General features: G+C 70.3%; 190 protein-coding genes, 1 tRNA gene, 1 pseudogene and 1 riboswitch. Of the genes and pseudogenes, 78 read left to right on the top strand and 114 right to left on the bottom strand.

The genetic code is table 11. The annotated features are described in order from the left end of the window. From G555_RS23410 to G555_RS0111520, 3 genes are all read right to left on the bottom strand, one after another. The coding region (locus tag G555_RS23410) for an ATP-binding cassette domain-containing protein (protein WP_211223240.1) at positions 1 to 1734 on the bottom strand (1734 nt) is incomplete at its 3' end. A gap of 412 nt (positions 1735 to 2146) precedes the next feature. Further along, positions 2147 to 3310, bottom strand: coding sequence for a cystathionine gamma-synthase (locus G555_RS0111525; RefSeq protein ID WP_028708985.1), 1164 nt, complete (start codon positions 3308 to 3310; stop codon positions 2147 to 2149). 32 nt (positions 3311 to 3342) lie between these two features. Next, positions 3343 to 4707: a cystathionine beta-synthase gene (locus tag G555_RS0111520; protein ID WP_028708984.1), complete on the bottom strand. Its 1365-nt coding sequence runs from the start codon at positions 4705 to 4707 to the stop codon at positions 3343 to 3345. A gap of 887 nt (positions 4708 to 5594) precedes the next feature. Between G555_RS0111520 and G555_RS22315 the strand changes: the two genes are divergently transcribed. Together G555_RS22315 and G555_RS0111510 are read left to right on the top strand one after the other, a co-directional pair. Then, positions 5595 to 5756 (top strand): hypothetical protein, encoded by a 162-nt coding sequence (locus G555_RS22315; RefSeq protein WP_156887531.1) that lies wholly within the window; start codon positions 5595 to 5597, stop codon positions 5754 to 5756. Continuing rightward, on the top strand, positions 5753 to 7378 hold the full coding sequence (locus G555_RS0111510; protein ID WP_028708983.1) for a class I adenylate-forming enzyme family protein: 1626 nt from the start codon (positions 5753 to 5755) through the stop codon (positions 7376 to 7378). Before G555_RS22315 ends, G555_RS0111510 begins: the two co-directional genes overlap by 4 nt. A 135-nt stretch (positions 7379 to 7513) precedes the next feature. Here G555_RS0111510 and G555_RS21315 read toward each other — a convergent pair whose 3' ends face one another. From G555_RS21315 to G555_RS19570, 3 genes are read right to left on the bottom strand one after another with little or no spacing between them, the layout of a single operon-like run. After that, positions 7514 to 8023, bottom strand: a complete 510-nt coding sequence (locus tag G555_RS21315; RefSeq protein ID WP_245581276.1) for a barstar family protein — start codon at positions 8021 to 8023, stop codon at positions 7514 to 7516. Positions 8024 to 8040: 17 nt separating this feature from the next. After that, on the bottom strand, positions 8041 to 8280 hold the full coding sequence (locus G555_RS0111500) for a ribonuclease domain-containing protein (protein ID WP_245581263.1): 240 nt from the start codon (positions 8278 to 8280) through the stop codon (positions 8041 to 8043). Then, on the bottom strand, positions 8277 to 8684 hold the full coding sequence (locus G555_RS19570; protein ID WP_051208907.1) for a DUF7878 domain-containing protein: 408 nt from the start codon (positions 8682 to 8684) through the stop codon (positions 8277 to 8279). Before G555_RS19570 ends, G555_RS0111500 begins: the two co-directional genes overlap by 4 nt. Before the next feature lie 39 nt (positions 8685 to 8723). Between G555_RS19570 and G555_RS0111490 the strand changes: the two genes are divergently transcribed. After that, positions 8724 to 8936 carry a hypothetical protein gene (locus tag G555_RS0111490; protein WP_028708980.1) on the top strand — a complete coding sequence of 71 codons (213 nt, stop codon included), beginning with the start codon at positions 8724 to 8726 and terminating at the stop codon, positions 8934 to 8936. A 3-nt stretch (positions 8937 to 8939) separates the two neighbouring features. On the opposite strand, the gene G555_RS0111485 is transcribed toward G555_RS0111490, so the two are convergent. From G555_RS0111485 to G555_RS0111470, 4 genes are all read right to left on the bottom strand, one after another. Beyond that, positions 8940 to 9170: a hypothetical protein gene (locus G555_RS0111485; RefSeq protein WP_028708979.1), complete on the bottom strand. Its 231-nt coding sequence runs from the start codon at positions 9168 to 9170 to the stop codon at positions 8940 to 8942. Further along, complete coding sequence (locus tag G555_RS0111480) at positions 9163 to 9432, bottom strand: colicin D domain-containing protein (RefSeq protein WP_211223238.1); 270 nt, start codon at positions 9430 to 9432, stop codon at positions 9163 to 9165. Before G555_RS0111480 ends, G555_RS0111485 begins: the two co-directional genes overlap by 8 nt. Before the next feature lie 526 nt (positions 9433 to 9958). After that, positions 9959 to 10825 carry a hypothetical protein gene (locus G555_RS19565; RefSeq protein WP_156887530.1) on the bottom strand — a complete coding sequence of 289 codons (867 nt, stop codon included), beginning with the start codon at positions 10823 to 10825 and terminating at the stop codon, positions 9959 to 9961. Between the two features lie 43 nt (positions 10826 to 10868). After that, positions 10869 to 11252, bottom strand: a complete 384-nt coding sequence (locus G555_RS0111470; RefSeq protein WP_028708977.1) for an SHOCT domain-containing protein — start codon at positions 11250 to 11252, stop codon at positions 10869 to 10871. Between the two features lie 267 nt (positions 11253 to 11519). On the opposite strand from G555_RS0111470, the gene G555_RS19560 reads away from it, so the two are divergent. Then, positions 11520 to 12437, top strand: coding sequence for a LysR family transcriptional regulator (locus G555_RS19560; protein WP_051208903.1), 918 nt, complete (start codon positions 11520 to 11522; stop codon positions 12435 to 12437). 81 nt (positions 12438 to 12518) lie between these two features. Here G555_RS19560 and G555_RS0111460 read toward each other — a convergent pair whose 3' ends face one another. After that, on the bottom strand, positions 12519 to 12761 hold the full coding sequence (locus G555_RS0111460; RefSeq protein WP_156887529.1) for a hypothetical protein: 243 nt from the start codon (positions 12759 to 12761) through the stop codon (positions 12519 to 12521). 454 nt (positions 12762 to 13215) lie between these two features. Here G555_RS0111460 and G555_RS19555 point away from each other — a divergent pair, with 454 nt between their 5' ends. From G555_RS19555 to G555_RS0111435, 5 genes are all read left to right on the top strand, one after another. Then, entirely contained in the window at positions 13216 to 14775 is a 1560-nt protein-coding gene (locus G555_RS19555; protein ID WP_036922482.1) for an ABC transporter substrate-binding protein, read from the top strand. Between the two features lie 96 nt (positions 14776 to 14871). Then, a complete protein-coding gene (locus tag G555_RS0111450; RefSeq protein ID WP_028708975.1) occupies positions 14872 to 15813 on the top strand; it encodes an ABC transporter permease in 942 nt (313 codons plus the stop codon). Beyond that, positions 15810 to 18422, top strand: coding sequence for an ABC transporter ATP-binding protein/permease (locus G555_RS0111445; RefSeq protein ID WP_028708974.1), 2613 nt, complete (start codon positions 15810 to 15812; stop codon positions 18420 to 18422). The genes G555_RS0111450 and G555_RS0111445 overlap by 4 nt, the downstream gene beginning before the upstream one ends. Further along, positions 18419 to 19411 carry a LacI family DNA-binding transcriptional regulator gene (locus G555_RS19550; RefSeq protein ID WP_051208901.1) on the top strand — a complete coding sequence of 331 codons (993 nt, stop codon included), beginning with the start codon at positions 18419 to 18421 and terminating at the stop codon, positions 19409 to 19411. The genes G555_RS0111445 and G555_RS19550 overlap by 4 nt, the downstream gene beginning before the upstream one ends. Continuing rightward, positions 19408 to 20529 carry an alpha/beta hydrolase fold domain-containing protein gene (locus tag G555_RS0111435; RefSeq protein ID WP_028708973.1) on the top strand — a complete coding sequence of 374 codons (1122 nt, stop codon included), beginning with the start codon at positions 19408 to 19410 and terminating at the stop codon, positions 20527 to 20529. Before G555_RS19550 ends, G555_RS0111435 begins: the two co-directional genes overlap by 4 nt. A gap of 93 nt (positions 20530 to 20622) precedes the next feature. Here the strand turns inward: G555_RS0111435 and hemN are convergent, their stop codons facing one another. Both hemN and G555_RS0111425 read right to left on the bottom strand, forming a co-directional pair. Next, positions 20623 to 21993 (bottom strand): oxygen-independent coproporphyrinogen III oxidase, encoded by a 1371-nt coding sequence (gene hemN, locus G555_RS0111430; protein WP_028708972.1) that lies wholly within the window; start codon positions 21991 to 21993, stop codon positions 20623 to 20625. A gap of 76 nt (positions 21994 to 22069) precedes the next feature. Next, entirely contained in the window at positions 22070 to 22687 is a 618-nt protein-coding gene (locus tag G555_RS0111425; RefSeq protein WP_036922480.1) for a TetR/AcrR family transcriptional regulator, read from the bottom strand. A 61-nt stretch (positions 22688 to 22748) separates the two neighbouring features. Here G555_RS0111425 and G555_RS0111420 point away from each other — a divergent pair, with 61 nt between their 5' ends. Further along, positions 22749 to 23981, top strand: coding sequence for an alpha-amylase family protein (locus G555_RS0111420; RefSeq protein WP_028708970.1), 1233 nt, complete (start codon positions 22749 to 22751; stop codon positions 23979 to 23981). A 77-nt stretch (positions 23982 to 24058) separates the two neighbouring features. On the opposite strand, the gene trxA is transcribed toward G555_RS0111420, so the two are convergent. Together trxA and G555_RS0111410 are read right to left on the bottom strand one after the other, a co-directional pair. Continuing rightward, entirely contained in the window at positions 24059 to 24409 is a 351-nt protein-coding gene (trxA, locus tag G555_RS0111415) for a thioredoxin (RefSeq protein ID WP_028708969.1), read from the bottom strand. Between the two features lie 105 nt (positions 24410 to 24514). Beyond that, on the bottom strand, positions 24515 to 25285 hold the full coding sequence (locus tag G555_RS0111410; RefSeq protein WP_028708968.1) for a class I SAM-dependent methyltransferase: 771 nt from the start codon (positions 25283 to 25285) through the stop codon (positions 24515 to 24517). A 164-nt stretch (positions 25286 to 25449) separates the two neighbouring features. Between G555_RS0111410 and G555_RS19545 the strand changes: the two genes are divergently transcribed. Further along, complete coding sequence (locus G555_RS19545; protein WP_051208898.1) at positions 25450 to 26250, top strand: tyrosine-protein phosphatase; 801 nt, start codon at positions 25450 to 25452, stop codon at positions 26248 to 26250. Positions 26251 to 26281: 31 nt separating this feature from the next. Here the strand turns inward: G555_RS19545 and G555_RS19540 are convergent, their stop codons facing one another. After that, positions 26282 to 27319, bottom strand: coding sequence for a hypothetical protein (locus G555_RS19540; protein ID WP_156887528.1), 1038 nt, complete (start codon positions 27317 to 27319; stop codon positions 26282 to 26284). 10 nt (positions 27320 to 27329) lie between these two features. After that, a complete protein-coding gene (locus tag G555_RS0111395; RefSeq protein WP_036922478.1) occupies positions 27330 to 28022 on the bottom strand; it encodes a metal-dependent transcriptional regulator in 693 nt (230 codons plus the stop codon). 195 nt (positions 28023 to 28217) lie between these two features. On the opposite strand from G555_RS0111395, the gene G555_RS0111390 reads away from it, so the two are divergent. After that, positions 28218 to 28847, top strand: coding sequence for an acVLRF1 family peptidyl-tRNA hydrolase (locus G555_RS0111390; protein WP_036922477.1), 630 nt, complete (start codon positions 28218 to 28220; stop codon positions 28845 to 28847). Between the two features lie 77 nt (positions 28848 to 28924). Here the strand turns inward: G555_RS0111390 and G555_RS0111385 are convergent, their stop codons facing one another. The 3 genes from G555_RS0111385 to G555_RS19535 form a co-directional block, all read right to left on the bottom strand. Continuing rightward, the gene (locus G555_RS0111385; RefSeq protein WP_169337925.1) at positions 28925 to 31951 is read right to left on the bottom strand and encodes a glycine--tRNA ligase; all 3027 of its coding nucleotides are present in this window, start codon (positions 31949 to 31951) and stop codon (positions 28925 to 28927) included. A 75-nt stretch (positions 31952 to 32026) separates the two neighbouring features. Continuing rightward, on the bottom strand, positions 32027 to 32683 hold the full coding sequence (pdxH, locus tag G555_RS0111380) for a pyridoxamine 5'-phosphate oxidase (RefSeq protein WP_028708964.1): 657 nt from the start codon (positions 32681 to 32683) through the stop codon (positions 32027 to 32029). Between the two features lie 152 nt (positions 32684 to 32835). Further along, positions 32836 to 33834: a hypothetical protein gene (locus G555_RS19535; RefSeq protein ID WP_051208892.1), complete on the bottom strand. Its 999-nt coding sequence runs from the start codon at positions 33832 to 33834 to the stop codon at positions 32836 to 32838. 187 nt (positions 33835 to 34021) lie between these two features. Here G555_RS19535 and G555_RS19530 point away from each other — a divergent pair, with 187 nt between their 5' ends. After that, positions 34022 to 34660 carry a hypothetical protein gene (locus G555_RS19530; RefSeq protein WP_051208889.1) on the top strand — a complete coding sequence of 213 codons (639 nt, stop codon included), beginning with the start codon at positions 34022 to 34024 and terminating at the stop codon, positions 34658 to 34660. On the opposite strand, the gene G555_RS0111360 is transcribed toward G555_RS19530, so the two are convergent. Together G555_RS0111360 and G555_RS19525 are read right to left on the bottom strand one after the other, a co-directional pair. Next, positions 34650 to 35306: an aminodeoxychorismate/anthranilate synthase component II gene (locus tag G555_RS0111360; RefSeq protein WP_028708963.1), complete on the bottom strand. Its 657-nt coding sequence runs from the start codon at positions 35304 to 35306 to the stop codon at positions 34650 to 34652. The two genes, G555_RS19530 and G555_RS0111360, sit on opposite strands and share 11 nt — an antisense overlap. Positions 35307 to 35333: 27 nt before the next feature. Then, positions 35334 to 36101 (bottom strand): DUF881 domain-containing protein, encoded by a 768-nt coding sequence (locus G555_RS19525; RefSeq protein ID WP_245581262.1) that lies wholly within the window; start codon positions 36099 to 36101, stop codon positions 35334 to 35336. Positions 36102 to 36168: 67 nt separating this feature from the next. Between G555_RS19525 and G555_RS0111350 the strand changes: the two genes are divergently transcribed. Further along, entirely contained in the window at positions 36169 to 36459 is a 291-nt protein-coding gene (locus G555_RS0111350) for a cell division protein CrgA (RefSeq protein ID WP_028708962.1), read from the top strand. A 172-nt stretch (positions 36460 to 36631) separates the two neighbouring features. On the opposite strand, the gene lysS is transcribed toward G555_RS0111350, so the two are convergent. Then, positions 36632 to 38134, bottom strand: a complete 1503-nt coding sequence (gene lysS, locus G555_RS0111345; RefSeq protein WP_028708961.1) for a lysine--tRNA ligase — start codon at positions 38132 to 38134, stop codon at positions 36632 to 36634. A 161-nt stretch (positions 38135 to 38295) separates the two neighbouring features. Here lysS and G555_RS22845 point away from each other — a divergent pair, with 161 nt between their 5' ends. The 5 genes from G555_RS22845 to G555_RS0111320 all read left to right on the top strand — a co-directional run bounded on the left by G555_RS22845 (position 38296) and on the right by G555_RS0111320 (position 45069). Beyond that, entirely contained in the window at positions 38296 to 38904 is a 609-nt protein-coding gene (locus tag G555_RS22845) for a heavy metal-binding domain-containing protein (RefSeq protein ID WP_051208887.1), read from the top strand. Between the two features lie 111 nt (positions 38905 to 39015). After that, positions 39016 to 39606, top strand: coding sequence for a TetR/AcrR family transcriptional regulator (locus G555_RS19515; protein WP_169337910.1), 591 nt, complete (start codon positions 39016 to 39018; stop codon positions 39604 to 39606). After that, the gene (locus tag G555_RS0111330) at positions 39603 to 41339 is read left to right on the top strand and encodes an ABC transporter ATP-binding protein (protein WP_028708960.1); all 1737 of its coding nucleotides are present in this window, start codon (positions 39603 to 39605) and stop codon (positions 41337 to 41339) included. Before G555_RS19515 ends, G555_RS0111330 begins: the two co-directional genes overlap by 4 nt. Further along, positions 41336 to 43330: an ABC transporter ATP-binding protein gene (locus tag G555_RS0111325; RefSeq protein WP_028708959.1), complete on the top strand. Its 1995-nt coding sequence runs from the start codon at positions 41336 to 41338 to the stop codon at positions 43328 to 43330. The genes G555_RS0111330 and G555_RS0111325 overlap by 4 nt, the downstream gene beginning before the upstream one ends. Positions 43331 to 43554: 224 nt before the next feature. Beyond that, positions 43555 to 45069: an amino acid permease gene (locus G555_RS0111320; RefSeq protein WP_028708958.1), complete on the top strand. Its 1515-nt coding sequence runs from the start codon at positions 43555 to 43557 to the stop codon at positions 45067 to 45069. 36 nt (positions 45070 to 45105) lie between these two features. Here G555_RS0111320 and G555_RS0111315 read toward each other — a convergent pair whose 3' ends face one another. The 5 genes from G555_RS0111315 to G555_RS0111295 form a co-directional block, all read right to left on the bottom strand. Continuing rightward, entirely contained in the window at positions 45106 to 45804 is a 699-nt protein-coding gene (locus tag G555_RS0111315) for an ion channel (RefSeq protein ID WP_051208882.1), read from the bottom strand. A 28-nt stretch (positions 45805 to 45832) separates the two neighbouring features. Beyond that, the gene (locus G555_RS0111310; protein WP_028708956.1) at positions 45833 to 46735 is read right to left on the bottom strand and encodes an Fpg/Nei family DNA glycosylase; all 903 of its coding nucleotides are present in this window, start codon (positions 46733 to 46735) and stop codon (positions 45833 to 45835) included. A 3-nt stretch (positions 46736 to 46738) separates the two neighbouring features. Beyond that, positions 46739 to 51388, bottom strand: a complete 4650-nt coding sequence (locus G555_RS0111305) for an ATP-dependent helicase (RefSeq protein WP_028708955.1) — start codon at positions 51386 to 51388, stop codon at positions 46739 to 46741. A gap of 96 nt (positions 51389 to 51484) precedes the next feature. Beyond that, complete coding sequence (locus tag G555_RS19510) at positions 51485 to 54316, bottom strand: FAD-binding and (Fe-S)-binding domain-containing protein (protein WP_036922472.1); 2832 nt, start codon at positions 54314 to 54316, stop codon at positions 51485 to 51487. Further along, on the bottom strand, positions 54313 to 56016 hold the full coding sequence (locus G555_RS0111295; protein ID WP_028708954.1) for an L-lactate permease: 1704 nt from the start codon (positions 56014 to 56016) through the stop codon (positions 54313 to 54315). The genes G555_RS19510 and G555_RS0111295 overlap by 4 nt, the downstream gene beginning before the upstream one ends. Positions 56017 to 56280: 264 nt before the next feature. On the opposite strand from G555_RS0111295, the gene G555_RS0111290 reads away from it, so the two are divergent. After that, positions 56281 to 56976 carry a GntR family transcriptional regulator gene (locus tag G555_RS0111290; RefSeq protein ID WP_245581261.1) on the top strand — a complete coding sequence of 232 codons (696 nt, stop codon included), beginning with the start codon at positions 56281 to 56283 and terminating at the stop codon, positions 56974 to 56976. Between the two features lie 209 nt (positions 56977 to 57185). Here G555_RS0111290 and G555_RS0111285 read toward each other — a convergent pair whose 3' ends face one another. Next, complete coding sequence (locus G555_RS0111285; protein WP_028708952.1) at positions 57186 to 58139, bottom strand: electron transfer flavoprotein subunit alpha/FixB family protein; 954 nt, start codon at positions 58137 to 58139, stop codon at positions 57186 to 57188. A gap of 12 nt (positions 58140 to 58151) precedes the next feature. Next, entirely contained in the window at positions 58152 to 58928 is a 777-nt protein-coding gene (locus G555_RS0111280) for an electron transfer flavoprotein subunit beta/FixA family protein (protein WP_028708951.1), read from the bottom strand. A gap of 281 nt (positions 58929 to 59209) precedes the next feature. On the opposite strand from G555_RS0111280, the gene G555_RS0111275 reads away from it, so the two are divergent. Beyond that, entirely contained in the window at positions 59210 to 61420 is a 2211-nt protein-coding gene (locus G555_RS0111275; protein WP_028708950.1) for a (Fe-S)-binding protein, read from the top strand. Between the two features lie 245 nt (positions 61421 to 61665). On the opposite strand, the gene G555_RS0111270 is transcribed toward G555_RS0111275, so the two are convergent. The 6 genes from G555_RS0111270 to dnaB all read right to left on the bottom strand — a co-directional run bounded on the left by G555_RS0111270 (position 61666) and on the right by dnaB (position 69717). Next, complete coding sequence (locus G555_RS0111270; protein ID WP_028708949.1) at positions 61666 to 62844, bottom strand: NAD(P)/FAD-dependent oxidoreductase; 1179 nt, start codon at positions 62842 to 62844, stop codon at positions 61666 to 61668. 89 nt (positions 62845 to 62933) lie between these two features. Continuing rightward, positions 62934 to 64067 (bottom strand): tyramine oxidase subunit B, encoded by a 1134-nt coding sequence (locus tag G555_RS0111265; protein WP_028708948.1) that lies wholly within the window; start codon positions 64065 to 64067, stop codon positions 62934 to 62936. 102 nt (positions 64068 to 64169) lie between these two features. Beyond that, positions 64170 to 65621, bottom strand: coding sequence for an APC family permease (locus G555_RS0111260; RefSeq protein WP_028708947.1), 1452 nt, complete (start codon positions 65619 to 65621; stop codon positions 64170 to 64172). A gap of 335 nt (positions 65622 to 65956) precedes the next feature. Continuing rightward, positions 65957 to 67537 carry an MBL fold metallo-hydrolase RNA specificity domain-containing protein gene (locus G555_RS19505; RefSeq protein WP_084635203.1) on the bottom strand — a complete coding sequence of 527 codons (1581 nt, stop codon included), beginning with the start codon at positions 67535 to 67537 and terminating at the stop codon, positions 65957 to 65959. Between the two features lie 79 nt (positions 67538 to 67616). Further along, positions 67617 to 68234 carry a DUF1707 SHOCT-like domain-containing protein gene (locus G555_RS0111250; RefSeq protein ID WP_028708946.1) on the bottom strand — a complete coding sequence of 206 codons (618 nt, stop codon included), beginning with the start codon at positions 68232 to 68234 and terminating at the stop codon, positions 67617 to 67619. A 118-nt stretch (positions 68235 to 68352) separates the two neighbouring features. Next, positions 68353 to 69717 (bottom strand): replicative DNA helicase, encoded by a 1365-nt coding sequence (gene dnaB / locus G555_RS19500; protein ID WP_051208880.1) that lies wholly within the window; start codon positions 69715 to 69717, stop codon positions 68353 to 68355. A 491-nt stretch (positions 69718 to 70208) separates the two neighbouring features. Between dnaB and G555_RS0111240 the strand changes: the two genes are divergently transcribed. Then, on the top strand, positions 70209 to 70418 hold the full coding sequence (locus tag G555_RS0111240; RefSeq protein ID WP_028708945.1) for a heavy-metal-associated domain-containing protein: 210 nt from the start codon (positions 70209 to 70211) through the stop codon (positions 70416 to 70418). A 48-nt stretch (positions 70419 to 70466) separates the two neighbouring features. After that, positions 70467 to 72692, top strand: coding sequence for a heavy metal translocating P-type ATPase (locus G555_RS0111235; protein WP_036922468.1), 2226 nt, complete (start codon positions 70467 to 70469; stop codon positions 72690 to 72692). Between the two features lie 66 nt (positions 72693 to 72758). Here the strand turns inward: G555_RS0111235 and G555_RS23235 are convergent, their stop codons facing one another. From G555_RS23235 to G555_RS19490, 7 genes are all read right to left on the bottom strand, one after another. Then, on the bottom strand, positions 72759 to 72893 hold the full coding sequence (locus G555_RS23235) for a hypothetical protein (RefSeq protein WP_281168189.1): 135 nt from the start codon (positions 72891 to 72893) through the stop codon (positions 72759 to 72761). A gap of 145 nt (positions 72894 to 73038) precedes the next feature. Further along, a complete protein-coding gene (locus tag G555_RS0111225; protein WP_028708943.1) occupies positions 73039 to 74226 on the bottom strand; it encodes a septal ring lytic transglycosylase RlpA family protein in 1188 nt (395 codons plus the stop codon). Between the two features lie 135 nt (positions 74227 to 74361). Further along, positions 74362 to 75711: a glycosyltransferase gene (locus tag G555_RS0111220; protein ID WP_028708942.1), complete on the bottom strand. Its 1350-nt coding sequence runs from the start codon at positions 75709 to 75711 to the stop codon at positions 74362 to 74364. Positions 75712 to 75733: 22 nt separating this feature from the next. After that, on the bottom strand, positions 75734 to 76756 hold the full coding sequence (locus tag G555_RS0111215) for a dihydroorotate dehydrogenase-like protein (RefSeq protein WP_028708941.1): 1023 nt from the start codon (positions 76754 to 76756) through the stop codon (positions 75734 to 75736). After that, positions 76756 to 80322, bottom strand: a complete 3567-nt coding sequence (gene nifJ / locus G555_RS0111210; protein ID WP_028708940.1) for a pyruvate:ferredoxin (flavodoxin) oxidoreductase — start codon at positions 80320 to 80322, stop codon at positions 76756 to 76758. The genes G555_RS0111215 and nifJ overlap by 1 nt, the downstream gene beginning before the upstream one ends. A 2-nt stretch (positions 80323 to 80324) precedes the next feature. Then, the gene (locus G555_RS19495) at positions 80325 to 81956 is read right to left on the bottom strand and encodes an NAD(P)-binding protein (RefSeq protein WP_036922465.1); all 1632 of its coding nucleotides are present in this window, start codon (positions 81954 to 81956) and stop codon (positions 80325 to 80327) included. Positions 81957 to 82347: 391 nt separating this feature from the next. After that, a complete protein-coding gene (locus tag G555_RS19490) occupies positions 82348 to 83049 on the bottom strand; it encodes a GNAT family N-acetyltransferase (RefSeq protein WP_051209169.1) in 702 nt (233 codons plus the stop codon). A 138-nt stretch (positions 83050 to 83187) separates the two neighbouring features. Between G555_RS19490 and G555_RS0111195 the strand changes: the two genes are divergently transcribed. Then, complete coding sequence (locus tag G555_RS0111195; protein WP_028708939.1) at positions 83188 to 83544, top strand: iron chaperone; 357 nt, start codon at positions 83188 to 83190, stop codon at positions 83542 to 83544. 22 nt (positions 83545 to 83566) lie between these two features. Here G555_RS0111195 and cydC read toward each other — a convergent pair whose 3' ends face one another. From cydC to G555_RS0111175, 4 genes are read right to left on the bottom strand one after another with little or no spacing between them, the layout of a single operon-like run. Beyond that, on the bottom strand, positions 83567 to 85171 hold the full coding sequence (cydC, locus tag G555_RS0111190) for a thiol reductant ABC exporter subunit CydC (protein ID WP_051208878.1): 1605 nt from the start codon (positions 85169 to 85171) through the stop codon (positions 83567 to 83569). Beyond that, a complete protein-coding gene (cydD, locus tag G555_RS0111185) occupies positions 85168 to 86805 on the bottom strand; it encodes a thiol reductant ABC exporter subunit CydD (RefSeq protein WP_084635202.1) in 1638 nt (545 codons plus the stop codon). The genes cydC and cydD overlap by 4 nt, the downstream gene beginning before the upstream one ends. Then, complete coding sequence (gene cydB / locus G555_RS0111180) at positions 86805 to 87875, bottom strand: cytochrome d ubiquinol oxidase subunit II (RefSeq protein ID WP_028708936.1); 1071 nt, start codon at positions 87873 to 87875, stop codon at positions 86805 to 86807. Before cydB ends, cydD begins: the two co-directional genes overlap by 1 nt. Positions 87876 to 87891: 16 nt before the next feature. Further along, complete coding sequence (locus G555_RS0111175) at positions 87892 to 89415, bottom strand: cytochrome ubiquinol oxidase subunit I (RefSeq protein WP_028708935.1); 1524 nt, start codon at positions 89413 to 89415, stop codon at positions 87892 to 87894. Between the two features lie 57 nt (positions 89416 to 89472). On the opposite strand from G555_RS0111175, the gene G555_RS0111170 reads away from it, so the two are divergent. Together G555_RS0111170 and G555_RS0111165 are read left to right on the top strand one after the other, a co-directional pair. Beyond that, complete coding sequence (locus tag G555_RS0111170) at positions 89473 to 89877, top strand: BlaI/MecI/CopY family transcriptional regulator (protein ID WP_028708934.1); 405 nt, start codon at positions 89473 to 89475, stop codon at positions 89875 to 89877. After that, positions 89878 to 90636, top strand: coding sequence for an SDR family oxidoreductase (locus G555_RS0111165; RefSeq protein WP_028708933.1), 759 nt, complete (start codon positions 89878 to 89880; stop codon positions 90634 to 90636). A gap of 120 nt (positions 90637 to 90756) precedes the next feature. On the opposite strand, the gene G555_RS0111160 is transcribed toward G555_RS0111165, so the two are convergent. The 5 genes from G555_RS0111160 to G555_RS21305 all read right to left on the bottom strand — a co-directional run bounded on the left by G555_RS0111160 (position 90757) and on the right by G555_RS21305 (position 96225). Further along, a complete protein-coding gene (locus G555_RS0111160; RefSeq protein ID WP_084635200.1) occupies positions 90757 to 92010 on the bottom strand; it encodes an FtsX-like permease family protein in 1254 nt (417 codons plus the stop codon). Then, a complete protein-coding gene (locus tag G555_RS19485) occupies positions 92007 to 92615 on the bottom strand; it encodes an ABC transporter ATP-binding protein (protein WP_051208873.1) in 609 nt (202 codons plus the stop codon). Before G555_RS19485 ends, G555_RS0111160 begins: the two co-directional genes overlap by 4 nt. Positions 92616 to 92942: 327 nt before the next feature. After that, a complete protein-coding gene (locus G555_RS0111145; protein ID WP_211223236.1) occupies positions 92943 to 94268 on the bottom strand; it encodes a TFIIB-type zinc ribbon-containing protein in 1326 nt (441 codons plus the stop codon). Positions 94269 to 94277: 9 nt separating this feature from the next. After that, positions 94278 to 95432: an SPFH domain-containing protein gene (locus G555_RS0111140; protein ID WP_245581275.1), complete on the bottom strand. Its 1155-nt coding sequence runs from the start codon at positions 95430 to 95432 to the stop codon at positions 94278 to 94280. A gap of 214 nt (positions 95433 to 95646) precedes the next feature. Then, positions 95647 to 96225, bottom strand: a complete 579-nt coding sequence (locus G555_RS21305; protein ID WP_028708929.1) for a hypothetical protein — start codon at positions 96223 to 96225, stop codon at positions 95647 to 95649. Between the two features lie 92 nt (positions 96226 to 96317). Between G555_RS21305 and G555_RS0111130 the strand changes: the two genes are divergently transcribed. After that, positions 96318 to 96866, top strand: a complete 549-nt coding sequence (locus G555_RS0111130) for an NUDIX hydrolase (protein WP_084635199.1) — start codon at positions 96318 to 96320, stop codon at positions 96864 to 96866. Positions 96867 to 96896: 30 nt separating this feature from the next. Here G555_RS0111130 and G555_RS0111125 read toward each other — a convergent pair whose 3' ends face one another. Both G555_RS0111125 and G555_RS19475 read right to left on the bottom strand, forming a co-directional pair. Further along, positions 96897 to 98153, bottom strand: coding sequence for a M18 family aminopeptidase (locus G555_RS0111125; RefSeq protein WP_028708927.1), 1257 nt, complete (start codon positions 98151 to 98153; stop codon positions 96897 to 96899). A 213-nt stretch (positions 98154 to 98366) separates the two neighbouring features. Then, positions 98367 to 98981 carry a YdcF family protein gene (locus G555_RS19475; protein WP_051208870.1) on the bottom strand — a complete coding sequence of 205 codons (615 nt, stop codon included), beginning with the start codon at positions 98979 to 98981 and terminating at the stop codon, positions 98367 to 98369. 287 nt (positions 98982 to 99268) lie between these two features. On the opposite strand from G555_RS19475, the gene G555_RS19470 reads away from it, so the two are divergent. Continuing rightward, entirely contained in the window at positions 99269 to 100042 is a 774-nt protein-coding gene (locus G555_RS19470; protein ID WP_211223235.1) for a GNAT family N-acetyltransferase, read from the top strand. A 23-nt stretch (positions 100043 to 100065) separates the two neighbouring features. On the opposite strand, the gene G555_RS0111110 is transcribed toward G555_RS19470, so the two are convergent. Further along, a complete protein-coding gene (locus tag G555_RS0111110) occupies positions 100066 to 101667 on the bottom strand; it encodes a sigma-70 family RNA polymerase sigma factor (RefSeq protein ID WP_028708926.1) in 1602 nt (533 codons plus the stop codon). Between the two features lie 309 nt (positions 101668 to 101976). On the opposite strand from G555_RS0111110, the gene G555_RS19465 reads away from it, so the two are divergent. The 3 genes from G555_RS19465 to G555_RS0111095 all read left to right on the top strand — a co-directional run bounded on the left by G555_RS19465 (position 101977) and on the right by G555_RS0111095 (position 104858). Further along, positions 101977 to 103152, top strand: a complete 1176-nt coding sequence (locus tag G555_RS19465; protein WP_051208868.1) for a glutamate--cysteine ligase — start codon at positions 101977 to 101979, stop codon at positions 103150 to 103152. A gap of 415 nt (positions 103153 to 103567) precedes the next feature. Beyond that, the gene (locus tag G555_RS0111100; protein ID WP_028708925.1) at positions 103568 to 104023 is read left to right on the top strand and encodes a hypothetical protein; all 456 of its coding nucleotides are present in this window, start codon (positions 103568 to 103570) and stop codon (positions 104021 to 104023) included. A gap of 106 nt (positions 104024 to 104129) precedes the next feature. Further along, positions 104130 to 104858: a glutamine amidotransferase gene (locus G555_RS0111095; RefSeq protein WP_028708924.1), complete on the top strand. Its 729-nt coding sequence runs from the start codon at positions 104130 to 104132 to the stop codon at positions 104856 to 104858. Positions 104859 to 104877: 19 nt separating this feature from the next. On the opposite strand, the gene mshB is transcribed toward G555_RS0111095, so the two are convergent. Continuing rightward, on the bottom strand, positions 104878 to 105777 hold the full coding sequence (gene mshB, locus G555_RS0111090; RefSeq protein WP_028708923.1) for an N-acetyl-1-D-myo-inositol-2-amino-2-deoxy-alpha-D-glucopyranoside deacetylase: 900 nt from the start codon (positions 105775 to 105777) through the stop codon (positions 104878 to 104880). Between the two features lie 41 nt (positions 105778 to 105818). On the opposite strand from mshB, the gene G555_RS0111085 reads away from it, so the two are divergent. Further along, the gene (locus G555_RS0111085) at positions 105819 to 106805 is read left to right on the top strand and encodes a DMT family transporter (RefSeq protein ID WP_028708922.1); all 987 of its coding nucleotides are present in this window, start codon (positions 105819 to 105821) and stop codon (positions 106803 to 106805) included. 71 nt (positions 106806 to 106876) lie between these two features. Further along, positions 106877 to 109123 (top strand): DEAD/DEAH box helicase, encoded by a 2247-nt coding sequence (locus tag G555_RS0111080; RefSeq protein WP_028708921.1) that lies wholly within the window; start codon positions 106877 to 106879, stop codon positions 109121 to 109123. A 34-nt stretch (positions 109124 to 109157) separates the two neighbouring features. Here the strand turns inward: G555_RS0111080 and G555_RS19460 are convergent, their stop codons facing one another. The 9 genes and pseudogenes from G555_RS19460 to ssd form a co-directional block, all read right to left on the bottom strand. Further along, a complete protein-coding gene (locus G555_RS19460; protein ID WP_051208864.1) occupies positions 109158 to 110165 on the bottom strand; it encodes an ATP-dependent DNA ligase in 1008 nt (335 codons plus the stop codon). A gap of 41 nt (positions 110166 to 110206) precedes the next feature. Beyond that, a complete protein-coding gene (locus G555_RS22645) occupies positions 110207 to 110590 on the bottom strand; it encodes an Rv3654c family TadE-like protein (protein WP_051208862.1) in 384 nt (127 codons plus the stop codon). Continuing rightward, the gene (locus G555_RS22640; RefSeq protein WP_169337908.1) at positions 110587 to 110946 is read right to left on the bottom strand and encodes a TadE family type IV pilus minor pilin; all 360 of its coding nucleotides are present in this window, start codon (positions 110944 to 110946) and stop codon (positions 110587 to 110589) included. The genes G555_RS22645 and G555_RS22640 overlap by 4 nt, the downstream gene beginning before the upstream one ends. Positions 110947 to 111026: 80 nt before the next feature. After that, on the bottom strand, positions 111027 to 111245 hold the full coding sequence (locus G555_RS19445; RefSeq protein WP_036922454.1) for a DUF4244 domain-containing protein: 219 nt from the start codon (positions 111243 to 111245) through the stop codon (positions 111027 to 111029). A 315-nt stretch (positions 111246 to 111560) separates the two neighbouring features. Continuing rightward, a pseudogene (locus G555_RS23405) lies at positions 111561 to 111707 on the bottom strand (general stress protein); the annotation flags it as partial. Between the two features lie 187 nt (positions 111708 to 111894). Further along, positions 111895 to 112638 carry a type II secretion system F family protein gene (locus G555_RS19440; RefSeq protein WP_156887526.1) on the bottom strand — a complete coding sequence of 248 codons (744 nt, stop codon included), beginning with the start codon at positions 112636 to 112638 and terminating at the stop codon, positions 111895 to 111897. Continuing rightward, positions 112635 to 113453 carry a type II secretion system F family protein gene (locus G555_RS19435; RefSeq protein WP_051208856.1) on the bottom strand — a complete coding sequence of 273 codons (819 nt, stop codon included), beginning with the start codon at positions 113451 to 113453 and terminating at the stop codon, positions 112635 to 112637. The genes G555_RS19440 and G555_RS19435 overlap by 4 nt, the downstream gene beginning before the upstream one ends. Then, positions 113450 to 114691: a TadA family conjugal transfer-associated ATPase gene (locus G555_RS0111040; RefSeq protein ID WP_084635197.1), complete on the bottom strand. Its 1242-nt coding sequence runs from the start codon at positions 114689 to 114691 to the stop codon at positions 113450 to 113452. Before G555_RS0111040 ends, G555_RS19435 begins: the two co-directional genes overlap by 4 nt. Beyond that, positions 114688 to 115725, bottom strand: coding sequence for a septum site-determining protein Ssd (gene ssd, locus G555_RS19430; protein WP_169337907.1), 1038 nt, complete (start codon positions 115723 to 115725; stop codon positions 114688 to 114690). The genes G555_RS0111040 and ssd overlap by 4 nt, the downstream gene beginning before the upstream one ends. A gap of 140 nt (positions 115726 to 115865) precedes the next feature. Between ssd and G555_RS19425 the strand changes: the two genes are divergently transcribed. The 3 genes from G555_RS19425 to G555_RS0111020 all read left to right on the top strand — a co-directional run bounded on the left by G555_RS19425 (position 115866) and on the right by G555_RS0111020 (position 118052). After that, positions 115866 to 116624 (top strand): class I SAM-dependent methyltransferase, encoded by a 759-nt coding sequence (locus G555_RS19425; RefSeq protein ID WP_036922720.1) that lies wholly within the window; start codon positions 115866 to 115868, stop codon positions 116622 to 116624. 32 nt (positions 116625 to 116656) lie between these two features. Next, positions 116657 to 117115: a phage holin family protein gene (locus tag G555_RS19420; protein ID WP_051208849.1), complete on the top strand. Its 459-nt coding sequence runs from the start codon at positions 116657 to 116659 to the stop codon at positions 117113 to 117115. Between the two features lie 184 nt (positions 117116 to 117299). Next, on the top strand, positions 117300 to 118052 hold the full coding sequence (locus G555_RS0111020) for an IclR family transcriptional regulator (RefSeq protein ID WP_028708919.1): 753 nt from the start codon (positions 117300 to 117302) through the stop codon (positions 118050 to 118052). Here G555_RS0111020 and G555_RS0111015 read toward each other — a convergent pair. The 5 genes from G555_RS0111015 to G555_RS0110995 all read right to left on the bottom strand — a co-directional run bounded on the left by G555_RS0111015 (position 118021) and on the right by G555_RS0110995 (position 122790). Further along, positions 118021 to 119265 (bottom strand): MFS transporter, encoded by a 1245-nt coding sequence (locus tag G555_RS0111015; RefSeq protein WP_028708918.1) that lies wholly within the window; start codon positions 119263 to 119265, stop codon positions 118021 to 118023. The genes G555_RS0111020 and G555_RS0111015 overlap by 32 nt on opposite strands. 68 nt (positions 119266 to 119333) lie before the next feature. Continuing rightward, the gene (locus G555_RS0111010; RefSeq protein ID WP_028708917.1) at positions 119334 to 120281 is read right to left on the bottom strand and encodes a glycine betaine ABC transporter substrate-binding protein; all 948 of its coding nucleotides are present in this window, start codon (positions 120279 to 120281) and stop codon (positions 119334 to 119336) included. Next, a complete protein-coding gene (locus G555_RS19415) occupies positions 120278 to 121129 on the bottom strand; it encodes an ABC transporter permease (protein ID WP_051208846.1) in 852 nt (283 codons plus the stop codon). Before G555_RS19415 ends, G555_RS0111010 begins: the two co-directional genes overlap by 4 nt. After that, positions 121126 to 122127: an ABC transporter ATP-binding protein gene (locus G555_RS0111000; protein ID WP_028708916.1), complete on the bottom strand. Its 1002-nt coding sequence runs from the start codon at positions 122125 to 122127 to the stop codon at positions 121126 to 121128. The genes G555_RS19415 and G555_RS0111000 overlap by 4 nt, the downstream gene beginning before the upstream one ends. Positions 122128 to 122148: 21 nt before the next feature. Beyond that, the gene (locus G555_RS0110995) at positions 122149 to 122790 is read right to left on the bottom strand and encodes an ABC transporter permease (protein WP_028708915.1); all 642 of its coding nucleotides are present in this window, start codon (positions 122788 to 122790) and stop codon (positions 122149 to 122151) included. A 195-nt stretch (positions 122791 to 122985) separates the two neighbouring features. Here G555_RS0110995 and G555_RS0110990 point away from each other — a divergent pair, with 195 nt between their 5' ends. Together G555_RS0110990 and G555_RS0110985 are read left to right on the top strand one after the other, a co-directional pair. Continuing rightward, the gene (locus G555_RS0110990) at positions 122986 to 123822 is read left to right on the top strand and encodes a nitrilase-related carbon-nitrogen hydrolase (protein ID WP_036922452.1); all 837 of its coding nucleotides are present in this window, start codon (positions 122986 to 122988) and stop codon (positions 123820 to 123822) included. 26 nt (positions 123823 to 123848) lie between these two features. Then, positions 123849 to 125483, top strand: a complete 1635-nt coding sequence (locus G555_RS0110985) for a CocE/NonD family hydrolase (RefSeq protein WP_028708913.1) — start codon at positions 123849 to 123851, stop codon at positions 125481 to 125483. Between the two features lie 191 nt (positions 125484 to 125674). On the opposite strand, the gene G555_RS0110980 is transcribed toward G555_RS0110985, so the two are convergent. From G555_RS0110980 to sp36, 11 genes are all read right to left on the bottom strand, one after another. Next, positions 125675 to 126862 carry an ABC transporter permease gene (locus G555_RS0110980; protein WP_028708912.1) on the bottom strand — a complete coding sequence of 396 codons (1188 nt, stop codon included), beginning with the start codon at positions 126860 to 126862 and terminating at the stop codon, positions 125675 to 125677. Then, on the bottom strand, positions 126859 to 127581 hold the full coding sequence (locus G555_RS19410) for an ABC transporter ATP-binding protein (protein ID WP_169337906.1): 723 nt from the start codon (positions 127579 to 127581) through the stop codon (positions 126859 to 126861). The genes G555_RS0110980 and G555_RS19410 overlap by 4 nt, the downstream gene beginning before the upstream one ends. A gap of 67 nt (positions 127582 to 127648) precedes the next feature. Continuing rightward, positions 127649 to 128515: an efflux RND transporter periplasmic adaptor subunit gene (locus G555_RS0110970; RefSeq protein ID WP_156887524.1), complete on the bottom strand. Its 867-nt coding sequence runs from the start codon at positions 128513 to 128515 to the stop codon at positions 127649 to 127651. 41 nt (positions 128516 to 128556) lie between these two features. Continuing rightward, positions 128557 to 129087: a hypothetical protein gene (locus tag G555_RS0110965; RefSeq protein WP_156887523.1), complete on the bottom strand. Its 531-nt coding sequence runs from the start codon at positions 129085 to 129087 to the stop codon at positions 128557 to 128559. A gap of 622 nt (positions 129088 to 129709) precedes the next feature. Next, positions 129710 to 130348, bottom strand: a complete 639-nt coding sequence (locus G555_RS0110960; RefSeq protein WP_028708909.1) for an NUDIX hydrolase — start codon at positions 130346 to 130348, stop codon at positions 129710 to 129712. A gap of 19 nt (positions 130349 to 130367) precedes the next feature. Next, positions 130368 to 130991: a TlpA family protein disulfide reductase gene (locus G555_RS21295; protein ID WP_051208838.1), complete on the bottom strand. Its 624-nt coding sequence runs from the start codon at positions 130989 to 130991 to the stop codon at positions 130368 to 130370. After that, positions 130988 to 131641: an endonuclease III gene (nth, locus tag G555_RS0110950; protein ID WP_084635263.1), complete on the bottom strand. Its 654-nt coding sequence runs from the start codon at positions 131639 to 131641 to the stop codon at positions 130988 to 130990. The genes G555_RS21295 and nth overlap by 4 nt, the downstream gene beginning before the upstream one ends. 44 nt (positions 131642 to 131685) lie before the next feature. After that, positions 131686 to 132600, bottom strand: a complete 915-nt coding sequence (locus tag G555_RS0110945) for a sugar-binding transcriptional regulator (protein WP_169337905.1) — start codon at positions 132598 to 132600, stop codon at positions 131686 to 131688. Between the two features lie 42 nt (positions 132601 to 132642). After that, positions 132643 to 133683 carry a galactitol-1-phosphate 5-dehydrogenase gene (locus tag G555_RS0110940; protein WP_084635194.1) on the bottom strand — a complete coding sequence of 347 codons (1041 nt, stop codon included), beginning with the start codon at positions 133681 to 133683 and terminating at the stop codon, positions 132643 to 132645. 107 nt (positions 133684 to 133790) lie between these two features. Continuing rightward, the gene (locus tag G555_RS0110935; protein ID WP_028708904.1) at positions 133791 to 134255 is read right to left on the bottom strand and encodes a RidA family protein; all 465 of its coding nucleotides are present in this window, start codon (positions 134253 to 134255) and stop codon (positions 133791 to 133793) included. Continuing rightward, positions 134252 to 134413, bottom strand: a complete 162-nt coding sequence (sp36, locus tag G555_RS22635) for a Sp36 family protein (protein ID WP_169337904.1) — start codon at positions 134411 to 134413, stop codon at positions 134252 to 134254. The genes G555_RS0110935 and sp36 overlap by 4 nt, the downstream gene beginning before the upstream one ends. Positions 134414 to 134431: 18 nt before the next feature. Between sp36 and G555_RS22305 the strand changes: the two genes are divergently transcribed. Beyond that, the gene (locus G555_RS22305; RefSeq protein WP_036922449.1) at positions 134432 to 135328 is read left to right on the top strand and encodes an ArsA-related P-loop ATPase; all 897 of its coding nucleotides are present in this window, start codon (positions 134432 to 134434) and stop codon (positions 135326 to 135328) included. Continuing rightward, positions 135325 to 136458 (top strand): ArsA family ATPase, encoded by a 1134-nt coding sequence (locus G555_RS22300; RefSeq protein WP_028708902.1) that lies wholly within the window; start codon positions 135325 to 135327, stop codon positions 136456 to 136458. Before G555_RS22305 ends, G555_RS22300 begins: the two co-directional genes overlap by 4 nt. On the opposite strand, the gene G555_RS21895 is transcribed toward G555_RS22300, so the two are convergent. Further along, the gene (locus G555_RS21895) at positions 136399 to 136680 is read right to left on the bottom strand and encodes a WhiB family transcriptional regulator (protein ID WP_028708901.1); all 282 of its coding nucleotides are present in this window, start codon (positions 136678 to 136680) and stop codon (positions 136399 to 136401) included. The genes G555_RS22300 and G555_RS21895 overlap by 60 nt on opposite strands. Before the next feature lie 180 nt (positions 136681 to 136860). Here G555_RS21895 and G555_RS0110910 point away from each other — a divergent pair, with 180 nt between their 5' ends. From G555_RS0110910 to G555_RS0110895, 4 genes are all read left to right on the top strand, one after another. Then, complete coding sequence (locus G555_RS0110910) at positions 136861 to 139272, top strand: transglycosylase domain-containing protein (RefSeq protein WP_028708900.1); 2412 nt, start codon at positions 136861 to 136863, stop codon at positions 139270 to 139272. Beyond that, a complete protein-coding gene (locus tag G555_RS19400) occupies positions 139269 to 140225 on the top strand; it encodes a metallophosphoesterase (RefSeq protein ID WP_425413848.1) in 957 nt (318 codons plus the stop codon). Before G555_RS0110910 ends, G555_RS19400 begins: the two co-directional genes overlap by 4 nt. Before the next feature lie 24 nt (positions 140226 to 140249). Then, positions 140250 to 140323 (top strand) — tRNA-Pro (locus G555_RS0110900). Between the two features lie 862 nt (positions 140324 to 141185). Then, positions 141186 to 141545: a hypothetical protein gene (locus tag G555_RS0110895; RefSeq protein ID WP_156887522.1), complete on the top strand. Its 360-nt coding sequence runs from the start codon at positions 141186 to 141188 to the stop codon at positions 141543 to 141545. Between the two features lie 3 nt (positions 141546 to 141548). Here G555_RS0110895 and G555_RS19395 read toward each other — a convergent pair whose 3' ends face one another. Together G555_RS19395 and G555_RS21290 are read right to left on the bottom strand one after the other, a co-directional pair. Further along, on the bottom strand, positions 141549 to 143012 hold the full coding sequence (locus tag G555_RS19395) for a carboxylesterase/lipase family protein (RefSeq protein WP_036922446.1): 1464 nt from the start codon (positions 143010 to 143012) through the stop codon (positions 141549 to 141551). Between the two features lie 164 nt (positions 143013 to 143176). Beyond that, positions 143177 to 143794, bottom strand: a complete 618-nt coding sequence (locus G555_RS21290) for a TetR/AcrR family transcriptional regulator (protein ID WP_028708898.1) — start codon at positions 143792 to 143794, stop codon at positions 143177 to 143179. A gap of 62 nt (positions 143795 to 143856) precedes the next feature. Here G555_RS21290 and G555_RS19385 point away from each other — a divergent pair, with 62 nt between their 5' ends. Further along, positions 143857 to 145335, top strand: a complete 1479-nt coding sequence (locus G555_RS19385; RefSeq protein ID WP_245581260.1) for an MFS transporter — start codon at positions 143857 to 143859, stop codon at positions 145333 to 145335. A gap of 234 nt (positions 145336 to 145569) precedes the next feature. After that, positions 145570 to 146130: a hypothetical protein gene (locus tag G555_RS22295; RefSeq protein WP_156887521.1), complete on the top strand. Its 561-nt coding sequence runs from the start codon at positions 145570 to 145572 to the stop codon at positions 146128 to 146130. A 64-nt stretch (positions 146131 to 146194) separates the two neighbouring features. Here the strand turns inward: G555_RS22295 and G555_RS0110875 are convergent, their stop codons facing one another. Genes G555_RS0110875 through G555_RS19375 form a run of 8 tightly spaced genes read right to left on the bottom strand, consistent with a single transcriptional unit; the run spans position 146195 to position 154390 of the window. Next, positions 146195 to 147163: an FAD:protein FMN transferase gene (locus G555_RS0110875; RefSeq protein ID WP_028708897.1), complete on the bottom strand. Its 969-nt coding sequence runs from the start codon at positions 147161 to 147163 to the stop codon at positions 146195 to 146197. After that, a complete protein-coding gene (locus tag G555_RS0110870) occupies positions 147160 to 147603 on the bottom strand; it encodes an FMN-binding protein (RefSeq protein ID WP_028708896.1) in 444 nt (147 codons plus the stop codon). Before G555_RS0110870 ends, G555_RS0110875 begins: the two co-directional genes overlap by 4 nt. Then, complete coding sequence (locus G555_RS19380) at positions 147600 to 148358, bottom strand: ABC transporter ATP-binding protein (RefSeq protein ID WP_051208834.1); 759 nt, start codon at positions 148356 to 148358, stop codon at positions 147600 to 147602. The genes G555_RS0110870 and G555_RS19380 overlap by 4 nt, the downstream gene beginning before the upstream one ends. Before the next feature lies 1 nt (position 148359). Then, on the bottom strand, positions 148360 to 149502 hold the full coding sequence (locus G555_RS0110860; RefSeq protein WP_169337903.1) for an ABC transporter permease: 1143 nt from the start codon (positions 149500 to 149502) through the stop codon (positions 148360 to 148362). A gap of 4 nt (positions 149503 to 149506) precedes the next feature. Beyond that, on the bottom strand, positions 149507 to 150790 hold the full coding sequence (locus tag G555_RS0110855) for an ABC transporter permease (RefSeq protein ID WP_028708894.1): 1284 nt from the start codon (positions 150788 to 150790) through the stop codon (positions 149507 to 149509). A gap of 1 nt (position 150791) precedes the next feature. Continuing rightward, positions 150792 to 152063: a DUF2318 domain-containing protein gene (locus G555_RS0110850; protein ID WP_028708893.1), complete on the bottom strand. Its 1272-nt coding sequence runs from the start codon at positions 152061 to 152063 to the stop codon at positions 150792 to 150794. A gap of 15 nt (positions 152064 to 152078) precedes the next feature. Then, positions 152079 to 152714, bottom strand: a complete 636-nt coding sequence (locus G555_RS0110845) for an iron transporter (RefSeq protein ID WP_028708892.1) — start codon at positions 152712 to 152714, stop codon at positions 152079 to 152081. A 5-nt stretch (positions 152715 to 152719) separates the two neighbouring features. Further along, a complete protein-coding gene (locus tag G555_RS19375) occupies positions 152720 to 154390 on the bottom strand; it encodes an FTR1 family iron permease (protein ID WP_051208832.1) in 1671 nt (556 codons plus the stop codon). 173 nt (positions 154391 to 154563) lie between these two features. On the opposite strand from G555_RS19375, the gene G555_RS19370 reads away from it, so the two are divergent. The 13 genes from G555_RS19370 to G555_RS0110775 all read left to right on the top strand — a co-directional run bounded on the left by G555_RS19370 (position 154564) and on the right by G555_RS0110775 (position 164792). Further along, positions 154564 to 155268, top strand: coding sequence for a Pr6Pr family membrane protein (locus tag G555_RS19370; RefSeq protein ID WP_156887520.1), 705 nt, complete (start codon positions 154564 to 154566; stop codon positions 155266 to 155268). Between the two features lie 32 nt (positions 155269 to 155300). Next, positions 155301 to 155735, top strand: a complete 435-nt coding sequence (locus G555_RS0110830) for a DUF1801 domain-containing protein (protein ID WP_028708891.1) — start codon at positions 155301 to 155303, stop codon at positions 155733 to 155735. Between the two features lie 588 nt (positions 155736 to 156323). Then, a complete protein-coding gene (locus G555_RS0110825) occupies positions 156324 to 156506 on the top strand; it encodes a hypothetical protein (RefSeq protein ID WP_028708890.1) in 183 nt (60 codons plus the stop codon). Further along, positions 156503 to 156685 carry a hypothetical protein gene (locus G555_RS0110820; protein ID WP_028708889.1) on the top strand — a complete coding sequence of 61 codons (183 nt, stop codon included), beginning with the start codon at positions 156503 to 156505 and terminating at the stop codon, positions 156683 to 156685. The genes G555_RS0110825 and G555_RS0110820 overlap by 4 nt, the downstream gene beginning before the upstream one ends. Before the next feature lie 669 nt (positions 156686 to 157354). Further along, a complete protein-coding gene (locus G555_RS0110815; RefSeq protein ID WP_028708888.1) occupies positions 157355 to 157693 on the top strand; it encodes a hypothetical protein in 339 nt (112 codons plus the stop codon). Continuing rightward, entirely contained in the window at positions 157690 to 157872 is a 183-nt protein-coding gene (locus tag G555_RS0110810) for a hypothetical protein (RefSeq protein ID WP_028708887.1), read from the top strand. Before G555_RS0110815 ends, G555_RS0110810 begins: the two co-directional genes overlap by 4 nt. A 571-nt stretch (positions 157873 to 158443) precedes the next feature. Continuing rightward, positions 158444 to 158911, top strand: coding sequence for a hypothetical protein (locus G555_RS0110805; RefSeq protein WP_028708886.1), 468 nt, complete (start codon positions 158444 to 158446; stop codon positions 158909 to 158911). A 9-nt stretch (positions 158912 to 158920) separates the two neighbouring features. Continuing rightward, the gene (locus G555_RS22630) at positions 158921 to 160450 is read left to right on the top strand and encodes a hypothetical protein (protein ID WP_028708885.1); all 1530 of its coding nucleotides are present in this window, start codon (positions 158921 to 158923) and stop codon (positions 160448 to 160450) included. Further along, positions 160447 to 161094, top strand: a complete 648-nt coding sequence (locus tag G555_RS22625; protein WP_169337902.1) for an ABC transporter ATP-binding protein — start codon at positions 160447 to 160449, stop codon at positions 161092 to 161094. The genes G555_RS22630 and G555_RS22625 overlap by 4 nt, the downstream gene beginning before the upstream one ends. Continuing rightward, positions 161091 to 162311, top strand: a complete 1221-nt coding sequence (locus tag G555_RS0110790; protein WP_028708884.1) for an ABC transporter permease — start codon at positions 161091 to 161093, stop codon at positions 162309 to 162311. Before G555_RS22625 ends, G555_RS0110790 begins: the two co-directional genes overlap by 4 nt. 56 nt (positions 162312 to 162367) lie before the next feature. Then, positions 162368 to 163555 (top strand): FtsX-like permease family protein, encoded by a 1188-nt coding sequence (locus G555_RS0110785; protein WP_156887519.1) that lies wholly within the window; start codon positions 162368 to 162370, stop codon positions 163553 to 163555. Continuing rightward, positions 163545 to 163667, top strand: a complete 123-nt coding sequence (locus G555_RS23230) for a hypothetical protein (RefSeq protein WP_281168188.1) — start codon at positions 163545 to 163547, stop codon at positions 163665 to 163667. The genes G555_RS0110785 and G555_RS23230 overlap by 11 nt, the downstream gene beginning before the upstream one ends. Before the next feature lie 222 nt (positions 163668 to 163889). Continuing rightward, the gene (locus G555_RS0110775) at positions 163890 to 164792 is read left to right on the top strand and encodes a helix-turn-helix domain-containing protein (protein ID WP_028708882.1); all 903 of its coding nucleotides are present in this window, start codon (positions 163890 to 163892) and stop codon (positions 164790 to 164792) included. A gap of 84 nt (positions 164793 to 164876) precedes the next feature. Here the strand turns inward: G555_RS0110775 and G555_RS19360 are convergent, their stop codons facing one another. Then, a complete protein-coding gene (locus G555_RS19360; protein ID WP_211223234.1) occupies positions 164877 to 166289 on the bottom strand; it encodes an MGDG synthase family glycosyltransferase in 1413 nt (470 codons plus the stop codon). Between the two features lie 47 nt (positions 166290 to 166336). Beyond that, entirely contained in the window at positions 166337 to 167146 is an 810-nt protein-coding gene (locus tag G555_RS0110765) for an alpha/beta fold hydrolase (protein ID WP_028708881.1), read from the bottom strand. 510 nt (positions 167147 to 167656) lie between these two features. Beyond that, a riboswitch (guanidine-III (ykkC-III) riboswitch) is annotated at positions 167657 to 167720 on the top strand. 10 nt (positions 167721 to 167730) lie between these two features. Between G555_RS0110765 and G555_RS0110760 the strand changes: the two genes are divergently transcribed. Both G555_RS0110760 and G555_RS0110755 read left to right on the top strand, forming a co-directional pair. After that, positions 167731 to 168045 carry a DMT family transporter gene (locus tag G555_RS0110760; protein WP_028708880.1) on the top strand — a complete coding sequence of 105 codons (315 nt, stop codon included), beginning with the start codon at positions 167731 to 167733 and terminating at the stop codon, positions 168043 to 168045. A 1-nt stretch (position 168046) separates the two neighbouring features. Beyond that, positions 168047 to 168418, top strand: a complete 372-nt coding sequence (locus tag G555_RS0110755) for a DMT family transporter (protein WP_028708879.1) — start codon at positions 168047 to 168049, stop codon at positions 168416 to 168418. 11 nt (positions 168419 to 168429) lie between these two features. Here the strand turns inward: G555_RS0110755 and G555_RS19355 are convergent, their stop codons facing one another. The 3 genes from G555_RS19355 to G555_RS0110740 all read right to left on the bottom strand — a co-directional run bounded on the left by G555_RS19355 (position 168430) and on the right by G555_RS0110740 (position 171007). Continuing rightward, on the bottom strand, positions 168430 to 169290 hold the full coding sequence (locus G555_RS19355) for an amino acid ABC transporter ATP-binding protein (RefSeq protein ID WP_051208827.1): 861 nt from the start codon (positions 169288 to 169290) through the stop codon (positions 168430 to 168432). Positions 169291 to 169295: 5 nt separating this feature from the next. After that, positions 169296 to 170123, bottom strand: a complete 828-nt coding sequence (locus G555_RS0110745) for an amino acid ABC transporter permease (protein WP_028708878.1) — start codon at positions 170121 to 170123, stop codon at positions 169296 to 169298. A 65-nt stretch (positions 170124 to 170188) separates the two neighbouring features. Further along, positions 170189 to 171007 carry a transporter substrate-binding domain-containing protein gene (locus G555_RS0110740; RefSeq protein ID WP_051208825.1) on the bottom strand — a complete coding sequence of 273 codons (819 nt, stop codon included), beginning with the start codon at positions 171005 to 171007 and terminating at the stop codon, positions 170189 to 170191. 924 nt (positions 171008 to 171931) lie between these two features. Here G555_RS0110740 and G555_RS19350 point away from each other — a divergent pair. Both G555_RS19350 and G555_RS0110730 read left to right on the top strand, forming a co-directional pair. Next, on the top strand, positions 171932 to 173440 hold the full coding sequence (locus G555_RS19350; RefSeq protein WP_281168200.1) for an ABC transporter permease: 1509 nt from the start codon (positions 171932 to 171934) through the stop codon (positions 173438 to 173440). A gap of 61 nt (positions 173441 to 173501) precedes the next feature. Next, entirely contained in the window at positions 173502 to 174824 is a 1323-nt protein-coding gene (locus tag G555_RS0110730; RefSeq protein ID WP_028708876.1) for an ABC transporter ATP-binding protein, read from the top strand. A gap of 16 nt (positions 174825 to 174840) precedes the next feature. On the opposite strand, the gene G555_RS19345 is transcribed toward G555_RS0110730, so the two are convergent. Together G555_RS19345 and G555_RS0110720 are read right to left on the bottom strand one after the other, a co-directional pair. Continuing rightward, positions 174841 to 175845, bottom strand: a complete 1005-nt coding sequence (locus G555_RS19345; RefSeq protein WP_036922439.1) for an ABC transporter ATP-binding protein — start codon at positions 175843 to 175845, stop codon at positions 174841 to 174843. Positions 175846 to 175856: 11 nt separating this feature from the next. Continuing rightward, positions 175857 to 177122, bottom strand: a complete 1266-nt coding sequence (locus tag G555_RS0110720) for an aspartate kinase (RefSeq protein ID WP_028708875.1) — start codon at positions 177120 to 177122, stop codon at positions 175857 to 175859. A gap of 139 nt (positions 177123 to 177261) precedes the next feature. Here G555_RS0110720 and serB point away from each other — a divergent pair, with 139 nt between their 5' ends. From serB to G555_RS0110700, 4 genes are all read left to right on the top strand, one after another. Continuing rightward, positions 177262 to 178431, top strand: coding sequence for a phosphoserine phosphatase SerB (gene serB / locus G555_RS23225; protein ID WP_028708874.1), 1170 nt, complete (start codon positions 177262 to 177264; stop codon positions 178429 to 178431). Between the two features lie 52 nt (positions 178432 to 178483). Beyond that, positions 178484 to 178963 carry a hypothetical protein gene (locus G555_RS0110710; RefSeq protein WP_028708873.1) on the top strand — a complete coding sequence of 160 codons (480 nt, stop codon included), beginning with the start codon at positions 178484 to 178486 and terminating at the stop codon, positions 178961 to 178963. Positions 178964 to 179125: 162 nt separating this feature from the next. Then, positions 179126 to 179290, top strand: a complete 165-nt coding sequence (locus G555_RS21885; RefSeq protein ID WP_084635189.1) for a YHS domain-containing protein — start codon at positions 179126 to 179128, stop codon at positions 179288 to 179290. A gap of 218 nt (positions 179291 to 179508) precedes the next feature. Then, complete coding sequence (locus G555_RS0110700) at positions 179509 to 180777, top strand: GNAT family N-acetyltransferase (RefSeq protein ID WP_036922435.1); 1269 nt, start codon at positions 179509 to 179511, stop codon at positions 180775 to 180777. A gap of 67 nt (positions 180778 to 180844) precedes the next feature. Here G555_RS0110700 and ileS read toward each other — a convergent pair whose 3' ends face one another. The 5 genes from ileS to G555_RS19335 form a co-directional block, all read right to left on the bottom strand. Continuing rightward, a complete protein-coding gene (gene ileS, locus G555_RS0110695; protein ID WP_028708871.1) occupies positions 180845 to 183985 on the bottom strand; it encodes an isoleucine--tRNA ligase in 3141 nt (1046 codons plus the stop codon). A 271-nt stretch (positions 183986 to 184256) separates the two neighbouring features. Then, positions 184257 to 185708 carry an LPXTG cell wall anchor domain-containing protein gene (locus tag G555_RS0110690; RefSeq protein ID WP_028708870.1) on the bottom strand — a complete coding sequence of 484 codons (1452 nt, stop codon included), beginning with the start codon at positions 185706 to 185708 and terminating at the stop codon, positions 184257 to 184259. Between the two features lie 247 nt (positions 185709 to 185955). Then, entirely contained in the window at positions 185956 to 186948 is a 993-nt protein-coding gene (locus G555_RS19340; protein ID WP_051208823.1) for an LCP family protein, read from the bottom strand. Positions 186949 to 187070: 122 nt separating this feature from the next. Next, complete coding sequence (locus G555_RS0110680) at positions 187071 to 188975, bottom strand: hypothetical protein (RefSeq protein ID WP_028708869.1); 1905 nt, start codon at positions 188973 to 188975, stop codon at positions 187071 to 187073. A 112-nt stretch (positions 188976 to 189087) separates the two neighbouring features. Further along, positions 189088 to 190044, bottom strand: a complete 957-nt coding sequence (locus G555_RS19335) for an LCP family protein (RefSeq protein WP_211223232.1) — start codon at positions 190042 to 190044, stop codon at positions 189088 to 189090. 1035 nt (positions 190045 to 191079) lie between these two features. Between G555_RS19335 and G555_RS0110670 the strand changes: the two genes are divergently transcribed. Further along, the gene (locus G555_RS0110670; protein ID WP_028708868.1) at positions 191080 to 194691 is read left to right on the top strand and encodes an NACHT and WD repeat domain-containing protein; all 3612 of its coding nucleotides are present in this window, start codon (positions 191080 to 191082) and stop codon (positions 194689 to 194691) included. A 134-nt stretch (positions 194692 to 194825) separates the two neighbouring features. On the opposite strand, the gene G555_RS0110665 is transcribed toward G555_RS0110670, so the two are convergent. After that, positions 194826 to 195035, bottom strand: coding sequence for an LPXTG cell wall anchor domain-containing protein (locus G555_RS0110665; RefSeq protein ID WP_028708867.1), 210 nt, complete (start codon positions 195033 to 195035; stop codon positions 194826 to 194828). A gap of 517 nt (positions 195036 to 195552) precedes the next feature. On the opposite strand from G555_RS0110665, the gene G555_RS19330 reads away from it, so the two are divergent. The 3 genes from G555_RS19330 to gph all read left to right on the top strand — a co-directional run bounded on the left by G555_RS19330 (position 195553) and on the right by gph (position 197326). Then, a complete protein-coding gene (locus tag G555_RS19330; RefSeq protein ID WP_036922431.1) occupies positions 195553 to 195825 on the top strand; it encodes a YgaP family membrane protein in 273 nt (90 codons plus the stop codon). A 39-nt stretch (positions 195826 to 195864) separates the two neighbouring features. Then, positions 195865 to 196530: an HAD family hydrolase gene (locus tag G555_RS19325; protein ID WP_051208819.1), complete on the top strand. Its 666-nt coding sequence runs from the start codon at positions 195865 to 195867 to the stop codon at positions 196528 to 196530. A 121-nt stretch (positions 196531 to 196651) separates the two neighbouring features. After that, the gene (gene gph, locus G555_RS0110650; RefSeq protein ID WP_169337900.1) at positions 196652 to 197326 is read left to right on the top strand and encodes a phosphoglycolate phosphatase; all 675 of its coding nucleotides are present in this window, start codon (positions 196652 to 196654) and stop codon (positions 197324 to 197326) included. A gap of 33 nt (positions 197327 to 197359) precedes the next feature. Here gph and G555_RS19320 read toward each other — a convergent pair whose 3' ends face one another. Then, positions 197360 to 197869: an Rv3235 family protein gene (locus G555_RS19320; protein ID WP_051208817.1), complete on the bottom strand. Its 510-nt coding sequence runs from the start codon at positions 197867 to 197869 to the stop codon at positions 197360 to 197362. 225 nt (positions 197870 to 198094) lie between these two features. Between G555_RS19320 and G555_RS0110640 the strand changes: the two genes are divergently transcribed. Continuing rightward, a complete protein-coding gene (locus G555_RS0110640; protein ID WP_028708865.1) occupies positions 198095 to 199276 on the top strand; it encodes a MalY/PatB family protein in 1182 nt (393 codons plus the stop codon). A 214-nt stretch (positions 199277 to 199490) separates the two neighbouring features. Here the strand turns inward: G555_RS0110640 and G555_RS19315 are convergent, their stop codons facing one another. Continuing rightward, the gene (locus G555_RS19315) at positions 199491 to 200462 is read right to left on the bottom strand and encodes a DMT family transporter (protein WP_084635187.1); all 972 of its coding nucleotides are present in this window, start codon (positions 200460 to 200462) and stop codon (positions 199491 to 199493) included. A gap of 212 nt (positions 200463 to 200674) precedes the next feature. On the opposite strand from G555_RS19315, the gene G555_RS0110630 reads away from it, so the two are divergent. The 3 genes from G555_RS0110630 to G555_RS19310 are packed head-to-tail and all read left to right on the top strand — an operon-like array spanning position 200675 to position 203507. Beyond that, positions 200675 to 202102: a ferredoxin reductase family protein gene (locus G555_RS0110630; protein WP_036922675.1), complete on the top strand. Its 1428-nt coding sequence runs from the start codon at positions 200675 to 200677 to the stop codon at positions 202100 to 202102. Positions 202103 to 202140: 38 nt separating this feature from the next. Beyond that, a complete protein-coding gene (locus G555_RS0110625; RefSeq protein ID WP_028708863.1) occupies positions 202141 to 202647 on the top strand; it encodes an FMN-binding protein in 507 nt (168 codons plus the stop codon). Beyond that, positions 202644 to 203507: an FAD:protein FMN transferase gene (locus G555_RS19310; RefSeq protein WP_156887515.1), complete on the top strand. Its 864-nt coding sequence runs from the start codon at positions 202644 to 202646 to the stop codon at positions 203505 to 203507. The genes G555_RS0110625 and G555_RS19310 overlap by 4 nt, the downstream gene beginning before the upstream one ends. Positions 203508 to 203524: 17 nt before the next feature. Here G555_RS19310 and G555_RS0110615 read toward each other — a convergent pair whose 3' ends face one another. Continuing rightward, entirely contained in the window at positions 203525 to 204724 is a 1200-nt protein-coding gene (locus tag G555_RS0110615) for a cysteine desulfurase-like protein (protein ID WP_028708862.1), read from the bottom strand. Between the two features lie 173 nt (positions 204725 to 204897). Here G555_RS0110615 and G555_RS0110610 point away from each other — a divergent pair, with 173 nt between their 5' ends. Next, the gene (locus tag G555_RS0110610; protein WP_028708861.1) at positions 204898 to 205635 is read left to right on the top strand and encodes a PIG-L deacetylase family protein; all 738 of its coding nucleotides are present in this window, start codon (positions 204898 to 204900) and stop codon (positions 205633 to 205635) included. Positions 205636 to 205651: 16 nt separating this feature from the next. Here the strand turns inward: G555_RS0110610 and G555_RS23220 are convergent, their stop codons facing one another. From G555_RS23220 to fucO, 6 genes are all read right to left on the bottom strand, one after another. Then, complete coding sequence (locus G555_RS23220; RefSeq protein WP_028708860.1) at positions 205652 to 206275, bottom strand: DUF937 domain-containing protein; 624 nt, start codon at positions 206273 to 206275, stop codon at positions 205652 to 205654. Between the two features lie 173 nt (positions 206276 to 206448). Beyond that, positions 206449 to 207582, bottom strand: coding sequence for a GTPase family protein (locus G555_RS0110600; RefSeq protein ID WP_028708859.1), 1134 nt, complete (start codon positions 207580 to 207582; stop codon positions 206449 to 206451). A gap of 136 nt (positions 207583 to 207718) precedes the next feature. After that, positions 207719 to 209746 carry a glycosyl hydrolase gene (locus G555_RS19305; protein ID WP_051208810.1) on the bottom strand — a complete coding sequence of 676 codons (2028 nt, stop codon included), beginning with the start codon at positions 209744 to 209746 and terminating at the stop codon, positions 207719 to 207721. A gap of 1 nt (position 209747) precedes the next feature. Next, positions 209748 to 210485 carry an efflux RND transporter periplasmic adaptor subunit gene (locus G555_RS0110590; protein WP_028708858.1) on the bottom strand — a complete coding sequence of 246 codons (738 nt, stop codon included), beginning with the start codon at positions 210483 to 210485 and terminating at the stop codon, positions 209748 to 209750. After that, the gene (locus G555_RS19300) at positions 210482 to 212362 is read right to left on the bottom strand and encodes a glycosyltransferase family 2 protein (protein WP_084635185.1); all 1881 of its coding nucleotides are present in this window, start codon (positions 212360 to 212362) and stop codon (positions 210482 to 210484) included. The genes G555_RS0110590 and G555_RS19300 overlap by 4 nt, the downstream gene beginning before the upstream one ends. A gap of 385 nt (positions 212363 to 212747) precedes the next feature. Continuing rightward, positions 212748 to 213899, bottom strand: a complete 1152-nt coding sequence (fucO, locus tag G555_RS0110580) for a lactaldehyde reductase (protein ID WP_028708857.1) — start codon at positions 213897 to 213899, stop codon at positions 212748 to 212750. Between the two features lie 257 nt (positions 213900 to 214156). Between fucO and typA the strand changes: the two genes are divergently transcribed. Beyond that, a complete protein-coding gene (gene typA, locus G555_RS0110575) occupies positions 214157 to 216013 on the top strand; it encodes a translational GTPase TypA (protein ID WP_028708856.1) in 1857 nt (618 codons plus the stop codon). Between the two features lie 200 nt (positions 216014 to 216213). Then, positions 216214 to 217815: L,D-transpeptidase (locus G555_RS21285; RefSeq protein ID WP_051208807.1), on the top strand; the 1602-nt coding region annotated here is incomplete at its 3' end.

Genomic DNA, 217815 nt, shown 5'->3' with positions numbered 1-217815 from the left:
GAGCCCGTCCACCGGGTCCCCGAGCCCGTCCACCGGGTCCTTGAGCCCGTCGAAAGGACGTCGAGTGGCTTCGACAAGCTCAACCACCGGATCCTTGAGCCTGTCGAAAGGACGCCGAGTGGCTTCGACAAGCTCAACCACCGGATCCTTGAGCCTGTCGAAAGGACGCCGAGTGGCTTCGACAAGCTCAACCACCGGATCCTCGAGCCCGTCCACCGGGTCCTTGAGCCTGCCGAAAGGACGTCGAGTGGCTTCGACAAGCTCAACCACCGGATCCCCGAGCCCGTCCACCGGGTCCCCGAGCCCGTCCACCGGGTCCTTGAGCCTGTCGAAAGGACGTCGAGCGGTTTCGACAAGCTCAACCACCGGATCCTTGAGCCCGTCCACCGGGTCCTTGAGCCCGTCCGCCGGGTCCTTGAGCCTGTCGAAAGGACGTCGAGTGGCTTCGACAAGCTCAACCACCGGATCCTTGAGCCCGTCCACCGGGCCCTCAAGCCCGTCCACCGGGTCCTTGAGCCCGTCGAAAGGACGTCGAGTGGTTTCGACAAGCTCAACCACCGGATCCCCGAGCCCGTCCGCCGGGCCCGTGAGCCCGTCCACCGGGTCCTTGAGCCTGTCGAAAGGACGTCGAGTGGTTTCGACAAGCTCAACCGCCGGGTCCTTGAGCCTGTCGAAAGGACGCTCCGCGACGGGCGCGTCGGCGGTGTGCAGGGCCGACGCCGCCAGCAGCCGGCGGGTGTAGGGGTGGCCGGGCGTGCCGTACACGTCCTGTCGCGGGCCGTTCTCCACGATCAGCCCGTGCTGCATCACGATGACCGCGTCGGCGATCTGGTGGACCACCGCGAGGTCGTGGTTGACGAAGACGATCGCCGTGTCGTCCTCGCGCTGCAGGTCGCCGAGCAGTTCCACGATGGACGCCTGCACGGTCGCGTCCAGGGCGGTGGTCGGCTCGTCGGCGATGATGAGCCGCGGCCGGTTGGCGATGGCCATCGCGATCATCGCGCGCTGCTTCATGCCGCCGGAGTACTCGAACGGGTAGGCGGAGTAGGCGTGCTGCGGCTCGGCGATCCCGACCCGCTCCAGCAGCCCGGTGACCCGCGCGCGGCGGGCTCGGCGGGCCAGGCCGGAATGCAGCAGCAGGATCTCGTCGAGCTGTGCCCCGATCGTCTTCTGCGGATGCAGGCTGCTGCTCGGGTCCTGGAACACGAACCCGATGTCTTTGCCGCGCACGGCACGCAGCTCGGATTCGCTGAGCCCCAGCAGATCCCTGCCTGCGAACCGGACGTCGCCGGCGACCCGCGCGTTCCCGGGCAGGAGCCCGACGAGACCGAGGAGGGACGCGCTCTTGCCCGAGCCGGACTCCCCGACGACGGCCAGCGTCTGCCCGTCGTGGACCTCGAAGTCGATCCCCTTGACGGCCTCCACGGGGGCATCGATCCGCCCGTGGCGGCGGGGTTCGAAGGTCACGGTGAGCCCGGTGACGGACAGCAGCGCCTCTCGGGCGAGATGGTGCGGGCCGGCCGGCGGCGCGGGGGCCACCGACGTGGTGATGTTCATGACGGCGATTTCCTCGGTTGTGGACGATCCGGGTACACCGGACACCCGAACGGTGTCAGCGGTTTGGGAGCCTTCAGAGTCGCGGCGGTCGAGCCCGTCGAGGCCTCTGCCACTGGTTTCGACAAGCTCAACCACCGGGTCCTTGAGCAGAACCACCGGGCCCTTGAGCAGAACCACCGGGTCTTTGAGCCTGCCGAAAGGACGTTGGTGGCTTCGACAAGCTCAACCACCGGGCCCTTGAGCAGAACCACCGGGTCTTTGAGCCTGCCGAAAGGACGTTGGTGGCTTCGACAAGCTCAACCACCGGGCCTTTGAGCAGAACCACCGGGTCCTTGAGCCTGCCGAAAGGACGTTGGTGGCTTCGACAAGCTCAACCACCGGGTCTTTGAGCAGAACCACCGGGTTTTTCTCAGGCGGCGGAAAGCAGGGTTCGGCAGCGCCTAGCGCTGTGCTCCGCAACATCGCGGGCATGCACGACCGACGTGGCGGCGCATGTGCGGGCGCTCGAAGAGGAGGTCGCGTGCGGAGCCGGAGGACGGCCACGATCGGAGAGCGGGGGACGGCCGTCGGGGCCGGATCCGCCGGGCCGTCATGATCGCACCACGGTCAGTGCCTGATCGATGTCGGCGATCAGGTCCGTCACCGATTCGAGCCCCACCGAGACTCGTACGAGGTTCTTCGGCACCTCCAGCGCGGTTCCGCGCACGGAGGCGTGGGTCATGTCCCATGGGTAGTTCACCAGGGATTCGACGCCGCCCAGGGATTCGGCGAGGGTGAAGAGCCGCAGCGACTCGCTGAACCGGCGCGCGGCGGGCTCGCCGCCTTCGAAGGACACCGAGAGCATGCCGCCGAAGCCGCTCATCTGCCGCGCCGCGAGGGCATGGCCGGGGTGGTCGGGCAGGCCCGGGTAGTACACGCGCGACACGGCGTCGGCGGCCTGGAGGTGTTCGGCGACCTGCTGGGCGTTCTCGCTGTGCCTGCGCATTCGGACGTCCAGGGTCTTGATCCCGCGCGTCGCGAGCCAGGCGTCGAGCGGGCCGGAGACACCGCCGGCGGCGAACTGGATGAAGCGGACCCGCTCGTCGAGCTCGGGGTCGGCGAACACCAGCGCCCCGCCGAGGACGTCGGAGTGCCCGCCCAGGTACTTCGTGACGGAGTGCACGACGACGTCGGCGCCGAGGCCGAGGGGGCGTTGCAGGGCGGGCGAGGCGAAGGTGTTGTCGACGACCAGCAGCGCGCCCGCGTCGTGGGCGATGTCCGCGAGGGCGGCGATGTCGACGACGGACAGGAGGGGATTGGAGGGCGTCTCGACCCAGATCAGGCTCGTCTCGTCGCGGATCGCGGCACGCACGGCGTCCGGGTCGGTGGCGTCGGCCACGGTGTGGTCGAGACCCCACGGTCCCCACAGCCGCGAGATGAGCCGGTAGGTGCCGCCGTACAGGTCGTGTCCGACGACGGCGTGGCCGCCGGGACGTCCGACCACCCGCAGCAGCGCGTCCTCCGCGGCCAGCCCCGAGGCGAAGGACAGAGCGCTCGTGCCGCCCTCCAGCGCGGCGAGCTGGATCTCGAGCGCGGTTCGCGTCGGATTGCCGCTGCGCCCGTACTCCCACCCGTTGCGAAGGTTCGCGATGCCGTCCTGCTGATAGGTCGTGGAGAAGTGGACCGGGGGGATCACGGCGCCGGTGGTCGGGTCGTGGTCCTGCCCTGCATGGATGGCGGTGGTGGCGAATCCCTGGGTGGAAGCCGTGGTCATCGAGTCGTCCCTTTCGTCGGTGGGTGGGGTGGTCAGTGGCCGAGGTAGGAGAGCAGGTCGTGCCTGGTCACCACCGCCAGGGGTTTGCCGCCCTGGCTCACCAGCAGGGCGTCGGCCGTCGACAGGGCGCTGCGCAGCGTGCCGATCGTGTCGCCCGAGCCGATGATCGGAAGGTGATCGTCGGTCGCGGCCGAGACGGGATCGCTGAGCCGCACGCGCCCGGCGAACACGCTGTCCAGCAGCGAGCGCTCCGAGACGGAGCCGACGACCTCGCCCATCACGACGGGCGGCTCGGCCGAGAGCACCGGGAGCTGGGAGACGCCGAATTCGGCCATCATGTCGATCGCGTCCGAGATCGTGTCGGTCGGGTGGGCGTGGACGAGGGCGGGCAGCGCGCCGCGCTTGGCGAGGACGACGTCGCGGACCGTCGCGTCGCTGGGCTCGGAGAGGAACCCGTAGGAGCGCATCCACGCGTCGTTGAAGATCTTGCCGAGGTAGCCGCGTCCGCCGTCGGGGAGGATCACGACGACCACCGCCTCGGGCGGCAGGTCACGGGCCGCGGCCAGGGCCGCGGCGACCGCCATCCCGCTGGAGCCGCCGACGAGCAGGCCTTCCTCGCGGGCCAGGCGGCGGGTGAGGTCGAACGACTCGGCGTCGCTGACGGGGATGACCTCGTCGACGACGCTCGGGTCGTACGCGCTGGGCCAGAAGTCCTCGCCCACACCCTCGACAAGGTACGGGCGGCCGGTGCCGCCGGAGTAGACGCTGCCCTCGGGGTCGGCCGCGACGATCCTCACCCGGCCGTCGGAGGCCTCCTTGAGGTAGCGCCCGACGCCCGAGATCGTCCCGCCGGTGCCCGCCCCGGCGACGACGTGGGTGACGGTGCCGTCGGTGTCCCGCCAGATCTCGGGGCCGGTCGTCTCGTAGTGGCTGAGCGGCCCGTTGGGGTTGGAGTACTGGTCGGGTTTGAAGGCGCCGGGGGTCTCCCGCACGAGGCGGTCGGACACCGAGTAGTAGGAGTCGGGATGGTTGGGCGGGACGGCGGTCGGCGTCACGATCACCTCGGCGCCGTAGGCGGTGAGCACGGCCCGCTTGTCGGCACCGACCTTGTCGGGAAGGACGAAGATGCAGCGGTAGCCGCGGCGCTGCGCGACCAACGCCAGCCCGACGCCGGTGTTGCCGGATGTCGGCTCGACGATCGTGCCGCCCGGGCGCAGCAGCCCGTCGCGTTCGGCGGCGTCGATGATCCGCGTCGCGATGCGGTCCTTCACCGAGCCGCCGGGGTTGAGGTACTCGAGTTTGGCCAGGATCGTGGCCTGCAGGCCCTCGGTCACCCGGCTCAGGCGTACGAGCGGGGTGTCGCCGACGAGATCGACCACGTGATCGGCATACGTCATGGGGAGTTCCTTCGAAGGCTTGTGGACAGGTGGGCTCGGCGCAGGCGGGGCCGGAGGGCCGGTGTCGGTGCGCGTGGCCGCGTGGGCCGACGGGGGCGGTGTGGGCCGCCGGCCCGCCGGGCCGTGTGCGCTCAGAGGAGGAAGGCTGCCTGCCGTGGACGCGGCGACAGGGTCACGCCGCTACGGGCGGAGGCTGTCGTGAGGTGAGGCGTCCGAGAGGTCGGGCCGGAAGGAGCCAGGCGTCGAGTCAGCGCACACAGACGCGGTCAAGCGTCAGCGCACACGGACAACACGCCAGGCGGAAGGTCATGGAAGCATGCTAGGAACCCCGCCGGAATCCTGTCAAGCGACGTCCATTTCGGCCATTGCGGCGGATCCCCTGTGCTAGCGTGACGCAGCAAGACGATTCGAAAGGAAGGCCCATGCGCGTCGCTGCATCGCACGCCCTGACCTCCTCCTGCCCGCGCGCTCGAATGTGCGGCGTCGTCTGTTGCTCCTGTTGATGCCCTGACGCCACCCGGTTCTTATCGGCTGTTTCGCGACCCTCGGACGAGGGTGCCGGCGGCGAGTCGTGCGGGTCGACACCTTGTGATCCTCCTTCGCTGAAAGACGTCCGGAGTTCGGCTGTCGTGGCCTGCAGGAGACGACGGGCCGGGACGATCCCCTCCGGGGCCGTCCAGAAGGCCGGTCGATCCTCGATCGCGAAACACGGATTCACACGCACCGAATTTCCCATGCTGCGCATTCCGAAGAACGTTGCCAGCGCCACATTCCGCGCTATTCGTTGCCTGCTTGAACGGGTTTCCTCGCGTCGTCGGACGTCGCCGTCGAACGCTTCGGACGCGGCCGCGTCCACCCTTTGTCCTCCACTCGAAAGGTTCTCTCCGATGTCCTCCACGGCCACGCGCGACCGTTCCCGGTCGCGCCTCGCCCCGCTCCCGCCGTCCCCGGCGGAATCCGCCCCGCGGGCTCTGCTCGCGGGGATCATCGACCTGTCCGACGCGCGGATCGCGCTCGGTGCCGGCGGCAGCGTGGGGGTGCGGTCGTGACGCGCACGGCGATGGCGACGCGCCCGCTGCCCCCCGAGGTGCCGACGCTGCCCCGGATCAGTGACTATCCGGCGTACTGGGCGGCACGGACGCCCGACGCCCCGGCCTTCTCGGGCCACGGGCGGACCTGGGCGTACGCCGAGGCCGCCGCCGAGGTCGATCGGGTGGCCGCCGCGCTGTGGCGGGCCGGAGTGCGTCCGGGGGCCCGGGTGGCCGTGCTGTCCGTCCCCCGCGTGGAGGCGTTCGTGTCCTTCCTCGCCACGGCCCGCCTCGGAGCGATCTGGGTGGGGATCAATCCGCGCTATACCGTGCGTGAGATCGGCGTCCTGCTGGCGGACGCCCGTCCGTCGCTCATCGCCTCGATCAGCGACTTCGAGGGACGCGCGTTCCCGCCGGATATCGACGCGGCGCTCGACGCGACGGGGCTGTGGGCGGACCGGCCGGTGCGCGTCGTCCTCGGGCCGGGCGAGGCGAGCGGCTACCTGCCGTGGGAGGAGTTCCTCGCCGCCGGAGCCGAGGCCGACGCCGGTGAGGTCGGCCGGGCCGTCGCGGCCGTCACCGCCGATCAGCCGGCCCTCATCGTGTACACGTCGGGAACCACCGGCACGCCGAAGGGCGCGCTGCTGCGGCATTCGGGCCTGGTGCGGCTCGGCATCGTGGAGGCCAGGGAGTTCCGGGTGCCGCCCGCGCCGCGCTATCTGGGCGCCGCCCCGCTCAACCATGTCGGCGGCGTCGGCGACATCGCCGGCGTCGCGCTCGTCAACGGCGGGTACACCGCCTTCCGGGACCGTTCCGATCCCGACACCTTCCTCGACGACCTGCGCGCCGAGCGCATCTCGGTCGTCTTCACCGGCCCCGTGATCCTGATCCGCCTTGCCGGGCTGATCGATCGCACGGTGCTGCCCGACCTCGAGGTCATCGGGTGGGGCGGGGCGCCGCTGCCGCTCGCCACGGTCAGGACGCTCGCCGAGGCCGGCTTCGCGCTGTCCACGACCTACGGCAGCAGCGAGGCGACCGTCTCGGTCACCTATTCCGACGCGGACGCCGATCTGGAGACGCTCGCGACGACGGTCGGCCGTCCCGATCCCGAGCTCGACGTCCGCCTCCGGGCGCCCGATGGCACCTGGGTCACCGACCCGGGCGTCGAGGGCGAGGTGACGCTGCGGCATCCGACCGTGGCCGCGGGCTATTGGAACCGTGAGGACGCGACCGCGGCCCTCTTCACCGAGGACGGCGCCCTGCGGACCGGCGACATCGGGGTGTTCACCGAGGACGGGAACCTGCGACTCGTCGGCCGGATCTCGGAGATGTTCAAGTCGGGCGGGTACAACGTGTACCCTCGCGAGGTCGAACTCGTCATCGAGAGCCACCCGCACGTCCGCTCCGCCGTCGTCGTCTCCCGCCCCGACCCGCGCTGGCAGGAGGTCGGCGTCTGCTTCGTCGAGCCCGTCGCGGGTGCCAGCGTCGACCCGGACCACCTGCGCGACCACGCCCGGACCGGCCTTGCCAACTACAAGGTGCCCAAGGACATCATCGTCCTCGACACCCTCCCCCTCCTCCCCAACGAGAAGGTCGACCGGCAGGAACTGAAGCGCAGGGCACGCGCCCTACTGGACCGGTAGATCAGGTGCCAGCCAGGCGCCGGACCCGATCCGGAGCCTGGTTGGCCGGTCCGGTCGTCGGGTAACCGCGAAAGCGCCGAGCCGGGAGAACGGCCACGAGGCGGATTCCCTCGGGCAGGCCAACGCAGATGTCACCTACTCCTGCAGCAGTCCCTGTCCGAAGGGCTGCGGCTCAGACCCCACTCCCGACCATCGACGGGCAGCTAACTCGATCGCGCCGTGCTCTCCCGCGAGCACGACATGGAAAGGAACCGCTGGACGGTCCCACCATTCGCCAAGCTCGACGGGCTGACTCCATTCCTCGGCCGCAGATTCCAGCGACCGAGCAAGCCAACCGAGCGCCTCGGATCCTGCATCCGCGAGGACCTGGTCCGGATCGGTGATGGTCACGACGTAACCCTCACCAGCGGGCAGGGTCTCCAGTTCGGCGATGCACTCATTGAACGCATCCTGGTTCTCCCCGAAGTAGAGCGGGAACTGGAGCGCGGCCGCGAACTCATCGAAGAGCCCGCTGAGCGTGCGCATCTTGCAGCCGCGGACAACACGGGCCGCCAGGCCGGACTCGACCCAGCCGGACACTGCGGAACCAACCGCTTGGGCGTCACCCTCAAACAGCAGCGGCCGAAACTCGGCCTCGACCTTCATCAGCGCCAAGGAGTCCGTCATCCGGTCGGCCCCCGGAACATCAGGAACGTGTCGTAATGATCGCCCGTCCAGTAGGCCGAGCCGTCGCTGCCGGTGACGATTCGTTCCGTCCCTCGGTTGACGCCCTTGGTGTAGGGATTCACGTCCCACTCGCGGTACGCGACGCCGGGGGTCTCAGGCAGTCGGCCTTGCGAGTTCTTGAAGACACCGAGCCAGGCCGCGAGGGTCGCCATAAGGACAACGAGGAGGCGCTTCACCGCTTGAGCACCTCGTCGGGATCGAGGCCTAACGCCGTGAGATCAGCTTCGACCCGGGAGACCAGGCGACGGCAACATTGCTCGACGTCGGCCCAATCGACAGGAGCCGTCGAAGCGCCTGTTTGGAAGACGGAAGCGAACGTCCATCCCGCAGTGGTCTGGCGAAACGCGGCCGATCCAACCTCCTCAAACGACATCGAATCGAACTCGAAGTCACCTCGGCCCGGGTTCCCAAGCCAGATTCTCAAGCTCCGAGCGAGCTCGACAACAGGAAAGCCTGGTTCGGCGTAGACGGTCTCGTCGCCAATGACGACGCGCAGCGCCGCGTCGAAGGCAATCAGGTAGTCGGCTTGCGTGGCGCCTCGGAGCTCAGCCGTGTTCAGGTAGTCGTAAGTCATCTCCATCCCGATCACCTCACGTTGACCCCCAGCGTCGAAGCCATAGTGAAGTTCGCCGAACTCTTCGACGTCTCCGTCGACTATCTCCTCGTCGACAACGCCGTGCGCCGCCCGTTCCGTCAGGGCAACGATGCGCTCGGTCAGCGTCTTGGCGACCTCGACCAACTCAGCGACGCCGACCGCGCCGCACTGCTCCACATCCTCGACGGGCTACTCGCCAACACCCGCATCCGCCAAGCACTCTACACGGCCGGGTAACACTCACTCCGCGTCGCGAAGTCGCTCCCTCGCAGCGGCCACAAGCTCGCCGTAGTCCTCCCGCAACGGTTCGGTGAGCACCGATTCCAGCGCGGACTCCAGGTCCCAGAGAACCCGCTGCTCAGCCTGGTCAGCGAATGCAGCAGGCTGGTCGGCGGAGCCCGTCCGGGCCAGCCACTCGAACAACACCAGTGCCTGCTCGCGAGACAAGGCGATCGAGATCTCGTCAGCCACCGCCGAGGCTCCCGTTCCGGAGCACGTTGGCAAGCTGATCGGGACTCAGCCCCCAGCCGCTGACGAACTCACCGTTGCGCGAGATGACGTTCAAACCCGTTGCCTCATCGAGGTAGTGCGTGACCGACTGCCCCCGATAGGTCCCCTGAATGGCACGGGTGCCGGCGAAGCCCAGGAGAAGGCCGAGGACGCCGGACCGGAGCCGGTCGCGGTGCACTGCGTGTCGAACCCGGACGGGGACGTCGCCTCGTCCAAGGACCACCGCACAGGTGTGATGCCACCGGAGGTCTGCAGGAAGAGCTCGTTCGGGCTGGACTGGTTTCCGATCCCGCCATAACCCCACACCCGCAACACGTTCGGGCCTGACGACAACAACGTGATCTGTTTGGTCACCGTCGACCCCGTCAAGGTCTCGCTCCCCAGAGTGTCCCCGTTCACCGACCACTTGTACTTCACTGTGTCCGACGACCCCGGCGCTCCTCCGGCAACACCGGCACCGCGGCGGACCGAACCACGCCAACACCCAACGACGACGCCACCAGCACCCCACACAACAGGCCACACGCGCGAGAAGTCGAAAGACCAGACCGGCCAAACCCTTGCTTCATTGCGACTCCAGAGGGTGAAGGGGCGAGACACTCCGAACTGTCCTCCCCCTGTCAGGACACCGAAAAGACCTCAAGAGAATCGTCACGACACCGTAACATCGATACCCGGCCAGCCCCGACCCCCTTCCACGGAGAGTTGATGTTGGACTACCAACAACAACCCTCCACACAAGCCCCGACCTAGGCCGTGAGCGCCGGCCTGACGGACCACACGCCCACGCCTGCGACGAACGCGAGCGCGAGGACGCCGAAGGCCGCGTCCCCCAGCCCGGCGGTGAGCGTGTCGATCACCAGCAGGACGACATCCGGCGACAACAGGTCGACGGGTACGGACGCGGGCGCCACCATACGAACGACGGCGAGCATGACGAACACAACCGTCGCCCCGAACCCAAGGCCCACGGCCGTCCAGCCCATGGCTCGCGTCCGGCGGACGCTCGCCAGGACTCCCGCGGTCAGCAGCGCGAGGCAGACGAGCCCCAGCCAGTCCCCGGCGAAGCGGACGACCCGATAGACCGTCTGAACGCTCACCAGCGAGTCGCCGCGGATCAGCACGACCGTCTTGTCGACGGTCGGGATCAGCGTCGCGAACCGGTACCCGCGGTCGACGAGTCCGGCCTTCACCCGTTCGACGAGCGGCCCGAGTTGCAGGCCCAGCCCGTCGCGGCTGATGGCGAGAGTCGCGGCGGGGTCGCCGTCCAGCGCCGAGACGAGCTGGCCGTGCGAAACCCGCAGGCTCTCGCGCCAGGCCGTCGCGAAGGCGTCCGACGCGACCACGTCGGCAGTCGCGGCCCGCAGCGCCCTGCCGGCGAGGGGACCGACCGTGACGCGCGCCTCGATCGCCTCGGCCACGGCATCGGTCACGAGATTCTGGACACGCACGTCGTCGATGAGCGGTGCCGCCCGCGCGACGAACGCATCGGTGTCGAGCAGGGAACTGCGGGCCCAGCCCGCGACGACGGCCACGGGCACCAGCAGCGAGCCGAGCACGATCAGGACGACGGCAAGGACGCCCCGGGAACGACGGCGGACGGGCTCAGAGCCCACCGCCGGACGCACCTCGGGGCCGGCGTTCACGAACCGCGCCGGTTCACTTCGCGGCGAGGACCTTCGCCTTGAGCTGCTCGAACTCGGCCGGAGTGATCGCACCGGCGTCCAGCAGCGACTTCGCGTTCGAGATCTGGGCCGCCGGATCGGTCGCACCCGCCACCGAACGGATGTACTGCTCCGTCGCGGCCTGCGACTGGTTCGCAGCGGCGGCCTGGCGCTCGTTCATGCCACGCCCACGCGCGATGACGTACACCAGCGCACCGAGCATCGGGAAGATGAACAGCACGATCAGCCAGATCGCCTTGGCCAACCCGCTCATCTTGGAATCGCGGAAGATGTCGACGACCACCTGGAAGAGAACGATCAGATAGCACACGAACAGGAACGCCCAGATCAGAAGCCACAAGTTATCCCAGAAACTCATCGTGCTTTCTCCGTTCGAACGTCGGTCCCGATGGATCCCACCGGCCGCGCCCCCCGGCGCGACTGCCATTATCCCCCGCACGGCACCGCTGCCGAGCGCCGCCCATGTCGTCTGTTTGTGCCCCTGACTGGGGGTGATCCGGCCATGGGCACCCCGGCTGATACCGGTCCGGCCACGATTTCCCCCGCACCGGACACACGGGCGCGCGGCGGGAGGTATCTTCTAGCCGACGGAGGCAATGGCGTTCCCGTCGGGAGGAGGACCCTCATGGACATGCGCCAGATCGAGTTCTTCGTGGCCGTCGCCGAACAACAGAACTTCACCCGTGCAGCCGAACTGTCGCACGTGAGCCAGCCCGGCCTATCGGCGTCCATTCGCTCGCTGGAGCGCGAACTGCACGCCCAGCTCTTCCACCGCACTCCCCGCGGCGTGACGCTCACCCCCGCCGGGCTCGTCTTCCTGCCGCACGCACGCCGGATGCTCGAGGATGTCGCCGCCGTGCGCCGGGAGGTGCAGGAGACCGTGGGCAACCCCGGCGGACGGCTCCGGATCGGCGCCGAACGCTGCCTGGGCGATCTCGTGGACCTGGCGGATCTGCTCGCGACCTTCCACGATCTGCTGCCCACGGTGACGCTCGAAACCCTGCAGGCCGGGGCGGAGGTCCTCGCGGGGGCACTCTCCCGCGGCGACCTCGATGTCGTCGTCCTGGGGGAGACCCCGCGGGTGAGCCTCACCGGACTGGAGCGGATCCCGCTGTCGGTCGACGGGTTCGAGGCCGTCATGGCCCCCGACCACCCCCTCGCCGCGAGCGACACGGTCACACTTCGGCAGGTGGCCGCCTATCCGCTGGCCAACCTCGGCCCCGGCTGGAGCGCCCGCCAGATCGTCGACCAGGCTTTCGCCGACGCCCTGCTCACGCCCCGCACGGCGCTGTCGCTGAACGACCTGCCGACCCTGTTCGACGTGATCCGCAAGGGGCTCGCGGTCGCCGTCGTCCCCGTCGCGGTCGGAGGGAAACTCCAGGCGACGGACCTGGCGCACCGGCCGCTGGACGACGTCGACCTCGCCTGGAACGTGGACGTGCTGCTCTCGCTGGAGTCCCCCGCGACCGCGCGCACCTTCGCCGGCATGTTCGTGCCCGGCATGACCCTCAACGACATGCGGTCCGACCTGGCCGCCCCCTGACGCACCGAGGCCCCGTTGCGTCTTTGATGCAACGGGGCCCCGTGGGAGAGATGCCGGCGGCTCGCGCCGGCCGATGTCGGCTCACGCCGCGACGGCTTCCCAGGCGGCCGGCGCGACAGCGGCGAACTCGGGCAGTTCCGCGGTGCGGTCGGCAGTGAAGACCGGGCGGACGCGGAGCGCACCACCGTAGTTGGCGTTCACGACCGGGCCGGTCGCGGTGGCGGGGGCCAGCGCACCGCCGTAGTTGGGGTTCACGTACAGATCGGTGTCGTTCAGCGGACCGAACTCGCCACCCAGGTTCGGGTTCACAGTCAGGATGCTCATGTCTTGCTCCTTCGGCTTCGCCGTGATGGAGGTCATCACGTCGTCCTGACACCCACCTTGCTCGGGTTCGGACACCGAGTCCAAGAAAAACTTGTTATGCACACTAGAAACGGTGCGCATACCTCCTACCCACAGCGCGAAACGGCTAGTCGCAGCGGAGAAAACTCTTCCGGGCATCCGCGCGCGCGTCTCGTCCCACGGTCGTTCGCACGCTTCGGAGGCACTCAGATCGCGCGCGAGAAGTGGTGCCCGCGCGACGCCGCAGGTACGCGTCGAAGCGCATCGCGATGCACCGCACGACGCGACCCCGTGCCGTTGCTGCGCGCTCGGCGCCGTGAGCCGCGGCTGTAAAACGGTTTACATAGAATGCTTTACACGATGATGGCCCCGGTGTCTAATGACAGGCACGACAGGCGCCGGCCGGAGAAGCCCGCCCGTTAGACAAGGAGGTCTTATGTACAGCAGAAGCCTGAGCGCTCGACTCTTGTCCATCACCGCTGCGCTGGCCATCGCGCTCGGCGCCACGAGCTGCGCGTCATCGAACACGTCGGACGGCCCGACCGCCGGCGGACGGGGCGGCACCCTGAACGTCGCGCTCGACAAGGCGCCGGCGAGCCTCGATCCCGCCGACATGGAGCAGTCCACGAGCCCGTTCGCCCAGCCCGCCTACGACGCCCTGATCGGCGTCGACGCCAACGGATCCCTCGTCCCGGCGCTCGCGACCGAGTGGGGATTCACCGATGACGAGAACAAGGTGTTCGAGATCACGGTGCGCGACGACGTGACGTTCTCCGATGGTGCCGAACTCGATGCCGACGCGCTCGTCACGAACCTGAAGCACCTCGACGGCGGAAAGAGCAACGTCGCGAGCCTGGTGAACGGCGGTACCTACGAGAAGGTCGACGACGACACGGTGCGCATCACCTGGACCACGCCGCACCCCCTCGCCCCGCAGGCGCTCACGCAGAGGTGGGTGGCGGGAATGGTGGTCTCGCCGAAGGCTATCGAGGACGACCCCAAGGCCCTGGCGACGAAGACGGTCGGCGCCGGCCCGTACGAACTCGACGCCGACCGCACGGTCGCCGGCTCCACCTACGTCTACAAGGCGCGCGACGACTACTGGAACCCCGATGCCCAGCATTGGGACGAGATCGTCATCACGGTCATCGCGAATCCCGAGCAGCGCCTCAACGCGCTGAAGACCGGCGAGGTCGACTACGTCGCCGGCGATCTCAGCACGGCCGACGCCGCGGGTTCCGCCGGCATGCAGGTGCTCTATGCGCCGACCATCGTCTACGGGCTGAGCCTTCTCGATCGTGACGGCACGCTCGGCAGCCCGCTGAAGGACGTCCGCGTGCGACAAGCGATCAACTACGCCCTCGACCGCGAGAGCATCGCGACGGCGCTGCTCGGCGACTACGGCTTCGCGACCGAGCAGACCGTCGTGCCGAGTGAGGCCGGATACGTGAAGGCGCTGAAGGGGACGTACGCCTACGATCCGGACAAGGCGAAATCGCTGCTCGCCGAGGCCGGGTATTCCAACGGGTTCTCGCTGAAGGTCGTCGCAAGCACCTCGGCGACAGCCGCCACTCTGTCGCAGGTGCTCGTCGAGCAACTGGCGAAGGTGGGAATCACGATCGAACTCGACTCCCGACCGAGCGCCGACTATTTCGAAGGCATGACGGGCGGAACCTTCCCCGCCGCCGTGATCGGCTACGGGTCGCAGCCGCTTCCCATGGAGTACGACGGGCTGTTCGGGCCGAAGGCCATCTTCAATCCGCTGGGCTCGACCAGCGAGGTGATCGAGAAGACGATGGGCGAGGCGCTCGTCGCACCCGCGGACGAAGCCACCCGCCTCTATGAGGGTGTCGTGACCGAACTCGTCGAGCAAGCGTGGTTCGCCCCTGCCGTCTTCGCGCCGGTGTTCTACTTCGCCAGCACGGACCTGGCGCCAGTCTCCGTCACCGAGGCCCGCCCGCAATCGCCCATCACCGAACTCGCTCCCGCCGCGTGACCCTACGGCTGCCGGGGTGCTCTGCCCCGGCAGCCACCGCCCCCGGGCACGATCACCCATCACCCTTCGAACCCGAATGCCGAAAGGAGGAGCACGGTGTCGCTTCGACGGCTCCTCAACTGGTTCGTCATGAGCCTCCTTCTGTTCTTCGTCCTCTCCGCTCTCCTGTTCGTCCTGGTGTCGCTGACACCGGGGGACGCTGCGCGCACCATCGTCGGCCCGAACGCGTCGGTCGAACAGTACGAGCAGGTTCGCCGCGAACTCGGGCTTGACCTGCCGGTGTGGCAGCAGTACGGCAACTGGCTGATGGGACTCCTCCGCGGCGATCTCGGTGACTCCATCGTCAGCGGCGCGCCGGTCGGCCAGGTCCTCGCCGACCGGCTCGAACCGACCCTCTCGCTCATTCTCTGCACGTTCGTCTGTGCGTCGGTGCTCGGCATCGCGCTGGGCGTCATCGGCGCCTCGCGGCCCGGCATCGTCGGCAAGGCCGCGGACGCGCTCAGCGTCGTCGGATCGGCCGTGCCGAATTTCTGGATCGGCCTCGTGCTCGCCACGATCTTCGCCGTACACCTGCGCTGGCTGCCGACGAGCGGCTACGCCCCCATCGTGGACGGTGTCGGCCCCTGGCTCGCCCGCATGGTCCTCCCGGTGGCCACACTCACCATCGGCAGTACGGCGCTGCTCGCGAAGCAGACACGCGACGCTGTCGCCGAACAACTCGCCCAGCCCTACATCGTGCTGCTGCGCGCGCACGGTGTGAGCGAACACCGAATCCTCTGGCGCCACGCATTGCGCGGGGCCGCCGTTCCGATCGTCACGATCCTCGGCATGAAGATGGTGGGCCTGACCACCGGGACGGTGCTTGTCGAGAGCGTCTTCGTCATCCCTGGATTCGCCGGCTACGCCGTCGACGCCACGCTTCTGCACGACATCCCCGTCGTGCAGGCCATCACCCTCATCTTCTCGATCGTGATCATCGTGACGAACCTCATCGTCGAACTGCTCTACGCCCGGCTGAACGTGAAGGAGATCTCATGACCGACGAGACCGATCACGTGCCACCGCCCGAGGCATCCGAGAACCGAGCCGCGCCACGGGACGCCCCGCAGATCCGCTCGCTACCCCGTCTCTTCCTGAGCCGCCCGCAGTTCGTGATCTGCGCGGCGATCGTGCTGCTGATCGTCGCCACAGTGGCTCTTGCGCCCGTCCTGGCGCCCCACTCTCCCCTGGCGCAGGATCTCGCCAACACCTTGTCCGGGCCGACGGCGAACCATCCGTTCGGCACCGACGATCTCGGACGCGACGTGCTCTCACGCATGATGTACGGAGGCCGCGGGACTCTGCTCGGCGTCGCGCAGGCGCTCGTCGTCTTCCTCGTCCTCGGCACGTCGCTGGGGCTCGCGGCCGGCATGGCCCACGGCGTGGTCGACACAATCGTCACACGTGCGGCCGAACTGTTGCTGAGCGTGCCGTCATTCATCATCCTGCTCGTCATGCTGTCGATCGTCCCGGGCAATATGACGGTCGCCATGGTCACTCTCGGCATCCTCACCAGCCCGCTGCTCATCCGGGTCGTGCGCGGGACGACGCGAACGGTGCGCAACGAGTTGTTCGTTCGCGGAGCACGCACCATGGGGCTGACCGAGACACAGATCACCGTCCGGCACATTCTCCCGCGCCTCGCCGGGCCGATCATCGTGCAGGCGACGATCTTCGCCGGAGCCGTCATCATCGCCGAGACCGGCCTCGGCTACCTCGGCTTCGGCGTCAGCCTGCCCGCCCCCAGTTGGGGAAACATGGTCGAGACGGCGAGTGAGAACATCACGCGTGCACCCTGGCTCCTCATCCCCACAGGCGGCGTCATCATCGTCACGATCATGTCGCTCATGCTGCTCGGTGACAGTATCCGCGATGCGGTCGCCGAGCGTTGGAGCGGCAGCGGGCGACGTCACCGGGCGCGGCACTCGACCGCGGCCGCCGCCCATCGCCCGGTCACGCGCTCCGACAGCGGGGCACTCCTGGAGGTCGACAACCTCACGATCGTCGTCGACGGGCCGCACGGCCCGACGCCGCTCGTCGAGAACGTGTCGTTCACACTCCGTCGCGGCGAGACACTCTGCCTCGTCGGCGAGTCCGGCTCGGGCAAGTCGGTGACCTCTCTCGCCCTGCTGGGCCTCAGCCGCGGGACGCGGGTCGCCTCAGGGCACATCACGATCGACGGGGTCGACATGGTCGGCGGCTCCGCCGAGCGGATGCGGAGACTGCGCACGGCGGCCTTCGGCTACATCACGCAGGACCCGCAGCCGTCGCTGGATCCCTCGATGCGGGTCGGAGATCTGCTCGCTCAGTTGGTCCGACTCCATCAAGGGATCGAGCGAAGGGCCGCTCGGGAGAAGGCGATCGAACTGCTGGAGCGTGTGCAGATCCCCGACCCGGCGGCCGTCGCACGCCGCTTCCCACACCAGTTGTCGGGCGGAATGGCGCAGAGAGTCGTCATCGCCGCGGCACTCAGCGCCCACCCGAAGATCCTGGTCGCCGACGAGCCGACGACCGCGCTCGATGTCACGGTCCAGGCCGAGATCCTCGCCCTGCTGCACCGGTTGTGCGACGACGACGATTCCATGTCGCTGCTGCTCGTGACACACGACTGGGGCGTCGTCGCCGACATCGCCGACCGTGTCATCGTGATGCGGGACGGCACGCTCGTCGAACAGGCACCCGCGGATCAGATCTTCGCCGCCCCGGCTCACCAGCACACCCGCGCCATGCTCGCGGCCGACCCGGCCCGGCTCGACATCCATCCCGTCCGCCCGGGGACCGAACCGCTGCTGGCGATCCGCGCCCTGACCGTCGAGTATGCGGGACGCAACGCCGGAGGGCGTCCCGTGCGCACCACGGCGGTGAATGCCGTCGATCTCGACATCCACCGTGCCCGCACCCTGGGGCTCATCGGTGAGTCGGGCTCGGGCAAGTCGAGCGTCGGAAACGTGATCGTCGGTCTTGTCGACGCGGCCTCCGGCAGCATCACCCTCGACGGCGAGGAGCTGACGACCGCCTCGCGTTCACGGCGCCGCGAACTCAGCCGTCGGGTGCAGATCATCTTCCAGGACCCCTACGGCTCGCTCAATCCCGTGCGAACCGTCGGCTCCACCCTCAGCGAGCCGCTGGTGCTGGCGCACGGCACGAGCGCGAAGGAGGCGCACCGGCGGGTGGCGGAAGCGCTCGAGCGGGTCGGGCTTCCGGCGAGTGCCGCGACACGCTACCCGGCACAGTTCTCCGGCGGGCAGCGTCAGCGCATCGCCATCGCTCGGGCGATCGTGCTCGATCCCGAGCTGATCGTCTGCGATGAGCCGGTGAGCGCGCTCGACCTCACCATCCAGGCGCAGGTCCTGGAACTCCTTGCCACGCTGCAGAACGACCTCGGAATCGCATATCTGTTCATCTCCCACGATCTCTCCGTGGTGCGCAGCTTCTGCGACGATATTGCCGTGATGTACCACGGCGCCATCGTCGAGCGCGGGACGGCACAGGAGGTGATCCTGCGCCCCGAGCACCCGTACACCCGATCTCTTCTCGAGGCCGCCCCGATCCCCGACCCCACTGTGCAGCGGGGTCGCTCGCTCCTGGCGGAACGGTACGTGGCATGACGCGGCCCGTGACGATCCGCGATGTCGCGCGAGAGGCTTCCGTCTCGGTCGCGACGGTGTCGAACGCCATGAACCATCCGAAACGCGTCTCCGCGCCGACGCGGGAGCGGGTGCTGGAGGTCGCCGATCGCCTCGGGTATGTTCCGCACACGATCGCGAACCAGCGCAAGCGCATCGGCGTGATCGCTCCGTTCGTCACCTACACCTCGTACGCAGAACGACTGAAGGGCGTGCTGAGCGTGGTCGGCGCCGACAGGATGGAGGCGATCGTGTTCGATCACCCGTCCGCGAGCCGCTCACCGTCGCCACGCCTGGCATCCCTCCCGTTCTCCGGTGATCTCGACGGGCTCATCATCATGGGCGTGCCCGTCGACACCGATCTGAGCGCCCGCATCCTCAATCGGGAGCTGCCGACCGTTCTCGTGGATTCCGGGCATCCGCAGATCACCTCGATCGTGCTCGACGAGACACACGGCGCGAAGCTGGCCGCGGAGCATCTCGTGAGTCGCGGTTTCGAACGGTTCGTCTACGTGACGGAGGGGCAGATCTCCAAGGACTACGTCTCGCAGGGAAAGAAGCGCCTGTCGGGCTTCCTACGCGCGCTGGCCGAGCGCGGCGTCGGAGAGGAGAGCGTCCAGCTCATCACAGCCCGCTCGGGCGATGTGCGTGCAGGACATGCCGCGGCCGAGGTCGTCGCGTCGATGTCGCGAACGATGCGGGTCGGCGTGCTCGCCGGTCACGACATCCTCGCTGCGGGCGTGCTCGCGGGGCTGCGGTCCACCGGCATCGCCGTGCCGGATCGCGTCGGCGTCGTGGGGTGGGACGGCGGGGATCTGGTGGAGGCGCTCGGGCTCACGAGCGTGCGGCAACCCCTCCTGGAGTCGGGGCGCATCGGAGCCGAGCGCCTCATCGCGCTGATCCACGACGAGAACGCGCCTGTCGAACGCGTGGTCCTGCGACCCACCCTCCGCGAAGGGATCACGACGTGAGCGCTCCCGACGAGCCGAACCTCGTCGCCCTGCTCGCGGCCGTTCGGGCCGAGCAGGGCGCCGTTCCGCTTCCGCCGCGGTTCGTCCGTGCTCCCCACGAGCCGTTGGCGGCGTGGCGCGCCGAGATCGCCCAGGCACGCACCATTGCCGACGCCCGGGCCGTCCAGCACCGCGACATCGTCGACCGCATGTCGGCCCGGCTGTTCGGCGCCACGCTCGCCGACGTCCTGCCCGAGCCCGAAGTGGAGTTGCTGCGCACCGCGTTCTCCGTGCCCGTGCCGTCGGGCGCACAGCTCGCCGATCTCGTGCCGTCCCTCGCCGGCACCGCGCCCCGCGGGCCCGCCCCACGCAGCACCGCAGAAGTGCGGAGCGAGGTCCGCGTCAGAGTGACGGCGACACGCACGGCGCGGCGTCTCGTCATCCGGTTGCACGGCGGCGCGTTCTGGATGGGAGGCGGACCCGTTGCCGAGCGGGTCGACGCCAGGTTGGTGAGTCACATCGCGACGACGACCGATGCCGCCGTGCTCGATATCGACCACCGTCTCGCGCCCGAGCATCCATACCCCGCGGCCGTCGTCGACACACTCTGCGTGCTCGACGCGGTGCGCGCCGGTCACGCACGTATCGATGCCGACCCGCGTTCACTGGTGCTCCTGGGCAGTTCATCGGGCGCCAACATCGCGACGCTCGCGGCGCGTGCCGACGCGCTGCGCGAACCCGACGCGCCGCTGGCCGGGCTCGCACTCGTCGTGCCGTCGGTGCTGCTGTCGGAGGCGCCGCCGGCCCTGAAGGACGACCCGGACGCGTGGGCCTCGCGCCTGGATCAGCTACGCGGCTATCTCGGCCTGGACATCGACCCTCATGACCCGTGGGTCTCCCCCGCCGCCGAGCCGGAACTGTCCGGGATGCCGCCGACGTTCGCGGCGGTCGCCGAGTACGACGAGATCGCCGTCGGTGGCACACAGTTGTGCGCGGCGATCGCCGCCGGCGGCTCCTTCGCGGAGGCGCGGATCTACCCGATGACACACACGACAGCCACCCCGGAGACGGAGGCATCGGTCATCCGCGACACCGCGGCCTTCCTCCGCGACAGGCTCGACGCCGCCCCTGAACGCTGACCCCCCGCCCCGCGGGATGCGGAGGGTCGGCGCCGGACGACCGACGTCACCCTCCGCCGACACGGTGGAACCGGACCGGCGTCGCAGAGACCCTCAGATCGCGCGTGAGAAGTGATGGCCCGCGCGGCGCCGCAGGTACGCGTCGAAGCACATCGCGATGTTGCGGACGAGGAGCCGTCCGCGCGGCGTGACCACGATGTCGCGGGACGTGATCTCGACCAGCCCGTCGGCCGCCATCGGCGCGAGCTCCTCCAGATCGGGCGCGAACTCGGCGGCGAAGTCGACCCCCCAGCGTCGCTCGATCGCCGGGATGTCGATGCGGAACGCGCACATCAGCTCGGTGATGATCGAACGCCGCAGGACGTCCTCCTCGGCCAGCCGCACCCCGCGGACGAGCGCGGTTCCGTCCGCGACGACCCGCCGGCTGTAGGCGACGAGGTCCTTCTCGTTCTGGGCATAGGAGTCGCCCATCGTGCTGATGGCCGAGACCCCCAGACCGAGCAGATCGGCGTCCCCCTGCGTCGTGTACCCCTGGAAGTTGCGATGCAGCACGCCCTCGCGCTGCGCCACGGCGAGCTCGTCGTCGGGCCGGGCGAAGTGGTCCATGCCGATGAACAGGTACCCGGCCGCCGTGAGCGTCTCGACGGCCCCCCGCAGGAGCCCGAGCTTCTGGTCGGCCGTCGGCAGCGCGTCGACGGGCAGGATCCGCTGCGCGGGGAACAGCGCCGGCATGTGCCCGTAGTTGAACACGCTCAGCCGATCGGGCCCGAGGGCGACCACCCGGTCGAGGGTGTGCGCGAACGTCTGCTGCGTCTGCTTCGGCAGCCCGTAGATGAGGTCGATGCTCGTCGACTCGAAGCCGACCTCCCGGGCATGGGCCAGCAGCGCGAAGATGAACGCCTCGTCCTGCTCGCGGTTGACGACACGCTGCACCTCGGGATCGAAGTCCTGGACGCCGATGCTGAGGCGGTTGAACCCGACCGATCGCAGGTGATCGAGCACACCGAGGCCGATCTCGCGCGGGTCGACCTCGATCGACACCTCGGCTCCCGGATCGACGTCGAAGTGGGTGCGCAGCAGCCCCATGAGGCGGCTGATCTGGGCTTCGTCGAGGTAGGTCGGCGTCCCGCCGCCCCAGTGGATCTGGGTCGCCCGCCGCCCGGTGAACAGCGGCGCCCTCGCGACGATCTCGCTCTCGAGGACGTCCAGATACGCCTCGATGCGCTCCGGACGATGCGTGACGACCTTGTTGCAACTGCAGAAGTAGCACAGTTTGTGGCAGAAGGGGATGTGCACGTACAGGGACAGCGGACGGTCCGGGTAGCGGTTCGCCTCGACACGGAACTGCTGCTCGGTGAAGTCGGGCGTGAACTCGACGGCCGTCGGATAGGACGTGTACCGAGGGCCCGGACGGTCGTAGCGCCGGATCAGGTCGTGGTCCCATTCGATCGCGTGAACGGCCATCTCACTCCTCGGTGCGACGCGCACCCGGGACGACCCCGGGCGAGCATCCACCCTACGCCGGTTCGCCTGCGGATCCTCATCCGCCCCAGTCGCCGAGGGCGCCCTCCAGCGCCCCGAGCATCGACTGGAGCACGTGCGGCCGTTCCTCGTCCCGGCAGCCGCGCTCGACCCAGCGCAGACACGCCTGATCGATGAACCCCTGGAAGCCCCACATGGCGTACTCCTGACGCAGCCATTCGCCTGCCTGCAGCAGTGCGGTCAACCGCTCGACGGCACGCCCGCGCGCGTCCCTCCTGACCACCACGGCGGGAGCCGGGTCATTCCCCCCGGCCAGCGGCGCGGCCCAGATCGTGGGCTGGGCGGCGACCGTATCGAGCAACACCTCGAGCTGCGCCCGCACGCGCTCGCGCCTCGGCGTCCGCGGGCCGAGGCGCGCGAGGGCCGCCGACTGCTCCTCGTCGAGGATCGCCAGCGAGCGCTCCACCACGGCCGCGTAGAGCCCGGCCTTGCTGTCGAAATACCGGTACACCAGAGCCTCGGACGCCTCGGCCGCCACCGCGACACCGGCGACTCCGACGTCCTCGTAGGGGTGCGCGGCGAACTCCGCCGCCGCCGCGTCCAGGATCGCCGCGCGCCGCACATCGGGATCGAGCCTGCGGCGGGGGCGCGAATCGGAACCGGTCACGGGTTGCATCCTACCGGTTGCTGAGTTAGCCTCAACAATGTTGCTGAGTCAGCCTCACTAAGGAGAACCCATGACCTCGGGCCGCGACACGATCTGGTGGCACGTCTACCCGCTCGGCTTCTGCGGCGCTCCGATCCGCGACCACGACACCGCTCCCACACCCCGCCTGGACCACCTCACCGGCTGGCTCGACTACGCCGTCGACCTCGGGGCCACCGGGCTGCTCCTCGGGCCCGTCTTCGCGTCGGAGACCCACGGGTACGACACCCTCGACCACAGCCGCATCGATCCCCGGCTGGGCGACGACGCGGCCTTCGACCGGCTCGTCGCCGCGTGCCGGACGCGCGGCGTGCGCCTCGTGCTCGACGGCGTGTTCAACCACGTCGGGCGACACCACCCATGGCTGCAGCAAGCCCTCGCGGGCGGACCCGCCGGGCCGGACGCGCACATCTTCCGCATCGACTGGAGCGACCCGGCCGCTCCCCGGTGCGGCACCTTCGAAGGACACGGCGAGCTGGTTCCCTTCGACCACTCCCAGCCGCGCGTCGCCGACGCCGTGGCCGACGTCATGAACCACTGGCTCGACCGCGGTGCCGACGGCTGGCGGCTCGACGCGGCATACGCCGTGCCGGCGGAGTTCTGGGCGCGCGTCCTGCCCCGCGTCCGGCAGCACCACCCCGACGCCTGGCTGACCGGCGAGGTCATCCACGGGGACTACCCGGCCTACGTCCAGGCGTCCGGTCTCGACTCGGTCACGCAATACGAGCTGTGGAAGGCGATCTGGAGCTCCCTGGCAGACCGGAACCTCTTCGAGCTCGACTGGGCGCTCACCCGCCACAACCGCTTTCTGGACACCTTCGTCCCGACCACGTTCGTGGGCAACCACGACGTCACGCGCCTGGCATCGGTCGTCGGCAACGACCGGCTCGTGGCCGCCACGGCGATCCTGTGCACGGTCGGCGGGACGCCCACGATCTACTACGGCGACGAGCAGGCGTTCCGCGGCGAGAAGCGTGACGGATGGGGTGGCGACGACGAGATCCGACCCTCGTTCCCGGCGTCGCCCGCCGACCTCGCCGGGTACGGGTGGCCGGTGTTCCACGCACATCAGGCCCTGCTGCGGCTGCGGCGCGACCGCCCGTGGCTGACGACCGCCCGCACCGAGACGGTCGCGCTGACCAACACGGTCTACGCCTACCGCACCGTCTCGGCCGACGGGGCACGAGCGCTGTCCGTCGAAGTGGACGTGACCAGTCCGGCGCACGTCATCGTCCGGGACGGCGACGTCGTGTTCAGTTCCTGAGCCGCCCCGGCACAGGACTGGCCGGTCTCATGAGCGAGCCCGGCCTCGGGCACGAGGATCGGTCGCCTCGTCCTGTCTCAGGCCTCGGCAGCCTCGGCAGCCTCGGGATCGAACTCCACCACGGCCTGAACGAGCTGATCCAACTGGGACTTGCTGAGCGCGCCCGCCTCGCGATAGACGAGCTTGCCGCCCTTGTACGCCATGAGCGTCGGGATGCTCTGGATCTGCAGGGCCATGGCAACGTCCTGGTTGGCCTCGGTGTCGAGCTTCGCGAACGTGAGGTCGGGGTGAGCCTCGGAGGCCTCCTCGAAGATCGGGCCGAAGAACATGCACGGACGGCACCAGGACGCCCAGAAGTCGATGAAGACGACGTCGTTGCTCTCGATGGTCTCGACCAGGTTGTCCTTGGTCAGTGCGACGGTTGCCATGAATGGGTCCTCTCTCAGGTCTCTCGTTCCTCCAACGTCGATACCGCCAGGGGTATTCCGCGCAACACGGATCGATCCGATTCTCCGTCGCCGCGCCCGGCGACGCTACTTCACGGCCACGAAGCGCCGCATCGGGATCGCCACCGTGAACGGGCCCGATCGCTCGACGCGGGCCGACATCCAGTCGATGGCCGCCTGCAACCGCGCGGCCGACACCATCGGCAGGTAGAGCGCCGCGATGACGAGCCGGGCGTCCTCGGCGCTCATCACCGTGAAGCGGTACCGCTCGCGCCGATCCTCGACCTTGCGCAACCCGACCGCCGACAACGCGGGAACGTACCCCGTGACCTCGGTCGGCCCCGGGAACTGGGGGACCCCGTGCAGGTGCATCGCGATCCGTCCCAGCGTGTGCAGGTCGCGAGGCGCCAGCGGCCGGATCGTCGGAGCCATGAACGCGAACACCCCGCCCGGCTTCAGCACTCGCGCGACCTCGGCGAACAGCTTCTCCACGGGCCGGATGACGACGACCCCCATGGAACTGGTCACGGCGTCGCACGACTCGTCGGCGATGGGCAGCCGACGCCCGTCGGCGCACAGCCAGGGTGTGCCGGAGCGGCTCGCGGCAAGCTCGAGCTCGGCGAACGACAGATCGACGCCGACGACCGTACGCCCCCCGCGCGCCAGCTCCCGCGACATCGCCCCGGCCCCGCAGCCGACGTCCAGGATGACCTCCGCGCGACGGGAGACCGCGCGGGCGAGCCAGCGGTAGGGCGTCGACGGACCCGCGAAGGCGCGGGACAGGATGTCCTCGGCCACCCCCGCTCGATCCGCATGGAAGATCGACAGGTATGTCGCCCAGTCGAACGCATCGTTCATCGGCTCCCATCCTGCCCCACAACGAGAACGGCGGGCGGCACCGCGCGACGCGTGGACGTCCGGCCCGCGCCCGGCACACCGTGAAAGCCCCTCGGCCACGCGTCGGGACGCGCGACAATGGGCAGCGACGCGCCCGGCACGGGCGGGGCAGGAGGCTCGACCAGATGACCGGCAGCGCCGACCCGGCGATCGACGGACTGCGCAACTTCCGCGACACGGGCGGCACACCGCTGCACGCCGGCGGCGCGACCCGGCCCGGGGTCCTCTTCCGATCCGGGGCGCTGGACTCCCTCACCGACGCGGGGCTCGCGCACCTCGCCGCCAGCACGATCGGCGTGATCGTCGACCTGCGGACGCCGACCGAACGCGCGATGGCCCCCGACAGGCTCCCGCCGCAGCGGCTGTTCCGGACAGCCCGTCTCCCCCTGCTGGAAGGTGCCATGACCGGGTGGGCCCAGGCCGCCGGGCAGGCCGACCCCGCCGTGGTGAAGGCCGCTCTGCGCGAGGCGCTGGAGAGCCTGCCGAGCCTCGGCGACATGTACATCTCGATGCTGGACGGCGGCGCCACCGTCTTCGCCGAGACCGCCCGGCTCGTGGCCGACCCCGGAGACGGCGAGAACACGGGCGTCCTCGTCCACTGCACCGCCGGCAAGGACCGCACCGGCATCGCGACCGCCCTGCTGCTGGAGGCCGCGGGAGCGGACCGCGCCGCCGTCGTCGCCGACTACGCGTCGTCGCAGGCCCGTCTCGCCGGGCCCTGGGCCGAGTCGACGATGGACATGCTCGCGAGCCTCGGCGTCCCGCGGACGCCCGCGCTGATCGAACTCGCCACCGGCACCCCCGCCGCAGCCATCGAACAGGCGCTGGCCTGGGTGGACGCCCGTGGCGGCGCCGCCGCCTACCTCCGGACGGGCGGGCTGTCGACGGCCGAGACCGCCGCACTCCGCGTCCGCCTCGCCGGCTGACCGGCGCCGTGCGGCGGCAGGAGGCCGCACCTCAGATCGCGACGCCGAGAGAGTCCGCGACGTCGGCACCGATGTCGCGGATGAGCCTTCCGGCGACCACCGGCTGCCCCGCCACGGCCGACACGAGAGCGGACATGCCGGGCAGCGCCTCATCGGCCGCCGACACCTCCCACGGAGCATGCAGCAGCGGATTGGACTCGTCGGGCCACTCCTGGGCCACCCGCTCCCATGTCCGCAGCCACGCCTCGGAGATCTCCCCCACCGAAGGCACCCCGAAGAAGTGGCCGACCGGCGCATGGTGGCGCAGCGCCACGATCGCGCTGTCCCGGTAGAGCAAGGCCAGCCGGACACGGGCGTCCAGGTCCTTGCGCTGGGTCATCGTCCCCCGCAACGCCCACCGGCACGGATTCGGGCACGTGTCACCGACGTCGGGACGCTCTCCGGCGCCGATCGTCGCATGGTTCATCGCGCACACCGCCAGCGTCGGGCCCAGCCGGCTGTGGAAGCGGTCGAGATAGGCCGTGTACCCGGGAAGGTCGCCGTTGCAGGCGTTGAGCGCCCGCCGGGCCGTCGTCCGCTGCGCGGAGCCGTGCGGGCAGTCGGGGTCGTCGGCGCCCCATCGCTCCCCCACCGACTCCGGCATCAGCAACGGATCGCCGGCATGGCCGAGCACCCGCTCCCACGCCAACTGCGGCAGGTACTCCCCGATCAGATGGGCGGTGACGACGATCTGCAGCGGCTCGTGCCGACGCGATCGGAGGTTGAGCACCTCCAGCATCAGCTCGTACAACGGGATGAGCGATCCGAGGGCGCCCCGCTCGCTGTCCCGCGGCTCCAGCGGGAAGCACGCGCTCGACAGCTTCTTCGCCCAGGGGCGGTCGCGGAAGTCCTTGGCGATGTCCCCGAAATCCTCGGCGTCCAGGTCGAGGACGCGCTTGCCCGCGACGGCGAGGTCGCGGGCGCGGCGCAACTGCGACGGCGGAGCGGGGTTCTCGCTCAGGAGCGCGGCGACGGCGTCGTACCAGTGGCCACGGAGCAGGCCGCTCACCACCGTGGATTCGACGTCCACACCCGCCCGTTCAGGCGCCACTGACGAACAGCAGCCCGGAGACGTCCCGGCTCACGCGGCACTCCTCCCCGGCGGGCCCGCGCAGATCGAGACCGTCCTTGCCGACGACCCAGGCCTGGATCTTCGCGCCCGTGACGACACCGGCGTCCGCCAGCAGGCCCAGCAGTTCGGGATTGGCCTGAGCGGCCTCGCTGATGCGACGCACGATGAACGCCCGCGGAATGGACGAGACGACATCGCCGAGGGCATCCACCCCGTCGAGGAACTCGGGGACGTCCACCGGCAGGCCCAACTCGTCCAGCGCCGGGATCGGGTTCCCGAACGGGGAATCGGTGGGGTTGTCCATCAACTCCATGAGGCGCTTCTCGACCTTCTCGGAGATGACGTGCTCGAGCTTGCAGGCCTCGTCGTGGACGTCGGGACCCTCGATCTTGAGGATGTCGACGAGGAACCTCTCGGAGATGCGGTGCTTGCGCATCACCTTGCGAGCCTGCTCGTATCCGTCGGGCGACAACTCGATGAGCCGGTGCTCGGTGACGGTGAGCAGCCCGTCGCGCTCCATGCGAGCGACGGTCTGCGACACGGTCGGGCCGGCCTGGTGCAGCCTCTCGGCAATCCGGGCCCTCATCGGCGGAACACCCTCTTCGATGAGCTCGTAGATGGTCCGCAGGTACATCTGCGTCGTGTCGATCAGGTCACTCATCAATCGCCCCTTCCGGTGGCCAGATTAGGGCATTCCGCAACCTGACGGCGCACGACGGTCCGTGGGTGGTCTTCCCCACCGACCGCGGAGGCCCGGAATCCGCCGTCCGCGACGCGACCCGTGGCGGTCCCCGGCCTCCGGCGCGACGCGGTTTCGGCCAGGCCGCCCCTCACCTGACGAGCTATCGTCTGCCGCATGGCTGGACGCGTGGTGGCGATCGCGCCGGAACGGCTGACCGGCTGGGTGGAACGGTTCACGCAGCGGCACGGCACGGTGGCGATCGACGTGCACGCCGACGCGGCCACCGTGACCGCGGCCGACGGTGCCCGCGCGACGATCGCGATCGGCTGGGGCGGCGTCGCGCCCGGGGCGCCGCGTGACCTCGCTGCCGTGGTGGCGCACCTGGCCGCCGACCGGCGGGTCGCCGTTCTGCTCGCGCGGCGCGCCGCCCACGCCGTGGGGATCTTCGACGGGGCCGAGCTCGTGGCCTCCAAGGTGGACACCCACTACGTGCAGGGACGCACGAAAGCAGGCGGCTGGTCGCAGCAACGGTATGCGCGGCGCCGCTCCAACCAGGCCGATCAGGCGGCCGACGCCGCCGCCGCGGATCTTCGCCGCGTCGTCGGAACGGCCCGGGCACGGTGGGACTGGTTCGTCACCGGCGGCGACACGGCGGCCGTCCGGGCCGTTCTCGACCGGGTGCCGGAACTGGCCGCGCTCGCGCCCGGCCGGGTGCTGCCCACACCGGACCCTCGGCTCGCCGTGCTGCGCGAGTTCCCCGCGGCCTACCGTGCCGTGCCGATCGAGCTCAACGACCTCGCCTGAGCGATCCCGCCGACAGCGTGGAGGGTTGATGTTGGACTACCAACATCAACCCTCCGCGCTATCGCCGAGTGGCAGGCTCAGCCGAGCGCCAGGTCGAGCGCCCGCCAGTCGATGCCCTCGGGCGCGCGGTCCAGGATCGTCGCGATGAGCCCGAGCCGGGCCGCCCGCACTGCGGGGTCGTCGGCCATCACCAGGGTCTCGTCGAAGAACCGGTGGATCGCCGGCACCAGCCGGCCGGTCGCCGCCTGGAAGCCCCCGAGCGTCTCCCCCGCCGCGGCGGGCAGCGCCTCCACCTCGGCGTGCAGCGCGACCTCGGCCGGATCGGTCAGCCGCGTCGCGTCGTACGCCGCGTCCGTGCCCTCGGGCAGGATCCGCGCGATGCGCACGAGCGCGGCCACGAGATCGCGGAACGACTCCCCGGACGCCGCACGCACCTCGGCGAGGACCGCCGCCGCCCGGCCGGGATCGTCGGCGCCGCCGATCACCACCTGGACCAGCCCCGCCGGGACCCCCTCGTCGCGCAGCAACTGCGCGAAGCGTCCGATCGTGAACTCGCGCGCCGCCTCGACCGTGTCGGCCGCGACGTCCAGACCCTGTTCCTGCAGCCGTTCGGCGGCCGCGGTCAGGCCGTCGGTGAGCGTCAGCCCGCCGCGGTCGCGCAGGATGCGGACGACGCCGAGGGCCGCCCGCCGCAGGCCGAACGGGTCGGACGAACCGGTCGGCTTCGCCCCGAGCGCGAACATCGAGGCGAGCAGGTCGAACCGGTCCCCCAGCGCCAGCAGCGCCCCGGGCAGGGACGCCGGCAGCGGGTCGGAGCTCGTGTGCGGCTCCTCCATCTCGTACAGCGCGTCGGCGACCTCGCGGGTCTCACCCAGCCGGACCGCGTACTCGCGCGCCACGAACCCGGCCAGGCTGCTCATCTCGACGACGAGCTGCGTCGCGAGATCGAACTTGGCCAGCTCGCCCGCACGCGTCAAGGTGGCGCGCTCGGCCGTGGTGACACCGACCCGGTCGGCGAGCCGCAGGGACACGTCGGCGATCCGCCGAGCCCGCTGCCCGACCGAGCCGAGCCGGTCCTCGAACGTCAGCTTCTCCAGCCCCGGGACGAAGTCCTCGGCGCCGGTGTGTTGCAGATCGGCGTTCCAGAAGAACAGCGCGTCCTCGTACCGGGCCCGCAGCACCGACTCGTTCCCGGCGCGCACGATCGCATCGTCGCAGTCGCCGTTCGCCATCGTGACGAAATGCGGCAGCAGCGTCCCCTGCGCATCGCGGACGGGCAGGTAGCGCTGGTGCTTGCGCATGACGGTGGTGAGGATGCGGTCGGGAAGGTCCAGGTAGCGGGCCGCGAAGCCGCCGATCACGCCGTGCGGATCCTCGACGAGGTTCGTGACCTCGTCCACGACCGCCGCGTCGCCCACGACGTCCACGACGCCGCCGACGCCCGCGGCCAGGGACTCGGCCTGGGAGACGACCGAGGCACGCCGCTGCGCGGTGGACACGTCGATGGCTCCCGCCGCCAGGGTGGGCAGCAGGTCGTCGGCCGAGTCGATCGAGACATGGCCGATGAGGATCTCCCCGCGGCGCCCGCCCTCGTCGGACGCGGTGGGACGCTGCAGGTACGTCGTCCGCCCCGCGACGAGCCGGGACACCGCGAACGGGACGACGACCGGGCCCCACAGCGCCACGATCCAGCGGATGGCCCGGCTGAAGGACAGGTCGGGATCGCACCACCGCATGTTCTTCTCGGCACGCAGCCCCGCGACGACGTCGGCAAGGACGCCGGCCAGCACCTCGACCGCGGGGCGTCCCTTCTCGGTGTATGCGACGGCGGCGACCTCGGCGCCGCCGATCTCGGCCTTCACGACCTGATCGACGCTCGCCTGCTGGCCGCGCAGGAAGCCCTGCAGGGCGCGCGTCGGCTCCCCGGCCTCGTCGAAGGCGGCCGCCCACTTGGGGCCTTTGCGGTGCTGCAGCGCGTCGGGCTCCTCGGGCGCCACGTCGGCGACGGTCGCCACGATCCGGCGCGGCGTGCCGTCCACGGTGATCTCGCCGTGCGCGAGCCGCGTGGCGGCGAGCTTCGTGGCCAGAGCGTCGCGGACGGCGTCGACGGTCTGGGCGACGACGTGCGGCGGGAGCTCCTCGACGCCGATCTCGAACGCCAGCGTCTGCGGTGTCGCGGGCAGGGTCGCCGGGTCGACCGCGGGCACCTCGACGGGCGACGCGTCGTCCTGTCGCAGCAGCGGGAAGCCGAGCTCGGAGCGTCGCTCGACCCACAGCACCGAGACGTCCCGGGCGAGACGGCGCATCGCCCCGAACGCCTTGGCGCGCTCCGTGGTGGAGATGGCGCCCCGCGCGTCCAGCACGTTGAAGGCGTGGGAGGACTTCAGCACGTAGTTGTGCGCGGGGACGGGCAGCCGGGCCTCCACCATGCGGGTGGCCTCGGCGAGGTAGGTCTCGTAGAGCCGCCGGTTGGCCTCGACGTCGGCCTCGTCGAGGTAGTAGCGGCTCATCTCGTATTCCTGCTGGCCGAACGCCTCGCCGTAGGTGACGGACTCCCCGTCGGGAGTGACCGCGTACACGATCTCCTTGAAGTGCGTGACGCCCTGCAGCGCCATCATGATGCGCTCCATGCCGTAGGTCAGCTCGACGGGGATCGGGTCCAGGTTCTGCCCGCCGACCTGCTGGAAGTACGTGAACTGCGTGATCTCCATGCCGTCGAGCCAGACCTCCCAGCCGAGGCCCCACGCGCCGATGGCGGGCTGCTGCCAGTTGTCCTCGACGAAGCGGACGTCGTGCGCCGCGAGATCGATGCCGAGCGCCTCCAGGCTGCCCAGGTACAACTCCTGGGGGTCGCCGGGCTCGGGCTTCAGGATCACCTGGAACTGGGTGTGGGTCTGCAGCCGGTTCGGGTTCTCGCCGTAGCGCGAGTCGTCGGGGCGCACGGACGGCTCGACGTAGGCGACGTCCCAGGGCTCGGGACCGAGCACCCGCAGCACCGTCGCCGGGTTCATCGTGCCCGCCCCGACCTCGGTATTGAAGGGCTGCCAGGTGAGGCAGCCGAGAGAGGTCCAGTACTCGGAGAGCTCGCGCAGAGCGTCCTGCATCGTCAACACGCGCGCAAGGCTACCGAATCCGTCCTCCCCCGGGGGACGCCGGTCACGCGACGGCGCCGGTCGAGGTCACGGCGCGAGGCGGCCGACGGTCCAGCGCGTCTCGTTGTGCGTGTACACGAGGCGGTCGTGCATCCGGCTGCGCCGCCCGACCCAGAACTCGATCCGGTGCGGCACGATCACGTACCCGCCCCAGTGCGGCGGCCGCGGGACAGGGTCGTCGGGGAAGCGCAGGTCGGCCTCCTCATAGGCGGTCTCGAGCTCGGCGAGGTTGGCGACCTCGGCGGACTGCCGTGACGCCCAGGCGCCCACCTGCGCACCGCGGGGCCGGATCGCGAAATAGTCGTCGGACTCCTCGGCCGAGATCTTCTCCGCGACACCGTCGATGCGCACCTGCCGCGAGAGCTGCATCCAGAAGAAGGACGCGCACACCCGCGGATTGGCCGCGATCTCGCGCCCCTTCGCCGACTCGTAGTTGGTGAAGAACACGAAACCGCGTTCGTCGTAACCCTTCAGCAGGGCCACACGCGCCTGCGGCTGCCACTCGTCACCGTCGTGCGCGACGGTCGAGACCGTCATCGCGGTCGGTTCGAGGAGGCCCTGATCCTTCGCCGCCAGCGCGTCGTCCAGCCATTCGCCGAACAGGACGAACGGATCCGAGGGCACCTCGGCTTCCAGAAGAGGATCGGCCTCGTAGTCGATGCGTTCACGCCGAAGATCTGCCATATCCCCCAGTCTGCCCTGCCCGGGTGGACGCCGGGGCCGGCCCGGCGAACCGCTCCGGGACGGACGCGGCGCACCCCGTCCGAGCCCGCCACGGGCCCGTGTCGGGCCAGGTCGGCCGATCCGCCCGCACGGCGAGGCGTCCGGGCGGCGGACTAGCGGCGGCGCAGGAAGACCACGAGCCCGGCGAGGACGGCCACGGCCCCGGCGACCAGGAACATGGACCGGGTGCCGAGCAGGCTCTCGAGGAGCTGCCCGCCCGTCGCGGGGACGCCGGTCGTCGCCGAGGCGGTGGCCGTCGCCGAGGCGGACGCGGAGCCCGAGGAGGTCGCGGTCGGCGTCGCGGTCGCCTGCGGGAGGCCCACCTCGAGGACCGAGCTGTAACGACCCTCGGAGCCGAGCAGCAGCGACGAGCCGTCCATGCTCTGCGCGATCGACTCCCCCTGCTGCTGCGTCGGGGTGGTGGCCGAGCCGACCTGGGTGAAGGTCGCGATGTCGTAGACGGCGACCGAGGTGTAGGTCCGGATCGCGACGGTGCCGTCCAGCAGCCGCGTCGCGTCGGTCGCATACGCCGGCGCCGACGCGACCTTGGTGAGCGTGTTCACCGTCGACGCGCTGGGCTTCTCGGGGGCCACGTAGATCGCGCCCGTGGCTTCCTTGGTGACGATGTGGATGCGGCCGGTCGACGACAGGAACATGCCCTCGGCGTCGTGGGCTCCGTCGGGGTAGGAGAAGCGGTAGCGCGTGTACTCGGCGTCGCTCGACCCGACCTGCGGATCGGTCAGCTTGTACACCGAGACCGACGTGCGGCTCGCGGTGTTGTCGCCGATGTCGGCGACGTAGAACGACCCGTTCTGGTAGGCGAGGGCCTCGGTGTCGACGAGGTCGGCGCCGAACCGGATGCTCGTCAGGGTCTGCCCGTCGGACCGGACCCCGTAGATGCGCCCGCCGGACGCCTCGGTGTCGTTGATCGTCCAGTAGTAGCCGCGCTCGATGTCGGTGGCCATGCCCGAGCACTCCGTGATGCGCGAGTCGGTGAAGGTGAACGCGGTGCCGTCGGCGCGCGCCGGCAGCGGCGGGGCGGCCGCCATCGCCAGCCCCGTCACGGCGAGCGCCGCGGCGAGCCGGATCGTCCACCTGCGGTGGTGTGCCATGGGGTGTCTCCTCACGTCGCGCGACTACGAGGCTACCCAACCCGGTCACGCCAGGTTGGCGAGCGCTCCGATGAGGACGATCAGCAGCAGCCCGACCAGGATGAGCGGGATGATGCGGCGACGGCGTCTCGGGTGCACAACCTTCAACCTATGGCTCCGGCGCGACGCTGTCGGTTACGGTTGCCACATGGGCGAGTTGCGGTTGTTCGCCATCGGCATCGATGAGGCCCGGGACATGTTCGCGGCGCCGCCGGAGCTGGCCGAGCGGCTCCGCGTCGCAGCCGCGCCCCTCTTCCCGCCGCCGGCACACAGACGACGCCGGCGCGACCTGCTCGGCCCCCTGGTCCGGACGTCCCTGCTGCCGCCGGGAGACGTCCCCCTGCCCGGCGACGCCGAGCACCTGCTCGCGGGGCGATTCGTCACCCCCGACCGGATCACCGCGGCGTGGATCCTCGTGGAGCACTGGCTGACCGAGCTCTCCTGGGGCACGTACACGACGAGCCTGACCCGCGGCGAACTGGACGCCTGGGACTTCGACCTCGCCCGGGCCGGCATGAGCTCGACCTACGCGATCGGCCGCCTGTTCAACGAGGAACTCGGCTTTCCCGTGCGGCCGCTGCCCGATCAGCAGACCGGCTACATCCGCCACAGTCAGGTGCTCAACGCGGACGCGGCCCTGACACTGTGCCTCGAACAGCTCAGCGGTGACCCGGCCGTCCGGACGCAGAACCTCCTCGGCTGGCTGGACTCCTACCCCGGCTGGGCGGAGGCGGCCGACACCGCGCACCGCCCGCGTCCGGATCTGATCGGGCTGCTCAGTTGGTGACGTGCCCTGGTGCGCGTCCGGCCGCCATGAGCGGACCGAGCCCCTCCGACCGCGCCACGGCCTGCTCGTCCCCGCACGCCGCGAGCCAGTTGGCGAGCATCCGGTGGCCGCCCTCGGTGAGAACCGACTCCGGGTGGAACTGGACCGCCTCCACGGGGTACTCGCGGTGCCGCACGGCCATGATCACGCCGGACGCCGTCGCGGCCGAGGCCTCCAGGTCGTCCGGCAGGCTCGCCGGGTCGATCGCGAGCGAGTGATAGCGCGTCGTCGTCAACGGCGACGGAAGCCCCGCGAACACGCCGCGTCCGTCGTGGGTGACCGGGGACGTCTTGCCGTGCAGCAGTTCGGGGGCCCGGTCGACGACGCCGCCGTAGGCGACGCCGATCGCCTGGAGGCCCAGGCACACCCCGAAGATGGGGATGGACGGGCCCAGGTCGCGGACCACGTCGATGCAGACGCCCGCGCCCTCGGGGGTTCCGGGGCCGGGAGACAACAGGATGCCGTCGAACGCCTTGGCGAAGCCGGGCTCGGCGAAGCGCGGGTCGTCGTTGCGCCAGACCTCCGTCTCGGCCCCCAGTTGCGCGAGGTACTGCACGAGGTTGTAGACGAACGAGTCGTAGTTGTCGACGACGAGGATCCGGGCCATGGGCCCATTGTCGCAGTGCTCGACCGGTCAGGGCCGTGCGTACTGGTTCTCGATCGCACCCTCGAACGCGGGCATCGTCGCCTCGGTGACGGTCTCCTGCTGGTAGCCCAGCCGGTACGCCCGCACGTACTCCTTGTAGATCCGGATCTCGTCGGAGTTCTCCAACGCCGCGGCGAGCTTCGTCCGGTCGCCGATGGCCACGATGCGGTACGGAGGCGCGTACGGGACGCCGTGGAGCACGACCGTGTTGCCCACGCACTTGACGCCCGTGGTGGAGATGACACGGACCCCCTGGATCGTCATCGCCTCGGCTCCACCCCGCCAGAACGCGTTCACGACGGCCTGGATGTCCTGCTGATGGACGACGAGGAGATCCTGGTCGACACCCTCGGGATTGACGTCGGCGGGGGCGTCGGTGAGGGTGACCGCGACGGCGGGCCCCTTCACCGCCGTCAGCCCTGCCTGGCGGGACGCCGCCTGCACCTGGCTCTCCAGCGTCGAGTCGCCCCCCTTGGAGCGGCTCAGCCGGTCGACCTCCGAGCGCACCTCGGCGAGTTCCTTGGCCTGTTCCTGGTTGCGCTGCGCCTGGCCGGTGACGAGGTCGATGAGGTCGGTGTTCCGGCTGGCGCGCAGATCCGTGCCGCGGGCCGCGACGGCACTGGAGACGATCATGAAGCCGGCGACGGCGCACACGAGCGTCGTCATCGCGATCTGGCGCGGTGACCGTCCCGAGCGGCGCAAACCCCGATGGGCGCGCGCGAAGGGCCGGCGGAAGCGCGCTGCCCGTGTCCTCACAGGACCACTCTAGGTGTACTCGAGAACAACCCTGTTAGGCTTGGCGCCGAGTTCCGAGGAGTGTGACGTGCCCGAATCGAAGACCCGCAAGGCCGCTGATCAGAAGAAGAAGACGGCCGACAAGCAAGAGCGGGCCCGCAAAGAGGCGGACCGCCGCAGGCGGGCACGCGTGCCCGGCAGCCGTCGCTGGGTTCCGCCGACCTTCATCACTCTCGGCCTGCTCGGCGTCCTGTGGCTGATCCTGTACTACATCGCCAGCCCCTATATCCCGTTCCTCGCCGATCTCGGCGGCTGGAACATCCTCATCGGCCTCGGCCTGATGGGCGGCGCCTTCGCCGTCGCGACGCTCTGGAAGTAGCCTGGGCGCCGGCCGCGTCCTGGAGTCCGGGGGTCGTGGACGACGACGACGCTCCGGCGTAGCTACGCTCCGGCCGGGAAGCTACCGGGGGACCGGTAGCGTCGCGGCCTCGGCGTAGCGTCGCGGCCTCGGCGTAGCGTCGCGGGCCGCCGCAGATCGGGCCGCCGCAGATTCAGAGGGGCTTCAGCAGAGGGAACAGGATCGTCTCGCGGATGCCTGCGTCGGTGAGCAGCATGACGAGCCGGTCCACGCCCATCCCCATGCCGCCCATCGGCGGGGCGGCGAACTCGAGGGCGCGCAGGAAGTCCTCGTCGAGCTGCATCGCCTCGGGATCGCCCCCGGCGGCCTTCAGCGACTGCGCGACGAGCCGCTCACGCTGCACCACGGGGTCGATGAGCTCGCTGAACCCGGTCGCGCGCTCCAGGCCGCCGATGATCAGGTCCCACGCCTCGATCTTGCCGGGCTCACTGCGGTGCGGCCGGGCGAGCGGCTGGGCCACGGGGGGGTAGTCGCACACGAACGTCGGCTGGACGAGGGTGGGCTCGACCAGCGCCTCGAACAGCTCCATGACGAGCTTCCCGGCCTCCAGCGCCGGATCGTGCTCCACCCCGCGCGCCTCGGCGACCGCCTGCAGCCGCGCCAGCGGCGTCTCGGGGGTGATCTCCTCCCCCACCGCCGCGGACAGCCCCGGGTACACCCCGAGCCAGGCCCACTCGCCGCCCAGATCGATCTCGCCCTGCGGCGAATCGACGACAAGCCGGTCGAGCGCCGCCGCGGCATCCACGATGAGGCTCTGCGTGAGCGCCGCGATCGTGAACTGGTCACCCCATGACTGGTAGGCCTCCAGCATCGTGAACTCCGCGGAGTGCGTGGAGTCGATCCCCTCGTTGCGGAAGATCCGCCCGATCTCGTACACGCGATCGGCCCCGCCCACCATGGCCCGCTTGAGGTACAGCTCCAGCGCGATCCGCAGTGTCATCGGGATGTCGAAGGCGTTCAGATGCGTCGCGAAGGGACGCGCCGCGGCGCCGCCGTGGATGAGCTGGAGGACCGGTGTCTCGACCTCGATGTAGCCGTCGCGATGGAGGGTCTCACGGACGCTGCGGGTGATCGCGGCCCGCGTCCGCACCATGTCCCGGGCCGCGGGCCGCGCGACGAGATCGGCGTAGCGTTCGCGGACGCGATTCTCCTCCGAGAGGTCCTTGTGCAGCGTCGGCAGCGGGCGCAGCGCCTTGGACGCGAGCTGCCAGCTCGTCGCCAGCACCGACAGCTCGCCCCGCTTGGAGCAGATCACGCGTCCGGTGACCGACACGAAGTCGCCCAGATCGACATCCGCCTTCCAGGCGTCCAGCGACTCCTGCCCCACCTCGGCCAGCGACAGCATCACCTGCAGGCGCTCCGAGTCGGCGTCGAGGGTGAAGCCGTCCTGCAGCGTCGCGAAGCAGAGCTTGCCGGTGAACCGGGCGAAGATGATCCGCCCGGAGACCGACACGACGTCGGACGTCTCGTCCCCGGCCTGCAGATGCCCCCAGGTCTCGCGCACCTCGGCGAGCGAGTGCGTCCGCGGGACGGAGATCGGGTACGGCTCGATGCCGGCGGCGAGCAGCCGCGCCCGCTTCTCGTGACGGATGCGAAGCTGCTCGGGAAGGTCGGATTCGGGTGCCTGCGAACTCACCGGGACAGCGTAGCCAACAAGTGCCGGGACGCCCCGCGGCAGCGTGACGGTGAGCCGAGCCGGACCGGCGTGGGACGACGACGGGCCCGCCACGGCCGGGTGTTGCGGGGGCGGTCGGCCCGTCACGCCCGGCGCATGGCCGACTGGGGTTAGATGTGTCCATGAGCTACGGACAGCAGCCTTACGGGAACCCGCCCCAGGAGCAGAACCCGTACGGACAGAACCCGTACGCGCCGCCCGGCGGCGGCCAGTACCAGGCTCCTTATCAGCAGCCCTCTCAGCCGCACCCGGGTCAGGGGTACGCGCACCCTCAGCCCGCCGCCCAGGGGCAACCCGCCTACGGCCAGTTCCCCCCGCAGCCGGTCGCGTCCCAGCCGTCGCCGGCCTTCCAGACGCCCGTGCCCGCTCCCGCCCCCCGGCGCGCGACCCTGCGCCGGCGCGACATCCCGTGCGTGACGACCGAGCATCTGCCCGGACGCGAGATCGACCTCGCCCTCGGCGAGGTGGTCGGCGTCGTGGTCCGGCCCCGTCCGGCCGGTGCCGACCTCGCGGTTCAGCTCACCGAGCAGCGCCAGGACGCCGTGGACGCGGCCGTCGCGATGGCGCTGTCGGCACAGGCCGACGCCGTCGTCGGGCTCCGGTTCGAGACGTCCCTGCTGGATGCCGCCGCATCCGCCGAGATCGTGGCGTACGGGACGGCCGTGAGGCTGTCCCCTCCGGCCGCCGCGGCCGGGGCCGCCGGCGCGGCATCCACCGATCCCGAACCGTGATCGGCCGCGGCACGGACGCTGCACCTCTGCGCGCCCGGGACCGCCCGGCATGCGTCAAACGTCCACACCCGAGCCCTTGAGAGTGAGCACTCACTCACTACGATGGGCGCCGTGAAACGTGCACCAGCCCTCGCGCCCGAGGAACGACGCCGTGTGCTGAAGGAAGCCACGCTGCCGCTGCTCATGGAGCACGGCCTGCAGGTCAGCACCCGGCAGATCGCACGGGCGGCCGGCGTCGCGGAGGGGACGATCTTCCGGGTCTTCCCGACCAAACAGGATCTCCTCAACGAGGTGATCCTCGATGCGGTGGCCCCCGATGCGGCGATCGGTCTCATCGCCGCGATTCCTCCCGGCCTCCCCTTCGAGACGCATGTCGAGCGTCTCCTGGAGATCCTGGTCGACCGGATGACGGTCAACAACCGCTTCATCGGGATGCTCCACTCCCCCGCGATGCAGAAAGGCGGCGCCCGGTGCGCCGGCCACGCCCTGCGCGACGGGCGGTACCTCGTCGACGCCGCGGTGGCCGAGTCCCTCACGCCCTACGCCGACCGATTGCGCGTCCCGCCACGCCGTGCGGCCGCCGCCCTCATGGCGAACGTCTTCTCCACCATCACTCTCACCGCCGTGGACGCCATGCCGCCGCCGCCCGACGAGATGGCGTCCCTTCTCCTCCATGGAATAGCTGCTAAGGAGCTCTCCTGATGCTCAGACTCCTGGCGAAGTACCTTCGCCCCTACTGGCTGCAGATCCTGCTCGTCTGCGCCTTCCAAGTCGTGGCCGCATACGCCTCGCTGAGCCTTCCGTCGCTGAACGCGAAGATCATCGACGAAGGCGTCGCGACCGGCGACACGGACGCGATCTGGGCGAACGGCGGCGTCATGCTCGCGATGTCCGTCCTCCAGGGCGTCTCGCAGATCCTCGCCGTCCTGTTCGCCTCCCGCACGGCGATGGGCTTCGGCCGGGACGTCCGCGCCGCGCTGTTCGACCGGGTGCTGTCGTTCTCGACCAAGGAGGTCAACCAGTTCGGCGCACCCAGCCTCATCACCCGCAACACCAACGACGTCCAGCAGGTGCTGATGCTCGTCTTCATGACGGGCGCCATGGTGCTGTCGGCGCCGATCATGATGGTCGGCGGGATCTTCAGCGCCATCCGCGAGGACGTGGGCCTGAGCTGGCTGATCGTCGCCTCGGTGGCGCTGCTGGCCATCGTCATCGCGATCCTCATCGTGCAGATGACCCCGCTGTTCGGCGTCCAGCAGACGCGCATCGACACCATCAACCGGGTCCTGCGGGAGCAGCTCACCGGCATCCGGGTCATCCGCGCCTTCGTCCGGGAGGACCACGAGCGGAAGCGGTTCGCCGTCGCGAACGAGGACCTGACCGCCACGGCCACCCACCTCGGGCGCCGCATGATGACCCTGTTCCCGGCCGTGATGTTCATCATGAACATGTCCAGCGTCGCGGTGATGTGGTTCGGCGGCATCCGCGTCGACGAGGGACACATGCAGATCGGACAGTTGACGGCCTTCCTCAACTACCTGATGCAGATCCTCATGAGCGTCATGATGGCGACCTTCATGTTCATGATCGCGCCGCGCGCGGCCGTCTGCGCCGCACGCATCCAGGAGGTGCTGCAGACCGAGCCGTCGGTCGTCCCGCCCGAGCACGGCGTCACCGAGGTCGGCCTGCACGGCGAGGTGGAGCTCGATCATGTCGACTTCGCCTACCCCGGCGCGGCCGAGGCCGTCCTGCACGACATCTCCTTCACCGTCGAGCCGGGGCGGACCACGGCCATCATCGGCTCGACCGGCTCGGGCAAGACGACGCTGGTCAACCTCATCGTGCGGCTCTTCGACGCCACGGGCGGTCACGTCCTCGTCGACCGCGTGGACGTCCGCGAGCTCGACCCCGACGTCCTGTGGTCGAAGGTGGGCCTCGTCCCTCAGCGTCCCTACCTGTTCGGCGGGACCGTCGCCACCAACCTGCGGTACGGCAACCCCGACGCGACCGACGAGGACCTGTGGCACGCCCTGGAGGTCGCCCAGGCGGCAGACTTCGTGCGGGACCTGCCCGCCGGCCTGGACTCCCCGATCGCCCAGGGCGGGACGAACGTGTCCGGCGGCCAGCGACAGCGGCTGTCCATCGCCCGCGCACTGGTCAAGAAGGCCGACGTCTACGTGTTCGACGACTCGTTCTCGGCACTCGACGTCGCGACCGACGCCCGGCTCCGGAGCGCGCTCGTCCCCGAGACGCGCAACGCGGCGGTCGTCGTCGTCGCCCAGCGCGTCTCGTCCATCAGGCATGCCGACCAGATCGTCGTCCTCGAGGGCGGCCGCATCGTCGGGCTCGGCACCCACGACGAACTCGTCGCGTCCTGCCCGACGTACGCCGAGATCGTCGAATCCCAGTTCCAGAACACGGAGGTTGCCGCATGAGCGGGACCAGCGAGCCGAAGGTCGCCGCGAACGCGCGCCCGAAGGACATGCCGCAGAGCCGCGGTCACGGCCCCGGCTCCCAGTTCCAGGGAGGCGAGAAGGCCGCGAACTTCGCGACGTCCGCCAGGCGCCTGCTGCGCCAGTTGCGGCCCGAGCGGGTGCGGATCGCCCTCGTCCTGGTGCTCTCGGCCATCGGCGTCGCGCTCAACGTCCTCGGGCCCAAGGTGCTCGCGCGGGCCACCGATGCGATCTTCGCCGGCATCATCGGCAAGCAGTTGCCGGCGAACCTCACCAAGGAGCAGGTCATCGAACTGCTCCGTTCACAGGGCAAGGGCGACCAGGCCGACATGGTCAGCGGCCTCGACCTCGTGCCCGGGCAGGGCATCGACTTCACGCAGGTCGGGGAGATCCTCCTGCTCGCACTCGGGGTGTACGCGCTGGCCGGCGTCTTCGCCTGGCTGGCGGCATATCTCACCAACGACATCGTGCAGCGCACGGTGTACCGGATGCGCGAGCAGGTCGCCGACAAGCTGAACAGGCTGCCGTTGTCGTACTTCGACGCCCAGCCGCGCGGCGAGATCCTTTCCCGCGTCACCAACGACATCGACAACGTCGCGCAGACCCTGCAGCAGACGCTGGCGCAGATCGTCCAGGCGTTCTTCACCGTCGTCGGCGTCGTCATCATGATGCTGCTGGTGTCCCCGCTGCTGACCCTCGTGGCGGTCGTCACCATCCCCCTCGCGGCCGTCGTCACCGCGGTCATCGGCAAGCAGTCCCAGAAGCTGTTCAAGCGGCAGTGGGGCAGCACCGGCGAGCTCAACGGGCAGGTCGAGGAGGCGTTCACCGGCCACGCGATCGTCAAGGTGTTCGGCCGCAGCCGCGAGGTCGAACGCGAGTTCGCCGCGAAGAACGACGAGTTGTACTCCGCGGCGTTCGGCGCGCAGTTCATCTCCGGCATCATCATGCCGGTCATGTTCCTCATCGGGAACCTGAACTACGTCGTCATCGCCGTCCTCGGCGGCATGCGGGTCGCGAGCGGCCAGATGGGACTCGGCGACGTGCAGGCGTTCATCCAGTACTCGCGGATGTTCACCCAGCCGCTCACGCAGCTCGCCTCGGTGGCCAACCTGCTGCAGTCCGGCGTGGCGTCGGCCGAGCGGGTGTTCGAGGTGCTGGACGCCGACGAGCAGTCGCCCGACGCGACCGGCGAGCTGGGCGTCGTGACGGGCAAGGTGGAGTTCTCCCACGTCGACTTCAGCTACTCCCCCGACGCGCCGCTCATCGAGGACATGAACCTGGAGGTCCTCCCCGGCGACACGGTCGCCATCGTCGGCCCGACCGGGGCCGGAAAGACGACCCTGGTCAATCTCATCATGCGGTTCTACGAGCTGAACAGCGGCACGATCCTCGCCGACGGCATCGACATCACGACCGTGCCGAGGGCCGACGTCCGCGGTTCGGTCGGCATGGTGCTCCAGGACTCGTGGCTGTTCCACGGGACGATCCGCGACAACATCGCCTACGGACGACCCGACGCGAGCCCCGAGGAGATTCTCGCCGCAGCCAAGGCCGCGTTCGTCGACCGGTTCGTGCGGTCGCTGCCCGAGGGCTACGACACGGTCATCGACGAGGAGGGGTCGAACGTGTCCGCGGGCGAGAGGCAGCTCATCACCATCGCGCGAGCGTTCCTCGTCGACCCGTCCGTGCTCATCCTCGACGAGGCGACGAGCTCCGTCGACACGCGCACCGAGCTGTTGGTGCAGCGCGCGCTGAAGGCGCTGCGGACCGACCGGACGTCCTTCGTCATCGCCCACCGGCTGTCGACCATTCGCGACGCCGACACCATCCTCGTGATGGAGCACGGAGCGATCGTGGAGCAGGGGTCGCACGCCGACCTGCTGGCCCGCGAGGGCGCCTACTGGCGCCTCTACCAGTCGCAGTTCCAGGGCACGGCCGTCGACCTGGAGGAGGAGGCGGCGCCGGCGCACTGAGCACGACCCGCCCGACGGGCGCGCCCCCGACGGGGCGCGCCCGTCGGCGCCTGTGCGGGTGCCTCGCCTGCCGGCGCGACAGCGGCCTTCCCCGCCGGTGGCGCAACATTCTCTCGCCTGATGGTCCGAAACGACGCAATTCCTGCTCCGGCGCCGCGCCGGAGGACTAATCTGCCGCATGGCCTCCACCGGTGGAGGTGCCCCCTGAGAATGTGGAGCCCCAGATGGACCTGTTGCGCACGAAGTCGATCGAGCAGTCGATCGCCGACACCGACGAGCCGGAGTACCAGCTCAAGAAATCCCTCAGCGCACTGGACCTCACGGTCTTCGGCGTGGGCGTCGTCATCGGTGCCGGCATCTTCACCCTCACGGGGCGTGCCGCGCACAGCGTGGCAGGACCGGCGATCATCGTCAGCTTCATCGTGGCCGCCCTCGCGTGTGCGCTGGCCGCCATGTGCTACGCGGAGTTCGCCTCGACCGTCCCCGTGTCGGGCTCGGCCTACACGTTCGCGTACGCGTCCCTCGGCGAGCTGTTCGCATGGATCATCGGCTGGGACCTCATCCTGGAGATGTTCCTCGGCGCCAGCGTCGTCGCGCAGGGGTGGAGCGCCTATCTCGGCGTGTTCCTGGAGAAGATCGGCATCACGATCCCGGCCGCCATCGGCTACGGCGGCACCGTCGACCTCGTCGCCATCGCCCTCGTCGTCGTCCTGGGCGTGCTCGTGACGGTCGGCATCAAGGAGTCGATGCGCGTCAACCTCGCGCTGGTCGCCGTGAAGCTGTTCATCGTCCTGTTCGTGATCGTCGCCGGCATCATGTTCATCGACCCCGCCAACTACTCGCCGTTCGTCCCGCCCGCCGCCGCCACCGAGACCACCTCCGGCCTGACCCAGCCCCTCATCCAACTGTTCTCGGGAGCGGCGCCGTCGGCGTTCGGCGTGGGGGGCATCTTCGCCGGCGCGGCGCTCGTGTTCTTCGCATATATCGGGTTCGACGTCGTCGCCACCACGGCCGAGGAGACGCGCAACCCGCAGCGCGACCTGCCGATCGGGATCATCGCCTCCCTCGTGATCTGCACGATCCTGTACTGCGCGGTCGCGTTCGTCGTCACCGGCATGGTCCCCTACGACCAGTTGGACCCCACGGCCGCCCTGGCCAATGCGTTCGCCCATCACGGCCAGGCCTGGATGGCGACCCTCATCGCCGCGGGTGCCGTCGCGGGCCTCACGACCGTCGTCCTCACCCTCATGATCGGCGCGACGCGCCTCATCTTCGCGATGTGCCGCGACTCACTGCTGCCGATGGGGCTCGCCCGCGTGCACCCGCGGTTCCGCACACCGTGGATCATCACCATCATCGTGACCGTCGCGGTCGCTCTGGTCGCCGGGCTCACCCCGGTGGGCGTGCTGGAGGAGATGGTCAACATCGGGACGCTCTCGGCCTTCGTCATGGTGTCGATCGGCGTCGTCGTCCTGCGCCGCAAGCGTCCCGACCTCAAACGCTCCTTCCGCGTCCCGTTCTCGCCGGTGCTGCCGATCGTGTCGGCCGTCATCTGCGCCTACCTCATGCTCAACCTGTCGGTGGAGACCTGGCTGCGATTCGTCGTGTGGCTGGTGATCGGCTTCGCCATCTACTTCCTGTATTCGCGCACGCACGCCCGGCTGCACACCCATCAGCCGATCCGGCGCAGCATGGCGAAGGCGATGACCGAAGGCGTCGTCCCCCGCGACCCGGAATGACCGTCTGCTCCGTGCGCCCGTCCGGCGGACGACGGGTCAGGCGTCGCGCCGCCGGCCGCGGCCGAGAGTGAGCCCGACGATCCGGGACACCGCGACAGCGAGATAGAGCATCCCGGCGATCTGCTGGATCATCACGATCGCCCGCGCATAGGGCGTGACCGGGACGACGTCCGACAGCCCCGTGCTCGTCATGGTCGTGGTCGACAGGAACAGCAGCTCCATCCAGGTGCGCTGCGCCTGCGGGTCGACCGCCGCCACGAACGAGCCCGGCACGACGGTCTGGACGGCCGAGTACGCATAGGCCCACAGCCACACGGCGACGGTGAAGGTGGCGCCGATCGCCCACACCTCGTCGAAGGTCACCGTGTCGTCGGCGAACATGTACCGCAGCAGGCCGATGAGGGTGTACGTGTAGAAGGCGACGTGGAGGATGTCGGAGGCCAGATGCCACGACGGTGACTGCAGCGCCCAGTCGACGACCGTGAGGCCGACGGCCGGGATGCCGATGAGGAAGCCGAGCCAGGTGTAGGTCGGGGTCGCCCGGACGACACCCAGCGCCAGCACCACGACGAGCATCCCGAAGAGCGTGAGGACGGCTTGCCCCAGGGAGTACGCGCCGGTGCCGTCGACGAACGCGTAGAGCAGGATGCCGAGGAGCTGGGCGACCAGGAGCAGCGCGCTCGGAGTCCTGCGCGCACCATCCCACAGCCGCGTGAACAGGCCCGGCGTCGTCATGCCCCTATCCTGCCCGTTCGGCGGAGCCTCATCGGCTCCGCTCCCTGCCTGTGGCGCCACGCACCCGGGCACCGAGCGGAGCCAGCGGCGCCCCGTCGTCGGTCGGGGCGAGACCGCCCTGGCAGCCGGGACAGTAGAACATCGTCCGCTCCCGGGAGGGCGGCCCGATCATCGCCACCCGCACCGTCCGGCCGCACCGGCGGCACGGCCTGCCCGACCGGGCGTGGACGTACGTCTCGCGTCCGGGTCGGCGGTCTCCGGTGGACGACTGCACGGCCTGCTCGACGCCGGCGGTGATGAACCGCCGCGCCCGCGCGACGAGCCGCGCGAGGACCGCCGCCGGAAGCTCGGCGGAGCGCGTCCACGGGTGAACCCGTTCGGCGAACAAGGTCTCGCACGCCCACAGGGTGCCGATCCCGGCGAGGCGGCGCTGGTCCATGAGCGCCTCCCCGATCGTCTGCCCGCCGGCGGCGAGGTTGGCGACGGCCCGCTCCGCGTCGAACCCGGGGTCGAGGACGTCGGGCCCGAGATGGCCGATCAGGGTGCCCTCGTCGGCGGTGCGCACGAGATCGAGCATCCCCAACCGAAGGCCGAGACACGTCCACTCCGGCCCCATCAGGACCGCGCGAACCGGCCGGCGACGCACCTGTCCGGGGACGCGCCGGGCGGGGTGGACAGCGGCCGCCGCGCCCGCCGGGGTCGGCTGGACGAACCACGCCCCCTCCATCCGCAGGTGGGACCGAAGCGTCCACCCGGTGCCCAGCCGGGTCAGGATGTGCTTGCCGCGCGAGGCGACCTCCAGCACCGGGGCACCCGCGAGGTCGGCCGTGCCCAGACCGGGCCAGCGCAGGTCGGCGTCCAGGAGCGGCCGCCCGGCGAGCGCCGTGTCGAGCCGGATCGCGGTGCGGCGGACGACATCACCCTCGGGCACCGCTCACCCCCTCAGCACCAGGCCGCGCGGTGTCAGCCGGAACCCGGCCTCGGCCAGCGCGGCCGTCAGCGGGTGGTGCGAGCCGAGGACGTCCTCGCCGTCGACCCGGGCGACCGTCAGCCGCCCGAGCGCACCCGAGCGGACGGCCGCCGCGAGCGCACCCGCCGCGGCCGACAGGGCCGGGCCGTGCTCGTCCCAGGACAGCAGGGTGCGCCCGCCGCGCTCCACGTAGAGGACGAGACGCCCGTCGACCAGGACCACGAGCGCCCCCGCCTTGCGACCCGGCTGGTGACCACGGCGCTCACTCGTCTCACGCTCCGGCCAGGGGAGCGCGGCACCGTACGGGTTCGCCGGATCGCACGCGGCCAGCACGAGAGCGGGGCCCGCGGCGTCGGCCTCCAGCGGCCGGGACGCCGCCCGCAGCCGGTCCACCGCTCCCACAGCACCGAACTGGGCGGCGCCCAGCCCCTCCACGAAGTAGCCTCGGCGAACGCGCCCGGCGTCTTCGGCTGCGGCGAGGACCCTGTACACGCCCGCGAAGCCTCCCGGGACGTCCTCGGCGACGACGCTTCCCCGCGTCACGACGCCGTAGCGGTCGAGCAGGACCTCGGTGGCCGTCGCGGCGCGGACCGTCGGATCCTCCTCGGGCGACGGCACCGCGGCCCACCGGCCCGCCGCGTCCGGCGGCCCGGCTCGACGCGGCAGCGATGCCCGTCCGAGCCTGCCGTAGCGTCCGCGGGGTGCCTGCGGCGGGCGGCGGTGCGCCGTCGACGCGCCGCCCAGCCGCACCCGCAACGGCGCGAGGGTGTCGTTCGTCACCGCTCCGGCCCAGACGAGCTCCCACAGCAGATCGGCGAGCGCACGGTCGTCGGTCGCCCCGAGCAGGTCGGACAGCGAGCGGAAGAAGTGCCCTCCACCCCCCGCGAGCGCCTCCCGCAGGTCTCGGGCGGCCTCGCCCGGCACGTCGCCGGGGACGGCGAGCGTCGCGTCGGCCAGCTCCACCGGGTGCAGCGACACCCAGCCGTCGCCTCCGGCGAGCGCTCCGCGACCCTGCCAGACAACCTCGCCGCCGGCCGTCAGCTCGTCGAGCATCGCCGGCGAGTAGTCCCGGACGCGCGCGGGCAGGACGAGGGTGTCGAGCGCGCTGGCGGGCAGCGGCACGCCGGCGAGCTGCTCGACCGCGCGCAACAGCCCGTCGGCGCCCCGCAGGGCGCCGATCCCCTGCCAGGAGGGCAGGAAGCGGGCGAAGTCCGTCGCGGCCACCGGCTCGACCGCGTCCCGCAGCGCCGCCAGCGACCGCCGGCGCAGCAGCCGCAGCATGCGTGCGTCGCAGAACTGTGTGACGCCCGCCCCGGCCTGCGACACGGAGCCGTCCGACTCGACCGGCTCCCAGCCGGGCGGCCGGAGCTCGCCCGAGACCACACGGCCGTCGGACGCCACCCGGCGCAGGACGTCCCGCACGACCGCCGGGCCCACGCCCAGCCAGGCCGCCGCCTCGGCCGCGGTGAACGGGGCGTGACCGCGGGCGTACCGCGTGAGCAGGTCGCCCAGCGGGTCGGCGACCGGTTCGGCGAACACCTGCGGCACGCCGACCGGGAGCGGCACGCCGAGGGCGTCCCGGATGCGCCCGGCATCCTCGATCGCGGCCCAGCGCACCGGATCGGCACCGAACCCGATCACCCGGTGGGCGTCGGCCAGCGCGGCGAGCCGGCCCGCCGCGGCCGCCGGGTCGGCGCACCGCCGCGCCACGGCAGCCGTCGTCAGCGGGCCGACGGTGCGCAGAATGTCGGTGAGCTCGTCGAGGTCGCGTGCCCGGCGTCCCTCGGCGAGGCACTGCGACTCGGCCTCGGTACGGGTGAGGGCCTCGGGGTCGAGCAGGTCGGACAGCGCCAGACCCTCGCTGGTGCCGAGCAGGTCGGCCAGCAGCGACGGGTCGAGCGCGAGTGCGGCCGCACGCCGCTCGGCCAGCGGCGAGTCGGCGTCGTACAGGAACTGCGCGACGTACCCGAACAGCAGCGACGACGCGAACGGCGAGGCCCGGGGAGTGTGGACGGTGGTGACCGCGATCTCGCGGGCCTGCACTCGCTGCAGCAGCCCGACGAGCGCGGGCACGTCGAAGACGTCGTTCATGCACTCGCGAACGGTCTCCAGCACGATCGGGAAGTCCGGGTAGCGGGCCGCCACCTCCAGCAGTTGCGCGGCTCGCTGCCGCTGCTGCCACAACGCCTGCCGCCGGTCGGGACGCCGCCGCGGAAGCAGCAGCGCCCGCCCCGCGCATTCGCGGAACCGGGCCGCGAACAGCGCTGAGCCGCCGAGCTCCTCGGTCACCCGGCCGGGCACGTCGTCGGGCTCGGGGAACAGCACTTCGACCAGTTCGTCGTCGAACGAGCGCCCCCCGCTCCGCGGGATCGTGTCCGCAGGCTCGTCGTCCCAGTCGGAGTCGGGCAGCCGGAACACCATCCCGTCGTCGGCATGCATGGCGCGCACGTCCACCCCGAACCGCTCCCGCAGCCGCGCAGCCACCAGCAGCGCCCATGGCGCGTGCACACGCGAGCCGTACGGCGAGTGGACGACGATCTGCCAGTCGCCGAGCTCGTCGCGGAAGCGCTCGATCAGCAGATGGGTGTCCGTCGGGACGCGACCGGTCGCATCCCGCTGATCGGCCAGGTAGGCGAGCAGGTTGTCGGTCGCCCACTCGTCGAGGCCCGCGGCCGCGACCCGCTCCCGCGCCCGGTCGGGCGGCGACCCTGCGACCTCGGCGACGAATCGTCCGATTGCGCGACCCAGCTCGGCGGGACGACCCAGCGCGTCCCCGTGCCAGAACGGCACCCGGGCCGGCACCCCCGGCGCCGGCGTGACGAGCACTCGGTCATGGGTGATCTCCTCGATCCGCCAGCTCGACGTGCCGAGCGCGAACACATCCCCGACGCGGGACTCGTACACCATCTCCTCGTCGAGCTCCCCGACCCGTCGCCCGGGACCGCCGGCTCCGGCGAGGAACACCCCGAACAGGCCCCGGTCGGGGATCGTCCCGCCGCTGGTCACCGCGAGCCGCTGCGCGTTGCGGCGACCCGTGAGGACGCCGGTCGCCCGGTCCCACACCAGGCGAGGACGCAGCTCCCCGAACTCGTCGGACGGGTACCGTCCGCTCAGCATGTCCAGCACCGCCTCCAGCACGGGGCGGCTCAGCCCCCCGAACGGCGCGGCGCGGCGCACCAGCGCCTCGGCATCGGCGACGGTCCAGGAGTCCATCGCGACCATCGCGACGAGCTGCTGCGCGAGGACGTCGAGCGGATTGGCGGCCGGCCGCAGATGCTCGATCTCCCCCGCTCGCATCCGCTCGACGGCGACGGCGGTCTGAACGAGGTCGCCGCGGAACTTCGGGAACAGCACGCCGTGGGACACGGCGCCGATCCGGTGCCCTGCGCGGCCCACCCGCTGGAGTCCCGACGCGACGGACGGGGGCGCCTCGACCTGCACGACGAGGTCGACCGCTCCCATGTCGATGCCGAGTTCGAGGCTGGACGTCGCCACGACCGCCGGCAGCCGCCCCGACTTGAGGTCCTCCTCGATCTGGGAGCGCTGCTCGCGGCTCACCGAGCCGTGGTGGGCGCGGGCGAGCGTGCCGGGAACCGCGTGGGTGAAGGAGTCGGAGGACGTCGGCAAGGACGGAGACGGGGCGTCGTCGGACCGCACGGGCGCCGGCGTGGCCTCCGTCTGCGCGCGCTCCCACCAGATCTCGTTCAGCCGCGCGGTGAGCCGCTCCGCGAGCCGGCGCGAGTTGGCGAACACGAGCGTCGACCGGTGGGACGCCACGAGATCGACGATGCGCTCCTCGACGTGGGGCCACACCGACGTCCGGCGGGGATCGCCGGCGGCGGCTCCGCTGAGGTCGCCGGTCTCGTCGCCGATCGCGGCCAGGTCGGGAACCGGCACGACGACGTCCAACTGCCACCGCTTGTCCGCCGGCGGGGCCACGACCGTCACGGGCCGGCCCCCGGCGAGGAAGCGCGACACCTCGTCGATCGGCCGGACGGTCGCCGACAGGCCGATGCGCTGCGCCGGGGACTCCAGGAGCGCATCGAGCCGCTCCAGGCTCACGGCCAGGTGTGCGCCGCGTTTGGTGTCCGCCACGGCGTGGATCTCGTCGAGGATCACCGTCTCGACGCCGCGCAGCGCCTCGCGCCCGGCGGACGTGAGCAGCAGGAAGAGGGACTCGGGGGTGGTGATGAGGATGTCGGGCGGACGGCGCGCGAACGTCCGCCGCTCGTCGGGCGGAGTATCGCCGGAACGGACGCCGACGCGGATGTCGGGCCGGTCCAGCCCGAGCCGGTCGGCCGCGTGCCGGATGCCGACGAGCGGGGCGCGGAGGTTGCGCTCGACGTCGACGCCGAGCGCCTTCAGCGGTGAGATGTACAGCAGGCGACAGCGCCGGGCCGGGTCGTCGGGGACAGGCCGCGAGGCGAGCCTGTCGAGCCCCCACAGGAACGCGGCCAGGGTCTTCCCGGAGCCGGTCGGGGCGACCACCAGCGTGTGCTGCCCGGTCGAGATCGCCCGCCACGCCCCGCGCTGGGCCGCGGTGGGTGCGGCGAAGCTGCTCCGGAACCACGCACCGGTGGCCGCGGAGAAGCGATCGAGCACGTCCTCGCCCATGGTGAGAACTCTGCCACGCGGTCCCGACGGTCCTGCCCGAGCGGACGGCTCGGGCAGGCCGGCAGGACCGGCCCGGATCCGGCGCCGGGGGATGCGCTAGGTGGCGTCCTGCCCGAGCGCCTGCTCGGCGAGCAGTTCCACCACGTGGCGGTACGGCGTGCCGGTCGCGCGCGTGAGCCCCAGCTCGCAGGTCCGGTTGCAGCTCGCATGGGCGTCGCCGTCGAGCCGCGCCGCCTCGGCGGCCTCCCGCCGGGTCGCCGCCGCCGTCAGCTCGGGGTGAAGCATGCCGCGATCGCCGGCGAAGGCGCAGCACCCCCAGTCCAGCGGGACGTCGACGGTGTCGGCGACCGCGTGTGCCACCGCGAGCAGGTCGGGGTTGAGCCCCATCTGCGTGGACGAGCAGGTCGGGTGCACGGTCACCGAGTCGAGCTTGTGGTACTCGCCGAGCACCGGGATCACCTCCCGCGCCACGAAGGACACGCAGTCGATCACCTCGATGTGCAGAGCGGGATCGGTCTCGATCATGTGCCGGAAACCCTCTGTGCAGCTCGACGCGTCGCAGATCACCGGCAGCCGGCCCCCGTCCGTGGCGGCCGCGAGCACCGGCAGGACGCGCTCGCGCATGGCGGCGTACCCCTGGGGAATGCCCTTGCTCGACCACGGCGTGCCGCAGCACAGCTTCTCGACCTCCGGGGGAACGAGCAGCGTGATCCCCGCCTTCGCACACAGGCGTTCGAAGCTCACCTGGACGCCCGGTCCCTGCGATGGCCCGAACATGACGTTGACGCAGGCCGGGACGTAGACCGCCACGGGCTCCCCGACCGGCGCCGGACGCCGGCGCGGCGCCCCGCCGCCGGGCAGCTCCGGCGACCAGAGCGGGATCGAGTCGGTGCCGAGCACCGCACGAGCCGCCTTGTTCACGCCGGTGAGGCCTGCCTCCAGCGGGCGGGGCAGGGCGTCGGCGACGCCCAGCACCGTCGAGAAGGCGGCGGTGGTCCCCTTCCAGTGCTTCGCCAGTGCCGACCACGCCGCCGCCGTCGCGCCGGGAACGGTCGTGCGGCGCAGCTTCTTCACCAGCAGGCCGGTGTTGATCTTCACGGGGCAGGCCGTGCCGCACATCCCGTCCACCGCGCAGGTGTGGAGCACCTGGTAGTCGAAGTCCTTCTCGAGGCGCTCCACGGCGGCGGCGTCCCCGGCGAGCTCCAGGCGCCGGATCTCGCGCCGGACCGCGATCCGCTGCCGCGGGGTCAGCGTGAGGTCCCGCGACGGGCACACCGGCTCGCAGTACCCGCAGGAGGTGCAGCGGTCGACTTCCTCGTCCACGCTCGGATTGAGTTTGATGTGCTGCAGGTGCAGGTCGGGATCGTCGGAGATGACCGTGCCGGCGTTGAGCAGGCCCCGCGGGTCGAACAGGCGCTTGACCTCGCACATGACGTCGTACAGCTCGTCGCCGTACTGCCTGCGGACGAACGGCGCCATCACCCGGCCCGTGCCGTGCTCGGCCTTCAGCGAGCCGTCGTTGGCGATGATCAGGTCGACCAGATCCTCGGTGAACTCGCTGTACCGCCGCAACTGGTCGGCGTCCTCGAACCGGTCGGTGATCATGAAGTGGATGTTGCCGTCCTTGGCGTGGCCGAAGATCACCGAGTCCTCGTAGGCGTAGCGCTCGAAGAGCACGGCCAGGTCGACACAGGTCTCCGCCAGCCTCGCGACCGGCACGACGACATCCTCCAGCAGGGCGGTGCTCCCGCTGCGGCGCGCCCCCGCGACGGAGGTGTACAGGCCCTTGCGGAGCGTCCACAGCCCGGCCCGCACCGCGGCGTCGTCGGTGAGTTCCACCGGTCCGCCGACCGGCAGCCGGTCGAGCGTCGGCCGGGCGGCGGCGGCGAGTTCGGCAAGCTCGGCCGCGCCGGTGGCCTGGTACTCCACGAGCAGCGCCGCCTGCGTGTCGACCGTCAGCGCCTTGATCATGTCGGGGGTGTCGGGGAAGCCCTGTCCCACCCGCAACGACGTCGAGTCCATGAGCTCCAGGGTGGCCGCGCCCGTCGCGACCAGCCCCGGCAGGGCCTGGTTCGCCGCGTACAGGTCGTCGAAGACCACGAGCGCGGTGGAGACGAACCTCCGCAGCGGGACGGTGCGGAACGTGGCCGACGCGACGAAGCCCAGGGTGCCCTCGCTGCCGACGATCAGGTGCGTCAGGATGCCGGCCGGCGTGTCGTGGTCGAGGAACGTGTTGATCCCGTACCCCATCGTGTTCTTCATGGAGAACTGCTGGGTGATCCTCGCCACCGACGCGGGGTTCCCGCGCACCCGGTCGCGCAGCCGCAGCAGACCCGCGTACAGGTCGGGCTCCACCGTGCGGAGCTGTTCGTCGGCGTCGGGTGCACCGGTGTCGATGACCGTGCCGGACGGCAGGACGACCACGACCGACTCCAGCGTGCGGTAGCTGTTCTCCACCGTTCCGCATGCCATGCCCGACGAGTTGTTGGCGACCACGCCCCCGATGGTGCAGGCCGCCTCGCTGGCCGGGTCGGGACCGAACTTGCGGCCGTACGCGGCGAGCCGGGCATTGAGCTGCTTGACCGTCACGCCGGGCTGGACCCGCACGCGAGCGCCGTCGTCCAGCACCTCGACGCCGGTGAAGTGCCGGCGGACATCGGCGAGGACGCCCTCGGTGCCGGCCTGCCCGGACAGGCTGGTGCCGCCGGAGCGGAACGTCAGCCCGATCCCCGCCGCCGACGTGGCCCGCAGCAGCCGAGCCACCTCGTCGGCGTCCCGGGGTGCGACGACGGCGCTCGGGACGAGCAGAATGTGGGATGCGTCGTGGGCCAGGGCACGCCTGTCCAGCTCCGCGGTCCGGAGCTGGGCCGGATCCGCCACACAGCCCTGCAGCAGTGCCTGCAGGCGTTCGGGGGTCACGGCGGTCATGGGGTCGGGACCATCCACGAGAGCGGCCCGGCCTGGAGGACGACGACGATCGTGAAGTAGGCCAGCAGGGCGAGGCTCCACAGCACGACCTTGCGGAAGATGTCTCCCTCGCGGTTGGTCATGCCCACCGCCGCGGCCGCGACGGCGAGGTTCTGCGGCGAGATCATCTTGCCCATCACGCCCCCGGACGAGTTCGCCGAGGCCATGAGGACGGGGTTCAGCCCGGAGTGCTCCGCCGCGGTCACCTGCAGCAGCCCGAACAGCGCGTTGGACGACGTGTCGGACCCGGTGATCGCGACCCCGATCCACCCGACCAGCGGCGAGACCACGACGAAGGCGGTGGCGAGCCCGGTGGCGAGCGCGTTGCCGAGGCTGGCGGTCTGGCCGGACAGGTTCATGACGTACGCCAGGGCCAGCACCGACAGCACCGTGACGATGGTGAACCGAAGCTGCTTCAGGGTCGTCGCGTAGGCCTGCACGGCGTCGGCGACCTTCACCTTGAACACCATGCAGGTGACGATGCCCGAGAGCAGCAGCAGGGTGCCTGTCGCGCGGAGATGGTCGAAGGTGAAGATCGTGGACACCGGCTTGCCCGCGCTGTTCAGGATCGTGGAGGTCGCCGTCCCGTCGGCGGCGATCGTGTTGAGGCCGGGCCACGGGAACTTCACCTGGCCGATGCTCAGCAGCCAGGTCTTGACGACCGGGATCTGACTGATCGAGAAGACGATGACGATGATCGCGTAGGGGGCGATGGCGCCCCAGATCCGCGCCCCTCCGGTCGCGGTGATCTCGGGGTAGTGGGCGAGTTTGCCGGAGCTGATCGCCTCGGCCTCGTCGGCGGGCAGCTCGGTGTGATCGAGCGGCACCGAGTTCCGCGGCTTCCAGAACCGCAGCATGCCGAGGACGACCGCGATCGTGGCGAGGGACGCGACCACGTCGGTGATCTCGACGGTGATGAAGTTCGACGTCAGGAACTGGAAGACGCCGAACACGACGCCCGCCACGATCGCGACGGGCCAGGTCTCCTTGACGCCGCGCCGGCCGTCGACGAGGAACACCAGCACGAGCGGGACGATCGCGGCGACGAACGGGGTCTGACGCCCCGCCATCTGGGACAGGACGTGCGTCGTGATCTCGGGATGGGTGGACGACACGGCGCCGGACAGCGCGATGATGGGAGCGCCCATGGCGCCGAAGGCGACGGGAGCGGTGTTGGCCAGCAGTGAGACGATGGCCGACTTGAGCGGCCTCATCCCCGCCGCCATGAGCATGGCGGCCGAGATCGCGACGGGTGCGCCGAAGCCGGCGAGCGCCTCCATCAGGGCGCCGAAGCAGAAGGCGATGAGGATGGCCAGGATGCGCTGGTCGTCGGAGATCGAGCGGATGAGCTTGCCGAGTTCCTCGAACCAGCCGGTGATCACCGAGAGCTGGTACAGCCAGATGGCGTTCAGGAGGATCCACATGATCGGGAAGGCGCCGTAGAAGGCGCCTTCGGCCGTGGCGCTGAGGGCCATCGTCGCGGGCATGCCCCAGCCGACGATGGCGACGACGATCGACACGGCCAGGCCGATGAGGGCGGCGAGCCAGGCCTTCATCTTGAAGACGCCCAGCAGGACGAAGAGCAGGATCAGCGGGAGTGCCGCCAGGAGTGCTGAGAGAGCGAGGCTTCCCGCAATGGGCGCCAGAGGTTGAGTGAACAAGGGAATCTCCTCGTTGAGACAGCCGATGCTCGATTGTTCAGCAAGTTGACTCGACATGCAAGTGAACTGACCGGGTAACTTTGAGTGCCATGGTCGGCCGAGGTCGACGACCGAACCCGCGGCGGGCGTCCGGACGATTGCCCGACGCCGGGGTGCCGAGCGTCGCCTCGCGTGTCGAGACTCGGCCCGACTTGCTAGGTGACAAGGGGTTAGAATCAATTCACGGCCGTGAAGCTGGGGGGGTTTGAGGTGGCTCGGAACATCGTGATCACGTCAGTGATCGATGCCGCCGCCGAAGACCTGAAGGAACAGGTGCTCCGGCGAGAGCTCAAGCCCGACACGCCCCTGACGGAGGCGAAGGTCGCCGAGCGCTACGACATCGCCCGCGCCACGGCGAAGGCGGCGATCGAACGGCTCGTGTCCGAGAAGGTCCTCGTCCGGCGCAACCACAAGACCGCGCGCGTCGTGAGACTCGGGCCCGAGGATGTGCGCGACATCTACCGGACGCGCGCCTATCTGGAGTCGGAGGTGCTGCGCCGGCTCGCGCTGATCAAGCGGGTGCCCGACGCGTCCCGTGTGGCCAACGCCGAGATCGCGGCGCTGTGGGAGACGGGCTCCTTCGATGTCGTCGAGCCCGACATGCGCTTCCACACCGCCCTGATCGACGCCCTCGGCAGCCCGCGCACCAGCGCCATGTACCGCTCGCTGGCGTTCGAGGTGAAGCTCTGCATGTCCCAGTTGCAGGGCAGCCAGCGGCTCAGCCCCGAGATCATCGTCGCCGAGCATGCGCTGCTCCTCGACCTCATCGAGGCGGGTGAGAGCGTCCGCGTGGCCACTCTGCTCCAGGAACACCTCTCGCGGGCCCGCGAACTGCTGGCCGGCGACCTCGGCGGCACCCCCGGGGCGGAGGCGTTCGTCCCCTCCTCGGCACTCGCTGCGCGCCGCGCGCAGGCCGGCTGAACCTCCCCGGCACCGCGCCGAGCGCTCCCAAACCGCCGGAAATCAGCGGATTTCCGGCGGTTTCGGAGCGCTCGGTGGACTGTGTGCGTCGCTGCGGACCGGCGAATCGGGCCGGCCGCGCTCGCGCGGCGACCACCACGCCGCGCGAGCGCGGGAACAGGGGGGTCGACGACCGCGCCGGGCGGGACATCCGCCCGGTCGCCGTGCCGTCACGACCCAGCGGAACCCAGCCGGGTCACCAGCTCCGGGACGATCACAGCGAGGTCACCCACGACGCCCAGGTCGGCGATGCGGTGGATGGGCGCGTCGGGATCGTTGTTGATGGCAACGATGCGCTTGGACGAACGCATCCCCGCGACGTGCTGGATCGCGCCCGAGATACCGACCGCGACGTACAGATCGGGGGCGACGGTCTTGCCGGTCTGCCCCACCTGCAGGCTGCTCGCGACCCAACCCGAGTCGACGGCCGCCCGCGACGCTCCGACCGCGCCCCCGAGAGCGTCCGCCAAGGACTCGACGAGCGTGAAGTCTCCCGCCACGCCCCGGCCCCCGGCGACCACGACCTTCGCCTCGGCCAGGCGGGGACGTCCCGTGGACACCGGCGGCTCCGTCGCCGTGACGGCCGCTACGGGACCGGCCGGCGCGTAGGCGAACGTGCTCGAATGGACGCTCGGCACCGTCGCCGCCTCGGCCGGGACCGCGGCGACGGCCTTGACGGTGACGACGGCCAGCGGCGTACGGACGACCGCGTCGACGGTGTAGGAGCCGGCCCAGACGACCTTGCTCGCATGGACGATGCCGCCGTCGAGGCCGACCCCGACGGCATCCGTCACGAGGCCCGCGCCGAGCTCGGCGGCCACGAGCGCGGCGACCTCGTTGCCCTCGGTGCCGGCGGGCACGAGGATCAGGCTGGAGCCCGCTGTCCGCGCCACGTCGGCCACGAGCGCCGCACGGGCGGTCACGAGCGACGCGGCGAGCCCGGCGCACTCCACGGCGTGAAGGTCGGCGACGCCGTACTGCCCGAGCTCCGCGGCGGCGTCCCCGGCATCGCCGGCGATCACCGCCGACAGCGGGCCGAGGCCACGGCCGAGCGTGGCGAGCCCCAGCGTGGCGGCGTCGACGGCACCGTCGGTCGCGGTCGCGAGAATCAGGACGTTCGTCATGTCGTTCTCCTCCTACGCCTCTGTCAGGAAAGCCACGAGCTCGGTCACGGAGCTTCCGCCGTCGTCGACGAGGACCGTGCCCGCCTGGCGATCGGGGTTCCTCGTGATCGTGGCCACCTCGACCCGCGCGGCGCCTGCGCCGACCGTCGCCGGATCGACGCCGAGGTCGGCCAGCGACCACTCGGTCACCGGCTTCTTCTTGGCGGCCATGACGTCCTTGAACGTCGGGTACCGCGGCTCGCCCGTCTGATCGGTCACGCTCACCACTGCGGGAAGCGGCGTCTCCACGGTCCGGGCGCCGACCTCGTCGACCCGCGTGCCGCGCAGGCCGGATCCGGCGACCTCCAGGGACGCCGCCATGCTCAGCAGCGGCCAGTCCAGCGCGTGGGCCAACAGGGCCGGCAGGACCCCCATCTCGCCGTCGGTCGAGCTCATGCCGCAGATGACGAGACCGGCGTCGGGCACCGCCCGGACGGCGGCCGCGAGAACCGCGACCGTCCCGAACACGTCCGACCCGGCGATGGCGTCGTCACTCACGAGGTACGCCTCGTCGGCGCCCATCTGCAGCGCCTTGCGCAGACCCGCCTCGGCGTCGGCGGGCCCGACGGTGAGCGCGGCGACGGACGCCTCGGGCAGCGCGGCGCGCGCCTGTAGAGCCTGCTCGACGGCGTACTCGTCCAGTTCGGACAGCAGACACGAGCTCGCGGCCCGGTCAAGGGTGTGGGCGGACGAGAAGCTCACCTCGTCCACGGGATCGGGAACGTACTTCACGCAGGTCAGGATTCGCATCGCACCTCAGTCCTCGGTCGGCTGCCGCTCCCATTCACCTCATGAATCGGGCACCGCGGCGCACTGGTGTTAGCCGTCACCGTAGGCGATTCTCCATGGGATTATCCGGCGTTCCAGGAATATCCCGTGCGAAGATGACGAACGCGTTTCGGTTGCGTTACCGGGGCGGACACGCCGCCCTCGACGGAATGCCCTCCCGTAGCGTTGGATCGACTGGCCGCCGGGCCGCACCCGACCCGCGAGTTCCCCGGGAGGCCCGGTCGGAATCGAAGGGTGGGCGGATGGGAATCGTGTTGCTCGTGGTCGCGCTGGTAGCGACGGTCGTCGGCCTCGGCCTGTTCGTGCGCGGGATCGTCGTCATCGTCCGGCGCATCGCGGTCGGGCGGCCCAGCCCCGGACGGCTGGTGCCGGTGGGCACGCGGCTGCGCACGGCGCTCGCCGAGATCGTCTCCCACTCGCGCTTCCGGACCCGCCCGGTCGCCAAGGTCGCGCACTGGTTCGTGATGATGTCCTTCGTCCTGCTGGTCCCCACACTCGGGTCGGCGTATGCGCAGACGCTCGATCCGCTCGCAGAGCTCCCCGTGATCGGCGGCTGGGCGCCCTGGCAGTGGATCGTCGAACTCTTCGCCTGGGCCGGGCTCCTCGGCATCGTGGCGCTCGTCGTGCTGCGCGTCCGGTACCACCACGCCCCCGAGGACGCGGACACGGCCCGCGACTGGCGGTCCCGCTTCTTCGGCTCGACCCGCTGGCAGGCGTACTTCGTCGAGGCCGTCATCGCCCTCGTCGTCGTGTGCGTCCTCGGCATGCACACGCTGCAGAGCGCCCTGCTGCGCTCCGATCCCGCGACGGCCGCCGAGGGCGGCTGGCAGCACTACCCCACGACGGCCTGGCTCGGGACCGCCTTCCTGGGCGCGCCCGCCTCGGCGCTGGGCACCGGGATCGCGCTGTTCGCCACCGCGAAGATCCTGGTCTCGATGACCTGGATGGGCGTCGTCGGCGCCTCGGCCTCGATGAGCGTCGCGTGGCACCGGTTCCTCGCCGTCCTCAACGTGTACGCGCGACGTGAGGCCGATGGCGGCCCTGCACTCGGCGCCGCCGCTCCGATGCTGGTCGACGGGAAGCCGTTCGACATCCGCGAGCTCGACGATCTGCCCGAGGACGCGTCGTTCGGCGTCGGCACCGCGCGCGACCTGGACTGGAAGTCGCTGCTGGACTTCTCGTCGTGCAGCGAGTGCGGCCGCTGCCAGGACGTCTGCCCGGCCTGGAACACCGGCAAGCCGTTGTCGCCGAAGCTCTTCACGCTCGCGTTGCGCGATCACACCGCCGCCGTCGCGCCGGCCCTGCGGTCCGGGGACGCGAAGGTCCCCACAGCCGCGCACACCGCCGACGTCCTCGGCGCTCTCGTGGCCGCGAAGGCCGCGGCGTCGACGGGCGTCCTCACCGAGCCGGGCGACCTCGTCCCGGGCGTGATCGACGCCGACGTCCTGTGGGCGTGCACGACCTGCGGCGCCTGCGTCGAGCAGTGCCCCGTCGACATCGAGCACGTCGACCACATCCTCGACCTGCGCCGCCACGAGGTGATGGTGAAGTCGGAGTTCCCCGAGGAGTTCGGGCCGCTGTTCGGCAACCTCGACGCCAAGGGCAATCCGTGGGGGCTCCCGCCGCGCGGCCGTCTCGAATGGACGCGGGGGCTGGAGTTCCCCGTGCCGGTCGTCGGCACCGATGTCGACAGCCTCGCCGAGGTCGACTACCTGCTGTGGGTCGGCTGCGCGGGAGCGTACGACGACAAGGGGAAGCAGACGACCCGCGCCGTCGCCGAGCTGCTGCACCTCGCGGGGGTGACGTTCGCCGTCCTCGGCGACGCCGAGACGTGCTCGGGCGATCCGGCCCGCCGCGCGGGCAACGAGGCGACCTACCAGATGCTGGCGACGCAGAACATCGAGACCTTCGACGCGCTGGGCGTGGATCGGATCATCGTCACCTGCGCCCACTGCTACAACACCCTCTCGCGGGAGTACCAGCAGCTCGGCGGCACGTACCGGGTGAGCCACCACACGCAGGTCCTGAACTCCCTCATCCGCGAGGGACGGCTGACGATGGCGCCGCCCGAGGAGTCCGAGCGCCGGTCGGTCACCTATCACGACCCGTGCTACCTCGGCCGCCACAACCAGGAGTACGAGGCCCCGCGCGAACTGCTCGCGTCCCTGCCCGAGACCACGCTGGTGGAGATGTCGCACTCACGCTCGGTGAGCATGTGCTGCGGCGGTGGCGGGGCGCGGATGTGGACCGAGGAGACCAGCGGGACGCGGATCAGCGAGGCCCGCCTGGGCGAAGCCGCCGAGACCGGCGCGGAGACCGTCGCGACGGCGTGCCCCTACTGCACGATCATGCTGAACGATGCCGCGGCCGGCCAGGAGCAGGCGCCCGCCGTGCGCGACGTGGCGCTGCTCGTGCTGGACGGCGTCCGGCGCGGTATGGCGCAGACGTCCTGACCCCCCGTCCCCCCGCCCCCCGTCCTCCGTCCCCCGTCCTCCGGGATTCGCCGAGCGCTCCGAAACTGCCGGATTCCGGCGGTTTTCCGGCAGTTTCGGAGCGCTCGGCGGAGGGCATGACAATGCGGCCGACCGCGCATGGGGAACATTTCCCCTTCGGCCGACCGCACGCGGAGCAAACTCCGCGACTGTCATTCACATGTGTTTTCCGGCGACCTCCGACGACCCGCGGCCGGAATCCGAAATCAGCGGATTCCGGTCGTCCCGACGTAGACGTAGGGGCTCACCAGGAGATCCCCCTCGTCGAACCGGCTCAGCCGGAAGTCGGCCGCCGGGACGTTGGGGATCGACGACGCGCCGTCCAGGACGATCTCCGCCATCAGCCGCCCGAGCCCGGGAGCGATCTTGAACCCGTGCCCCGACATGCCGGCGGCGACGAACAGCCTCGCGTAGCCCGTGGCCGAGACGATCGGGTTGTTGTCGGGAGTCGCGTCGATCACCCCCGTCGCCGTCGTCGAGATCCGCGGATCCTCGATGCCGGGGAACCGGTGGATGGCCTTCTCGGCGACCGCCTCGATCGCATCGTTGGACGCGTGATTCGGGTACACGTCCGGGTCCGGGATGGGGATCATCGCGTCCCCGGCACTGTTGCCGAACAGCATCTCGCCCCCACGCAGATGGACGTACTGCTTGGCCACGAGGTCGGAGAAGACCGGAGGCGCACCGAGATCCATCTGTGGGTCGATGAGCACCTCCTGCACGAAGATGGGCTGCACGGGAAGCGTGATGCCGAGCGCACTCAGCAACGGCACCGACCATGCGCCGGCCGCGACCACGACCGTGCCTGCCGGCACGACCTCGCCGTCGGCGAGCTTGACCCCTGTCACGGTGTCCCCGTCGGCCACGATCTCACTGACCTTGGCGCCCTGCCGGATCACGACTCCCCGCCCGCGCAGCGCGGCGGCGAGCGCCTGCGCGGTCGCGTACCCGTCGCCGTAGCCGCCGCGTGGTTCGAGGCAGAACGTCGCGAAGTCGTCCAGGCGGGCGGTCGGCCACAGCTCGGCGACCTCGGACGCCGAGATCTCGTTCGTCTCCACGCCGAGCGAGCGCTGGTTGGCCAGGCTCGCGCGGAAGGGATCCACGTTCTCGGGCCCGATCCCCACCAGGTAGCCGACCTGCTCGAAACCGATGTCCGCCCCGAGCAGGTCGGGAGCGCTCTCGAAGAACTCCAGGCTCGTCAGGGCCAGTGCGGCCACCGACGACACCCCGTAGTGGCAGCGGATGATCCCGGCGGACTTGCCCGTTCCGCCGGAGCCGACGCTGTCGCGGTCGAGGATCGTGATGTCGGTGATCCCCCGCTGGGTCAGGGCCCAGGCCGTGGCGGTACCGATCACGCCGGCGCCGACGATGACGACGTCACTCATAAGTTTGCTTCTCCTCCTGTAAGGGTCTGTGGTCCGATCACGGCGCGGCCCGGCTCATGGCATGCAGCCAAGGCCGGGCACGGTCACGATCAGGCGAGCGCCGGGACGTCCCAGAACGGCAGTTCGACGCCGATCCCGAGTTCTTTGGCCTTCCGGTACACGACGGTCGACCATGCGACGTCCTCGATCGGCATTCCGCCGACGCTGAAGACGATGATCTGGTCGTCGCTCGTCCGCCCGGGCTTGCGCCCCAGCGGGACGTCGCCGATGTTGACCACCCTGTCCTGGTCGAGGAGGCCGTCGTGGATGAGATCGACGAACCGCGTTCCGATGATGCCCGTGGTGGTCTCGTACGCGGGGTACCCGAACTCCTCCTGCCAGTCGAAGTACATGCCGATGTTGTCGATGAACAGCCCCGTCTTCGGGTCGAGGAGAAGCTCGTCGTCCAGCTTCAGGTTCGCCACCGAACAGATGAAGGCTCCAGGCTTCAGCCACTCCGTCAGCACGTGCGGGTACACGGCCGGATCGACGAGCCCGGACACGCCCGAGTGGATGATGTCGGCGCCGCGCACCGACTCCTCCAGGGTGTCGCACACGACGATCTCGATGTCGGGCAGCCGCTCGGCGGCCCACTCCTTGTACGCCTCGGCGGTCACCTTGCGGCGCCCGTACACCTGGGCCCTGGTGATCGGACACACCGCGGCGTAGGCCTCCAGCCCGGTCTTGCCCATGACGCCCGGGCCGATGATGGACACGACCTCCGAGCCGGGACGCGCGAGGTACTTCGCGCCGACGCCGGGAACGGCTCCGGTGCGGTACGCACTGAGCAGGTTGGCCGACATGATCATCTTGGGGGCGCCGGTGTCCTTGTCGTTGAGGACGAACACGTGGATCGAGCGGGGCAGGCCCTTGTCGCGGTTCTCCATGTTGGAGCCGTACCACTTGACGCCGGCGTTGTCGAAGGAGCCGCCGAGGTAGGCCGGCATGGCCATGAACCTGCGGTCCGGGCCGTCGGTCGGCATGTTCGGGAACTCCGACGTCTCCGCGAACATGACCATCGCCCCGTGGGAGTTGCCGAGCTTGCCGCCCATGCGGTAGTCGCCCAGTTGCAGCAACTGCAGGGTCTCGTCCATCGCCTCCACGCAGGGGGCCATGTCCGTCACGCCCGCCGCGACGGCGTCCGGCTCGCTGAGGTAGAGAAGGGAAAGTGCGGTATCAGACACATTGGCTCCTTGGTTTCGCTCTCGCTGCGGCAGGTGGCGGATCGCCGGGGACGGTCGGCCGGCGGGGACGGTGCCGCTCTGCCGTCCCCGCCGACCGATGCCTCAGGAGATCGAATCGATGATGTTCTCGTAGACCGCCGGATCGGTGCGGCGGATCCTGGTGGCCTGGACGTAGCCGATGATCAGCGCGATCGGGACGGTGACGAGCAGGGCGATGGCCAGGTCCCAGCCGCCGCCGACCAGCGCCGGGAAGTACACGACGATGAGGATCGCGACGGCCGTCAACCCGACCGTGGACACGATGGGGGCGATCTTGGTCGTCCACACGGACGCCGACCCGGAACCCGAGCGGGCGAAGTGGACGATGACCGCGACCGACGTGAGCGCCATGAGCAGCACGATCGCGATCGTCGAGATTCCCGCCAGCCAGGTGAAGATCTGCATGACCGGGTCCCACCCGATGATCATGAAGAACATCAAGGTGACGGCCGCGGTCGCCGTCTGGACCAGCGACGAGTTGGACGGCGACCCGTACTTCGGGTGGACGGCGCCCATCCGGTGCGGAAGCAGGCGGACGTTGCCCATGGCGTGCTGGTAGCGGGTCAGGATGTTGTGGAACGACAGCACGCAGGCGAAGAGGCTGGTCAGCAGCAGCGACTGGGTGATGACCCCGCCGACCGGGCCGATGTACATCATCGCGGTGTTGAGGAGCATGCCGCCGGCGTCCTCCGCGGCGGCGTCCACGACCCCGTTGGGCCCCCACGCCATGATGAGCGCCCACGACGCGAAGCTGTACAGGATGCCGATCACGAGGACGGCCGCGAAGGTCGCACGCGGGATGGTCTTGTCGGGGTCCTTGGCCTCGTCGCGGAAGATCGCGGTGGACTCGAAGCCGATGAAGCCCGCCATCGCGAGCATCATGCCCACGCCCGGCGAGCCGGACATCCAGGCCGACGGGGTGAACGGCGTCAGGGACAGCCCCTCGGCGCCGCCGCGGACCATGACCGCGATCGAGAGGGCGAGCGTGACGCCGACCTCGAGGATGAGGAAGACGGCCAGCACCTTGGCGCTGAGCTGGATGTCCCGGTAGCCGAGGAAGCCCACGACGGCGATCATGAGCAGGCTGTAGATCCACCACGGCACCTCCGGCACCCCGAGGGACGACAGGTCCAGGTTGATCGCGAACCCGAGGTACCCGTAGACCGCCACCTGGACGGTCGTGTAGCACAGGAGGGCCAGCCAGGCCGCACCGACGCCCATGGGACGCCCGAGTCCGTAACCGATGTACGTGAAGAACGCTCCGGGCTTGGGGACGGTCCGCGACATGGCGGACAACCCGGAGGAGAAGAACAGCAGGATCGCTGCGCAGATGACGAAGTTGAGAGGGTAGCCGGCCCCGTTGCCGATGAGGATGCCGATAGGAGTTGCTCCGCCGATGACGGTCAGCGGTGCAGCAGCGGCAACTACCATGAAGACGATCTCGCCGACGCCGAGGTTGCCGCTCAGTTTGCGGGTACCGGCCGGGGCGACAGGAATGTCAACCGATGTAGTCATAGACAAAATAGTCGCGTTGACCTATTGCAGAGGGGTGACCCGGCCGTTAAGACTGGCGCGCGGGGATGCCGGTTCGATGTCCGCTCCGTGAAGACCTCACAATCTTCGTGAGAGCCCTCTTGGCGGAGTCCGGGAGCGCGTAAAGTGTACGGGCGCTCACCGTCACGAGGCTCGCAGACGAGAGGTTTTGCGGCAGCGCCGACCTCACAACCGCCTACTGCACGGACTTTTGCGTGCTCCGGGGTACCCGCCGAGACCCGTCCTGGCCGGGACACCGCCCACGCAGCGTCATCCGGCTCGCGCGCCCCCGCTCGGCGGCACCGTCGGGACGATCGTCACCTCCGCAGGCGGATGGTGATCGTCCCCTCCAGGACGATCTCCTCACCGTCGGCGGAGACGGCCCGCCAGACGACATCGCCGCCGTCGATCCGCAGGCCGGACTCGACCGGCTGTGCCCTCGTGCCCGCCGCCGGCCGGTGCCTGGCCGCAGCGCGGTCCTCCGCGGACGACGGGACCGCGCCCTGCCCCGAGAGGGCGACGACCTCCCCGAACCCCGGGACGACGGCGGGGCAGCCGACCTCGTCGGTGATCCGGGCGGCGAGAGCGGCGGCGGACGCCGGGTCGCCGTGCACGCAGAAGACCGTTCGCGGCCGGGGCTGCAGCCCGCGCAGCCAGTCGATGAGATCCGACGCATCGGCGTGGACGGAGAACTCGCTGTCCAGGTACACCTCGGCCTCGACCGGCACATACGTCCCGTACAGCTTGAGCTGGGTCGCTCCCTCCACCAGGGCCCGTCCACGCGTCCCGACGCCCTGATAGCCGGTGAGGACGACGGCGTTGCGCCGCTGCGGCAGCATCGCCTCGAGGTGGTGCAGCACGCGTCCGCCCGTGAGCATTCCCGACGAGCTCACCACGATGGACGGCTTGCCGGGGTTCGTCAGCCGTCTCGACTCGTCCGCCGTGCGCACCTCGACCAGGTTCGGCGGGTCGGCGAAGTCCTCCGCCCGCAGTTCCGGCCGCAGCTCGTCGCGCAGCGCCGGTGAGGCGTACACGTCCAGTGCCGACAGGGCCATGGGCGAGTTGAGGTAGATGGGGACGTCGGGGATGCGTCCGTGCCGGATCATGTCGGTCAGGGTCTTCAGCACGATGCTCGTCCGGTCGACGGCGAAGGCGGCGACGAGGACGGATCCGCCGCGAGCGATCGTCCGCCGGACGACGTCGGCGAGACCCTCGTGCGGCAGATTCGCCGGCTCGGGGTGCTCGCGGTCGCCGTAGGTGGACTCGATGAACACGTACGGTGCGCCGGGCGGGATGTCGCGGGCGCGCAGGACGGGGTGGTCGTGGCGGCCCAGGTCGCCCGAGAAGAGGGCAGAGGCGTCGGGCGTCGTCACCGTGACCGAGGCCGAGCCGAGGATGTGGCCGGCGCGGGTGAACCGCACGCCGATGCCGTCCCCGAGATCGACGTCGGTGTCGAACTCGACGGGCGCGAACAGGCGCATCGCGGCGATGACGTCGTCCCCGGTGTACAGCGGGAGCGGCGGGCGGTGTTTGGAGTAGCCGCCCGCGGCGGCGTCCGCGGCCTCGCGTTCCTGGAGGAATGCCGCGTCGCGGAGCACGATCTCGGCGAGGCGCTGCGTCCCCCCGGTGCACAGGACCCGGCCGGCGAACCCGTTCCTCACCAGAGCGGGCAGGTACCCGGTGTGATCCATGTGGGCATGGGTGAGGATGACGTCGGAGATGGACGAGGGCGGCACCGGGAACTCGGCCCAGTTCTGTTCGCGCCACCTCTTCTCACCCTGGAACAGGCCACAGTCCACGAGGATGCGCCGCTCGCCCACGGTGAGCAGGAACTTCGATCCCGTGACCGAACCGGTGCCGCCGAGGAAGGTCGCCGTCGTCCGTCCCGATGTCGTCATGTCCCTACTGTGGCGCAGGAAGCGGCCGGTGGCCAGGGAGCCCGCGCCCGTCGCGGCCGGATCGACGAGCGACGGCGGTTCAGCGGTCGAGTCTGTAGCGGCGCTTGTCCCACCGATTGGCGCCTCGGGCTTTGAAGTCGCCGAGCCCCAGCGTGCCCCGCACGAGGAACAGCGGACTCCCCCAGGACGGTTCCGAGGCCACCTTGAGCCTCACCGAGCCCATGCCTCCCGACAGCCGGTCGGCGTTGACGGCCCACCCGTCGGGCAGGATCAGCGTCACGGTGCCCGCGCCGGGCAGGATCTCCAGGTCCACGACCGGCGATTCCGCGGTGGCGAACAGGCAGTCCAGGAGGATGTCGTCGACGACCGCGTGCGCCCGGATGTACGGCGGGACGACCCACCGGTCACGCCGCTTCACCGAGGTGAAGCCGGCCCGCAGCACGAGCGGGTCGCTCGGGTGGAAGCCGGGATCCACGATCTCCGGTCCCCGCACCTGCAGCGGCGCCGGCGTGTCGGGGAGGCGCAGATCGGCGAGCACCGCCGCCAGGTCGCCGACGGTCCTGGCCTGCCGGGCGGCGGCGGTCCGCTCGTCCAGTTCGGCGACGGTGATCCGGCCCGCGGCATGAGCCTCGCGGAGGTCGGCGACGGCCGCGTCCCGCTCGGCGTGACCAACCCGCAGGTCGTCTCGCTCGGTCATGCCCCGAGCCTACGGCGCGTCTGCGACCGGCGGGACCGGGCCTCGCCTGCGCGACGGGTGGCCTGCCTCCGCGAGGCGCTCTCGCGCGGACGCGCGGCCCCACCCGCGCGAACCCGCGTCACTTCGGCATGTTCGCGAACCGCGAGTACCGCCCCTGGAAGCTGACGCTGATGTCGGCGGTCTGCCCGTTGCGGTGTTTGGCGACGATGAAGTCGGCCTCGCCGATCCGCGCTGTGTCGCGGTTGTAGGCCTCTTCGCGATGGAGCAGGATCACGATGTCGGCGTCCTGCTCGAGGCTGCCCGATTCTCGCAGGTCGGAGATCTGCGGTCGCTTGTCGGTGCGCTGCTCGGGACCGCGATTGAGCTGCGACAGCGCCACGACCGGCACCTCGAGCTCCTTGGCCAGCAGCTTGATCTGGCGCGAGAACTCCGACACCTCCAGTTGCCGGGACTCGGTCTTGTGCCCGGACGTCATGAGCTGGATGTAGTCGATGACGACGAGCTGCAGCCGGTGCTTCTGCTTCAGGCGGCGCGCCTTGGCACGGATCTCCATCATGGTGAGGTTGGGCGAGTCGTCGATGAACAGGGGCGCATCGGACACCTGCGAGACGCGGGCGGCGAGCCGCTCCCAGTCCTCGTCGCTCATGTCGCCCTTGCGGATGTGGCTGAGCGGGACGTTCGCCTCGGCCGACAGCAGCCGCATCACGATCTCGGACTTCGTCATCTCCAGGGAGAAGAACGCCGAGCACAGCCCGTTCTTGACGGATGCCGCTCGCGCCAGGTCGAGCCCCAGGGTGGACTTGCCCATGCCGGGCCGGGCGGCGACGATGATCATCTGCCCCGCGTGGAGCCCGTTGGTGAGATCGTCCAGCTCGGCGAACCCGGTCGGGACGCCGGCCATCGCCGAGCCGCGGGATCCGATCGCCTCGATCTCGTCGAGCGTTGGCTCCATGAGCTCGGCGAGCGGCTGGTAGTCCTCGGACGCCCGCCCCTCGGCGACGTCGTACACCGCCTGCTGAGCCTGGTCGACGATGTCGCTGACGTTGCCGGCCCCGCGGTAGGCGAGCTGGGCCACCTTCATCGCCGCTTCGGCCAGCCGGCGCAGAATCGCCTTCTCGCGGACGATCTCGGCGTAGTACGCGGCGTTGGCGGCCACCGAGACGCTGGCGACGAGCTCGTGGAGGTACACGTGCCCGCCCACGCGGCCGATCTCACCGCGACGCGTCAGCTCGGCGGCGACCGTGATGGCGTCGACGGGCTCGCCCCGCGCGTACAGGTCGAGGACCGCTGTGAAGATCTGCTCGTGCGCCGGCCGGTAGAAGTCGTGCGGCTTGAGGAGTTCGAGGACGTCGGCGATCGCGTCCTTGTTGAGCAGCATGGCGCCGAGCACGCTCTGCTCGGCGACGACGTCTTGCGGAGGAGTACGCTCCGGCGCGTCGGATCCGTACGGGGCGTCACCGCGCTGGGCCTCAGCTACCGTCACAACCCCTCCCTTCGTCGTTGCTCACACGCTATTGGGAGCCCCTGACAAAACGCGGCGGGGCGCGTGGCGGGGGCACCGAGAGGTTCACACTAGGCCCCGCTCACACATTCCGCCAGCACGTTATCCACAGGCCCTGGGGATAACGTGTGGACGCCGTCCCCGACACGCGGAGCCGCCTGTGGCCAGTCGCTGTGGACGACGGTGGATTACTCGGGGCGTCGCTCACAATCATGCCTGTGACAAGGGCAAACGCCTCGAACAGTTGTGGACGGAAAGAGAACTTGGCGTGTCGGGGAAGTTTCTTCCAGGGTGAGACGTGGCGACGCGCGGGTAACCGCTACGGTACCGCGCGGTAGCTCACACGACGGGTTTGCCCACAGGCGATCCACACCCCGGCCGGACATGAGCGCCCCTTCCCGGAATGGTCGCGCCGCCGCCGGTGTTAGGCGGAGTGAGAGCATGGAGCCACCGCAACCGTGAAGGAGAATGACATGATCGCCACCTACAAGGTCGACGGCATGACCTGCGGACACTGCGCGCACGCCGTCACCGAGGAGGTCAGCGCCGTCCCGGGTGTCAGCGACGTCCAGGTCACCCTCGAAGGCGGCACGATGGTCGTGACCAGCGAGCAGCCGATCGCCTTGCCGTCCATCGTCGGCGCGGTCGCCGAGGCCGGCGACTACACCGTCGTCCCGGCCTGACGCCGGACGTCCCGCTTCCTCGCCGCGAAGCGGGCCCGTGGAGAGACCATGACCTCGAACACTGTGGAATCCGAGCGCCGCGACTCGCTGGAGTTGAACATCTCGGGGATGACGTGCGCGTCCTGCGCCGCCCGCGTCGAGAAGAAGCTCAACAAGGTGGGCGGCGTCCAGGCCTCCGTCAACTACGCGACCGAGAAGGCGAAGATCCTCCACCCTCCGGGGATCAGCGTGGACGACCTCATCGCCGTGGTCGAGAAGACCGGCTACGGCGCGAGCATCCCCGAGCCGGACGCGCCCGAACCGCCCGACGCAGCCGTCCTGTACTGGCGCCGGCTGGTCGTCGCGGCGGCATTGACGGTGCCGCTGCTCGTCCTCGCGATGGTCACGCCGCTGCAGTTCCCCGGCTGGCAATGGGTTTCGCTGGCGCTTGCCACACCGGTCGTGTTCTGGGCCGGCTGGGGATTCCACCGGTCCGCGCTCGTGAACCTCCGCCACGGGGCCACCACCATGGACACGCTGATCTCGATGGGCACGCTGGCGGCCTACCTGTGGTCGGTGTACGCCCTGGTCTTCGGGTCCGCGGGCGAGATCGGCATGCACCACCCGTTCGAGTTCGTGCTGCGGCGCACCGACGGCACCGCCAACATCTACTTCGAGGCCGCCGGGGCCATCATCACCTTCATCCTCGCCGGACGGTACTTCGAGGCGCGATCGCGACGTCGCGCCGGAGAGGCCGTGCGCGCGCTGCTGGAGCTGGGGGCGACCGAGGTGTCGCTGCTCGCCGACGGCGTCGAGACGCGGGTCCCGATCGCGCAACTGGTCGTCGGCGATGTGTTCCTGGTGCGTCCCGGTGAGCAGATCGCCACCGACGGCGAGGTCGTCGAGGGCGCGGCCACCGTGGACGAGTCCATGCTGACCGGCGAGTCCGTCCCCGTCGAGGTCGGCGTCGGCTCCAGCGTCACCGGCGCGACCGTCAACACCGACGGCCGGCTCGTCGTCCGCGCCAGCGCCGTCGGAGCCGACACGCAACTGGCTCAGATCGCCCGCCTCGTCGAGGAGGCGCAGACCGGCAAGGCCGCCGTGCAACGCCTTGCCGACACCGTGTCGGGCATCTTCGTGCCGATCGTCCTCGGCATCGCCGTCGTGACCTTCGCCGGCTGGGTCGTCACCGGGGCGACCGTGCCCTTCGCCCTCACCGCCGCGATCGCCGTGCTCATCATCGCCTGTCCGTGCGCCCTCGGCCTGGCCACCCCGACAGCCCTGCTCGTGGGCACCGGCCGCGGCGCCCAGCTCGGGATCGTCATCAAGGGCCCCGAGATCCTCGAGAACACCCGCACCGTCGACACGATCGTGCTGGACAAGACGGGCACCGTCACCACCGGGGCGATGCAGGTGGCGGCGGTGTTCGCGACGCCCGGTGAGACCACCGACGAGGTGCTGCGCGTCGCCGCGTCCGCCGAGGCGGCGTCGGAGCATCCGATCGCACGCGCGATCGCCGCGGCGAGCCCCGTGCGCGAGGAGGTCGCCGACTTCCGCAACACACCGGGCCGCGGCGTCACCGCGACCGTGTCGGGCAGGCACGTGCTCGTGGGCACCGCCGCGCTGCTGGACGACCGGGGCTGGGACGTCCCCGCCGCGATCGCCGGCCGCGTCACGTCCGAGGCGGCCGCAGGACGGACCTCCGTCCTCGTCGCGTGGGACGGGCACGCCCGTGGCGTCGTGAGCGTGGCCGACAGCGTCAAGGACACCTCGCCGGAAGCCGTCGAGCAGTTCCGCGCCCTCGGCCTCACCCCGATCCTGCTGACCGGGGACAACGCCGTCGCGGCCCGCGCCGTGGCGCGCGAGGTCGGGATCGACGAGGTCGTCGCCGAGGTGCTGCCGGCCGACAAGGCGGCGCTGGTGCGCGACCTGCAGGCGTCCGGACGACGTGTCGCGATGGTCGGGGACGGCGTGAACGACGCGGCGGCCCTGGCTCAGGCAGATCTGGGCATCGCGCTCGGAACCGGGACGCACGCCGCCATCGAAGCGAGCGACCTCACGCTGATGCGCGGGGATCTGCGGCTGGCCGGCGACGCGATCCGGCTGTCCCGAGTGACACTGCGGACGATCAAGGCGAACCTGTTCTGGGCCTTCGCGTACAACGTGGCGGCGATCCCGGTCGCGGCCCTCGGATTCCTCAACCCGATGATCGCCAGCGCGGCGATGGCGTTCTCCAGCGTCTTCGTCGTGAGCAACAGCCTGCGGCTGCGCGGCTTCCGCGGCACCGCGCAGTGACGCCACGCCCCATGTAGAGGGTCACGCCGAACCACCATCGGCCCTCCAGGGGAAAGTAGGTCGCGTCTACCGGAGCGTCTTCTTCGCAGCGGCGCTGTCGTGCGGCCTCCGCGTGAGCACGACGACGATCGCGACGACGACGACCGCGACGACGACGACCGCAAGGGCGAGCAGCACGAAGATCAAGAACGGGACGGACATCGCAGTCTCCTCTGGGGTGTTGTCTCTCACAGGTCGCCATACAGACAGTAGCGTCCGACGGTGCCGACTCGTCGGTGACCGTGCGACAGAGCCCCGGACGCCGTGAGGCGTCCGGGGCTCCGCAGGGGAATGGGGGGACGAGTCTCTAGACGGTCTGCCAGTTCACGGTGATCACGCCCGCGGAGGTTCCGCCGATCGCCGACATGGCGCCGCGAGAGAGGTCGAGGCAGCGGCCCGCGATGTACGGTCCGCGGTCGTTGATCCGGACGACGACGGTCTTGCCGTTCGCGGGATTGGTGACCTTGACCATGGTGCCCAGCGGCAGCGTCTTGTGGGCCGCGGTGAAGCCGTCGGGATTGAACGACTCGCCGGAGGCGGTCATCTGGCCCTGCCAGTAGTACGACGCCTTGCAGGTGTTGCCGGTGGCCGGGGAGACGCTGGACGAGCCGGAGGAGGAACTGGAGGAGCTCGACGAGGAGGACGACGAGGACGAGGTCGAGCCGGAGGACGTGGACCTCGTGCCGACGACCTCGACCTGCTGGACCGGCTGCTTCGTCACCTTGGTGGCCGTGACGGTCTTGGAGACCTCCTTGCCGTCCTCGATCCGGATGGAGACCGTCTCGGTCTTGGAGCCGTCCTTGCCCTGCACCTTCACCTGTGTGACGCCCTCGTCGACGCTGCTGCTCTTCGAGGACTTCGTCGTGTACGGGATCGAGACCGCGCGAGTGGTGGTCTTGGTCTCGACCTTGACGACGGTGACCTTCAGTCCCTCGGACAGGTCGGCGGAGAGCGCGTGCGACACCCGGTCGTCGGAGTCGGTGGTGATGCCGACCTTCGTCAGCGCGTCGGCGACGGTGCCTGCGGCTTCCACGGTCTGGGTCTTGCCACCGGCGACGACCGTCACGTTGAACAGCGTGTCGACGGCGAAGTCGATTCCCTCCCGGCCGATCGAGGTGCTGCGGCTGGTGGAGATGGTGAAGTTCTGGCTCCGGACGTCCAGTTGCGCGAGCGCGTCCTCGACGGTGCGGGCGGTCGTCCAGAAGGTGGTGGGAACCCCGTCCACCACGGCGGTGATCTCACGCCCGTAGCGGACCTCGATCTCCTGGCCCTGCTGGACCTGCGAGGCCGGGTTCGGCGACACGAGATCGTGCGAGGTGAGCTTCACGCCCTGCGCGACGAGGACGCCCGCGACGGTCTGGTCGCTCACCTGGAGGTGCTGGCTCACGCCGTCGATCGTGACGATGACGTCCTTCTGCATCAGGCGGTCGAGGCCGAAGCCGCCTCCCACCGCGAGCATGGCACCCGACACACCGAGAGCTATGAGCTTCAACATACGCGTGGCAGATCTTCCGTGAGACTCACCCCGAGCTCCTCAGGGCGTTCTCAGCATAAGGCGCACACGTCGAAAATCCAAGAAAAACCTGAGAGGCACTCAGGAATCGGCTCGGCGTCTCGCTGAAACCCCTCGTCAGACCCATGTCCACGCAGCACGCCACCCGCGCAGGCGGCTGCCACGCGCCCGGCGACGCTCCACCGGCCGACGCTCGCGAGCCGCCAGTTCCTGGTAGATCGCGAGGAACCTCTCGGACTGCCGGGCGATGGTGTAGCGCGACGCCAGCTCCTTGCTGCACGCCCCCATCTCCTCCCGCAGCACCGGATCGCCGCAGTCGGCGAGCATCGCCATGATCGCGTTGTACAGCGAGACGGCATTGGGGCGCGCGAACCGCGTGTTCCCCGGCGACTCGCAGACGAGGCACAACTCGGGATCGACGCTCACGATGGGCAGGCCCGCATGGGCCGCCTCGTGAAGGACAAGCGCCTGGGTGTCGGTCAACGAGGGGAAGCAGAACAGATCGGCCGACTCGTAGTACGGCCCGAGCTTGTCCCTGTCCACCTCTCCGACGAGCCGGACGTTGGACCGCCGCGCCGCCAGCCGCAGCCTCTCCCGCAGATGGGTCGACGACGAACGCCAGTCCCCGACGACCATCAGCTCGGCGTCGGGAACCTGGCGCTCCACGAGCTCGAAGGCGTCCAGCAGCAGACCGACGCCCTTCTCGGGCGCGATCCTGCCCACATACAGCACCCGCGGCCCGCTCGCCGGGGGAACCTCGGGCGCGGGCGGGCTGCCCGGCAGCCGGTCGGCTCCGTTCGGCACCACGACGACGCGCGAGCGCGGCGCGAGGTCCGCGACCCGCTGCGCGGTCTTGTCGGACGGCGTCGTGACGAGGTCGGCCTCCTCCAGCATCTGCTTGGCGGCCAGCAGCAGGTTCTGCTTCGACGACTTCGGAACCGTCCGGAACACACTGCGCCGGGAGTCCGACCGGCCCGCCACGCGGGAACCCTTGTTGCGCAGCTTCAGCAGCCGGTAGTACACGTCGAGCAGCGGGGTGAGGTGCCAGTAGTGATCGGCGTACGCCTCGAAGTCGGTGTGCCACGTGACCAGCAGAGGAGCCCCGCTGCGCCGGGCGAGCCACATCCCGAGCAGGCCCGCGGGACCGAGCCCCTGGACGTGCACCACGTCGAACCGCTGCTTGAGCAGTTGTTCGAGACGCGCCTCGAACTGCTGCCCGGTCGCCACCCGTGCCCCGATCCCGGGCACCCGCATGGACGGCAGCCGAACCTCGCGCCGCCGCGGATGCGACTTGTACGGGTTCGGTCCATGTGCCTGGGGCGCGATCACCGTGACGTCGTGGCCGTGCGCCAGCAGTTCGCCTTCGAGGAACTGCACGGCATACAGCACCCCGCTGCGCATGGGGCCGTAGTTGTCGGTGACGAGCGCAACGCGGAGCGAAGCCGGCGCGGCCGTCGGCTGAGTCATGAAGGGACTCCTAGATCATCGATCAGTGAGTGAGGCTCCCATAAGTCTGTCGCGCCCGCTCGATCGCGGCAACGTAGCCGGTCCGCAACATGGTGGTCGCGTCGGTGTCGGCCGGGATCGCCAGCAGCCCGCGAGCCGCGGCCACGGAGGGGAACCGGCGCGCCTCGAGCCACGCGGACATGCCCTCCAGCAGCACCTCCGCGTACGCCGGGCCGTTGCGGACCAGCGCCGACGTCGTCATCACGACATCGGCCCCGGCGAGCAGGTACTTCACGACGTCCTCGTGCGTCTCGACGCCGGTCGTGGCGGCGAGGCTGCCCCGGATCCTGCCGCGCAACGCCGCGATCCAGGTGCGCGGCAGCCGCCCCTCCCCCGCCGACGACAGATACACGTGCGGGTGCACACGCATCCGCTCCAGGTCGATGTCGGGCACCATGAAGCGGTTGAACAGCACGAGCCCGTCGGCTCCGGCCTGGTCGAGCCGCAACGCCATGTCCCCGAAGGAACTGAAGTACGGGCTCAGCTTGATCGCGACCGGGATCTGCACCGATTCCTTCACCGCCCGCAGGATGTCGAGGTGGCGCTCCTCCACCAGCGACCCGCGCGTGACGACGTCCCCCGGGACGAAGTACACGTTCAGCTCGATCGCCGCAGCGCCCGCATCGGCCATCTGACGGGCGAAGTCCACCCAACCACCCGTCGTCGACCCGTTGAGACTCGCGATGAGCGGAACCGGCACGGCAGCCGCCCCACGCTCGATGAGGCTCAGATAGCGGGTGCTGACGCCGGCCTCCTTGTCGACGACCGAGGACATCGGGAAGAAGGAACCCGACTCGGCGTCCATCTCGGAGTACAGCTCGGCCAGCTCGATGTCCCGTGCCGCCTCCTTGCGGAGGACCTCCTCGAACATCGAGTGCAGGACGATGGCGCTGACACCGCCGTCGGCGAGCTCCTTGATGCCGTCCAGCGTCTGCGTCAGCGGGCCCGCCGACGCGACGAGCGGGTTGGCGAGGTCGAGACCGAGGTAGGTCGTCGTGAGGTCCATTACTTCCTCCGTGCATCCGCGGCGAACGACTCCGCCGACTGCGTGGCGAGCTGCTCGTACTCGGCCCACCGCCGCTGTACCTGTTGCTGGCCGAGCTCGGTGAGACGCTCGGCCTCGGCCGGGTCGCTGTTCATCAGCATCCGGTACCGCAACTCATTCTTGTGGTAATCCTTCAGCGGGATGCGCGGTCGCGGAGAATCGAGCAGGAACGGGTTGCCCCCGGTCTGCCGGATCACCGGGTTGTAGCGGATGAGGGGCCAGTGGCCCGAGTGCACGGCGAGGTACTGCTGGTCGAGGCCCTTCTTCATGTCGATGCCGTGGGCGATGCAATGGCTGTAGGCGATGATGAGGGACGGTCCGGGGTACGACTCGGCCTCCCGGAAGGCTCGCAGGGTCTGCTGGGGGTCGGCCCCCATCGCCACCCGTGCGACATAGACCGTCCCGTAGGCGATGGCCTGCATCGCGAGGTCCTTCTTGTGGGTGAGCTTGCCGGCCGCGGCGAACTTCGCGACGGCCCCCAGCGGCGTCGACTTCGACGACTGACCGCCCGTGTTCGAGTACACCTCGGTGTCCATGACCATCACATTGACGTCGCGGCCCGAGGCCAGCACGTGATCGAGCCCCGACGAGCCGATGTCGTAGGCCCACCCGTCGCCGCCGACGATCCAGACGCTGCGCCGCAGCAGATGATCGGCGACCGACCGCAGGTCGGCGGCGAGCTCGCCCTCCATGCCGTCCAGCCGGGCCTTCAGCGCGAGAACGCGCTCGAGCTGCGCGGCCAGATCCGACTCGTGCCGCTGCTGCGCCCGCAGCAGCGGATCGACGATGTCGTCGCCCAGCTCGGGACGCAACTGCTCCAGCCGGCGCCGGGCCAGGTCGGTGTGCAGGTCCGCCGCCAGCCGCATGCCGAGGCCGAACTCCGCGTTGTCCTCGAACAGCGAGTTGGACCACGCCGGCCCGCGACCACGGGTGTTGCTGGCCCACGGCGTCGTCGGGAGGTTGCCGCCGTAGATGGACGAGCATCCGGTCGCGTTGGCGATGGTGGCCCGGTCCCCGAACAACTGTGTCAGGAGCTTCAGGTACGGCGTCTCGCCGCATCCGGAGCACGCGCCCGAGAACTCGAACAGGGGCTCCAGGAATTGCGTCCCGCGAACGGTGGCGAAGTCGACCCGGCTGCGCTCGTTGACCGGCAGCGTCTCGAAGAACGCCACATTCTGCTTCGCGGCCGTCCGGTCGGGGACCGAGCCGAGGTTGATCGCCTTCCAATCGGGCTTGCCGGGCTGTTTCACCGGGCATGCCTCGACGCACAGCCCGCAACCGGTGCAGTCCTCTGCGTACACCTGGAGGGTGTACATCGCCTCGGGGAACCCTGCCGCGTTGAGCGGTGCGGCCTGGAACCCCTCGGGGGCGCCGTCCAGCGCGGACGACGTGTAGTACTTGGCGCGCAGCACCGCGTGAGGGCAGACGAAGGCGCAGTTGCCGCACTGGATGCACGCCTGCGGGTCCCACTGGGCGATGATCTCGGAGATGTTGCGCTTCTCGTACTTGGTGGTGCCGCTGGGGTAGGTCCCGTCGACCGGCAGGGCGCTCACCGGAAGATCGTCTCCGGTGCCGATCAGCATTCGCGCCGTGACGTCACGGACGAACTCCGGCGCATCCGCCGGGACGGGAGGGATGAAGCCGTGTCCGGCCGTGACCTCGCCCGGCACCTCGACGCGGTACAGCTCCTCGACCGCGGCGTCCACCGCCGCCTCGTTGCGGGCGACGACGTCGGCGCCGCGACGCCCGTAGGTCTTGCGGATCGCCTGCTTGACCTTCGCGATCGACTCGTCGCTGGGCAGGACGTTCGAGATCGCGAAGAAGCAGGTCTGCAGGACCGTGTTGGTGCGGTTGCCCATTCCCGACTTCCGTGCGACGGCGGTCGCGTCGATCGTCCACACCTGGACGTTCAGGTCGATGATCCGCTGCTGCATCGGGCGCGGCAGCATCCCGAAGACCTCTTCGGGCGCGTACGGCGCGTTGAGCAGCAGGATCGTGCCCGGCCGCGCGTACTCCAGGACATCCACCCGTTCGAGGATGCTCCAGTGATGGCAGCCGATGAACCCTGCCTGGCGGACCAGGTACGGCGCCTCGATCGGCTTGGGGTCGAACCGCAGGTGGGACACGGTCCGCGAACCCGACTTCTTCGAGTCGTACACGAAGTAGCCCTGGGCGAAGTAGTCGCCGGAACCGCCGAGGATCTTGATCGTGTTCTTGTTCGCGCCCACCGTGCCGTCGGACCCGAGGCCGTAGAAGACCGCCCGCATGGTCGCGGCGTCCTCGACGTCGAGGTCGGCGGGATACGGCAGGGACGTGCCCGACACGTCGTCGGTGATGCCGATCGTGAACCGGGCACGGGGGGCGTCCAGTTCGAGCTCGGAGAAGATGCCCGACACCATGCCAGGGGTGAACTCCTTGCTCGACAGGCCGTACCGGCCGCCGATGACGATCGGCATCTCGGGGCGCTCCCCCCGTGACACGGCCTCGCCGAGGGCGGCGACCACGTCGAGGTAGAGCGGCTCCCCGGCCGAACCGGGCTCCTTTGTCCGATCGAGGACGGCGATCCTCCGCGCCGTCGCGGGAATGGCCGCGAGCAGGGCGGCGACCGGGAAGGGCCGGAAGAGCCGCACCTCGACGACCCCGACGCCCTCGCCGTCGTGGTTGAGGTACGCGGCCGTCTGCCGGGCGGTCTGGGCGCCGGATCCCATCACGACGAGCACCCGTTCGGCCTGGGGATCGCCGTGGTACTCGACAAGGCGGTAGTGGCGCCCGGTGCAGTTGCCGAACTCCTCCATCGCCTCGGCGACGATTCCCGGCGTCGCGGCGTAGTAGGGGTTGACCGTCTCGCGGCTCTGGAAGTACGTGTCGGGGTTCTGCGCCGTGCCCCGGATGAACGGGTGCGCGGGCGACAGGCTGCGCCGCCGATGCGAACGGATGAGGGACTCGGGGACGAGGGCCGCAAGGTCCTCGTCCGTCAGCATCTCCAGCGAGTTGAGCTCATGGCTGGTGCGGAACCCGTCGAAGAAGTGGACGAAGGGCACGCGCGACCGCAGCGTGGCCAGTTGCGCGACGGCCGCCATGTCGTGGGCCTCCTGCACCGACGCCGACGCCAGCATCGCGAAGCCGGTCTGCCGCACGGCCATGACGTCCTGGTGGTCCCCGAAGATCGAAAGGCCCTGGGCCGCCAGCGACCGGGCGGCGACGTGGATCACCGTCGCCGTGAGCTCGCCGGCGATCTTGTACATGTTGGGGATCATCAGCAGCAGTCCCTGCGACGCCGTGAAGGTCGTGCTCAGCGCGCCCCCCTGGAGCGCTCCGTGGAGCGCGCCCGCCGCGCCGCCCTCGGACTGCATCTCGACCACCGAGGGGATGGTCCCGTAGATGTTCGCCCGGCCCTGCGCGGACCACTCGTCCGCCAGTTCGGCCATGGTCGACGACGGCGTGATCGGGTAGATGCTGCACAGTTCGTTGAGCCGGTAGGCCACCGAGACGGCGGCCTCGTTCCCGTCGAGGATGGCAGTGGGCATGGTCAGACCTCCGCGATCATGTCGATGGCGTGGACCGGGCACTGCTCGTAGCAGGTGCCGCAGCCGGTGCACTTTGAGTAGTCGAAGCGGTACCGATTGCCCGTGCCGAGCTTGATGACCGCGTCCTCGGGGCAGGACCCGAGGCATCCGTCGCATTCGAAGCAGTTCCCGCAGGACAGGCAGCGGGTGGCCTCGGTGCGGGCCGCGTCCTCGGTCAGGCCTCCGACGATCTCGTCGAAGTCCTGGACGCGGGTGCCGGGCTCGAGCTCGGGCTGGCTGTGCCTACGTGAGTCGCCGAAGTACCACAGGTGGAGCTTGCCGAACTCGGCGAGGTCGTGCTTGGGCCGGTCGAACGCCTCGCGGGCGTGCAGGTACGCGTCGATGCGGGACGCGGCCCGCTTCCCGTGGCCCACGCCGATGGTCACGGTCCGGTCCGACGGCACGACATCGCCGCCGGCGAAGATGCCCGGCACGTCGGTCATGAGGGACCGGCTGTCGACCTGCACGATGTCGTCGGTGAACCGCATCCCCGGGATCTTGCGCAGGAAGTTGGAGTCGGCCTCCTGCCCGAGGGCCAGGATGACCGTGTCGGCCTGGAGCTTCTCGTACCGGCCCGTGCCGACGGCCTTGCCGGACTCGTCGAGTTCCATGACCTCCACCGTGAGGTCGTCGGAGTCCATCGAGGTGATGGTCCGCAGCCAGTTCATGCGGACGCCCTCCCGTTCGGCCTCGTACCGCTCGGTCTCGTGCGCCGGCATCTGCTCCTTCGTCCGCCGGTACACGACGATCGACTCCTCGGCGCCCAGTCGGCGGGCGACGCGGGCGGCGTCCATGGCGGTGTTGCCGCCGCCGTAGACCGCGACCCGGCGGCCGAGGACGGGACGCTCGCCGCTGGCGACGTCCCGCAGGAAGCTCACGGCGTCCACGATGCGGCTGGCGTCCTGCGACGGGATGTCGACCCGCTTGGAGAGGTGGGCGCCGATCGCGACGAACACGGCGGCGAAGTTCCCGGCGGCCTGCTCCTCCAGGAGGTCCTTCACCGGAGCGTTGCAGGTGATCGTCACGCCCAGGTCGACGATCCGGTCGATCTCGGCGTCGAGGACGTCGCGGGGCAGCCGGTACTCGGGGATGCCCCACCGCATCATGCCGCCGGGCTTCTCGGCGGCATCGCGGATCTCCACGTCGTGGCCCAGCCGTGCGAGCTGGTAGGCGGCCGACAGACCGGACGGGCCCGCGCCGATGATGAGGACGCGCTGACCGGTCCGGCTCGAGGGCTTGTCGAAGGTCCAGCCGCGCTCGATGGCAAGGTCGCCGAGGTAGCGCTCGACGGAGTGGATGGACACGGCCCCGTCCAGTTCGACGCGGTTGCACGCCGTCTCGCACGGGTGGTAGCAGACACGACCGTGGATGGCGGGGAAGGGGTTGTGCGCGACGAGGACCCGCCAGGCGGCCTCGTCCTCGTTGGCTTTGACCAGGCGCAGCCACTCCTGGATGTTCTCCCCTGCGGGGCACGCGTTGTTGCACGGCGGGAGGAGATCCAGGTACACCGGCATCCGGGTGCGCACGGGTCCGACGCGGCCGGCTCCGGTCGCCAGATCGGGCAGGGCGGTCAGATCACGTCGATCGGTCGTCATTGGCTTCCGTCCCGTCGGAGAGATTTCGTGCACTCAAGCTATCTCGCGGCGCGCATCCGCGCAGCCGAGTCGGCAAGTCCGTCCCCCGCGCACGGGCGCCGGAAGGTCTTCCCTGCCGGGGATCGGGGCGATGCGGCCGTCCCTCGGGCGACGGGCCGCCCTGTGGCCGGCCTCGCCGCCGATGACGCAGCGCTGACCGCCAGGTTGCGCGGCATACCGGCCCTGGTGACGTGGCCCGTGAAAGGTGACCGCCACCTTGCAAGGCATACGATGCCAGATCCCGGCCGCATAACCCGTGCAACCTGGCGGTCAGCCTGCGCCGGGCCGGCGTCCCGGGCTCGCATGCCTCACAACCTGGCGGTCAGCCTGCGCCCCGCCGGACCGGGAGGGCCTACGCCGGCTGCACCCGATCCGGCCGGTCCCGGTCGCCTCGCGCGGGGCCTCCCGCCCCTCTGGCGAGCCGTGCGCGCAGCCGGTCGCGCACATCGGGCCATTCGGAGTCCAGGACGGAGAAGACGACCGTGTCCCGGAAGCTCCCGTCCGGCATGAGCTTGTGTCGCCGCAGCACCCCTTCGCGGGTCGCCCCGATGCGGGCGATCGCCGTCTGAGAACGCTCGTTGGCATGGTGGGTCCGCAACTCGACCCGCACGCAGCCGAGGTCCTCGAAGGCGTGCGCCAGCAGGAGCAGCTTGCACTCCGTGTTGACCGCGGAACGTTGTGCGGCCGCCGCGTACCATGTCCCGCCGATCTCCACATGACGGTCCGTCTCGACCGGATTGAGGTAGTTGGTGAGCCCCACGATCGTGCCCAGATCGTCGGTGACGAGATGCGACAGATCCCGCCCCGGAATCGGCGAGCCCGTTCCCCGCGGCAGCGCGCGGACGACGAAGGGCACCCACGAGCCGGCGTCCTGGTCCGCGAGGCGTCGTGCGACGAAGGCGTCGATCCGGCCGGGGTGCGGGTTCAGCGCGTACCAGAGGTTCCACAGCTCACCGTCCCGAAGGACGGCCGCCAGCCCGGGCGCGTCGGCCGGGGTGAGCGGATCGAGGCGTACCCGGGCCCCGCCGAGGACGACGGGGCTCACGAAGCGCATGCTGGTCACAGGTGTCTCCTTGCCTGGTGGAGCGGAAGACGGTCGGGTGCAGACTGCGGCACGACCGGACCCTACGATTCCACACCGGACTCCGCGCGGCGGTGGCGCCGCCGCGACACGGCGTGTTCACTGGGCCGCATGGGTGAGGTCAGCGAGTGGGTGGAGACCCTGGACGACCGCCGCCGCCCGCTCGTCACCGCGATGATCGATGCCGCGCGGGTGCGTGTGCCGGGAGCGGTCGAGGGCATGAGCTACGGGATGCCGGCGCTGCTGTACCGCGGCAGGCCCCTCCTGGCGATTCGCGCATCGAAGGCCCACATCGGCCTGTATCCGTTCTCCGCGGCGGTCGTGGCGGCGGTCGCCGCGCGGCTCCCGGGGTACTCCCTGTCGAAGGGGACGATCCGCGTCACCGAGGAGCGGCCACTGCCCCCGGACGTGCTCGCCGAGATCCTGGACCAGCGCGTGCGCGAGATCGACGACGCCCGCCGCATCTGAGTCCGGTGCCGCGACCCGGCTCTCAGCGCGCCAGGCGGACCACCCTGTCGCAGCGCTCCATGACCGCCGGGTCGTGGGTGATCGCCAGCAGCGGTGCGTCCCCCGCCGCCCGCCACAGATCGTCCAGAACGCCCGCCGCCGTGATGACATCGAGGTGCTCGGTCGGTTCGTCGAGCACCCACACCTGATAGTCGCCCACGAGCAGCCGGGCCAGCGCGATGCGTCGCGCCTCACCACCCGACACGGCTGACCCGAGCTCACCCACGACGCGGTCCGGGTCCAGGTCGAGACCGGCTCGCGCGAGGGCGTGGACGACGTCGTCGCGGGTGGCGTCCTTGTTGCCGATCCGCACGTTCTCGCTCACCGTGGTGGAGAAGATGTGGGCGTCCTGAGCGAGGTAGCCGACCCGGCCGTGCGTCTCGACCCGGCCCGCCTGCGGCGGGATCAGCCCCATGACCGTCGCGGCGACCGTGGTCTTCCCGACGCCGCTGGGGCCGACGAGCGCCACGCGCTCGCCCCGGCCGACGCGCAGGTCCAGTCCCGTGAGCAGGGCCTCCGAGCGCGGCCAGCCGATCGTGGCCCCGCTGAGGCGCAGCCCGGGGTCCTCGGCCGGCGGTGCGTCCGGGACGTCGCCCGCCCCGACCGGCTCGGCGGTCAGTTCGGCCTCGACGCGTCGCAGCGCCACCTTGGCCCTGGTGAAGGTCTGTGCGGACTGCGCCAGCGTCGACAAGACCTCGTGCAACGTGAGCGGCGTGAGGACGAGCACGGCCAGCATCACCGGCGAGAGCGTCCCCGCAGCGACCTCCTGGGCGCCGAGCACGAGGATCAGCAGCACGGCGAAGCCGGCCGCGACCACCTGCCCCGCGACCGCGATGCCGCGGACGACGGCGGCGCGCTCCTCGGCGCGCTTGAGCTCCTCGTCGACGTCCAGCAGCGCGGCGAGCCGCTCCTCGGCGAGCCCGTACGCGACGATGTCGACCGAGGCGCGGCTGAGCTCGTGCGCGCTGTCGGCGAGCCGGCCCCGGGCGGGGACGGCGGTCGCGTCGGCCGCCCGGGATGCACGCTGCGCGACCCACGGCACGATGCCGCCCGCGAGCACGGCCGAGACGAGCAGCACGATCGCCGAGGCGGGCGAGAACACCGCGAAGAGCGTCGTGGTGGCCAGGATGACCAGTGAGGCGGAGCAGAACGGCACCAGCACGCGGACGACGAGATCCATGACGGCCTCGACGTCGGCGACGATCCGCGTCAGCAGATCGCCCCGTCTCCGCCCCAGCAGCGTCGTGCGCGACAACGTCCCGTACACCCGCAGCCGCAACGCGCTCTGGAGCTTCAGCGCGAGGTCGTGCCCGACGAGACGCTCCGTGTAGCGGAAGACCCCTCGCGAGATGCCGAAGAACCGCACCCCGACCGCAGCGACCTGCAGGTAGAGCACCGGCGGATGCTCGGCGGCCCGAGAGAGGAGCCAGCCCGACGTCGCCATGAGCGCCACGGATGCCGCGCTGGCGGCGGCGGCGAGAAGCAGTGCGGCGAAGAAGTGCGGCCACGCCCTGGGGACGTCGGCCGTCAGCCCGCGCAGCAGGCCGAGCCAGCCGCGGCGCGGCGGGGCCGCCGCCGGTGCGCTCATACGGCGGCTCCCACGGGGTCTTCGAGGTGGACGACCCTGTCGACCTCCGCGAGCACCCGCGGACGATGGGTCACGATGACCGCGCCCACGCCCAGCTCCCGCAGCGAGGCCAGCAGCACGCGCTCGGCCTCGGCGTCCAGCCCGGCCGTCGGCTCGTCGAGCACGAGCAGGCGGGCCCCCGACCGGACACGGAGCATGGCCCGGGCGGTCGCGATCCGCCGTCGCTCCCCGGCGGACAGACCCTCGCCGTCGTCCCCGACCGGCTGGTCGAGCGGGATGCCCGCCCCGCCGGCGTCATCCAGCGCCGCCCGCGCGCGCGCTTCGGTCGCCGCGGTGTCGCCCAGCAGCACGTTGTCTCCGACCGATCCGCGGACCATGCCCGGCTGCTGCGGAACGTGGGCGAGCTGGGCCCGCCAGGCATCCGGATCGATCTCGGCGAGGTCGACGTCACCCACGAGAATCCGGCCCGCGGTCGGCCGCACGAACCCCATGAGGGCGTTCAGCAGGGTCGTCTTGCCCACGCCGGACGTCCCGGCGAGCGCGACGATCTCGCCCGGCTCGATCGTGAGGTCGATGCCCGTCACGGCGTCCGTCTCGGCGTCGGGGTAGCGGTACGCGAACCCGTCGAACACCACCCGCGACGCGTCGACGGCCGGCGCGGCGAGCGTTCCGCGCGGCATCGCCGTAAGCCGGTCGATCTCCGCGAAGGCGCTGTCGGCGGCGGCCATGCCGTCGGCCGAGTCGTGATAGTGGACCCCCACCTGGCGAACCGGGAGGTACGCCTCGGGCGCGAGGATGAGGATGAAGAAGGCCGTGGTCAGGTCGATGTCCGAGTAGACGACGCGGAAGCCGACCTCGACGGCGACGATCGCCACCGACAGGGTGGCGAGCAGTTCGAGGGCGAACGCGGACAGGAACGACACCCGCAACGTCCCCATCGTCTCGCGGCGGTGGGCCGCCTCGGTCTCGGCCAGCCCCTTCCGCTGCGCCCGCGCGCGACCGAACGACTGCAGCGTCGGAAGACCGGCGATGAGGTCGAAGAAGTGGGTGGCGAGGCGCTGCTGCACCTTCCATCGCCGCTTGGTGCGCGCCTCGGTCGTCCAGCCGATGAGGGCCATGAAGATCGGGATCAGCGGCAGGGTGACCACGATGATCACCGCCGACGCCAGGTCCGCGCTCCCGACGGCCAGCACGATCAGCGCGGGGACGGTCGCGGCCAGGACGAGTTGCGGCAGGTACTTCGAGAAGTACCCGTCCAGCGCGTCCAGGCCGGTGGTGAGCAGGGTGATGAGCGAGCCGGTCGACGTGGTGGACGCCGTGGGCGTCGCCAGCCGGGCCCGCAGGATGTCGCGCCGCAGTTGCGACTTGACGGCCGCCGAGGCCCGCTGCGCCAGCCAGGTGTTGGCCCAGCTCAGCAGCGCCTTCCCGGCGAACACGGCGGCGAGCGGGGCGAGCACGGGCCAGACCGGATCGAGCGTGTGGACCGCGAAGACACCGCCCAGCGAACGTGCCAACAGCCATGCCTGACCAATGGTCAGCACGGCTGTCGCTATCCCGATTCCCGCCCCGGCGGCGAGGTACCACTTCGTGGCCCTCGCGCGCCGGAGCAGTCGGGGATCGATCGGTCCCGCCATCAAGACGACGTCGTGACGGGCTCCGGGTGGTCGTCGGGGATGTGGTGGGTGCCGAGCCGCCGGCGGAACACGTAGTAGGACCACCCCGTGTACAGCAGGACGATCGGCACGAAGATCAGTGCCGCGACGGACATGATCTGCAGCGTGAGCGGCGAGGCCGACGCGGTGACGATGTTGAGCGGGTTGTCCTGGACCAGGCTGTTGTCGAAGCCCAGGTCCGGGTACATCCGCACGAACACGCCCACCGCCACGGCCAGGATCGCGACCGCCGTCCCGATGAACGCCAGCAGGTCCCTGCCGTTGCGGATCATCAGCCAGGCGAACACGAGGCCCGCCGCGGCGACCACGAGCAGCAGCCAGCCGACGATGCCGGTGCTGTAGGCGAGGTTCTGCCACACGAGCAGGACGGCGCCGCCCACGATCGCGACGAGGCCGATCTTCTTCGCGAAGCCGACGGCCGCATCGTGCACCTCGTCACGCGTCTTCAACGCCAGGAAGATCGCGCCGTGGAAGAGGAACACGATGACCAGGCCGACGCCGAACAGCAGCGCGAACGGGTGGAACATCGCGAGCAGGCCGCCCACGTAGACGTGGGTGAGACCGTTCTCGGCGAGGTTGACCGGCATTCCCATCACGAAGTTCCCGAACGCGATGCCGAGCACGAGCGGAGCCACGAACGACCCGCCGGCGGCGAACCAGTCGAAGGTGTTGCGCCACCGGGTGTCGGGACGCTTCGCCCGGTACTCGAAGGACACGCCTCGCAGGATCAGCGCGATCAGCACGAGGAACAGCGGTATGTACGCCCCGCTGAACAACGTCGCATACCAGGAGGGGAAGGCGGCGAACGTCGCGCCGCCGGCGGTCAGCAGCCACACCTCGTTCCCGTCCCACACCGGGCCGATCGTGTTGACGATCACGCGCCGCTGCTTCTCGTTCTTGCCCAGGATCGGGATCAGCATCGCGGCGCCGAAGTCGAAGCCCTCGAGGACGAGGAACCCGATCCACAGGACCGCGATCAGGATGTACCACAGGACCTGCAGCCAAGACGGGTCCACAACCATGGCGATCATTTCTCGACCATCCCTCTCAGTAGGCGAAGGTCAGGGGCTGGTCGTCGTCGGTGAGCACCTTCGGCTCTTCGACGACGGGCAGGCCCAGCTTGATGTACTTGAGCATCAACCCCACTTCGACGACGGCCAGACCGCCGTAGACCAGGGTGAACAGGATCATCGAGATCCACACCTCTGCCGCCGACACTCCTGGCGAGACGGCCGCCGCCGTCGTCAGGACGCCGTTCACGATCCAGGGCTGACGCCCCATCTCGGTGAAGATCCAGCCGGCCGAGTTCGCGAACAGCGGCAGCAGCGGAAGGGCGATCATGAGCCCCGTCCAGACCTTGCCCGGCTTCGGGAGCCGTCCCTTGCGGAGCACCCACAGCAGCCAGGCGCCGATCGCCATGGCCAGGAAGCCGAGGCCCATCATGAGCCGGAACATCCAGTACGTCACTGCGATGTCGGGCACGTAGTTGACGGTGCCGCGGTAGTGCGCGTAGTCGTATCCGGAGGCGATGAGCGCCTCGGCGTACTTGGCCTCCAGCGAGTTCGGATCGTCCGACTTCATGTAGCCGGAGTCGCGGTACTGCGCCACGAGGTCGTTGACACCGGCCACCTTGCCGTGGATGTCGCCGGTGGCGAGGAAGCTGAGGATGTACGGCACCTTGATGGAGAAGACCTCTTCCGACCCGTCGAGGGTGCCGACGGTGAAGATCGAGAAGGACGCGTTGTCGCTGCCGCCGCCCTCGGTCTCCCACAGGGCCTCGGCCGCCGCCATCTTCATGGGCTGGACGTCGGTCATGACCTTGCCCTGGATGTCACCGGTCACGATCGTGGCCAGCCCGGCCGCGATGAGGACCCAGGCGCCGAACTTCGCCGCGAACCGGTGGGCCGAGACCTCCTCGGCGGAGGCCGCGTCGCCCTGCTTGCTCAGCTTGGCCAGGTGCCAGCCCGCGACGGCCGCGACAAAGGCGCCGGCGACCATGTAGGCGGCGGCGAGCGTGTGCGGGAATGTCGCCAGGAACACCGGATTGGTGAGGACGGCGCCGAAGTCGGTCATCTCGGCACGCTGTGTGACCGGGTTGTAGGTCGCCCCGACCGGGTTCTGCATGAAGGAGTTCGCCGCGAGGATGAAGACGGCGCTGATCATCGTCCCGGCGGCCACGAGCCAGATCGTGGCCAGGTGGATCTTCTTCGGGAGACGATCCCAGCCGAACACCCACAGGCCGATGAAGGTCGACTCCATGAAGAAGGCGAGGAGGGCCTCGAACGCCAGCGGTGCGCCGAAGATGTCTCCGACGAACCGGGAGTATTCGCTCCAGTTCATGCCGAACTGGAACTCCTGCACGATGCCGGTCACGACACCGAGGACGAAGTTGATGAGGAACAGCTTCCCGTAGAACTTGGTCAGCCGAAGGTACTTGTGGTCGCCGGTCCTCACCCACATGGTCTGCAGCACGGCGACGAGCGCGGACAGTGCGATCGTCATCGGCACGAAGAAGTAGTGATAGACCGTCGTGATCCCGAATTGCCAACGGGCAATCGTCTCCGCGTTCATGCCGCGGACAGTACTACGCGGTGTCGTAGTGGGGCAATGAAGGGCATAGTGGGTCACATGCCACGGATGGGAGAGCTCGAGCAGGCGGTGATGGACCACCTGTGGGAGGATCCGTCGACGCCGCTCTCGGTGCGCGAGGTACACACGCGGATCTCCGCGGTGCGCGACATCGCCTACACGACCGTCCTCACAGTCCTCGACCGGCTGTCGAAGAAACACGTTGTCACACGGGAGTTGGACGGCCGATCATGGCTGTACTCACCGGTGCGCACGCGGGCGCAGATGGTCGTGGACGACATCTTGGAGTCCATCCACGCCGGCGGGCCGCGGCAGCGCCGCGAGTTGCTGGAGGAACTCTTCTCCCGGTTGTCGAGCGACGAATCCCTCCCTCCGTGCGCCCCGTTATGGGCTCACATCACGCAGCCAGAAGTCACCCCGGCGGGGGACAGGAATGGAGACTGAATCGTGACAACAGCGGTAGTCACAGGCGCTTCTTCGGGAATCGGGCGGGCCAGCGTCGCGGCCCTCGCGGCGTCCGGCTGGCAGGTCCTCGGCGCGGCGCGACGCGCCGATCGCCTTGCGGAGCTGGCAGCCGAGACCGGGTGCGCCACGGCGGTGTGCGACGTGACGTCGGCCGGCGACGTGGAGGCCCTCGCGCAGCAGGCCGCCGACCTCTTCGGCGGGACGCTCGACGCGATCGTGAACATCGCCGGCGGCGCCTTCGGGGTCGATCCGGTGGAAAAGGCCGACCTGGAGGGCTGGCGGCGCATGTACGACCTCAACGTCCTCGGGACGACGCGGGTGACGCAGGCGCTGCTGCCCCTCGTCCGCGCCAACGGATCGGGCAGCGTCGTGCTGCTCACCTCGACCGCCGCGCAGGCGGCCTACACCGGCGGCGCCGGGTACAACGCGGCGAAGGCGGGCGAGCACATGGTCGCCCAGGCGTTGCGGCTGGAGTTGCTGGGCGAGCCGATCCGCGTCATCGAGATCGCGCCGGGCATGGTGCACACCGAGGAGTTCTCCCTCGTACGGCTCGGCGGCGACAAGGCTGCCGCCGACGCCGTGTATGAGGGAGTCAGTCACCCCCTGTCGGCCGGCGACGTCGCCGACGTCGTGGCGTACTCCCTGAACCTTCCCGCGCATGTGAACCTCGACCTGGTCACCATCCGCCCGGTCGCCCAGGCGTCCAACTACCACGTGGCCCGCGGCGCGGGCCTCTGACGCGTCCGGCGGGTCGACCCGTTCGTCCCGCCGTCGCCGTCGCCCGACGCGCCGAACGCTCCAGAACCCCCGGATTCCAGCCGAATTCCGGGGGTTCTGGAGCGTTCGGCGCGTCCGGGTTCAGTTCTCGCGGGTGATGAGCAGGAACGGATCGGTGCGGAGCAGGCGCGCTGTCGTGATCGCGGCGGTCACCGCCGCGACGACGGTGACGACGACGACGGTGCCGGCCCCGATGGCGGCCGCCAGGACCAGGGTGCCGCTCGTCCAGGAGAGGTGCAGTTCCTCGGGGGTGAGACGCAACGCCAGCAACCACCCGAGCGGCAGCCCCGCCACGGCGCCCACGAGCGCGCCGACCGCCGCTCCGAACCCGATGTCGGCGACCATCAGGGCCCGGACGTCCCGCACCCGGTAGCCGCGCATCCGCAGCAGCGCGAACTCGCGCGTCCGCCGCGCCGTGGCGTTGCGCACGGCCGAGACGGCGTGGAAGCAGAGCATGAGCCCCAGACCCACGGAGACGACGACGATGAGAGACGGGAAGATCGCCAGGAGTCCGGGCAGGTCCCCGATCTGGTCGCTGTCCTTGAACGGGGCGAACCCCATCGACCGCAACTGCGCCATCACGGTGTCGACCTGCTTCGCGCTGGACACATGCACGACGACGCCGGGCGCACCCTCGACGTCCTGCATCTCGGCGACGGACTTCCGGTACCGCTGGGCCTGGAGCCACACGACGAACTCCTCGGACCCGAGGATGGCGTTCGGGCCGTAGCCGGTCCAGCCGGGGTCGTAGACGGCCAGCAGCGTCACCTGTGTCTCGGCCCCGGTGCCCGTGTTCTCGGCGGTGCCCAGGGTGTACTCGACCGGCATCGACGTGCCGACATACCTCGACAGGTCGACCCCCTCGATGACGCGCGGAGCGATCACGGCCCTGGCGGTCACCCGGGCGGCCGTTTCGTCATCGATCCCCGGAGGCAACAGGCTCGGGCGCAGGACGTGGACCTGGCCGAGCCACGGCTCGCCTTCGGTCGCGCTGATCGACGCGGTGGCCAAGGACGTGACGGCGTCGACCCCGTCGACGGCGGAGATCTCCGTGCGCCGGGCCGTGGTGAGCCTCGGCTGCTCGGCCGCGCCGTCACCGTAGATGGAGATGGTGTTGAGCGACGCGGCCGACCCTTCGGTCTGCGCTCTCACAGCGGCCACCGCGGTCGCGGCCGGCAGCACCAGCGCCGTCAGGATGAGCGATCCGACGAGCGTGGTCGCGAGCACCGCACGGCTGGACGCGAAGCCGCGGCGCAGACTGAGCCGCAGCCACCCGGTCACCCCGGGGAATCGCCCGGCGGCAACACGACGGGCGTCCGGACGTTCGCTGCTCATGCCGCACCCGCCACGGCAAGATCGACGACCCGGTCGGCCTCGGCGAGCACCCGGCGGTCGTGGGTCGCCATCACGACCACACGACCGGTCCCGGCCGCGGACCGCAGGCCGTCCATCACCCGCCGGGCGTTGTCGTCGTCCAGGTTGCCGGTCGGCTCGTCGAACAGCAGCACCCGACCGGGCTGCGCGAGCGCCACCGCGACCGCGCCGCGCTGACGCTGGCCCACCGAGAGGTGCGACGGCCTGTCGTCGGCGCACTCCTCCAGCCCGACCTCGGCCAGCCTCGCGACGGCCGACACGCGGTGGCGCCTGGCCGGATAGCCGTAGCCGAGGGCGACGTTCTCCCACAGTCGCAGACCCTCGAACAGCGGGGCCGCCTGCAGCATCAGGAAGGTCGACGCGCCATCGCCGCCTCCGACCACCTCGACCGTCCCCGCGTCGGGGGTGAGAACGCCCGCGACACACGCGAGCACCGTCGACTTCCCGCACCCCGAAGGTCCGATGAGGGCGACGATCTCGCCGTCCTCGGCCGCGAACCCCACATCGCGGCAGCCCCGCCGGGAGGACTTGTAGATGTACGTCAGAGAACTCACGTCGAGACGCATCTCACCAATCCTCACGATCGTGAAGGATGCGCTCCTCGACGGCCTGGCCCGCGTCACGGCCCTTGTCAGCGGTCATCAGTCGCTCGACACCCGTCGGTGTCGACGACAGCAGCTTGCGCACAGTGCCTCCTGAGGGTCAGATCGCCTATTTCTAGGCGACATGGGGCCCAACCCTAGGAAGACGACAGCACGTTGTCAACGAATTGATGGACACGCGGGCTCGACGGATCTGCGCACCAGAAAAGCGCCTTGCCAAGGCACGAGGACCCGGAACCACACTTCCGAGACGTGAGACGGGCCGACGAGCGCGCACCACGGTCGGCCGCGTCAGGAACCGCCGAAGTAGCGGTACAGGACGTACACGATGACGATCACGAGGACGCCCGCGGCGATCGCGAACCCGATCTTCACCGCCGACCAGGGCCGCTGACCCTGAACCTCACCGGTGACCCCGTTGATGAACACCTGGAACGGACGCTCCCGGTACGTGACGGTCAGCATCCACACCGGCAGCGCGAGCTGGCTGAACGCGAGCGACAGCCACGAGACGTCCATCGAATGCACCTGCTGGAGGTCGCCGCCGATGTCCTGACGCACGGTGCCCTCGATCACGCCCTCCATGCGGCCGCGCACCCGCGAGTCGAACACCTGCCTGGCGTCCTCGTCGTAGGTGCGGCTGAGATGCCCGGCGACGAACTCGGGCGAGTACGCCCTGTTCAGTTCCATCGGCCACGGCTCCAGTTCCTGCACCTTCGCCTCGTCCAGACCGGAGTTGGCTAGGCCGGTGACGTCGACGAAGGCGTTCTCGACGACGCCCGCCGCCGGATACCAGTCGGTCCGGACCTCGGTGCGGGTCTGGTCACCGTCGCGCACCGTGACGTACCTGTTGACGCCCCGCATGCCGGTGTAGCGCGTCCGAGTCTCGGCGTCGTAGTCGAAATAGGCCAGATAGATGCTCGTGAAGCTCCCGAGCTCGCGGTACTTCTTGAACTCGTTCGGCGCGAACCAGCGACCGCCGATCCACGCCTCGATCTCTTCGCGGGCCCGTTTCTCCGACACCTGGAACGGCAGGATGCCGTCGATCTTGAGCCGGGTCCGCGCCGCCTGCACGTCGTCACGCTGGATGGGGGTGTTGCAGTACGGGCAGCGGACCGCGGTGAACGAGCCGGTGAACAGCGTGCGTCCGCCGCAGCTCTGGCAGACGACCTCGCGTTCGAGCGACTTCGGCTGCTGCTCCATCAGCCGGGAGAGCTCGTCCATGGTCCGCCGGAGGTCCCGCTTCGCGACGGCGGCGGGCTGCAGGATCTGGGGCGCGATCGGAACGACCGTGCCACAACTGACGCACCGCAGCCCCTGCGCGTCCGGATCGAACCCCAGCATGCCCCCGCACGACGGGCACGGATAGGTGCGCGTGTCCTCGGTGGTGTGCAGGATGGCCGGATCCTCCAGCCGTCCCGGGTCGGGCAGACGCGGCGGGTTCGGCATCGGAGGCGGCGACGGCATGGGCGCGGCACCCGGCAAAGGGGGCGGGGTCGCGGCGGGCGACGTCGGCGGCGCAGGATCCACCAGCGGCGAATCCTGCCCGGACGAGGCCCCGGGACCGGACCCGATCGGATCCGATCCCGGCAACGGGGGCGGCAACTGCCCGGACATCGACCTTCCTTACTGGGCGGGGCCCTGCGCGGCCGGCGGGGTCTGCGGCGGCAGTGGCGGCGGTGCCGCGAACAACTGCTGCAGCGCCGGCACCTGACCGGCCGGGGTCCACCCGGCCATCCCCGTCGACCAGACGAGAGTCGTCGGCGTGACCTGCCCTGCCTGGACGGCCGCCTGCAACTGACCCGGGTTGTACGGTCCGGCAGCGGAGCCGTTGAGCTCGACGTGGAACGTCTGCGCCGCCCCGGGCAGCGGCGGCGGGGCGCTGGCCTGCCCGGCCTGCGCCTGCTGGTTCATCTGGTTCGCCATCTGACCGGCCATGGCCATGCCCAGCCCGGCACCCATGAGATCGCCCATCGTGCCGCCGCCACCGGGGTTGTTGGCCGCAGCCACCATCGCCTCGGCCTGCTTGGCCTGCTGGTAGCGCTGCATGTCGTCGAGCTGATTGACCCAGCCCGCCTCTTCGACGCCGCGGGCGACGCCACGCGTCATGGCCTGGGTGATCTCGTCGGGCAGCGACACGTTCATCGTGATGGAGTCGATGGCGAGCCCGAACTCGTCGTCCACCCGGTCGGCCACGAAATCGCGCAGCTTGTCGGAGAGCTCGACCTGCCGTCCTTGCAGATCGATGACGCCCAGCCCGGTCTCCAGGATCATGTCGGAGAAGGCCAGCGTGATGACCCGTCGCAGCAGTTCGGAGATCTCTTCGACGTCCACCGACGAGTCCGTGCCGATGACCTGCCGCATGAAGACCGGCGGGTCGGCGACACGCACGACGCACAGGCCGTTCGCGCGCACCTGGACCATCTTGAAGTCGGGGTCGCGGACGGTGACGGGATTGGCGGTCCCCCAGCGGAGATCCGTCACGGGCCGGGTGTTGATGAAGTACACCTCGGAACGGAACGGGGAGTTGAAGCCGTACTTCCAGCCCTGCAAGGTGGACAGCAACGGAAGGTTCTCGGTCGTGAGGCTGTACTGGCCCGGTCCGAAGGTGTCGGCCATCTGGCCGTTGTGCACGAAGATCGCCTGCTGTCCCTCACGGACGATGAGCTGGGCGCCATGCTTGATCTCGTTCTGGTAGCGGGGGAAGCGCCACGCCAACAGCGTGCGCGAATCCTCGAGCCACTCGATGATGTCGACGATTTCGCCTCTGAGCTTGTCCATCAGACCCACGGCTGCCTCCTTTGAGAAGTCGGGTGCGCGGCTACGACGCACTGGCAACGCTAGCCGGTTCCCATCGTCGCGGGTACTCCCCAGCCCCTGACCGGTCCATGAGATGTCCCGGCCGGGACCGGCGAGAGGCAACGCCGACCGCGGGTGCGGCCCGCCGACCACCCGTCGAGCGTGTCACACGCGACACCGCCCGAGAACGAACCCGTCAACTGGTGGGCGTGGCGCTGGGAGCCGCGGTCGCCGCCGAGGACACGTACTCCTCGATGATCGTCGTCACCTCGGCCTCGTCGACGCTCAGCTTCTCCGCCACGTACGCCGCGAGCTTCTCGCGGGTGGACGAGTCGGCAAGCCAGCCGGCTCCGCCTCCACCGCCCTGACCGCCGCTCGGCGGAGTCCCCTGCGCACCGCTCGGCGGAGTCCCCTGCTGGCCGGCGGGCGGCGTGCCCTGCCCGCTCGGCATGGAGCCGTCCGTCGGCATGCCGCTCGGCATGCTGCCGTCGGTGGGCATCCCGCTCGGCTGGCTCGTGCCGGAGGGACGGTTCGAGCTGAGGAAGTCGTTGAGGGCCGACGTGACCGTCGACTCGTCGACCCCGAGCCCGTCAGCGAGAGCCGCGGCCAGCCCCGACACGTCCTGGCCCTGGCCGCCTCCTCCGCCCGGCTCCTGCGTGGCCGACGAATCGCCGGACGCGGACGACGTGTCACTGCAGGCCGCCACGCCGACGAGCGTCCCCAGTGTGAGGAGGGCGGCGCCGATCGAGAACCCGACTTTCTTCGCGATGCTCATGAGTCTCCTGCTTCGTTGGCTGACGGTGCGAGCCGTCCTCCATGACAGCGATCCGCGCTGGGCACTCCCCCTGTGTTTGCTAGGGTCCGCCTGTGAATGACCCCGCACCGGGGGTCCGGTTCCCCGACGACGAATGGGTGGCGGGCGCCGATGGGCGCCGCCGCCGCTCGGCAGGACGCGTCCTGCTCGTGCTGGACGGACGCGTCCTGTTGCTCGCGGGCCACGAGCCGGACGTGCCCGCCGTGCACTTCTGGTGGACGCCCGGGGGCGGGATCACCCCCGGCGAGTCCGCCCGGGGGGCCGCCGTCCGCGAGCTCCGCGAGGAGACGGGGCTGATCGTGACCGAGTCCGAGCTGGTCGGCCCGGTCGCGACCTGGGACAACGCCTTCACCTACCTCGGTCGTCCCGTGCGCCAGCAGGATGCCTTCTTCCTCTGCACCGCCGTGCCGACCGTCGGGGATTCCGCCTGGACCCCGCTGGAGGGCCACACCCTCGAAGGCACCCGCTGGGTGCCGGTGAGCGAGGTGCGTCTGCTGACCGACCCCGTGTACCCGCCGGACCTGCCCGACCTCCTCGAACGGGTCGTCACCGGCTGGGACGGCACCGTTCACCGCTTCGGGCCGTCACCCGAGGACAGGTGAGCCGTCGCCGTCCGGGTCGCGGCGGGCGTGTCAGTCGTCGGCCGCGGCGTAGTGCGCCCCCAGCACCTCGGCCAGCCGACGCGGATCCTCCACATCGCACAACTCCCTGGCGGAGTGCATGCTGAGCAGCGGGATGCCCACGTCCACCGACGCGACGCCGATCCCCGCGGCCACGAACGGGCCGATGGTCGACCCGCACGGCACCGCGTTGTTGGACACGAACGGCTGCGTGGGGACGTCGACGGACCGGCAGAGCCGCTGCCAGCGGGAGGCCGAGGGGCCCTCGGTGGTGTAGCGCTGGTTGGCGTTCACCTTCAGCAACGGTCCGCCGCCGAGCACCGGCCGGTGGTCGGGGTCGTGGAGCTGCGGGTAGTTCGGATGCACGGAATGGCCGGCATCGGCGGAGACGACGAACGAACGCGCCAGCGCCGCCTCGAACGCGTCCAGTCCCCAGCCGAGCGAAGCGGCGATCCGGCGCAGCACGGTCGGCAGGAACGGACCGGCCGCGCCGCTGCGGGACGTGCTGCCGATCTCCTCGTGATCGAAGCAGGCCAGCACCGCGATGTCGTGGACGGGCCGGGCGCTCACGAGCGCCGCAGTGCCCGCATGGACGCTGGAGAGGTTGTCGAGCCGTCCGGACGCGAGGAAGTCGCCCCGGACGCCGATCACGGCGGGGGCCTCGGACACGGCCGCGAACAGATCGTGACCGTCGAGATCCTCCGGCGACAGCCCGGCCGACTCTGCCACGGCGGCGAGGATGTCCACCGGGCCGTTCGCCAGCAGGGGCATCAGGTGCTGCTGCCTGTCGAGATGAAGGCTGTCGTTGACGCTGCGGTCGAGATGCGGCGCGACCTGCGGAATGCGCAGCCAGGCCGGGGTGGACACCAGGTGCACCTGTCCGTCGCGCGTCACGAGTCGTCCGGCGAGCCCGAACTCGCGATCCAGCCACGAGTTCAGCAACGGGCCGCCGTAGACCTCCATGCCGGCCTGGGCGAAACCCTGGGCGTAGGTGGAGGGCGACGGCTTGAGTTTGAACCCCGGCGAGTCGGTGTGGGCGCCGACGATCCGGAAGGCCGCGGTGTCGGGGGACACGTCCGCCGGCATGCGCCAGGCGATGATCGCGCCGTCGCGGATCGCGTACCGGGCCGGTCCCGCCTCCCACTCGCGGGCCTCGTCCTGCTCGGTGAACCCCGCCTCGCGCAGGCGCCGCGCGACCGTCGCGGCGGCGTGGTACGACGAAGGAGAATCGGTGACGAAGGCGGCCAGGTCAGCGGCGTAGGTGGACATGACCCCATCCTGCCGCTCCCCGGCCGACGGCGAGGCTCGCGGTCCAGGGGACGCGGCGCTGACCGCCAGGTTGCACGGCATACCGCCCGGATGCCGCGCCCCCCTGCGTCGTGATCGCCAGGTTGCACGGCATATGGCGCCGGATCCGGGCCGGATAACCCGGACAACCTGGCGGTCACCCCGCCCCGAGTCGGCGACCAGCCCTCCTATGCCTCACAACCTGGCAGTCACCCCCCGGTGGGTTCGCGACCGGTTGTGGACCCACAGGACGACGGGTTTCAGCGGGCTTTCGAACACCGCCGAGACGGTCTTGCGCCACGGGTGCTCGCCGAACCGGTATCCGGGCAGGCGCACGACGCGCGTCGCGACGGCCGGATCCTGCCGACGCAGCATCCGCAGTGCCCGCCGGGCGTGGAGCGGGTCGGAGACGATCATGACCTCAGGGGCGTCACGCACGGCGTCGGCGCCGAACAGCATGTTCTCCCAGGTGGAACGAGCGCGTGTCTCGCACACGATCGCCGCCGCCGGCACGCCGCATCGCCGGGCGTATGCGGCCATGACGTCGGCCTCACTGGGCAGACCGGACAACGCGGCGCCGCTGAACACCACCCGGTCGCCCGGGCGCCAGGCCCGCAGCGCGAGGTCGACGCGCCAGCGCTGCGTCGCGCCGAGCGAGCCGTCCGCGTTCGGCGGGCATCCGAGGACGAGGAGAGCGCGAGCGGCCGCCGACGGTGCGGGCAGGTGGCGGTTCGCGCTCCAGTGCCGGCCCTCCACGAGGAGCGCGTACCCCAGTGCGGCGGCACCCGCCAGGCCGATCGTCCCGCGCATCACCGGTCTCATCGCCCGCTGAATGTACACAGCCGCCGGTCCTCCTGCCGACCGCGCTCGGACTCGAGCGGTCACCGGGTCGCGATCAACCGCCCCGCACCGGTGCCGGTCGATCCCGGTGCCCGACTCCGATCGGGTGCACCAGGGACCCGTCCTCATCGAGTTCTCCGACCGGTTCCGCTCGATGCCTCTGCCCCTGGCAAGACGGTCGCCCACCCCGCCGCTCCACACGACCGGCATCCGAGAATCCGGCGCGCACGCGACGCTCCCGGATCACAATGCAGGGCGTGTCGATCCCGGTGGAGACCATCGAACGCGCGACCCTCGCGGCCGTCCCGTCCCGCGAACTGGTCGAGGTTCCGGGCTGGTTGCTCCCCCTCGATACGAGCACGGTGTCACGCACCAAGAGCGCCGTCCCGCTGAGCCACCACGCACCTGACCCGGCCGTCCTGCCTCTGATCGAGGAGGTGTACCGCGGTCACGGGCTACGACCGGTGCTGCGCCTGCCGAGGGACGTTCCGGCGTTCGCCGCCCTGTACGCCGACCTGCGGCGCCGGGGGTACTCGCCCCGCGGCCTCGTCCTCGTCATGACGGGCGCGTCGCACGGGCTCCGCGCCGCGGGCGACCCGGGCGTGAGCCGGCTGGCCGCGGGGCCGGACGACGCGTGGTCCGCCGTGTTTCTCGGGCCGGGGTTCGACCCGGTGGACGGGGCGGCGCGGGTCGCGGTGCTGCGGCGCGGGCGCGACACGTCGTACGCGAGCGTCGCGGCGGTCACCTGCCCCGAGCCGGCGCCGGAGTCCGGCAGTGTCGTCGCGGTCGGGTGCGGGTCGTTCGCCGGCGGGCTGGTCGGCGTCCACGGCATGCGGACCGCCGCCGCTCATCGTCGCCATGGCCATGCGCGCGCCGTCCTCGCCTCGATCGGCGCCGAGGCCGTCCGCCGCGGTGTCGAGACGGCCTATCTGCAGGTGGAAGAGCAGAACGCCCCCGCGGTCACGCTGTATACGAGCCTGGGATTCACACCCGCATGGGCCTACGAGTACTGGACCACACCGACGCACTGATCCCGCGGACCGGCGCGGCGCGCTCAGATCCAGCAGCAGACGATCCAGTCGTCCACGACATAGCAGGTGCCCGACGTCGGGGGTGTGGCATGCACCCACGAACAACCGGGGCTCGGGACGGTCGGCGTCGGCACGGTCGGCGTCGGGACGGTCGGCGTCGGGACGGTCGGCGTCGGCACAGTCGGCGTCGGCACAGTCGGCGTCGGCACAGTCGGCGTCGGCACAGTCGGCGTCGGCACGGTCGGCGTCACCGAGGGCGTCGGGGCGGAGGATGTCGGAGTCGTTGCCGGAGACGACGGCCTGGCTGTCGGCGAGGTGGTGCCGGGGGACGCGGTCGTGGAGGTCGCCGTCTGCGACGGTGTCGGCCGCGAGGGCGCCGCCGACGGCGTCGGGCGAACCGTCACCACATGTGTCGCAGATGGATCAGTGCCGGCGTCCGAGTCCGCCACGGACGCGGTGGTGCCGTCCGGCGACGTCGACGGGTCCGTCTGGGTCGCCTGTTCGGAGGTCGCGTCCGGAGTCGCCGCTGCAGTGGAGGCTGCGGCGGTGGATGCGGACGCCGCCGCACCGGAACCAGAGCTGCCGCCCTGTCCGCCGCTGCCGAATCCGCCGCTGGCCGGTGGCAGCGCGGCCACCGGGGCCTGGCCTGCATCGGGCTGTCCGGTGCCGGACGCCGCACCGAAGGCGACGGCGGCGACCGCGACCACAGTGACGGCCGCCGTCGCCGTCACCATGCCCGATCGATCCGCGGCGCGCCTGATCGTCCGGAAGAAGGCCTTCGCGCCTGACGCCCCGGCCGATGCCTGCCCGATGGTCGCGGCGGCGGCGACCTGCGTTCCGGTCAGCGTCCACGCCGTGACGCCCGCGGCCGAGCCGCCCACGATCAGGGCGGCGACCCGCAGGGAGGCGCCCAGGTGCGCGATCCGGCGCATGGCGCCAGCACAATCGCTGCACTCGTCGAGATGATCGCGGACCCGCTGGTCCTGGGCGTCGGTGAGTCCGTCCTTGACGTACGCCGCCAGGCGATCGAGCACCCACTCGCACTCGTCCCCGCCGCCGTGCCGCTCCACATGCGCCTGGAGCCAGGCACGGCTCAGGGCCCCTCGTGCCCGTTTGCTCAGCGCTGCGGCCGAGTTCGGCGTCAACCCGAGCCGCTCACCGACCTCGGCGGCACGCAGACCCTCGATCTCGGTCATCCACAAGACCGAGCGCCAGCGCTCCGGAAGCGAGTCGAACGCCTCCATCATCACCTGGTGCTCGACGACGGCGGAGTCGAACCCCGGCTCGTCGTGTGCCCGCGACATGGCGGCGTCGAGCTGCTCGGCCTCGGCCGGGTCCTCGCGATTCTGGGTCGCCCACGTGGCGGCCAGGTTGCGGATCGTCGCCCGCAGGTAGGGCGGGAAGGCGTGTTGCGGCCCACCGCCGCCGCGCATCGCGACCCAGACGCGGATCAGGGCCTCCGATGCGAGTTCCTCGGGATCCAGGGAGCGGGTCTCTTTCGCGGCCATGCGGACGGCGGTCTGGTGGTACCGGCGGAACAGGATATCGGCGGCCTCGATATCGCCTTCGCGACAGCGACGAACGAGTGTCTGGTCATCCGGATGCGGCGTCGCGGTGCGCGACATCCAGCGCGCCAGCCCGCGTGGGCGCTCTCCAGAACCGTTCACTAGACCCAGCCCCCCGACTGGTGCATTCCCCCTGTGCCGGTGAATGCGACCGGAACCTCATCCGTCGAGGCTCTCACAAGAGCTTACAGGAAACCGCCGGACTTCCACGCGGCCGAGTTCTGCGATGTCCCTTGGACCTTGGGGCTACGTTCCATCGCCACAGGACCTCGACGCACGGCGTTGCGCTCTTGCCATGGCCGCGTCGTCGCGTTCACACTTGTTGCCCGTCCGGACTGTTCGGGCACCGGCCGTTCGAGGAGGGGTCCGATGCAGATCTCGTTCGCCCCGTCCGCGCAGAGCACGCTCGGCATCGAGTGGGAGCTGGCGCTGGTCGAGTCCGACACGTATGCCCTCGCTCCGCGCGGCGAGGAACTCCTCACGGCGCTCGGTGACGCCCCGCCGAGCCCGTTCCGGCGCGAGTACATGCGGCACATGGTCGAGATCGTCACGGGCGTCCACACCACGGTGGCCGGAGCGGCCGCCGAACTCCAGGAGCATCACCGGACCTTGGACGCGGAGGCCGGTGCCCGCGGTCTGCGCCTGCTCGCCGCGGGGACGCACCCGTTCGCCAAGGCGGCCGAGCAGGCCACGACGTCCGGCGAACGCTACGCCCGGATCAAGGAGCGTTCGCGGTACTGGGCCGACCGGCTGGTCATCTGCGGCACGCACGTCCACGTGGGAGTGGACTCCTCCGCGAAGGCGCTGCCCATCGTTCACGGACTCGCGGTCTATCTGCCGCACCTGCTCGCCCTGTCGGCGTCGTCCCCGTTCTGGGAGGGGGAGGACTCCGGCTACGCCTCCCAGCGCACGATGCTGTTCCAGCAGCTCCCCAGTGCGGGGCTGCCTCCCGCGGTGACGACCTGGGACGAGTACGAGGCGTATTTCGCCGACCACGTCGAGGTCGGGATCATGAGCCAGACCAACGAGATCCGCTGGGACGTCCGGCCCTCGCCGACCTTCGGGACGATCGAGAATCGGGTGCTCGACGGCATTCCGACCGTACGCGAGGTCGCCGCGCTCGCCGGGCTCACGCAGTGCATCACGGAATGGATGTCGCGGCAGCTCGACGACGGACGCCTGCTCCCGCGGCTCGCCCCCTGGTTCGTGCGCGAGAACAAGTGGCGGGCCGCCCGCTACGGACTGGACGCCCACGTCGTCCTGCCCGGACGGCGGCTGCGCGAGCTGGCTCTGCGGGACTCGCTGAATGTGCTGCTGGAGGACCTGCTGCCGATCGCCGCCGAGCTGAGCTGCAGCGAAGAGCTGTCCTTCGTCGCCGAGATGGCCGCACGAGGACCCAGCTACGAGCGGCAGCGCCGGGTGTACGCACGGACCGGGTCGGTGACGGCCGTCGCGGCGGCCGCCGTCCGGGAGTGCCGCGCGGGCACCCCCGACTTCGACGGGCTCACCCCGCCCGCGGCCGGCGCACAGGACGTCCCGGCGTAGGCGATCATGGGTGATGCCACGCAGCGAGACGCGACCGGGCCGGGCCGCGACAGAAGCTACCCGGGAGTCGTCTAGCGCACGGCGACAATGCGGGTGGCTATGCACTCTCCACACGCAACGCTTATTACCGGCCCTCTTCGTGAATACGCACATCCCCACAATCATTGACATGCAGAACCGACCGCATTAGCGTCGCAGGGAAACGCACGGGACGTCGGCGCCAGTCATGATCGCCGCGCAAGCGCCGGCAGACGTCAACGAAGATGCCTCAGTCACATGGTCGACCCGGCCAGGTTCGGGCTGTGCACGATCGCGCCGGTAGCTACTGGCGCAGTGTTCGCTCGCAAGACAGCACGCGTGGCGGTGTCTCGCGATCGACGCCGCCACGCGCTCGAATCCGGAGAGGTGAGTCACGGTGTCATCGGACGTGTTCTGGGCCGTCGTCGTCGGAGCGCTGCTCGTCGTGGTGGCCGTCGCGTGGTCGCTGCTCGGAGTGCTCGAGGTCCGGGCGGCGGATCAGCCGGTCGACGCGCCGGGCCGCCCGGGCGGGTTCATCCGCGCGCCGGCGGATCGCAGGCTCGCCTGGGTGTGGGTGCTGCTGCTGAGCGTTGCGGCGATCCTCCTCGGCCGCTCGGGCGGGCACGACCTTCCCGTGGCGGCAACGGTGGCCGCGGTCACCGCCTACGCGCTGTGCTGGGCGCTCGGCGCGGCGATCGTCGTGTCGGCGGGCCGTCGCCGGCGACGGCCGGGGACCGCGGCGAAGCGGGGACAGCACGTGCTCGCCTGGGCTCTGCGGCTCGCGGTCACAGGGGCGGCGCTCGTGCTCGGCTGGTTCCTGCTCGACCTGTGGATCGGGCTCGGGACTCCCTGACCTCACGCTGTTCGGCGGCGCCGTCGCGGCAGGACGCGGGCCGTGAACGGCCGGCGGCCCTGGACGGCTTTGTCCCGCATTCCTTCGGGCGCTACCGTTCGGCGTCATGAAACCGTTCCTTCTCCTCGGCACGCGCGACACCGACGAGGCCGCGCTCGGGGAGTACCGGTCGGTCCTGCGCCACACCCGGCTGGACCCCGACGACCTGCGGCACGTCCGCGTCGAGTCCGCCCCCCTGCCGGTGATCCACCTGGAGGACTACTCGGGCATCATCGTCGGCGGCAGCCCGTTCAACGCCTCCGACGAACACAAGTCGGCGCTGCAGGAGCGGGTGGAGGGCGAACTCGCCGACCTGCTCGCCGAGGTGATCGCCCACGACTTCCCGTTCATCGGCCTGTGCTACGGCGTCGGACTCGTCACGATGGCGCTGGGAGGGGTCGTCGACAACACCTACGCCGAGCCGATCGGCGCCATCGACGTCGTCCTCACCGACGACGGACGGGCCGACCCTGTGCTGGCCGGGCTGCCCGACCGGTTCGCGGCGTTCACCGGCCACAAGGAGGCCTGCCTCGAATTGCCGCCCGGCGTGACGCTGCTGGCCACCGGCGACGCGGCGCCCTACCAGATGTACCGCTCCGGAAGGAACGTGTACGTGACGCAGTTCCATCCCGAACTGGACGCGATCGACCTCGAGAAGCGGATGCGCCTGTACACGCATGCCGGCTACTTCCGCCCCGACGAGTTGGACGACCTCGTGCACCAGGCGCACGGGAGTCACGTCGACGGCACCCAGCACCGCATCCTGGAGAACTTCGCCCGCGTCGCGGCGTCCTGACGTCCGGCCGGGCTCCCGGTCAGTCGTCCAGGGACAGCCCGGCGAACAGGTCGGTCGCCGGGTGCTCGCCGGGCGGGAACGGGACGCCGGCCGCGAGCCGGAACGACTCGTACCGCGGAACGTCGGGAGCCACCTTCACGAACTGCCACCACGGGTCGTCGACGTCCACCTGGCTGCGGTAGCGGCCGAGCGCCGACGCCACCTGCGCGGCCCAGGGCTGCTCGTGGACGCGTGCGCCGATGTACTCGTGGGGGACGAACATGGGCGGCAGCTCCGCCCCCGGGTCGAACCAGCCGGTGAGCAGTTCGGACAGACCCAGTTGATCCGCGACGGCCACCATCTCCGGGACGCTCGCGGCGTCCCACGCCGTCCACAGGACACGCGAGACGGTCCAGGCGCCGCCGAGATCGGGCCGGAACGATGCCGTCCCCGCCAGCACGTAGGCGTACATGGCCACCCGGTGGGCCTGCACGTGGTCGGGATGCCCGTACCCGCCGACGGTGTCGTACGTCGCGAGCACCTGGGGACGCCGGTCGCGGATGAGCGCCACCAGGTGGGTGGCGGCCTCCAGCAGGTCGGCGCGCCAGAAGCAGTCGGGATGCAGATCGTCCAGCGGATGCACCGTGCCCTGTTCGTCGGTGGTCATGCCCGAGTCGCGATAGGCGAAATCGCCGCCGAGGCGCACATAGTCGGTGACGCCGAGGTCGGCCATCGCGGCGTGAAGCTCACCGAGGCGGTGTTCGCCGAGCGTCTCGGCGGTCAGGTACGAGAGGTCGTCCGCGACGATGTCACCGGCCTCCCCGAGCGTGCAGGTGACGAGGGTGACGCGACCCTCGGCGGCGTACCTGGCGAGGGTCGCCCCGGTCTGACTCGTCTCGTCGTCCGGATGGGCATGGACCAACATCAACCGTGCTGACACCCGGCACAGGGTACTCCCGGCGCGCACACTACGATCATCGGGTGACGACACGTCGTGCGGCCGCCCGGACGCCCATCGCCCCCGCGGTCCTGGCCGCGGCCATGGTCGGCGCCCTCATCGCACTGCAGAGCATGGCCAACGGCGATCTCGCCGTTGCCGGCACCGGAGCGATCATCGCGGGCTGGGTGTCCTACGTCGGCACTCTCGCCACCATCCTGGTCGTGGTCGTCGCGCGCCGCCGGGCGTCCGCGACCGTGCGCGTCCTGCGCGAGCGCGCGAAGCCGTGGTGGTACGCCATCGGGCTGTGCGGCATCCCGATCGTCCTGACCTCCGCGTACGGCGTGCCCATCGTGGGCGTGGCCGTCGCGTCGGTCGGCTCGGTCGCCGGGCAGACCGTCGCCGGACTGCTGCTCGACAGCCGTGGGATCGGGGTGCCCGAGCGGTTGCCGCTCACCGGACGCCGGCTCGCGGCCGCGCTCACCGCGATCGCGGGGCTCGCCCTCGCGATGGTCGCCGGCTCCGGCAGCACAGGCGCCGGAGCGGGCGGGGCGGTGATCATCGGCGTCCTCTTCTTCGTCTCCGGGGCGCTGCTCGCGGTCCAGAACGCCGGCAACGGAGCGGTCGCCCAGCAGTCGGGCGATCCGGTGATCGCCGGCTTCGCCTCGGCGACCGGCGGCACGGTCGTGATCACCGCCATCGTCGCCGTCGCGGCCGCGGGCGGGTTCCTCGGCCCGGTCTCCTTCCCGGCCGCTCCCGCCGACTGGTACCGCTATCTCGGCGGCCCGCTGGGGGCGGCGATCGTCATCACCGCCGCCTGGGCGGTCCGGCGGCTGGGCACTTTCGCCCTGACCCTGACAGTGGTCGGCGGTCAGTTGCTCACCGCCGTCGTCGCCGATGCGGTGCGCGGTCTCGGTGTCGGCTGGACCACCGTGGCCTCGGTGGTCGCGATCATCGCCGCGACCGCGCTCGGGGTTCTCCCCGCTCGGCCCGCGACCGTTCCCGACGACGCCGGCGGGACGTCTGGCTGATCCCTCGCGGGCTGCCCGCCTCTCGGCCCGGCCGTCCCGAACCGGCGGTGGATGGTGACAGGCTTGGATCCGTGGCAGTACCGGAGTGGCTGGCGGGGCGGGCGGAGATCCGTCACGTCGAGTCGCGTCCGGCACTGTCCGGGGAAGCGGTCGACTGGCCCGGGTGGGTGCCCGAACAGGTTCGCACCACGTTGCGCGGAGCGGGGATCGAACGTCCGTGGCGACACCAGATCGCGGGCGCCGCGGCCGTGATGGCCGGTCGCAGCGTGGCCGTGGCCACCCCGACGGCGACGGGCAAGACCCTCGTGTACCTGCTGCCCGCGCTCGTCCGGGCCGCCGAGGCGGCCACCGGCGCCGACCCGACGCGTCTCGCCTTCCGCCGTGCTGCGCCGACGGCCCTGTACATCGCCCCGACGAAGGCCCTCGCCCACGACCAGCTCGCACGGTTGACGCGGATGACGCTGCCCGGCTGGTCCCCGGCATGCCTCGACGGCGACTGCGATCAGGCCGAGCGCCGCTACGCGCGCGAGTTCGCGACGTTCGTCCTGACCAACCCCGACATGCTGCACCGTTCGGTGCTGCCCCAGGCGGACAGGTGGCGGCGTTTCCTGGGCAACCTGCGTCTCGTCGTCGTCGACGAGAGCCACCGTTATCGGGGGAGCTTCGGCGCGCACACGGCCGCGGTCCTGCGGCGGCTGCGGCGCCTCTGCGCGGCGGCGGGTTCCGACCCCGCGTTCGTGTGCACGTCGGCGACGACCGTGGACGCCGCCGCCGCAGCCACGCGGCTGACGGGAGTCGACGACGTCGTCGAGGTCACCGCCGCGACCAGTCCGCGCCCGGCGCTCGACTTCGTCGTGTGGCAGCCGGGATCGGCCGGAGACCTGCCGGGACTCATGGCGCAGTCGGTCGACCACGAGCGGCAGACCCTCGGGTTCGTCGCGTCGCGCAGGCTCGCCGAGTCGGTGGCCGAGCGGCTCCGCGGCCTCGTGCCCGGCCGGCGCGTCGTGGCGTACAGGGCCGGATACCTGCCCGACGAGCGCCGCGCCCTGGAATCGGGGCTGCGGGACGGGTCGATCGCGGCCGCGGTGGCCACCAACGCCCTCGAGCTCGGGATCGATCTCGGCGGTCTCGACACGGTCGTGATGGACGGGTTCCCCGGCACCCTGGCCGCGATGTGGCAGCGCGCCGGGCGGGCCGGGCGACGCGACCGGGACGCCCTCGTCATCCTCGTCCCGGCCGAGCAGCCGCTCGACGCGTATCTCACGGAGCACCCCGAACTGCTCTTCGACGCCCCGGTCGAGGCGACCGTCCTGCATCCCGAGAACCCGTACATCCTCGGCCCTCATCTCGCCGCCGCGGCCCAGGAGCTCCCGCTCACGACCGCCGACGCCGCCTACTTCGGGCCCGGCTTCCTGCCGGCGGTGAAGGCCCTCACCGCGCAGGGCGTGTTGCGGGAGCGCCCGTCGGGCTGGTTCTGGACCCGGCCCGAGCGGGCGGTCGACGCCATCGACCTGCGGGCCATCGGCGGGCGTCCCGTCGAGATCATCGAGGAGGCGACCGGCCGCGTCGTCGGCACGGTCGACCCCGCTGCGGCCGACGCGACCGTGCACGAGGGCGCCGTGTACGTCCACCAGGGCGAGCCGTGGCTGGTCGACGCGTACGCCCCGGCGGACAGGACCGCCCTGGTGCGTGCCGCCCCGACCGACCTGGGATACGTCACCCAGGCCCTGTCGGGCAGTGAGGTGAGCATCCTCGGGACGCACGAGTCCGCGCCGCTGGGGGCGGGGATGCTGTCGGTGGGTCCGGTGCGGATGACGTCCCGGGTCACGGAGTACCTGCGACGCGACGCCGAGACCCTCGCCGTGTGGGACCGGACACCGCTGGATCTGCCCGCCCACACTCTCGCCACACAGGCCGTGTGGTGGACCTTGCCCGACGAGGTCCTGCGCCTGGGCGCCGCCGAGGTGGCCGATCCCGCGGCGGCCGCACACGCCGCCGAACACGCCGCGATCGGGATGCTGCCCGTGTTCGCGCCCTGCGACCGCTGGGACGTCGGCGGGCTGTCCGTCGCCCGTCATCCCGACACCGGGCTGCTCACGGTCTTCGTCGTCGACGGATACCCCGGTGGCGCCGGCTACGCCGCGGCGGCGTTCCGGCGGGCCGGCGCGTGGCTCACCGCGACACTGGAGCGGCTGCGCACCTGCGGGTGCCCCGACGGCTGTCCGCGGTGCGTCATGTCGCCCACGTGCGGCAACGGGAACCAGCACCTCGACAAGCCCGGGGCGACGACGCTGCTGCGGCTGCTGGTCGAGGGCTGAGTCCTCGCGGGCGGTCGCGATCCCGACGGGCGGTTCAGTCCGCGGTGTCCAGCGGGAGCAGCGGCGCGGTGGCCGCGTCGAGGGGTACGACGTCGGGCCGGATCGCGCGCAGCACGGGCTGGCGCAACGATCCCGAGGGCGAGACCCCGAGATAGCGGATCTGGACGCAGATCACCGGCTCGACCCAGGTCGTGCGGCGGACCTCGGGCTGAACGGGCAGGGGATCGAAGGGGCTTGTGGGCCGTTCGATCTGCCGCAGGACGCTGAGCAGGTCGTCGCGCTGGTCGTGCGGCAGCCCCGAGCCGACGCGGGCGATCGGGTACAGGGTGCCGGTCCGCTCGAACGTCGCCTCGTCACTGGGGTGGCCGACCCAGACGGAGCCGAGCCGGTGGGGGGAGGCCGTCTCGGGGACCCAGCCGCCGATGACCGCCACGAGCTCGGTCCGGTGCGGCACCTTCACCCAGTCGGTGCTGCGTGCTCCCGGCCGGTAGACCGAGGAGGTCTTCTTGCTGACGACGCCCTCGAGCCCCTGTGTGCGGGTCGCGGCGGCGAGCGCCTGCCCGTCGTCGTAGGTCGGTGGCACCTGCCACGGCGACGCGTCGCCGCCCGTGACCGTGCTCAGGTCGAGTCCTTCCAGGATCGCCCGCCGATCCGCCAGCGGCACCTCCAGCAGCTCGACGCCGCCCAGCCGGAGCAGGTCGAAGACCATGTACGTCACGGGTGCGGCCCGCGCGGCCCGGGCGGCCCGCGCCGCGTCCCTGACGTGCATGCGGGACGCGATCCGCGGGAAGGACGGGAGTCCTCCCTCGAGCGCGACGATCTCACCGTCGAGCAGGACGTCCTCGCCGAGCAGGGAGCCGTCGAGTCTCAGTTCGGGGTAGGCGACGGTGACGTCGACCTCGTTGCGGTTCCACAGCCTCGCCGAGCCGTTGCGGACCTCGGCAAGGGCCCGGATGCCGTCCCATTTGACCTCGTGCCACCACTCGCCTCCGGACGGGGGCACGCCCGGCTGGGCTGACGGCGTGGCGAGCATCGGACGCATGGTCCCATCGTGCCGCATGCCGGCTCGCGGCCCCGATCGCCTCACGGTGTCGTGCGTCCGGCCTCCGACGATGCGGACACCTCGGCCGGCAGGCCCGGAACGGTGAGGGCGACGCGGACCGCGACCCGCACCGATACGACGAACTCGACGCCATCGGCGGATGTCGCGCACTCCTGCACCGATCCTCCGTTGGCGGACGCCGTCGCGGCGGCGGCCCGGCATCCGTCGGCCGCTCCCCCGTCGACGGCACGGGCGCCGTCGACGGCGGCGAGGTCTGCGGCGGCCTTCGCGGACTGTGCGGCGACGACGTATGCCCCGAGCACCACGGCGACCCACATCGCGCACACGGCGACCAGCGCCACGGCCGCGATCAGGGCCGTCCCCGCGCCGGAGTCGTCGCGGCGCCTCGCAACCGCGCCGCTCACGTCTGCCCCGGCTCGGCCTGGACGCGGGCGGTGCCCGACACCTCCGGGCCGGCGAGCCACCGAACCGGCGCTTGGGGTCGGCAGCGGACGGTCACCACGTATTCCCCTTTCTCTCTGGCGATCTCGACGACGGAACCCTCGGGCGCCGCGGCCCGGGCGCGGGCCAACGACTCGGTGTCGCCTCGCGCCTGCTGCCGGGCGATCTGCACGGCGGAGTCGTTCACGCGTTGCTGGAGCACGATCACCCCGCCCACCCATGCCATCACGACGGCCATGGCCGCGACGAGCAGCGTCCCGGCCGCGATCTCGGCGGTGACCATGCCCCGCTCGTCACGCCGGTGTCCCCCTGCGGACATCCCGCACCTCCTCGGTCGTAGCGACCCGAGGCCGCGGGCGGGGCTGAACGCTCTCCCGCCCGCGGCCTCGCCGGATCGGATCAGCCCACCAGTCCCGTGATGATCTCGACGATCCACTTGATGATCTGCAGCAGGATCTGGGAGAACTCCGGGGTGGTGATGATCTTCAGCAGGACGCCGACGATCGACACCGCGGCGACCGTGCCCACTGCGTACTCGGCCGTCGTGATGCCACGCTCGTCGCGGCGGCGGTTCTTCAGCTTGAGCCCCGTGGACGGGGACTTCTGCACTGCGGTCATTGGTTCCTCCTTCGTTGGTCGCACCCGAGTGGCGCACCCCTGATGTGAGACCCAGAGGCCGGAGCTGTCCGGAGCCGGGGTCCGGTTGTGGACGGGACTTGTCTCCCCGGCAGCCTGTGGATCCGTGTTCGGGCACGGGCGCGGGAGTGACGACGTGCCTGCGACCCGCGAGCCGGCGGTGGAGAAGTCCGGCCCACGGGCGGGGATGACATGCTCGACTCCTGAGCAGGCCCGCCGAACGCTCCGTTCCTGCCGGATTGTCGCGGCTTTTCGGCAGTTCGGGAGCGTTCGGCGGACCCTCCGGAAGGGAACGGCCTACTCGAACTCGGCCGCGCGGGCGCCCGGCAGGCGCAGCAGCATCTCGCGCGCCTGCTCGGCGACCTTGTGCTCACACAGCACCTCGTAGCTCGTCGCCACGGTCTTGGCGATCGAGTTGAAGTCGCGGCGACCGGAGCTCAGCGCGAGAGGACCTCAAGGCGGCGGCGAGGACACGGCGGTTGCGACCGGTTCACGGGGCGCGGACGACGGGGTCCCGACGCAGGCCGGCCATGGCCCGGACGAGTCCGGTCCACGAGCGCAGGGACGACCGGGCCGAGGCGGCCCGAACCGTAGGCCCGACCCACCGCAGCCGGCGGCTCAGAGCACGAGGTCAGCCGAACAGGGTCGCGACGAAACCGCCGACGATGGGCACGATGCCCAGCAGCAGAAAAGCGGGCAGGAAGCATGCCATCAGGGGCAGCACGCTCTGGACCCCGACCTTGCGGGCGGCTTCCTCCCGCGCGGCCCGCAGGAGCCCGGTGGCCTCGACGGCATGCATTCGCAGGTGCCGGCTCGACACCGTGCCGGCCTCGGCGGCCCTGCCCAGGTCCTTGCCGAGGCGGACGAGAACGGGATGGGTGAGACTGCGCCATGCGTCCGCATCGGCGACGCCCAGCGCCGTCTGTGCGGCGACTCGCGCCAGCTCACGCCCCAGCGGTCCGCCCACGGCCTGCGACACCGCGCGCGCGGCCTCGCGCAGGGGCAGACCTGCGTCGAGGCAGGCGGCCAGCAGATCGCACACCTGGGGCAGGTCGGCCTGCAGCCGGACCGTGCGCCGCTTCGCGGCGGGCGGTTCGAGCTTCCCGAGCAGGACGGCGACCGGGATCCCGGCGACGACCGCTGCCACCGGAACCAGCAGCGCAGGCACGCCCAGCAGGAGACTCACGAGGGCCGCCGCCGCCAGACCGAGCGTCAGGCGCAACCGCCACTCCAGGCCGCCGGGGTGCCCACGCGTCCATACCGGAAGCCGCGTCCGGCCCTCACGGGCGCGCAACCGGGGCAGCCCTCCCGGGCGGACCGTGAGCGCGACGGCGAGGCCCCACAATGCCGCCGCCGCCCATCCGGCGGCGCTCATGCCGACCCGCCGGCCCGATCCGCGAGGCGGTCGGTCCACAACAGACCGGCGCACATCAGTGACACCCCGGCGATCAGGCACGCCTCCCCGAGCACCGTCCCGGTGAGGAAGCCGAGCGGGTCCCCGCCCATGAGGTACCCCAGGAGCAGCCCCGCCACCGGCAGTCCGGCCAGCAGCCGGCCTGTCGCGCGTGGGGCCGACAGCTCCGCCCGGACCACTCCGGACACCTGCTGCTCGCCCCGCAGCCGCACGGCGACGGCGTCCATCGTGGATGCCATCGACGCGCCCGTCGCGGTCGCGATGCGCCACCCGGCGGCGATCTGGGCCAGCTCGTCGAGCCCCGGCTGGGAGGACGCCTTCGCCAGGGTGTCGGCGACGTCCGCACCGACACCCTGCGCCGCGGCGGCCTCTCGGAGGACCGTGCACTCCTCGGCCGCGATCGCGAGCGCGCGCGCCGGCACATGGCCGAGCCGCAACAAGCCGGCGAGCGTCTCACCGGCCAGGGCGACCTCGGCCCGACGTCGGCGCCGGGTGCGGGCGGCCAACCCGCCGCGCACCACCCGCAGGAGCGTGAGCGCGACGATCGCGACGCACACGGCACCCGTCGCCACGACGCGACCGCCTGCCAGCGCCGCGACGACGACCCCGCCGACGGCGAGAGCGAGCGCCGCCGGCCAGACCGGATCGCGGCGGGCGGCGGCCCTCACCGGCTGCCCCGCGGCGAGCCGGGACAGCACGCGCCCCGGCGACCGCGGCACGGCGAGCCCCGCAGCCAGCGCGAAGAGGGCGACCGCGAACCATGCCTGTGGGCTCATCGGTCGAGCCTCCGCTCCAGGTCGGGGCCTGCCGGACCGACCGCCGTTCGCCCGGCCTCGAACGTCACGGCGGGAATGGAGCACACCAGACCGCTCAGCGGATCGGGGACCAGCATGTGGAGCTCCTTCACGACGCGGCGTCCGGCGGCGTCGCGCCCCAGGTGGATGACGACGTCCAGCGCGGCCGCGACCTGGGCGTGCAGCGCCGTCCGCCCCAGGCCGCCGAGAGCGCCCAGTGCCTCGAGACGGGCCGGGACGGCGGCTGCCGAGTTGGCATGGACGGTGCCGCACCCCCCTTCGTGGCCGGTGTTCAGCGCCGTCAGCAGGTCGCTGAGCTCGCCGCCCCGCACCTCGCCGAGGACGACGCGGTCAGGCCGCATCCGCAGGGACTGCCGCACGAGATCGGTCAGCGTCACAGCACCGGCGCCCTCCGCATTGGCATGCCGCGCCTCCAACCGGACCACATGCGGATGATCGGGATCCAGCTCTCGGCTGTCCTCGATGATCACAAGCCTCTCGGCGGGATCCACGCACGCCAGCAGCGCACCCAGGATGGTGGTCTTGCCCGAGCCGGTTCCGCCCGACACGAGGAAGGCGAGTCTGCGCGCCACGAGCTGACGCAGCAGGTCGGCGCCGGCGGGCGGGATCGATCCTGCGGCGACGAGGTCGTCCAACCGGAGCCGACGGCGCGCCGGGCGCCGCAGCGAGAGACAGGTGCCCGGCGTCGCCAGGGAGCCGAGGATGGCGTGGACGCGGGTGCCGTCGGGCAGCCGGGCGTCGACGTAGGGGCTTCCTTCGTCGAGGCGGCGGCCGACGCCCGCTGCGAGGCGCATCGCCAGCCGGCGCACCTCAGCGTCGTCGGCGAACCGGACCCCGGCCGGCTCCAGCCCCGCCCCCCTGTCGACGAAGACCTGCCGGGGGCCGTTCACGACGATGTCGGTGACGCCGTCCTCGTGCAGCAGGTCGTCGAGGGGCCCGGCTCCCAGGCTGTCGCGCCGCAGAGCCTCCAGCGTCGCGCGGACAAGTGCGTCGGTCACAGGATGTCCGAGGTCGTGCAGAATGCGTGCCACGTCGAGCGGGGTGTAGCTCCGCCCGAGATCGGCGAGCCCGGCGCGGACCTCCCCGACGACACGATCCGCACCGGACTCGACGCCGTTCCTCTCGATCTCGACCCGGTCGACGGCCGCGCCGGAGCGCGGGGAAAGCGGACCGGACGGGTGCGTCGCGCGGCCGGTCATACCAGGACCCCGAGCAGTTCGGCGCAGGCGCGCCCCCATCCACGCCGCCGGCGCAGGCTGCGCCCGGGCGGGTCGCCGCGTTCGGCCGCCGCCACCAGATCGGGATCCTCGGGCAGGACGCCGGCCACCGGGGTCCGCAGCCTGTCCGCGAGATCCCCCGGCCCCACGCCGGTGCCACGGCGCCGCCGCGCCACCACATGCGGAGGAACCCCGGCCCAGCCGCCGAGTGCCTGCTGGGCAGCCGCCACCGCCCGCACCGAGCACGCCACCACCAGCACCGACGCCGTGGCCAGCCGCCCGCACTCGAGTGAGCCGGGAAGCTGGCTCCGGCCCGGGTCGATCACGACGAGGTCGTAGGTGCGCCGCAACGACCCGATCACGGCGGAGACGGGCTCTCGCGCGAGCTGCGCGGACGAACGGCGACCCATCGACAGGAGGCTGAGCCCGTCCACGGACGGCAGCACCGGACGCAGGTCGCCCATCTGGCCCTCGGCGCGCGCGAATCGGTCCCATCGCCAGCCCCCGACACGCTCCGCCCCGAGCAGCAGGTCGATCCCGCCGCCCAGCGGATCGGCATCGACCAGCACCGTGGACGTCCCCGACCGGGTGGCACGGTACGCCAGCCCGGCGGCCAGCGTCGACGCTCCAACCCCGCCGGACGCCCCCACGACCGAGACGACCGGGCACAGGCCGGCGCCCTCGCCCCCCGCGAGAATGCCGGTCAGCCAGGCGGCCCCGGCCGGGAGCTCGATCACCGACGCGCGTAACGGCATCGACCACGCACTCAGCCGGGCCGGATCGGATCCGACGAGATGGACGGTCGGTCCGGCGGGCAGCGACAGCGCGGTGACGTCCGCGGCGAGATCCTCACCGACCAGGACGGTGCCGGCCGCGCTCCACCGCGTCGCCGCCTGAGACGCGTCGGACACGACGACGGGCTCGACGGCGACAGCCGCAGCGACCGCGAGCACCTCGTCGACGAGCCGGTGATCCGCGCTGGCGAGCAGGAACTCCGATTCCAGGGGCTGATTCACGCCCATGGCATGCGACCGCGGTCGCCGATCGCGCCACGACGCCGACATCCCTGTGGACAGTCCTCGCCCGATCGCGTCCTGTGGACAACCGCCGCATGTCGGCGGTGTGCACCGCCGACCCCGGTGACTACCATCGCCCCATGAGCTCTTCCCCCGGCAGTCGGCTGCCTGCGTCCGCGCTGGAGTGGCTCATCCCCGGTTCGCACCGGAGGGTTCTCAGCCTCGGGGTCCCCGGAGCCGACGTGACGCGCGGCCTGGCCGCGACGACGCACTCGTTCACGGTCATCGACCGGCTTCCCGACGCCCTGGAGGGCCTCGCCCGGCTCGCCCCCGACTCGCGACGGATCGTCGCGCAGGCGGAGTCCCTGCCGTTCGCACCGTGCCTGTTCGACGTCGTCCTCGCCTGCCAGAACCTGCACACGCTCGCCCCCGGGCTCGCGTATGCAGAGATCGCCCGCGTGCTGCAGCCGGCCGGCTCCTTCGCGGTGATGTACCTCACCCGCGACGACTCCGTGCCCTGGGTGCGCCGCCTCGCCGCCCTCCTGCAGGGAGCCGACCCGGCCGCGATGCGAGGCGGCTACGGCACCGCCTCGGTGGACACTCTCGCCGAGAGCGACTTCTTTCCCGACCTCGAGCATCGCGACTTCCGCATGTGGGTGCCGGTGACCCGCTCCGGGCTGGTCGACATGGTGCGAACCCACCCGACGCTGCAGAGCCTTCCCCGCGAGGCGCTCGACGAACTGGCGGCCGCCGTCGGCGACCTGTACGACTCGTCCGCGCGCGCACCGGAGCCCCTCCTCCTGCCCTGGCGGGTGCAGTGCTGGCGTGCGGTCGTCGACCACTCCGAGCTGTCGAAGCCGCTTCTGCCCCCGGATGACGCCGTGGACATTCGCCTGTAATAGGCTCGTCGCAGCGAATCGAAGGAGCTCACATGGCCGACAGCGATCCCCGCGGGACGATCCAGGACATCACCGCGGACGTCAAGGCGCTGGTCCAGGCCGAGGTCGCGCTCGCCAAGGCGGAGCTTCTCCCGAAGGCGAAGTCGGCGGGCATCGGAGCGGGTCTGCTCGGTGCCGCGGGATACTTCGCGATTTGCGCGGCCGGCCTGCTGTACATCGCAGCGTCGATCGGCGTCGGCATCCTGCTCGGTGGCGCCGTCGGAACCGTGCCCGGCATCGCACTCGGCTTCGTCATCGTCGGTGTCGTCATGCTGATTCTCGCGGGCCTCCTCGCCTTCGTCGGACAGGGCAAGCTCAAGGAGCTCAAGGACGCGACCCCCGAGCTCACGGTCGCCAACGCGCAGGGCGCCGTCACCGACGTGAAGGATGCGGTCACCCGCGGCAAGGACAGCGTTCCGGCGTCCGTCTTCCAGCGTCAGCTCGGCGCCTGAGCCCTCCCCCGTAGCCAGCTCGGAACGACACGCCGACAAGGGCATCCTCTCCGCTTCACCCGCGCGGCGATCCCATCAGGACGGTGTCGGGAAAAGAAGATCGTCTACGCATCGCGACGCGCGGACCGCGCTCTATGTTGATATGTTGGCAATGCTCATTGACATAGGAGCCGAAGGAGCGCGCATGAGCGGGGAACGCGTGTCGTCTCTCGACAAGGCGCTACAACTGCTGTTCGCGCTCCGCGGCGACCACGCCAGTGCCCGTGCGGTCGGGGACCTCGCGCGGGAGACGGCCTTGGACAAGGCTCAGGTGTCACGCTACCTGCAGACGTTCAACAAGTACGGACTGGTGGAGCGCCTCCCGGGCCGTCAGGGATACCGCCTCGGCTGGGGGCTCGTCCTGCTGTCACAGCATGCATTCATGGCACAGGTCCTTCAGGTGGTGCATCCACGCATCCGTCGCCTCAGCGCCGACGTGGAGGAGTCGGTGTTCTTCTCGGTCCGCGATGGGAGCCAGGCCGTCACCTTGACCTCGGCCGAGCCGGAGAGGCGGTTGTACGCCCGTTCCTGGAATGGGCGCCCCTTCTCGCTGATCGGCTCGGGCGTGGGGTACGTCCTGCTGGCGGAATGCACGGAAGACGAGGTGCGCGCCATCTGGGAGACCGACGGCGAGGCACACAGTCTCGACCGCGTCGTGACCGGCGTCCGCGAGGCCAAGCAGCAGGGCTTCTCCGTCGTCCGGAACGAGTTCTCCGAAGGGGTCTCGGCGATTGCCTTCCCGGTGCGGCTCGGAAGCGCCGAGAGGAGCCCCCTGGTCGGGGTTGTCTCGGTGTCAGCTCCGAGCGGCCGCTTCGAACGCGAGCTCACGACGATCGAGGGAGCGCTGCGGCAGGTCGCCGAGCAGCTCACGGTCGAACTCGCGGACGCCGCGTCTTGAACGCGCTCCATGCTCCTCTCCCCGGTCTCCACCCGCGACCGAATGCGTCACCGGGGTTGAGCACGACCAGGGAGACGAGCACCGTCAGCACGCCGAAGAAGATCGCGGCGATCGACACGTGACCGGATGCGGTGTCGAGCAGGGCGCCCGAGACGGCCGATCCGATGCCCTGGGCGACCAGTTGCGAACTCGTGACGATGCCGAACACGATCGGCTGCAGGTCAGAGGTGAACGTCCGGGAGGATCCGTAGAACACGGCACCCGTGATCGGGGACATCGCGAAGCCCAACGCCAGGAGCGCGAACCCGAACAGGACCACATTCCCGAGCGCGATCGGAAAGGCTGCCGCGGCCATGGCGATCAGGACTCCGGAGACGAGGCGACGGCGACGTATTCCGTTGCGGTTCACGACGACGGATGCGACGGTCGACCCCACCGACCAGACCGAGACCGCCACTGCTTGCAGCATCGATGAACTGCTCGCGTCCATGATGACCGGCAGCACGAGACCCGAGATGAACATGATGCACGCCACGGTGAGCAGGTAGACGAGTGTTCTCGGCTCCGTGAGCAGGGTGGTCCAGTTCCCGCTGGCCCGGGAGCTCCCGGAGCCCTGCCGATCGCGGACGACACGAAGCTCGGCGACCGGGAAGATGGCGACGTACCACACGAGACCGACCAGCATGAGCGCCGCCAGGATGAGGTGAACGCCGAGCCCGCCCACGACGGGAGCCACGACGATGACCAGCGCGGGGGCGATGATCCAGGAGACCTGCACCAGGCTGACGTCCCAGGAGTACGCCTGCAGGAGCCGGGCGCCATCGGTGACGATCGGGTACACCGAGCGTGCGGAGATGTGCGTCGCCGGAAAGACCACTCCGACGCCGAACGCCCCGGCCCAGAACGCTCCGACGGGGATGTCTCCGGAGCCGAGGACCAGCAGCAGCACGCAGGCGAGCACGCCGCTGACCGAGAGGATCATCCGGTGGTCGTAGCGGCTCTGCATCCAGCCCGCCAGTGCGCCGCTCAGCGCTGAGCCCACCGAGAACAGCAGTACCGCGGTACCCGCCGCGGCAGGCCCGTACGGCCTGCCCTGGATGACGAAGAGAACGGAGAAGACGGTGGTCGGTACCCGGGAGATCGCGGTGGAGATCAGGAGGGCCCAGACCCGGTGTGGCCGGTCGTCCCGGCGGTGTGGCGCTTCGGTTGTCATAGGTGCAGGGGGGCTGCGGTCGGGCTGGGGCACGTCTCACGGAGGCGCGTGCCCCGGCCCGCCACGGGTCAGCCGAGCAGGCCCTCGGACTCCAGCCAGTCACGAGCCACGTCCTCGGGCTGCTCGCCGTCGACGTCGACCTTTCCGTTCAGGGTGCGCATGACGCTGTCGGTGAGTTTCTCGCTGACGGGTGTGAGCAGTTCGGCGATCTCAGGATGGTCCTGCAGCGTCTGGTCGAGGAGAGTGACGGCCCCGCGGTACTCGACGAAGAAGTTCGCGTCGTCGTCCAGTGCCACAAGGTTCATCGAGTCGACGCGCGCGTCGGTGGTCGTGATCTCGCCGAGGGTGCAACTGGAGCCGATCTGACTGAAGATCAGGTTGAAGTCCAGTTCGACGACCTTCTCGTAGGGACTGTCGTAGGCGTCCTCGAGCCCGGGCAGTCCGTCGTCGCGACCGATGAACTCGCTGGCCGCGCAGATGGAGTTCTCCTCCGGGTGCTCGGCCATGTAGACCGCGGCCGCGCTCAGGGTGGTGACCCCGGTGCGTTCGACGAACTCGGCGGACGCTGCGATTCCGTAGGAGTTCTCGAACGGTGCCGGAGCGATCCACGCGACCCCGTTGGACTTCAGGTCCTCCGCGGCGACCTGATCGAAGAGATCGGCGGGCACATCGGACGTGGTGTGGTTCAGGTAGTTCACCCAGCCGGTGCCCGTGTAGTCCCAGTAGATGTCGATGTCGCCGGTGAGGAGTGCCTCGCGAACGGTGGAGCTCCCCGTGATCCCTGTGCGGTCGACGACGGTGGCACCGGCGTTCTCCAGCACGAGGCCGGTCAGCTTGCCGAGGATGATCGACTCTGTGAACTCCTTCGAGCCGACGGTGATCTCGGTGCCGGAGAGTGCTCCGTCCGCGTTTGTCTGGGCCGGGACCGCTGCGGAGCATCCGGTAAGGGCGAGAGCCGCGAGAACGGCGACGGCGGCTGCCGATGTCCGAATGCGGCGGGCATTGTGTGAAGTCATGCGTTGCTCTTCCTGGTTTCGATGGTTGGGAGTCCCCCGGCCCGAGCGGGTGGGTTCGACTGGGGCAGGTGACTGGTGGTGGGACGCGCGGCATGGACGCGGCGTCCGCGGGTGAGCGACGGCTGGGCGAGACCGATGAGGTAATCGATGGCCAGCGCGGCGATCGCGGTGAGCGCCGCTCCGGAGACCTGCACGATCGGTCGGTTGTTCGCGAGCCCCGCGACGATGATGGTGCCGAGCCCGCCGGCGTTGATGTACGCACCGAGTGTCGCGCTGGCGACGTTCATGACGAGCGCGGTTCGGAGGCCGGCGAAGATCGTGGGTGTCGCAAGGGGGAACTCGATGTGCAGGATCCGTTGCCACTGGGTGTAGCCGATGCCGGTGGCGGCTTCGATCGCCGCGGCCGACACGCCGAGCATCCCGGTGACGGTGTTGAGCACGACCGGGATGATCGAGCACAGGATCAGGCCGATCAGCGCGGCACCGAATCCGAGCGTGCCGGTCGCGACGGCGATCAGGACGAGCACGCCGATCGTCGGCAGCGCCTGGGCGAGGTTGAGCAGCGGCATGGCCATGGATCGCACGCCTCGTGCCCCGGGGCGTGACAGCAGGACGCCCAGCGGAATGCCCAGGATGATGACCGCGCCGGTCGCCGCCACGCTCAGCACCAGGTGGGTGAGAAGAGCGTCGACCAGCACCGTCGCGTTGAGGCTGCGTGCCTCGATCGAATCCAGCGGGCGCATGCCGACCAGCCACCACAGGAGGCCGGAACCGGCCACGAGGATCGCCGGCGTCAGGATCAGGCCGAACAGCGGCTCCCCGCCTCCGGCGCCTCTGCCCGTCGTCACGCCGCGTCCTCGGCGGTGGGCGTCTTCGCCTCGCGGAGGGCGCGCTGAAGATCGGCGAACGTCAGCACGCCCATCGGCTGCGGGGAGTCCTGCTCTGTGACGATCAGGCAGTCGGCCGACGTCCGCACCAGGCAGTCGAGCGCCTGGTGCAGGGTCGCGGTCGCGGGCAGGCGGGGAGCATCGGGCACGCCCTGTTCCGGCGCGGCCCGGAGCGGGAGGTCACGCACGCGCCGCAGCTTGAGCCGATGCAGTCCGGTGCCCTCTCCGATGAACCGCTGGACGAACTCGGTGGCCGGCGAGGCGAGGATGTCGTCGGGGGTGCCGAACTGGACGAGCGTCGCGGTCTGGTCGAACACCGCGATCAGGTCTCCCATCTTCATCGCCTCATCGATGTCGTGGGTGACGAAGAGGATCGTCTTGTGCATCTCGCGCTGCAGCCGCAGCAGCTCGTCCTGCAGCTCGACGCGGGTGATCGGATCGATCGCGCCGAAGGGCTCGTCCATGAGCAGGATCTCGGGGTTCGCGGCGAGCGCTCGTGCGACGCCGACGCGTTGGGCCTGACCGCCGGAGAGCTGGGCGGGGTATCGGTGGCCGAACTCGTCCACGGGAACCCCCACCAGGTCGAGCAGTTCTGCCACGCGGTCCCGGATGCGCGCCTTGTCCCAGCCGAGAAGTCGTGGAACGGCGGCCACGTTGCGCTCGATCGTCTGGTGGGGAAACAGCCCCACCTGCTGGATGACGTAGCCGATGCGCCTGCGGAGGCTGGTCGCGTCGATGGTCGAGATGTCCTGCCCGGCGAGGACGATCCGGCCGGACGTGGGCTCGATGAGCCGATTGACCATCTTCATGGTCGTGGTCTTCCCGCAGCCGGACGGGCCCACGAGCGTGATGAACCTGCCCCGGGGGATGTCGAGGCTGAGCTCTCTGACCGCTGCCCGCGTGGCTCCGGGGTAGGTCTTGGCGACGCCACGGAAGGAGATGAGGGTTTCGGAAGTCATGGTTCGAGGCTCTCTGTTCGGTCAGGACGAGCGAGGTGTGGTGAGTCTGCGGAGCAGCGTGAAGAGCAGTTCGGACAGCAGCCCCACGAGAAGCACCCCGAGGAGTCCGGCCAGCACGAGGTTGAGGGCGACCGGTGTGCCGACCCGGTAGAGCCCGGTGAACACGAACTCCCCGTAGCCGGGCCCGAGGACGGTGTAGCCCAGCGTCGCGATCCCGATGAGCATGAGTGCCGCGACGCGCAGCCCGGTGAGCATCACCGGCCACGCGAGAGGAACGCGGACCTTCCAGAACTGCTGCATCCTCGTCAGGCCGAGCCCGCGCGCCGCCTCCAGCACGCCGGGGTCGGCCCCGCGCAGACCGACGACCGCGTTCTGCATGATCGGCAGCATCCCGTAGAGGGTGAGGGCCGCGATCACGTTGACCGGCCCCAGGCCCAGCGGGCTGATGAAGAGCACGAGCAGCGCGAACGAGGGAATCGTGAAGATGACGCTGACGATCGCCAGGGCCAGGGCTCGGGGCACGGAGCGGTTGTAGACCAGCATCGACAGCCCGACGCCGAGGATGCTGGCGAGCGCCAGTGACGTACCCACCACGGCCAGGTGCTCCAGCCCCAGGACGAGGAAGTCGTCCCAGCGGTCGATGAGGAACCCCCAGAAACTCACCCTCAGCCTCCTTCCTGTGTGGTTCGCGAACGGGATCGGCCGCACGGAACCCACGACCTCAACCCGGACCTAGTCTCACATGGCTCATCAATCGTTGCGCAACTAGCAACAAATCCGAAACAAACATGTAATGGCTCCGACGTACGGTCGGCCGCACGCTCCCTCCGACGGAGCGGTTCAGGAGGTGAACCGACCGTGGCTGTCATCGCGGTAGCCCAGTTCGCGCCCGTTCTGGGCGATGTCGATCGCAATGCCACGACCGCGGCCGCACTGATCGCCGAGGCCCACGAGGCCGGCGCAGCCCTGGTGGTGCTGCCCGAGCTCGCGCTCCACGGCTACGATCTCGGCGCCGCCTCGCCGCATTCGGCCCTGCGTGCGGAGGATCGGAGGCTGTCAGCGCTCGCCGGGCTCGGGCCCGACGTCCTGGTCGGGTTCCACGAGGCGACCGGGGTGAGGCGCCACAACGCAGCGGCCTACCTGAGCGCAGGCAGCAGCCTGCACACCCAACGCAAGCTCTATCTGCCGAACTACCTCGCCTGGGAGGAGCGCAAGCATTCCAGCCCGGGCCAGTCGCTGCAGGCGTTCGACACCCCTCTCGGCCGCACCGCCGTCCTGATCTGCAACGACGCCTGGCAGCCCATGGTGCCCTGGCTGGCCGCGCAGGACGGGGCGGAGATCCTGCTGGTGATCGCCAACAGCGCCGCGGACGTCGACGCCGACCAGGTCGACACCATCCACTACTGGGGAGACCTGCTCGAGTTCCACGCCCGCATGTGCCAGGCGTGGGTCGTGTTCTGCAACCGGGTGGGCACGGAGTCGGGCGCGACGTTCTGGGGCGGATCCCGCGTGATCGACCCGACCGGGCAGACCGTCGCCGCCGCCGGCCTGTGGAACGAGCAGATCCTCTACGCCGACATCGACGTCGAGTTCGCACGCGCGGAACGCCGCCGCCTCCCCCTGCTGGCAGACGCCAGGCTCGGGTTCCTGAGCCGCGCGATCTCACGGCTCATCGACGAGGACGGCGATATCTGAGCGCGCCTGGAGAGGAACCAGTCCGCATGGCTCGACCCCGCAGAGTGCCGCCGGCTCCGGTACCGCCGGACGCCCGCGAGGTGCAGGTCCCGATGCGCGACGGCGTCCGCTTGGCCACGGATCTCTACCTGCCCGACGACGGCGCTCCGCGGACCGCCCTGCTCGTCCGCCTGCCGTACGACAAGGACGGCGAGGCATGCTTCATGCCCGATCTCGCACGCGTCGCGCTGCGGCGGGGCTACGCGGCGGTGATTCAGGACGTCCGCGGCAAGTACCGCTCCGAGGGGGACACGCTCTTCGCCGCCGGCGAGGTGACCGACGGATACGACACGATCGAGTGGGTCGCCGGACAGCCCTGGTGCGACGGCTCGGTGGTGATGTGGGGCGACTCCTACTTCGGCATGACACAGCTCGCCGCTGCCGCCGCAGGGCACCCCGCGTTGCGTGCGATCGCCCCGCGCCTCACCGGTACCCAGCTCGGCCGGGTGCTGCCCGGCGAGGAGGGGCTCACGGGCGTGGAGCAGGCGAGCTTCCGGGAGTTGCTCGCCCTCCACTTCGCCGACCCGGAGTCCATCGAGTGGACCTTCGACTGGTCCGCCCGGCCGCTCGCCGCCGAGTTCGAGCGGTACTTCGGCGCCCTCGGCCACCGCTCCGCGGGCTACGACCGCGAGACGCGCACGACAGGCGGCCACGCCGCCGTCCCCATCGATCAGCTCCTGACCGCCAGCCCTGTGCCGACGCTGTTCACCGTCGGGTGGTTCGACCTGCTGGCCGCCCTGTCGTGGCACGACATCGACCGACTGCGCGCGAACGAACGCTGGCGGGAGCACCTGTTCCTCCGGCTGGAGGCGATCGATCACCACAACGGCAGCTACGCCGACGTCATGGCTGAGCCGGGCGTCGCAGACGTCCCGCGGACGGACGCCGTGGCCGTGCGCCTGCTGACGCCGGCACTCGACTTCTTCGACCACTGGGCAGGACACGCCACCGCACCGGCGAGGGTGACCTACGAGGTCTGCAACGGCGGCTGGCACGAGGCCGCCGCCTGGCCCCCACCGGGCGCATCCACGCTGACCTTGTACGGCGGGGTCACGGGGGCGACGTCAGGCAGGGGACGGCTGTCGACGTCGGCAGCCGAACCGGGCTCGGTGCTCGCCTGGGTCTCCGATGGGGCGTCGCCTGTCCCGTCCGTCTCGGCAGACCCCTACCGTCTGCTCACGACGAGGAGAGATCTCACCGCCGACACGGACCGTCCGGATATCGCGGTGCTCGACTCCGATCCCTTCGAGGCGGCCGTCACCCTGGCCGGGCCTGTCGCGCTCTCCGGCGAGCTGGCCTCGGATCGCCCGTCCACAGACCTGTTCGTACGGATGCTCGACGTCCGGCCCTCGGGAGAGGCGTCCCTGATCCTGCGCGGCGAGGCGCGCTTCGACGACCTCGCGGGCTGGCGCCGGTTCCGCATCAGCCTGCTGCACACGGGATACCGCATCCGACCCGGCCATCGGCTCCGCATCCAGCTCGCCTGCACCGACCACCCCCACGTCGTCCTCAACCCGGGTGACGGCGGGTCCGGCTGGGACGCCGTCGATGCGCCCAGGACGAGGGTGCAGGTCAAGGTGGGCGGCGCTGCCGGGCTCCACCTGGAACTCACCGTCATGTAGCCCGACGCGCCACGTCCTGCGTCCGCCGAACGCTCCCAAACCGCCGCCCCCCTCCGCCGAACGCTCTCAAGCTGCCGCCCCGGTCCGCCGAGCGCTCCCAAGCTGCCGCCCCGGTCCGCCGAGCGCTCCCAAGCTGCCGGAAACTCGCGGTTTTCCGGTAGTTCGGGAGCGTTCGGCGGACGGACGCGGCGTCACTCGCGCAGTGCCTGCGCAACCGGAAGCCGCGATGCCTTCCACGCCGGAACCGTCGAGCCCAGCATCGCCGTGGTCACGGCGGCCACGATTCCGATCGCACAGGAGCCCCACGGGACGTCAGGGTGGGAGATGGCGGAACGCTGCGGGATCCAACGGGGCAGAACGACGTACACGGCCACGAAGGCCGCGATGATCGAAAGCAGCGCCACAGAGAGAGCGATGAGGATCTCCGTCACCATCACCTGCCAGAACACATCGATCCGCCGAGCGCCGAGCGCCCGCCTGACGACGAGTTCACGCGACCGCTCCCGCACCGACGACAACCCGACATTCAGGATCCCGACGGCGGCGATCGCGAGCATGAGGACGGAGAAGCCGGAGAAGATGGCACGGATGGACCCGATCTGTTCCTCGACCTGCCACGTCGTGTCGGCTCTGCGCACCTCCGGCGCACCTGCCAGACCGACATCTGTCATGACGTCCGAGACGGCTTGCCGGACGTCGGACTCCGAGCGAGTCGGCGTCGTCATGCGAACGCGCAGGACGCCCCCGTGGTCCGAGCCGCCCACCAGCGGCATCGTCGCGATGGATGCATACGCCTGAGGAGAGTCCGCACCGTCCGCCAGCACCGCGTCGATGCCGAACACAACCCACGGACCGTCTGCCGAGGCCGCCAGGACGATCTCGCGTCTGTCCGGGTATCCGATCGCCACCGCCGCCGCCTCATTGATCGCCAGTCGCGGCGGATACGGCTCATCGGACAAAGGGAAGGATCCCGATATCACCGGCAGGCGCCGAACGGCTGCGACGTTGCCGGCGTCCCACTCGACCGCCAGTGCCTGCCCCTCTCGACGAAACGCCCGATCCTCCGTGGTCATCCACGACGGAGAACTGCCCACGCTCACGACGACCGGCACCCACTCGCCCAGCCGTTGGCCCAGGCGGTCCTGAAGATCCAACGCCGTGGTCTCCACGTCCGCGACGGGCGCCGTCACCGTGGCCTCGTAGGTGAACTTCCGTCCGTCCGCCTGCTCGCGTGCGGCCAGCAGCATGTCGGACGCCACGCCGCTGACAGCCGAGACGACGACCATTGACAGCACCCCGATGAACATCGTCACAGCGGTGAGCGCGTTCCGCAGCAGGTGACGCCTCAGATCGCGCCACGCGGCACTGACCGGCCTCACGGACGAGTCCCGTCCGGATCCCCGAGGAAGCCGTCGGAACCCTGCGGCTCGGCGCAGGACGCGACAGGGCTCGCTTCCGCTCGCTGCCCCGCCCGGTCCTCCGGGGGCGTCAGCGAGCCGTCGCGCAACTCCCAGGTCTCGTCGAGTCCTGCGGCGACGGCCGGATCGTGTGTGACGACGATCAGACACGAGCCTTCCGCCGCCGCCGCCTCGCAGAGAATTCTCATGACATGGCTACCGGTCTCGATGTCCAAGGACCCGGTCGGCTCATCGGCCAGGATGATCTTGGGACGCCTGACCAACGCGCGAGCGATGGCCACACGTTGCTGCTCGCCGCCGGAGAGCTGCGCCACTCTCCGATGCGCGAAGCCCGCCAGCCCGACGAGTTCCAGCATGTCCAGGGCCCGCTGCCGGATCAGGCGCCGGCGACACCGGCGTCCATAGGTGTAGGGCAACTCGACATTCTCCAGGACGTCGTGGGAGTCGATGAGCGAGAAGCTCTGGAAGACGAACCCGATCAACTCGTTCCGCAGGACCGCTGCGTCGGCGTCGCTGATGTGGGCCGTCGGCCGGCCTGCCAAGACCAGGTCACCACGGTCAGGACGACCCATGAGCCCGAGCAGAGTCAGCAATGTCGTCTTGCCCGAACCGGATCGCCCGGCGATCGCTGCAGAGCCTCCCTCCGGGACTCTGAGCGTGGCATCCTTCAGGATCGTCATCCGCTCACCCGAGGGCAGCTTCACGCCGGCCGACAGGCCCTGAGCGTGGACCGCGAGCGGCACGGGGTCAGCCCCCGACACTTGGCGCGTGCGCGAGCACCGCATCGCCGACGGCGAGGCCGCCGGTGATCTCGATGTACGAACCGTCGGTCAGGCCCAGGCTCACCGTCACCTGGGTCTGCCTGCCATCCGGGTCGACCCGCGTCACTTCCCCCTGTTCCACTCGACCGGCAACGGCCTGGAGTGGGAGGGCAACCACATTCTCGCGGTGTCCGGTCGCCAGGCCCACCTTCGTCGTCAGCCCTGCCACGACGGGAGCATCCATGGGCAGCAGACACGCGACCGGAACCCCGGACGTCCCTTCGTCCGTGGACGTGGCCTGCCCGTGCGTCGTCGTCGCGACGATCTGGCATTCCAGCCCGGACGGGCCGCCCGTGATGTTCACCTTTGCCGAGAGAGCACCGTCATAGAGCCGGTATTGATCCTCCACGGGCACCGTCGTCACAACGCCGAAACCGCTGTACCGCAGACTGATCAGCGGGACCTTGGCTGCGACACGCGCACCGTCAGGGACGAGGATCGCCTCGATCTGCCCCGGCGCGGGTGCGCGAAGGGGCTTCCCGGCGACGACGCCGAGCTCGGCGCCGGAGGCGACCGACCTGTCTCCCGTGCCTGTGCCGCTCGCGCCACGAACGCTCGTCCCGTACCGCACTTCCCCGGACGCCGGCGCTTGGACGACGAACTCCGGCGACGCGGTCACGACACCGTCGACGACAACCACGGACGTGATGGATCGCCGCTCCGCTTCGACGGTGGCCGCCCCGACCACCGATGAGTTGCTCACAGCGACGGGAGAATGCCCCGCGGACGGTCCCGAGCACCCCGACACCGCGAGAACGCCGACGACACCCCAGACCATGAGACGCCCGCTCACGCGTCCCATGCCTCGCGCCACGAGACTGCGGCGCCCACAGGTCACGACGGTGGCGGCCCCGCGCAGTTGGCGGTGACCGTCTCCTGCACGCCGGTGGGATCTCCAAGAGAGGCCTTCTCGATGATCGAGCGATAGTGCGCCTGGAGATCCGTATCGTAGGTCCGCCGGAAGACCTCGTGCCGGGGTAGTTCGACCAGCCTCGTCAATGCCGCTTCCGCTCGACTCTGATCGGTTGATCTCGCGGCCAGCCATTCGACCTCCCAGGAGCATTCGTAGTACGAGAAAGCGATCGCGGCCCCGTACAGTTCCTCGTACGCCGCGGAGGTGTCGTATCCGCCCGGAAACGGCGGATAGGAGTATCCGTCGGGCAAGGGGAGCTCCACCCGAGTTCTCTCGTACTCCTCGACGAGCTGCCCGTAGGTCATGAATCGCTCACTCGACTCCCCGGACCGGTTCGGCGCGGGCGCGGCGGTGCTCTGACCCCCACCGGTCGGCTCCTGTGTGCAGCCCGCAAGCAGATGGAGGGCGATGAACAGCCCCGCAGCCAACCCTGCGATCACAGGTCTCTTCACCGTGCCCACCTCCGTCCCTCGATTGCCTCTTCGGCCTTGCGACGCAGCGAGGCCGAGATGCCGGTGCGGATCCGACGGGCGACCTGGCGCCGCGCTCCCGCGCGTGAGCCCGTCCGGCTGATCCTCACGTCGTCCAGTAGCACGCGGCCTGCCCGCCGCAGGTCACGGCGCCGGCGACCGCCGGCGTCCCAGTTTCAGTGGCAGGCCCGCTCACGACGACGCCGCCGGGAGCCAGGCCCGGCACGAGGAGTGTTGCGGCAAGGCGCTTGAAGAGGGTGTGTTCATCATCGATGACCTCTGCTTTCGGGGGCCCGGGGTGACTACCGCCCAGACGGTATCCCCGCATTTCCCTTCTGTCAAAGGGATGTCGGCAGTTCGAAGAGGATTTCTTCGGCAACGTCACCTGACTAGGAGGGCAGCCCGGTCCCACTCGGCGGCGCCCCGAGACAGAGGGTGGAGCTTTCTGCGTCCGCCGAACGCTCCCAAACCGCCGCCCCGGTCCGCCGAGCGCTCTCAAGCTGCCGGAAACTCGCGGTTTTCCGGTAGTTCGGGAGCGTTCGGCGGACCGGGGCGGCGGTTTGGGAGCACTCGCGGAGCGGCTGTGCCGACGGGAGGACGGGCCTCAGCCTCGGCCGGGGGCCAGGAAGCGGTCGGGGATCGGTGTCTCACGATTCACGTCCCATGACCGCGACCACCCGGCGAGGTCGAGCAGGCGGCTGACCAGTCCCCCGGTGAAACCCCAGATGTAGAGGTCGCCGATGGTGAACGCCGGCCCCCGGAAACCCGCGGGATGCCGGAAGCTGCTGCGGTTGTCCGGGTCGGCGAGATCGGCCACCCGCACCGTGTGGACGGCGGCGATCTCGGTCGCATCGGCCGGATGCAGGGCGCCGGGGCTCCGCCACCACGCGACAGCGGTCGTCACATCCCAGTCGCTCGCGAACAGGTACGCGGGCGGCAGCGTCCCGAACACGTCCACCCCTGCCGGGTCGACGCCGGTCTCCTCCTCGGCCTCGCGGACGGCGGTGGCGATCACATCGGGATCCGTCGCCTCCATGCGTCCCCCCGGAAAGGCGATCTGACCCGGGTGGAACCGCAGGGTCGGCAGCTTCTCGATGAACACGAGGAACGGGTCCGTCTCGGCCTCGCCCACCAGCGCCAGGACGCCCGCGTCGCGGCCGGCCTGCGGGGGGCGGCCAGGCAGCGAGCCCGCCCCGGCGGTAAGCGAGTCGGCCAGGGTGCGCAACGATTCCGGAAGCGGCACGCCGTGGAGCCTACCCCTGTCAGCCGACGCCGAGATATCGGTTCACAAGCGCGGCGAGCTCAGCCGTCGAGGTGAACGCGCCGACATGCCGGTGCGCGACGACCCCGTCGGCGGTGACGAAGAACGTCTGCGGCGGCCCGGCGATCTGCAGTGGTCCGGCAAGCTCTCTGTCGGCATCGACGACATGCGCCCACGTCCAGGTCGCGTCGGCCGCGAAGGACAGCGCCTCCGCCGGCTGCGGATCGTCGTAGTCGACCCCGAGGACGAGCAGGTCCGCGGGGGCCGTCTCGGCGAACTCGGCCAGGTAGGGGGCCTCCTGGCGGCACGGCTCACACCACTGCGCCCACACGTTCACGAGCATGGGACGCCCGCGCAGGCCCGCCAGCCGCACCTGCGAGTCCCCGCCGATGCAGTCCAGCGTCACGTCCGGCAGCCCGTCCGCGCGCGCCTCGACCGACGGGTCGGACGACGGGCACGCGGGGATCCCCAGCCGCGTGCGCAACGCCAGGAGGTCCGTCGTGGGCGTCGGGGTCCGCGTCACCGAGCGCCCGGCGACGCCCTCCGGCGCACAGGCCGTCGCCAGGAGGACCAGGACGGCCAGGACCGTCGCGACGATCCCCCGCCGGTCGTGCCGCCGGGTCATCCCCGCGGCTCCAGCGCCCGCTTGGCGGCGGCCGCCGGGTCGACCGGTCCCAGCCCGAAGGACGGGCACAACCGCGCGACAGGACAGACGCCGCAGGCCGGGGTACGCGCATGGCAGCGGCGACGGCCGTGCCAGATGACGTTGTGCGAGAGCTGCGTCCAGGCGGTCCGGGGGAACAGGTCGCCGACCTCGCTCTCGACCGTGTCGGGGTCGGTCGAGTCCACCCAGCCGAACCTGTTGGTCAGACGGATGAAGTGGGTGTCGGGGGTGATGCCGGGCACGCCGAACGCGTTCCCGAGGACGACGTTGGCCGTCTTCCGGCCCACACCCGGCAGGGTGACGAGCTGGGCGAGCGTGGCGGGGACACGCCCGTCGAAGTCCCGCACGAGCGCCGTCCCGAGCCGGACGAGCGTCTGCGCCTTCACGCGGAAGAAGCCGGTGGGCCGGACGATGCTCTCGACGGCGGCGACATCGGCGCCCGCGAATGCCACCGCGTCGGGATACGCCGCGAACAGCGCCGGCGTGACCGCGTTGACGCGGCGATCGGTGGACTGCGCGGACAGGATCGTCGCGACCAGCAACTGCAGCGGGTCGGCGAAGTCGAGCTCGCAGTGCGCGTCGGGATAGGTCTCGGCCAGCAGCCGGTTCATCCGGCGTGCCCGCCGCACCAGGGCCGTCCGCGTCTCTCCGGGAATCACCCGCCGGCGTCCAGGTCGAGCAGGTGGATGGCGAGCTCCTGGTCGCAGATGAGGACCTTCACCATCCCGCCGCGGATCGCTGCGAGGGCGACGTGGAGCTTGCTCAGGCCGCTGACGATGTTGATCGTCAGCTTCGCCTTCCGCAGGTCCTCCGTCGTCAGGCCGATGGTGCGCGTGTCCAGGTCGGTGTCGACGGTCCGGCCGTCGGCGTCGATGAACCGCGCGAAGATGTCCCCCGCCGCGCCCTTGCCGCGCAGCTCGGACATGTTCGCCTCGGTCAGGTAGCCGCTGCCGACAAGCACCGCGCTGCCCGTCAGCGCACCCACCGAGGACAGGATCACGTCGGCGTTCCGCGCGATCTCCAGCACCCGCCGCACCGACGGGTCGGCCGACAGCGCCCGTCCCAGGGCAGGCGACTCGACGATCGCCGGCGCCGGCAGGTACAGCGCGTTCCCGACGCCCTGACGGGCCAGCTCGACCGACGCCGTGATCGCGGGCGTCCGCCCCGTCCGGTTGAGCCCCCCGTTGGCCTGGACGACCGTCACGCCACGTGCCCAGCCCGGAGGGATCTGGTCGGCGACGTCGTCCATCGTCTGTCCCCAGGACACGGCGACGACGCGTGGCTGCGGCCGCAGGTCGGCAAGGTACTCCGCCCCGGCGGCGGCCACATTGCGCCGGTTGGCGGACTCCCCGTCGGCGGTCGGGACGACGACGACGTCCTCGAGGCCGAAAACCTTCTTGAGCTGCTTCTCCTCGGCGTGGCAGCGGGCATGCCGGTGGACGATCTCGATCCGGACGATGCCCGTCTGCCGTGCCTCTTCGAGCAACCGGCCGACCTTCCACCGCGTCACGTGGACGCGGTTGGCGATCTCGGCCTGGGTCAGCCCCTGCTCGTAGTAAAGCTGCGCCACACGGAGCAGGAGGCGATCAGTGGAAGGATCCGGTCGCGCCACTTAGTCCATCCCGGGAATGAACAGCACCTTGGAGCTGTGAATCGTTCGCTCGTACATGGCCTTGATCGTCTCGCCCACCTTCGACAATGGCAACTCATGGGTGATCATGAACTCCCACTTCAAGTCACCACGATGCATTGCGTCGACGGTCGTCGTCCACTCCGCGCCCGGGAACGGCGCCGAGAACGAGTTCCACGCGCCGCGGAGGTTGATCTCCAATCGCATGAAACGAGCCCAGTTCGCGTCCGCGATCGGGACCTCGGCATTCGGGATGCCGATGAACACGGCGTCCCCGTGGCGCGCGGTGATCGCGACGGCCTGGTCCTCGGCCTTCGGGTTGCCCGAGCACTCGACCACGACGTCGAAGCCCACTCCCGCGACGTCGAGCGCCTCGGCCGGGGTGATGGCCGCCGACGCGCCGGCCTGCCGGGCCAGATCGGCCTTCTCCTCGGAGACGTCGATCGACACGACCTCGCTGGCACCGGCCAGACGGGCCCACTGGATCGCGAACAGACCGATCGGCCCGCCGCCCCCGATGACCGCCACGCGGTGGCCGTGCCGCAGATGCGTCCGCCACAAGGCGTGGAGGGCGATGGCGGCCGGATCGACCATGGCCGCGGCGCGCGGGTCGAGATCGCTCGGGACCTTCAGCAGCAGATTCGCCGGGCCCGCGACGTACTCGGCGTAGGCGCCGTGACGGCGGGAGCCGTAGTAGTCGTAGTCCTCGCACAGGCTGAACTGGCCCTGCACGCACGGCGGACAGGCGAAGCACGGGATCATCGGCGGGACGGTGACCAGGTCGCCGACCTCGAATCCCTCGACGCCCGGACCGAGTTCGGCGATCCAGGCCGAGAACTCGTGCCCGCAGACGAGGGGCAGCTTGTGTGGTCCCTTCTTGAACATCCGCGCCAGGTCGGAGCCGCAGACTCCGCAAGCGGCGATCTTCATGAGAACCTCGCCCTCGCCGGGCGTCGGCCGATCCATCTCGACCAATTCGACGTCGCCCGGTTTGTGCAGGAGAACTGCCTTCATCTTTGCCATCACGTCCCCGTTCTTCTCAGTAGATTGAGCGCGTTGGACCCGCGATCCGGGCCTCGACGCCCAACATCCGAGGCTAGTCCGCCGCGCTGGGCGAGACCAGGAAACCGTCAGGAAGCCGCAGATGCGACTTCCACGACCATTTCCACCTCGACCGGGGAATCCATTGGTAGGACGGCGACGCCGACGGCGCTGCGGGCGTGGGGCGTGCCGAAGACCTGACCCAGGACGTCGCTGGCCCCGTTGGCCACCTGCGGCTGCGCCGTGAAGTCGGACGCGCTCGCGACGAACACGACGACCTTCACCACGCGGACGAGGTTGTCGACGCCGCCGGCGGCGGCACCCGCGGCGGCCAGCGCGTTGAGGGCGGCGACGCGGGCGAGCGTGGCCGCGTCGTCGGGCGTCACACCGGCGCCGACCTTGCCGGTCCGCGCGAGGGCGCCGTCCACGAAGGGAAGCTGCCCGGCGGTGTGCACCAGATCTCCGACGCGGACCGCCGGCACGTACGCTCCGGCGGGGGTGGCCACGGGCGGCAGGTCGATCCGCAGCTCGTTCAGTCGTTCCGTGACGGTCACTGCTCCTCCAGCGGGCGTTTCAGATACGCCACCAGGTTCTCGGGGTTCAGACCGGGGACGACGCTGACGAGTTCCCATCCGTCGGCGCCCCAGTTGTCGAGGATCTGCTTGGTCGCGTGCACGAGAAGTGGCACGGTGACGTACTCCCATTTCGTCATGGGCCTACCCTAATCGGTATGGATCCGGCCCCGTTGCACATCATCACGGGCAAGGGAGGGGCCGGGAAGACCACCCTCGCCCTGGCATGGGCCGCCCGGCTGGCCCTGGGCGGCGACCGGGTCCTCGTGTGCGAGGTCGAGGGGCGCAACGGCCTGGCCGAGGCCACCGGAAACCGTCCGCTCACGGCCGTGGAGCGTCCGTTGTTCGCCGCCGGCGCCGGCTCGGTCCACGGGTTGGCGGTCGAGCCCGAGGCCGCGCTCACCGAGTACCTCGAGCGGAACGCGGGCCTGGGCATCGCCGGTCGCGCGCTCGACCGGACCGGTCTGGGGGCGTTCGCCACCAGCATCGCGCCGGGCCTGCGCGACATCCTGCTCATCGGCAAGGTGTACGAAGCGGCGCGGCGCACCGCGAAGGGAAGCCCGAACCAGTACGGAGCCGTCGTGCTGGACGCCCCGCCCACCGGCCGGATCGCGAGCTTCCTGACCGCCGGGGACGCGCTCGCCGACGTCGCCCGAGGCGGGCCCGTGCACCGGCAGGCGCACAGCATCATGGCACTCCTCCGCTCTCCGACCACACAGGTTCACCTCGTCACGCTGCTGCGGGAGCTTCCGGTGACCGAGACGATCGAGACGATCGCCGAGCTCCGGGCGCACCGGTTCGCGCTCGGGCTCGTGTTCTGCAACCAGGTCGCACCGGCCGTCGCCGAGCCGCCGACCGATCTCGACCTGTCGCTGTCGCCCGCCCTGCGAGGCGACCTGCTGGAGGTGCTGGCGGCCGCATCCCGGCGGGCGGCCCGCGAGGACGAGTGGCGGAGGACGCTCGTCCCCCACGCGGAGCGGCTCGTCGACGTCCCGCAGGTCACCGGGACGCTCGGGGCGGCCGGGATCGTCGAACTCGGCAAGGACCTGCCGTGACCGCCGTGCTCGATGTGGACGCCGCGCTGGCCGACCGGTCGCGCCACATCCTGCTGCTGTGCGGCACCGGTGGCGTGGGCAAGACGTCGCTGTCGGCGGCGCTCGCGGTGCGGGCTGCCGACCGGGGACGCCGCGTGACCGTGATGACGATCGACCCGGCACGCCGCCTCGCGACGGCGCTGGGCGTCGACCAGCTCACCGACGAACCGGCCCGTGTCGCGGGCATCGACGAGGCGGCGGGCGGCAGCCTGGACGCGCTCATGCTCGATATGAAGCGGACCTTCGACGAGGCCGTGTCCGCCGCGCTCCCGGCCACGACCGCGGCGCAGTTGTTCCGCAACCCCTTCTACCAGACCCTGTCGACGTCCTTCTCGGGCACGCAGGAGTACATGGCGATGGAGCGGCTTGCGCAGTTGTACCGGCAGGCGAGGGTGGAGAACCGGTGGGATCTCATCGTCGTTGACACCCCGCCGAGCCGGTCGGCGCTGGACTTCCTCGACGGGCCCCAGCGCCTGGCCGCCCTGCTGGACGGCCGCCTCATGCGGCTGCTCACCGCGCCGGCGCGCGGTGGGCTGCGGCTGCTCGGGGCGGGCATGAACGTCGCGGCGCAGATCGTCGGAAAGCTCATCGGGACCGAGAGCCTGGCAGACCTGAGCGCGTTCGCGGGGGTGTTCGAGGAGGTCATGGGCAGCTTCCGGCAGCGGGCGGAGCGGACACGGGCGACCCTGTCGTCCGAGCGGGCCGGGTTCATCGTCGTGGCGACCCCCGACAGGGCCGCGCTGACCGAGGCGCGGTTCTTCGCCGAACGGCTCACCGCCGAACGGCTGCCGCTCCTGGGGACGATCGTGAATCAGCGGGTGCGGACGACGGCCGATCTGACCGCGGCCGAGGCGAGGGAGCTGGCCGAGAGCGTCCCTGCGGGGAGCGCCGAACGCGCGGCCCTCGCCGAACAGGCCCGGCTGTACGAGTTGATGACGACGCAGGAGGCGCTGATACGACGACACCTCGCGCCCGGACAGCCGGTGCGCGAGGTGGAAAGGGTGGACTCGGAGATCAGCGATGTGGAGGAGCTACGGCGCCTGGCGCGGGTGATCACCGCACAGGACGGCGGCCCACGACGTGATGTCTGACCGTTGCCGCAGAAGCTGGCGACGCTCCCGCTCGGTCATCCCGCCCCAGACCCCCCATTCGATGCGGTTGTCCAGGGCTTCGGCAAGGCAGTAAGACCGAACGGAACAACCGAAACACACGGCGCGCGCTCTCTTCTGATCAGCACCCTCGGGGAACAGCTGGTCCTGCATCCCGCGGCACTTCGCCTCCAGGGTCCAGTCATCAGCGTTGAGGAGCGACATTGTCTTCCTTCCGATGTCCTGTCCATCAGGATACGGTTTGACCGCCGAGACCCAAAATGCTCCCGACATTCGGCACATACGGGCCGACAGACAACAAATGTTGTGGTAGGCGTTCATCGCCTCGACGCCACGGGTCGCTGGGGTCGGAAGGGCTCAGGCGGCTCACGTATCCTAGGGCGCATGCAGTCTCGCCAGTTCGGGAAAAAGGCCTATGCAGCGGTGATGTTCTGTCTGGTCAGCGCCCTCGGAGGGGTGCTGGTCGCCGGACTGGCCGTCCCCGTCGCCGGGCTCGCGGCAACCGGAGCCAACCTCGGCGTCCAGCTCCTCGACCAGTTGCCCGCCGAGCTGGAGACCCAGCCACAGTCCGAGAAGTCCCGCGTCCTCCTCGCCGACGGCACCGAGCTGACGAGCTTCTACGACGAGAACCGCGTCTACGTGAGCCTCGACAAGATCGCGCCCATCATGAGGGTCGCGCAGGTCGCGATCGAGGATCACCGTTACTACGAGCACGGCGCCATCGACCTCGTCGGGACGCTGCGGGCGCTGGTCCGCAACTCCAGTTCGGGTTCGACACAGGGCGGCTCGACCCTCACCCAGCAGTACGTGAAGATGGCCCAGATCGAGGCGGCCGTCCAGAAGGGCGACACCGCCGGGGTCAAGAAGGCCCAGGAGCGCACGCTCACCCGCAAGATCCAGGAGCTCCGTTACGCCCTGACGCTGGAGGACAAGTTCAGCAAAGACGAGATCCTCGAGATGTACCTCAACATCGCGTACTACGGCGACGGCGCGTACGGGGTGGAGGCGGCGGCGCACCACTATTTCAACACGTCGGCCTCGAAGCTGACCCTCGCGCAGGCCGCGATGCTGGCCGGCCTCGTCCAGAACCCGAATGCGACCGACCCCGTGAACCATCTGGACGCGGCGATGGAGCGGCGCGCGGTCGTCCTCAACCGGATGGCCGAGTTGGGGCTCATCACCTCGGCCGAGGCCGACGCCGCGAAGGCCACGAAGTTCGACGCCTCCAAGGTGCAGACGGCGATCAACGGGTGCCAGAGCAGCCGCTACCCGTTCCTGTGCGACTACGTGAAGCGGTCGCTGCTGAACGACCCCGCGCTCGGCTCCGACCAGAAGGCGCGCGAGGAGCTCCTGTACCGCGGAGGCCTCACCATCCAGACCGCGATCGACCCGAAGACGCAGGACGCCGCGCAGAAGGCGGTGTCGTCGTACATCGACGCCCGGGATCCGGTGATCGCGACCATGTCGATCGTCCAGCCGGGAACCGGCCTCATCCTCGCCATGGCGCAGAGCAGATCGAAGATGGGCAACGACGCGGGCGAGACCTATTACAACTACAACGTCGAACAGTCCATGGGCGGCGCCGAGGGGTACCAGGCGGGTTCGACCTTCAAGGCGTTCGTCCTCGGAGCCGCGTTGGAAAAGGGAATCCCGCCGTCGCGGACCTACAACGCAGCAAGTTCCATGGACTTCACGGGGGAGTACTTCACATCGTGTTCGGGCCGCTTCAAGTCGAGCTCATTCCGGGTGAAGAACGAATCCCCGAGCGGGACGATGAACATGTATCAGGGCACGAAGTACTCGGTGAACACGTACTACGTGCAGCTTGAGCAGGACGTCAGCCTGTGCGCCGCCACGGAGCTGGCCGACCGCGTCGGGGTGAAGCTCGCCACGGGCGGCACGGTGAAGGAGAACTACAACTACATTCCGTCGTTCACGCTCGGAACCGCCGAGGTGACGCCGCTGTCGATGGCGAACGCGTACGCGACCTTCGCGGCTCGCGGCAAGTACTGCGATCCGCACATCGTGTCGAGCGTCACGACCAAGGAGGGCGAGAAGCTCGACATCGACACGGGCTCCTGCAAGCAGGTGATCGAGCAGGGCATCGCCGACGGCATCACGAAGGTCCTCTCCCAGACCGTCACGTCGGGTGGTACGGCGGCGCGGGCCGCGATCTCCGGCGGGTACGACCAGGCCGGCAAGACCGGCACCATCGACGGCCAGGCCGCCATCTGGATGGTCGGGTACACGCCGCAGGCCGCCGGCGCCGCCATGATCGCGGTCGACAAGACCAACTCCTACTGGACCAACCGGTCGAAGGGGGTCGGGGGCCGGACGATGCCTTACTCGAAGACCTACCTGACCGGTTCGTCGGGCGGGGATGTCGGCGCCAACATCTACAAGCCCGCGATGACGGCGGCACTGGCCGGACGCGCGAAGACGTCCTTCACCGATCCGCCGGCGTCCTTCGAAGAGGGCAAGCAGGTCACGATCCCGAGTTGCAGCGGCCTGAGCACCGCCCAGTGCAAGAGCGCGCTGGAGGCGGCCGGCTTCAACGCGGTCGTGAGCTATGAGTACAGCAACGAGCCGTCGGGAACGTTCCTCGGCCTGAGCAAGACCGGGAAGGCGGCGATCGCCAGCACGATCTACCTGCGGTTCTCGAAGGGTCCGCAGCCTGTGCAGACGACCCAGCCGTCCGCGTCGGCGACGCAGACGCAGGCGACGACGCAACAGCCGACCGGCCAGCAGACGACGCAGAGAACACAGCCCAGTTCGTCGTCCACGCGCCGAAGATAGGCGGCGCGGTGATGACGAGGGCGGGCGCCGTCGTGCGGGTCGCCGGGGCGGTTGCGGCCGTCGGCGCGGCGTGCGTCGCCTACGGGGTGGTCGTCGAGCGGCACCGGTTCGTCGTGCGGCGGTTCACGCTGCCGATCCTGCCCGCGGGCAGCCCGACCGTCCGGGTGCTGCATCTGGCGGACGTTCACCTGCTCGCGCGGCAGCGGCGCAAACTGCGGTTCCTCGCCTCGCTGCAGGGGATCGAGCCCGACCTCGTCGTCAACACCGGCGACAATGTCTCCGAGGCGGCGGCGATCGAGCCGTTCTTCGCCGCGCTCGGACGACTGCTCGACAAGCCCGGGGTGTTCGTGTTCGGCTCGAACGACTACGCCGCGCCGGGCTTCACCAACCCGCTGTCCTACCTGGTGGGCGGCACGCGGAGCGCCAGGCGTGAGCGTCCCCTGCTGCCCACCGAGGACCTGAGGTCCGGTTTCGCCGATGCCGGCTGGGTGGATCTCAACAACCGCCGGACAACGCTGGACGTTCGCGGGGTCCGCCTCGACGTCCGCGGGACGGACGACGCCCACCACCGACTGGAGGACCTCTCGGTGGCGCAGGGTCCGGTCGACCCCGCCGCGGCCCTCACGATCGGCGTCACGCACGCCCCGTACCTGCGAGTGCTGGACGCGTTCGTGTCCTCGGGCGTCGGGCTGGTCATCGCCGGCCACACCCACGGCGGGCAGGTGTGCGTGCCCGGGCACGGCGCGCTCGTGACGAACTGCGACCTGGACGCCGAACGCGCGAAGGGCATCTCGACGCATCTCGCCGACGGCCGGATCGCGGTGATGCACGTGTCGGCCGGCGTGGGATCGTCCCCGTTCGCGCCGTACCGGTTCGCGTGTCGTCCCGAGGCCAGCGTCCTGACCCTGACCGCCGTCGACGCCGTTTATGAGCCGCCGCCCCGATTGAGCTAGACTCTCCTTCGGCCCCAGGGCCATCGGGGTGTGGCGCAGCTTGGTAGCGCGCTTCGTTCGGGACGAAGAGGTCGCAGGTTCAAATCCTGTCACCCCGACGCGGTGAAATCCGCTCTGACTAGGGCAAACGCTCCGAGACAGAGCGGATTTTGGCGTTTCGTGCCCCAATCGTGCCCTAGCGTGAGCGTGGAGCTGCCGACATCTGCACGCGCCCTCCCCAAAGGCCAAGCCCCGCATCCGCCAGGCGCTTGAGGTACTGCTGTGACACCACGAGCCGCTGGCAGTCCATAGTTACCAAGAGTTTTGGCTACACGGTGAGAATGCTTGTTGAAGTTCATAAGTATGGCTGGTTTGGCGCCATGACGTAGCGGCACTGCGGGTGATCGCCGCGCACGGCGAGACGTACACCGTCGAGTTCAAGCGCGGACGGCGCCCGAACGACCTGAGCGACTCCGACATCGCGTCAGGCGCAACGCGAACCAGTAGGAGGTCTGACGGCTCATCACACCCCCGCTACACCTCGTTTGTGATGAGCCACTTTTTGTACCTTGCGGCGGCCCTCCGTGGACGGGTGGAGCGTAACCGCGGATTTCTGAACCGAATGCGCCGCCGATGCCCGCTCTTTCGGTAAGAAAAGCCGCGTTGCGCGACTGCCGCCGCCGACCCGGAACCCATAAGGTGAAGAAACCCGCACGCAGTTTCTCGGTGGAGTCCTCGTCCGGACCGGCCCTGATGGCGACGAAGGTGAGTGACAGCCCTGGCCACACGGATCGGAGCGGAAGGTTCCGGGCCTCGACCAAGTACTGTGAGGATCCTGAAGCGATCGGCGATGTCGGACGTCGAGGAGTCCGTCCTCATCTCGAACACGTCACCGGGCCGTAGCAGCGGGACGGGAGATGCAGACCGATGCCGAGTCGAGCCAGGTCCCTGTTGACGGACTTCGTGCGGGACGCGCGGACCGTGGGCCTGGAACCCCGTCCGAATATCGCAGACCTCAACAGAGGTGTCTGGCTGCTGGAGTCCGATGCTCCCATGCCTGAGGGATTCGAAGGGCCCGGATTCGTGCTGACGATCCCGGAAAGAGTCGAGTCCTTGGTCGTCGAAGACTCCTCTGTCGGACAGGAAGACCTGCGGTGGATCGCGTCGCTGCTTCAGGACTGGGTGATCGAGGCGCTGTGGCGCCCGTGGCCGGAGATACACGCCGGCGGCGGGTCCGCGTGCGTGCTCGAGCCCGTCGTGACGGAAGACGGGACGTGCTTCTGGTCGTTTCGGGGCGCGCTGGTTGCCAAGGTCGGCTCGCTGGGAGAGATCGTCGGTTGAGATCTAGTCGAGGAGCGGGGCGAGCGCGGCGTAGCCGTTGTCGATGATGTCGAGAGGGCCTGCGTCGCCGCCGAGCACGGCGACGCGGCGGTGCTCGTCGTCCCAGACGGGCCAGTCGGGGCCGGAGCCATGGGCGAGTGCGACGGCCGCCCCGTGGATGACGTCGGCGAGGTCCTGCGGCGGGGAGTCGCCGGCCAGCGGCGCCACGTCGTCGCGGTCGAGGATGTCCCAGAGGAACGGCAGGTCGAGGCAGTGGATCGCGCCGCCCTTCGTCGGCGAGGCCCAGGAGAAGCGGTAGAGGCGCGTGGCCGCGCCGCCTGCCACGCGCGCGTTGGCGACGCGGACGACCTGCCGCCGGAACACACGATCGGTCACATCCTGGTCGAGCATCGCGGCCGCCCCCGCCACACCCGCCTGCCGCTGCTCGTCCCGGTACTCGCGCAGCTCGTGGCCGCGCAGGCCGGTCGCCCGCAGGACAAGGCTCTGCGGCACGAGGTGCAACCAGGCGGGCAGCGATTCGGCCGGGAAGATGATCTCGTTGTCGTTCGAGCCGATCACCAGTTCCACTCCGCCGCCGACGCCGTGCATGAGCGCGTCGAGGGTGGGTTCGGGGATCAGCTCGCCGTCCACCACCGGTGAGTAGGACGGGGATCGCTCGATGAGGTCCTTCAGCGAGGTGCCGTGCGGGCGCGCCGCCGCCATCTGCTCTGCCAGCACCCGCTCCTCCGGCACGGCCGCCAGCGCCTCCCACGTCGCGGGGACGCCGAGCCGTTCGGCGAGCCGCCGGGTGGCCTCCTCCGCCTCGTCGCGGGTGCGCACCGGCAGCGCGGGCGAACTCGCCCACACCGCGCGGAACAGCGGCGTCGCCGAGGGCGCGCCCAGCAGGGTGAGCACCGAGGCTCCCCCGGCCGACTGGCCGGCGAGGGTCACCCGGTCCGGGTCGCCACCGAACGCCGGGATGTGCTCCTGCACCCACTCCAGCGCCCGCATCCAGTCCTGAACGCCCCGGTTCGCGGACGCGCCCGGGATCGCACCGAACCCGTCGAACCCGAGCCGATAGGACACCAGCACGGTGACCACGCCGTCCCGGGCGAAGGCCGCGCCGTCATGCCAGGGGCTCGCCGGGGAACCGCCGATGAAGCCTCCGCCGTGGATCCACACCAGCACCGGCAACCGTGCGGCCGGGTCGGCGTCCGGGGTGAACACCGAGACGGTGAGGATGCCCTCCCCGGGGATCGCGGGTTCCGGCACCAGGCCGGAGGTCGCCACACGCAGCGGCGTCGGCCCGAACGCCGTCGCGGGCCGCACCCCGTCCCACGGCCTCGCGGGTGCGGGCGGCGCGAACCGGAGCGCGCCCACGGGCGGCTCGGCGAACGGGATACCGAGGAAGGCGGCATGCCCTGCCCGCTGCACTCCGCTGACGCGACCGCTCGGCGTCGAGACGATCGGACCATCGCTCTGGGCCATCGGGGACTCCCTCCACGACGCAAACGAGAACGCACCCGAATCCTACAAGCGCGTGGCAGGGCTCCCACGTCGCCGATGTGTCGGACGATCTCGCTCAGACGGGAAGCGCGTCGGGGGTGCACCGAACGCTCCCGAACCTCCGGATTCCGGCCGAATTCCGGCAGTTAGGGAGCGCTCGACGCGTCTGCGCGCCCGGCACCGAGGGGCTCACTCCCCGCAGCGAGCTCGGCGAAGGCCCGGTCGAGGATGGTCCGCAGCGACGCCTGCTCGTCTCGCCCCCACCGCACCCAGCACTGATCGAGCACGGCGACCGCAGCGGTGGCGAGAACCTGGGACGCGAACTCGTCCGCCCCGTCCTCGACGAGTGCGTCGGCGAGGCTCTCGATCTGGGGGACGCGGGCACGGCGCACCCGGGCGCTGACGAGTGGGAGCGACTGGATGAGACGGAGCTGCTTGCGCAGGCGCTGCGCCGACTCCTCCGACTGCACGACCGCGGGCTCGAAGGCGGCCCGAAGCCGGTGCCACCGGGACCCCGCGGGATCGAGCCGCGAAGCCCGCATCGCCTCCGCGAACTGGTCGAGATCACCCAGGACGGCCGAGACGATCACCTCGTCCTTCGAGCCCAGGTACCGGAAGAACGTCGCCCGGGAGATCCCGAGCCCCCGCGCCAGGTCCTCCGCGGTGAGGGCCTCGTAGCCGTGCTCGACGATGAGCTCGAATGCGGCGTCGACCAGTTCGGCGCGTATCAGCTCATGTGCACGCTCGCGAAGCTCGGTTCTCATAGGCGTATTCTAGGCGAGACGCCGTCTCATACTCGATATTCCGTCGCTTGAACCGAGGTTTCGTGCACGTCGCATCCGAATCGTTCACCTCCCCGTACAGCAGGACCCGCCAGTATCTGGTGGTCGCCGTGCTGGCGTTCGCCGGCATGGGCGCATCGTTCATGCAGACGATCCTGATCCCCATTCAGAGCGAGCTTCCGCACCTTCTGAACGCTCCCGCCGCGGACACCGCCTGGGTCATCACCACCACGCTGCTGGCCTCCGCGGTCGCCGTCCCGATCGTCGGCAAGCTCGGCGACATGTTCGGCAAGCGGGTCATCGCGCTCGTGCTGATGGGCGTCCTCGTCGCCGGCTCCGTCATCTGCGCCCTCGCCCCAGGGCTCACGACCCTGATCGTCGGACGCGCGCTCCAGGGACTGGGCATGGGCGTCATCCCGCTGGGCATATCCCTGCTGCGCGACGTCGTGGACTCCACGAGGCTCGGCACCTCGATCGCACTGGTGAGCGCCACCCTCGGCGTCGGCGGCGCCATCGGCCTGCCGGTGAGCGCACTGGTCGTCGAGAACCTCGACTGGCACATGCTGTTCGTCCTCGCGGCGGCCGTCTCCGCGGTCGCCTTCACGCTCCTCCTCGCGGTCGTGCCCACGGCCGGCGACCCCGCCGGCGGACGCGTCGACATCCCTGGGGCGGTGGGTCTGGCCATCGGTCTGGTGGGCGTGCTCCTGGCCGTGTCGCGCGGCAATGAATGGGGCTGGACGGCCTCGCCGACCCTGATCAGCCTCATCACCGGGGTGGCGGTGCTCATCGGCTGGGGCTGGTACGAACTGCGGCTGACGAATCCGCTCGTCGACCTGCGGGTCGCCGCTCGGCCCGCGGTGCTCACCACCAACCTCGCGTCCGTCGCGATGGGTTTCGCCCTCTTCTCCTCCAGCATCGCGTTCCCGCAGCTCCTGGAGGCCCCGGCGGCCGCCGGGGGGATGGGCCTCGACCTGCTGCAGGCGAGCCTCGTCCTGATGCCCTCGGGCCTGGCGATGCTGGTCATGTCACCGATCGCCGGCCGGATCGAACGCTCCGCCGGCCCGAAGCCGCTGCTGGTCGCCGGTGCGATCGTGCTCACCGGGGCCTACCTGGTCTGCGTGATCGTCCCTCTGCACGTGTGGACGATCGCCGTCGTCAACACCATCATCGGCGTCGGCATCGGACTCGGCTACGCCGCGATGCCCGCCCTGATCATGGGCGCGGTCCCGCGCCACGAGACCGGGGCCGCCAACGGCCTGAACACCCTCATGCGCGCCTTCGGCACCACCGTCGCCTCCGCCGCGGTCGGCGCCATCCTCGCCGCCTCCACCGGCCACGACGTCACCGGCGCCTTCGCGCTCGTCTTCGTCATGGGGCTCGCTGCCGCAGCGATCTGCGCCACGCTCAGCGTCTGCATTCCCGTGCCCCGGGTGACCGACGAAGCTCACGACGCAATCGAGGAGGGATCGGAATCGTCCCCGGCCGACGGTGCAGTGATTCGGAGACCCGCCTCGGCCGTCTGACCCCGGACGAGTTCGCGACCGTCACCAGCGCACCGGGGCTGCTCGAAACCGCCGTCCTTTCGACAGGCGTCGGGACCGTCCTTTCGACAAGCTCACGGACCCCCTTGAGGACCTGGGGGCAGGCAGGCTCAAGGATCGGTGAGGCCGTCCGAGCTCGACACCGGTCGCACTCGTGACGTGCCGATCGACCCGCACGGCGGCATCCGGTGATGACGGCTCGATAGGCCGCACTCCATGGATGTCGACGCCGAGCACGCGGCTCCCGGCTCCGTCGGCGTCGACGAGCGTGAACGCGTCATCCGCGCACTGCGCATCGTGCACAGCGCGATCGGCGTCGGGGAACTCGCCTGCCTGTCCTACGTCTGGTTCTGTGCGGCGGTTCGACGTCGCGACCACTGGCTGGGCCTCTCCATCGCGACCCTCGCAGGAGAGGGCATCGCCCTCGTGGTCGCGAAAGGATGCCCCTTCGGGATCCTCCAGCGCAGAGCGGGTGACGACGTCCCGATGTTCCAGCTTTGGTTCGGGCCGCGGATCGCCCGTTTCTGCGTTCCGGCCCTGACGGCCGCGGCGAACGCTCGGCATCGGCTGGTCGGGGAGAGCCGGGCGGCACAGTCGCGGCTTTTCTTACCGAAAGCGGCCCGGCTGAGGGACCAGCTCTGTCAGGCGCGACTTTGTGCACCGAATAGGCCCACCGACCGCCGCTCATTCGGTGCAGAAGTCCGCGGCGGGGACACGCATCGACCCCCAGTGGCGCCATACCGCACAGAAAGTCGCAGTTCGCCGCTGTGGCGCTGAGGACGACCGGGGACGCAGGCCAGCAGGTGGACCCGGACCAGCCCCGCGGCGCGTCCTCCCCGGATCAGCGATCGAGGACGTCCTGCAGGCGTCGGCGGATGCCCCTGCGCAGGGACACGCGCCGCCCCATGCCGGGCGTCGCGACCAGGTCGCCCGAGACGGTCAGGAACAGCGCCTCGACCTGCTCGTCCGCGCACAGCTCCAGCCCCGGTCCCGTTCCCAGCACCATGCACGCCGTGGACAACGCCTCACTGCGCATGCCGTCGTCGCTCAGCACGCCGACCGCGCAGACATCCGTGCGGACCCGGCCCCCCGTCCGGGGATCGAGCAGGTGCTGCGGGACGATCCTCTCGCCCCCCCGGCGTTGCCCGCGAACCCCCGACATCGAGAACGAGCCCCGCGACACCTCGATGTAGCCCAAGGTCTCGGGCACGTCCTCCCAGGGCGAGCCGATCGCGATCCGCCATGCCTCCCGGACCGGGGGTGTGCCCGTGAACGAGATGGACGACGTCCCCACCGACACCATCACTCCGTGCGCATCCGCCTCACACCGGTCCCGCGCGGCGTCGGCCGCGTACCCCTTCGCGATGCCGCCGAGGTCGATTCGGCACCCCGGAGCGAGAAACGCCTCCCTGACGCCCGAGGCTCCCGTGCGGAACCGCAGCCGAGGGCCCTCGACGGGCGTGTCGGCGACGATCGCGTCGAAGGCGCCCGCCGTGAGCGCCCGGTACCGCTCGGCGGCCTCCGCGACGGCCGCCAGGTGCCGCCCCACGGGCAGCCACCGCCCCGGGGACGCGTTGATCCGGCTCACCTCGCTCGCGGGGAGGAACCGCGACAGGGCCGCGTCGATCTCGGCGACCACGTCGTGCGCCGGAGGAGCAACGCCCACGACCGGCCCGGCGCCCACCAGGCAGACGTGGACCGTCGTGCCCATCGCCGTCGAGGCCGTCCAGCGGCCACCGCTCTCCCACTCCGCGATGTCGCTCGCACCCCTCCCGGCGCCACCGGCCGCGCCGCGGCCGCCGGGGGTCATTCGCTGTCGCTCAGCGCGTCGGCGACCGCCTCGACGAACTGACGGTGCGACACCGACGCCCCCGCGATGATGTCGACCTCGTCGGCGTCGCCGACCTCGGTGAACTGCGTCACGTACTCCTTCTCGGCGGCGATGGCGGCCTGGGCGCGTTGGTAGAACGCGTCGTCGACCGGCTTGCCCGTCGACTTCGACAGCCCGTAGTTCTCGTCGTGGGGAGTGCCGTCGGCGTCGGCGATGACGAAGGACGCCTCGGTGATGACGTTGCCCTTGATCGTGAAGGTCACCGTCCCGACCGCACCGTCGTCGTCGGGCGCGCTCGTCCCGGTGTAGGTCCCGTCGGGATAGTCCGACGCCTTCATGTTCTGGCCGCATCCGGAGAACACGGCGATGCCCAGCGCCGCGGCGAACGCGAGCGTGCGCGTCGTGTACGCCCGTCTCACCGGCTCTCCCCCTCTCCGTCCGCCGCCGCTGCCGCTGCGGACCCGGTGGACACGGCGGTGGACGTGCCGAAGGCGCGGACGTAGTCCTCGGTCTCCACGACGTCCGCGATGCGCCCGTGGTTGAGGATGACCTGGCGCTGGCCCTGGCTCGCGACCATGGCGTCGTGGGTGACCACGACGAGAGTCGTGCCCTCGTCGTGCAGCCGGTGGAACAGGTCGAGCACGATCTGCTCGTTGGCCTCGTCCAGGTTCCCGGTGGGCTCGTCGGCGAGCACGACCGACGGCGAGTTGATCAGCGCCCGTGCGATGCACACCCGCTGCTGCTCCCCGCCCGACATCTCCCGCGGCAGATGCGTCGCCCGGGAGCCCATGCCGACCCGCTCCAGCGCCGCGTGGGCCTCCCCCTCGTCCGGCATCGAGTGGTAGTACTGCGCCACCATGACGTTCTCCAGCGCCGTCAGGTGCTTGATGAGGTGGAACTTCTGGAAGATGAGCCCGATACGCCGGCGCCGGATGATCGCCAACTCCCGCTCCCCCTGCCGGTCGAGCCGCTCGCCGTCCAGCAGGACCGTGCCGGACGTCGGGGTGTCCATGCAGCCGAGGATGTTCATCAAGGTGGTCTTGCCCGAGCCGGACGGCCCGACGATCGACAACCATTCCCCCTTGTGGATCGTCAGATCGGCGTTGTTCAGCGCCGCGACGTCCCCGTAGACCCTGCTGACGCCCGTCAGGCTGTAGACCGTCTGCGAATCCATGTCACTCTCCCCCCAGCACAACGGCCGGATCGATGTTGGTGATGCGCCGCACGGTGACGAAGCTCCCCAGGCCGCTGACCACCGCGGAGATCGCCATGGTCAGCGGAACCACCCACCAGCTCGCCTGCAGATTCAGGTTGAAGACCTCCTGGGTGACCGCGCCGCCCACGGCCATCCCGCACAGCGCACCCACGAGACCTCCGAACAGACCGAGGATCACACCCTCCCCGAAGAACTCGCCGACGAGTTCCTTGTTCGATGCGCCGAGGGCCTTCTTCAAGGCCAGCTCCGTCGCCCGCTCGCTCACGACGGCGTTCATCGTCGTCGACACGCTGATGAGGGTCAGGGCTCCGACGACGAGGCTCACGATCCAGATCAGGGCCCGCAGCGTCAGCAGGACACTCGACTCGGACTTGGTGATCCGCTTGACCACCTGCGCATGCACGGAGTCATCCGTGTCGTCGATCATCGTGGCGATGTCGCCGAGCTCACCCTCGTCGGCGAGCAGCGAGTACTCGATCATGTCGAGCCTCCCGTCCGCCGGGAGGATCGACTCGAGATCGTCCAGCGACAGCACCAGCATGGCGTCCTCCGACCCGCCGGTCCGCAGCACGCCCGAGACCGTCAGGTTCACCGCCGCGGAGTCGGTGCCGTCGTCGGTCTGGGTCCGCACCGCGATCTGCTCGCCCGCCTCGAAGCCGTACTTCTTGGCCAGGTCACGGCCGACGAGCACCTCGCCCGACCGGGCGGGCAACGCCCCCTCGACGCTCCAATAGGGACGCATGGCGGTGGCCAGGGCGAAGTCGGTGGCCATCGCCGACACGGGCTGCTGGTTGTACAGCAGGTTGTCCTGCCGGTACGGCGCGTAGCCGACGACCGTCGCCCCGTCCGCGGCCAGCGCCGCGTTGATGGCCGTGAGGTCGTCGGTCCGCACCGTCTGCGCGCCCGCGGGCGACACGACGAGATTCGCGCCGTAGGAGCGCAGCTCGCGCGCGATCTGCTCGGGGACGGTGTAGGTGATGATCCCCAGCGCCGACAGCGTCGTCGCGCCCACGATGATGGACAGCGACGCGATGAGAACGCGGGAGATCCGGCGGATGAACGATCGCGTGATCATCCGCAGGTACATCCTGGCGCGCGTCATGCCCCTACTTCCCATGGAGGACGTTGGACGGCTTCAGCGCCATCAGCGCGCGCAGGGACGGCAGGGATCCGAGCAGGATCATCGACGCGATGAGGGCGGCCATGACCGGCAGCACCAGCGGCCGGAGAGTGATCCACGACGAGAACACGATCTGGCCGATGATCTGCGCCAGGCCGATGCCCAGCCCGAAGCCGACCGCCCCGCCGACGAGCCCGACGATCAGCGTCTCGGTCAGGATCAGTCCGACGATGGACGCGTTGCGCGCGCCGATGGCCTTCAGCAGCCCGATCTCGGGGGCGCGCTCCATGACGCTGGCCGTCACGAGGTTGGCGATGCCCAGCGCGGACCCCACCATCGCGAGAATCGCGATGAGGGTCATGATGAGCTGCGTCTTCTCCAGGATCACGCCTTCCGAGTCGGCGATCTGCCGCACCGGCTTGGCCACCGCGTCGGTCATCGACTCCTCGATCTGGTAGGAGATCGACGACACGTAGGCGGTGCAGTACCAGGTCTCCCAATCGGACACCGACAGGCTCGACGGGTCGCTCTCGGCGCGCTGCGACAACTCGTTCTCGGGGGTCGTGATCGCCCTCACCTCGATGCGATCGATCTCGCCCGGACGTCCCGCCACCTCCTGCGCGACGGCGAGCGGGGCATACACGAGGTCGTCCTCCTCGCTGCCCGCATGGAAGATTCCGGCCACCGTGGCCTCCGTCGCGCCCTTGCTGCCGGTGATGGTGATCGTGTCCCCGACGCTCCACCCACGGGCCTCGGCCAGGTTCGTCCCGACCATCACCTGGCCGGAGTCGCCGTCCGCGGCCCAGGCCCCGTCGACGTCCCACCAGTCGCGCAGATGTCGCAGGCCGGTCGTCACCGGATCTCCGGCGGGCATGGCCATCGTGTTGTCGAACCAGGTGCCGATCAGCGTGATGTCGGCGGCGTCCTGGGCCGGCTGGTCGGCGCGGACCGTGATCGTGAGGTACGGCGCGAAGTCCTCCAGGTTGTTGGCCCAGAAGATCGTCTTGAGCCGGGGCAGTTCGTCCTCCTTCAACGCGCCGGTCGTCTCGTCGTCGGTGCTGTACACGTCGGAGACGACCGAGGCGCCCTTCGGGGTCACCTCGATGTTGGCGCCGTAGGAGGCCAGTTCCTGTTTCACCTTGTCGCCGATGTCGAGCATGACGGCCATCATCGACGTGGTGAGGGCGGCTCCGAGGCAGATCGTGACGGCGATCATCACACGCTTGCCGAGTTGCCGCCGCAGGGCGCGGAAGATCATCAGGAAGAACATGTCAGCGGAACACCTTCGCTTGTTGTTCCAGCTCTGCGACCTTGAACAGGAGCTTGCCGTCGGCCAGGTCGTAGGAGATGGGGATCGGGTTGCAGCCGCCCGCGAACCCGATGGTCTGGACGTTCATGACGACATCGCACTTGCGGCACACGACCTTGCCGTCCCGCTCGTAATAGCCGCTGGGACCGCAGATCTCGCACGCGTCCAGGCCGGTGCCGAACGCCGCGGACGCGTTCTTCTGGATGACGATGAAGCGCACCTCGGTGCCGCCGGACGCCTCGTAGGCGAACCGGTGCAGGTGCCCGTCGCTGACGGCGACCACGTCGACCTCCACGTTGTCGCCGTTCACCACCGACGGCTCGATGGGCGACAGCTCCGGGACGGCCTCGGCGATCTGCTTGCCGACGGTGTACGTGGCGGCCAGCCCGACCCCGACGACCACGGACGCTCCGAGGAACCGCCGCCGGGAGATCGTGTCGGCCCGGACCAGCCGTCGCTCCGCCGGCGCCGCATCGGCGGGCGCCGCGCGCCGTCGTGTCACGATCGCGATCACGGCGGGGACGACGGACAGGACGACGTAGGCCAGCAGGATCGGGACGCTGTTGCGCTGGATCCACAGCAGGACGTCGAAGTTGAGCGAGCTCTTCGGCACGAACTTGACGGCCGCGTACTGCTGGTACAGGGGCGCCCACTGGCACACGATCGCGACGGCCATGGCGAGTGTCGTGACGATGCGCCGGGCCAGGCTCGGCACCCGGCCGAGGCTCACGGCGACGATCCAGCCCGCGAAGGCCGTGACGACGACGCCGAGGATGTAGCCGATGAGGTTGAGCAGCGAGTCGCTGGCGAACAGGGTGCCGTTCATCGGCACGACGCCGTCGATCGCGATGTACAGCGGGATGCCGTAGTAGAGGTTGACGAGCAGCAGGGACGCGAGGCTCGTCCAGGTGAGGAATCGGCTGCGCCGGCCGGGAGCGTCGGTCACGAGCGGTCGCCGGGTCATGAGCCACAGGGCCGCGAGGAACGCGAACTGGGCCGCCAGCAGGAAGGTGCCGGCCCAGATGTTGATGACGGGCAGCCGGATGTGCTGCGTGTTGAGCCGCAGCCAGACGATGACGACGGCGGCGACCGCACCCGTCCCGAGGCTCGCCACGGTCAACCGTCCTACGCGCTGACGCCTGGTCGGCGCGTAGGAGCGGTTGGCGATGAGCATCGCCGACAGCACGCACAGCGGAAGTGCGAGCTCAGCAGAGGCTACGAACAGTTTCAGCATGGAGAATGGGCCGCGTCAGAGCAGCTGGCCGTCCCATTCGAAGTTGTCGAACGTGACCTTGAGCGGGTCTGTCCAGAACCGGCCCTTCACACCGCTGGTGTCCTTGCCCGTGTGCAGCATGAAGTCGTCGGCCGGGGACTGGATGGTGAGTTCGACCGTGTACTTGCCGGGATCCAGGCTGATGTTGTTGCCGTAGTGGGGTCCGTCGGAGGCGATCATCGGCATGAGCGTTCCGAGGTCGACGACCTTGCCGGTGGTCTTCTCGGTCAGCTTCGGGCTGATCTTGAGGTAGGGCATGAACTGATCGGCTTCGTACCCGATGTCCTTGGCCTTCTCCGTGGTCTTGATATCGATCTCGAAGTGCATGTCCGAATCGGATGCCGGCGGCATGTTCATCGAGCCGTGCTCCAGGTCGACGGCCTGGAAGTAGACGGCCGACACGATCAGGTAGTCTCCGGCCTCCTGCGGTCCGGAGTCACCGACCTCCTTCTCCTGGATGCCGACCACCGTGCCGTCGGTCTCCTCGGCGGCAGGGCTCTCGCTGGTTGTCGTCGTCCCGCCGGGTGTGGTGGCGGTGGTCTCCTCCGGAGCGCCGGAGCATCCGGCCAGCGCCAGGACGAGTGCAGTCGCGCCGAGCGCGACCTTCCCCATGATCTTCACTGTGTTTCGACCCTTTCCTTGGTGTGATCTGAGGGGGTGGGGGCATCGTTGCCGTCCGCGGACACGCTCGCTTCGTCGGCGGGAACGTCCGCGTCGTCGGCGGGAACGGGGGCCGGATCGTCCGGCGTGGCCGGCTGTCCGACCGACTTGCGGAACTGCCACAGCATGAGCGCCAGCACGACGACGGTGACGATCCCTTGTGCCGCAAGGGTCTCCACCGTCGGGTACAGGCCGAGCCAGGTCACCTGCGGGACGCCCGCCACCGGCGTCGCGTCCACGAGCATGGCGTCCTGGAACTCCTTCACCGCGCCGCCGGTGATGGTGATCGCCAGGATCGCGAGGAGCACGGACGTCCAGCGGAAGAAGGGCCGCAGCGGCAGTCTGACGCCGAAGAGCCGCACCGCCAGGAACAGGACGGCGAGCACGACGACGGCGGCGGCGAGGCCGGCCCAGATGAGCAGATGATCGGTGGTCGTCTGCGCGGCGCCGAAGACGGGGATGTAGAACAGGATGGTCTCGAAGCCCTCGCGGGCCACGGCGAGGAACACGACGGCGAACAGCGCCCACCGGCCTCCGGCCGCGGACTGCTTGTCGACGGTGTCGGTGATGTACCGGTGCCAGGCGTCGCCCTCGGATTTCGAGAGGATCCAACTGCTGATGTAGATCAGCATCACGGCCGCCAGGGCGCCGGCGATGCCTTCGATCAGCTCCTGCGTCAGGCCGAGCGCGGCGCTGCTGGTGAGGGAGTTGAACAACACGGCGAGCCCGACGCTGACGGCGATCGCCGCCACGATGCCGAGGTAGACGCCCCGGAGCTGGTCTCGCCGGCCGGACTTGATCACGTAGGTGATGACGGCCGCCACGACGAGGAGCGCCTCGGCGCCCTCGCGGAGCAGGATGAGGAAGGACGCGACGAAGCCGCTCCAGCCGACGGCCTCGTTGGCGCCCAGGGAGTCGAGCGAGGCCGCGTCCTCGGTCACCATCCGGTTGAGGGTCTCCACGTGGCTGCGCACGTCGTCGACGGGCACGCCGTCGCGGATGTCCATGCGGATCTGACGGAACTCCGCCTCGACCTCGGCGACGCGTCCGCTGCTGAGGTACGACAGGGTCGCCTTCTCCAGCCCGTCGGCCTCGTAGTGCTCCAGGTAGGCGCGGCTGGCCTCGGTGAATGCGGCGTCGTGGTCGCCCGCCTCGTACAGTCGCAGCGCCTCGTTGCTCGTCTCGACGATGCTCTGCGCGACCCTTCCCCATCGGTCGCTGACCTCGGGGGCCGTCCGCACCTCTTCGACGTCGGTCGTGAGCTGCGTCGTGAGCTGGGCGACCGCCGCTTTCACGTCGGCCTGCGGGGCGCCGTCCCGGGTGAGGTTCCGGAGCTCGACGACGCCGGTCTGGAAGGCGGTCGCCCGGTCGGCGCCCAGGCGGTGCTTGACCTCGTCCTCGAGTCCGCTGGCCTGGTACTCCTCGTAATAGGCCTTTCGGACGTTGGCCTCGACGCCCTTGAGGTCGCCGTCCGCGTAGAGCGTGGGAACCTCGTCGAGGAGGGAGGTGATCGATTCGGTGACGTCCTGCCAGTCGTCCTGTGCGGCCGCGGTGCCGGTGGATCCCCACACGACCGCCGCTGCCAGCGCCAGAGCGCCGAGCCACGTCAGGATCCGTCGTACGCGCACGCTACTCCACCTCGGTCAATTAGGTTAGGCTCCCCTCACTCTAGGGCCGGCGAACCGATCCCGCAGCAGTTCACAGAGAAGAGACAAAGGTGTGAGACGGCATGGGGCCCTGCACCAACGCTCACGCCGATGACCGGCCATCGCGCGGCCCCGCGTCGGGGTACGCTCCACGCGTGTCTCCCGCCTCCGTCAGCGCTGTGCGGTTCGGATTGCGAGCAGCGATCGTGGCCGGCGCCGGGCTGGGCCTGGCCCTCATGCTCGGCGTCGCGAGTGGCGGCCTCGCGGTCTCCCAACTGGCGTTCTACACGATCCAGAGCAACATCCTCGTGTTCGCCTGCTACCTCGCCATCCTGATTCGCACGGTGTTCCTGTGGATCTCGCAGCGCCGGATCGCCCTCGCCGGCGATCCGCCCGCACTCGCGATGGGCGCCGTCATGCTGGCGATCCTGGTGACCGGGCTGGTCTACAACCTGATCCTCGCCCCGGGTCTGCCGGATCTCTCCGCCCACGGCGTCGACCCGCTGGGCAACCTCCTCGTGCACCTGGTCACCCCCGCGCTGGTGTTCGCGGACTGGCTGTTCTTCGCCGACACGGAGGACCTGCGCTGGTGGGCTCCCTTCACATGGGCCGCCATTCCACTGGCCTACGTCGTCTTCGCCATGGTCCGAGCCGAGGTCGGCGGCCCGATCCTCCCCGACAGCCGGTATCCCTATTTCTTCCTCGACGTCGACCGCTACGGAGCGCCGCAGGTGCTGCTCAACGTCGCGGGGCTGGTCGTGTTCTTCCTCGTGATCGCCTACCTGGCGATCGGGCTCGGACGTGGGCTGCACAGGCTCACGCGGTCGCTGCCGCAGCGCGCCTCGTCGTCTTCGAGGTGACGCACAGGCCCACCATGATCAGGAGGTGCACCATGGAGCCCACGGGCGGCGATGTCGCCGCATTCCTCGACAGGGTCGTCCCGGCCGTCCGTCGGCGCGACGCGGAGACACTCGTCGCCCTGATGCGCAGGGCGACCGGACGGGAGCCCACGCTCTGGGGCACGATCGTGGGCTTCGGCTCCTACCACTACGAGTACGCCTCGGGACGCCGGGGCGATGCGAGCGCCGCCGGCTTCGCGCCACGCAAGGCTGCGACCGTGGTCTATCTGGTCGACGGCGTTGGCGCACACGCGAAGGCTCTCGCGCGTCTCGGGCCGCACAGGACCGGAGTCGGATGTCTCTACATCACCGACCTCGAGCGGATCGATCTCGACGTGCTGGAGGAGATCGTGTCAGCCTCGTATCGCACCCTGACCGCCGGCACCTATGGCTTGCGCGCCCGGGAGGGCGGGGCGACCCCGGCGTAGCTGTGCCACGCGGCGGGACGGGATCCGGCTCCGGGCCGTCCGCCGCGACCGGGGTATCGATCCGGCCTGCACCTGGACCCACCCATGCTCCGTCCCTGCGCGCGGAGAGACTCGGCCGAGGGTCGGAAGCATCTCCCATCTCCCCAAAGGCGGGGCTCCGTCCCTGCGCGCGGAGAGACTCGGGAGGGCCGGAACGGTGGGGATCTCACGCGGTTTTGTGACATCGACACGTCATCTTGTGACACGTTTCCGGCGCGCGTCGTTCGCCCCGCGAGCGAGGCGGTCACCGCGGCGGCATCGCCTTCGCTCGATCTGGATCCCCTCACCCGGCGTGCCGGCGCTTCACCCGCGAGCCGCGCGCCGCCTTGCCAGGGCGGTCACGGGAACCAGGTCGGAGAACTCCCTTCGGCCGAAGGACGCGGGCCGGCTGCGCGACGACCGCTCTCATGTCGCGCGGTCGGTAACCTGTTTCGCGATCCGAAAGGCCAATCCTGGCGGCCACATGGGGGTTGCACGGTGAGCGACGGTCTGTTTTGCTGCCGCCAACGGCCGTTGACGAACACCCATCCTCAAGGCAAGGAGAGACCGATGAAGGCTACACATTTCATCGGAGCCCTCGCGTCCACACTGCTGGCCGTCGCGATCGACAAGCTATTCGGCAGCGCGGCGGCTGCGGGGAAATGCGTGAGGATCACCTTCCCCCACCCGGTGATCACCAACCTCGTCACCATGGCACTATTCATGCGCTACACGACGGTGACCTGCCGATGACCGGCTGGAATCCCGGACGGATTGCCATCTACGCGGCTATCGGCCTGCTTTGCGGCATGGTCCCGTCGACCACCATTTACCACACCCTTGTCGCGTGGCCTACAGTCGCCTTTCCGGTCTTTTTCGCTGGGCTCGAGGCGCTCCGGCAGCGCAAGAAGGCCCGCAACCCGGACGAGTGAAGGACGGCGAGCCAGGGCGCTCAGCAGGGCCGTGGCCACAGCCCTGCTGAGCGCCTTCTCGACATGACCGTTACGCAGGCCCGGACGGCATCGACGGAGTTCTGCGGTCGGTCCGGGGGCCCCGAGTATCCGGTCTGGCTGGAGGAAGGGCACAGCCACGCAGGCATCAACGGTGACGTCCGCCAGACTGCGATCGACGAGCGGCTTGCCGTCTCCGCGGCCATCGGCCTGCTCTGCGGAATAGTCCCGTCGACCGCGGAGAGCCGCATACTCTCGGGCTGTGGGACTCGCACGCGATTTGTGACATCGACGCGTCACTTTGTGACAAGTTTCCAGCGCGCGCCGTTCCTCCAGCGGTCGAGGCGGTCACCGCAGCCGCAGCGCCTTGTCTCTACCGAGGCCCAACCGGCCGACGAACCGGTGGCCGGGCCGGCCGAGACGAGTCCCCTTGTCACCCGGATGAGGTGGCCGACACTGACGACGTTTCCACAATCCAAGGGATACGGACCGCCGCGCGACGGCGCACCTGGCTTCGCCGCCGGCAACACGATCTGAGGCCCAACGGGCGATTCCGGCGGCCGGGGGCCGGTTGCCCGCCCGGCAAAAGCCTGTTTGGCTGCCGCCAACGGCCGTTCGACGAACACCCATCCTCAAGCCCCAAGGAGCCCAATGAAGATCACCCGACCGATCAGAATCCTCGCGTCCGCGCCACCCGCCTGCGCCCTGGCGCTCGGCGTCGGCGTCGGCGGAAGTGCGCAACTCGCCCTTGCGGACGAGTCGAGTCAGGCCGATCGCTCCACCTCGGAGGTGCACGGGGCGCGTGCCGACACGAGCGTCGTCGTCGAGGCAACCGAGACAGGCGTCCGCTCGGCAACGGCCCTGAAAGACGCATCGACGCCCACGGCGGCCGCCGGACAATGCGTGAGAGATGCCTGCCCCCATCCGGTGCTCACCGCTCTCATCACCATGGCGTTGTTCATGGGGTCCACGCAGGTGGCCTGTCGATGACCGGCCGGGCGCTCGGGCGGCTTGCCGCTTCCGCGACGACCGGACTCGCCGTCGGGATGTTCATGTCGATGGACCTCTACGAGCGCCTCGTCGAGTGGCCGGCGGTCGCGTTCATGGCCTTTTTCGCCGGCGCTGAGGCCGCGCGGCAATGGAGACAGGACCGCAAGCGGGACGAGTGAGGGGGCGCGAGTCTCTGCCTGGGCGCGGCCGCAGTGGTGCGACGACTCGTCCCGTGGCCCGGCGATGCCCTGCGAGAGCCGCAAGGCTGCCATCCGCCTGGCGATGATCCGGTGCTTGCGTCCACCCGGACCGGCTCGCGCAGCAACTCCCTGCCTCGGAGGCATCGAGTGTCTCGGGAACCGTCGGGGTCGCACGTCGTCTTGTGACATCGGGACGTCATTTTGTGACGAGTTTGCGGCGCGGGCCGGTCACCGGGCCGGCCCGGCGGTCACCGTGGCCCCGCTCGGGCCATGTCGGCCCGGGTCGTCCGGCCCGGCGGGTCGGCGCACGATCCGCTCGGAGCAAGTCCCCTTGTCACCGGGACGCGGGCGTCGCCGACGGCGGACATCCCCACCCTCCAAGGGATACGGGCCGCCGGGCGACCGCGCCCATCGCTTGGCCGGCCGGTAACACGATTCGCGACCGAACGGGCGATTCCGGCGGCCGGGGACCGGTTGCCCGCCCGGCGAAAGCCTGTTTGGCTGCCGCCGACGGCCGTTACGAACATCCATCCTCGATCCAAGGAGACCGATGAAGATCACCCATCCGACCAGGATCCTCGCGTCCGTGCTGCTCGCCAGCGCCCTGGCGCTCGGCGTGGCCCCATCGGCGGAGGCGCGCAACAAGTGGAGCGGGAAGGTGAGTTGGGACGGAGCCACCCTGAAGGCAAGGCTCGGTCTTCCCTACTTCTCCGACATCCATGGCTGTGGGAAGTGGGACAGCCTCGCGACCATCACCAAGAAGCCGAAGTGGCTGGAGAACTACACGGCCTTCTCGGCGATCGGCCTGGGCGCGAGCGTCAGCGTGGGCGGCGCCAGCGCGAGCGCGAGCGGCAGCTCCAGCTACAAGTCCTTGTCGCTGCGCAACACGAAGGGGCAGAAGAATTCCTACCTGGCCGGAAACGTGTGCATGAGCTGGTCCACGATCTATCTGGGCATGACCGTCTCGGGGACAGCGATGTACAACGGGCAGATGCGTAGCGCCAGCGTCTCGGTCTGACCTGCTCCGATGGCACGAGATCTCGGCTGCACGGCCGTCGCCATCGCGATGGTCGTCGCGATGACTGTGGCCGGGTGCTCCACCCGGCCACAGTCCGCAGACGAATCGATTCGCACGGCGGCGAGCTCCCTCATCGGCGCCGACGGGCTGGTACGCGCCCCCGAGGCCGACACCCCGCAGTCCCCCGACCTGTATCTCACCGCGGTCGCGATCGACATGCTCGCGCTGTCGGCACCACGACCGATCCCCGACGAGGTCGATCTGGACGTGGCGCGAGGCACGCTGTCAGAGCCGTGGTTCACCTGGTCGTTGCTCCGGGTGGCGGGTGCGACTCCGTCCGCCAAGGCCGCCCTTCCCGCTGGGCACGTCCTCCCCTCGCCGCCGGAGCGCACCGACGACGCGAATGCCGACGCGGTCATGCTCTGGGCCTGGGCGGACGCGGCCAGCCGGACCACCGCCGCCGGCCAACCCGAACTCGCCGCGGGCACGCGGCTCGTGGCGTCGATCACCGAGACGTCCTCGTGGTACTCGGCATGGCGGCTGGGCCTGGCACGCGGTCTCCTCGACCTGCCGCCGTCCGAGGTGCGGCTCTCGCCGCCCACCGCCGATACGGCCGATCCGGCCTTCGAGACGCTCGGCTACGTAGCGTTGACGCGGCCCGAGTCGGGCGACGAGGTCGCCCGCCTTGGAGCGATCCTGGCCTCGACGCTCGCCGCACCGGGCTGCACGGTGGAGACGATGGCGGCGATCGATGCCCTGTCGCTCCTGAAACAGGACCGAATGGGAGCCGAAGCCCGGGAGCGGTGCCTTGCCGGTGCCGGCGAGAAGGGATTCGTCCTGCAACGCCCGGTCGCCTTGGGCTCGGTGGCCACCACCTTCACCGTCAGCTATCTGCTCGATCCGAATGCCGCCGGCCTGGTGGAGCGGGACGTCCTCGATCGGTTGAAGAGCGAGCTCCACGCCGACGAGCCCACCGAGGAGAACCGGACGACGCGACTGCAGACTCTGGCGATCCTGAAGCTCTCGGGCGTCGGGACGGACGAGTTCGGCGACGAGATCGCACACGCGCGCGCTGGGCTCGCGGGCACGCATCCCGTCGCCGACGCGCCGTGGCTCGCAGATCGTGTCGCCGCCCTTCGGCTCCTGTCGGGCGTCATCGAGCTCCCCACCCTGGAGCTGCCCAGGGAGGACGACCTCGACCCCGACGCGGCGATCTTCCTCCTCACGGTCTCCGAGCGGTTCGCGAACGACGACGCCATCGCCGCCGCCCTGCCGAACGCACAGCACCGGGCGGTCGAACAGGCGCTCCGGCCGGAGGCGACGATCGGCTACTACCGTGCGGTCGCGGCTCTTCCCTCCGTGCACGCCGTCACGATCGCCGACACCGATCAGATTCGCATCGAGGAGGGGCTCGCCGGGCTGCGTGGGTGCGGATTGTCCGACTACGTGTATCGCATCAGCACCGGCGATGGCGGTTCGCGCTGCAGCTTCCAGGCAAGCCTGCTGGCCAGACACTCGAGCTTCGAGAGGCCCATATGAGCATGATCGAACTGGTCGGGGTCCGCAAGGCGTATCCGACGGCGGCCGGGGAGCGCGAGGTCATCCACGACGCCTCCGTCTCGGTCGGCGGCGGCGAGATCGTGCATCTGGACGGCGCCTCCGGCGCCGGCAAGAGCACCCTGATCAACCTCTGCGGGCTGCTCACACAGCCCACGGAGGGCCGAGTGCTGGTGGATGGCGTGGACACCACCGCGCTGGGTGACCGGGAACGCACCCGGCTCCGCGCGCGGAGGATCGGGATGGTGTTCCAGTCGCACCGGCTGCTGCCCGAGCTCACCTCCGTCGAGAACCTCCGCGTCGCGGCGCTGGTCGACGATCGTGAGGCGATCGCGGCGGGCCTGGTCTCCTTCGGGCTCGGCGAGCATCTCCGCGACCGCGCCAAGCTGCTCTCCGGCGGCCAGCAGCAACGCGTCGCCGCGCTGCGGGCCCTGGTGAACAAGCCCGGCCTGGTGCTGGCCGACGAGCCGGTCTCCGGCCTGGACGGGCCGAACGCCGAGGCGATCCTCGACAGGCTCGCCGAGGCGGCCGCCGAGGGCGCAGCCGTGATCATCGCCTCGCACGACCCGCGGGTCGAGCGCATCGCGACCCGTCGCCTGCTGGTGACCGAAGGGAGCCTGGCGTGATCGACCTCACCATGGTGCTGCGCGGCGCCGCCCTGCTGCGCACGCGCCGGTTCGCCGCGGTGGTCGTCCTGACGGTGGTGGCGGGGCTGCTCGCCGGGCTGGGCGGGCTGGCCGCCCAGGTGGTCACCCGGCAGACCGTGAGCTCGGGCGAGGATGCGCTGAAGCTGATCTACCTGCTTCCAGCCTCGCCGCGCGGCGAGGAGCGGCCCCTGCGGGGACGGGATCTCGCCATGCTCGCCTCGGAGCCCGGGGTGGCGGCTGTACGCCCTTCGGGCCGGTACGGGTTCACCTCTGTGGACGAGTCGCTGTGCCCGGCGGACACCGGCTGCGTTCCGTGGTTCCTGTCCCTTCGCCTGCCGGCGATCCAGCCGGAGGTCACCGTGGGCCGAGAGCCGGTGGCCGCCGACGAAGTCCTGATCCCGGCGGAGCTGGACGGCACCGACTACACCCCGCTGGTCGGCACGAGGATGGAGATCCAGTACACGTTCATGACGGGGCCGGGAACCGGCGAGCCACGAGAACGCAGCGTCACGGTGGTGGGCGTCTTCGACATCGCGCCGTCGCCGTTCGAGGTCAATGCCCCGGCCTACGGCACGAGCGCGCTGCTCGAGATCCTCGCCGCCGCCGCGACCGGGAGCGAACCGGACGACTTCGACAGCGACGCCTACGAGTACCCCGAGGCGTTCGTGGAGGCCAGCTCGGTCGACGCCGTGCCCGAGCTCACGTCGCGGCTGACGAGCATGGGCTACGCGGCCACCAGCCTGGCCTCGATGGCCGACGAGGCACCGCGTGCGATGACCTTGCTGAACGTGCTCATCTGGGCGCTGGTCCTGGTCGCCGGCGTGGTCGCCATCGGCCTGGGCTCCATGGTCGGATCGGCGGCCGTCGCCGAGCGGGCCGCGGAGATCGGCACGCTGCGGGCCGTCGGCTGGTCGCGCGGCCGCACGACCAGACTGCTCCTCGGTGAACTGGCCATCGTGGGCCTCGGCTGCGCGCTGGGTGCGATCGTGATCGCCCTCGGCGTCGGCGCCGTCGCGTGGTTCTGGAAGGACGGCGCCGAGACGCTCGGCGTTCGGCTGACCACCTTCCCGCTCCCGCCCTGGCCCTGGCTTGTCGGCGTGCTCGCCGGGATCCCCGCGAGCCTGTGCCTCGGCGCCGCCCCGGCGGTGCGACGACTCGTCTCGCTACCCCCCGACGACGCGTTGCGAGAACTGTGAGGCATGGGCCGGGTCGAGGGCGGCCCCGCCCTCGCCGGGCCATTCCCCGCCAGCACGTGGCACCGGCCGGGACGCTGCCCATCGACCTGACGATGATCCGAGCCGTGATGCCCCGCACCCTGCGACGACACGCCGCATGGGCCGTGGCCACGGCGCTGCTGAGTGCCGCGTCGATCCTTGTCGGGTCGCTCCTGGCATCTTCCCTGTCGGACGAGGCCCGCCGGTTGAACCACGATCCGGGGCTGACGACCATCCGGGTCGGGTCGGGCAGCAACGGAGCGGGCCGTCCGGTCGTCGCGGGGGATCTCCCTGCGCTCCGGGGCATCCCCGCCGTCGCCGACGTGACCCCGTTCGCGCAGATCCGGATCGACATCGGTGAGCCCGCCCGGCGGATGTGGCTCACCCCGCAGGTGGCCGCGCTCGACCCCGACATCGTCGCCGGCGTCGCTCCGATCCGCGACGACGAGATCCTCGTTCCCGACGCCGCGGCGGGATCGCTCCCGCTGGGGACCGTCCACGAGTTCCGGGTCACGGCCGCCGGCCGCGATCCGACGGCCTTCCGCGTCACGGTGGTCGGCACCTTCGACAACAGCCTGCCCGGCTATGCCGGAGCGGAGGCCGTGTACACGACCAACGGCCTGGTCAGCGCCGTGCTCACCGCGCGGTCGCCCGCCGGCACCGACCCGGACGCCCTCGGCTACGACGCGGCCTTCGTGAGAGTCGCCTCCGTCGCCGATGTCGCCACGGTGGAGGAAGCGCTCCGGGCGCGCGGCTACGCGACCGAGAGCGTGGCCGGCGCGGCGCCGTCCCTGTCCGCCGGGCTGTCCGTCCTCTCCTGGTCCAGCCCGGTGCTCGTGGTGATCGTGGCGATCGTCGCCCTGATGTCGGGGACGGTCCTCGGATCCGGCCTACGGGCGGAACGAGCATCCGAGGTCGGCGTGCTGCGCGCACTCGGCTGGCAGCGAGCGCGCATCGTGCGCCTCTACCTGTGCGAGCTGACCTGCGTCGCCGCCGCCGTGGCAATCACCGCGGTCGCCCTGGGCCTCGGTGCGTGCTGGGCGACATCGTGGCTCGCGGCGGGCCGGGAATGGGCCGGGGTGACCATCCCGGCGACCCCCTCACCGGGCTGGAGCCACGTCGTCCTGACCGTCGTCGGAGTGCCGGCCGGAGCGATCGTCGGCGGGTTGCGCGCGGTTCTCGCCGTCGCCGGCCGTCCCCCCGACGACGCGATCCGTGAACTCTGACCTGCGCGCCCACGAGCATCTCTTCGAGTGGCCGACGGTCGCCTGCCTGGCCTTCTTCGCGGGGGTTGAGGCCGTGGGGCAGTGGAGGCAGGGCCGCAGACCCGACGAATGAGGGCCACCTGGGTCTCGCGGTACGTGCTGGGCGGACGTCGCGGCTCACGGAGGTCCGGCGCCGGCGACGCTGCGGTTGGCGGTCGGGACGATGAACCGCCGCCACGCTAGAGTTCTGCCACGCCCCGGCGCCCGCACCTCGACAACCCCTCACCTCATGCCCCACCCTTGCGACATTCCACTCTTCGGTCAGGTCCACCACGGCCGCGAGGCTCTCGCGCAGATGTCCCGGCTCTTCACAGGAGCGAGCCTCGCCGCGACGGACCCCGCGCGTCCGATCGTCCGGTCCCGGACCAACCACTCCCGCCTGCTGCGCATCGCCCGAGTGTCCTGCACACCCATGACGCTCGACTACGGGCCGGGCACCAAGACGGCCTTCGTCGCACTCGCCTGCGCGGCCGGAACACTCGACCTCCGACAGGATCCCCACGGCACGATGGCGGTTCACCCCGGAGCGCTGGCGCTGGTCACGACCTCGCGTCCCCTCCGCATCGAAGCCCGCCGTGGTGCCGACCTCTCCGTGCTGATCGTCCCCCTGGATCGCATCGACACCGCCACATCCGGCGCGCTCCGCACGACGATCGACCCGCTCGGGCGGTCGACACCCGTCGAACGCGCCCTCCACGAACTGGTCCGCGCCGCCTCCATGTCCGGCGAGCCGCTGCGAGACCTGGAGGAACGCGTCGCCCTCGACCTGGCCACCGGCTCCGTCACTGCCCGAATGACACCCGCTGGGCCTGATCCTCGGCCGCGCGACGACGACCTCGGCGCGAGGATCGACCGGTTGATCGCCGCCGGGCACAAGGACAGCGGCTTCGGCGTGACGACCATCGCGCAGGCGCTGAACCTGAGCGTTCGGCACCTGTACCGTCTTCTCTCCCAGCACGGGGTCGACGTCGCGACCCGGATCGCGGATCACCGTGTCGCCACGGCCGCGGCGCTCCTGGAGGCCGAGCCCGGCCTGCCCCTCGTCACCGTCGCCGACCTGTCAGGGTTCACCAGCACGGACCTGCTGCGCCGCCACTTCCTCAGAGTCCGGGGAACGACCGCCGCCGACCATCGCACACGGCTGCGGCGCACCGAGAGGCCCGGCCCGGCGACGCGGCCGAGCCGCCCTGGCGGCTGAGGTCGGCCGTTCGGACCGGGCACTGCCTGGCACGTCCGAGCCCGGCCTCACAAGCCTGTCGACCCATCGGCCGCGCCAGCGACGTCAGCGGATGCCGACGGTGCGGGAGCCTGCATCGCCGAGCAGCCACGTCCCGGCCGCCGCCAGAGCGAAATGCTCGGGCTGCCAGCGCAGCGCACGCAACCGGATGCGGCCGAGCTCCAACAGCGACATGCCGGGCGTGGCCCCGAGCGTCGCCAGTTCGCTCTCCGCGACCAGAGCCAGCGAGGACCCGGTGTCGGGATCGGTCAGTGTCCGGAGCGGCTCGGATGCCGCCTGGACCGACACATCGTCGGCCGCAGTGGACGCCCGCTGCATGATCCGCTGCGCGTCCCTGCTGATCCACAAGGGCGGCAGGCTCGAGTCGGACGATGCCCCGGCCACGACCCGCGCCGCGTCGGGCCGTCCGATGCGCCGGGCGCTGTCTCTCATCCCTGCGAGACGCGCAGGGTCGTCCAGGAGCGTGCCGATCTTGTACCCGATGGTCGTCGCATAGTTGCACCGGACAGCGGCACCGGATTCGAGCAGGAAGTCCGCGTTCCGCTCCTCCTGCCCGGGGATCGGGTCCACGAGCACCATCGGCAGCCCCGCCGCCATGCACTCCGAACTCGACAGACCGCCGGGTTTGCCGACGAACAAGGATGAGATCCGCATCAGGTCGGGCATCTCCTGGGTGAAGCCGAGCACGTGGACATCGGGATGCCCGGCGACCAGGGACTCCATCTGCGCGCGGAGATCCTCGTTGCGGCCGCAGACCACGACCGCCTGGAACTCCTGCGGCAGGTCGAGGCACTGCCGCACCACCTGGAGCGCCTTCGGCCCGCCCGCCGCACCCGCGGAGATCAGCACGACCGGGACGTCGGCCCGCAGCCCGTGCCGGGCGCGGACGGCGGCCGGATCGAACGGAGCGGAGAACTCCGGGCGTACCGGGATGCCGGACGCCACGACCCGCTCGGGCGGCAGGCCGAGGCGCAGCAGGTGCTGCCGGGTCTCCTCCCTCGCCACGAACAGGCGCGTCACGGGCGTGGTGAGCCACAGGCCCTGGAAGTCGAAGTCGGTCGTGACGACGCTGAGCGACGTCGACACCTGACCGCGGGCCAGCATCAGCGAGACGAGCCGAGCGGGCAGGAAGTGCGTGGCAATCACCAGATCGGGGTCGAAATCCCGGATCTCCCGCATCACCGGGACCGTGTTGGCCTGATCCCACCAGCGCATCACCGGCGCCAGCTTGAACGGCGGATCCTGATTGTCGTATCCCCAGCCGACCAGCCACGGCACCTGCGCCACCAGCGTGAAGTAGGCGTCGTCGTACAGCTTGGAGAACACCTCGTTGGTGGTGTCCAGGATGTCGATCCGGCGCACCTCCGCGCCCGCATCCTCCGCCAAGGCCGTCTCGACCGCCTGCGCGGCGCTGTTATGGCCCGAGCCCACGCCGGCCGCCAGGATCAAGGTCCGCATGGAGGACATGCTAGGGGCCTGACGGAACGCAGGGGCCGACGCGACGCTCAGCGATTGACGAAGTCGGAGACGACCCGGTTGAACTTCTCCGGCTCCTCCCAGAACAGCATGTGCCCGGAGTTCTCGAAGAACTCGGTCTTCGCACCGGGGACCTGCTCGCCCACATACGCGCTGCCCTGCCAGTCGAACACCTGGCTGTGGCGCGCCACGAGGACGAGCGTCGGCAGGTCGATGACGGGCAGGAAGTCGCGCCAGTCGAGGTTCGTGTGGTCGCGCATGATGTCGATGCGGGTCTGCGGCGGGCACAGCGAGATCTCGTCGGCGATGAACGCGACATCCTCGGGCGTCGGCGGATTGTGCAGGCAGGCATACGCGAGGCCCTCGGCCGACCCGCGCGGGTCATACGTGATCTGCGCGCACAGCCGGATGAACATCTCGACGTCGTAGCAGCCGTTCTGCCCCCACACCCAGTCGGGCCCCGTGTACTGGGCCGGAGACTGGTCGACGCACACGAGACCGGCGAGCCGCTCGGTGCCGTAGAGCTCCAGGTAGCTCCAGAGGATCGAGGCGCCCATCGACCAGCCCAGGGCGGTGACACCGTCCACGTCGAGGTGGTCGAGCAGGTCGCGGACGTCCGCCGCGTACCGTGAGATCCGATGGCCGTGAGACACCTTCTCCGACCGTCCATGCCCGCGGAAGTCCATGCGGATGACGGAGCAGGACGCCGCCAGGCTGTCCACGTTCTTCGACCAGAACTCCGTCGTGCAGGTCCAACCGGGGATCATCAGAAGCGGCTTCCCCTCGCCGCGCACGTCGTAGTAGACCTCGACGCCATCGTTCGTCGTGAAAACGGACACCGTCACCTCCATCAGAGACGTGCCGGATCGCCGTTGACCCGGCACTCAGAGAGACGCTACCCCGGTTGAGCGAGGACGGTGCCGCAAACCGGAAACGTCGCCGAGAACGGCTGGATGAGAGGTCTGGAGCCGTCGTCCGGAGTTGGCCGCCAGGTTGTGCGGCATACCGGGCCGGTGGGGACGGACGACGAGCGATGACCGCCACCTTGCAAGGCATACGATCTTCCGATCCGGGATCATAACCCGTGCAACCTGGCGGTCGGCTCGCGTCGGACGGACGGCCCCGCTGGTATGCCGCGCAACCTGGCGGTCTCCTCCGATCCGCCCGTTCCTCGATCCGCGGATCGGTGCCCGCGGTCGCCCGCGGGTACCGCGTGGTCGAGGGGCGCGCACAGCCCCGGCCGACCCTGTGACGGTGGTCACGCGGGGACGCGTCGATGAGCCGGAGCGCGTTCTCGGGCCGAGCCGTGCTGTGGGGCGGACCGGCTCACGTTCGGGGTAGAATCCGACACGCGGGCCGGATCGGCTCGGCGGACGAGGGAGCAGTACCCGCTCAGGACAAGACTGACTCGGAAGGGTGAGTCATGTCGTGGATCGTCCTCGTCGTCTCGGGGGTGCTGGAGGCCGTCTGGGCCGCCGCGCTCGCCGCCTCCCACGGATTTCGGCGCCTCATACCGACGCTCGTCTTCACCCTCGCCTGCGGCGTCAGCATGGCGGGCCTCGCCTACGCGATGACCGACCTGCCCACCGGCACGGCCTACGCCGTCTGGGTGGGGATCGGAGCCACGTTGACGGTGGTCTGGGGAATCGTGACGGGTGCCGAGCGCGTCACCGTCGCGCGCGTCCTGCTGCTGGCGCTCCTCGTCGGGAGCGTCGTCGGCCTCAAGGTGGTGAGCTGACGTGGCCTGGATCGTCCTTCTCGTCAGCGCCGTGTGCGAAGCCGTATGGGCGACCGCCCTCGGCGCATCGCACGGACTCACCCGTCCTGTCCCGTCGCTCGTGTTCGCGATCGGCCTCGTCGTCAGCATGGCCGGGCTCGGGTGGGCGGCCAAGCACATCCCCATCGGCACCGCCTACGCCGTCTGGACAGGCGTCGGCGCGGCACTGACCGTCGGGTTCGCGATGGCCACGGGTACCGAGGAGGCCACGGTCTGGCGGATCCTCTTCCTGACGGGGATCGTCCTCGCCGTGACCGGCCTCAAGCTCCTGCCGGAGACGCCGCGAAGACGACCTGCACCACCGGCGTCGCAACGCGAGCCGGAAGACGGGTAGGGCGCGGAGCCTCAGTCCTCCTGATGGTGGTGGACGCGAGCAGCCTTGTGCCGTTCGGCGTAGGCGGCATCCTCGGCCCCGGCGTTGACGTGGGTCGGATCCAGCACCCGCTTCAGGAACAGGCGGGTCCGCTCCTCCTTGGGGTTGCCGATGACCTCGTCGGGCGGCCCCTCCTCCACGATCACGCCGCCGTCCATGAAGATGACCCGATCGGCGACGTCCCTCGCGAACGCCATCTCGTGTGTGACGACCATCATCGTCATGCCGCCGTTGGCGAGGTCGCGCATGACCGAAAGGACGTCGCCGACGAGTTCCGGGTCGAGGGCCGAGGTCGGCTCGTCGAACAGCATCATCTCGGGGTCCATCGACAGTGCACGGGCGATCGCCACCCGCTGCTGCTGCCCGCCGGACAGCTTGGCCGGGTAGGAATCGCCCCGGTCCCCCAGCCCGACCTTGGCGAGGTTCTCCTGCGCGATCCGGCGCGCATCGGCGGAGCTCTTCTTCAGCACCCGGGTGAGCGCGATCGTGCAGTTCTCCGTCGCGGTCAGGTGCGGGAACAGGTTGAACTGCTGGAACACCATGCCCATCATGGTCCGCAGCCGGTCGATGTCGGCGTCGGGGTCGGTGATCTCCTCGTTCATGATGAAGACCTGCCCCTGGGTGGGCTGCTCCAGCATGTTCACGCACCGCAGCAGGGTGGACTTGCCCGACCCGGACGGGCCGATCACGCACACCACCTCGCCCCGGTGAACGGTGAGGTCGATGCCCTTGAGCACCTCCAGCTCGCCGAAGGACTTGTGCAGGCCGTAGACCTGGATCTCGTCCTCACGGTCGCCCGTGGGGACCCGTCGCGGCTGTGTCGTCTCGGTCATGGCACTCACTTCGCCTTCTTCTGCCGGGCTTCCATACGTCGCACGAGGAACGTCAGCGGCAGGGTGATGATCAGGTACGACAACCCCGCGATGACCAGCGGCGTGACGTTGGCATGGGTGTTCGCCAGGTCACGACCGTATTTCGTGAGCTCGAACGCCTCGCCCGTCAGGCCGAGGACGTAGACCAGCGACGAGTCCTTCGTCAGCAGCACGAGCTCGTTGGTCAGGGGCGGAGTGACGATGCGGAAGGCCTGCGGCAGGATGATGCGGCTCATCGCCATCCCCGAGGGCATGCCCAGCGATCTGGCCGCCTCCATCTGACCCTTCGGGACCGCTTCGATGCCCGCGCGAATCGTCTCCGACATGTACGCCGCAGAGACGAGGCCGAGCGCCGTCCAGACCGTGCCGTACGGATCCAGCGGGATCCGCAGGCCTGGGAGAGCCAGCGGCAGCAAGCTGAACACCAGCAGAACGATGATGGCGGGGACACCGCGGAAGAACTCCGTGTACACCGTCGCGATCCAGCGGTACGGCGCGACCTGGGAGAGCTTCATGAGCGCCAGCATCGTGCCCAGGAGCAGGCCGAAGACGAAGGCGCCGGCGGTATACAGAATGGTGTTCTTGAGGGCGTTCAGCAGGCCCACCCCGATGGTCTGCTGCATCAGGTCGGGACGGAAGAACGTCCGCATGATCTGCTGACCGTCCGAGAACGCGATCACCGCGACCAGGGCCAGGGCGAGCACCGTGTACTGGATGATGCGGATGATCTTCGCCCGCTTGCGCGGTGACATCTTCTTCTTCTGCGGGGCGGGTGCCGCGGTCGCTGTCGTCATGCACGTCTCCTTATGCGACCGCTGGCCGCCTGCGAACAGCGGCAGGCGGCCAGCGCGTCAGTGGATCACTGGGGGGCGTCGACCCCGAACCACTTCTTGTAGATGGTGTTGTAGGTCCCATCCTCCTTGGCGGTCTTCAGGACCTCGTTGACGGTCTTCAGCATCGCGGTGTTGTCCTTGGACATGTTGAAGCCGTACTCCTCACCGGTCGAGAACTCGGTCACGACCGTCGAAGTCGGGTTGTCCTTCGCGAAGGCGAACAGAACGCCGTTGTCGTTGACATTGGCGTCCGCCGTGCCCGCCAGGACGGCGTTGGCGCCGCTCGGCATGTCGTCGAACACCTTGACCTCGTAGCCGTACTGGTCCTTGTTCTCGTTCGCGTAGTCCTGGCCGGTGGTGCCGGACTGGACGGCGAGGACCTTGCCCTTGAGGTCGGTGAGGCTCTTGATGCTCGAACCCTGCTTCACCAGCAGCGCCTGCGTCGCGGCGAAGTACGGGTCGGAGAAGGCCGCGGCCTCCTCGCGCTCAGCGCGGATCGTGATGGCGGCCGCGCCGACGTCGCACTTCTTGGCGGCGAACACGGCACCCGAGGTGATCTGCTCGAACTCGATGTCGACGATCTCCTGTGTCACCCCGAGCTTCGTCGCCACGAGGTCCATCAGATCGACGTCGAATCCGACGGTCTTGTTGTCGCTGTCCTTGAACTGGAACGGCTTGTATGCCAGGTGCGTGCACACCGTCAACTTGCCGCTTTGCACGAGGACGGGTGTGTCACCGGAGGCGGTCGTCTGGGACCCGGAGCCGGTGTCGGAATAGTTGGCACAGCCTGACACGGCCAGGACGAGCGCCGAGGCGGCAGCTGCGATCCCGAGCAGTCGCTTCATGGAGAAGTCCTTTCTTGAACTGACTGGGAGCATCCTGCCACCGGTTTGTTGCAGGTATGTCTCAGAGCGTTCTCTGAGACCGCACCGTGATAAAGCCGTGACCGCGGCCCGGGCCACCCGCACGCTCCGCTCCGGGCCGAGGCGGCGGGAGAGAGGCGATGCGGAAAAGAGAAACGGGTCGACCGGCCCTGGGCGGTGTGGCGAGTACCGCGCTAATCCGGAAAAGCCTGCGGGCGGGACCACAGTGGCGACTGCGGACGACCGGATCGGGCCAGGTCGACCCGTCGAGGCACGGAGCCGTTGTGACCGACGTCCCACCCAGAGATTTGGGGACGTTGCCGACTCCGTTTTCCTCGGTCAGGTTGAACCTGCACCACTAGGTATACCCAACGCAGCCATATTTCGCAACATGGTCGTTCTGTTATTGAGATGACCTCGACGCCTCCCCGCCGGGGCCCGGCGCGTTTGGCGGTCCCGGCCCATCCGTCTAAGGTAGCCACGCAGACGAGACGGCCGGGTCCCACGACCCGCGGCCCGAGGAGGTGATCGGTCATGAGTCCCGACGACAGTAGGCCTCGATCGACCGTCCCCCCTCGAACCGCCGCCGGGCTCGGGTGACACCCGTGCACTGACGACACCCGTGCACTGACGCCCGGCCGTGCGGTCGAGGATTCACATCCCTGGAGAATCCCATGGCCGTCCTGCCTCCCTTTTCCGCACGCGACGTCGTCCTGCACACACGCCGGTCGCTCGGTGCCGACCTCGCCGTCCTCCTCGGCGTGACCGTCCTCATCTGGGCCGTCCTCGACCTTTCCGGGCACGTCCTCGCACCGTTCGACCGCGCCACCGCACCGTCGTCGGTCCCCACAGACCCGCACCTCCTCCCCTACTACGCCGCCCGCTCGCTGCTGCGCGTTCGCGGCGCTGGCGGCCTCGGTCGTCTTCAGCCTCGGCTACGCCACCGCGGCCGCGCGCAGCCGACGCGCCGCGAAGGTGCTCATCCCGCTCCTGGACGTCCTCCAGTCCGTCCCCGTGCTGGGCTTCCTGTCGGTCACCATGACCATCTGGCTCGCGTTGTTCCCGACGACCGAACTGGGCATCGAGCTCGCGTCGGTCTTCGCGATCTTCACAAGCCAGGTCTGGAACATGACGTTCGCCTTCTACCAGTCCCTCGTGACCCAGCCACGCGACCTCGACGAGGTCGCCCGGCTCCTGCGACTCACCCGCTGGCAGCGCTTCTGGCGTCTCGACGTCCCCCACGGCGTCATCCCGCTCACCTGGAACGGCATGATGAGCTTCGGCGGCGGCTGGTTCTTCCTCGTCGCCTCCGAGGTCATCAGCGTCAACAACGAGACCTTCGCGCTCCCGGGCATCGGGGCGTACGTCGCGGCCGCCTCCGAGCAGGAGCAGATCGGACGCCTCCTGCTCGCGATCGTGACGATGATCTGCATGATCCTCGTCGTCGACGTCGTCTTCTGGCGGCCGCTGACCGCCTGGATGGAACGCTTCCGCGGCGGCGACACCGGGCCCGCCGAGCCGCAGCGCAGCATCGTGCTCGACCTCCTGCGGCGCTCGAACCTGCCGCGGCTGCTGGGTCGCGCGCTCCGCCCGGCCGGATGGCTCCTCGACCGGATCACCCGGGTGTTCGGCGTGACCGATCGCCCACTCCACGTCGACGCGGCGCGCCGCAGGATCGGCGACACCGTGTTCACGGTCGTCGTCCTCGCGCTCCTGGCGTGGGGCCTGGTCGAGATGCTGCTGTACATCGAGATGCGCACCGGGCTCGGGGAGGTCGTGGTCGCGACCGGCCTCGGGCTTGTCACGTTCGGGCGCGTGGTCATTCTGCTCGTCGTCGCGAGCATCGTCTGGGTGCCCGTGGGGCTGTGGATCGGGCTCGACCCCACGGTGACCCGGATCGCGCAGCCGGTCGTGCAGGTCCTGGCGAGCTTCCCGGCCAACTTCCTCTTCCCGTTCGTGACCCTCCTGCTCCTGCACACCGGCATCGGCATCGACGCCGGCGGCATCGTCCTCATGGCCCTCGGCTCGCAGTGGTACATCCTCTTCAACGTCATCGCCGGCGCCTCGGCGATCCCCGACGACCTGCGCGAGGCGGCGACCATGCTTCGCCTCGGACGTCGGCAGCGGTGGCGCACCCTGTACCTGCCGGCCGTGTTCGGCTCGTGGGTGACGGGGGCCGTCACCGCCGCGGGCGGCGCATGGAACGCCTCGATCGTCGCCGAGATCGTGAGCTACGGCGGCCACACGCTCGAAGCGACCGGACTGGGCGCGTACATCGCCCGGGCGACCGAGACCGGCGACGCCGCCCGCACCCTCGTCGGGGTGGCCGTCATGAGCCTGTTCGTCGTCGGCCTGAACCGCGTGTTCTGGCACCGCCTCTACGCGCTCGCCGCGTCCCGCTTCTCCCTCACCTGACCCGTTCCCCTCCACCGGTCCGCAGGCAAGGACCGACACACTCCGAAAGGACGTGACACCCATGACCGTTCTCGCACCCACCCGGCACGCACCGCTGCTCGAGGTCGACCGGATCTCCCGCTCCTTCCCCGGCGCGGACGGCTCGGCGCTGACCGTGCTGGACGACATCACCGTGACCATCCGCGACGGCGAGATCGTCGCGCTCCTCGGCAAGTCGGGCTCGGGCAAGTCGACGCTGCTGCGCACCATCGCCGGACTCATCGCCCCGACGTCCGGCGAAGTCCGCTACCGCGGCGCCCCGCTGACCGGCGCCAACCCCGGGGCGTCCATGGTGTTCCAGTCGTTCGCACTCCTGCCGTGGCTCACCGTCCAGGGCAACGTGGAACTCGGGTTGCGCGCCGCCGGGCTCCCCGCCGAGGAGTGCCGCGAACGCGCCCTCGCCGCAATCGACGCCATCGGACTGGACGGCTTCGAGACCGCCTACCCGCGGGAGCTGTCCGGCGGCATGCGGCAGCGGGTCGGCTTCGCCCGGGCCTTCGTCACCCAACCCGACCTCCTGCTGATGGACGAGCCCTTCTCGGCGTTGGACGTCCTCACGAGCGAGAACCTGCGCGGTGAGCTCACCGACCTGTGGGGCAGCCCCGACTTCCCGACCAGCAGCATCTGCATCGTGACGCACAACATCGAGGAGGCCGTGCTCCTCGCCGATCGCGTGCTCGTCCTCGGGGCCAACCCGGGACGCATCAAAGACGAGGTCACGATCGGGCTGTCCCGCCCGCGCGACCGCCATGACCCCGCCTTCGAAGCCCTCGTGGATCGCCTGTACGCGATCCTCACGGGCCGCGAGCCGCGACAGGAATCGCTGCCCGTGCCCTCCGCCGGGCCGCTGAACACCCCGCTGCCCGCCGCCGGCGTCGACGGGATGGCGGGCCTGGTGGAACTCGTCCACGGCGCCGGCGACTCCGTCGAACTGCCCGACCTGGCCGAGAGCCTCCTGTTCGAGGTGGACGACCTGCTCCCGCTCGTCGACGCGGCCGGGATGCTCGGCCTGCTTGCCACGGACGGGGCCGCCGTCCGCGTGACCGAGACCGGCGCGAGCTGGCAGCGGGCCGGGATCCTCGACCGGAAAGCGGCCTTCGCGACGCTCGCCGAGAACCGCGCCCCCCTGGTGCGCACGATCGTGACGGCACTGCGTGCGACCCCGGGCGGGGTGATCCGCGAAGGGTTCTTCCGCGATCTCCTGCGGCGCGGGTACTCGGCCGCCGACACCGAGGAACAGCTCGACATCGCCATCGACTGGGGCCGGTACGGGGAGCTCTTCCACTACGACGCGGTGCGAGGGAGCCTCGGGCTGGACGACCCGGACCCGGGCGGACACCGCTGACCGCACCACAACGGCCTCACTCCGCCGGGACGACCACGCACCCCGCGGCATCGAGCATCACGCCCACCTCCGGACGTCCTTGTTTGGCCGGGACGCGAAGGTACCCGGTCTGGCCGTCGGGCAACCGCACGGCGACCTCGACGAAGCCCGGCCGGGCGGACTCGGAGCGCACCCGCAGCGGCTGCCCGGCAGCGGCGAGCCGCAGACCCTCCGGCCCGAGGCCCACGAGGACGGGACCGGTCAATCCCGGGCCGGGAACGGTGCCCAGCGCGGTCGTGACGGTCTCGCCGTCGGCGGAGCCCGCGAGGAACGGCGCGAAACCCAGATGCTCGGCCACGGTCCTCGACGCGGGGTGTTCACGCAGGTCGCGCGGGGTGCCGGACTGGACGACGCAGCCGTCCTGCAGGAACAGCACCCGATCGGCCACCGCGAAGGCCTCGTCCACCGCATGCGTCACGTAGAGCGCCGGAACCCCCTCGGCACGCAGGAGCGCGACGAGCTCGGACCCGAGATTCGCCCGCTCCCGGCCGCCCATCCCGCCGAGAGGCTCGTCGAGCAGCAGCAGCCGCGGCCGGGGCGCGACCGACCGGGCCAGCGCGACCCGTCTGCCCTGCTCGTCGGTGAGAGCGTCCACGCGAGCGTCCGCGAACTCGGCCAGCCCGAGACGACCCAGCAGTTCCGCGACGCGACGTTCCCTGTCGCCGCGCGCCCAGGAGCCGAGACCATAGGCGACGTTGCCGGCCACGTCGTACTTCGGGAACAGGCTGGGCGCGGACGCGAGAAGACCGAAGTCCCGCTTGGGCGTCCTGCGCCGGGTGACGTCGGCACCGTCCCAGGAGACCGTGCCCGCGGAGGGCTTCACCAGCCCTGCGACAGCCCGCAGCAGCGAGGACTTGCCCGACCCGGAGCGACCGAGGACGGCGACGATCTCACCGCGCGCGACGTCGAGATCGAGCGCCGACACGGCCCGCACCGGACCGTAGGAGACGTGGAGGCCGCGGACGCGGAGACCGTCGCACATGTTCGCCGAGACTACCTCCCGGTGCCGGCGTACACGACCGCCTCACCCTCGGCGTCGAGGCTGAACGCCGTGTGTGCGGCCTTCACCGCGCGATCGACATCGTCGGAATGGACGACGACGGAGATCCGGATCTCGGACGTCGAGATCATCTCGATGTTGACCTCTGCGTCGGCGAGGGCGCCGAAGAACGTCGCCGTCACCCCCGGGTGTGTCCGCATCCCGACGCCGATGACCGACACCTTGCCGATCTGGTCGTCGTACAGCAGCCGCTCGAAGCCCAGCTCGGCCTGGATCGCCTTGAGGATCTCGATCGTCCGCGAGCCCGCACTCTGCGGGATCGTGAACGAGATGTCGGTGCGGCCCAGCGTGTGCGACACGTTCTGGACGATCATGTCGACGTTGATCTCGGCGTCGGCGACGGTGCGGAACAGCCGCGCCGCGACCCCGACCCGGTCGGGCACGCCGACGACGGTGATCTTCGCCTCACCGCGGTCATGAGCGATTCCGGAAATCAGGGCTTGCTCCATCGGTTCCCCTTCGGACGGTTCGGCGTCGCGGACCCAGGTGCCCGGACGATGGGAGAAGGACGACCGCACATGGACGGGCACGTTCTCGCGCCGGGCGTACTCCACGCAGCGCAGATGCAGGATCTTGGCGCCGCAGGCGGCCATCTCGAGCATCTCGTCGTACCGGATCTCGGGGATGCGGCGGGCGGTCGGGACGATGCGCGGATCGGCGGTGAAGACGCCGTCCACGTCCGTGTAGATCTCGCAGTAGTCGGCGCCGAGCGCCGCGGCCAGGGCGACCGCGGTCGTGTCGGAGGCGCCACGACCGAGCGTCGTGACGTCCTTGCTCGTCTGCGAGACGCCCTGGAAGCCGGCCACGATGACGATGTCGCCCTCGTCGAGGGCCGAGACGATGCGTCCGGGCGTGATGTCGATGATGCGGGCATCGCCGTGCGTGCCCGTCGTGATGATCCCGGCCTGCGATCCGGTGAACGACCGGGCCGAACTCCCGATGTCGGCGATCGCCATGGACAGCAGCGCGGCGGACATGCGCTCCCCCGCCGTCAGCAGCATGTCGAGCTCACGTGGCGGCGGATCGGGAGAGACCTGCTGGGCGAGGTCCATCAGCTCGTCGGTGGTGTCGCCCATGGCCGAGATGACAACCACCACCTCGTTCCCCTCGGACTGGGTCGCGACGATCCGCCGCGCCACGCGCTTGATGCTCGCGGCATCGGCGACCGACGACCCACCGAACTTCTGGACTACACGCACCGACTCCTCCTCCGGACAACCGTCGTCCAGCTTGCCAGAACGCCCGGGCCACTCGGCACGGGATCAGTCTGCGGGAGGCTGCCCCCGGGACCTGCGAGACCTGCCCGGCCACGACGTCCGGCTCCCCTACCATGCCCACGTGGCCGAAAACCCGCTGCTCATCCGGCTCACCGGCGCGGACCGCCGGGGCGTCACCACCGAACTCCTCGCGCTCGCCGCCAACGCCGACGCCCAGGTACAGGACCTCGAGCAGGTCGTCGTCCGCGAACGCCTCACCCTCGACATCCTGCTGGGGCTGGAGGGAGCGTCGGAATCCCTGGTGAAGGACGTCCTCTACTGGGGCCACCTGAACGGCTTCGGCGTCGAGTTCGAGTGGGTCGAGCCGCACTCCAAGAGGGCCACGCTCGACCGTCAGGCCATCACGGTGATGGCGCCCGCCGTGGCATCCAAGGCGCTCGCCGAGGTCACGCGCGAGATCGCCGCCTGCGGGGGGAACCTCGACCGCATCGTCCGCCTCGCGACGAAGCCGGTCGTCGCGTACGACCTGCAGGTCATCGGGACGCCCGCCTGGCGGCAGATCGAACTGCGACAGCGACTGCTGACGGTCGCGCAGCGCAACGGCGTGGACGTCGCCGTCCAGCAAGCGGGCATCGAGCGCCGTTCGAAACGCCTCGTCGCGATGGACGTGGACTCGACGTTCATCCAGAACGAGGTCATCGAACTGCTCGCCGCCGAGGCCGGCTGCGAGCAGCAGGTCGCCGCGATCACGGCCCGGGCCATGGCCGGGGAACTCGACTTCGCCGCGACCCTGCACGAGCGGGTGGCCCTGCTCGAAGGACTGGACCTGGCCGCGCTGGAGCGGGCGCGCGAGCGGATCAAGCTCACGCCGGGGGCACGGACCTTCGTCCGTACGCTCCAGCGGATGGGCTGCCAGGTGGCGATCTTCAGCGGCGGCTTCAGCTACTTCACCGATTGGCTGCAGTCGGAGCTGAGGCTCGACCACGCGTTCGCGAACGAGCTGGAGATCGTGGACGGGCGGCTCACCGGCCGCGTCGTCGGGCCGATCGTCGACCGGGCGCGGAAGGCCGAACTGCTCGGCACGATCGCCGCCATGCAGGCGATCCCGCTGAGTCAGACCGTCGCGATCGGCGACGGCGCGAACGACATCGACATGCTGTCGCTGGCCGGCCTCGGGATCGCGTTCAACGCCAAGGCCGTGGTCCGGGAGCGCGCCGACGCGACCGTCTCGGTTCCGCAGCTCGACAGCGTCCTGTTCATGCTCGGGATTCGCAGCGAGGACATCCAGTAGTCGTCCCGGAGCCGGACCGGACCCATTTCGCCCGGTGTCCATACTGGAACCCATGAACATCACCGGCGGCACGCCGTCCCGCGGCGACGAACAGGAGAGCCACCCAGGGGAGTCCGCCTGGGAGGCGTCCGACTGGGAGCCGCTGCCCGGACAGGAACCCGCCGAGGCGGGCGGGGAAGGCGCGCCTGTCGCCGCGTCCGCACCGGCGCCGGCACCGGCACCGGCACCGGCACCGAGATGGGAGCAGCCCGACTTCCGGCGCGACTCACCGCCGATAGTCTCCGACCCGCCGCGGACACCGCGGCAGGTCCCGTCCTTCCCTGGCAGCGCGGCCTCACCCGCCCGCGTCCTCGCGATGTCCGCCGCCGTCATGATCGTCGCCATGGTCGTGGGCGCGGTGGTCATGGGCGGCGGCATGATGATGTCGCCGTTCGTGCTCCTCCTGTTCCCGGGTATGTTCTTCTTCTTTCGCCGGCCGCCGCGCCATCACCGTCGCGGGCCGGGCGGCGGCCCGGGCCACTGGCTCGGCTGACACCTTTTTCCCGGACTCCAGGAAACTTCTTGAAAATGCACCTATCCCTTACGACAAGGGAGCCTGCATGAGATTGGCGCCCTGCCCGCCGGCACTGCCTGTTTTTTCCCGGCGCGCTCCGCGGTAGCGTTTGGGCGAACCGCGCTTCAGAGAGGGGTACCCATGATCGAGACGCTCACCTGCCCTGCCTGTGGGATGGGCATCACCCCGAAGGACGCACCCGCGACGACCGTCCACGACGCGCAGACGTACCACTTCTGCTCGACGATCTGCCGCGACGCCTTCGTCCGGGATCCCGGTTCGTACGTCGGCAACACCGGAAGCTGACGCAGCCCCCGACGCGGTTCGTTCGGTACGGCGGATGTCATGGCGATGTCCCGGCCACATTCCTGCCGCACCTGCCGACCCCCTTCGACCGGCCGTCCCGTCCTCACCCGGACGGGGCGGCCGGTCCCGCGTCTGCGACGCCGAGGTCGCGGGTCCGTTCCCGGGCCGGACACGGGAAATCGATCGACAGCGCGGCAGCGGCCTGTTGGGATGGACGCATGACCGACGCCTCGATCCCCCAGCCCTCCGCCCGCGACTATCGCCAGGTCGAACTCGATGTCGAGGCCGACAAGGCCGCCATCATCGACGTGGACGAGTGGGCGTTCGCCCTGCACAACACCCCCGAGGACCTCGAACGCCGGGCGTTCACACCCGAGGCCGGCCGGACACTCGGCATCCGGCATGTTCCGACCGGTGACCTCGTCGCGGTCCACTCGTCGTATGCGTTCACGATGGCCGTCCCCGGAGGTGAGGTGCCGACCGCCGGGCTGACCTGGGTCGGAGTCCACCCCGGCCACCGGCGCCGCGGACTCGCCACGGCGATGCTGCACGCGCATCTGCGGCGCACGGCCGGTCGCGGCGAGCCGCTGTCGGCGTTGTTCGCCGCCGAGCCCGAGATCCACGGGCGCTACGGCTACGGACAGGCCGCCACACAGGTCGCCGCGGACGTGCCCCGCCGCGCCGCGTTGCGTCCCGTGCCGGGCACCGACGACCTCGTGTGCACACTCGAACGGCTCGACCCGACGCGCCACCGCGACGTCGTCGTCGGCGTCCAGGCCCGGTCGGTCCGGCCCGGTCGCGTCGTCCCTTCGTCCGAGGCACTCATCGCCAATCAGCTCACCGATCTCGACGACCGGCCCAAGGGCGCCGAACCCGGCCGCATCGCCGTGGTGCGCGACGAGACCGGTGACCCGCTCGCCTTCGCGGTCTTCCACCGCGTGGAGAAGTGGGACGATGCCGGGCCCGCCGGAACCGTGAAGGTCGCGCACGCGGTGACCCTCTCCGCCGCCGCGGCACGCGTGCTGTGGGCCACCCTCACAGACCTCGACCTGATGGCCACGGTCTCCACACCGATCCTGGCCCCCGACGACCCGTTGTTCACGCTGCTGGTGAACATGCGGGCGCCACGTCTGCGGCTCGGCGACAACCTGTGGGTGCGTATCGTCGATGTCCCCGCAGCGCTCGCGGGACGTCGCTACGCCGCGCCGGTCGACATCGTCCTCGACGTGACCGACGAGGTGTTCCCGGCCAACGCCGGGCGCTGGCGACTCAGCGGCGGACCGCGCGGAGCGGAGGTCTCCCGGACCGGAGACCCCGCCGACATCGCCCTGGACGTCCGCGACCTCGGCGCGGCCTACCTCGGCGGCCCGGCACTCGGTGCGCTGGAGGCCGCAGGGCTCGTCGCCGAGACGACCCCGGGGGCCCTCGCCGTCGCCTCCGCCGCGTTCGGCTGGCACCAGGCGCCGGTCTGCACCTGGATCTTCTGAACGACCCTCATAACGTGGAGGGTTGATGTTGGACTACCAACATCAACCCTCCACGTAAGCCCGAAGCTCAGGCCTTCGCGATGGAGAACCGCAGCCCGAGGTCGGTCGCGGTCCAGTCGGCGGCGGGCTCGGCCTGCTCGACGGACACGGCCAGGACCTCGCGGGCGATGAGCTCGCCCTCCGAGCGCAACGCCTCGGCCACGTCGCCGTCTCCCGCCCAGCGCAGGGCGATCCGGTCGGTGACCTCCAGACCCGACGCCTTGCGGGTCTCCTGCACCACACGGATCACCTCGCGCGCCAGCCCGGCACGCACCAGGTCGGGGGTCAGCTCCAGATCCAGCGCGACCGTCTCGCCCTGCTCGTTGACGACCGACCAGCCCTCCCGCGGCCGCTCGGACACGATCACCTCGTCGGCGGACACCTCCGTGCCTCCCTCGTACGCGACGGTCGCCGTCCCGGTCGCGGCGAGCGACGCGGCCAACGCGCTCGCATCCGCGTCGGCGATGGCTTTCGCCACGAGCGGCGTCGCCTTCCCGAACCGCTTGCCGAGTGCCCGGAAGTTGCCCTTCGCGAAGTGATCGACCAGATCGCCGGCCGAGGAGAACGACTCGATCGCCTGCACGTTCAGCTCGGCCTCGACCTCGGCCACCAGCTCGGGCGTCAGCCGGGACAGCGACCCGGAGCCGATAAGCATCCGACGCAGCGGCTGGCGCGTCTTCACCTTCGCCTCCGACCGCGCGGACCGGCCCAGCTCCACCAGCCGCCGTGTCAGGTCCATCGCCACGTCGCCCTCGGCGTCGACCAGGGAATCGTCGTAGACCGGCCACGACGCCAGGTGCACCGACTCGGGTGCGGCCGGATCGACCGCCGCCACGAGATCCTGCCAGACCCGCTCCGCGATGAACGGCGCCATCGGGGCCATGAGCCGCGCGACGACGTCCAGCGTCTCGTGCAGCGTCCACAGAGCCGACGGGTCGCCGTCCCAGAAGCGCCGCCGCGACCGCCGGACATACCAGTTCGACAGATCATCGACGAACTGCGCGATGAGCGCGCCGGTCCGCTGGGTGTCGAACACCTCCAGGGCGGCGGTCACCTCACGGACGAGGACGTTGCGGGTCGACACGAGCCACCGGTCGAGGACGTGACGCCCGGCCACCGCGGGAGCCTGCCCCGCCGGTGTCCAGGCGTTCGCCCGTGCGTACAGCGCCTGGAACGCCACAGTGTTCCAGAACGTGAGGAACACCTTGCGGACCGTCTCCTGGATCGTGGTGTGGCCGACGCGACGTGACGCCCACGGCGACCCGCCGGCCGCCATGAACCATCGGACGGCGTCGGCGCCATGGGTATCCATGAGCGGGATCGGCTCCAGGATGTTGCCGAGATGCTTCGACATCTTGCGGCCGTCCTCGGCCAGGATGTGCCCGAGGCACAAGACGTTGCGATAGCTGCTCTCGTCGAACACGAGCGTGCCGACCGCCATCAGGGAATAGAACCAGCCGCGCGTCTGGTCGATCGCCTCGCAGATGAAGTCGGCCGGGTACGCGGAGCGGAGCCTCTCCTCCGAGCCGGGTGCGTACGGGTGGCCCCACTGGGCGAAGGGCATGGACCCCGAGTCGAACCAGGCGTCGATCACCTCGGGCACCCGACGCGCGAGCCTGCCGCAGGTCGGGCAGGCGAACGTCACATCGTCCACGAACGGCCGGTGCGGGTCGAGGCCGGACTGGTCGGCGCCGGTGAGCTGCGACAGCTCGGCCAGCGACCCGACGCAGGTCTGGTGCGACTCGCTGCACCGCCAGATCGGCAGCGGCGTCCCCCAATAGCGGGAACGGGACAGCGCCCAGTCGATGTTGTTGTTCAGCCAGTCGCCGTAGCGACCGTGCTTGATGTGGTCGGGGTACCAGTTGGTCGCCTCGTTCTCGCGCAGCAGGGCGTCCTTGATCGCCGTCGTGCGGATGTACCAGGACGGCTGCGCGTAGTACAGCAGCGGGGTGCCGCAGCGCCAGCAGTGGGGGTAGCTGTGCTCGTAGCTCAGCTCGCGGAACAGGAGGCCGCGGCCCGCCAGGTCCTCGACGAGCACGCGGTCGGCCGACTTGAAGAACAGTCCGCCGACGAGCGGGACCTCGGCCTCGAACGTCCCGTCGGGACGGATCGGGTTGACCAGCGGCAGCCCGTACGCGCGGCACACCGCGAGGTCGTCGGCGCCGAACGCCGGTGCCTGATGGACCAGACCGGTGCCGTCCTCGGTGGTGACGTACTCGGCGAGGACGACATAGTGCGTCCCGCCCACGACATCGGGGAAGTCGACGAGGTCGAAGGGACGTCGGTACGTCCACAGCTCCATCTCGCTGCCGGTGAACGTCCGCCCCAGCGCCCAGCCGTCTCCGAGCACCTTCTCGGCCAGCGGCTCGGCGAGGACGAGCGTCTCCCCGCCCGGCTCGTCCTTCGTCGCGACGACGTAGGTCACGTCGGGGTGCACCGCGACGGCCGTGTTGCTGACGAGCGTCCACGGGGTGGTCGTCCAGACGAGGAGGTCGGCGGTGCCGGCCAGAGGACCCGACGTGACGGGGAAGCGGACGTACACCGACGGGTCGGTGACGTCCTCGTAGCCCTGTGCGAGCTCATGGTCGGACAGGGTCGTGCCGCAGCGGGGACAGTAGGGCGCGACGCGGTAGTCCTCGACCAGCAGGCCCTTGGAGTGGATCTGCTTCAACGCCCACCACACCGATTCGACATAGTCGGGCGACATCGTCCAGTACGCCTCGTCGAGGTTGACCCAGTAGCCCATGCGCTTGGTGAGCTCGGTGAACGCGTCGACGTGCCGCGACACCGACGCGCGACACTTCGCGTTGAACGCCTCCACACCGTACGCCTCGATGTCGGGCTTGCCGTTGAAGCCCAACTCCTGCTCGACGGCGAGTTCCACGGGCAGTCCGTGGCAGTCCCAGCCGGCCTTCCGCTCGACGTGGTAGCCCTGCATGGTCTTGAACCGCGGGAAGACGTCCTTGAAGACGCGCGCCTCGATGTGGTGGGTACCGGGCATGCCGTTGGCCGTCGGCGGGCCCTCGTAGAAGGTCCACGCCGGGCCGCCCTCCGTCCGGGCCAGGGACTTCGCGAACGTGCCGTTGGTGTCCCACAGGTCGAGGATGTCGTGTTCCATCGCAGGCAGGTCGATCTGCGGTGGGACGGGCCGGTACTCAGCCGCGCTCATGGCGTTCCTTCGTCGATGGATCGGGACGAAGGGACGAGGCGCGGGCCCCGCGGTACCACCCTTCTTGGCCGTCCGACGGGACGGCCCTCTCGCGCTCGCCGCAGCCGGTTCTAGTGAGCGCCCGGGATCGGGCAGCCGTTCTTCCGGCAGCTCCGGGGTGATGGCCCCATCGTCGCCTTGCGGACGCACGGGATTATACGCGGGTGTCCGAACCGGCCCAAACGACGCCTGCAGTTCCGCCGCCGACGCTCGGGGACGCGACCGGTTGCGATCAGGTGGTACGTCGACGACGTCCGACGAGCCATACTCCCGCGAGTAGCGTCATGCCCGCGCCGACGAGCAACGCGGGCCCGGCTCCGGTGCCGGTGTCGGCGAGCGAGGCGGTCGTGGCCGGCGCGGGGGTGTCGTCCGACGTGGGCGTCGCGGCAGGAGTCCCGGCCGACGCGGGGGTGGTCCTGGCCGGCGGGGAGAGAACTGTGAGGGTGACCTGCGCGCTGCGACCCGTGAACGCGCCCGTCGCCGTCAGGGTCTGGGCCCCGGGATCGGTGCCGGACGGCACCGTGAAGGACCCGGAGAAGGTGCCCTCGTCGCTGACGAGGGCCGTGCCGACGACGACCCCGCCGATGGTGAGCACGACCTCTTCACCGGGCAGGTATCCGGAACCCGACACGGCGACGGTCTCGCCGGCGACCGTCGCGCCCGGGTAGCCGGGCAGCGCCAGCGTCACCGGCGGCGTCGACGTGCAGAGGGCCGCCACCTCGGCAGGGAGATCCCAGTTGCCGACCTCAGCCAGTGTCACACCGCCGCTCTCCACATAGAAGCCGACGCCCGGGGCACTCTGCGCGATGGGCTGGGTCATGGTCCACGTCAGCACCTCGTCCACCGGTCCGACCCAGGACACGGAGCTCAGCTCCGTACCGTCGTCCCACACCTCGAACGAGAAGGACGACCCCCCGCCGCTCGTCGCGACGGGAATGAGGGCCGTGCACCCGACCCGCGTGATGGTACCGATGCTGGCCGCGGCACGGACGGACAGGGACGACGAAGCCGCACGGGCGCTGGTCGCGCCGGTCACGACCACCGTGTGCGCGCCGGGCTCCGTGGTGCGAGGCACGACGAAGGAGCCGGAGATGGCTCCGGATCCGTTGGCCGTGAGGACACCCACCTCCACCGGATCGGATTGCAGCACGATCCTGACCGTCTCACCGGGTGCGAACCCGCTGCCCGTGACCGTGTTCGACCCGCCGGCACCGGTCCACGCGGAGGACAGGCTGATGCTGGCGGGCGCTGCTTCGACGGTGAAGGTGACCGGGTCGTACGCCTGGGGGTCGCTGCCATTGTAGGAATTGCATGTGGCGCGGATCCCGGTGTCGCCGGCCGGAAGGCTCGGCACTGTCAACTCGACGGACCAGTCACCCCAGTCAGCGGTGTGGACCGGGTCGGCCGGGCCGGTCCAATGCCCCTGCGTCACGGTCGACCTGACGCTGTCCACCGGGTCGCTTTCGAACCAGACCAGCACCTCGGCGGAGTCCTCCGCCCAGCCGGGATTGCAGTGGCCCGATGCGGTGATCGTGGCCCCGGCCGCGGCCGTCGTGTCGCTGAGGGCGAACGTCAGGCCAACCGCCTGGGCGTCGCGCGGCATGATCGAAAGACTCGCGAGTCCCGCCGCGAGGATCATCGCGCCCGTCCGCATCGTCCGACGCCATCCGCGTTGACCCGCCACGACGGTCCCTCCTCCACGTATCCGGCTCCTCGACGAGCCTCAAGGCCATCTGCAGCGGTGTTCCGGCGCTGTGGACCTCGAACCGAAAGTATCGCGTGGGGCCACGCGTCACGGCCGAAGTGCCGATGACCGGCAAACAGAGGACACCCGTCCGGGACCCACGAACGACGGGAAAAGCGACGCCGGCTCCCCGGACGAGGCGGCCACCCGCCGTTGCGGCCGTACCGGTGGCCCGAGGGCCGCAACGTCACCCCGGGAGACGGCAGCCGGTGTCCAGGCCGGCGGCGCGGATGGCCTCCCGCGTGGAGGAGTCGGCAGACACGGCCAGCCCGCCGAGGTGCTGAACCGGCAGGGTTGCTGGCGAGGAGACCGATCGGGCAAGTTCGACGAGTTCACCCGGACCTGTCGCCTCGTCGACCGCGACGTTCTCCGACAGTGTCCACGCGACCTTTCCCTGCGTGAGGGGGTCGGCGGACCCGAACTGCTCCTGCAGGGCGGTGAAGACCGTGGCCGACCAGGCCGACCGCCACGCGGCGCCGGTCGCCTCGTCGGCCTTCTGCCACGACCCGCCGATCTTCTGCTCAGGATGCCGGGCCCGGACGAGCGCGAGCGCCTGGGTTCCATCGAGCCGCAACTCACCCGCAGGCAGATCCAGGAACGCCTTGGCATCCCTGACCGGGTGCTCAAGCGTGACCGTGACCCCGCCGAGGGCATTGACGGTGTCCGTCACTCCCGCACCGTCGATGACGACGACGTGGTCGACGCCGATCTTGAGAGTGCGGCACAGGGCGTTCACGGTCTGCTGCGGCCCGTCCAGGAGCGTCAGTGCCAGACGTGTCGGCGACAGATCGTCGCGCTGGACGATGATGTCCCGCGGCACCGAGACCGTGTGGGTCTCACCGTTCGGCGACCGGTGGACCAGCAGGATGACGTCGGCGCGTGCCCCGGCGAACTTCTGCTTGTCGCCGAAGTTGCCGAGTCCGCTGGGTGTTCGCTCACGGGAGTCGCTACCGATGACAAGGTAGGTCACGCCCGCGGAGGTGTCGGTGGCCCGAATATCGACGCGGGAGAGTCGCGTCATCACGATGGCTGTGCAGGCGACGAGGCCGATGACCACCACCAACAGCACAGCGCCGAGGACGACGATGCGGCGACGGCGCCTGCGCCTGACGTTCCCTCCCTCGTGCCCAGAGGCGGACGACGGGGCGACCGCCGACGACGTGTCTGCCTTCGGCGCCATGATCCTCCTTCTGCCTCCGTGTGCGACGCGCGAACCATGACCGGACCCCTCGGCCAGGCCTGCGGACTGCCCGCCCCCGGTGGAACACCCCGGGCAGTCCGCAGCCGTCGGGTCAGGCTACGTCAGCGGGTGCGGGTGATCGTCACCGACCGGCTCGTGACAGTGACACCGGACACCGTCGCGACCGCACGCCAGGTGTACTTTCCAACCGAACCCTGACCATAGGTCAACGGAATCGACACAGTGCCCTTCGAATCCGTCTTACCCGACCGCGACGTCGACCACTTCCCCTTCACCAGGAACTGCGTCGACACCGACTGCCCCGAACCGATCCCCGACAGGGACAGCTTCGCGGACACAGCCTTTCCGACCTTCGCCGACGACGGCGCCGACACCACCTTCACCTCGGACGGCACTCGGGTGATCGTCGTGCTGGACGAGGCCACCGTCACGCCACCGTAGGACGCCACCACACGCCACGTGTGCTTGCCGACCGAACCCTGACCATAGGTCAACGGAATCGACACGGCGCCCTTCGAATCCGTCGTTCGCGACTGCGACGTCGACCACTTGCCGTTCACCAGGAACTGCGTCGACACCTTCACCCCGGAACCGGCACCAGGCACCGTGGCGCGAATCGAAACCGACTGGCCCACCTTCGCCGCCCCCGGTGCCGACACGACCTTCACCGACGTGGGCGTCCGCGTGATCGAGTACGTACCCGACACCGTGGTCAGTTCCTTCGAGCCCGTCACGACACGATACGTGTACGTCCCGACCGAGCCCTGACCATACGTCAGCGGAATCGACACTGCGCCCTTCGAATCCGTCGTTCGCGACTGCGACGTCGACCACTTCCCATTCACCAGGAACTGCGTCGACACCGACTGACCGGCCCCCGCACCGGCGATCGACGCCTGCACATTCGCAACCTGCCCGACCGACGCCTTCGACGGCGCGGATGACACGGACAACGAGTAGGGGACAACGACGATCGGGTACGACCGGTAGGTCTGACTGTCTCCGCCGTGGGAGTAGGCGGAGCAACGTGCCAGAACCACCAACTCGACGCCCCCGGCCGCGCTCAGTCCCCACTCGGTCGACGGAGTGAGAGTGGCGACCCACTGTCCGTTCGCGTCAGGCTGGGCGGAGAAGCCCTCCCATCCTTCGGCGTTGTACGCCTCGATGCTGCCGATCACCTCGGCGTCCGGAATGGTGCAGTGGTCGCCGCTCACAGTGAACGACTCGCCAAGACGCACGGTCGTCTTGCTCACGGACACCTTCGGCGCCGTCCCAGTGACCGTGATCGCTACGGGCTGGTAGGTCCAGGCGGCCTGGCCCGCCTCGTATGTTCCCGAATAGCACGCAACGTTCACGTATGCGGTTCCCACCAGCCAGGCATCCGCCGAGGTCTGGACGGCCCAGTCACCGTCGACAGCGGTGGATACGGCACGCGCTGATTGAGAAGTCTCGAAACCGGCGCTCGCGTCGACCCGCACGTACACGTGCGGGTCGGCGACATCGCAGCCCGCCCCCTCGACAGTGAACTGTTCGCCCGCGGCCACCGTCTGCTTGTCAAGGGTCACGCTGTTCGCCGAAGGACCCATGACGATCTCGGTGTACGCCGCGCCTGTCTCGCCGGAGTAGTTGACACAGGACGCGTACACATCGACGAAGATGGAGTACCTCGCGGGGACTGTGACTTCGGTGCTCCACGACCCGTCCGCAGCGGGAATAGCCTGGTAGGCGACCGGCGTGGAGTCGCCCACGCTGACCTGGAGGAGAACCTCTCGGTACAGACCGTCCCCGTACTCCTGGTCTCCTGGTTGTGTGGCGCATCCCGTCCCAGCGACGGTGATGATCTCGCCGGAACTCACCGTTCCAACGTGCGGCGTGATCTGAAAGAAGTCATCGGCGTGCGCGGCGCCGGTGAATGCCGACCCGATGAGAGCAGCCGTCGTGACCGCGACTGCGGCCGTGCGCAAGGGTCTCACCCAGGACGCTTTCTGTGTCTGTGTCTGTTTCATCCTTCTCCTCTCGACCCCGCACCAGCAGGGCTCCCAGAACACAGCGAAGCAGCGGCTTCCGCCCTCGCACCGGGGCCACCGGAAGCTCATACACCCCCGTACAGGCGTCCGGTCATGCACGGCATCCGGTGTTGAGATCCGCCCGGGCGAGCGATCGCACGGTGTCCTCGTCGGCTGCGGCCGCCAAGGCGTTCACACGGGTCACAGGAAGGGTCGTGGGAGCCGCGACGGATCGGGCGAGCGCCATCAGATCTGTCAGGCCGGCGCGGTCGTCCACAGTGATGTCGCCCGAGACCGTCCACGCCACGCGCGCGAGAGTCACAGGGTCGGCGGCCTTGACCTGCTCCTGAACTGCCGTGAACACCATCGCGGACCATTGCGCACGCCAGGCCGCGCCCGCGGCATCGTCACCCGACGTCCAGCGCCCGCCGACGAGTTGCTCCGGATGCCGCGTACGAACGAGCCGGAGCGCGTCCGCTCCATCCAGGAGCTGCGCCCCGGCGGGCAGATCAAGGCCCAGGTCGACGTCACGCACCGGACGCTCCAGGGAGACACCGACGCCGCCCAGGGCGTTCACGACGTTCACGAAGGCTGCGCCGTCCACGATGACGACATGGTCCACACCGACCTGCAGCGTCTCGCAGAGCGCCCGGACGGTGACCGCAGGCCCGTTCGAAAGGGTCGACGTCAAACGCACCGGGACGCCTGACGCTGTCACCACCAGGTCGCGCGGCACCGACACCGTGTATGTCTGGCCGCCTTCTGACCGGCGGATGAGAAGCACGACATCGGCCCGAGCCCCGCGGATGTCGCCTCGCGGATCGAACTCCGCCTGGCCCACGCCCTGCGGGGTACGCTCCCGCGAGTCGCTGCCGATCACGAGCCACGTGGTCCCCGCGTTCGGGTTGGTGTCCGGAACGGAGAGGCGCTGAAGGCGCTGGGTGAGGCACAGGGGAAACGCAATGGCGGTGACGGCCGCCGCGATCACGAGTCCGGCGACGGCCCACACCCACCATCGAACGGGCCTTCGGTGACGCCGACGTGACGTCGGAGGGAGATTCACCGCCACGCGCGCCTCCTCCTGCTGAATCTTCGGGTCACCATGCCGTCACTGCTCCGCATAGGCGTATGTACCTGCCGCTGCGATCCTTGGTGCAGGTGCCTTCATTGTTCCCTCTTTGTCTTCGCTGCACACCTTTTTCAAGTCGAAGTCCGTCGTAATCCGGTCTTTGTCTCGACCGCTCACATAGGGCGAGGAACCGCCGCACCCAGGTGCCGCCAGCGGCGTGCCAGGAATTCGGCACCCACACCCAAGGCGGTCATGGGCGCGCCCCGATACTGAGGAGGCACCCATAAGAGGCCGTTACGGGACTTCGCGATTCCATCCGGCGTCTCTCGCCGCCGATAGGCGTACACCTCGTGCACGCCGACCGGATGCCCCCGAGAACCCGCCCGCCCCCGTTCGAGACGATGGTGAAGGCAGCAATCAGAAGCACTGGCGCGAGCAGCGACTTCCACCCGTCGAAGATGGCCACGGGATCGTTCTACAGGTGTCGCCCTGTCCTCCTCATGCGTCCCACCGAGACCATACGAACCCATACGCCCGCGGCTCGGACACTGGCCCGGCACTGATCGATCCGCTCGCAGTCGTTGAGACCTGTGGGTCACCGACGGGGAGCCGACCAGCCGCCCCGCCAGTGCGCAGGCACCACCTCCCGGGCCCGGCAAGGCCGCGAGCAGGTTCATACACCCTCGTACGGCGGCAGCGACCCTCACGCCTCTACGATCGGGAGTACGCACGCCCGCTTCTGCGTCCAGTCCGTTCTTCATGCCCGAACACGAGCAGAGCGAGTGGCTGAGAATGCTCGCGGGCCGCTGTTGTGCGCCACCAACATTTCAGCAGAGTTATTCACCCTCGTGGCTCGCGACTCGGAACCCACGATCCACCCATGTTCCGACAATAGTCAACAATGGACGCGCTGTCCTCTATGTTCCCGATTTCATGGACATGCGGCACCCGATCTGCCACCCTTCTCCTGTGGCCGCATCCTCTATTCGGACCGAGTTTGCGCGACGACTCGATGCCGCGCGAACGAGCCAGCATGTGTCGGTCCGGGCATTCGCACGAATTGCAGACGTCCCTCCGGCCACCGCGCAAGGCTGGCTCAGCGGCAAGCACTTCCCCACCCCGGCGCTGCGCCCCAACTTCCTCCGCGCGGTGGAGCACTTCGACCTCACGTCCGAGTTGAGCGACGAGTTGTGGGACGAGAGCTGGGAGGCACTGGAGCCGGCGCTGCGCAATGAGCACACGCCCTACCTCGGACTCAGATCCTTCACTGTCGACGACAGCGCCTACTTCCACGGCAGGCGGGCCGACTCCGCCCGCTTGGCCCTGGCCGTATCCCGGCTGCGCGAGGCGGAGGGGCACGGCGTTGTGGTGCTGGTCGGTCCGTCGGGATCCGGAAAGTCATCGCTGCTGGCGGCGGGCCTGGTCGCCGGCGAATGCACAACCGGTGCGCTGGCCGGCACGTCGGCGGTCATTCGCCGTGCCGACGCACCGAATGCAGCCGACGCCCCCACCGACCTTGTGGTCGTGGACCAGGCTGAAGACCTCATCGACGACTTCGACGCCATGGCCAGGCTGTCGTCCGTCGCGGCGAAGACCGTGGTGGTCCTCGGGATCAGAGCCGATGCGTTCCCCCGAGCCATGCACGAGGCCGCACTCCGCGATGCCTTGTCCAGACCGGTGCTCATCTCGCCGCTCACCCGCGAGGAACTGCGCGAGGTCATCGTGACTCCCGCGCAGCTCGACGGGGTGGAGGTCGAGGATGCTCTCGTCCGCATCCTCGTGGCCGAACTCGCCCCTCGCTCGGGCGACACTGTCACCCCCGATGTGCTGCCGCTCCTCTCCAGCGCCTTGCTGGCCACGTGGGCCGCCGGCAGCGGACGTGCCATGACTCTGGCGGACTACGAGGCCGCCGGCGGTGTCGCCGCCGCCGTCGACACGCTGGCCGAACGTGCCTTCCTCTCGCTCAGCGTCGCCGACCAGGGCATCGCACAGACCCTCTTCCTCCGCCTTGTCGCGATCACAAACGGCACCCCGACCCGGCGGACCGTGCGCCTCTCGGGCATCAGCGAGGAGATCCGCACACCGTTGGAGACGTTCGTGGCGGCCCGCATGATCACTGTCAGCGAAGACGCCGCGTCGATCAGCCACGACGCCCTGCTCGAACACTGGAGCCGGCTGCGCGGCTGGGTCGAGGTGGGCAGGGCCGACCTGAACACGGCCGTGACGCTGCGCCGGGCAGCGCAGGTGTGGGAGGACAGCGACCGCGACCCGGACGCCCTGATCCCGGTCCACCGGCTCGGGATCTTCAGCACCTGGCTCGATGACCCCGCCAAACGCGCCCTCCTCACAGCTCCGGAGGTCGAGTACCTCATCGCCAGCGAGGAGCGCTTCTCCAACGAGTTGGCCACTGCGAAGCAAACGAACATGAAGCTGCGCTTCCGCCAGCAACTCGCAATCACGCTCGCGTCACTGGCGACGATCCTGGCACTGATCACCGGGCTCCTGTGGATCCGCGGGAGTCACCTCGAAACCGAGGCCACGCAGGCACGCAACGAAGCACTGTCCCGGCAGGTGGCTCTGACGGCCAGCTCGCTACGCGCCAAGGATCCGAACCTGCAGGCGCAGATGTCGATCATCGCCCGAGGCATCGCCGACACCACCGAGGCGCGATCGGCGCTGCTCACCGCCACCGCGAGCGATGCGCCAATCCGCTGGACGGGTCGGCCGTCGGCGGTCGTCGCCGCCAGTCCCGACGGCGCCACGGTCGCCCGAGGCGACGGAGCCGGGCAGATCACCATCTGGCACGGCGAGGAGCTCACCACCACACCGGGCACGACCACGAAGGTGTCCGACTCGGCCGATCCGATCTTCACCGTTGCCCTCGCCGTGGTCGGCGGACGCACAGTGCTCGCCGTCGGCGGAACGGGGATCCGTCAGCTCTGGGACGTCACGGACGAGCCGACCCGCCTGGCCGACCTTCACACCGAGACCATCACGCGGTCCGTCGCGTTCACTCCCGCGGGGGACGCCGTCGCGTTCGGGGGCGAGGACGGCGTCGTGACCATGTACGACCTGGCGAACCCGCAGCATCCGGCGGTCGCGCACCGGTTGACGCTCGCCACTGCCTCGTCCGACCCCGCCGCCGAACCCGTGCAGCCGTCCATCGGAGCGCTCGCCATCGACCGCGACGGTGTCCTCTACGCGGGCGGCGTCACCGGATCGCTCGCCCGGTGGCGCATCAGCCCCACACCCGAACGCCTGGCGGATCTGCCGACGATCTCCCGAGACGCCACGGGCTCCGAGCGGCCCCTGCTCGTCCAGGCGATCGCGGTCAGTCCCGACGGACGACGGCTCGCGGCCGGGGGCACCGGCCCAGCCGTTCTTCGCTGGACGCTCGAACCCGGCGGCTTGACCGAAGAGACATCCCTGACGTCGTTCACCAGCTACATCAACGCGCTGGCCTTCTCCGCCGACAACAGCCAACTGGCCGTGGCCAGCTCCGACCAGACGCTCTCGGTCTTCGACGCCGACTCCGGACAGGCCCGCCGCACGATCGCCAACCCCGCGATCATGACGGGCGTCGTCATCGTCGGCGGGCGTCCCGTGGGAGTCGGAACCGACGGCACCCTGCGCGTCTGGAGCACTGTCAGCCCGGGGGTGATCCTGCCCAGCTCGGGCTACAACCTCGCCGTGAGCGATCGCTGGGTCGCAGTCGGGACCGGCCGGGACGGCATCTACCTGCTGGACCTCGCCCATCAGCGCCGGGTCATGCCGTCTCCGAAGACCGCCGCCGGTGACACGCCCTCCTACGCTGTCGCTCTCACGCCCGACGGCACGCGCCTCCTCGGAGGAACCACCGACGGCAAGCTCGTCTCCTGGAAGCTCACCGATCAAGGCGCGGTCGAACCTCGAATCACCGAGACCGGTATCGGGACGATCGGCAACCTCGCCCTCTCACCGGACGGCTCCATGGTCGTCGCGATCGAATACAACGGCACGAAATCGACTCTGCTGCGGCTGGAGGACGACGGCGGAATGACCAGACTGGCCACGCTCGACACGACCCGGCCCCAGGCTCCCTGCTTCGTGAGCGACAGTCTTCTCGCGATTCCTCTCAGCGCGGGAAAGGTCCAACTGTTCTCGCTCGATGACCCCACCGACCCGCGGGTCGCAGGGACCATCGAGGGACTGAACGTTCCGATGTTCACCTCGGCGGGACACGACAGTCCTCTCATCGCGATCGGCGAGGACTCCGGCACGGTGACGATCTGGGACGTCAGCGACCCGGCCGTCCCACGGCTGACGCACACCTACACCTCGCCGCATGCCACCGTGTACGGACTGTCGTTCAGCCTCGACGACCGACGTGTCATCGCCGCGACCGGAGACGATCGCGTGTGGATCTGGAACACCGACGCCGACGCGTCCTCCCCGGAGTACATCATCGATCCCGGGATCGGCCGGCCCTGGGATGCCCGCTATCTCGCCGATGGCCATTTCGTCGTGACCGGAGTGCAAGGAGTCAAGTTCTACCTGGCGAGCGAGACATTGGCGAAGACCAGCCTGTGCCAGACACGCGGCGAACCCCTGACCGACGAGGAGTCGGAGCGCTTCCTGCCTGGAGTGCCTCGCCAGGACCCCTGCTGAGGCTGATCGCGACCGTGAACTCCCACCGGTCGGCGCGCCGCCGAGGCCGCGCTACCGTCCGCGGAAAGGACCGGGCGCTGCCCGACGATGTGCTGCAGAACGACGGCGGCGTTCGGCTCAACCGGCCTCCGGCGTCACTTCTTGCGGCCGGAGCGGAACCACATGATGAGGAAGGCGCCACCGGCCGCGATGACCAGAGCGGCGAAGAGAGCGAGCGCCATCGAGATGTCGGCGCCCGTGTCGGCGAGGACCGGGCCTCGCGCCGGGGCGTTCGCCCCGCCCGAAAGTACGAACGCCACCACGGCCGCCACGAGCAGGGTGATCGCCACACCGAGGTTCTTCATCGCGTCTCCTTCACCCGGGCCATGGCGTCACCGGCGTCCGCGCCCGCGGCGCTCCACGCTGTCGCCGTCCGGACGTCCCGGTGCGCGGTGGAGAGACCCAACGGCCACAGCATAAGACGATCTGGCGACCGCGGGGGGTCTGACTCAGCGGTAGTCCGCACCGGCGGCGCCTGGGTCGGGTCGGGACGCTACGCCAAGGCCGCGACGCTACCGGTCCCCCGGTAGCTTCCCGGCCGGAGCGTAGCCACGTCGCCTTTTCGCCCTCCCGGGCGGTGGCCGGGACGGGCCCCTCGCCGAGGTCGCGACGGGACAAGCCGAGCACATCCAGCAGCCAGAGGCCGGCCCGCAGCACGGATGCGACGCCTTCGCGGTGACGACGAGGAACAGGTGCGATCGCACGGCCCGCGCCGCACGCCGCGAGCCGGCGACGTAGGCTGAGGCCCATTCGCGGCCTACTCGGGAGGGTGGGCGCAGACCCGGGCCGACGGCGGCCGCGGGACCGGGCAAGGAGGCGGGTGTGCACATCGAGCGAAACATGGGCACCGCGGATCGGTCGATCCGCGGCGGACTGGCCGTCGCGCTCACGGCGCTGGGACTCAGGTCGTCCCGCACCGGATGGAGAGTCGTCCTGCTCACGGTCGCCGGACTGCTGGGCGCGACCGCCGCGGCGGGGCGCTGCCCGGCGTACGCGTTCGCCGACTTCGACACCATGCCGTACCGCACGCCGACCCTCGCGATGAGCACCTGCGGCGGCGCCAACGGCTGCGAGGGCTGCACCTGCGGGGCGTGACCCCGCCACCGGAACCGCCACGACCTGGAGGCTGACACCGTGACGGACCTTCCCGCCTACTCCTGCTTCGTCCTCGACATGGACGGGACGATCGTGGACACGGCACTCGACAACGCGCGCGCCGCCAACGAGGCGCTCGTCGACCTGGGCCTGGAGCCGCTGCCGGCCGAGACCGTCCGCTCCTTCATCGGCGGCGGAGTGCCTCGGATCATGCAACGGTGCCTCGGCGACCTCGCCGAGGACCGGCTCGACGACGCGGTGGCGGCGTTCATGCGTCACTACGAAGCCGATCCCGTGAGCCTGTCGCGCCCCTACCCGGGCGTGGTCGAGACCCTCACCCGGATCACCGCCGAGGGGGGCCGCATCGGGATCTGCACCCAGACGCCCGACCATCTCGCCCACGACATCCTCGCGGGCACCGGGCTGGCGCGGTTCATCGGCGTCGTGGTCGGGCCCGAATCCGTCACCCACCGCAAGCCCCACCCCGAGCCCGTGCTGCGCGTCCTGGCCGAACTGGGCTCCGGCCCCGAGGCGGCGGTGCTGACCGGCGACGCGGCCTCCGACCTGCAGGCGGCGCGCGCCGCCGGCGTGACCGCGTGCGCCGCGACCTACGGGTACGGGACGACCGCCTCCCTCCGCGCCGAGGACCCCGCCTTCGAGATCGCCACCTTCCCCGATCTGCTCCGACGTGTACGGGTGGGCTGACCTCCCGCCACGCACATTTGCTGGTGTTCACCACGAGCGCCGTCCGCACCCCGGCCCACGCGGGTAGCGTGAGGACTCAGCCAGCCCCGCCGATCGACGACGGGGCCTGAGACACGACGTGGTGATCACTGTGACCGAACTGCCCGCCTTCCACTGCTTCGTCCTGGACATGGACGGGACGGTCGTCGACACCGCGCCCGACATCGCCCGATCGGCCAACCGGACGCTTGCCGAGCTCGGCCTGCCGCAACTGCCCTACGAGACGGTCGCCTCCTACATCGGCGGCGGGGTGCCCAAGCTCATGGAACGCTGCCTCGCCGAGCGGGCCGATCAGTACATGAAGCAGGCGGTCCCGCTGTTCATGAGCCTGTACGACGCGGAGCCCGCCGCGCTGTCGACCCTGTACCCCGGCGTGCTCGACACGATCCGCACGATCTCCGACCGGGGCGGTCTCATCGGGATCTGCACCCAGAAGCCCGAAGCCCTCGCGCACAAGATCCTGGACGCCCTGGGCGTCGGCTCGTACGTGAAGCACCTCGTCGGGCCCGAATCGGTGACCCACCGCAAACCGCACCCCGAGCCGGTGGTGAAGGTGCTCACCGGGCTCGGTTCCACGGCCGCCGACGCGATCTTCGTGGGCGACACCGCCAGCGACCTCCAGGCCGCCTCGGCCGCCGGCGTCGTCGCCTGCGCCGTCACCTACGGGTACGGAAGCGAGCAGAGCCTCCGCGCAGAAAGCCCCACCTACGTCATCGACGACTTCGAGGATCTGCTGACCAGCGTCGCCGTGCGCTGACACCACCGGACGCGCCCGTCCGCACCGTGGCGGTCACGCGCTCTCCCCCGCCCGCGTGACCGTGGCCGTCCACAGCGCGGTCTCGAACCGCGTGCACAGCCACCGGCCGGGAACCCTGCCACGGGCCAGGCGCAGCGCGACCGCGCGCGAACGTCCCCCGGCGACCAGGTGTGCGGCGACCTCCACCACCGTGGACGACACGGGCTGCAGCCGCACCGATCGGAACACGAGCACGGACTCACGTCCGGCCCGCTGCAGGTGACCTATCGTCGCGGCGATGTCGGGGTGCGCCCAGCGTTCGAGCTGGGACGTCGGCCGCCGTCCCTGCAGCGCCTCGATGACCGCCTGGGTGAGGGAGAGGATCGCCTGACGGTCGACCGGGTCGATGCGCGACAGGATCCTCACACGAGGTGCGTCGACCGGGGTCGCCGGAAGCGCAGGCTGGAAGGCACAGGGGTCGTCGTACGCGGCGACGAGCCGGTGACCGGCCGGGCGGGGATCGGCCAGCACGTCGACGGTCGCCCTCGGAGTGGTGTGCGGCATAGGTCCAGTCAAAGCCTCGCCGCCGCAGGGAAGAAGGCGCGTCGGTGCCCGGGCGACACCGCGCCAGCACCACGGCTGCGGTGTGCAACACCCGCCGACGCGGGGCAACAACCCGCGGCGGCGCGCGTCACCGACCGTCTACCCGTCGGCCGGTCACCGTGCCGGCACGGCCCCAGTTCCGAGACCGGCCCCGCACGTCGGGTCTCCTACCTCGAAGATGGATCCATGACGAGCCTCAGCGAACGCATCGACGCCACCACCGTCTCCGACCTCCAGGCGCGGGGAAGCCAGAAGTGGGCGGATTCGTTCGGGGCGATGGGCGCCTGGATCGCCGAGATGGACTTCGGGCTCGCCCCCGAGATCGCCGCCGCGATGGACGATGTCGCCGCACGGGCCTTCTACGGGTACCCGCCCACGTCCCTGTGGCGGGAACTGCGCGAGGTCACCGCCGCGTTCGTCGGCGACACGACCGGGTGGCGGATCGACGCACGGCAGGTCGCCGGGGTGTCGGACGTGATCCACGCCCTGTCGCTGGTCATCTCCCACTACACGGCGGCCGGCTCGGCGATCGTGCTGCCGACGCCCGCCTACATGCCGTTCCTCGACCTGCCCGGGGCACTGGGCCGCGAACTGCGCCAGGTGCCGCTCGCGCGGGACGACGACGGCTGGCACCTCGACCTCGACCGGCTCGACCGAGCCCTCGACGGGGCCGGGGCGCTGGTGTGGGTCAATCCGCACAACCCGCTCGGCAAGACGTACACCCGGGAGGAGACCGAGGCCGTCGTCGAGATCGTGGCCCGGCACCCCGGCGTGCGGGTCTTCTCCGACGAGATCCACGCCCCCGTCCTCTACCCCGGTGGCCGGCATGTGCCGTACGCGAGCGTGAACGACGAGGCGGCATCCCAGGCGATCACGGCCGTCTCCGCGTCGAAGATGTGGAATCTCGCCGGGCTCAAGTGCGCCCAGCTCATCTTCTCCAACCCCGCCGACGCGGCGACGTGGTCCCGCGGGGTCGCACGGGTCTCCAGCCATCCGTCGACGCCCGGGATGGTGGCGAGCATCGCGGCCTACCGGGACGGCGGCGCGTGGCGCGCGGAGATCCTCGACTACCTCGACGGCAACCGCCGCCTCCTCGCCGAGATCACCGCCGCGTCGCTGCCTGAGGTCGGGTTCCGGGTCCCCGATGCGACCTACCTCGCCTTCCTCGACCTCCGCGCCCTGTCCCTGGAGCCGGATCCGCGGCGGTTCCTGCTGACCGCCGCGGGTCTCAACGTCACCGACGGCGCGCTGTGCGGAGAGGCCGGCCGCGGCTTCGTCCGCCTCAACTTCGCCACTCCGCGGCCCGTGCTGCGGCAGATGCTGGAGCGCACGGCCGAAGCACTCGACGCGACACGCACGTCGGCCTGACCCGACCGTCAGCCCGCCGGGGCCATCTGGTCCTTGATCCGCACCGACCTGGTCCTTGATCCGCACCGACCTGGTCCTTGAGCTTGTCGAAAGGACCTCGTGATTTCGTGCGATGGTTTCGACAGGCTCAACCGCCGGGTCCTTGAGCCGCACCCATCTGGTCCTTGAGCTTGTCGAAAGGACCTCGTGATTTCGTGCGATGGTTTCGACAGGCTCAACCGCCGGGTCCTTGAGCCGCACCCATCTGGTCCGTGAGCCGCACCCCCTCCGGCGGAACCCGCGCCGGACGCTGGTCGGCGTCGCCACCGGTGCCCGCCACGACCACCCCGCCCACGAGGCCGGCGAGCCCGAGCGCCTGCACCCAGCCGAGCGCCTCGCCGAGCACGAGCACGCCGAGCAGCGTCGCGGTCGCCGGCTCGGTGAGCGCGACGGTCGTGGTGGTCGCGGCCGAGAGGCCCCGAAGTCCGAACACCAGCAGCAGGTACGAGCAGAAGACCGTGGCGACGGCCAGCCATGCGACGAGCGCCCACCCGCCCGGGGCGACGACCCAGGCGTTGTCGGTGCCCAGCAGGATGATCCCGCCCAGCACCGCACCGACGGCGAACATGGACGCGGCGTTGTCCACCGGGTCCCAGCCTCGCTGCAGCAGGGCACGGGCCGCGATCGTGTAGCCGGCGTACCCGGCACCCGCGGCGAGCGATCCGAGCAGGCCCCACGGGTTCAGCCGGATCGGGCCGGCCCCGACGACACCCGACACCGCCACGATGCCGGCGACGGCCAGCAGCGTGGCGATCAGCCAGCGACGCGTGGGCAGCCGGCGGAACACCAGCGACTCGAACAGCCCCGCGAACAACGGGCTCGAGCCGAGCGCGACGACCGTCCCGACAGCGACGCCGTTGGCACGCGTCCCGGCGAAGAAGGTGACCTGGAAGAGCAGGATGCAGGCGGCTCCGAGGACGACCCAGCCCAGCGCCCGTGTCGGACGCGGCAACGTCCACCCGGCGCGACGGACATAGCGGACCAGCCCGAACACGGCCAGCAGCACCCCGCCGGCGGTGAGGCGCATCGCGCCGACGCTCAGCGGGTCGGCCGAGCCGGGGCCGAGCGCCTGCGCCGTCCCCGTCGTGCCGAAGAGGACACCCGACGCGGCCACGAGGATGGCCGAACGCCGGCGAGGTGGATGCACGGCCTCAGGCTAGCGTCGCGGGCCCATCGCCCGGTCGCGAGTCCAGCGTCCCGGGCGACGCCCCCGCCCTCGTCCCGGCGTGGTCCGGCGAGCGTCGTCCGCACCGTCGATGCGGGGCGGTCGACTCACAGTCACCGCACAGCGACCCTGTGCGTACCCCACAGCACCGCGACCCACGCTGGGGGCCATCCGAGGGAAGACAGGGGGTGGAGATGAGCGCAGCAGTCACTGCCTCGGCCGCGACCGGCACCGATGGATTGACCTCCCTTCCGGTGCGGCGGCCTCCGGTCCGCGCGCCCCGCTGGTGGCGGGACGCGGTCGGGGCGGTGACCTGGCTCACCATGCTCGTCGTCGTGGCGCTGTGGATCTCCGGCGGAGGCATCCAGGCGATGGGGACGCCCGCGGGCGCCCTCACCAGCCTGGGCCGGCTGACCGGTCTCGTGGCGGCCGACCTGCTGCTCGTCCAGGTGCTGCTGATGGCGCGCATCCCCGTCGTGGAGCGTGTCTACGGTCAAGACGACCTCGCCCGCCGCCACCGCCTCGTCGGATTCGCGTCGTTCCACCTCATGCTCGCGCACCTGGTGCTCGTCGTCATCGGGTACGCGCTGACCTTCCGGACCGACGTCTTCGGGGAGTTCTGGGGTCTCGTCGTCGACGCGCCGGGCATGCTCCTCGCGCTGGCCGGGACGCTGCTGCTGGTGATGGTCGTCGTCCTCAGTGTCCGGGCGGCCCGACGACGGCTGCGCTACGAGTCGTGGCACCTGCTGCACCTGTACGCGTACCTCGGGGTCGGGCTCGCGATCCCGCACCAACTGTGGACGGGGCAGGACTTCCTCGCCGATCCGATCGCCACCGTCTACTGGTGGACGCTGTGGGCGGCCGCGGCGGGATGCCTCCTCGTCTTCCGCGTCGGGCTGCCGGTGTATCGCTCCCTCGTCCACGACCTGCGGGTGAGCGCGGTCGTCCACGAGTCCCCCGACGTCGTGTCGGTCTGGATGCAGGGCCGCCGGCTCGACAGGCTGCCCGTGGCCGCCGGGCAGTTCCTCACCTGGCGTTTCCTGTCCGGACCGGGGTGGACCCGGGGCCATCCGTACTCGCTGTCCGCCGCCCCGACCGGCGACACCCTCCGCATCACCGTGAAGGACCTGGGCGACGGCAGCCGCGCCCTCGCCGCGGTCAAGCCCGGCACCCGCGTCCTCGTCGAGGGGCCCTACGGCCGTCTCACCGCCGGTGTCCGCACGCGCCGGAAGGTCACTCTCATGGCCGCCGGCATCGGCATCAGCCCGCTCCGGGCACTGCTGGAGGACCTCGCGCAGGCCCCCGGCGACGTGACCCTGCTGTACAGGGCCCGCTCGACCGCCGATCTGGTGCTCCGTCACGAACTCGACGCGCTCGCGCAGCGCACCGGCGCTCGGGTGTTCTACCTCGTCGGCCCCCGCCTGCCCGGCCGGCCGACCTGGCTGCCGGCATCGGCGGCCGGGCTGTCGGAGGTCGACGGGCTGCGTCGGCTCGTCCCCGACATCGCCGACCACGACGTCTACCTGTGCGGCGCGGACGCCTGGATGGAGGCCGCGCGGCGGGCCGTCGCCGCCGCCGGCGTACCCACGGCGCACATCCACCAGGAACGCTTCGCCTGGTGACCCGTCCCCTCTTGAGACCACGCGAATCGGAGTCCCGTATGCGAAGAATCGTCACCGCCGCCATGGCCACCCTCAGCGGACTGGTCCTGCTGTTCAGCTATCACACCAGCACGAATGCGACGCCGGCGCAGACCACGACCGGCGGATCGGCAGACGCCGACGGCGGATCGGCCGCCGACACGCCCGCGACGGCATCCGTCGCGCCGTCGGCGACCGCGACCTCCTCGGCATCCGCCTCGGGCACCGGTTCGCAGGGAACGTCCGCGACATCGGGCACCTTCACCGGCGACGCGGCCTCGACCCCCTACGGCGACGTGCAGGTGCGGATCACCGTCGAGAACGGGGAGATCACCGCCGCCGAGGCCGTCGAGTATCCGAACCAGGATCATCACGATCAGCAGATCAACGCCTACGCGATCCCGATCCTGAACTCCGAGGCGGTCGCCGCCCAGAGCGCCGGGATCGACGCCGTCTCGGGGGCGACGATCACCAGCGACGCCTACATCCGGTCGCTGCAGTCGGCTCTCGACCAGGCGCACCTGTGAGCCGGGGGGACGGGGGATGGGACGGGGGACGCCCGCGCCTCGTGGACGGTGACGCGGACGTCCCCCGCCGGTCCTTCGTCCAGCAGATCATGGGGATTCCCATCAGCGTGCACGTCCGCGGTCCCGCGGCGCGGGACGAGGCGGCGGCCCTGGCGGCCGGCATCGCGTTCGACGCCCTGCGGGCCGACGACGCGATGTTCAGCACCTGGCTGCCGGACAGCCCTGTGGCCAGGATCCGCGATGGACGCGACCGGCTGGCCGACGCACATCCCCGCATCCGACACGTGGCCGCCCTGTGCCGCGAGGCCGAGCGCAGGACCGAGGGCGCGTTCCGTGCCTGGCTGCCCGCCGGTCCGGGCGGCGCGGGATCGTCCGTGTTCGATCCGACCGGCCTGGTCAAGGGCTGGTCGGTCGCCCACGCCCTCACCGCGCTGGACGCGGGTCTGCGCCCTCTGGGGGCCCATGACGTCCTGATCTGCGCCGGCGGGGACATCGCCGTGGTCTCGTCCCGCGTCGACACTCCCGACTGGGTGATCGCGGTCGAGGACCCCCGCGATCCCGACAGGACGCTGCGCGCCTTCCGGCTGCGGACCGGGGCGGTGGCCACATCGGGCACGGCGGCGCGGGGCGAGCACATCGTGGACCCGGCGACCGGCCGGCCGGCGACCGCCATGCTGTCGGCGACCGTCATCGGGCCCGACCTCACCTGGGCCGACGTGTATGCCACGGCCGCGTTCGTGAAGGGCGATCGGGCGTTGCCCTGGCTGGCGACGATTCCGGACCACGCCGGCATCCTGGTCGCGCGCGACGGGACGGTCACGCAGGTGGCGTGCCCCCGGTCCTCGCCCCGAGCGGGCTGAGGTCGTGGGGCCGGGCCTCAGGAGAAGAAGTCCCGCAGTCCCGTCAGCACCCGCTCGACGTCGGACTCGTCGGTGTAGGGCGCCAGGCCGAGGCGCAATCCGTGAGGGTCGTCCAGCGCCAGCCGCCGGAACGGCTCGTACGCGTAGAACGATCCCGCCGGAGCGAGGATCTCGCGGCCGGCCAGGAAGACGTAGGCGTCCCAGGCGCGTCGCCCGGGAAGGCTGAGCAACAGGGTCGGGGTGCGCTCGGCGGCCCGCGAATGCACGACGACCGGGAGGGCGGCGAGACCGCCCTCCAGCACCGCCCGCAGCCGGGTCTCGTGGACGTCGATCGCCGCGAAGGCCGTGGCCAGCCGGTCCCGTCGCGAGGTCGCCCCGCCCGGTGCGATCCCGGCGAGGAAGTCCACCGCGGCGGTCGCGCCGGCGAGGATCTCGTACGGCAGCGTCCCGAACTCGAACCGCTCGGGCACGGCGTCGGTCGACGGCAGCAGCTTGTCGGGCCGGATCTCCTCCAGCACCGCGGGCGCGGCGCCCAGCACGCCGCAGTGCGGCCCGAGGAACTTGTACGGAGAGCACACGAACAGGTCGGCGCCGAGCGCCGGGACGTCCACGAACTCGTGGGCGGCGTAGTGAACGCCGTCGACGTACACGAGCGCCCCCACCGCGTGCGCGGCGTCGGCGATGGCGCGCACCGGCGGCTTCGTCCCCAGGAGGTTCGACGCCGCGGTGACCGCGACGAGCCTCGTCCGCGGCGTGATCGCGGCGGCCACACTCGCCGGGTCCACCTCGGACGTGGCGGGATCGAAGTCGATCCACCGCACGGTCGCGCCGACGGCCTCCGCGGCCTGCGTCCACGGGCGGACGTTCGCGTCGTGGTCGAGCCGCGAGACCACGATCTCGTCGCCGGGTGCCCAGCGCTTCGCGAGCGCGCGCGAGACGTCGTAGGTCAGCGCCGTCGCGCTCCGGCCGTGGACGACGCCCTCGGCCGGGACGCCGAGGAAGTCGGCGTAGGCGGCCCGGAACGCGGCCACGGCCGCATCGGCGTTCCGTTCGGAGAGCCCGCCGGTCCCGCGGTTCGACAGCGGGCCGGTCAGCGTCGCGGCCACGGCCGCCCCGACCTCCCGCGGCGTCTGCGTCCCGCCCGGGCCGTCGAAGTGAGCGATCCCCGACGTCAACGAGGGGAAGTGGGCGCGCAGCGTGGCGACGTCGTAGCTCATGGGCGACTCCTTGGGATGCAGACACGTCCGGCCCCGACGATGGGGCCGCGTCGCTCCATCCTCCCACCGGTCCGGACGCGGCCCGGCGCCGACCGTCCTCCGGTCGTCGACGGGTGGACCGCGGTCCGGCGGCGACCTACCCTTCCCGCATGACGGCGACCTACCCTTCCCGCATGACGCAGACTCCCGGGGCGGTCCTCCAGCCGCTCGACGACGCCGCGTTCTCGCGGGTGCTGGTCGTCGTCGCGCATCCCGACGACGTCGAGTACGGGCTCTCCGCCGCCGTGTCCATGTGGACGATGCGCGGCGTCGAGGTCGCCTATCTTCTCCTCACCGCCGGCGAGGCGGGGATGCAGCGGGCCCCCGAGGCGGCGGGCCCCCTGCGGGCGCGTGAGCAGCGCGCCGCCTGCGAGGTGGTGGGGGTCGAGCGGCTCACGATCCTCGGCTTCCCCGACGGCACGCTCGAATACGGGCTCGACCTGCGGCGCGCCATCGCCCGCGAGATCCGGACGTTCCGTCCCGACGCGGTGGTGTGCGGCGCGGGGCAGGTGTTCGTGGAATGGGGCCTCGACCACGCCGACCATCGCGCGGCGGGCCTGGCGACGATCGACGCCGTCCGCGACGCCGACAACCGCTGGGTGTTCCCCGGCCTGGCCCGCGAGGAGGATCTTCCACCCTGGGGCGTCTCGTGGCTGCTGCTGTACGCGACGCGGCCGACCCACTTCCTGGAGGTGTCCCCCGAGGCGGTGGACAAGGCGGTCGCCTCGCTCTCCGCCCATGCGGCCTATCTCGCCGACCTGCCGTGGCATCCCGCTCCGGCCGAGGTCATTCCCGGCGCGCTCGCGGCGCAGGGTGAGCCGGCGGGCGTCCCGCACGCGGTGACGTTCGCCGCGCACCGGCTCCGCGGGTGACCGACCCGGGCCCTCGTCAGCGCGTGCCGCCGCCCAGCAATCCGCCGAGCAGGTCGCCGAGGGGATCGGATCCCGAACCCGAACTCGCTCCGCCGCCGAGCAGCCCGCCCAACAGGCCGCCGAGCCCGCCGCCGGTCGAGGCCGACGACGATCCGCCGAGTCCGCCGAGGATCCCGCCCAGCAGGTCGCCGATCCCGCCGGAGCCCTGCGCCGTGGTCTGTGCCTGCGCTGCGCCGCCCTGGTTGAGGAACTTGCCGGCCAGGTAGCTGAGGACGATCGGAGCGAGGATCGGAAGCAGCTTGGCGACCAGGTCGCTGCTCTGCGTGCCCGGCGCCGAGCCGAGCGTCGCGATGACCTGGTCCTTGTTGTCGCCGAAGACGTGCCGCACGATCTTCTCGCCGTCGGCCGTGTCCACGGCGGCCAGGTCGACGCCGCCGTCGACGAGCGAGGAGTCCTTGGTCTCCAGCGCCGACACGAGGGACGCGGCCCCGGCCGGATCCTGGGCGTTCGCCTGCATCCCTCCGAGCAGGGTGGGGAGGGCGGCGGCGACGCCGGCCTCGGCCGTCGCGGCGTCCACCCCGAGTCGGTCGGCGATCTGCGAGATCGGGATGAGGTCGAGAAGTTCGCTGGTGTCGGACATGGAGTCTCCCGGTGCCGGGCGAGCCCATCGCCGGCCCGCTCGCCTCGCAGTGTAAGGGGACCGGGCACGCGAGGGGAACGGGCCCTCGCGGCCGAGGCGGCTCGCCGAACGCTCCCGAACTGCCGGAAATCCGGCCGAAACCGCCAGTTCTGGAGCGCTCGGCGAGCGCGGGGTCAGCGCGGGGCGTCCTCGGGACGCTTGATGGACGGCAGCCGCTTGCCGAACTCCGTCATGAACAGGTCACGCACCGCCTTCGAGTCGACGACCCCGTTGACCATCGGCAGCTTGCCGCCGCTCGCCCGCTGGCAGACCGCCAGCCACGCCTCGCCCATCGCATAGGTGAAGGTGCTCGCCACCCCGGCGTTGATGACCCCGCCCGCGACCGTCCCCGCGCCCGGAACGAGCTTGACGAGGTTCGCCACGGTGGTGCGTCCGAGGGACGTCGCCGCCGACGTCGACGCGATCGCCAGCAGGGCCGCCTTCTCGAACTTGATGTTGTAGAGCTGCGCGATGCGTCCCATCATCGCCAACTGCAGCGGGACGAGGATCGCCGCGGCCGAGAACGGGATCGGCGAGGCCGCGGCCGCCCCCGCGCCGGCTACCGTCGCCCCGATGTGCGCCCGCGCTGCCCGGGCCTTGGCGGCCATGTCGATCGTCTGCGCCGCGGCGAGGGCTCCGTGGACGGCGTCCGGCGCAACGAGAAAGGTCGCGCGCAACAGCTCCATCAAGCCGTACGGCGACTGACCGGTGAACTGGTCCCTCCGTGCGAACGTCATGAACACCCGGTTCTCCACGATCGGCAGGTTCCGCTGCTCGATCTGGCGCGCCAGCTCCAGCGCATCGGGATGGAACAACCCGTCCCGCATCGGCACCTGCGTCATGACGAGGATGACGGGGATGCCCAGCTCGTCGAGCTTGCGGATGAAGGCCGCCTCGGCGTCCTCGAACCGGCGGTCCAGCCCGCGCACGCAGTACCAGGCGACGTGGATCTGATCCTCCAGCCGCTGCTTGCGCATGTCCCTGACGACCTTGGTCAGCTCGGCGACGAGCTCCTTGTCGTCCTTGCCGATCTCCAGCCCGCGTGTGTCGACCAGACCGAGCGTGCCCCGCGTGTCCAGATACAGGTGGCTGGTCAGCGTCACCGGCGCCCCGACCCCGGTCGCGGCCACATCGGCGCCGAACACCGCGTTGACGAGCGTGGACTTGCCGACGCCCGTCTTGCCGAAGAGCGCCAGGTTGAAGCGGCCGAGCTGACTGGCCTGCTTCTCGAACTCGCTCCGGAACGACTCGGTGAACCACTGGGTCATGGGCCCAGGGTAGGGGACGCACATGACCGGTTCACGCCCGCGAGCCCCTCCTCATGGCAGGTCCGGGGACGTCCCGGGGTCGGCCCCCGGCGGCGTCCGACCCCCGACCGCACCTGTATCCGGGCGCGGGCCCCGCTCACCGCTGTCGCAGGCCGAACAGCCAGGCGAGCAGGTAGGTGCGCGAGACGCCGTCGTCGATGAGGTCGGCGGGCAGCTCCCGCGCCGCCGCGAGAGCGGCCACGCGCTGCTGCTCCCCCTGCAGCGCCGAGTACATCAGCAGATAGTCGCCGTAGGGCTGCCGGAACCCCTTCTCACCCACCGCTTCGGCCACATTGGCGGCGATGCGGCCGGGGTCGACGGCGAGATGGTCCGACGACGGGCTCATCGGCAGCACCAGGATCGCGAGCGCGGCCGCCGGCTCGGCCGAGAACCACGTCGCGTAGTCCCGCTTCCCGCCGAACACGAGCGGCGTCACGGTGTGCCCGAACCCGTCGTACACCGGGTCGGCGGTGTCGAAGTCCGTCCAGTAGGCGTTCGCGGCCTGCGCCTCGAGCGCGTGCATCCAGATCGCCTCCGTCTCCAGCGCCGTGTTCCCCGACGCGCGCGCCCACAGGGTCAGCCCGCTCCAGGCGGTGACGGCCTCGGAGGCCGACTCCTGGTTGTTCCCGTCGGCGAACGGCGCGGTCCCCGACGCCCACGAGTGCGATGCGTACACGTCGAAGACGCGGCGCTGCGGGAACCGCTCCGACGCCGGGCTCGCGGCGATGTCCGCGGCGAGCAGGTTCATCACCGGCGCGATCCGCTCGGCCAGCGCCGGATCGTCGGCCGCCATCACCCCTGCCGCATACAGGAAGTACCCGTAGTGGAAGTGGTGGTCGTTGAACTCGTCCGACCCGAAGGACGCCGTCCTGCCGACGATCCCCGACGTGGTCGAGTCGTAGAAGAAGCACTTCTCGGACGCCGCCCGGCATCCCGCCGGGTTCGTCCAGGTCTCGAGCTCGGCCGTCACCTTCTGCCGGAGGTCGGCCGCGATGTCGTCGGCGCCGATCTGGCGGGCGATCGTGTAGGACTGCGCGTCGCGGTACAGGGCCTTGCCGCCGAAGTAGGTGTCCGCCGGATACGCCGCCGCCCCGGCGAGGTCGTCGGCCAGGGCACGCTCCAGCTCGGCCGTCTCGTCGGCGGTCAGGTCGCCGAGGTCGAGGGACGTCCGCGCCGGCCAGGCGGGCGACGTCCAGGCGAGCTCGGTGCCCGCGCACAGCCGCATGGTGCCGAGGATGCTCGGGTACGTCCCCAGGTCGCAGGCGGACCCCACGAGGTTCGCCGCCTGGTGCGGGAGCGCGGCCACGAGAGTCGGGGCGTCGCCGTCGGTGCCGTAGCGGAGGGTCGTCGTGGCCCTGTCGCTCACGGCATAGGCGACCGACGTGCCGGTGATCGCCGCGGCCGACGCGACCACGTCCGCCGCGTCCGCCCCGTCCGGCACGGCGATCCACGTGACCCGCCCACCCGGCTGCAGCGCGACCGAGCCGCTCGCGACCGAGCCGTTGCGGGCGACGGCCGCATAGGCACGCCCCTCCGCCTCGGCACGCCAGACACCGCCGGACTGCGCGAAGGCGGGTGCGACGCCGAGGGTCTGCCCCGCCGCCGCGGTGTACGTGACCAGCGGCGACCCCTCGGCGATGACGAGCGTGCCGAGGACGCCCGTGTCCGAGCGGGCAGTGAGCGTCACGCTGAGCTCGTCGTAGGCGGTGACCTGCCACGTCGCCAGCCCGGGCACGGTCACCTGCACGCTCGGGCGGTACCCGCCCATGATCGTCTTCTCGCTCGTCACGACGTCGGGAACCCCGAAGGCGAAGCCGTTCGGCGTGAGGCCGAACGACAACGGCAGCGGGAACACCGGCTGGGCGGTGGCTCCGAACACCAGCCCGGAGAACCAGCGGTTCGTGGGCGGGACCAGCCCGGACGCGAGCCGCGCGGCATCGAGATCCTTGCCGGGCGCGCTGCCGATGCCGTCGAGTGCGGCCGAGATCTCGCCCTCGTCCAGCACCGGATCCGTCCCTCCCTCCCGGGTCGTCGGCGCCGACGGCGCGGCCGGAGCAGGCGTGCAGCCCGCGAGGAGCAGCGCCCCCACCACGGCGAAAGCCAGAACGTGCCGCGGGCCGCCCATGTCAGCGCAACCCGATCTTGGTGAGGAAGTGCAGAAACGCGTCGGTGGGGCCCGCCAGGATGCCGTCGTCCCGCAATTGCAGGATCGCCACCACCGGGGTCCCGCGTCGCGTGAGCGTGGCCCGGGCGGGAGAGATCAGCTCGTCGCTGTCCACGACCACCTTCGTGACGGCCTCCCCCGCATCGGTCGTGACGGACACCCCGCTCACCCGACCCTGGACGGTCGAGTTGTCGGGCAGCAGGATCTGCACGCTCGCGCCCCGCTCGATCCGCCCGTAGTCGAACGGCGTGAGCGAATAGACCGCCTCGACCGTGCGCTCCCCGTTCGCGACGATGGACGCCAGCGACGCCCCGTCGGCCACGAACGTCCCGGGCCGCGCGGTGACATCGGTCACCGTTCCGTCGGTGACGGCCTTGTAGGTCACGGTGCCCTGCCGCGTGTCCAGGTCGTAGGCGACGGTCGACGGCGGCCGGAAGCCGAGCGCGAGCGCCTCGAGCAGCGATGGGGACGACACCGTGAACAGCCTCGTCCCGACCACGACGTCCTGCCCCTCGGTGACGAACGACGCGGTCACCATGCCGCCGTAGCCGGAGCCGACGGTGGTCACCGGGGCGTCGACCGTCGCCGTGACGCTGGTGACGGTCGCCTCGCGATGGTTGAACAGCAGGGTCAGGGCGGCCATGACGACGATGGTCACGAGGATTCCGCCGGACAGCTTGAGTCTGTGGGACCAGGTCATGACAGTGCCTCCCTCGTCGGGTCGGGCATGGCGCGGGACGGTGCGGCCTCGCCGTCGGGAACGATGCTCCCCGAGGCGCGCTGCGGGACGGCGGGCCCGAGGGCCTCGCGCAGGGCGTGGGCCGCGAGAAGCTCGGCTCGACCGAGGACGACGACCTCGCGGACAGGGGTGTCGGCCTGCGGCGCGACGGTCGCGCCCGGCTCGGTGCGGCTGCGCCGGGCGGCGGCGTCCTCCGCGAACGCGGTGGCGATGAAGCCGCCGATGACGATCGAGTTCGTGACGCACCACAGGGTCGCGATGTTCACCTGCTGCATGTTCCAGTCGCGCCACGCGCCGACCACCGACGTCCACACCAGGAACACGAAGACGAGCACCTGCGGGCCGATGAAGGTGAAGGCGGACGCCTGCCCGCCCGTCCGGCCGGTCACCGACCATTTCGTGTCGATGCCGAGAAGGGCGTTCTTGAGCGCCTTCAGATAGATCGGGAACGAGTTGGCGGAGAGCAGCAGCACCTCCCACCGGAACGTCCCCACGATGACCGACGCCAGCACGATCTGCAGCACGTAGAAGCCGCTGTAGAACAGCGCCCACTGCACCGGGCCGACGTCGAGGTTCACCGGCCGGAGGTCGAGGAAGATCTCCAGCGCGGGCAGGAAGAGGAGCAGCCCGGGGACGATGCCGGTGAGGTAGTGGGTCGCGGTGACGAAGTACATGATCCGCTGGTCCATCGTCAGCCGGCGCCGGCGCCCGAACGGGTTGTGCGTGAACAGGATCTCGAATCCGCCGGTCGCCCAGCGGAGCTGCTGCTTGCTGTACGCCTCGATCGTGTCGGGTGTGTCGCCGACCGCGAGCGTCAGCGGGACGAACACGGAGCGCCAGCCGCGTTCGTGCAGCATCAGGGACGTCCACACGTCCTCGGACTTCGACGCCGTGTACATGCCGCCGACGTCCTCGACCGCCTTGCGCCGGAACAGGACGTTGGTGCCCACGCAGAACGCCGCGTTGAACTCGTTCCGCCCGGGCTGCACGAACCGGTAGAACAGCGTCTGCATGTATCCCGCGCCGCGAGAGATGACGTTGTGCATGTTCCCGTACGTCTGGGGTGTCTGGACGAAGGCGACGTTGGAGTCGGTCATGTACGGCAGCGTCTCCTCCAGGAACTCCGGCTGCGCCACGAAATCCGCGTCGAGGATCAGGAAGAAGTCCTCCTTGGCGACCGTGAGGGCGTTGTTGATGTTCCCCGCCTTCGCGCCCGAGTTGCTGAGGCGGCGCAGGTAGCGGCAGTCGAGCTCGGCCGCGAGCGCACGCACGACGTCCGAGCTGCCGTCGTCGAGGATGTAGGTCGTGTGGAGTCCGCGGATGTGCTGCGCCGCCACGACCGTCCGGCGGATCACGTCGAGCGGCTCGCCGTACACGGTGACGAACGCCGCCACGCTCACCTGACGTCCGTCGAGGAGGACGGGCCACCGCTCCGGGAGATCCTGGACGCCGAGGCTCCAGTTGAGCTCGGCGTCGTACAGGCGCGCCTGGGCGCCGAAGAACGAGAACGGGGGACGCCGGCCGTAGCCGACCAGCATCGTCCACACGGCCATGAGTGCGTGGAAGACGAGGATCGTCTCGGCCACGATCACGATCAGCCAGGGCAGCAGGTCGCCGCGCGCGGACGGGTTGAGCAGGAAGGCACCGTAGGCGAACACGCCGAGGGTGGCCAGGATGGTGACGATCAGCACGATCGGTGAGAACGGGTTGCGCGTGGCCCGCCGGCGTTGATCCGGCCCCAGCCCATCGACCAATTGGAGGTCGTTCGCCTCGATCAGGTCCGAGAGGTTGGTGGATGCGATGCTCGACTTGACCCGGCGCGTTCCAAGAATTTTCATGGATCGCTCCTCGGGCGGGGGCACCTGTTCAGATGTGCTGGGTAGCCGGCCTGTGGCCGGTCGATCGGATGTGGTTGAGCGTCCCCCGCGGTTGCAGCAGAGTACCCGAGCAAACACGCGTTGGCACGGACGATCACCACGCGGTCGACCTCGCGCCGGGCAGGAGGTCGGCCGGGCGGACGCCCAGCCCCGATCCACCGGCCGGGCGGGCGGGCGCGCCCACCAGGTGCGAGCGATGGCGGCGGCCGGCGTCCGCCGAGAGGTCGTCAGGTCGATTTACACGGTTGCGTGGGATATTTCCGTGAGCCGTGACGCCGCCCGGGAGGCCGGGCGCCGCGCAACGGCGTCCCGGCCCCCGCGCGGCGCCCGGTGCAGCACGCGGCGATCAGAAGACCGACCGGTACAGCTCCTCGATCTCGGCAAGGGTGGCGGTGCGCGGGTTGCCGCCGGTGCAGACATCGGCGAGCGCCGCCGCGGCCAACGCCGGGATGTCCTCCTCCGTGGCGCCGACCTCGCGCAGCGTCGTCGGGTTGCCGAGGTCGCGCGTCAGCTTCGCCACCGCATCCACCGCGGCCCTGCGGGCGTCGTCCAGGCTCATCGTGTAGGCCTCGGCGATGCCGAACGCGGCCGCGATGTCGCGCAGCTTCTCGCCCGTGTACGCGGCGTTGTACGCCATGACGGGTGCCAGCAGGATGCCGTTGGCGACCCCGTGCGGCGCGGAGTAGAACCCGCCGAGCGGATGGGCCATGCCGTGCACGAGCCCGAGGCCCACGTTCGAGTAGCCCATGCCCGCGATGTACTGCGCCATGGCCATCTCGTCGGCCGCCTCCGGGTCGCCGTCGGCCGCCTTCGGCAGCGCCTTGGCGATCATCTGGATCGCCTTCAGGTGGAACATGTCGCTCAGCTCGAACGCTCCGGCCGTCGTGTAGCCCTCGATCGCGTGCGTGAGGGCGTCCAGGCCGGTCGCGACCTTCAGCGAGCGCGGCGCCGAGCTCATCATCTCGGGGTCCACGACGGCGAGGACCGGGATGTCGTGCGGGTCGACGCACACGAACTTCCGCTTCTCCGCCACGTCGGTGATGACGTAGTTGATGGTCGTCTCGGACGCCGTCCCCGCCGTCGTCGGGACGGCCACGATCGGCACCGACGGGTTCTTCGTCGCGGCGACGCCCTCCAGCGACCGGACATCGGCGAACTCGGGGTTGGCCGTGATGATGCCGATGGCCTTGCAGGTGTCCTGCGGCGAGCCGCCGCCGATCCCGATGAGGACGTCCGCGCCCGACTCGGCGAACGCCCTCACCCCGGTCTGGACGTTCTCGATCGGGGGGTTCGGGACGATGTCGCTGTACACCTCGTACGGGAAGCCCGCGCCGTCCAGCAGGGACGTCACGCGCCCGGTCACGCCCGAGTCGACGAGAACCTTGTCGGAGACCACGAATGCCTTGGTGAAACCACGGCGGGCCAACTCGTCCGGGATCACCGTTATCGCACCGGGCCCGAAGTACGCCGTCTGGTTCCAGATCATGCGCTGCACCATGTCGAACTCCTCTCTCGCGGGTCGCCGAGAGGTTGCTCACCGGGCGCCCGCTCGCCGTCCGGCCATGCCGGCGGTCGCGGCATCGATGCCCAGACGTCCCTTCACGCTAACGCGGCGACGCTCTCCGCCGGTCCCGGTTCGCGCAGATGCACGAATGCGCAGACGTGGCGCTGCCTGACCGCGAGCGGTCCCCATGCGAGGGAACCTGTGCGCGGCAACTACAATCTGCGTGCACTTTCCCCTATCAGGAGCACGACATGCCGACTCGCGCCGATCTGCGCAATGTGGCCATCATCGCTCACGTCGACCACGGGAAGACCACTCTCGTGGACGCCATGCTGTGGCAGTCGGGCGCCTTCCGCGCCGGGCAGGACGTGGAGACCAGGGTCATGGACTCCATGGACCTCGAACGCGAGAAGGGGATCACGATCCTCGCCAAGAACACCGCCGTCAGACACACGATGTCCGACGGGGAGACGATCACCATCAACATCGTCGACACCCCCGGCCACGCCGACTTCGGCGGCGAGGTCGAACGCGGCCTGGAGATGGTCGACGGGGTGCTGCTTCTCGTGGACGCCTCGGAGGGCCCGCTGCCGCAGACCCGGTTCGTGCTTCGCAAGGCGCTGGCCAAGAAGCTGCCGATCATCCTCGTCATCAACAAGGTCGACCGGCCCGACGCCCGCATCGCCGAGGTCGTGGACGAGGTGTACGAGCTGTTCTTCGACCTCGTGGAGGACGACGCCTCCGCAATCGAGTTCCCCATCGTGTACTGCGCGGCGAAGGCCGGGCGGGCGTCCCTCACCGCCCCCGCCGACGGCACGCTGCCCGATTCGGAGGATCTGCAGCCCCTGTTCGACACGATCCTGGAGCGCATCCCGGCCCCGTCGTACGTCGAGGGCGCTCCCCTGCAGGCGCACGTCACGAACCTCGACGCGTCCCCGTACCTCGGCCGGCTGGCCCTGTGCCGGGTCGTCGCCGGGACGCTCACCCGCGGCCAGAGCGTGGCGTGGATCACCGCCGACGGCACGACGCGCACCGTGAAGCTGTCCGAGTTGCTGGTGACGCAGGCGCTGGACCGCGTCCCCGCCGAACAGGCCGGGCCGGGCGACATCGTCGCCATCGCCGGGATCCCCGACATCACGATCGGCGACACGCTGTCCGATCCCGACAACCCCGTCGCGCTCCCGCCGATCGTCGTCGACGAGCCGTCCATCTCGATGACGATCGGGATCAACACCTCGCCGCTCGCAGGCAGGTCCGGCAACAAGCTCACCGCGCGGCTGCTGAGGAACCGGCTCGACACCGAACTCATCGGCAACGTGTCGATCCGGGTGCTGCCGACCGAACGCCCCGACACATGGGAGGTGCAGGGACGCGGGGAACTGCAGCTCGCCGTCCTGGTGGAGATGATGCGGCGCGAGGGGTTCGAGCTGACCGTCGGCAAGCCCGAAGTGCTGACGCGGACGATCGACGGCACGCTGTCCGAGCCGTTCGAGGCCCTCACCATCGACGTCCCGGAGGACCATCTCGGAACCGTCACGCAACTGCTGGGCCTGCGCCGCGGCCAGCTCACCCAGATGATCAACCATGGGACCGGCTGGGTCCGACTGGAGTACCAGGTCCCGGCGCGCGGGCTGATCGGGTTCCGCACGCAGTTCCTCACCGAGACCCGGGGCACGGGGATCATGCACCACGTCTTCGACGGCTACGCCCCGTGGGCGGGCGAGATCAAGACCCGCCCGACGGGTTCTCTGGTGGCCGACCGGACGGGAACCGTGTCCAGCTATGCGCTGTTCAACCTGCAGGAGCGCGGGACGCTGTTCGTCGAGCCCGGCGTGGAGGTCTACGAGGGGATGATCGTCGGGGAGAACTCCCGGGCCGACGACATGGACGTCAACCCGACGAAGGAGAAGAAGCTCACCAACGTGCGGTCGTCCACCGGCGAGGAGTTGGAACGGCTCATCCCGCCGCGGCGGTACAGCCTCGAGCAGGCGCTGGAGTTCTGCCGTTCCGACGAGTGCCTCGAAGTGACGCCCGACGGGGTCCGGATGCGCAAGACCGTGCTCAACGCGTCCGAACGTGCCAAGCAGCGCGCGCGGGCGAAGGCCTGACGCCACGCACAGCCGACGCGTAGCAGCCCCGCAGGAAGCCCGTGGGGCGACAGCTCCGGGCGAACCGTGGGAAACCTCCTGCGGTGCGACCCGGGACACGCCGGGAAATGCACGACAGCGGATTCCTCGGGCACCCTGTGCACGCTCGCCTCGATGCTGCACAATTTGGTCGTCGACTCCCGCGAGCGTCAGGATCCAGCATGCGCAGCCCATTTGTCCGCCTTGTCGCAGCGGCATTCGTCGCGATGGCTCTCACCGTCCAGGCCGGGGTCGGCACGGCGGTCGCGGACCCGGCTCCGGACGGCACCGTCGTCCTCACGACCAGCGAGCTGACCGGGCTCGTGGGGCAGCCCATGAGCGCGCAGGGCACCACGACCGTGACCGACCCGCTCGCCGCGGCCACGGAGGTGCTGCTCGGCGGGACCTGGTCGACGTCCCAGGTCACGAGCAGCCTGGCAGGCGGGACGTTCTCGCTCCCCCTGACCGTCGGGCAGAACTCGGCCGGGACCTCGACGTGGCGGCTGCGCGTCGATTCCGCGGCCGGCGCGGCGTACTCTGACTCGTTCACGGTCACCCGCCTGTCCACCACACCGCAGATCGTGTCGGCCCCGGCCACGGTCGCGACGGACACGCCGGGCTCGGTCACGGTCCAGGTGCCGAACGTGGGCGCAGGGACGCGGGTGGCGACTCAGTTCTGGGTCGGCGGCAGGTGGTCGACCTCGCGCACCGCGACCACGGACGCCTCCGGTCGCGCGACGCTCTCCCTCACCTACGGGTCGGGAACGCCGGGCTCCTACTCCTGGCGCATCACGTCCACCAACGCGTACGGGCTCACGTCGACGACCTCCGCACGCACCCTGACGAGGGTGTCCGCGGCACCGGTGGTGGTGTCCGCCCCCAGCCGGGTGACGACCAACACCCCGGGAACGGTCACCGGCAGGCTCCAGCAGGCCCGCGCGGGCCAGCAGGTCTGGACGCAGTTCCTGGTCAACGGGAAGTGGAGCGGTTCCCAGGTCCGCACTGTGGGCTCCAACGGACAGGTCAGCATCCCGCTCACCTACGCGAAGACGATTCCCGGGTCCTACGTCTGGCGGCTGGCGGCGTACCGCAACGGCCGGTGGTACACGTCCGGGGCACGCACGCTGACCCGCCTCACCGCGAACCCGGTCATCCTGTCGGCACCCACCACCGCGATGACGGGGGCGGCGGCATCGGTCAAGGTCAAGATCGAGGGCGTCGGCGCCGGGTACAGGGTCTGGACCCAGTTCTGGGCCAACGGCCGGTGGAGCACGTCTCAGGTCCGTACCACCAACGCGAGCGGACAGGCCGAGCTCCCGCTCACCTACGGTGCCGGGACGGCCGGCAGCTATCGGTGGCGGGTCGTCACCCAGCGCAACGGCGCCACGTTCGCGACCGGCGTGCGGACGCTCGTCCGCACCCGGGTCTACCTCGACAGCCGCTGCACGACGGGCCGCGCCATCTGCGTGGACAAGACCGCCCGCAAGGTCTACTGGGTCGTCAACGGCCGGATCCAGAAGACCCTCGACGCCCGGTTCGCCATGCCCGGATACGCGACGCCGACCGGTTCGTACAAGGTGTACCGCAAGGTGTACCTGGACTACTCGCGCACGTACAACAACGCGAAGATGCCGTTCTCGATCTACTACCAGGGCGGTCGCGCCGTGCACTACAGCTACGGGTTCGCGGCCCAGGGCTACAACGGCGGGAGCCACGGCTGCGTGAATCTGCGCGACTGGGCGGGTGCCGAGTGGCTGTACAACCAGGCCCGGGTCGGCGACAAG

Origin of the sequence: Propionicicella superfundia DSM 22317, assembly GCF_000423465.1 — a bacterium.
GTDB lineage: Bacteria > Actinomycetota > Actinomycetes > Propionibacteriales > Propionibacteriaceae > Propionicicella > Propionicicella superfundia.
Note: the sequence above shows the minus strand (reverse complement) of the source record. Positions and strands in the feature narration are given on the sequence as shown.

What these genes read in the sequence shown, in the direction of transcription:
- G555_RS0111525 (WP_028708985.1), bottom strand. Translation starts at nt 3,310, where the DNA reads ATGACCACGGCTTCCACCCAGGGATTCGCCACCACCGCCATCCATGCA.
- G555_RS0111520 (WP_028708984.1), bottom strand. Translation starts at nt 4,707, where the DNA reads ATGACGTATGCCGATCACGTGGTCGATCTCGTCGGCGACACCCCGCTC.
- G555_RS22315 (WP_156887531.1), top strand. Translation starts at nt 5,595, where the DNA reads ATGTCCTCCACGGCCACGCGCGACCGTTCCCGGTCGCGCCTCGCCCCG.
- G555_RS21315 (WP_245581276.1), bottom strand. Translation starts at nt 8,023, where the DNA reads ATGAAGGTCGAGGCCGAGTTTCGGCCGCTGCTGTTTGAGGGTGACGCC.
- G555_RS19570 (WP_051208907.1), bottom strand. Translation starts at nt 8,684, where the DNA reads ATGGAGATGACTTACGACTACCTGAACACGGCTGAGCTCCGAGGCGCC.
- G555_RS0111470 (WP_028708977.1), bottom strand. Translation starts at nt 11,252, where the DNA reads ATGAGTTTCTGGGATAACTTGTGGCTTCTGATCTGGGCGTTCCTGTTC.
- G555_RS19560 (WP_051208903.1), top strand. Translation starts at nt 11,520, where the DNA reads ATGGACATGCGCCAGATCGAGTTCTTCGTGGCCGTCGCCGAACAACAG.
- G555_RS0111460 (WP_156887529.1), bottom strand. Translation starts at nt 12,761, where the DNA reads ATGAGCATCCTGACTGTGAACCCGAACCTGGGTGGCGAGTTCGGTCCG.
- G555_RS19555 (WP_036922482.1), top strand. Translation starts at nt 13,216, where the DNA reads ATGTACAGCAGAAGCCTGAGCGCTCGACTCTTGTCCATCACCGCTGCG.
- G555_RS0111445 (WP_028708974.1), top strand. Translation starts at nt 15,810, where the DNA reads ATGACCGACGAGACCGATCACGTGCCACCGCCCGAGGCATCCGAGAAC.
- G555_RS19550 (WP_051208901.1), top strand. Translation starts at nt 18,419, where the DNA reads ATGACGCGGCCCGTGACGATCCGCGATGTCGCGCGAGAGGCTTCCGTC.
- hemN (WP_028708972.1), bottom strand. Translation starts at nt 21,993, where the DNA reads ATGGCCGTTCACGCGATCGAATGGGACCACGACCTGATCCGGCGCTAC.
- G555_RS0111425 (WP_036922480.1), bottom strand. Translation starts at nt 22,687, where the DNA reads ATGCAACCCGTGACCGGTTCCGATTCGCGCCCCCGCCGCAGGCTCGAT.
- G555_RS0111420 (WP_028708970.1), top strand. Translation starts at nt 22,749, where the DNA reads ATGACCTCGGGCCGCGACACGATCTGGTGGCACGTCTACCCGCTCGGC.
- trxA (WP_028708969.1), bottom strand. Translation starts at nt 24,409, where the DNA reads ATGGCAACCGTCGCACTGACCAAGGACAACCTGGTCGAGACCATCGAG.
- G555_RS0111410 (WP_028708968.1), bottom strand. Translation starts at nt 25,285, where the DNA reads ATGAACGATGCGTTCGACTGGGCGACATACCTGTCGATCTTCCATGCG.
- G555_RS19545 (WP_051208898.1), top strand. Translation starts at nt 25,450, where the DNA reads ATGACCGGCAGCGCCGACCCGGCGATCGACGGACTGCGCAACTTCCGC.
- G555_RS0111395 (WP_036922478.1), bottom strand. Translation starts at nt 28,022, where the DNA reads ATGAGTGACCTGATCGACACGACGCAGATGTACCTGCGGACCATCTAC.
- G555_RS0111390 (WP_036922477.1), top strand. Translation starts at nt 28,218, where the DNA reads ATGGCTGGACGCGTGGTGGCGATCGCGCCGGAACGGCTGACCGGCTGG.
- G555_RS0111385 (WP_169337925.1), bottom strand. Translation starts at nt 31,951, where the DNA reads ATGCAGGACGCTCTGCGCGAGCTCTCCGAGTACTGGACCTCTCTCGGC.
- pdxH (WP_028708964.1), bottom strand. Translation starts at nt 32,683, where the DNA reads ATGGCAGATCTTCGGCGTGAACGCATCGACTACGAGGCCGATCCTCTT.
- G555_RS19535 (WP_051208892.1), bottom strand. Translation starts at nt 33,834, where the DNA reads ATGGCACACCACCGCAGGTGGACGATCCGGCTCGCCGCGGCGCTCGCC.
- G555_RS19530 (WP_051208889.1), top strand. Translation starts at nt 34,022, where the DNA reads ATGGGCGAGTTGCGGTTGTTCGCCATCGGCATCGATGAGGCCCGGGAC.
- G555_RS0111360 (WP_028708963.1), bottom strand. Translation starts at nt 35,306, where the DNA reads ATGGCCCGGATCCTCGTCGTCGACAACTACGACTCGTTCGTCTACAAC.
- G555_RS22845 (WP_051208887.1), top strand. Translation starts at nt 38,296, where the DNA reads ATGAGCTACGGACAGCAGCCTTACGGGAACCCGCCCCAGGAGCAGAAC.
- G555_RS0111325 (WP_028708959.1), top strand. Translation starts at nt 41,336, where the DNA reads ATGAGCGGGACCAGCGAGCCGAAGGTCGCCGCGAACGCGCGCCCGAAG.
- G555_RS0111320 (WP_028708958.1), top strand. Translation starts at nt 43,555, where the DNA reads ATGGACCTGTTGCGCACGAAGTCGATCGAGCAGTCGATCGCCGACACC.
- G555_RS0111315 (WP_051208882.1), bottom strand. Translation starts at nt 45,804, where the DNA reads ATGACGACGCCGGGCCTGTTCACGCGGCTGTGGGATGGTGCGCGCAGG.
- G555_RS0111305 (WP_028708955.1), bottom strand. Translation starts at nt 51,388, where the DNA reads ATGGGCGAGGACGTGCTCGATCGCTTCTCCGCGGCCACCGGTGCGTGG.
- G555_RS19510 (WP_036922472.1), bottom strand. Translation starts at nt 54,316, where the DNA reads ATGACCGCCGTGACCCCCGAACGCCTGCAGGCACTGCTGCAGGGCTGT.
- G555_RS0111285 (WP_028708952.1), bottom strand. Translation starts at nt 58,139, where the DNA reads ATGACGAACGTCCTGATTCTCGCGACCGCGACCGACGGTGCCGTCGAC.
- G555_RS0111280 (WP_028708951.1), bottom strand. Translation starts at nt 58,928, where the DNA reads ATGCGAATCCTGACCTGCGTGAAGTACGTTCCCGATCCCGTGGACGAG.
- G555_RS0111275 (WP_028708950.1), top strand. Translation starts at nt 59,210, where the DNA reads ATGGGAATCGTGTTGCTCGTGGTCGCGCTGGTAGCGACGGTCGTCGGC.
- G555_RS0111270 (WP_028708949.1), bottom strand. Translation starts at nt 62,844, where the DNA reads ATGAGTGACGTCGTCATCGTCGGCGCCGGCGTGATCGGTACCGCCACG.
- G555_RS0111260 (WP_028708947.1), bottom strand. Translation starts at nt 65,621, where the DNA reads ATGACTACATCGGTTGACATTCCTGTCGCCCCGGCCGGTACCCGCAAA.
- G555_RS19505 (WP_084635203.1), bottom strand. Translation starts at nt 67,537, where the DNA reads ATGACGACATCGGGACGGACGACGGCGACCTTCCTCGGCGGCACCGGT.
- G555_RS0111250 (WP_028708946.1), bottom strand. Translation starts at nt 68,234, where the DNA reads ATGACCGAGCGAGACGACCTGCGGGTTGGTCACGCCGAGCGGGACGCG.
- G555_RS0111240 (WP_028708945.1), top strand. Translation starts at nt 70,209, where the DNA reads ATGATCGCCACCTACAAGGTCGACGGCATGACCTGCGGACACTGCGCG.
- G555_RS0111235 (WP_036922468.1), top strand. Translation starts at nt 70,467, where the DNA reads ATGACCTCGAACACTGTGGAATCCGAGCGCCGCGACTCGCTGGAGTTG.
- G555_RS23235 (WP_281168189.1), bottom strand. Translation starts at nt 72,893, where the DNA reads ATGTCCGTCCCGTTCTTGATCTTCGTGCTGCTCGCCCTTGCGGTCGTC.
- G555_RS0111225 (WP_028708943.1), bottom strand. Translation starts at nt 74,226, where the DNA reads ATGTTGAAGCTCATAGCTCTCGGTGTGTCGGGTGCCATGCTCGCGGTG.
- G555_RS0111220 (WP_028708942.1), bottom strand. Translation starts at nt 75,711, where the DNA reads ATGACTCAGCCGACGGCCGCGCCGGCTTCGCTCCGCGTTGCGCTCGTC.
- G555_RS0111215 (WP_028708941.1), bottom strand. Translation starts at nt 76,756, where the DNA reads ATGGACCTCACGACGACCTACCTCGGTCTCGACCTCGCCAACCCGCTC.
- nifJ (WP_028708940.1), bottom strand. Translation starts at nt 80,322, where the DNA reads ATGCCCACTGCCATCCTCGACGGGAACGAGGCCGCCGTCTCGGTGGCC.
- G555_RS19495 (WP_036922465.1), bottom strand. Translation starts at nt 81,956, where the DNA reads ATGACGACCGATCGACGTGATCTGACCGCCCTGCCCGATCTGGCGACC.
- G555_RS19490 (WP_051209169.1), bottom strand. Translation starts at nt 83,049, where the DNA reads ATGCGCTTCGTGAGCCCCGTCGTCCTCGGCGGGGCCCGGGTACGCCTC.
- G555_RS0111195 (WP_028708939.1), top strand. Translation starts at nt 83,188, where the DNA reads ATGGGTGAGGTCAGCGAGTGGGTGGAGACCCTGGACGACCGCCGCCGC.
- cydC (WP_051208878.1), bottom strand. Translation starts at nt 85,171, where the DNA reads ATGAGCGCACCGGCGGCGGCCCCGCCGCGCCGCGGCTGGCTCGGCCTG.
- cydD (WP_084635202.1), bottom strand. Translation starts at nt 86,805, where the DNA reads ATGGCGGGACCGATCGATCCCCGACTGCTCCGGCGCGCGAGGGCCACG.
- cydB (WP_028708936.1), bottom strand. Translation starts at nt 87,875, where the DNA reads ATGATCGCCATGGTTGTGGACCCGTCTTGGCTGCAGGTCCTGTGGTAC.
- G555_RS0111175 (WP_028708935.1), bottom strand. Translation starts at nt 89,415, where the DNA reads ATGAACGCGGAGACGATTGCCCGTTGGCAATTCGGGATCACGACGGTC.
- G555_RS0111170 (WP_028708934.1), top strand. Translation starts at nt 89,473, where the DNA reads ATGCCACGGATGGGAGAGCTCGAGCAGGCGGTGATGGACCACCTGTGG.
- G555_RS0111160 (WP_084635200.1), bottom strand. Translation starts at nt 92,010, where the DNA reads ATGAGCAGCGAACGTCCGGACGCCCGTCGTGTTGCCGCCGGGCGATTC.
- G555_RS19485 (WP_051208873.1), bottom strand. Translation starts at nt 92,615, where the DNA reads ATGCGTCTCGACGTGAGTTCTCTGACGTACATCTACAAGTCCTCCCGG.
- G555_RS0111145 (WP_211223236.1), bottom strand. Translation starts at nt 94,268, where the DNA reads ATGTCCGGGCAGTTGCCGCCCCCGTTGCCGGGATCGGATCCGATCGGG.
- G555_RS0111140 (WP_245581275.1), bottom strand. Translation starts at nt 95,432, where the DNA reads ATGGACAAGCTCAGAGGCGAAATCGTCGACATCATCGAGTGGCTCGAG.
- G555_RS21305 (WP_028708929.1), bottom strand. Translation starts at nt 96,225, where the DNA reads ATGAGCATCGCGAAGAAAGTCGGGTTCTCGATCGGCGCCGCCCTCCTC.
- G555_RS0111125 (WP_028708927.1), bottom strand. Translation starts at nt 98,153, where the DNA reads ATGTCCACCTACGCCGCTGACCTGGCCGCCTTCGTCACCGATTCTCCT.
- G555_RS19475 (WP_051208870.1), bottom strand. Translation starts at nt 98,981, where the DNA reads ATGCGCGGGACGATCGGCCTGGCGGGTGCCGCCGCACTGGGGTACGCG.
- G555_RS0111110 (WP_028708926.1), bottom strand. Translation starts at nt 101,667, where the DNA reads ATGTCGCGCACCGCGACGCCGCATCCGGATGACCAGACACTCGTTCGT.
- G555_RS19465 (WP_051208868.1), top strand. Translation starts at nt 101,977, where the DNA reads ATGCAGATCTCGTTCGCCCCGTCCGCGCAGAGCACGCTCGGCATCGAG.
- G555_RS0111095 (WP_028708924.1), top strand. Translation starts at nt 104,130, where the DNA reads ATGAAACCGTTCCTTCTCCTCGGCACGCGCGACACCGACGAGGCCGCG.
- G555_RS19460 (WP_051208864.1), bottom strand. Translation starts at nt 110,165, where the DNA reads ATGCGTCCGATGCTCGCCACGCCGTCAGCCCAGCCGGGCGTGCCCCCG.
- G555_RS22640 (WP_169337908.1), bottom strand. Translation starts at nt 110,946, where the DNA reads ATGTCCGCAGGGGGACACCGGCGTGACGAGCGGGGCATGGTCACCGCC.
- G555_RS19445 (WP_036922454.1), bottom strand. Translation starts at nt 111,245, where the DNA reads ATGACCGCAGTGCAGAAGTCCCCGTCCACGGGGCTCAAGCTGAAGAAC.
- G555_RS19440 (WP_156887526.1), bottom strand. Translation starts at nt 112,638, where the DNA reads ATGAGCGCCGCCGGATGGGCGGCGGCGGCATTGTGGGGCCTCGCCGTC.
- G555_RS19435 (WP_051208856.1), bottom strand. Translation starts at nt 113,453, where the DNA reads ATGAGCCCACAGGCATGGTTCGCGGTCGCCCTCTTCGCGCTGGCTGCG.
- G555_RS0111040 (WP_084635197.1), bottom strand. Translation starts at nt 114,691, where the DNA reads ATGACCGGCCGCGCGACGCACCCGTCCGGTCCGCTTTCCCCGCGCTCC.
- G555_RS19425 (WP_036922720.1), top strand. Translation starts at nt 115,866, where the DNA reads ATGAGCTCTTCCCCCGGCAGTCGGCTGCCTGCGTCCGCGCTGGAGTGG.
- G555_RS19420 (WP_051208849.1), top strand. Translation starts at nt 116,657, where the DNA reads ATGGCCGACAGCGATCCCCGCGGGACGATCCAGGACATCACCGCGGAC.
- G555_RS0111020 (WP_028708919.1), top strand. Translation starts at nt 117,300, where the DNA reads ATGAGCGGGGAACGCGTGTCGTCTCTCGACAAGGCGCTACAACTGCTG.
- G555_RS0111015 (WP_028708918.1), bottom strand. Translation starts at nt 119,265, where the DNA reads ATGACAACCGAAGCGCCACACCGCCGGGACGACCGGCCACACCGGGTC.
- G555_RS0111010 (WP_028708917.1), bottom strand. Translation starts at nt 120,281, where the DNA reads ATGACTTCACACAATGCCCGCCGCATTCGGACATCGGCAGCCGCCGTC.
- G555_RS0111000 (WP_028708916.1), bottom strand. Translation starts at nt 122,127, where the DNA reads ATGACTTCCGAAACCCTCATCTCCTTCCGTGGCGTCGCCAAGACCTAC.
- G555_RS0110985 (WP_028708913.1), top strand. Translation starts at nt 123,849, where the DNA reads ATGGCTCGACCCCGCAGAGTGCCGCCGGCTCCGGTACCGCCGGACGCC.
- G555_RS19410 (WP_169337906.1), bottom strand. Translation starts at nt 127,581, where the DNA reads ATGACGATCCTGAAGGATGCCACGCTCAGAGTCCCGGAGGGAGGCTCT.
- G555_RS21295 (WP_051208838.1), bottom strand. Translation starts at nt 130,991, where the DNA reads ATGACCCGGCGGCACGACCGGCGGGGGATCGTCGCGACGGTCCTGGCC.
- nth (WP_084635263.1), bottom strand. Translation starts at nt 131,641, where the DNA reads ATGAACCGGCTGCTGGCCGAGACCTATCCCGACGCGCACTGCGAGCTC.
- G555_RS0110940 (WP_084635194.1), bottom strand. Translation starts at nt 133,683, where the DNA reads ATGGCAAAGATGAAGGCAGTTCTCCTGCACAAACCGGGCGACGTCGAA.
- sp36 (WP_169337904.1), bottom strand. Translation starts at nt 134,413, where the DNA reads ATGACGAAATGGGAGTACGTCACCGTGCCACTTCTCGTGCACGCGACC.
- G555_RS22305 (WP_036922449.1), top strand. Translation starts at nt 134,432, where the DNA reads ATGGATCCGGCCCCGTTGCACATCATCACGGGCAAGGGAGGGGCCGGG.
- G555_RS21895 (WP_028708901.1), bottom strand. Translation starts at nt 136,680, where the DNA reads ATGTCGCTCCTCAACGCTGATGACTGGACCCTGGAGGCGAAGTGCCGC.
- G555_RS0110910 (WP_028708900.1), top strand. Translation starts at nt 136,861, where the DNA reads ATGCAGTCTCGCCAGTTCGGGAAAAAGGCCTATGCAGCGGTGATGTTC.
- G555_RS19395 (WP_036922446.1), bottom strand. Translation starts at nt 143,012, where the DNA reads ATGGCCCAGAGCGATGGTCCGATCGTCTCGACGCCGAGCGGTCGCGTC.
- G555_RS21290 (WP_028708898.1), bottom strand. Translation starts at nt 143,794, where the DNA reads ATGAGAACCGAGCTTCGCGAGCGTGCACATGAGCTGATACGCGCCGAA.
- G555_RS22295 (WP_156887521.1), top strand. Translation starts at nt 145,570, where the DNA reads ATGGATGTCGACGCCGAGCACGCGGCTCCCGGCTCCGTCGGCGTCGAC.
- G555_RS0110875 (WP_028708897.1), bottom strand. Translation starts at nt 147,163, where the DNA reads ATGACCCCCGGCGGCCGCGGCGCGGCCGGTGGCGCCGGGAGGGGTGCG.
- G555_RS19380 (WP_051208834.1), bottom strand. Translation starts at nt 148,358, where the DNA reads ATGGATTCGCAGACGGTCTACAGCCTGACGGGCGTCAGCAGGGTCTAC.
- G555_RS0110860 (WP_169337903.1), bottom strand. Translation starts at nt 149,502, where the DNA reads ATGACGCGCGCCAGGATGTACCTGCGGATGATCACGCGATCGTTCATC.
- G555_RS0110855 (WP_028708894.1), bottom strand. Translation starts at nt 150,790, where the DNA reads ATGTTCTTCCTGATGATCTTCCGCGCCCTGCGGCGGCAACTCGGCAAG.
- G555_RS0110850 (WP_028708893.1), bottom strand. Translation starts at nt 152,063, where the DNA reads ATGCTGAAACTGTTCGTAGCCTCTGCTGAGCTCGCACTTCCGCTGTGC.
- G555_RS0110845 (WP_028708892.1), bottom strand. Translation starts at nt 152,714, where the DNA reads ATGGGGAAGGTCGCGCTCGGCGCGACTGCACTCGTCCTGGCGCTGGCC.
- G555_RS0110830 (WP_028708891.1), top strand. Translation starts at nt 155,301, where the DNA reads ATGGAGCCCACGGGCGGCGATGTCGCCGCATTCCTCGACAGGGTCGTC.
- G555_RS0110825 (WP_028708890.1), top strand. Translation starts at nt 156,324, where the DNA reads ATGAAGGCTACACATTTCATCGGAGCCCTCGCGTCCACACTGCTGGCC.
- G555_RS0110820 (WP_028708889.1), top strand. Translation starts at nt 156,503, where the DNA reads ATGACCGGCTGGAATCCCGGACGGATTGCCATCTACGCGGCTATCGGC.
- G555_RS0110815 (WP_028708888.1), top strand. Translation starts at nt 157,355, where the DNA reads ATGAAGATCACCCGACCGATCAGAATCCTCGCGTCCGCGCCACCCGCC.
- G555_RS0110810 (WP_028708887.1), top strand. Translation starts at nt 157,690, where the DNA reads ATGACCGGCCGGGCGCTCGGGCGGCTTGCCGCTTCCGCGACGACCGGA.
- G555_RS0110805 (WP_028708886.1), top strand. Translation starts at nt 158,444, where the DNA reads ATGAAGATCACCCATCCGACCAGGATCCTCGCGTCCGTGCTGCTCGCC.
- G555_RS22630 (WP_028708885.1), top strand. Translation starts at nt 158,921, where the DNA reads ATGGCACGAGATCTCGGCTGCACGGCCGTCGCCATCGCGATGGTCGTC.
- G555_RS22625 (WP_169337902.1), top strand. Translation starts at nt 160,447, where the DNA reads ATGAGCATGATCGAACTGGTCGGGGTCCGCAAGGCGTATCCGACGGCG.
- G555_RS0110775 (WP_028708882.1), top strand. Translation starts at nt 163,890, where the DNA reads ATGTCCCGGCTCTTCACAGGAGCGAGCCTCGCCGCGACGGACCCCGCG.
- G555_RS19360 (WP_211223234.1), bottom strand. Translation starts at nt 166,289, where the DNA reads ATGCGGACCTTGATCCTGGCGGCCGGCGTGGGCTCGGGCCATAACAGC.
- G555_RS0110760 (WP_028708880.1), top strand. Translation starts at nt 167,731, where the DNA reads ATGTCGTGGATCGTCCTCGTCGTCTCGGGGGTGCTGGAGGCCGTCTGG.
- G555_RS19355 (WP_051208827.1), bottom strand. Translation starts at nt 169,290, where the DNA reads ATGACCGAGACGACACAGCCGCGACGGGTCCCCACGGGCGACCGTGAG.
- G555_RS0110745 (WP_028708878.1), bottom strand. Translation starts at nt 170,123, where the DNA reads ATGACGACAGCGACCGCGGCACCCGCCCCGCAGAAGAAGAAGATGTCA.
- G555_RS0110740 (WP_051208825.1), bottom strand. Translation starts at nt 171,007, where the DNA reads ATGAAGCGACTGCTCGGGATCGCAGCTGCCGCCTCGGCGCTCGTCCTG.
- G555_RS0110730 (WP_028708876.1), top strand. Translation starts at nt 173,502, where the DNA reads ATGACCGTTCTCGCACCCACCCGGCACGCACCGCTGCTCGAGGTCGAC.
- G555_RS19345 (WP_036922439.1), bottom strand. Translation starts at nt 175,845, where the DNA reads ATGTGCGACGGTCTCCGCGTCCGCGGCCTCCACGTCTCCTACGGTCCG.
- G555_RS0110710 (WP_028708873.1), top strand. Translation starts at nt 178,484, where the DNA reads ATGAACATCACCGGCGGCACGCCGTCCCGCGGCGACGAACAGGAGAGC.
- G555_RS21885 (WP_084635189.1), top strand. Translation starts at nt 179,126, where the DNA reads ATGATCGAGACGCTCACCTGCCCTGCCTGTGGGATGGGCATCACCCCG.
- G555_RS0110700 (WP_036922435.1), top strand. Translation starts at nt 179,509, where the DNA reads ATGACCGACGCCTCGATCCCCCAGCCCTCCGCCCGCGACTATCGCCAG.
- ileS (WP_028708871.1), bottom strand. Translation starts at nt 183,985, where the DNA reads ATGAGCGCGGCTGAGTACCGGCCCGTCCCACCGCAGATCGACCTGCCT.
- G555_RS19340 (WP_051208823.1), bottom strand. Translation starts at nt 186,948, where the DNA reads ATGGCGCCGAAGGCAGACACGTCGTCGGCGGTCGCCCCGTCGTCCGCC.
- G555_RS0110680 (WP_028708869.1), bottom strand. Translation starts at nt 188,975, where the DNA reads ATGAAACAGACACAGACACAGAAAGCGTCCTGGGTGAGACCCTTGCGC.
- G555_RS0110665 (WP_028708867.1), bottom strand. Translation starts at nt 195,035, where the DNA reads ATGAAGAACCTCGGTGTGGCGATCACCCTGCTCGTGGCGGCCGTGGTG.
- G555_RS19320 (WP_051208817.1), bottom strand. Translation starts at nt 197,869, where the DNA reads ATGCCGCACACCACTCCGAGGGCGACCGTCGACGTGCTGGCCGATCCC.
- G555_RS0110640 (WP_028708865.1), top strand. Translation starts at nt 198,095, where the DNA reads ATGACGAGCCTCAGCGAACGCATCGACGCCACCACCGTCTCCGACCTC.
- G555_RS0110630 (WP_036922675.1), top strand. Translation starts at nt 200,675, where the DNA reads ATGAGCGCAGCAGTCACTGCCTCGGCCGCGACCGGCACCGATGGATTG.
- G555_RS0110625 (WP_028708863.1), top strand. Translation starts at nt 202,141, where the DNA reads ATGCGAAGAATCGTCACCGCCGCCATGGCCACCCTCAGCGGACTGGTC.
- G555_RS0110615 (WP_028708862.1), bottom strand. Translation starts at nt 204,724, where the DNA reads ATGAGCTACGACGTCGCCACGCTGCGCGCCCACTTCCCCTCGTTGACG.
- G555_RS0110610 (WP_028708861.1), top strand. Translation starts at nt 204,898, where the DNA reads ATGACGCAGACTCCCGGGGCGGTCCTCCAGCCGCTCGACGACGCCGCG.
- G555_RS23220 (WP_028708860.1), bottom strand. Translation starts at nt 206,275, where the DNA reads ATGTCCGACACCAGCGAACTTCTCGACCTCATCCCGATCTCGCAGATC.
- G555_RS0110600 (WP_028708859.1), bottom strand. Translation starts at nt 207,582, where the DNA reads ATGACCCAGTGGTTCACCGAGTCGTTCCGGAGCGAGTTCGAGAAGCAG.
- G555_RS19305 (WP_051208810.1), bottom strand. Translation starts at nt 209,746, where the DNA reads ATGGGCGGCCCGCGGCACGTTCTGGCTTTCGCCGTGGTGGGGGCGCTG.
- G555_RS0110590 (WP_028708858.1), bottom strand. Translation starts at nt 210,485, where the DNA reads ATGACCTGGTCCCACAGACTCAAGCTGTCCGGCGGAATCCTCGTGACC.
- G555_RS19300 (WP_084635185.1), bottom strand. Translation starts at nt 212,362, where the DNA reads ATGAAAATTCTTGGAACGCGCCGGGTCAAGTCGAGCATCGCATCCACC.
- fucO (WP_028708857.1), bottom strand. Translation starts at nt 213,899, where the DNA reads ATGGTGCAGCGCATGATCTGGAACCAGACGGCGTACTTCGGGCCCGGT.
- typA (WP_028708856.1), top strand. Translation starts at nt 214,157, where the DNA reads ATGCCGACTCGCGCCGATCTGCGCAATGTGGCCATCATCGCTCACGTC.